Annotated in this window: 191 protein-coding genes and 1 tRNA gene; 62 read left to right on the top strand and 130 right to left on the bottom strand. The window is 69.4% G+C overall.

The annotated features are described in order from the left end of the window. Positions 1-1,072 precede the first annotated feature (1,072 nt). From ACWCQM_RS18740 to ACWCQM_RS18710, 7 genes are all read left to right on the top strand, one after another. Positions 1,073-1,936 (top strand): hypothetical protein, encoded by an 864-nt coding sequence (locus ACWCQM_RS18740; RefSeq protein WP_351876010.1) that lies wholly within the window; start codon positions 1,073-1,075, stop codon positions 1,934-1,936. Positions 1,937-1,989: 53 nt separating this feature from the next. After that, positions 1,990-4,311 carry a hypothetical protein gene (locus ACWCQM_RS18735; protein ID WP_450916301.1) on the top strand — a complete coding sequence of 774 codons (2,322 nt, stop codon included), beginning with the start codon at positions 1,990-1,992 and terminating at the stop codon, positions 4,309-4,311. A 418-nt stretch (positions 4,312-4,729) separates the two neighbouring features. Then, on the top strand, positions 4,730-5,875 hold the full coding sequence (locus tag ACWCQM_RS18730) for a conjugal transfer protein (RefSeq protein ID WP_450916300.1): 1,146 nt from the start codon (positions 4,730-4,732) through the stop codon (positions 5,873-5,875). 178 nt (positions 5,876-6,053) lie between these two features. Beyond that, entirely contained in the window at positions 6,054-6,356 is a 303-nt protein-coding gene (locus tag ACWCQM_RS18725; RefSeq protein WP_332757006.1) for a hypothetical protein, read from the top strand. Between the two features lie 56 nt (positions 6,357-6,412). Continuing rightward, positions 6,413-6,874 (top strand): hypothetical protein, encoded by a 462-nt coding sequence (locus tag ACWCQM_RS18720; protein WP_351876020.1) that lies wholly within the window; start codon positions 6,413-6,415, stop codon positions 6,872-6,874. Next, positions 6,874-9,822, top strand: coding sequence for an ATP-binding protein (locus ACWCQM_RS18715; RefSeq protein WP_450916299.1), 2,949 nt, complete (start codon positions 6,874-6,876; stop codon positions 9,820-9,822). Before ACWCQM_RS18720 ends, ACWCQM_RS18715 begins: the two co-directional genes overlap by 1 nt. Beyond that, positions 9,822-12,179: a hypothetical protein gene (locus tag ACWCQM_RS18710; protein WP_450916298.1), complete on the top strand. Its 2,358-nt coding sequence runs from the start codon at positions 9,822-9,824 to the stop codon at positions 12,177-12,179. Before ACWCQM_RS18715 ends, ACWCQM_RS18710 begins: the two co-directional genes overlap by 1 nt. An 87-nt stretch (positions 12,180-12,266) precedes the next feature. Here ACWCQM_RS18710 and ACWCQM_RS18705 read toward each other — a convergent pair whose 3' ends face one another. The 8 genes from ACWCQM_RS18705 to ACWCQM_RS18670 form a co-directional block, all read right to left on the bottom strand. Next, positions 12,267-13,358: a hypothetical protein gene (locus ACWCQM_RS18705; protein WP_450916297.1), complete on the bottom strand. Its 1,092-nt coding sequence runs from the start codon at positions 13,356-13,358 to the stop codon at positions 12,267-12,269. Between the two features lie 107 nt (positions 13,359-13,465). After that, positions 13,466-14,704 carry a hypothetical protein gene (locus ACWCQM_RS18700; RefSeq protein WP_450916296.1) on the bottom strand — a complete coding sequence of 413 codons (1,239 nt, stop codon included), beginning with the start codon at positions 14,702-14,704 and terminating at the stop codon, positions 13,466-13,468. Positions 14,705-14,890: 186 nt separating this feature from the next. After that, positions 14,891-15,670 carry a metal-dependent hydrolase gene (locus ACWCQM_RS18695; RefSeq protein ID WP_450916295.1) on the bottom strand — a complete coding sequence of 260 codons (780 nt, stop codon included), beginning with the start codon at positions 15,668-15,670 and terminating at the stop codon, positions 14,891-14,893. Between the two features lie 2 nt (positions 15,671-15,672). Continuing rightward, on the bottom strand, positions 15,673-15,888 hold the full coding sequence (locus ACWCQM_RS18690; protein ID WP_351876038.1) for a hypothetical protein: 216 nt from the start codon (positions 15,886-15,888) through the stop codon (positions 15,673-15,675). 34 nt (positions 15,889-15,922) lie between these two features. Next, positions 15,923-16,135 carry a hypothetical protein gene (locus ACWCQM_RS18685; protein ID WP_351876041.1) on the bottom strand — a complete coding sequence of 71 codons (213 nt, stop codon included), beginning with the start codon at positions 16,133-16,135 and terminating at the stop codon, positions 15,923-15,925. 653 nt (positions 16,136-16,788) lie between these two features. Further along, positions 16,789-17,292 (bottom strand): hypothetical protein, encoded by a 504-nt coding sequence (locus ACWCQM_RS18680; RefSeq protein WP_450916294.1) that lies wholly within the window; start codon positions 17,290-17,292, stop codon positions 16,789-16,791. Next, complete coding sequence (locus ACWCQM_RS18675) at positions 17,285-17,638, bottom strand: helix-turn-helix domain-containing protein (RefSeq protein ID WP_351876047.1); 354 nt, start codon at positions 17,636-17,638, stop codon at positions 17,285-17,287. The genes ACWCQM_RS18680 and ACWCQM_RS18675 overlap by 8 nt, the downstream gene beginning before the upstream one ends. Positions 17,639-18,615: 977 nt before the next feature. Beyond that, positions 18,616-18,876: a hypothetical protein gene (locus tag ACWCQM_RS18670; protein WP_450916293.1), complete on the bottom strand. Its 261-nt coding sequence runs from the start codon at positions 18,874-18,876 to the stop codon at positions 18,616-18,618. Between the two features lie 772 nt (positions 18,877-19,648). Between ACWCQM_RS18670 and ACWCQM_RS18665 the strand changes: the two genes are divergently transcribed. Together ACWCQM_RS18665 and ACWCQM_RS18660 are read left to right on the top strand one after the other, a co-directional pair. Beyond that, the gene (locus ACWCQM_RS18665) at positions 19,649-19,993 is read left to right on the top strand and encodes a hypothetical protein (RefSeq protein ID WP_450916292.1); all 345 of its coding nucleotides are present in this window, start codon (positions 19,649-19,651) and stop codon (positions 19,991-19,993) included. A gap of 175 nt (positions 19,994-20,168) precedes the next feature. Beyond that, the gene (locus tag ACWCQM_RS18660) at positions 20,169-23,819 is read left to right on the top strand and encodes a hypothetical protein (protein WP_351876054.1); all 3,651 of its coding nucleotides are present in this window, start codon (positions 20,169-20,171) and stop codon (positions 23,817-23,819) included. An 82-nt stretch (positions 23,820-23,901) separates the two neighbouring features. Here the strand turns inward: ACWCQM_RS18660 and ACWCQM_RS18655 are convergent, their stop codons facing one another. The 3 genes from ACWCQM_RS18655 to ACWCQM_RS18645 all read right to left on the bottom strand — a co-directional run bounded on the left by ACWCQM_RS18655 (position 23,902) and on the right by ACWCQM_RS18645 (position 28,877). Continuing rightward, positions 23,902-25,431, bottom strand: a complete 1,530-nt coding sequence (locus ACWCQM_RS18655; RefSeq protein WP_351867467.1) for a nuclease-related domain-containing protein — start codon at positions 25,429-25,431, stop codon at positions 23,902-23,904. Between the two features lie 318 nt (positions 25,432-25,749). After that, complete coding sequence (locus ACWCQM_RS18650) at positions 25,750-28,275, bottom strand: DEAD/DEAH box helicase (protein ID WP_450916291.1); 2,526 nt, start codon at positions 28,273-28,275, stop codon at positions 25,750-25,752. A gap of 191 nt (positions 28,276-28,466) precedes the next feature. Further along, positions 28,467-28,877, bottom strand: a complete 411-nt coding sequence (locus ACWCQM_RS18645) for a hypothetical protein (protein ID WP_332758477.1) — start codon at positions 28,875-28,877, stop codon at positions 28,467-28,469. A 366-nt stretch (positions 28,878-29,243) separates the two neighbouring features. Here ACWCQM_RS18645 and ACWCQM_RS18640 point away from each other — a divergent pair, with 366 nt between their 5' ends. From ACWCQM_RS18640 to ACWCQM_RS18590, 11 genes are all read left to right on the top strand, one after another. Next, positions 29,244-29,429: a hypothetical protein gene (locus ACWCQM_RS18640; RefSeq protein ID WP_450916290.1), complete on the top strand. Its 186-nt coding sequence runs from the start codon at positions 29,244-29,246 to the stop codon at positions 29,427-29,429. After that, positions 29,429-29,662 (top strand): hypothetical protein, encoded by a 234-nt coding sequence (locus ACWCQM_RS18635; RefSeq protein WP_450916289.1) that lies wholly within the window; start codon positions 29,429-29,431, stop codon positions 29,660-29,662. The genes ACWCQM_RS18640 and ACWCQM_RS18635 overlap by 1 nt, the downstream gene beginning before the upstream one ends. 297 nt (positions 29,663-29,959) lie before the next feature. Continuing rightward, positions 29,960-30,121, top strand: a complete 162-nt coding sequence (locus ACWCQM_RS18630) for a hypothetical protein (RefSeq protein WP_376620840.1) — start codon at positions 29,960-29,962, stop codon at positions 30,119-30,121. A 54-nt stretch (positions 30,122-30,175) separates the two neighbouring features. Next, a complete protein-coding gene (locus tag ACWCQM_RS18625; RefSeq protein WP_450916288.1) occupies positions 30,176-30,517 on the top strand; it encodes a hypothetical protein in 342 nt (113 codons plus the stop codon). A 35-nt stretch (positions 30,518-30,552) separates the two neighbouring features. Next, entirely contained in the window at positions 30,553-32,445 is a 1,893-nt protein-coding gene (locus tag ACWCQM_RS18620) for a hypothetical protein (protein WP_450916287.1), read from the top strand. Between the two features lie 393 nt (positions 32,446-32,838). After that, a complete protein-coding gene (locus tag ACWCQM_RS18615) occupies positions 32,839-33,318 on the top strand; it encodes a hypothetical protein (protein WP_450916286.1) in 480 nt (159 codons plus the stop codon). 5 nt (positions 33,319-33,323) lie between these two features. Beyond that, complete coding sequence (locus ACWCQM_RS18610; protein ID WP_396318478.1) at positions 33,324-33,821, top strand: hypothetical protein; 498 nt, start codon at positions 33,324-33,326, stop codon at positions 33,819-33,821. Positions 33,822-33,982: 161 nt separating this feature from the next. Then, positions 33,983-36,163 (top strand): hypothetical protein, encoded by a 2,181-nt coding sequence (locus tag ACWCQM_RS18605; RefSeq protein ID WP_450916285.1) that lies wholly within the window; start codon positions 33,983-33,985, stop codon positions 36,161-36,163. A 36-nt stretch (positions 36,164-36,199) separates the two neighbouring features. Continuing rightward, positions 36,200-36,508 carry a hypothetical protein gene (locus ACWCQM_RS18600; RefSeq protein ID WP_376620834.1) on the top strand — a complete coding sequence of 103 codons (309 nt, stop codon included), beginning with the start codon at positions 36,200-36,202 and terminating at the stop codon, positions 36,506-36,508. Positions 36,509-36,529: 21 nt separating this feature from the next. Next, positions 36,530-36,907 carry a hypothetical protein gene (locus tag ACWCQM_RS18595; RefSeq protein ID WP_376620833.1) on the top strand — a complete coding sequence of 126 codons (378 nt, stop codon included), beginning with the start codon at positions 36,530-36,532 and terminating at the stop codon, positions 36,905-36,907. Positions 36,908-37,207: 300 nt separating this feature from the next. Beyond that, a complete protein-coding gene (locus tag ACWCQM_RS18590; protein ID WP_450916284.1) occupies positions 37,208-38,524 on the top strand; it encodes a hypothetical protein in 1,317 nt (438 codons plus the stop codon). A 65-nt stretch (positions 38,525-38,589) separates the two neighbouring features. Here ACWCQM_RS18590 and ACWCQM_RS18585 read toward each other — a convergent pair whose 3' ends face one another. Then, complete coding sequence (locus tag ACWCQM_RS18585) at positions 38,590-39,057, bottom strand: hypothetical protein (RefSeq protein WP_411098752.1); 468 nt, start codon at positions 39,055-39,057, stop codon at positions 38,590-38,592. A gap of 192 nt (positions 39,058-39,249) precedes the next feature. Between ACWCQM_RS18585 and ACWCQM_RS18580 the strand changes: the two genes are divergently transcribed. After that, positions 39,250-39,855 (top strand): hypothetical protein, encoded by a 606-nt coding sequence (locus tag ACWCQM_RS18580; protein WP_450916283.1) that lies wholly within the window; start codon positions 39,250-39,252, stop codon positions 39,853-39,855. 70 nt (positions 39,856-39,925) lie between these two features. Here the strand turns inward: ACWCQM_RS18580 and ACWCQM_RS18575 are convergent, their stop codons facing one another. The 9 genes from ACWCQM_RS18575 to ACWCQM_RS18535 all read right to left on the bottom strand — a co-directional run bounded on the left by ACWCQM_RS18575 (position 39,926) and on the right by ACWCQM_RS18535 (position 49,054). Next, positions 39,926-40,732: a hypothetical protein gene (locus tag ACWCQM_RS18575; RefSeq protein ID WP_450916282.1), complete on the bottom strand. Its 807-nt coding sequence runs from the start codon at positions 40,730-40,732 to the stop codon at positions 39,926-39,928. A gap of 214 nt (positions 40,733-40,946) precedes the next feature. Then, positions 40,947-41,747 (bottom strand): hypothetical protein, encoded by an 801-nt coding sequence (locus tag ACWCQM_RS18570; RefSeq protein WP_450916281.1) that lies wholly within the window; start codon positions 41,745-41,747, stop codon positions 40,947-40,949. Positions 41,748-42,090: 343 nt separating this feature from the next. Beyond that, positions 42,091-42,543 (bottom strand): hypothetical protein, encoded by a 453-nt coding sequence (locus ACWCQM_RS18565; RefSeq protein ID WP_450916280.1) that lies wholly within the window; start codon positions 42,541-42,543, stop codon positions 42,091-42,093. 221 nt (positions 42,544-42,764) lie between these two features. Then, positions 42,765-44,801, bottom strand: coding sequence for an NAD-dependent DNA ligase LigA (gene ligA, locus ACWCQM_RS18560; RefSeq protein ID WP_450916279.1), 2,037 nt, complete (start codon positions 44,799-44,801; stop codon positions 42,765-42,767). Between the two features lie 866 nt (positions 44,802-45,667). Continuing rightward, entirely contained in the window at positions 45,668-46,345 is a 678-nt protein-coding gene (locus ACWCQM_RS18555) for a hypothetical protein (protein ID WP_450916278.1), read from the bottom strand. Positions 46,346-46,675: 330 nt separating this feature from the next. After that, positions 46,676-47,218: a hypothetical protein gene (locus ACWCQM_RS18550; RefSeq protein ID WP_450916277.1), complete on the bottom strand. Its 543-nt coding sequence runs from the start codon at positions 47,216-47,218 to the stop codon at positions 46,676-46,678. 237 nt (positions 47,219-47,455) lie between these two features. Continuing rightward, positions 47,456-48,253: a hypothetical protein gene (locus ACWCQM_RS18545; RefSeq protein ID WP_450916276.1), complete on the bottom strand. Its 798-nt coding sequence runs from the start codon at positions 48,251-48,253 to the stop codon at positions 47,456-47,458. Between the two features lie 135 nt (positions 48,254-48,388). After that, entirely contained in the window at positions 48,389-48,580 is a 192-nt protein-coding gene (locus tag ACWCQM_RS18540) for a hypothetical protein (RefSeq protein ID WP_450916275.1), read from the bottom strand. A 102-nt stretch (positions 48,581-48,682) separates the two neighbouring features. After that, positions 48,683-49,054, bottom strand: a complete 372-nt coding sequence (locus tag ACWCQM_RS18535; RefSeq protein WP_450916274.1) for a hypothetical protein — start codon at positions 49,052-49,054, stop codon at positions 48,683-48,685. Positions 49,055-49,376: 322 nt separating this feature from the next. Here ACWCQM_RS18535 and ACWCQM_RS18530 point away from each other — a divergent pair, with 322 nt between their 5' ends. Together ACWCQM_RS18530 and ACWCQM_RS18525 are read left to right on the top strand one after the other, a co-directional pair. Beyond that, the gene (locus ACWCQM_RS18530; protein ID WP_450916273.1) at positions 49,377-50,591 is read left to right on the top strand and encodes a recombinase family protein; all 1,215 of its coding nucleotides are present in this window, start codon (positions 49,377-49,379) and stop codon (positions 50,589-50,591) included. Next, complete coding sequence (locus tag ACWCQM_RS18525; protein WP_450916272.1) at positions 50,588-50,992, top strand: hypothetical protein; 405 nt, start codon at positions 50,588-50,590, stop codon at positions 50,990-50,992. Before ACWCQM_RS18530 ends, ACWCQM_RS18525 begins: the two co-directional genes overlap by 4 nt. 166 nt (positions 50,993-51,158) lie before the next feature. Here the strand turns inward: ACWCQM_RS18525 and ACWCQM_RS18520 are convergent, their stop codons facing one another. Both ACWCQM_RS18520 and ACWCQM_RS18515 read right to left on the bottom strand, forming a co-directional pair. Then, entirely contained in the window at positions 51,159-51,650 is a 492-nt protein-coding gene (locus ACWCQM_RS18520; RefSeq protein WP_450916271.1) for a hypothetical protein, read from the bottom strand. A gap of 207 nt (positions 51,651-51,857) precedes the next feature. Further along, positions 51,858-54,152 (bottom strand): Helicase associated domain protein, encoded by a 2,295-nt coding sequence (locus ACWCQM_RS18515; protein WP_450916270.1) that lies wholly within the window; start codon positions 54,150-54,152, stop codon positions 51,858-51,860. Positions 54,153-54,418: 266 nt separating this feature from the next. On the opposite strand from ACWCQM_RS18515, the gene ACWCQM_RS18510 reads away from it, so the two are divergent. Continuing rightward, on the top strand, positions 54,419-54,541 hold the full coding sequence (locus ACWCQM_RS18510; protein WP_450916269.1) for a hypothetical protein: 123 nt from the start codon (positions 54,419-54,421) through the stop codon (positions 54,539-54,541). 134 nt (positions 54,542-54,675) lie between these two features. Here the strand turns inward: ACWCQM_RS18510 and ACWCQM_RS18505 are convergent, their stop codons facing one another. From ACWCQM_RS18505 to ACWCQM_RS18475, 7 genes are all read right to left on the bottom strand, one after another. Next, positions 54,676-55,107, bottom strand: a complete 432-nt coding sequence (locus ACWCQM_RS18505) for a hypothetical protein (protein ID WP_450916268.1) — start codon at positions 55,105-55,107, stop codon at positions 54,676-54,678. Between the two features lie 286 nt (positions 55,108-55,393). Continuing rightward, the gene (locus ACWCQM_RS18500) at positions 55,394-55,912 is read right to left on the bottom strand and encodes a hypothetical protein (protein WP_351867389.1); all 519 of its coding nucleotides are present in this window, start codon (positions 55,910-55,912) and stop codon (positions 55,394-55,396) included. Between the two features lie 300 nt (positions 55,913-56,212). After that, positions 56,213-56,824 carry a TerD family protein gene (locus ACWCQM_RS18495; RefSeq protein ID WP_351867386.1) on the bottom strand — a complete coding sequence of 204 codons (612 nt, stop codon included), beginning with the start codon at positions 56,822-56,824 and terminating at the stop codon, positions 56,213-56,215. Positions 56,825-57,107: 283 nt separating this feature from the next. After that, positions 57,108-57,656, bottom strand: coding sequence for a hypothetical protein (locus ACWCQM_RS18490; RefSeq protein WP_351867383.1), 549 nt, complete (start codon positions 57,654-57,656; stop codon positions 57,108-57,110). Positions 57,657-57,874: 218 nt separating this feature from the next. Further along, the gene (locus tag ACWCQM_RS18485) at positions 57,875-58,426 is read right to left on the bottom strand and encodes a hypothetical protein (RefSeq protein ID WP_351867380.1); all 552 of its coding nucleotides are present in this window, start codon (positions 58,424-58,426) and stop codon (positions 57,875-57,877) included. A 426-nt stretch (positions 58,427-58,852) separates the two neighbouring features. After that, positions 58,853-59,254: a protein kinase family protein gene (locus tag ACWCQM_RS18480; RefSeq protein WP_351867377.1), complete on the bottom strand. Its 402-nt coding sequence runs from the start codon at positions 59,252-59,254 to the stop codon at positions 58,853-58,855. A gap of 233 nt (positions 59,255-59,487) precedes the next feature. After that, positions 59,488-60,438 (bottom strand): hypothetical protein, encoded by a 951-nt coding sequence (locus ACWCQM_RS18475; RefSeq protein WP_351867375.1) that lies wholly within the window; start codon positions 60,436-60,438, stop codon positions 59,488-59,490. Between the two features lie 379 nt (positions 60,439-60,817). Between ACWCQM_RS18475 and ACWCQM_RS18470 the strand changes: the two genes are divergently transcribed. Next, complete coding sequence (locus ACWCQM_RS18470) at positions 60,818-61,024, top strand: helix-turn-helix domain-containing protein (protein ID WP_351867372.1); 207 nt, start codon at positions 60,818-60,820, stop codon at positions 61,022-61,024. A gap of 47 nt (positions 61,025-61,071) precedes the next feature. Here the strand turns inward: ACWCQM_RS18470 and ACWCQM_RS18465 are convergent, their stop codons facing one another. From ACWCQM_RS18465 to ACWCQM_RS18440, 6 genes are all read right to left on the bottom strand, one after another. Then, positions 61,072-61,542, bottom strand: coding sequence for a hypothetical protein (locus tag ACWCQM_RS18465; protein WP_411098734.1), 471 nt, complete (start codon positions 61,540-61,542; stop codon positions 61,072-61,074). Positions 61,543-61,606: 64 nt separating this feature from the next. Beyond that, positions 61,607-62,203 (bottom strand): DUF262 domain-containing protein, encoded by a 597-nt coding sequence (locus ACWCQM_RS18460; protein WP_450916267.1) that lies wholly within the window; start codon positions 62,201-62,203, stop codon positions 61,607-61,609. Positions 62,204-62,299: 96 nt separating this feature from the next. Continuing rightward, on the bottom strand, positions 62,300-62,566 hold the full coding sequence (locus ACWCQM_RS18455) for a hypothetical protein (protein ID WP_351867364.1): 267 nt from the start codon (positions 62,564-62,566) through the stop codon (positions 62,300-62,302). Positions 62,567-62,805: 239 nt separating this feature from the next. Beyond that, complete coding sequence (locus tag ACWCQM_RS18450; protein ID WP_450916266.1) at positions 62,806-63,336, bottom strand: hypothetical protein; 531 nt, start codon at positions 63,334-63,336, stop codon at positions 62,806-62,808. Continuing rightward, on the bottom strand, positions 63,333-64,082 hold the full coding sequence (locus tag ACWCQM_RS18445) for a DUF6283 family protein (RefSeq protein ID WP_450916265.1): 750 nt from the start codon (positions 64,080-64,082) through the stop codon (positions 63,333-63,335). Before ACWCQM_RS18445 ends, ACWCQM_RS18450 begins: the two co-directional genes overlap by 4 nt. A gap of 198 nt (positions 64,083-64,280) precedes the next feature. Continuing rightward, positions 64,281-65,198 carry a hypothetical protein gene (locus ACWCQM_RS18440; RefSeq protein ID WP_450916264.1) on the bottom strand — a complete coding sequence of 306 codons (918 nt, stop codon included), beginning with the start codon at positions 65,196-65,198 and terminating at the stop codon, positions 64,281-64,283. A gap of 393 nt (positions 65,199-65,591) precedes the next feature. Between ACWCQM_RS18440 and ACWCQM_RS18435 the strand changes: the two genes are divergently transcribed. Continuing rightward, entirely contained in the window at positions 65,592-66,755 is a 1,164-nt protein-coding gene (locus tag ACWCQM_RS18435) for an MFS transporter (protein WP_450916263.1), read from the top strand. Positions 66,756-66,935: 180 nt separating this feature from the next. On the opposite strand, the gene ACWCQM_RS18430 is transcribed toward ACWCQM_RS18435, so the two are convergent. From ACWCQM_RS18430 to ACWCQM_RS18410, 5 genes are all read right to left on the bottom strand, one after another. Beyond that, positions 66,936-68,072 carry a hypothetical protein gene (locus ACWCQM_RS18430; protein WP_351867349.1) on the bottom strand — a complete coding sequence of 379 codons (1,137 nt, stop codon included), beginning with the start codon at positions 68,070-68,072 and terminating at the stop codon, positions 66,936-66,938. Between the two features lie 320 nt (positions 68,073-68,392). After that, entirely contained in the window at positions 68,393-69,124 is a 732-nt protein-coding gene (locus tag ACWCQM_RS18425; RefSeq protein ID WP_450916262.1) for an XF1762 family protein, read from the bottom strand. A 133-nt stretch (positions 69,125-69,257) separates the two neighbouring features. Then, a complete protein-coding gene (locus tag ACWCQM_RS18420; protein ID WP_351867346.1) occupies positions 69,258-69,971 on the bottom strand; it encodes a WbqC family protein in 714 nt (237 codons plus the stop codon). A 19-nt stretch (positions 69,972-69,990) separates the two neighbouring features. Continuing rightward, a complete protein-coding gene (locus tag ACWCQM_RS18415) occupies positions 69,991-70,656 on the bottom strand; it encodes a YdcF family protein (protein ID WP_351867343.1) in 666 nt (221 codons plus the stop codon). Positions 70,657-70,673: 17 nt separating this feature from the next. Beyond that, a complete protein-coding gene (locus ACWCQM_RS18410; protein WP_351867341.1) occupies positions 70,674-71,777 on the bottom strand; it encodes a helix-turn-helix domain-containing protein in 1,104 nt (367 codons plus the stop codon). Positions 71,778-71,936: 159 nt separating this feature from the next. Between ACWCQM_RS18410 and ACWCQM_RS18405 the strand changes: the two genes are divergently transcribed. The 4 genes from ACWCQM_RS18405 to ACWCQM_RS18390 are packed head-to-tail and all read left to right on the top strand — an operon-like array spanning position 71,937 to position 73,236. Continuing rightward, positions 71,937-72,383, top strand: a complete 447-nt coding sequence (locus tag ACWCQM_RS18405; protein ID WP_007490484.1) for a hypothetical protein — start codon at positions 71,937-71,939, stop codon at positions 72,381-72,383. After that, entirely contained in the window at positions 72,374-72,499 is a 126-nt protein-coding gene (locus ACWCQM_RS18400; RefSeq protein ID WP_450916261.1) for a hypothetical protein, read from the top strand. Before ACWCQM_RS18405 ends, ACWCQM_RS18400 begins: the two co-directional genes overlap by 10 nt. A 24-nt stretch (positions 72,500-72,523) precedes the next feature. Then, positions 72,524-72,775 (top strand): ATP-binding protein, encoded by a 252-nt coding sequence (locus tag ACWCQM_RS18395; RefSeq protein WP_450916260.1) that lies wholly within the window; start codon positions 72,524-72,526, stop codon positions 72,773-72,775. Continuing rightward, entirely contained in the window at positions 72,772-73,236 is a 465-nt protein-coding gene (locus tag ACWCQM_RS18390) for a hypothetical protein (protein ID WP_450916259.1), read from the top strand. Before ACWCQM_RS18395 ends, ACWCQM_RS18390 begins: the two co-directional genes overlap by 4 nt. A gap of 298 nt (positions 73,237-73,534) precedes the next feature. Here the strand turns inward: ACWCQM_RS18390 and ACWCQM_RS18385 are convergent, their stop codons facing one another. Beyond that, the gene (locus tag ACWCQM_RS18385) at positions 73,535-74,206 is read right to left on the bottom strand and encodes a hypothetical protein (protein ID WP_450916258.1); all 672 of its coding nucleotides are present in this window, start codon (positions 74,204-74,206) and stop codon (positions 73,535-73,537) included. A gap of 363 nt (positions 74,207-74,569) precedes the next feature. Here ACWCQM_RS18385 and ACWCQM_RS18380 point away from each other — a divergent pair, with 363 nt between their 5' ends. After that, a complete protein-coding gene (locus tag ACWCQM_RS18380; RefSeq protein ID WP_450916257.1) occupies positions 74,570-75,136 on the top strand; it encodes an RDD family protein in 567 nt (188 codons plus the stop codon). A gap of 136 nt (positions 75,137-75,272) precedes the next feature. Here the strand turns inward: ACWCQM_RS18380 and ACWCQM_RS18375 are convergent, their stop codons facing one another. The 8 genes from ACWCQM_RS18375 to ACWCQM_RS18340 form a co-directional block, all read right to left on the bottom strand. Continuing rightward, positions 75,273-75,812 (bottom strand): hypothetical protein, encoded by a 540-nt coding sequence (locus tag ACWCQM_RS18375; RefSeq protein ID WP_351867328.1) that lies wholly within the window; start codon positions 75,810-75,812, stop codon positions 75,273-75,275. Positions 75,813-76,208: 396 nt separating this feature from the next. Then, positions 76,209-77,033: a hypothetical protein gene (locus ACWCQM_RS18370; RefSeq protein WP_450916256.1), complete on the bottom strand. Its 825-nt coding sequence runs from the start codon at positions 77,031-77,033 to the stop codon at positions 76,209-76,211. After that, positions 77,030-77,455, bottom strand: a complete 426-nt coding sequence (locus ACWCQM_RS18365; RefSeq protein ID WP_351867323.1) for a hypothetical protein — start codon at positions 77,453-77,455, stop codon at positions 77,030-77,032. The genes ACWCQM_RS18370 and ACWCQM_RS18365 overlap by 4 nt, the downstream gene beginning before the upstream one ends. Before the next feature lie 208 nt (positions 77,456-77,663). Next, positions 77,664-78,011: a hypothetical protein gene (locus ACWCQM_RS18360; RefSeq protein ID WP_450916255.1), complete on the bottom strand. Its 348-nt coding sequence runs from the start codon at positions 78,009-78,011 to the stop codon at positions 77,664-77,666. A 55-nt stretch (positions 78,012-78,066) separates the two neighbouring features. Further along, positions 78,067-80,373 carry a hypothetical protein gene (locus ACWCQM_RS18355; protein ID WP_450916254.1) on the bottom strand — a complete coding sequence of 769 codons (2,307 nt, stop codon included), beginning with the start codon at positions 80,371-80,373 and terminating at the stop codon, positions 78,067-78,069. 24 nt (positions 80,374-80,397) lie between these two features. Beyond that, a complete protein-coding gene (locus ACWCQM_RS18350) occupies positions 80,398-80,694 on the bottom strand; it encodes a ribonuclease E inhibitor RraB (RefSeq protein ID WP_351867314.1) in 297 nt (98 codons plus the stop codon). Continuing rightward, a complete protein-coding gene (locus ACWCQM_RS18345) occupies positions 80,691-81,089 on the bottom strand; it encodes a hypothetical protein (protein WP_376620790.1) in 399 nt (132 codons plus the stop codon). The genes ACWCQM_RS18350 and ACWCQM_RS18345 overlap by 4 nt, the downstream gene beginning before the upstream one ends. 51 nt (positions 81,090-81,140) lie before the next feature. Beyond that, the gene (locus tag ACWCQM_RS18340; RefSeq protein WP_376620789.1) at positions 81,141-81,263 is read right to left on the bottom strand and encodes a hypothetical protein; all 123 of its coding nucleotides are present in this window, start codon (positions 81,261-81,263) and stop codon (positions 81,141-81,143) included. Between the two features lie 461 nt (positions 81,264-81,724). Here ACWCQM_RS18340 and ACWCQM_RS18335 point away from each other — a divergent pair, with 461 nt between their 5' ends. From ACWCQM_RS18335 to ACWCQM_RS18320, 4 genes are all read left to right on the top strand, one after another. Then, positions 81,725-81,961: a hypothetical protein gene (locus ACWCQM_RS18335; protein WP_450916253.1), complete on the top strand. Its 237-nt coding sequence runs from the start codon at positions 81,725-81,727 to the stop codon at positions 81,959-81,961. A 38-nt stretch (positions 81,962-81,999) separates the two neighbouring features. After that, on the top strand, positions 82,000-82,389 hold the full coding sequence (locus ACWCQM_RS18330; RefSeq protein ID WP_450916252.1) for a hypothetical protein: 390 nt from the start codon (positions 82,000-82,002) through the stop codon (positions 82,387-82,389). Beyond that, positions 82,386-83,666 carry an integrase gene (locus ACWCQM_RS18325; RefSeq protein WP_450916251.1) on the top strand — a complete coding sequence of 427 codons (1,281 nt, stop codon included), beginning with the start codon at positions 82,386-82,388 and terminating at the stop codon, positions 83,664-83,666. The genes ACWCQM_RS18330 and ACWCQM_RS18325 overlap by 4 nt, the downstream gene beginning before the upstream one ends. A gap of 83 nt (positions 83,667-83,749) precedes the next feature. Then, the gene (locus ACWCQM_RS18320; protein ID WP_450916250.1) at positions 83,750-84,061 is read left to right on the top strand and encodes a hypothetical protein; all 312 of its coding nucleotides are present in this window, start codon (positions 83,750-83,752) and stop codon (positions 84,059-84,061) included. Between the two features lie 318 nt (positions 84,062-84,379). Here the strand turns inward: ACWCQM_RS18320 and ACWCQM_RS18315 are convergent, their stop codons facing one another. Continuing rightward, positions 84,380-85,057, bottom strand: coding sequence for a hypothetical protein (locus tag ACWCQM_RS18315; protein ID WP_450916249.1), 678 nt, complete (start codon positions 85,055-85,057; stop codon positions 84,380-84,382). A 589-nt stretch (positions 85,058-85,646) separates the two neighbouring features. Beyond that, positions 85,647-86,360 (bottom strand): SpoIIE family protein phosphatase, encoded by a 714-nt coding sequence (locus ACWCQM_RS18310; RefSeq protein WP_450916248.1) that lies wholly within the window; start codon positions 86,358-86,360, stop codon positions 85,647-85,649. A gap of 165 nt (positions 86,361-86,525) precedes the next feature. On the opposite strand from ACWCQM_RS18310, the gene ACWCQM_RS18305 reads away from it, so the two are divergent. Further along, positions 86,526-86,602 (top strand) — tRNA-Met (locus ACWCQM_RS18305). A gap of 81 nt (positions 86,603-86,683) precedes the next feature. Here the strand turns inward: ACWCQM_RS18305 and ACWCQM_RS18300 are convergent. The 4 genes from ACWCQM_RS18300 to ACWCQM_RS18285 all read right to left on the bottom strand — a co-directional run bounded on the left by ACWCQM_RS18300 (position 86,684) and on the right by ACWCQM_RS18285 (position 89,450). Beyond that, positions 86,684-87,214, bottom strand: coding sequence for a hypothetical protein (locus tag ACWCQM_RS18300; protein ID WP_332758413.1), 531 nt, complete (start codon positions 87,212-87,214; stop codon positions 86,684-86,686). A 37-nt stretch (positions 87,215-87,251) separates the two neighbouring features. Then, complete coding sequence (locus ACWCQM_RS18295) at positions 87,252-87,530, bottom strand: hypothetical protein (protein WP_450916247.1); 279 nt, start codon at positions 87,528-87,530, stop codon at positions 87,252-87,254. Positions 87,531-87,887: 357 nt separating this feature from the next. Further along, positions 87,888-88,472, bottom strand: a complete 585-nt coding sequence (locus ACWCQM_RS18290) for a DUF6245 family protein (protein ID WP_376620779.1) — start codon at positions 88,470-88,472, stop codon at positions 87,888-87,890. Positions 88,473-88,619: 147 nt separating this feature from the next. After that, positions 88,620-89,450, bottom strand: coding sequence for a hypothetical protein (locus tag ACWCQM_RS18285; protein WP_450916246.1), 831 nt, complete (start codon positions 89,448-89,450; stop codon positions 88,620-88,622). Positions 89,451-89,926: 476 nt separating this feature from the next. On the opposite strand from ACWCQM_RS18285, the gene ACWCQM_RS18280 reads away from it, so the two are divergent. Next, entirely contained in the window at positions 89,927-91,123 is a 1,197-nt protein-coding gene (locus ACWCQM_RS18280) for a hypothetical protein (RefSeq protein WP_450916245.1), read from the top strand. 224 nt (positions 91,124-91,347) lie between these two features. Here ACWCQM_RS18280 and ACWCQM_RS18275 read toward each other — a convergent pair whose 3' ends face one another. After that, positions 91,348-91,917 (bottom strand): hypothetical protein, encoded by a 570-nt coding sequence (locus ACWCQM_RS18275; RefSeq protein WP_450916244.1) that lies wholly within the window; start codon positions 91,915-91,917, stop codon positions 91,348-91,350. 934 nt (positions 91,918-92,851) lie between these two features. Between ACWCQM_RS18275 and ACWCQM_RS18270 the strand changes: the two genes are divergently transcribed. After that, entirely contained in the window at positions 92,852-94,459 is a 1,608-nt protein-coding gene (locus ACWCQM_RS18270; protein ID WP_351867274.1) for an SIR2 family protein, read from the top strand. Between the two features lie 156 nt (positions 94,460-94,615). Here ACWCQM_RS18270 and ACWCQM_RS18265 read toward each other — a convergent pair whose 3' ends face one another. From ACWCQM_RS18265 to ACWCQM_RS18240, 6 genes are all read right to left on the bottom strand, one after another. Beyond that, positions 94,616-94,936 (bottom strand): DUF6087 family protein, encoded by a 321-nt coding sequence (locus tag ACWCQM_RS18265; protein WP_351867271.1) that lies wholly within the window; start codon positions 94,934-94,936, stop codon positions 94,616-94,618. 226 nt (positions 94,937-95,162) lie between these two features. Next, a complete protein-coding gene (locus ACWCQM_RS18260) occupies positions 95,163-96,944 on the bottom strand; it encodes a hypothetical protein (protein ID WP_450916243.1) in 1,782 nt (593 codons plus the stop codon). A 269-nt stretch (positions 96,945-97,213) separates the two neighbouring features. Next, a complete protein-coding gene (locus ACWCQM_RS18255) occupies positions 97,214-97,378 on the bottom strand; it encodes a hypothetical protein (RefSeq protein ID WP_351867265.1) in 165 nt (54 codons plus the stop codon). A gap of 167 nt (positions 97,379-97,545) precedes the next feature. Next, positions 97,546-98,790: a PH domain-containing protein gene (locus ACWCQM_RS18250; RefSeq protein WP_450916242.1), complete on the bottom strand. Its 1,245-nt coding sequence runs from the start codon at positions 98,788-98,790 to the stop codon at positions 97,546-97,548. Further along, positions 98,787-99,344, bottom strand: a complete 558-nt coding sequence (locus ACWCQM_RS18245; protein WP_332758406.1) for a PH domain-containing protein — start codon at positions 99,342-99,344, stop codon at positions 98,787-98,789. The genes ACWCQM_RS18250 and ACWCQM_RS18245 overlap by 4 nt, the downstream gene beginning before the upstream one ends. A gap of 296 nt (positions 99,345-99,640) precedes the next feature. Continuing rightward, complete coding sequence (locus tag ACWCQM_RS18240; protein ID WP_351867258.1) at positions 99,641-100,201, bottom strand: hypothetical protein; 561 nt, start codon at positions 100,199-100,201, stop codon at positions 99,641-99,643. 237 nt (positions 100,202-100,438) lie between these two features. Between ACWCQM_RS18240 and ACWCQM_RS18235 the strand changes: the two genes are divergently transcribed. Then, entirely contained in the window at positions 100,439-100,795 is a 357-nt protein-coding gene (locus tag ACWCQM_RS18235; RefSeq protein ID WP_450916241.1) for a WhiB family transcriptional regulator, read from the top strand. Between the two features lie 818 nt (positions 100,796-101,613). On the opposite strand, the gene lexA is transcribed toward ACWCQM_RS18235, so the two are convergent. Beyond that, positions 101,614-102,345 carry a transcriptional repressor LexA gene (lexA, locus tag ACWCQM_RS18230; protein WP_450916240.1) on the bottom strand — a complete coding sequence of 244 codons (732 nt, stop codon included), beginning with the start codon at positions 102,343-102,345 and terminating at the stop codon, positions 101,614-101,616. 284 nt (positions 102,346-102,629) lie between these two features. Here lexA and ACWCQM_RS18225 point away from each other — a divergent pair, with 284 nt between their 5' ends. From ACWCQM_RS18225 to ACWCQM_RS18215, 3 genes are all read left to right on the top strand, one after another. Then, a complete protein-coding gene (locus tag ACWCQM_RS18225) occupies positions 102,630-103,460 on the top strand; it encodes an SDR family oxidoreductase (protein ID WP_351867249.1) in 831 nt (276 codons plus the stop codon). Positions 103,461-103,601: 141 nt separating this feature from the next. After that, a complete protein-coding gene (locus tag ACWCQM_RS18220; RefSeq protein WP_450916239.1) occupies positions 103,602-104,093 on the top strand; it encodes a hypothetical protein in 492 nt (163 codons plus the stop codon). A 256-nt stretch (positions 104,094-104,349) separates the two neighbouring features. Then, positions 104,350-104,631, top strand: coding sequence for an HU family DNA-binding protein (locus ACWCQM_RS18215; RefSeq protein WP_332758400.1), 282 nt, complete (start codon positions 104,350-104,352; stop codon positions 104,629-104,631). Between the two features lie 85 nt (positions 104,632-104,716). On the opposite strand, the gene ACWCQM_RS18210 is transcribed toward ACWCQM_RS18215, so the two are convergent. Then, entirely contained in the window at positions 104,717-104,917 is a 201-nt protein-coding gene (locus tag ACWCQM_RS18210; RefSeq protein WP_351867241.1) for a helix-turn-helix domain-containing protein, read from the bottom strand. Positions 104,918-105,042: 125 nt separating this feature from the next. Continuing rightward, positions 105,043-105,399 (bottom strand): hypothetical protein, encoded by a 357-nt coding sequence (locus ACWCQM_RS18205; protein WP_351867239.1) that lies wholly within the window; start codon positions 105,397-105,399, stop codon positions 105,043-105,045. 483 nt (positions 105,400-105,882) lie between these two features. Between ACWCQM_RS18205 and ACWCQM_RS18200 the strand changes: the two genes are divergently transcribed. Beyond that, the gene (locus tag ACWCQM_RS18200) at positions 105,883-106,587 is read left to right on the top strand and encodes a RapZ C-terminal domain-containing protein (RefSeq protein WP_450916238.1); all 705 of its coding nucleotides are present in this window, start codon (positions 105,883-105,885) and stop codon (positions 106,585-106,587) included. Between the two features lie 123 nt (positions 106,588-106,710). Here ACWCQM_RS18200 and ACWCQM_RS18195 read toward each other — a convergent pair whose 3' ends face one another. From ACWCQM_RS18195 to ACWCQM_RS18185, 3 genes are all read right to left on the bottom strand, one after another. Continuing rightward, positions 106,711-106,893, bottom strand: coding sequence for a hypothetical protein (locus ACWCQM_RS18195; protein WP_351867234.1), 183 nt, complete (start codon positions 106,891-106,893; stop codon positions 106,711-106,713). Positions 106,894-106,921: 28 nt separating this feature from the next. Next, on the bottom strand, positions 106,922-107,713 hold the full coding sequence (locus ACWCQM_RS18190; protein WP_351867232.1) for a hypothetical protein: 792 nt from the start codon (positions 107,711-107,713) through the stop codon (positions 106,922-106,924). 127 nt (positions 107,714-107,840) lie between these two features. Next, the gene (locus tag ACWCQM_RS18185; RefSeq protein ID WP_351867229.1) at positions 107,841-108,362 is read right to left on the bottom strand and encodes a hypothetical protein; all 522 of its coding nucleotides are present in this window, start codon (positions 108,360-108,362) and stop codon (positions 107,841-107,843) included. Between the two features lie 267 nt (positions 108,363-108,629). Here ACWCQM_RS18185 and ACWCQM_RS18180 point away from each other — a divergent pair, with 267 nt between their 5' ends. Beyond that, positions 108,630-109,232 carry a hypothetical protein gene (locus tag ACWCQM_RS18180; RefSeq protein ID WP_450916237.1) on the top strand — a complete coding sequence of 201 codons (603 nt, stop codon included), beginning with the start codon at positions 108,630-108,632 and terminating at the stop codon, positions 109,230-109,232. A gap of 137 nt (positions 109,233-109,369) precedes the next feature. On the opposite strand, the gene ACWCQM_RS18175 is transcribed toward ACWCQM_RS18180, so the two are convergent. The 3 genes from ACWCQM_RS18175 to ACWCQM_RS18165 form a co-directional block, all read right to left on the bottom strand. Further along, positions 109,370-110,098 (bottom strand): hypothetical protein, encoded by a 729-nt coding sequence (locus ACWCQM_RS18175; RefSeq protein ID WP_450916236.1) that lies wholly within the window; start codon positions 110,096-110,098, stop codon positions 109,370-109,372. Between the two features lie 212 nt (positions 110,099-110,310). Continuing rightward, positions 110,311-110,769, bottom strand: coding sequence for a hypothetical protein (locus ACWCQM_RS18170; protein WP_450916235.1), 459 nt, complete (start codon positions 110,767-110,769; stop codon positions 110,311-110,313). A 166-nt stretch (positions 110,770-110,935) separates the two neighbouring features. Beyond that, complete coding sequence (locus ACWCQM_RS18165) at positions 110,936-111,400, bottom strand: DUF3592 domain-containing protein (RefSeq protein WP_450916234.1); 465 nt, start codon at positions 111,398-111,400, stop codon at positions 110,936-110,938. Between the two features lie 105 nt (positions 111,401-111,505). Here ACWCQM_RS18165 and ACWCQM_RS18160 point away from each other — a divergent pair, with 105 nt between their 5' ends. Both ACWCQM_RS18160 and ACWCQM_RS18155 read left to right on the top strand, forming a co-directional pair. Beyond that, the gene (locus ACWCQM_RS18160; RefSeq protein WP_450916233.1) at positions 111,506-111,718 is read left to right on the top strand and encodes a hypothetical protein; all 213 of its coding nucleotides are present in this window, start codon (positions 111,506-111,508) and stop codon (positions 111,716-111,718) included. A gap of 14 nt (positions 111,719-111,732) precedes the next feature. Further along, complete coding sequence (locus tag ACWCQM_RS18155; RefSeq protein WP_450916232.1) at positions 111,733-111,885, top strand: hypothetical protein; 153 nt, start codon at positions 111,733-111,735, stop codon at positions 111,883-111,885. A gap of 92 nt (positions 111,886-111,977) precedes the next feature. Here ACWCQM_RS18155 and ACWCQM_RS18150 read toward each other — a convergent pair whose 3' ends face one another. Next, complete coding sequence (locus tag ACWCQM_RS18150) at positions 111,978-112,385, bottom strand: hypothetical protein (RefSeq protein WP_450916231.1); 408 nt, start codon at positions 112,383-112,385, stop codon at positions 111,978-111,980. 382 nt (positions 112,386-112,767) lie between these two features. On the opposite strand from ACWCQM_RS18150, the gene ACWCQM_RS18145 reads away from it, so the two are divergent. Further along, a complete protein-coding gene (locus tag ACWCQM_RS18145) occupies positions 112,768-113,451 on the top strand; it encodes a hypothetical protein (RefSeq protein ID WP_450916230.1) in 684 nt (227 codons plus the stop codon). A 784-nt stretch (positions 113,452-114,235) separates the two neighbouring features. On the opposite strand, the gene ACWCQM_RS18140 is transcribed toward ACWCQM_RS18145, so the two are convergent. The 20 genes from ACWCQM_RS18140 to ACWCQM_RS18045 all read right to left on the bottom strand — a co-directional run bounded on the left by ACWCQM_RS18140 (position 114,236) and on the right by ACWCQM_RS18045 (position 134,272). After that, positions 114,236-114,466 carry a hypothetical protein gene (locus ACWCQM_RS18140; protein WP_450916229.1) on the bottom strand — a complete coding sequence of 77 codons (231 nt, stop codon included), beginning with the start codon at positions 114,464-114,466 and terminating at the stop codon, positions 114,236-114,238. An 86-nt stretch (positions 114,467-114,552) separates the two neighbouring features. Next, positions 114,553-114,951, bottom strand: a complete 399-nt coding sequence (locus ACWCQM_RS18135; protein WP_450916228.1) for a hypothetical protein — start codon at positions 114,949-114,951, stop codon at positions 114,553-114,555. 724 nt (positions 114,952-115,675) lie between these two features. Further along, positions 115,676-115,993 (bottom strand): hypothetical protein, encoded by a 318-nt coding sequence (locus tag ACWCQM_RS18130; RefSeq protein ID WP_376620758.1) that lies wholly within the window; start codon positions 115,991-115,993, stop codon positions 115,676-115,678. A gap of 135 nt (positions 115,994-116,128) precedes the next feature. Beyond that, positions 116,129-116,599, bottom strand: a complete 471-nt coding sequence (locus ACWCQM_RS18125) for a hypothetical protein (protein WP_450916227.1) — start codon at positions 116,597-116,599, stop codon at positions 116,129-116,131. Next, positions 116,596-117,621: a hypothetical protein gene (locus ACWCQM_RS18120; protein WP_450916226.1), complete on the bottom strand. Its 1,026-nt coding sequence runs from the start codon at positions 117,619-117,621 to the stop codon at positions 116,596-116,598. The genes ACWCQM_RS18125 and ACWCQM_RS18120 overlap by 4 nt, the downstream gene beginning before the upstream one ends. A gap of 369 nt (positions 117,622-117,990) precedes the next feature. Beyond that, positions 117,991-118,383: a hypothetical protein gene (locus tag ACWCQM_RS18115; protein WP_450916225.1), complete on the bottom strand. Its 393-nt coding sequence runs from the start codon at positions 118,381-118,383 to the stop codon at positions 117,991-117,993. A 144-nt stretch (positions 118,384-118,527) separates the two neighbouring features. Beyond that, positions 118,528-118,662 (bottom strand): hypothetical protein, encoded by a 135-nt coding sequence (locus ACWCQM_RS18110; protein WP_450916224.1) that lies wholly within the window; start codon positions 118,660-118,662, stop codon positions 118,528-118,530. Positions 118,663-118,693: 31 nt separating this feature from the next. Next, a complete protein-coding gene (locus ACWCQM_RS18105; protein WP_450916223.1) occupies positions 118,694-118,975 on the bottom strand; it encodes a hypothetical protein in 282 nt (93 codons plus the stop codon). Beyond that, positions 118,972-119,793, bottom strand: coding sequence for a hypothetical protein (locus tag ACWCQM_RS18100; RefSeq protein WP_450916222.1), 822 nt, complete (start codon positions 119,791-119,793; stop codon positions 118,972-118,974). Before ACWCQM_RS18100 ends, ACWCQM_RS18105 begins: the two co-directional genes overlap by 4 nt. Before the next feature lie 532 nt (positions 119,794-120,325). Then, the gene (locus ACWCQM_RS18095; RefSeq protein ID WP_450916221.1) at positions 120,326-121,045 is read right to left on the bottom strand and encodes a TniQ family protein; all 720 of its coding nucleotides are present in this window, start codon (positions 121,043-121,045) and stop codon (positions 120,326-120,328) included. A gap of 192 nt (positions 121,046-121,237) precedes the next feature. Next, positions 121,238-126,733 (bottom strand): hypothetical protein, encoded by a 5,496-nt coding sequence (locus tag ACWCQM_RS18090; RefSeq protein ID WP_450916220.1) that lies wholly within the window; start codon positions 126,731-126,733, stop codon positions 121,238-121,240. Positions 126,734-127,132: 399 nt separating this feature from the next. Continuing rightward, positions 127,133-128,881, bottom strand: a complete 1,749-nt coding sequence (locus ACWCQM_RS18085) for a hypothetical protein (protein ID WP_450916219.1) — start codon at positions 128,879-128,881, stop codon at positions 127,133-127,135. 1,058 nt (positions 128,882-129,939) lie between these two features. Further along, positions 129,940-130,359 carry a hypothetical protein gene (locus tag ACWCQM_RS18080; protein ID WP_386112083.1) on the bottom strand — a complete coding sequence of 140 codons (420 nt, stop codon included), beginning with the start codon at positions 130,357-130,359 and terminating at the stop codon, positions 129,940-129,942. Between the two features lie 160 nt (positions 130,360-130,519). Then, positions 130,520-130,996, bottom strand: a complete 477-nt coding sequence (locus tag ACWCQM_RS18075) for a hypothetical protein (RefSeq protein WP_450916218.1) — start codon at positions 130,994-130,996, stop codon at positions 130,520-130,522. A gap of 155 nt (positions 130,997-131,151) precedes the next feature. Then, the gene (locus tag ACWCQM_RS18070) at positions 131,152-131,502 is read right to left on the bottom strand and encodes a DNA ligase-like domain-containing protein (RefSeq protein ID WP_386112081.1); all 351 of its coding nucleotides are present in this window, start codon (positions 131,500-131,502) and stop codon (positions 131,152-131,154) included. Positions 131,503-131,754: 252 nt separating this feature from the next. Next, a complete protein-coding gene (locus tag ACWCQM_RS18065; RefSeq protein WP_386109164.1) occupies positions 131,755-131,988 on the bottom strand; it encodes a hypothetical protein in 234 nt (77 codons plus the stop codon). Between the two features lie 289 nt (positions 131,989-132,277). After that, positions 132,278-132,577 carry a hypothetical protein gene (locus ACWCQM_RS18060; RefSeq protein ID WP_388981386.1) on the bottom strand — a complete coding sequence of 100 codons (300 nt, stop codon included), beginning with the start codon at positions 132,575-132,577 and terminating at the stop codon, positions 132,278-132,280. A 199-nt stretch (positions 132,578-132,776) separates the two neighbouring features. Further along, positions 132,777-133,412: a hypothetical protein gene (locus tag ACWCQM_RS18055; protein WP_450916217.1), complete on the bottom strand. Its 636-nt coding sequence runs from the start codon at positions 133,410-133,412 to the stop codon at positions 132,777-132,779. 195 nt (positions 133,413-133,607) lie between these two features. After that, positions 133,608-133,964, bottom strand: coding sequence for a hypothetical protein (locus ACWCQM_RS18050; RefSeq protein ID WP_386109160.1), 357 nt, complete (start codon positions 133,962-133,964; stop codon positions 133,608-133,610). A gap of 20 nt (positions 133,965-133,984) precedes the next feature. After that, positions 133,985-134,272, bottom strand: coding sequence for a hypothetical protein (locus ACWCQM_RS18045; protein WP_386109158.1), 288 nt, complete (start codon positions 134,270-134,272; stop codon positions 133,985-133,987). Positions 134,273-134,799: 527 nt separating this feature from the next. Here ACWCQM_RS18045 and ACWCQM_RS18040 point away from each other — a divergent pair. Together ACWCQM_RS18040 and ACWCQM_RS18035 are read left to right on the top strand one after the other, a co-directional pair. After that, a complete protein-coding gene (locus ACWCQM_RS18040) occupies positions 134,800-135,564 on the top strand; it encodes a hypothetical protein (RefSeq protein ID WP_450916216.1) in 765 nt (254 codons plus the stop codon). Between the two features lie 53 nt (positions 135,565-135,617). After that, on the top strand, positions 135,618-136,469 hold the full coding sequence (locus tag ACWCQM_RS18035; protein WP_450916215.1) for a hypothetical protein: 852 nt from the start codon (positions 135,618-135,620) through the stop codon (positions 136,467-136,469). Between the two features lie 188 nt (positions 136,470-136,657). Here the strand turns inward: ACWCQM_RS18035 and ACWCQM_RS18030 are convergent, their stop codons facing one another. Next, a complete protein-coding gene (locus ACWCQM_RS18030) occupies positions 136,658-137,080 on the bottom strand; it encodes a hypothetical protein (RefSeq protein WP_351867162.1) in 423 nt (140 codons plus the stop codon). 508 nt (positions 137,081-137,588) lie between these two features. Here ACWCQM_RS18030 and ACWCQM_RS18025 point away from each other — a divergent pair. The 4 genes from ACWCQM_RS18025 (at position 137,589) to mihF (ACWCQM_RS18010) (ending at position 140,490) form a co-directional block, all read left to right on the top strand. Next, positions 137,589-138,725: a VVA0879 family protein gene (locus ACWCQM_RS18025; RefSeq protein WP_450916214.1), complete on the top strand. Its 1,137-nt coding sequence runs from the start codon at positions 137,589-137,591 to the stop codon at positions 138,723-138,725. A 58-nt stretch (positions 138,726-138,783) separates the two neighbouring features. Then, positions 138,784-139,665, top strand: coding sequence for an ATP-dependent DNA ligase (locus ACWCQM_RS18020; RefSeq protein ID WP_450916213.1), 882 nt, complete (start codon positions 138,784-138,786; stop codon positions 139,663-139,665). A gap of 214 nt (positions 139,666-139,879) precedes the next feature. Further along, entirely contained in the window at positions 139,880-140,176 is a 297-nt protein-coding gene (locus ACWCQM_RS18015; protein ID WP_450916212.1) for a hypothetical protein, read from the top strand. After that, complete coding sequence (gene mihF, locus ACWCQM_RS18010; RefSeq protein WP_332757184.1) at positions 140,173-140,490, top strand: integration host factor, actinobacterial type; 318 nt, start codon at positions 140,173-140,175, stop codon at positions 140,488-140,490. The genes ACWCQM_RS18015 and mihF (ACWCQM_RS18010) overlap by 4 nt, the downstream gene beginning before the upstream one ends. A gap of 243 nt (positions 140,491-140,733) precedes the next feature. On the opposite strand, the gene ACWCQM_RS18005 is transcribed toward mihF (ACWCQM_RS18010), so the two are convergent. Continuing rightward, entirely contained in the window at positions 140,734-141,273 is a 540-nt protein-coding gene (locus ACWCQM_RS18005; RefSeq protein WP_450916211.1) for a hypothetical protein, read from the bottom strand. Positions 141,274-142,101: 828 nt separating this feature from the next. On the opposite strand from ACWCQM_RS18005, the gene ACWCQM_RS18000 reads away from it, so the two are divergent. The 3 genes from ACWCQM_RS18000 to ACWCQM_RS17990 all read left to right on the top strand — a co-directional run bounded on the left by ACWCQM_RS18000 (position 142,102) and on the right by ACWCQM_RS17990 (position 145,254). After that, positions 142,102-142,848: a hypothetical protein gene (locus ACWCQM_RS18000; protein ID WP_450916210.1), complete on the top strand. Its 747-nt coding sequence runs from the start codon at positions 142,102-142,104 to the stop codon at positions 142,846-142,848. A gap of 103 nt (positions 142,849-142,951) precedes the next feature. Beyond that, on the top strand, positions 142,952-144,139 hold the full coding sequence (gene mihF / locus ACWCQM_RS17995; RefSeq protein WP_450916209.1) for an integration host factor, actinobacterial type: 1,188 nt from the start codon (positions 142,952-142,954) through the stop codon (positions 144,137-144,139). A gap of 209 nt (positions 144,140-144,348) precedes the next feature. After that, a complete protein-coding gene (locus ACWCQM_RS17990; protein WP_450916208.1) occupies positions 144,349-145,254 on the top strand; it encodes a hypothetical protein in 906 nt (301 codons plus the stop codon). 121 nt (positions 145,255-145,375) lie between these two features. Here the strand turns inward: ACWCQM_RS17990 and ACWCQM_RS17985 are convergent, their stop codons facing one another. From ACWCQM_RS17985 to ACWCQM_RS17970, 4 genes are all read right to left on the bottom strand, one after another. Then, positions 145,376-145,885 carry a hypothetical protein gene (locus ACWCQM_RS17985; protein WP_332757180.1) on the bottom strand — a complete coding sequence of 170 codons (510 nt, stop codon included), beginning with the start codon at positions 145,883-145,885 and terminating at the stop codon, positions 145,376-145,378. Positions 145,886-146,044: 159 nt separating this feature from the next. After that, positions 146,045-146,509 carry a hypothetical protein gene (locus tag ACWCQM_RS17980; RefSeq protein WP_450916207.1) on the bottom strand — a complete coding sequence of 155 codons (465 nt, stop codon included), beginning with the start codon at positions 146,507-146,509 and terminating at the stop codon, positions 146,045-146,047. Positions 146,510-146,574: 65 nt separating this feature from the next. Continuing rightward, positions 146,575-147,207: a hypothetical protein gene (locus ACWCQM_RS17975; protein ID WP_332757178.1), complete on the bottom strand. Its 633-nt coding sequence runs from the start codon at positions 147,205-147,207 to the stop codon at positions 146,575-146,577. An 8-nt stretch (positions 147,208-147,215) separates the two neighbouring features. Continuing rightward, positions 147,216-147,377, bottom strand: a complete 162-nt coding sequence (locus ACWCQM_RS17970; protein ID WP_450916206.1) for a hypothetical protein — start codon at positions 147,375-147,377, stop codon at positions 147,216-147,218. Positions 147,378-147,744: 367 nt separating this feature from the next. Here ACWCQM_RS17970 and ACWCQM_RS17965 point away from each other — a divergent pair, with 367 nt between their 5' ends. Then, complete coding sequence (locus tag ACWCQM_RS17965; protein ID WP_450916205.1) at positions 147,745-148,239, top strand: hypothetical protein; 495 nt, start codon at positions 147,745-147,747, stop codon at positions 148,237-148,239. 25 nt (positions 148,240-148,264) lie between these two features. Here ACWCQM_RS17965 and ACWCQM_RS17960 read toward each other — a convergent pair whose 3' ends face one another. The 10 genes from ACWCQM_RS17960 to ACWCQM_RS17915 form a co-directional block, all read right to left on the bottom strand. Further along, positions 148,265-148,804 carry a DUF6233 domain-containing protein gene (locus tag ACWCQM_RS17960; RefSeq protein WP_450916204.1) on the bottom strand — a complete coding sequence of 180 codons (540 nt, stop codon included), beginning with the start codon at positions 148,802-148,804 and terminating at the stop codon, positions 148,265-148,267. Between the two features lie 53 nt (positions 148,805-148,857). Continuing rightward, positions 148,858-150,090, bottom strand: a complete 1,233-nt coding sequence (locus ACWCQM_RS17955; protein ID WP_450916203.1) for an ATP-grasp domain-containing protein — start codon at positions 150,088-150,090, stop codon at positions 148,858-148,860. 44 nt (positions 150,091-150,134) lie between these two features. Further along, positions 150,135-152,885 (bottom strand): FtsK/SpoIIIE domain-containing protein, encoded by a 2,751-nt coding sequence (locus ACWCQM_RS17950; RefSeq protein WP_450916202.1) that lies wholly within the window; start codon positions 152,883-152,885, stop codon positions 150,135-150,137. Positions 152,886-153,068: 183 nt separating this feature from the next. Beyond that, on the bottom strand, positions 153,069-153,461 hold the full coding sequence (locus tag ACWCQM_RS17945) for a hypothetical protein (protein WP_450916201.1): 393 nt from the start codon (positions 153,459-153,461) through the stop codon (positions 153,069-153,071). 74 nt (positions 153,462-153,535) lie between these two features. Next, positions 153,536-154,489, bottom strand: coding sequence for a hypothetical protein (locus ACWCQM_RS17940; RefSeq protein ID WP_411098940.1), 954 nt, complete (start codon positions 154,487-154,489; stop codon positions 153,536-153,538). Between the two features lie 128 nt (positions 154,490-154,617). After that, positions 154,618-155,535, bottom strand: a complete 918-nt coding sequence (locus ACWCQM_RS17935) for a DciA family protein (RefSeq protein ID WP_450916200.1) — start codon at positions 155,533-155,535, stop codon at positions 154,618-154,620. A 31-nt stretch (positions 155,536-155,566) separates the two neighbouring features. Beyond that, positions 155,567-156,835, bottom strand: a complete 1,269-nt coding sequence (locus tag ACWCQM_RS17930; protein ID WP_450916199.1) for a hypothetical protein — start codon at positions 156,833-156,835, stop codon at positions 155,567-155,569. Between the two features lie 233 nt (positions 156,836-157,068). Then, a complete protein-coding gene (locus tag ACWCQM_RS17925; RefSeq protein ID WP_332757169.1) occupies positions 157,069-157,614 on the bottom strand; it encodes a WhiB family transcriptional regulator in 546 nt (181 codons plus the stop codon). Then, positions 157,611-158,306 (bottom strand): RusA family crossover junction endodeoxyribonuclease, encoded by a 696-nt coding sequence (locus ACWCQM_RS17920; protein ID WP_411098937.1) that lies wholly within the window; start codon positions 158,304-158,306, stop codon positions 157,611-157,613. The genes ACWCQM_RS17925 and ACWCQM_RS17920 overlap by 4 nt, the downstream gene beginning before the upstream one ends. Positions 158,307-158,381: 75 nt before the next feature. Beyond that, on the bottom strand, positions 158,382-159,839 hold the full coding sequence (locus ACWCQM_RS17915) for a hypothetical protein (protein WP_411098936.1): 1,458 nt from the start codon (positions 159,837-159,839) through the stop codon (positions 158,382-158,384). 429 nt (positions 159,840-160,268) lie between these two features. Between ACWCQM_RS17915 and ACWCQM_RS17910 the strand changes: the two genes are divergently transcribed. Next, positions 160,269-161,150: a helix-turn-helix domain-containing protein gene (locus tag ACWCQM_RS17910; RefSeq protein ID WP_396318512.1), complete on the top strand. Its 882-nt coding sequence runs from the start codon at positions 160,269-160,271 to the stop codon at positions 161,148-161,150. A 12-nt stretch (positions 161,151-161,162) separates the two neighbouring features. On the opposite strand, the gene ACWCQM_RS17905 is transcribed toward ACWCQM_RS17910, so the two are convergent. Genes ACWCQM_RS17905 through ACWCQM_RS17895 form a run of 3 tightly spaced genes read right to left on the bottom strand, consistent with a single transcriptional unit; the run spans position 161,163 to position 163,613 of the window. Further along, on the bottom strand, positions 161,163-161,609 hold the full coding sequence (locus ACWCQM_RS17905; RefSeq protein WP_396318513.1) for an NUDIX domain-containing protein: 447 nt from the start codon (positions 161,607-161,609) through the stop codon (positions 161,163-161,165). Positions 161,610-161,632: 23 nt separating this feature from the next. Beyond that, on the bottom strand, positions 161,633-162,916 hold the full coding sequence (locus ACWCQM_RS17900; protein ID WP_411098934.1) for an MAB_1171c family putative transporter: 1,284 nt from the start codon (positions 162,914-162,916) through the stop codon (positions 161,633-161,635). Then, the gene (locus ACWCQM_RS17895; protein WP_411098933.1) at positions 162,909-163,613 is read right to left on the bottom strand and encodes a hypothetical protein; all 705 of its coding nucleotides are present in this window, start codon (positions 163,611-163,613) and stop codon (positions 162,909-162,911) included. The genes ACWCQM_RS17900 and ACWCQM_RS17895 overlap by 8 nt, the downstream gene beginning before the upstream one ends. A gap of 466 nt (positions 163,614-164,079) precedes the next feature. Between ACWCQM_RS17895 and ACWCQM_RS17890 the strand changes: the two genes are divergently transcribed. From ACWCQM_RS17890 to ACWCQM_RS17875, 4 genes are read left to right on the top strand one after another with little or no spacing between them, the layout of a single operon-like run. Further along, the gene (locus ACWCQM_RS17890; protein WP_396318516.1) at positions 164,080-164,565 is read left to right on the top strand and encodes an XRE family transcriptional regulator; all 486 of its coding nucleotides are present in this window, start codon (positions 164,080-164,082) and stop codon (positions 164,563-164,565) included. A gap of 40 nt (positions 164,566-164,605) precedes the next feature. After that, positions 164,606-165,118 (top strand): hypothetical protein, encoded by a 513-nt coding sequence (locus ACWCQM_RS17885; protein ID WP_450916198.1) that lies wholly within the window; start codon positions 164,606-164,608, stop codon positions 165,116-165,118. A gap of 5 nt (positions 165,119-165,123) precedes the next feature. Further along, on the top strand, positions 165,124-166,353 hold the full coding sequence (locus tag ACWCQM_RS17880; protein WP_332757160.1) for an MAB_1171c family putative transporter: 1,230 nt from the start codon (positions 165,124-165,126) through the stop codon (positions 166,351-166,353). Continuing rightward, positions 166,350-167,945 (top strand): amidase, encoded by a 1,596-nt coding sequence (locus ACWCQM_RS17875; protein WP_450916197.1) that lies wholly within the window; start codon positions 166,350-166,352, stop codon positions 167,943-167,945. Before ACWCQM_RS17880 ends, ACWCQM_RS17875 begins: the two co-directional genes overlap by 4 nt. A gap of 80 nt (positions 167,946-168,025) precedes the next feature. Here ACWCQM_RS17875 and ACWCQM_RS17870 read toward each other — a convergent pair whose 3' ends face one another. The 18 genes from ACWCQM_RS17870 to ACWCQM_RS17785 form a co-directional block, all read right to left on the bottom strand. Beyond that, entirely contained in the window at positions 168,026-168,796 is a 771-nt protein-coding gene (locus ACWCQM_RS17870; protein WP_450916196.1) for an SGNH/GDSL hydrolase family protein, read from the bottom strand. Beyond that, complete coding sequence (locus tag ACWCQM_RS17865; RefSeq protein WP_450916195.1) at positions 168,793-169,620, bottom strand: 5'-3' exonuclease H3TH domain-containing protein; 828 nt, start codon at positions 169,618-169,620, stop codon at positions 168,793-168,795. Before ACWCQM_RS17865 ends, ACWCQM_RS17870 begins: the two co-directional genes overlap by 4 nt. 185 nt (positions 169,621-169,805) lie before the next feature. After that, positions 169,806-169,958, bottom strand: coding sequence for a hypothetical protein (locus tag ACWCQM_RS17860; RefSeq protein WP_450916194.1), 153 nt, complete (start codon positions 169,956-169,958; stop codon positions 169,806-169,808). Then, positions 169,955-170,431, bottom strand: a complete 477-nt coding sequence (locus tag ACWCQM_RS17855) for a GFA family protein (protein ID WP_450916193.1) — start codon at positions 170,429-170,431, stop codon at positions 169,955-169,957. The genes ACWCQM_RS17860 and ACWCQM_RS17855 overlap by 4 nt, the downstream gene beginning before the upstream one ends. A 31-nt stretch (positions 170,432-170,462) precedes the next feature. Beyond that, positions 170,463-171,566 (bottom strand): NUDIX domain-containing protein, encoded by a 1,104-nt coding sequence (locus ACWCQM_RS17850; protein ID WP_450916192.1) that lies wholly within the window; start codon positions 171,564-171,566, stop codon positions 170,463-170,465. Between the two features lie 45 nt (positions 171,567-171,611). After that, positions 171,612-172,385: a PIG-L deacetylase family protein gene (locus ACWCQM_RS17845; protein ID WP_450916191.1), complete on the bottom strand. Its 774-nt coding sequence runs from the start codon at positions 172,383-172,385 to the stop codon at positions 171,612-171,614. Between the two features lie 41 nt (positions 172,386-172,426). Continuing rightward, the gene (locus ACWCQM_RS17840) at positions 172,427-173,311 is read right to left on the bottom strand and encodes a glycosyltransferase family 2 protein (RefSeq protein ID WP_450916190.1); all 885 of its coding nucleotides are present in this window, start codon (positions 173,309-173,311) and stop codon (positions 172,427-172,429) included. A gap of 33 nt (positions 173,312-173,344) precedes the next feature. Next, positions 173,345-173,770 carry a hypothetical protein gene (locus ACWCQM_RS17835; protein WP_450916189.1) on the bottom strand — a complete coding sequence of 142 codons (426 nt, stop codon included), beginning with the start codon at positions 173,768-173,770 and terminating at the stop codon, positions 173,345-173,347. A 127-nt stretch (positions 173,771-173,897) separates the two neighbouring features. Then, positions 173,898-174,551 (bottom strand): 3'-5' exonuclease, encoded by a 654-nt coding sequence (locus ACWCQM_RS17830; protein WP_450916188.1) that lies wholly within the window; start codon positions 174,549-174,551, stop codon positions 173,898-173,900. Between the two features lie 8 nt (positions 174,552-174,559). After that, positions 174,560-175,975, bottom strand: coding sequence for a phosphotransferase (locus tag ACWCQM_RS17825; protein ID WP_450916187.1), 1,416 nt, complete (start codon positions 175,973-175,975; stop codon positions 174,560-174,562). Next, a complete protein-coding gene (locus tag ACWCQM_RS17820) occupies positions 175,972-176,808 on the bottom strand; it encodes a class I SAM-dependent methyltransferase (protein ID WP_450916186.1) in 837 nt (278 codons plus the stop codon). Before ACWCQM_RS17820 ends, ACWCQM_RS17825 begins: the two co-directional genes overlap by 4 nt. Beyond that, entirely contained in the window at positions 176,805-177,335 is a 531-nt protein-coding gene (locus ACWCQM_RS17815; RefSeq protein WP_450916185.1) for an HIT family protein, read from the bottom strand. The genes ACWCQM_RS17820 and ACWCQM_RS17815 overlap by 4 nt, the downstream gene beginning before the upstream one ends. 50 nt (positions 177,336-177,385) lie before the next feature. After that, entirely contained in the window at positions 177,386-177,517 is a 132-nt protein-coding gene (locus ACWCQM_RS17810) for a hypothetical protein (protein WP_450916184.1), read from the bottom strand. Next, positions 177,507-178,817: an MFS transporter gene (locus tag ACWCQM_RS17805; protein ID WP_450916183.1), complete on the bottom strand. Its 1,311-nt coding sequence runs from the start codon at positions 178,815-178,817 to the stop codon at positions 177,507-177,509. The genes ACWCQM_RS17810 and ACWCQM_RS17805 overlap by 11 nt, the downstream gene beginning before the upstream one ends. Then, positions 178,814-179,602: a class I SAM-dependent methyltransferase gene (locus tag ACWCQM_RS17800; RefSeq protein WP_450916182.1), complete on the bottom strand. Its 789-nt coding sequence runs from the start codon at positions 179,600-179,602 to the stop codon at positions 178,814-178,816. Before ACWCQM_RS17800 ends, ACWCQM_RS17805 begins: the two co-directional genes overlap by 4 nt. Then, positions 179,590-181,065 carry an NUDIX domain-containing protein gene (locus tag ACWCQM_RS17795; protein ID WP_450916181.1) on the bottom strand — a complete coding sequence of 492 codons (1,476 nt, stop codon included), beginning with the start codon at positions 181,063-181,065 and terminating at the stop codon, positions 179,590-179,592. Before ACWCQM_RS17795 ends, ACWCQM_RS17800 begins: the two co-directional genes overlap by 13 nt. A 102-nt stretch (positions 181,066-181,167) precedes the next feature. Next, a complete protein-coding gene (locus tag ACWCQM_RS17790) occupies positions 181,168-183,057 on the bottom strand; it encodes an ATP-binding cassette domain-containing protein (RefSeq protein WP_450916180.1) in 1,890 nt (629 codons plus the stop codon). A 201-nt stretch (positions 183,058-183,258) separates the two neighbouring features. Then, on the bottom strand, positions 183,259-184,680 hold the full coding sequence (locus ACWCQM_RS17785) for a hypothetical protein (protein ID WP_450916179.1): 1,422 nt from the start codon (positions 184,678-184,680) through the stop codon (positions 183,259-183,261). Positions 184,681-184,866 lie beyond the last annotated feature (186 nt).

The raw sequence follows: 184,866 nt of genomic DNA, 5'->3' as shown, positions 1-184,866 counted from the left end.
GCGGGGCGCCCCCCCCCCCCCGGGGGGGGGGGGGGGGGGGGCCCCCCGCCCCCCCCCCCCCCCCCCACCACCGCCCTTGCCCTATCCCGCCTCCACCTCCGAGGCCGCGGCACAGCCGCGGTCCGGACCGACAACGGCGCCCTGCGGGGCACCTCGGGCCCCGCAGGTGCGCGCCTCGCTTCCCTTCGTGCTCCTAGTCCCCGTCCTGGTCCCGCTCGGGCCGTCACGGGCCCGTCGACCCTCTGCTGCGCCGTTCAGGCCGCTCCGCGGCGGCACCACCCCGAGTACCGGCTGCGGTGTACACCCTGCGGCCCCGAGGAGCGCCATGGGTACACGGCCGCTCCGCGGCGGCCCCAGCCGTCCGTTCGCCGCCTCAGGGACCGCCAGCGCGCCCAGGAGCACCTTCGAGCCCCTCTCGTGCCCACACCGCCGCCCCGGCACGTAAGGGCACCGGTAGGTGAGCCGGCCGAGCCCCCAGGCGAGACCGCGAACCACCGGGCCCGACACCAACCCACCATCAGCACCACCCCGCACCCTCGCCGCGCAGCGGCCCGACCCCGCCCGCCGGTCGCCTCCGCCGCGGAGCGGCCCGGCAACCAGCGCGCAGCGCACCACCGCATCCCCGCCGAGCCCGTCAGGGCACACGGCGCCCCGCGCCGACCCCCGCCAGGCCCGGAGGGCCGCCCTCTCCTCTCTTCCCCACTCCTTCCTGCCTTTACTTCCGCCACTAACGGCACCTGCGCCGTGGAGCTGCTGCGCCTCTGACCTGGGCGTACGGCTACAGAGCGAACAGGTTTCCTCCACCAGATCAAGGTGTCCGGTCTGGTTGGTACTTCTCGGGCCGTTCGTGTTCGTCGGGATGGTAGGAGAACCGATGCCGAGGCCAGTGTCGAGAGAGGTCACGCTGCTCCCTGAAGGGGTGCCGCCAGCGACCCCACGGCGGCGTGCGGCGGTGCTGCGGAAGGCGTCGGCCGGAGGAGCTCCGCGGGGTGATGGAACGGCGCGGGGCGATGGGTGGCAGCGCACGGTCGCTGACGAGCTGATGCTCGCGGGCGCCACACGGTTCGGCGTCATGACTGTGCGCCAGGCCGCGCGCCGGTACTGGCATGGGGTGGAGGAGACGGCTCGTCAGAGAGTCCGCTGGCTCCGCGAGGCGGGCTATCTGCGCATGTCCTCGGATGTCCGCTGGGCGGGGGCGTGCGTGTGGACGACGGCGCGCGGCGCCCGGGCCGGCAGCACTGAACTCCGCCCTCCGGAGTGGCCAGGGGAGCGGTTGCTTCACCGCCTGGCCGTGACGGACGCCGCGTTCACGTTCGAGCTCGGCGGCGCCCGGGTGCTCTCCGAGCGCGAGGTCCGACGTGCTGAGGCGACGACATCCGGTCGGGCGGAGCAGGTCGCTGCTGCTCTTACGGGGCAGCCCGGTTCCACGCTCGACGGCAGGGGGCGCGAGCGGTTCCTGTGTACTCCGGTCGGTGCGGGCGGCCGGGTCCACTACTCGGATCTTGTGGTTGCCGCGCCGCTGGGGCTGGTGGCGATCGAGGTGGAGATCACGGCGAAGAGCCCTGCGGAGATACGCCAGGTCCTGCGGTCGTACCGGGACGCGCGAGAGGTCTTTCCCCAGGTCGTCTATTTCGCCACGGAGCCGGTGATGGCGCTCCTGCACGGTCATGCACACCCGCGCACGGGTGCCTGGTCGGACGGTGTCGCGCAGCAAGTCGGGCTGCTGCCTCCGGGGCCGCCGCAGTACCGGCCCGATAGCCCGTTCCTCGTTCGGCACTTCCAGCCGAAGGACCCCGGCGTCGCCTATCAGCTCGACCTGCGGCAGGTGCCGGACACCCGGCGGGTGGATTTCACGCGGTGGAAGCAGTTGCGCGAGCGGTGGTCAGCAGAGGCGTCCGGCGTCGGATTCCTGGCCTGGTGGCAGCAGCAGGCGTAGCCGGAGAGAGGGCGCGCGGTGTGGATCAAGAGAACAAGGAGAGCGGGGATGGCGTGGATCACATGACGGAGATGAGGCGGGCTGAGGACGAGTCCGTAGCCGCGTGGCTGGGTGCGGTCTGGGGGATGACGCTGCTTGCGGTGTGCGCGCCAGCCATCCCGATTGCCGTCGCGGGACGGCTCGCGGTACGGGCGGGCAACCAGGCATGGCGAGTCCTGTCGGCCGCCGCTGCCGTCTGCGCCGGCGTGCTGTTCGTTGTGGCGTGGGTACTGGAGGGAACCGCTTCCGGCGCGGTCGACTGGCACGTCGCGGCAGTGGTCGGACTGTGGCAGGACATCGCGGTCGCGGTGGGGTGGAACCTGCCGCACGACATGTCCGTGACGGCTGCGCTGGGCTGGATGGTGCCGCTGTCAGTCCCGGTGGGACTGGCTTCGGCGGCCGTGTGGATCGCGGTGGCGGACTTCCAGGCAGGGATCGAGCCGCAGTTCGAACTCGACGAGGTCCCCGCGGTGGCGGAGCTCAGCAAGGCCGAGCGGCGTGCTGCGGGCAAGACCGCCGCCCGGATGCAGACCGGCGCGTACACGGACGCCACGACGGTGCGCCGTGACTTCCTCGGCCGGCAGGTGGAGATACCGGGAACGGTCGGCTTCGGTACCGGTCTGGCCGGTCTGCCGGTCGTCGCCGAGCACGACGGGTTCCTGCGCCCGACGTTCGTCCAGGGCGTGCCCGGCTCGGGTAAGACAGCCGTGACCAACTCAGTCGGCGCGCAGCTCATCGGGCTCGGGTCAGGTTGGGTGGTGGTCGACTTCAAGGGCGGCCGGGACGTGGCCGCGCACTACGCGGAGGTGGCGCAGGTCCACGGGCGCCGCTTCCTCCACTTCGACCTGGCCGACCCGAACGGCTCGCCGTACACGCCGGTCGCTCCTGGTGCTCCGTCGTCGCCGGCGTTCTACGACCCGCTGGTACGAGGCAACGCCACGTCGAAGTCGGACATGCTCCTGAACTCGGTGGGGCGCGACGGGGACGCTGCGGTCTACTTCCGCAGCGCGTACGAGTACACGCAGCTGGCGTACCAGGTCGCCGACTGGTCGGGCTACAACGTGGGCAAGGGCGGCTTCGAGTGCCTCGTCGACCTGCTCGACATCGAGTTCCTGCAGAAGGTCGCGGACGGGATCGACATTGACGCGGTCGCCTCTCGGGTACCGCCGGCTCAGCACGTCGCGGCCCGTCGGGCGGTGCACGAGGTGCGCGAGCGGGTTGCCACGATGGTGGCGAACTGGCGGCGTGATGAGCTCACGCGGTCCGCGGTCGCGGATACGCAGCGCCTGATCTCGACGTACAGCAACGGTCCGGCGGCCGGGCAGTGGCTGCGCCCTGGGCCGATGGAGCAGACGATCGACCTGCGCCGAGCGGCGCACGAGGGCGACATCGTCGTCTTCTCCCTGAACGTCTCCACCTACGGCTCGCTCGCCAGGACCCTGGGAACCCTGGTGCTGCTGGACATGCAGAACACCACGGACATGCTGCGGCGCGACATCGCTTCGGGCGTGGCCCCGCAGTGGCCGCTGTACATGCAGGTCGAGGAGTTCGGTTCGGCGACCGGCGATGCGGTGCTCGGCCTGTGCAACAAGGCCCGTGACGCGATGGTCCGGCCGATCCTGTCGACGCAGTCGTGGGCGGACCTGGTGGCCGTGGACGGCACCGGGGTGTGGGCGAAGCGGGTGCTGGAGACGTGCGGGAACTTCCTGTGCCTGCGGGTCAACGGGGCCGAGGACGCCCAGGTGCTGTCCGGTCTCACGAGCCAGGTCACGAAGATCTACGCCCGGATGCAGCACCAGCTCGACCGTCACGGCCGCCGTCGCACGAAGCGCGGCGGGCTGATCCAGCGGGATCCCCGCAGGGAGCCGCGGGTGCCCGCTTCCGTCTTCCAGGACCTGCCCGACCACCACATGGTGTGGATCACGAAGCACCCGACGCTGGCGACCGTGCACACGGTCGAGGAGGGCCCGAACCGGTGGTGGGAAGCAGTGCACACCGTGCTGGTCGACGTCGCCGCGCTGCCGTCGGTCCGGCCGCCGGTTGTGGAGTGGAGGTCTGACGGGAGCTGGGGGCGGCCCGGGCAGGAGCCGGTGGCGCTGGTGAAGCCTCCGGCTGCGGTTCCCGTCGCGCCGGAGAGCGGCGTCCCCGGGCAGCAGGCGTCCACGGCCGGGGGGTGGAGCGCGGCTCCGGCTGCTCCCGTTCCAGCGCCCGGCCGTACGGCCGTTGAGGTGCCAGGGCAGCAGGCCCGGCAGGCGGGCCCCGTCAGCAGCGCATCGGACCACTCGGACGGTGATGCCGACGGTGGTTGGAGCTCCGTCATGTCGCAGTTCGACTGAGCCTCCCGCCGGCGCACTTCAGCGGGGTTGGCCGGTCGGCCCCTGAAACTGCTCGTCGCAGTCACCGCGCCCGCGCCGGGGGCCTTCGTCCCGACACCGACCCTGTCCGCTTTCTGTACTTGGAGATGACGTGACCCATCCGCAGCCCCCGTACGAGGGGACGACTCCTGCCCATCAGCACCCGCCGGTGCAGGATCCTTGGGCGCCGCAACCCCAGGGCCCGGCCATGCCGTCCGGGGGGCCGCCCCCGGCTGGTCCCGGACCATGGGGTGACCACACTGCCCCGGGACAGGCACCCTGGTCCGGCCAGCCGGCACCGGCACCGGCACCGGCAGCACCAGCCGGGTACAACCCGGTACGCGCAGCTGAAGAGCTGTTCGCCCAGGGGGCCCCACCGCAGGGGCAACCCCCTCAGTACATGCCGGCCCCGGCGCAGAGCCCGGCCGCGCACCCCCAGGCGGCGCCGACTCAGACGGCCAAGGAGAAGAAGAAGCAGGAGAAGGAGGCGAAGCGGAAGGCCAAGGCCGCGGCAAAGGCCAAGCCGGGCAAGTCGAAGGACGCCTCCACGCCCGCGGCCGCCGGGGAGCGGTTCGATGTCCCACGGCCTGGCGGACGGCTGAGCGGCGGCCGGGCAACCCACATGGCCGCCAGGATGACGGCCATGGTGACGGTCTCACTCCTGGCGCTGGGCACGGTCGGCGTAATGGCGTACACCGCCGGACACCCCGCTCCGGTGGAGACCGGCATCACCGACGAGCAGGTCTCCCAGTACCGGCTGACCCCGTTCCCAGTAGAACGAGCGATCGCCTTCGCGGACCGCTACGCCCGCCTGTGCGCGAACCAGAACCCCGAGCAGGCCGAGCAGCGGCGTCAGGCCATCGCGCGTCTGTCCTCCTCCGGGGTGGACACCACGTGCGGGTGGGACGGCAAGGGCAGCCAGGTCGTGGCGTACTCGGTGTGGTCCGGCTACATGGAGCCGATCGCCGAGTACCCGCAGCACGGCTACTACATCGGCATCCAGGTTCAGCTGACCACGGGGGCGCTGCGGACCTTGTCCGTGCCGGTGTGGGTGGACGACCTGAAGTCAGGCAACGGCATGCGGGTCGTCGGCGACGTGGGCACGCTGCCGCAGCCGGACCAGGCCACCCCGCCGACGGTGAAGGACCCGCTGCAGGTCGACTCCGAACTCTCGGGAGATCTTCAGGGCAAGCTGTTCGCGGACTTCTTCACCTCCTGGGGCTCCTCGAACGGCACGACGCTGACGCGCTACGTCGCGCCGCGAGCGAGCAGCGCCGCCACGGCGGGCCTTCGCGGTGCGCTGGATTCCCCGAAGGTGTCCGACGTCAAGGTGCTGCTCCCCAAGGGGGTGGGGGCAACGGACGGCCACAAGTGGAAGGTCGACGATGTCACCTGGGCGCGGGTGAGCGTGCAGTGGAAGACCGGGAGCGCCCATGTCACCGAGCGGTACCGGGTGCAGATTGTGCTGACCGACCAGGGCTGGTTCGTGAAGGACATCCGTGCCGGCGTCCCGGACGAGGCGGGCGGCAAGGCTCCCGCCTCCTGACGTCCGCGGCGGCCCCGGCCTCCGGTGAGCCCCGCCCCTTGCCCGCCGGTATCGGCACTCAAGGGGCGGGGCTTTCTCATGGCCGCCGGCGCCGGAAATCCGCGTCCAGAGGGGGTGTCCGCTTTGGGATCTACAACGTGAGCGTCGGAAATCCGCAGCTCACGCAAGGTGAACGCTCATGTCTCAAGCCCTCTCGACCGTCGCGGCCCTCAGCCCGGCGTCTCTGCACACGCTCGCCGCTCCCTCCGTGGACGGTGTGCTGACCAACCTCGGCACCGAGGTGAAGGTGATCGGCCTGGCGCTGGCCGGTCTGATGATCGTGGTCCTCGGCATCAAGGTCATCGTCTCGATGAAGGGTGGCCAGAGCCTGCGCGAGGCGATACAGAACCTCGGCGTCCTCGGCCTCGGCGTCGCGATCATCGTCAGCGGCGCGGTGATCCTCACCATCATCCAGGGCCTCGCGACCAACACGCTCAAGTAGCGGCTGCCCCCAGCAAGGCGCAGCCGACTGGGGGCAGCTCCACACCAAGGAGCTTCATGGACTGGCACGACGGCGACGGGATCGTCGCCCACGACTACACGCGGATGAGAGACCGCCCGAAGCGGATGTTCCGGCTGGGTGGTCCGCTGCCGCAGTGGATGCCAGGCATCAACATGCAGGCCTGCGGCGTGGCCTTGCTGGTGGCCCTGTGCTGGGGGCTTCTGCTCGGGCTGATCAGCCTCGTGATCCCGCCGATGCGCGACGTGTGGTGGGTGACCGCCACGTTGTTCGCGCCTCCTCCCATCCTCGTCGGATGGATGTGGTCCCGCCCCATCCCCGGCAGCCAACTACGGCCCGGCTCGGAGCTGGTGGTCCGGCTCGACTACGCCTTCCGGCAACCGCGCCGGGTCCAGGGCCTGGGGCGGTCCGAGGAACCGCAGCGCCTGCACTGGCAGGTCATTCTCTGGTCCCCACCCGGCGGACCTTCCACCCGCAGTACCCGAAAGGAGGTCTCCTGATGGGGGCGCTCATCATCGGATTCGTGGCGATCGTGGCCGTGCTGGCCCTCGCGTGGTTCCTCGTGCCGTCGAAGAAGGACGACCTCGCCGACGAAGCGAAGAAGGACAAGAAGCCCACCAGCGGCACCGGCACACAGGCGCGTGAGGACGCCCAGCGGCTGCCGTACCGGTACGCCGACGACACGATGTTCATCCACGGGGACTCCGTGTGGACCGCGATCCGGCTGACGACCCACCCGGAGGAGCTGGCGTCACCGGAGGAGCTCACGGCGATGGCCACAGAGCCCGGCCGGGTCTTCGCCGCACTCGGCCGGTCCGGCCGGCCGGTGGAATGGCACCTGAAGATCGTGGAGAAGCCGGTCGACGCGGCCGCCGAGACCGCGAAGATCGTCGACGCGGCGTGGCTGCCGACGGCCAACTTCCGTGCGTACGTGGAGCGCATCGCGGAGTACCAGCAGCGGCTGGGTGCCTCTGAGCGTGAGGTCGCGCTGTTCATCAAGCTCGGGTCGCTGACTCACGGCCCGGCGGTGGACCTGGGGGAGACGGCTGCTGAGGCACCGCGCGCCCGCGGTGAGGCCCGGCCGGGGCTGACCGCGCGGGCGGGAGAGTTCGTCACCGGCGTGGCGGAGGAGGACCTGGCCCCGTCCACGATCGAGCGGTGGCAGGCGGTCGCGGCCTCCGTCCACCAGGCGTTCGGCAGGCTCGGCGAGCCGCTTTCGCGCGCCGATCTCGTCTACCACATCCGCAAGCCGCTCTACGGGCACCTGCCGGTCCCCAAGGAACCGCTGATCCACTCCAGGGCCTGGGGCCGCAGCCAGTTCGACCTGGTCGTCGACTTCCGCGGTGACAACTCGAGGCCGACGCACATCGAGATCGAGCAGGTCGACGAGGAGACCGGGCAGCAGCTCACCTCGTACACGACCACGCTCGTCGTCGCGTCGTGGCCGGAGAACGTGCGCTTCCAGCAGTACCAGGCGTGGGCGCGGCGGGTAGGGGAGCTGGACTTCCCGGTGGACGTCTCCTGGCGCGGCACGCTGCTGCCCGCCGAGCGGTTCACCAAGGAGATCAGCAAGATCCACAACAACCTGAAGGACGAGTACGAGGACATGGTCGCCGGTGGCCGGACACCGGACCAGCAGCTGACCGACCAGGTTGCCGTGTCCAAGGACGCGGTCGACATCGCCGTGGACAACCCGCGTCCCGGGTTCGAGGGCCGGATGCGCTTCACGGTCTCCGCGCCGACGGTGGAGGAACTGAACCGGCGGGCCAGCGAGCTGAAGAAGCACCTGGAGCGGCAGGCCGGGGTGGAGGTGCTGCGTGCCAAGCGGCTGCAGTGGCGCCTGATGCAGGAAGCCCTGCCGGGCGACGACCCGAAGCTGCCGATCGCCCCGTACCAGCGCATCCAGTCCCTGGAGACGTTCGGGATCGGCCTGCCCACGGCCGGGGTCAACATCGGCGACCGCACGAGCCGGGACCGCAGCGGTCACGTCCTCGGCTGGAAGGGCCCGTTCATCGGCTGGTCCGGCCGGTTCCCGGTCCATTACGGCCTGCACGTCGGCCCGGCCCGCAACATGGGCGCCGGCGTCGCCTGCGCCGGTGCGTCCGGCGGCGGCAAGTCGTCGCTGGGCCTGCTCAAGTTCTTCCAGGAGTCCGAGTCGGGCACCGAGTGCGTGGCGATCGACCCCAAGGTCGACTTCGCGCAGATGTGCTACTACCTCGCCTTCGGGGCGCAGGTGAACGACCCCGACTTCGAGCGGGAGGCGGCCGAAGGCACCATCGGCACGGCCTACTCGAAGTTCCAGCCGGTCAATGCGGAGTTCTGGGCCGAGACCCGGGTCATCGACCTGCTCAAGTCCCACGACGGTGTGTTGGACCCGTGGTCGATCACCCCGGATGTCCACGCCGGCCGGCTGGTGGCGGAGACGATGTTCGCCGGGTTCATCGGCCAGCAGATGTGGCAGCGGATCCAGGTGCCGGTCACCGTCGCTATGGAAGCGGTGCTCGACCGGTACGACCAGCGGCTGCAGGCCGCCATGTCACAGGGCGCCAGTGCCGCGCATGCCTCGGACACCACACCGCGGCCGACCGCGTGGGAGGTCGTGCAGAACATCGAGGAGCAGCTCGCGGCCGCGCAGGAGGACGCCGCGAGCCGGGCCGACAAGCTCGCCGAGCTCGAGCTGGCCGTCACCGTGCTGCGGTCGCTGCGGAAGATGCCGTACGCCAGGTTGGCGTTCGCCAAGGAACCCCGGCCGTTCGAGACGGTCCGCCGGCGCCGGACGGTGATCACGCTGCGCGGTCTGGAACTCCCGCAGGACGACAACCCGGACAACTGGCAGGCACCGGACCGGCTCGCGTCAACGATCCTGCAGATGGTCATGCGGATGGCGAGCCAGATGCTGGACGTCAAGCTGGAGCAGCACCCCGTGACGGGGAAGATGGCCACCCGCCCCAAGGCCCTGTTCGTCGACGAGAGCTACGTGGTGACCGCGACCCCGGCGGGCCGGTCGCTGCTGCAGCGCGCCCTGAAGCAGGGCCGTTCGTACGCGATGGTCGTCTACCTGATCACCCAGCAGGTGACCGACCTCATCCGGATCGAGGACGCGGAGTCCCGCGAGGGTGGCACGAACCAGATCCACTCCGCCTTCATGTTCCTGCAGAAGTCGGTGGAGGAGGCCCGCCGGGTCGCGCCGATGCTCAAGCGGGACCCGGACGACCCGCGGGTCATCGCCTCGCTGATGGAGCCGCACCTGGAGACCGGCGTGTGCATGTACCGCGACGCCGACAACCGGGTGGGCACGACCGAGATCGACTTGGTCTTCGCGGAGCTGCTGCGGGCCACCGACACCAACCCGAAGACCAGGCCCGCCCGGCAGGCGGTCGATCCGCCCGCCGACGTGGCGGGCTGGTCGTTCCAGAGCGAGATGAACGACCTGGAGGTGGCGGCCTGATGAGCGTCGCACTCACCGCTCGGCTGATACCGCCGAAGCCCCGCCGTGGTTCCGCACGGGCGGGCATGACACCCCTCGTCGTCCCCGCGGGCAGTCTCCCCGCGCCCTGCCGCCGCGGTTTGCTGGCTCGCGGTGTCCGCCGGACAGGCGCGGCGGCACGGGCGGGCGTCTTCACCGTGCTGACCGTGCTGGCCGTCGTCCTCGGTACCCCCATGTCCACGGCGCAGGCGGCCCCGTTCGGGCTGGACTGCATCGGCGTACCGGGCAAGGGCAACTGGGGGCCCGAGTTCTACGCCTCGGCGTCCACCGTGCTGCTGCCGTCGGCTCAGCCGGAGTACGGGCCCGAGCCGACGGCCGACATGAGCAAGAAGACCGTCGCCCGGAACTACACCCTCTACGAGCTGACCAACGGCCGGGGGCTGCTGTGGTCGACGTACAAGAAGAACGTCGACGGTGACGACTCCTGCTCGATCATGGACGTCGCCGGCAACTGGATGGCCCAGACCGTCTTCGAGTTCAGCAAGTCGTTGGGCAGCTTCAGCCTGGCTATCCAGGACCTGGCCATGAACACGGCCCCGTTCCAGGACCTGTACCAGGGCAAGGACGGCACCGCCAACAGCCTGGTGGCGAAGCTGTACGCGACGGTCTGGGCCCCACTGGGCACCGTCATGATCATTCTCTGTGGCGCGTGGGTGGTGGTGCACAGCCGGACCAAGAGCCGCTCCAAGGTGTGGCAGGGCCTGGGCGGCATGGTCGCCTCCCTGTTCATCAGCGCGCTGCTGCTTCAGGGGTCCTGGTACACGACCGTCACGTCTGAGGCCGACAAGGCCATTAACGGGTCCTCCTCGGCGATGACCGAGGTCATGCTCCCGGAGAACGCCGGCACGAAGACGGCCGACCCCTGCTGGCTCGCCGAGGGCGTCCCGAACCGGGCCAAGCGCACCAGCTCCTGCACCATGTACAAGGCGATGATGTTCACGCCGTGGGCCGCAGGACAGTTCGGGCAGAACGCCAACACCGTCATCGACAGCGGCTGGAAGGGCGACGCGAGCGGCGGGTGGGACACCGACGACTGCTCTCTCGGTTACCGGTGCACCGACATCCGCACGGCCCAGGTGATGGCGCAGACGTACACGCGCGCCGACAACCTCGACTCCCTGGGCAAGAAGAGCGACTACTTCGAGAAGGTCGCCAAGCAGATGGCCAAGGACGAGCGGAAGAGCCGGTTCAACGACTGGCGGGGAGCCAACCCGTCCTCCCGGATGCAGGTCGCGCTCGCCTCCGGTGTCTCCAACGTGATCCTCGCCCCGTCGATCGACATCGTCGCCCTGTTCAAGCTGTTCTGGGAGGGGTTCATCCTCATCCTGATCATCGTGCTGCCGATCGTCGGTGCGGTGGCAGCGTTCCCGCCGGCGACGTTCGCGGCACGGGAATGGGCGAACGCCTTCACCATCTCCTTCGTCCTCAAGGCCATCGCCTGGATCGCACTCACCCTGCTGATGGCGATCTACAGCCTGATCCTGGGCAGCAACGCCTCCCTGGGCGTCCAAGTGCTGATGATCATCTTGACGGCGGCCGGACTGTGGCACTTCGCGATCAAGATGGGGAAGGGCGCCAAGCGGAGCGCCGACCAGGCCTTCGAGGCGAAGGCCGCGTACGACGACGTCACCAGCCGTGCGGGGGGCTTCGCGAAGACCCGGGCGCGGTCCGCGGCCCGGCGGGTCATCGGCGACCGCCGGCCCAGTCCGCGAGGGACACTACGGCCGCAGGGACCGAAGGGACCGAGCGAGTCAACATCTGGACGCGGCGGTTCGGGTCCGTCCCGGCCCGGCACCTCCGGTGGCAGGCGCCCCTCTCCGAGCACCACGGACTCCCCGACGGGTACAAGGCGTCCGGAGCCTGTGTCCGGGCGCCGCCCGGACACAGCGAGCGGTGGCAGGTCCCGGGCGGACACACGCGGCGCCGACCCGGATGCCACGGCGAAGACCAGCAAGCGGGCGGAAGGAAGCGACAGCAGGGCAGGGGCGGGAGACGACGTCTCCCGCCCGGCCGCAGGGCGAGGCCGGACGCCCGCGCCGACGTCCAGGCCTGATGGGAGCGGAGGTCCCGGCGGGGAGGCAGCGACTGCGGCTCCGCCGACCCGGGCGCCGTCCCCTCGGGCGCGTGCGAGCCGTCCGGGGCCGGAGCCGGTGTCCATCTCAGGGCCGGACCGCTCCGATCCCGTCCCTCGTCGGCGTTCACCGCGGCCTGCTCCGGCCCCGGCCCCGGAGTCGGGTGAACTTCCCCGTCGGCCGACGAGCCCCAGGCCGCCGGTCGATGAGACGCCGCCGAGGCCTCCTGCCCCGCGTGAGGACTGAGCGGGGCACGTAGGCAGACAGGAAAGGGGCTCGGCCACGGGATCATCCCGTGGCCGAGCCCTTTCTCCTTGTCCCGGCTCCGATGGTTCAGCGGATCGCCATGGCTGTCGCTGCGACGCCGCGCTGCCGCCGGTCTCCGCGCCGGAGGGCAGCCGCTCGTTGTCCTGTGGTCGCCAGCCGGCGCCGCCTCACCGTGAGGTGCTGGAGGTGACCTGTCGCTTCCGCGGCGGCCAGCAGGGTTACCCGGCGGTCGACGTACTGGTGAGCAGCCTTGTCCCACAGGCCGGCGAGGTCGATGGACAGGGACTCGTCAGCAAGGCCGGCGTGCGGCGCCGTGACCAGGGTGACGACGTCGGCCGTGTCGATGCTCAGCACCCGGGCCAGATCCTGGTCCTCGGCGACGAACCGGCCCAGTGCCTCGACGAGTTCGTCTGCGGAGCCGTTGAGCGCGTAGGCCTGCACCCTGGCTCCGGGCTCATCCTCGACACGGGTGAGGGTGACACGACCGGGCGGCAGCCGGTGCACCACTGCCACCACGCCTCCGTGGCCGACGAACGCCTGACGCTCCTTGGGACCGGACTGCGTCGCCGAGAGCCACAGGCGCCCATCGCCGTCGCGCACCTGCTCCGGGGTCCCGACGTCCGCGGACCGGAGGCGGTGCAGCCGTGCCCGTACAGCCGCAGGGACGCCGGAACGGATCACGACGACCAGGAGGGTCAGCGCGGCTGCGGTCGACAGTGAGGATGCGGGAAACACCGCGGCGGTCAGCGCGGTGACGCTGATCGCCGCGTGGCACAGCAGCACGGTCACAGCGCGGGAGCCGCGATGCCGGGTCGGCAGCCAGGCGCCGGCCGGTACCGCGAGGGTGAGAGCCCACATCGGTACGACCTCCCATGAGGCGATCGCCTCGGGGACGCCAGCGGCCTCGCCGACCCGGCTGATGACAGCGGGGATCCACATCATCGTCACGCAGGTCGACATCATGGCCGTCGCGACGGTGCGGTTCGCCCTGAGCCACAGGAGGAAACCGCCCAGGGCGCCCACCGCGCAGACGACGAGTCCTGCTGTGGGGCTCGCTGCTGCCAGCTGCAGCGCGACGAGAGCGGCACCGAGCGCGCCGACGGTGGCGAGTAGACGACGCGAACGCGGTGAGATGCGTGCGGTCTGCGGGATGGTCATGCCGGGGCCGTCCTTCTGCTGCGGGGGTGAAGCCGCCTGGGACGCTAAGGACGGAAGCGGACAGGGTCCCCGAAGACGTGTCTTCGGGGACCCTGTGGCCGATCGGTTCAGGACGTCGTGAGGACCTCGGCGTCCAGCAGCTCGTCCGCCCACGGTCCGATCTTCTTCCACTGCTGGTCGGCAGTGAGGATCCATCCGGTGGCGGTGTCACCGTTCTCGACCTTGGCCACGGCCTGGCCGTCGGGGAAGACCCACAGCTCGGTCTCGTCGTCGCTGCCTGTCGCCGCCGGGAGCGCCTTGGGCAGCTCCTCCAGCTTCAGCTGGGACCCCGCGGTGGTGAACCGCCACATCTTCCGCTCGCTCTTGGCCGCGGAGCCGCTGTCGACCAGACCGGACATGCCGTCCGGGGTCGAGGCGCCGTTGCCGCCGGCGCTGACGCTCAAGGGGAGGGCCGGCTTGCCGTTGCTTCCCTTGACGTAGCTGAAGGTGACCTTCTCGCTGCCGGTGCCTGAGGCCGGGTTCGTCCAGCCGGTGTCCACCGTGCCGTTGACGGTGCGGGCGCTGGCCGGACCGCTGGCGACGGGGACGCCTGCGGCGTCGACGAGCCAGCAGCTCCACGGGGTGAAGCCCTCCTGGCCGGGGTTGCGGGAGAACGCCGTCTGGCACTCCTGGCTCTTCCAGTACGCCTGCACTTCGGCGGGGACCTCGTGCTTGCGCGCGGTGTGGTTGCCGGCCTGCCAGTCCTTGATGTCGACGGACCACAGTGATGTGATCTTGTACTGGTCAGCAGTCGAGCTCGACCAGGTCTCGCCGGCGGGGCTGTCAGCCTCGGTGGTCTGGAACCACAGCTGCGGGGACTTCGGCGCCCCGGTGAACTGAGCCCCGGACACCGCCCCGGTCACGCCGGCGGCGGTCAGCTGCTCGCGGGTCAGGGTCACGACGGCCTTGTCGGTGCCGGCCGCGGCAAGGTCGGCAACCTTGAGCTCTCCCTCGGGGCCGCTGGCGCTCATGCCGCTCTCACCCAGCAGGGCGTACTGGAAGGAGCTGTCGAAGACGCGGCTGCGGCTGCCGGTCCCGGCAAGCTGGCCCTGGGCGGCCGGCTCGGGAACGGTGACCTGCTTGCGGATCTGCAGCGTCTCTCGGTCCAGCGCGGCGACGGCGACGCCCTGGTGGGCGACGAGGTCCTTCCCGGGACGTATCTCAAGGCCCAGGCCCGGCGTCTGTGAGGGTTTCGCGCTGCTGTCCTTGCCAGGTGTGCTCTTACCGTCGTCCCCCGAGCTGGAGCAACCGGCCGCGAGCAGGACGGCGGCCGCGGCCGCCACGGCGCGGGTGGGGAAGCGGTTCATGTACCTCTCCTCGAGCTGGTCCGCCGGCACTTCGGGCGACGGAGTGGTGATCACAAAGTCGCGGCCATTTGACCACTGACTGTCCACCCGGGCGAAACCGGCTGTGCCGGTGACCGGTGGATTTCCGCAACAACCGGCGAGAGGGCACTGGCCAGCCGGGCCCACGGGCCAGTCGCCGCGGCGGGGTCATCCGGACAGGATCAGAGCCTGCACCTCCGGGATCGCGAACGCGGTGCTTGCCGCGGTCGAGAGGGCCAGGACGGGAACGAGGACGGTCTTCTCGAAGCTGCCTCCGGCGCGTATCCGCATCGCCGCTGGCGGGGCGAACTCCCACCACCTCTTCCCTCGATGCACCAGCGGCCAGGCCAGCGGGCACCCCTGCTTGGTGATCATGTCGCCGAGGCAGTGGGTGAGAGACCCGACCGCGACCGCCAGGCCCAGTACCGGATAGCCCCGCCCGGGCGGCAGCCACCAGACGGCACCTGCCGCCGCTGCCGCAGTCACCAAGGTCGTGACCATCCACCCCTGTCGTCTTGCCCAGCGGCCCATCAGGCCCCGGATCGCCAACCCGAGCATCAGGAACAGCACGGTCACCGCCGCCGGCTTGCCGAGCAGTCCGCACGCAGTACTGACCAGGCCGCCGACGGTCGCGGCGAACACAGCGGTGTGCGTCAGGGTGCGGTGCCCGCCCGTCCGCGGAGCTTCCCGGGCCGTACGGGTCAGGTTGTAGACCGCCGTCGCGGCCCGGTCGACCCCGTGCGACAACGCCGTGGAGACCGGCCCGAACGTCCTGGCGACGGTCGACGACGGGTGGTCGATATCTGGCAGCAGGGCCGCCCCCGCCGAGACTGCCGCGCCCACCGCGACCTCAGCTCCGGGAAGGGTGACTCCGCACATCTGCAGGCCTGCGGCACCGGCCATCCACACGGCCACCCCCGACAGGGCGTGGGTAGGTCCCATCACCATCGTCAGGCCGCCTGTCCGAAGAGGTCCGATACCAGGCTGGCGAGGAACTCGAGGGTGGGCGGCACCCACCGGTAGGTGACATCGGCGATGCCCCCCACGAACGCTGTGACGAGGTCGCGGATGCCGCCCGCTCCGTCATCGCGTACGTATCTGAGGACGCCGCATACGAGGCCGATGGTCAGCATGGCGGTCAGCAGCCACCGTGCAACACGTATCACTGGAGGATCCCTTCGAAGGTCCGTTGACGCGTCATCACCCGACCTGGTCGTCGAGCTGACTGATCAGGTCCTTCATCGACTCCCCGAAGTCCGTGACCGTCTCGGTAGTGCGGTCCAGCCAGCCCGGATCAGTGACGTCGCTGCCTTGGCCTGTCCACCGCCAGAAGCCGATGACGGCACCTGCGGCTACGAGAGCAACCAGGACGCGCTTCAGGACTCCGACCGGACCACGAGATGGTGATGACATGGTCGGATCGTGCCTTCGAAAGCGGACACCCCTGGGAGCGGCAGGTTGAGGCACCGGAGGGCTTCGTCCGTCGGCGCTGCCCTCGCGCGCACGCGCGCGCGTCCTGTGGTTGCTGTTACTACATCAGGTAGGACGTCAACCACGATGGTGAGCAACTTCAGGTATCAGGGGGCATGGTTCAACGGAAGGCCCCCTAGGGCCTGGAGTGGTGCGCGAAGCGCAGAACCATGACCGGTGGATGGTCCAGCGCATCCAGGGCGCTGGCGCGGGGTGGCCGGGGGCGGCGTTAGCCCCCGGCAGTTGATGAGCCCGCGTAGCGGACGAATCTTTGTCAGGTTGCGGCTACGTGTGGTTGAGCTTCGTCTGGGTTGAGAGTTCGTCTGGTTAAGGCTTCGTATGGTTAGGCGCCAAATTCTGGCATCTGCGGAGGTCAGAATCTGGTCCTTCGGAGTGTCAGTTGTTGGTCCTCCGGAGGACCAGATTCTGACCTCTCGGAGGGTCAGAAAATGACACTCGGGGCCAGGCGCTCAAGCCGGAGGGTCAAAAAATGACCCCTGGGGCTGAGCAGTGCTGATGCCAAGCACACTGGGGTGAGGAACGCGAAGGCCCCCCATCGTCAATGACGACGGGGGGCCCTGATTGCAGTGTGCTGTTCAGTCCTCGTCAGCGGCGTTGTAGGCCTCGTAGAGCTCTGCGAGCGACGCAGGACCCGTGTAGCCGGCTTCCGGTTCTTCGTGAACCACGTACACCGTCTGCGTGCGCAGTGGGTTCCTCGGGTTGCGCCCGGTGCGCCAGTCAGCGGCACCGATGCCGCGCAGCTGCTTCAGGTACTTCCGGAGAGTGGTCTTGGACTTGATGCCGGAGATGTACAGGAGCTTGGCCTGCCCGGGCCAGACCCGCATGTCTCCGAAGTTGTCCTTGCGCTCCTGGTTCACATGGACGTAGAGAGCCCAGTAGAGAGTCTTCGCGCCGGGAAGGATGTCGGCGAAGAGGACCCAGTCGGGCAGCTGGCTGAACGGGTAGCGCCTCCGTCGGCCGCGTTCGAAGCTGGCATCCCCTGCGAGATCCTTCGGGAGGCCATCCTCCGCGACGTCCTTTGCGAAGTTACCTCCTGCAGAATCTTGCGTGTCCTTCGGCGGGCCTGCTTCCTTACCCATCGAGCTTCACCCCCGTAGGAGGGGTGCGGTTGAGGACGTACCGGTTCGGCAGCCGGTTGCCGTTGTCATCGTGGCGCGGTTCGACTGAGATGGCTCCTGCTTCGCGCAGGGTGCCGATGTTCTTCTGCAGGGTTCGGGTGGAGACCCCAGTGAGGGCTGCGAGCTGAGTCAGAGGGATATTCACCTCGTCGTCCTTTGCCAGCAGCGACATGTGTCCGTAGAGCCATGCTTCGATGCGGCACTTCTGAAGCACCCACTCGGGGATGATGGCGAGCCTGACTCCTGAGCGGTCAGTCGTCCTGCCCAGTTCGACCACCATTTCTTCCGTTTGGTCTTGTTCTGTCACTGCTCGACGTGCTCCTGTCCTTTCGAGAGTGACCCGCTTCATGGGGTAGAGCCCCGCATCCCGCGTTACTCTCGAAGTCGTAACGAGAAACGAACGGTCCCCTGCCGGCCAGCATCGGGGGCCGTTCGTGTTTTTTGATCACCTTACACCCCTGAACGATGCTGCACGTGGTGAACAACGATGCAGGAGACGAAGCGTGTCGCCTCGTCTGGCGTAAAGGGAGCAAACTGCGCTGCAGATCCGGGTGATGAACCGGCGCGGCGTCAAGAAGACACGGCCGTGACTCACCGGTCAGAGATGTATGTGCGGGCTGCTGGACGGGGATAGGGTGACCCGCAGCGGCGGTAGATGAGCCGTCCGCTACTTCGACAACCCCACGGAACCAGAAGAGCCCCGCGGCTCAGCTGCAAGTCAAGGCCTGGAAACCTATGCAGCGAGCACCATGCGGGGCGTCCTGGGAGACCTAACTCGAGGATCGGTCTCGTGAGCACCAATGTACCCGCATGCCTGCGGGAGGACGCAACAACAGATAGGCCCACCGGGCGGCGAGTCTCTCGCCGGCTTCCGGTGGGCCTTCGTGCGTCTGGCGTCAGTGCTCTCCGTGGTTCTCACCCAATGGAGGCGGGTTTCAGGGACTCAGCGATCAGTGCTCCCCCTGCTCTGTCCGTCGCTGATCTCTCGGAGGTCCTCATGACCTAGTTCCTGCTGCGGACTGGTGAGGCGTGACCCGTGTGGCGCGGGTCCTCGTACTGCTCCAGTCCAGGCCGTTCGCTCGATGTGGCGTCGAGTTGGCAGCCGCTTCGTTACTCGGGCCCCGGTACGGGCCCGTTGGTCCCCCGCACATTCGTGCGGTTTCAACCGGTTCGCGCCGGACCCGCCAGGAGCGGGCCCTTTTGCGCTCGCTTTTGGCATCACGAGCACGGAGACATGATGCCGTACACCCGCGCGCGCTGCCAGCCCTCCTCAGCGGCGCGCCGTCAAGTAGCTGAACCGAGCACATCCCAAAGCACCCTGCGGTTGCCATTCACCCTGATCACGTCGAAGTCCGACCAGTGGGTGAGCGGAACGGCGTCCCGGCGCGTGCGCACGCGCCGGGACTGGATGAAGGCGGTCCGCTGGATGGTCGCTGCCGGTGTGCGGAAGGGGGCGAACGCGACGACCGTCCGGGTAGCCGAGGACATCGCGGCCCGGATGCACCGCAGCAAGGACGGCACCGTGGCGTACTGCCAAGCCGCCATGCAGAGGCGCCTGGGACTGTCGGAGCGGTGCGTCGCCGTCCACGTCGCGATCCTGCGTGAACTTGGCCTCCTGGCGTGGGTCGAGAGGGGCAGCTCGCTTCGCAACTCTCTGCGGAGCAGGCGCGGAGATGCCTTCGGGCCGCACATGGGATTTCGACGGTCGGCGACGATCTACGCCCCAGTAGCTCCTCGCGCGTGGGATGACGCGATGGGGCACCGGATCGATGGCGAGGGCTACTGGGCGCGGCAGTGCGGGGTCACCGAAGAGGGCCGCACCCAGGCCGTCGCGCAGGTTCAGAATGATCAGCAGAGGCGACGGCTGAAGCCTGTGGATAACTCTGATTCGTGCACCCCTTCTGTGTGGGTACCTAAGCCCCGTACTACCTCTACTTCTACTGGGAGCTCTCAAGACACTGCGCGTACGCGCGCGCAGCGGTCCGGAAGCCAGCGGTCGAAGGCCGGCCATCGGGCCAAGGGGGCGACAGCGTTCACGCCGCAACAGGCGGCGTACTTCATCCTGGAGACGCAGTTCGTCAAACTCCACACGTGGTGGACACAGGGCTCGTGTGTCCGGCAACTCGCGTACGCTCTGCGCCCGCTGTACTCGGCCGGCTGGTCCGCGCAGGACTGCGCGAGGGAGCTTGCCCGCTGGACGGTCCCGCTTCGGCCCCATCGTGTCGCCGCCTACGTGGCGTCAGAGATCCGGCGCCGTGCCAACACCGGTCTGCTCTACCTGCCTGAGGGGTCGGTAAAGCCTTATCGGCAGGTGCCCGTGCGGGAGACGACGGAGCCCGAACGGCTCGGGGCGATGGCCGCGAAGTGGCAGGCCGAGTACGGGCCTGCCTGGGACGCCTCGGCTGAGATCCGTCGGATGTGCCGCGAGAGGCTGCGGGCGCAGCAGACTCCCGGTCGCCGGCAAGGGCGACGGCCCACGGCGCTTGCCGAGGCCCGGCCGGAGAGGGTGCTGCTGACGTCGGCCGAGATCGAGGAGCTGCATGCCCACTTCGCTCCGATCAGATCTTGTGAGGATCTGTGGGCAGAGGCGGAGGAGCGGGCTGCCGCTCGAGTTCAGAGCGGTAGCTGGGAGTCCGCCCCGGTGATCGTCGACCCGCGGTGAGGTGGGGAGACGGGAAGGTCCGTTGCAGTGCTCGCAGCGGAATGCCGCAGGCAGGTTGTCGGAGCGTGGCCGCCGCAAGCTGTTCGGCAGCGGTGGTGATGTTCAGAGAGTCCGGCGCGGGCGGCCCCTTGGCTGGCAGGCTGAGGCCCAGCTCTTACGCACAGAAGGACGATCGATGCCCCACGAGGAAGCCCAGCTCCTGGACCAGGCACTGGGGGAGTACTCCCGTGACTCGGTGCTGACGATGCTGCGTGCGGCGTTGGACTCGCCGGGATGCGCCCGACTACATGATCATCTGCTGTTCGCTTGGAGTCGCGCCCTGGCCAGCCCCGCTGCGGAAGGGCAGCAGGCGGGCGCCGGAGACCTCCCCGGCGTTCTGCATGCCGCCCTGCGAGCGGACCCTACGCGCGGCATCACCACCGGCCGGATGCCCAACGACCCGGCGGATGCGGTGCGGTTCACCCTCGGGGAGAGGTCCTACCTGATTCACCCTGGTGAACTCGACCATCCACTCATGGTTCTGCGAGCACTCCGTGACACCGCCGATGCCGCGGATGAGCACCTGGTCGCGGTGCGCGGATTCGGCATCCGGGACGTCCTGGAACTCGCGCTGCGACACACCGACCACACCGTCAGGCACCTCTCGCCGACGTGGCCTCCAGCCACCGCCGTGGAACCGGCACCCGAACAGATCACGTGCGAGGTCACATCCGCCGAGGTGACCGCTGCGCGCGAGATCGGGACCGACCATGTGACCGGAGCCAACTTCTCGGGGGAACCGGACCGGACAGCGGCCGCGCTCGCCTACCTGACCCGCGACATCACCGAGCTGCCTCTCACATACGCACCCGGTCTTCCTCTGCTCGGCCCGACTCTGCTTGTGAGGAGCATCGACGGCCGCACAGAACCTGTGCCTGCATCGACTGCCCTGGAGGCCGCGGCCGCGGCAGCAGGTGATCTGTTGCAGGGACACCCGATACCGGACGATGCCCAGTCGAACCTTCGCCTTCGCACCGTCACACGCGTCGCACGACTCCTCGGTCTCCGGGAGGCACCCACCCAGCCCGACGAGGTGTGCCGGATCAGCTCGCCGTCGCACCGACTGGAGATCGCCGTCGTCGCCACCCTCACCGACGATCTGGCCGCCCTCGTGGAGAAGGCACGCGCCGAGCTCTTGAGGACCCCATCCGGGACCGGCCGGCTTGTCGTCTACGCAGGGCCACGATTCCTCGGTCGGGAGGTGGTCACCGACACGGTCTACGTCCACGTGGAGGAGCTCACCGAGATCTTCGCCGCGGCCGACGGCGACCTGGCCATGGTCGTGTTGTGGGTCCTGGAGCTCACCCAGCACCCCGGGGCGGACGCAGTCGCCTACTACGACGTGCTGGACGCCTGGAGCGCTTGGCACGCCCAGGCGACCCTCCTGCCTCCCGGCCCACCGCAAGAGGGTGTGGCCCTGGTGGATCCGTACGGCCGGGACGTGTCGTGGGAGCGCGCTGCGCTGTGGGCATCGACGGACACCCTGCTGGACTCGGCCGGGCTGCCACCGGCGGTCGACTGGGACCGCTGCCGTCTCACGGCGGCGCAGCAGGGTGAGGGGCGATGGGCCGACCTGGCACAGAACCTTCCGGAGCGAAGGGTGCGAGTCAGCGTGAGCAGTCACCCGCCGCTGGTCATCGTCACCACCATCAGTCCCGAGCCAGGTGCGCTGCTTGACGAGGCCGCGTTCACCGGCTTCGCCGACGGAATCCGCGGCACCCTCGCCGGCCATCTCGACCTCACGCGCCACTTCACCTTGCCGGGACGCCAACCCGTCATCCTGCACCTCAGCGAGACCGTCGCCCCTCACGATCCGCCTGCAGGCCGCCCCACGGACGTCCCCGCCGACGCGCTGGCCGTGAAAGTGGGTGTGGACGAACAGGCCGCCCGGATCGACCTGGTGCTCGACCCTGCTCTTCTGGCGCGGTTCACCGAGGACGGTCACCACATCCTCGGCCGGATCCTGCACCAGACCATCAGCCGGATCCGCACCTCCCACGGCGCCGGCAGTGGTCTGGCAGCCGACGCGTTCAGTACCGCCTGGGACGCAGCCGTCCCGGTGATCACCTGGTACGGCAATGACCCGTTCGCTCCACCTGCCGCGCCGGCCCACTGCCTGCCGAGCACACCGCATGTTCGAGCTCGGGCACTGCGCCTGGCCGCTGAAGCCGTGCGGGACGCAGGTGTACCGGCAGGCACGTTCACCGGGGCCGAAGCGTTGCGTCGGGGAGGCCCGGCCGAGCAGCTGTTGCATGCCCTGGAGGGCGCACTCGACGGACATCTCCGTGCCTACCGTCCGGCCTTGGTCCCGACCCTGACCCGACACCTCAACGCTGCTCTCTCCGCACGGAGCCGCGGCCAGCAGGAGGCCATTCCCGGAATCATCCGCGCTGAGGGGAGCACCTGGGAAGAAGAGGCCCGCCGCCGGGAGACCGATGGCGCCGCAGTCACCGCCGCCCTCCAGGCCCTCCTTCAACAGGCCCTCGCCACACCGCCCGCAGGCGATCAGGCTGCCGACCTCATCGCCGTCGCTGATCTCGTCGCCTTCACCGAGCTTCTCCTGCGCACCGCGCTGGTGGCCGTCCCAGCAAGCCGGAAACTGCACTCCGCGAAGCTCACCGTCGACACCACAGGCGTCTTCACCTTCGAGATCCCCACCACCGCTGCCACGAGGAACCCGGCTGAGGCCACCGAGGCTGGACATCTCGGCTTCGACACGCTCGCCTTCCGCCAGGCTCAGGAACAGGCGTGGCTCGCCCGCGCCCGGTCCTCCGACCTGCAACCCATCACCGCTCAGGAGCTGTTCGCGGCCCGGCGCGCCCTTCGCACTCCAACCGAGTTCACCAGTCTCAATCCGCCGGCCGGCAGCACCCTCGCCCGCGCCGACCGGGAGCTGACCGCGCAGTGGGGCTGCGGGCTCGACGCCCTGGCCGCCGTCCTCGCCACCGCCTCTGACTGGCCCGTCGAGGCTGACGGCATTGCCGCGACCAGCAGGGAGGACATCACCCGCGAGGCCGCCGCCTGGTCCCAGCTGCCAGAAGGCCAAATCCTGGCCGCCGTCGACCAGCTCCTCCTCCACAGCGGCAACGCCACCGCGACGCACGCACATGCCTACGCCGAGGTCGAACGCCGGATCCGGCCCACGACCCACCCTCTGATCGCTCATGCCGACGGCATCCTGATCGCGCCCTGGCTCGTCCACACCGCCCAGCAGCTCTACGCCGCTTCCCTCAGCGACAGCCGACTGCCCCGGCCCGACACACCGCCGAAGGTAGCCGACCTCCTGGACCGCTACCGCCAGCAGCAGAACAACCAGCTCGAGACGGACCTGGCCGATGCGGCAGGCCGTGCCGGCCTGCCGCATCGGCCCCGCTTCGACGTCGGACCGGCAGCGCGCGCCGGCATCCCCGGACTGCCGGGTGAGATCGACCTGCTGGTCGCCGATTCGGCCCGGGGACGGCTTTGGGTGGTCGAGGCGAAGAACCCTCACAGGGCGATCAGCAGCCACAGCGTCGCCCAGCATCTCGACCGGTTCGTCCGCTACCGCAAGAAGCTCCTGGCGAAGGCCCAGGTCCTCTCCGCCCATGCGGAGGCGGCAGCGCGGGCATGCGGAGTGGACACTCCACGGGACTGGAAGGTCGTCCCGATCTTCGTCACCCGCAACATCGACCCGGCCGCCTTTACCTCCGACCCGGGTGTCGCGTTCACCAGCATCGGCCACCTCGCCGCGGTACTGGGCAGCGCCACGGAGCCGGATATCGGGTGGAACCCCGGCCCCAGCAGGTGAGAACCGGGGGGCGAGGAACAACGCTGCCGGATCGTGCGGCAGCGTTGTTCCTCGACCCCCGAACTCCGGGTGGCTCGGGGTCTCAGCCGGTGCTGCCGGACTCGGCGGCACGAGCTTCCTGGGCCCGCGGCTGGCGGGGGCGAGCGAACGGGATTGCGGACCAGCCCTGCTCCAGGACAGCGTTGTACTCCAGGAACTCGTACTGGGGGAACAGCTGGCGCAGGTACACGGCGTCGGCGTCGTAGGCCGTGCAGAGGAGATCGGCCAGGCTGGTCCCGGTGATGGTGACCGCGTCCTCCAGGTCGGCGATGGAGGTGACCATCACGGGGATGTCGGTGTCGGGCAGGGCCACGCGGTGGGCTGGGGTGTTGATCTGGTGGAACTGCTCCATGGTCACCACCATCCCGAGCATCCGGCGGTCGGTGGGGATTCCGGCGAGCTCTTGGTGCTCGCCGGAGCGCAGGAGGCGGACCGACCTGTTGATCTGCTCGAACGGCTTCGTGAACTGCTTGGCGAGGAGCGTGGTGAAGTCGGGCCCGCCGAGCCGCAGCTGCTCGCTTGGCCGGAACGACTTCACCTCCACCAACAGGACCAGGTCGGGGAAAACAACGAAGAAGTCGATCGTCTTCTTGCTTACCTTCTTGGAGATCTTGACCCGGATCTCGGGGTGGACCTCGGCGTCGGGCAGCAGGTCGAGGTGGCGGCCGACGTAGTGCTCGAAGAGGTTGCCGAGGTCGTTGGTGAACGCCTTGCCCCAGGCCGAGTTGTTGTCGCCCCCGGTGTAGTAGAGGCCGAGCGGGGTGGCCTTGCCCAGCACGGCGGCCGGCACTGGGATGAGGTAGCCGCCCGGGACGCCGCCGACCAGCGGGCGGGAGCGGAGCGGGTTGTGGGTGTAGCGGCGCAAGAGCGGGTCGCTGTCGGCCGGGAAGGCCGCACGGAGCTTGGTCTTGGTGGTGACGAAGTGCCGGTTCAGGACCGCCTTGATCTGGGCGGGGGAGCGGAGTCCGTCAAACTGGTCGTAGTCCTCGGCGGGGTACCAGTCCAGAGCGAACCGGCCGCGGCGGCGCGGATTCGGGTGGGCGGTGGCGCAGGCCCAGACGAGGTGGGCGATGCCGAGGTAGTCCGCCAAGGAGCAGCCGAGCACGTCGCGGTCCCAGCCCGGGAGGATGACCTCCAGCGGGTTGTCCGCGTCGTCCGGGTAGGGGGTCTGCTCCAGCATGGCGATGGACCGGCTCAGCTGCGAGTACTCGTCCTCCTGCCACGGGCCCTGCTGGTGGATGGTCCGCTGCAGGTACCCCTCCCAGCGCTTCATGCCTTCCGGGGCTTGGGTGACCGGGTCGTCCAGGGCCAGGTACAGGTCGAGGATCTGCTGGAGGTCGCGGTCGGTGGCGGCGGGTCGGCCGTCCCGGCCGCGGGCCAGGGAGACCCAGGCCGCGTCGAGCAGGGCTCCCGGCGTGTACAGGCCGAGGCCCTTGGAGCCCAGGTTGCGGGCGGACGGAAGGCTGGCACTGGTGGCCGCGATCAACTGCGTCAGCGAGTTCGGGTCGTGGCGCAGGACCCGTTCGAAGTACTGGGTCTCCGGAACGGGGTCAGGGGAGAGGGTTCGCCGCATGGCCGACGATTCTGCACCCCGCCGCACTCGTCGCGCACCGGGTTTCCGTTCGTCGGCACGCCCGCCCAATCCGGGCTGCTACGGGCAAGCCCTCACCCAGCAGGCCCGCACGGTGTTCGGCCTGTGAGCGTCAGCAGCCCGACCAGGCCACCAGCACCTCGTCTGCGGCATTGCGATCACGGAGCGTACAGGCGCACGATCCGGCAGCGATGTTCCTCAATCCCCGAACCGCCAACGCGCCCGGCGTGGGGTCCTCCCGGAGCCCCGAAACCTCTCGTGTCCGCCCGCCGCGCGGCGGGCCCGCGATCCGGCGAGCCCTCAGGGAGTTGCGGCGCCAGGCGCCTGGGCGAACGTCGAGAACAGGGCCCCAGCGGTCAGCTTGTGGTGGGCCAACTGCTCGGCGACAGCGTGCGGGTTGCCCCAGCGGTGCTGGCCGTGCGTGAGTGCCTCTGCCCAGCTGCGCACCGCGGTGGTCAACGCTTCCCACCGCTCCAGGGTGACGACCCGCATCCCTTCGACGGTGATCGCCTGGAAGTGCGGCGTGCGACTGGGGTGGACGATCACGGGGAGCTGCTGGGTGACCTCGGGGTACGCCTGCTTGTCCCAGCGGACGCTGCCACCAAGCTGGTCCAGGTCGTGCTTGTCGATCGTCTCGGCGACACAGCCCGTCTTCAGCTCGATCACCGCGTGCCGGCCGCCGCCGAGTACCCACAGGTTGTCCGGCCCGGTGTCGTACATCTTCTCCGGGCGGGAGCTGGCGAACCCCAGATGGCGCCCCAGGGCTTCCCATGCGCGCTCGGCATCGTCAGAACGCTCCGGGTCTCCCCACACCACTTCCTCAAGCAGCGCCTGCACGCCCAGGAGCAGTGCGGTGCCGTCGGCGTACGTCTCGGACAGGAACGCTGCCGCTGCCTCTGCCTGAACAGCCGCGGGGCGGAGCTGGGCGGGGGTGACTCCGCCAGCGGGGCGGAGGACGAACGGGTTGTCGTCCAGGGCCTTGGAGAGCAGCTTCTGCGCGGCCGCGGGTTCGACGTGGTGGAGGTACGCGGCACGCTGTTCGATCAGCCAGCCTCGCACCGCGCGGTCGCTGACCATGCCGATGGCCTTCTGCAGCCGGTCGCTCGCGTCGGTGTAGCGGCCGGTCGCCGCGAGGTTGAACGCCTCGCGTACGCCGATGGCTTCGTCCCGGACGGTTCCGGTGGGGGCGTAGTGGACGGCAGCGAGTGCTTCACGGCTCAGTGCCCGCCACTGCGGGTCCCGGCTCAGGCACAGGCCGATCGCTTCCCGGATTCCGTCCAGCCCCTTGCCGGTGAGCTGCTCGGCGAGGCTGCTGCTCAGGTCGATCTGGGCGCGGGTCGCCGGTGAGAACAGGGCCCGCTGCTTCGGGTCGTGCAGAGCGACGGCGAGTTGGCTGCCCAGGAGCAGTACAGCGCAGTGGTCCTCGCTGTCGCGTACGCCTCGTCCCATGCCCTGCTCGATGCGCTGGATCTGCCGGGCCAGCAGGGTCGGGCTGCCCGACAGGAGCGCGGCCTCCCGGCGTTCGGTCGGGTCCATCGGGCGCGGTACGCCGTCGAGGATCAGCAGTTCGCAGGCCTCCCGTGGGAGGTCGACGCCGTCGTACTTGTTCACCATGACGACGAGTCCGACCCGCCCGTCCTTGAGAGCGCGCACGGTGCTCGGCAGCTCTCCGGCGTGCACGACCACGTCCGCGTACGACCGCCACGGCGCAGCCGCCCGGGTGCTGGGGACCAGGACCACCACGTTGACCGGCTGCGCTTCGGCCGTGCCGTCGCCGTCCCGGTCACCGTCGGCGAACTGCCGGGCCAGCTGGCGGACGGCTTCCTCGTCGAGCTGAGGGTTGAGAGCGATGGGCGCGAGGATCATGCGGTCGCCGAGGTCCGCCGCGCTGCCCGGCGTCACCGGCTGCTGCACGTCCTTCGGTCCGGCGTCGAGGTCGGTGACGAGCACGCTGTCGTCCGCGAGCGTGGCCGTGAGGTAGACGCGCCGACGCGCTCCCGCGAACGCGGGGATCATCGCGATCGGCGGACACGGGGGACTGACCTGGATCTCCTGGCTGGTCACGGTCGCCGAGCACAGGTGCAGCATGTTCGCGATCAGCGGCCAGGTGAACTTGAAGCCCTCCTCCCCGGCGTGCGGGTGGAGGATGTCCATGATCCGTTGCTGCTGGCTGATCCACGACCAGAACGGCACGGGCACCGAGGCGGTGTGGTCGTGCGCCCGGATGTCCGCCCAGCCCTTGGGTGACTGCGCCTGGAGCTCGGAGGCGAACAGAGCACTCAGCGCCTCGTACGCGGCATGGCCGGCGGGCACGGTGAGCCGGAACTGCGCCTCCGTCGTGGTGAGGGCGGCGTGCGCGTCGTCCACGATGACGATGCCGACGTCCAGCTTCTCCCGGCTGTCCCCGACCACGCCGAACACGGACTGCCCGTTGACCAGCTTCTGGAAGGTGGTCACCAAGATGGACTGCCCGGCCCGGAAGGCCAGGTCGTCGACGCGGTCGGTGACGGCCAGCCCCATCGACTCGGCCTCTGCCCGGACCTGCGCGGCGAGATAGCGGTCCGGCGCGAGGTAGACCGCGGCTCCCACTCCCTCGTTGAGGGTGCTGCGCGCGATCAGCAGCCCGACCGCCGTCTTCCCGCCGCCGGTGTTCTGCTTGATCACCACATCGCGGCGTTCGCGTCGCCCGAACCACTTCTCCAGTACCTCGCCCTGCTCATGCCGCAGGTAAGGCCACGGCCGGCGAGGCAGTGCGGCGTAGATGTCCCGGGGCCGCAGCAGCGGTTCGCTGCGTCCGGTTCCTACGCGGCTCAGGTCCAGTGGCATGGTCCGTTCCCCCTCCACGCGGCGCAGCCTAGGAAGTGGCTGCTGCCACCGGACATCTTCTACCGCGCCGCCGGCCGGTCGTGGCGTTTTCGAGGAGGCGGAACCGGACTGGCGAGGGCCGCCCTTGGGAAGCTGCTGTCCGCTGGCGCTCTCCGCCCGAAGGGGCGCGGGACCAGGCGGCAGCCGGCGTATCAGTCCTCGGAGGCGTTGCTCGTGTTGGCGAGCGCTTGTACGGCGAGCTGGTGCCAGGAGACGGGCACGAAAGCAACGACCTCGTACCGGTCCACCTTGATCACGATGTGATGGCCGTGTTCTGCCACGTCCGTGAGGATGCGCGTCAGCTCGGTCCGCGCGTTGTCCGAGCTGAAGAGCTGGACCTCTGGCGCGGTGCCCAGAGCGTTGCGCGCTTGTCCGTACCAGCCGGTCGAAACGATCACCGCGGCGGGCCTGTTGTGGCGGGAGACGAGTTGAGGTCTGGGGCCGGTGAGGGTGTCGTTGCAGGACAGCGCCAGAACGTCTCCCCACTCTCCGCGTAGGCGGCCGACGGCGAGCTCCCGCTCGTAGGTGGGCATCGTCGGCGGCTCCATTGTCATGGCGCGCATCGTCGCAGCGTATCGCGTCACCCTGCAAATCTCACGACAGCGTTAGAAACTAACGACGTCGTGTTGCGACGTCGTTAGTTTCTGCGCTACGTTCCATGACGGCAGAGATCAACTGCCGGGCCGCAGAGCCACGTTGTTTCAGAACTGCACAGAGCGCATACGAACGGCCCGCTCATCGGCGGGCCGCTGAACTGAACGGATTCAGTCCCGCGCATGCCACCACGGATGTGCGGGAGCTGCGCCCGCTCAGGGCACACAAAGGGCCCTCCGCACCCAGCGATTCCAGCGCTGGACGAAGGGCCCTCCACCCCCGGGAGCAGACCCCGGGGACCGTCCGCACACCTCAGTCAGCGAGGAGCACGGAACATGCAGCACTCTACGGCCACCGAAGGCGACCGGTACGCCGCCTTCGAACACCCGGCCCACCCCGACGACGAGAAGCCCAGGCTTCTCACCCCTGACCAGCGCCGACGTGCCGCCGAGATCCGCCGGGCCGAGGCCGACCGCCGGATGGACCGAGCCGGTCTCGGCCTGGGCCTCAGGGGAGTCTGATGGCCGCCGATCCGATCACGACGCTGAGCCGTCGCACCCTCAAGGCCGTCCGCACGGTCCCGCGTTCCGACGCGGGACGCGCGGCCTGCGCCAGCAGGGTCGACTTGTTCGAGCGGCTCGGCGGGAGCGGCACTCCGAAGTCCGCCGACAAGACGGCGGCCGCCAAGGTCTGCGCAACCTGCGTCCTCGGCGAGACCTGCGCCTTCCGCGTGAAAGGCGGTGGCCGCCGGTGACGTACGCCGAGCAGAAGCAGCGCGCTGACGAGGCGCGCCAGGCCTCCGAAGCAGCGGAACGGCAGACCGCCCGCCTCATCGGAAGGGGCGCGTGATGGCGCCGCTGAACTTCAGCTTCTCCGACCTCGGCCGACACGGATCCTCCGGCGGCAGCACCTTCCGCGGCCGGGCACCGAGGAACGCAAGGGCAGCCTCCGACGCGGCAGCCCGCTGGGAAGCCTCCGAGCGCGGCCGGGAGACCGGGCGCCGCGAGCCGGACCCCGGCCGCCGCGGGCTCCGTGGATGGAGGCGCGGCTGATGGATTGGGACCGGTACTTCAACCCGGGCCCCCGACGGTCCTCCGCCAACATCACCCCCACCCGAACCGCTGCCGTCCGCAGCGAAGCCTCCAAGGCCGCCAGCCGCATCGGCATCCTGCGCAAGCTCGACGAGCCCAGCAGGCGAGGCAAGCGCACCTGAACACCCGACAAGGGGCGGGGCCATCAAGGCCCCGCCCCAAGGAGATGAACACCGATGACCACCCATGGCGGCGAACACACTCCAGACCGCCTGCTCGACCTCGCTCGCCGAGCACACTCCCTCGCGCTCGACTCCATCACGAACGGCGACTTCCCGGAGGCGACGGCGTGGGCCTCGGTCGGCCGGCTGCGCATGGAGATGTACCGCGCCGCCCTCGCCACCAACTGCCCCGACTGTGAAGGGCGCGGAGTGGTCGCCGTGCCGTGTACGAACTCCCACTGCACCGAAGACCACGGCGACCTCGACAACCACCGCCAGCACTGGGGCCCCTGCCCGAACCGGGTGACCCACCCCTGGATCCCCGACCCGGCGGCGGACACCGCTCCGGCCCCATGAGCACATCCCACGCACACCAGTAAAGGAGCACGCCGGTGTCCGGCATCAACCTGACCAGCCTCGCCACGTCCCCCGTGGTTCTCGTGGCGGTCGTCATCCTCGGACTCGGTGCGGTCATCGGCATCTCCAAAGTCCTCACCCGCGACAAGACCAGCACCCCTGGCCCTCTCGACGAAAGCGAGGACCAGCGCAGAAAACGCGAAGAGCGAGAAAGGACCCTTCGCGTTCACCGGGCGAGGCGAGTAGCCGATATCGGCACCTATATCTTCGCCAGCATCGCCACCTTCGCCGCGCTCCTCGGAATGTGGCCGATCGCCCAGAACAGCGTGAAACTCGCCGGAGTTCCGACCGACTGGGTCAACCTCGGCGCACTCATCGCCGTCGGAATGGTCGAGGGCACCATCATCATCTCCGGGATCCGGGCCCGGGCGAACATCCTGGCCGGCGAACCCTCCGGAGCCGACGGGATCGCCATGTGGGTCGCGGTCACCGTCTCCGCGATCCTCGCCTCGATCGAAGTGGCCGTCGCCGACCACAACGGCCTGAGCGCGGGCGAAGTCTTCGTGGCAGTGCTGGCACGTCTGACAGCACCCGTCATCGCGGGCTTCCTCTGGGAACGAGGCCTCGCCCCGGAACGGCGTGCGACCGGCGTCGAGAAGGTTCACTCGCTCATCACCCTGCGGCGGCTCCTCGTACGCCTCGGACTGGCCGCTCCGCACACCGCCGACCTCGGCGCCCTGGACCGCGACTTCCGCCTCGCCAAGGTCGCCCGTCACATCGCCAACGCCAAGCGCCGGCGGCACGGCAGCGTCACCGGGAGCCGGACCAACCGTCGCAACCCGCGCCGACGCCGTGGCCCTTCCACCCGCTGGTCCGAGTGGCGTGCCCGCACCACCCTCATCACTGCCGTCCGGTACGGGGCGATCCAGCCGCCGGACGGAATGAGCCTCGGGGATCACGTCGGACTGCACGCGCTCACGGAGGCGCTCATCGAGGGCGAAGCCGCGGTGCCTCTCCACCTCGCGACCGCACGCCCCCGATCGGGCACCCCGACGGGCCTCCACCCCGACGACGATTCCCTGCCCCCGACTCGGAACCCCGACCCTGCACCCCGACCGGGAACCCCGATCATCGGGGGCGACGCCCGAACCCGATCATCGGGCCGACCCGATCCCACCCCGATGATCGGGCCGACGCCCGAACCCGACCCTGCCCCGACGATCGGGGCGACGCTGCCGCCCGACTTCGCTGCATCGGCCCCGACGCCCGAACCCGACTCCGATCTCACCCCGATGATCGGGCCGACGCCGGACCTCGACGCTGCCCCGACGATCGGGCCGACGCTGCCGCCCGGCTTCGCTGGGTCGGCCCCGACGCCCGAACCCGACCACGCCCGCCCCGACCCGAACGCCACCCCCGACGAGGTACCGATCGGGCACCCCGATCAGACCCCGATCGGCGGTCTCACCAGCGGAAACGAAACCGATCGGGTAGAGGAGCCGTCGCCCCCGACGCAGCCCGCTGGCAACCCCGATCCGCTGGAACCGCGTCGGCCGACCAGCTCGGTCCGCCACCCGATCAACGCCGCAAGTGACGGCACCCGATCGGCTCGCATCGACGTGCCGGTCACCCCCGACGCCACGTCGGGCAACCCGGCCAGTACCCCGACTGCACCCGCGTCGGCCCCGACGGAAGACGCCGAGCAGGCTTCCCGATCGGGTCCGACCCCCGACGCCGTCAAAGGCAAGTCGGGGGGCCGACGCACCCGCGAGGAGTTGATCGCGGCGGTGGAGGCGCTCGACCCCGACCAGCCCACCCTCAGCCCGAACTACGTAGCCAACGCCGTCAACTGCTCCTGGAAGCGGGCCAAGGAACTGCTCCAGGAGACCGGCCGGCTCCCCGACCCTGAACCGGCCGAAGGGGAGTAGCCCGCGCCCGGCTTGCCGAACGTATATACGATTCGCGGATGAGGTGAGCCGCCCCGGCCGCCACCTCATCCAGCGCCCCGCGTCGCTTCCCACAGCACGCCCTGGCGCTCGCCCGTGCCCCGGGCACCCCGCTACCCGCCGCCGCCAGCAGGCCCAGTTGTGCCAACAGGCATCCCGGGCCCGCTCCCTCCTTACCGCTTGGAGGCACGCGCCCATGTCCATCCGTATCCCACTGCCTCGAGCGCCTCGCCGTTCGGAACCCACCCCCTCCCGTCCCTCCCCGCTCAGCGCTCTTCCCCAGCAGCGCCACCTGACGGTCGTTCCCGACCTCAGCGTCTGGGACCCCAACGAAGAGCGCATACGCCAGCGGCTGATCGCCTGCGGGGTGCGCCTGTGAGCAGCAAGAACGCGCCGGAGGACGAGCGGGGGATCGACTGGCGCTCCGTCGGCGACGGAGTGATGCGCGCCTACGACGAGACGCGCGACGAGCTGGCCGACGTCTACACCGAAGCTCGCACCGCCACCGAAATCGCCGTCCGGCAGAGAGCCACCGCATGGGGCTGGAAGACCCACATCCCGCTGAACCTCCAGTGGATGCGGCTACCACTCAACGTCCCCGCCCTGCTCATCGCCGGCGTCACCACCGCGATGGCCGACGACCCCTGGTACCTCCTCGGCCGAGCCCTTCCCGCCCTGGTCATCGGCCTGATCCTCGCGAAGACCCCCCTGGGCGGGCTCGTCCGGCTCGCATGGAGGACACCAGGTCTCGGCTACCTGCTACGCGTAGCCGTCACCAGCACCCTCTGGTTCCTCCTCATCGCCCTCGTCATCGGCTACCACCGTCCCGCCCTTCATTACCTATTCGGAGTCTGACCAGCATGAACACCACCGGAGCAGCACTCGGCGGGACCGGCACCGTCATCATCGGCATCGCCCTGCTGGCCTACCAGGTGGGCCGGTGGAAGGGCGGCGACCCCACCCCCAAGGTGCACTACTTCCTCGGCCTGACCATCGGCGTCCTGCTGTTCCTCGGCGGCGGAATCCTCGGCGCCATGGGCGGAGCCGCAGCTGCCCTCGGTGACGGGGTCGGAGCGTACGTCCTGGCGGGAGCAGCCGAGATCGACGTCACCGGCCAGAAGCCGGCCGCCACCGGCGCTGAGAAGGTCGGCCTCGGCGGTGTGGTCACGGGGCTCGTCCTCGTCTGCTTCTACGCCGGACTGATCAAGTCAGGCCGTGCAGACGTCACCGGCTCCCTCGTCCGAGGTGCACTCACCGGCGTGTTCCTCGGGCTCGGAGGCGGTCTGATCGGCAGCGCCATCGGTCTGATCACCACCAGCGGCAACACGGTCGGAGACCTCCTCCTCAACTCGGCCTGAGCCGTCCAAGGACCTGTCTGCGGCCTGGAATCGGCCTGTCTCGCACCTGCACCCGGCCAGGTGCGAGACAGGCCTCAGAACAGGCTCTGACCTGCTGAAACGGGTCAGACAGGCCGCAGGCACACCCCCACCTGAACCACCGAGAACGGCAGAAACCCACGATGACCCGCCCCGCTGACGAAAACGAGATCGTCGACGCCGAACTCCTCGAAGACAACGACCCCGGCCCGGGCGCCTCCCAGGACGACGAGGACCCGGACACCACTCCGTACGTCCGCATGCTGCTGCACCTGGCTCGGCGGCTGGCCGCCCGCGAGGCCAAGGTGCTCGCCACGGGCGCCCGTCACACGACCGGTGAGTTCAGGCGCTGGCGAACCGCCGAGGACCTCACCGACGCGCATGTCGCCCGTGACCTCCTCAACACCCAGTACCGCCTGTGGCAGACGGCCCAGCGCAAGAAGACCGGCCTCGCCAGGGCCCAGATCAGCCGCCTGGAAGCGCACAACAAGCGCCAGATGCAGCTGATGCTGCAAGGCCGCGGCCCTGGGCCCACTCCGGCCACCGCGAACGCAATCGAGAAGTGGGCCAAGTTCCAGGCGAAAGTCGAGATGGTGGAGTTCGAGCCCGCCATGCCGACGCCTGTAGCCGTCACCGTGGGACGCGGGCAGATACGCCGACGGCGCGCCCGCCGCTTCCACGCCACGGCTGTGGGCCTCACCGTGGTGGACGGTCTCGGGCTCACGCTGTTCACCGGCCCGGTCGTGGTCACGGATCTCGTCCTGGCGGCGGCCACCGCCACCGTCCTGTGGGTACAGGGACGAGTGCGCACGACGCTGGCCCCCGCGCTTCCGCACCTGACATTTCCCTACGCCGAACTGCCCGAGGAAATCGAACCCGCGGAAGAACCTGTTGCAGGGGACGACGGGAAGCCGTTCCCGATCCGGCAGGCCGAGAATGCGGAACAGGTCGAGGAATGCCTTTTCCGTGCTCTTTCCGTCGATGCCGATATCGCACAGGTCACGGATGCCTCACGCCTCGCCTACGGCTGGCAGGCCATCGCCGTTCTCAACTCCGGTACTCCGGCGGACATTGTCCGCCTGCTGCCGAAACTCGATGTCGCGTTGCGCGTCGGGCAGGGCCGCACCATGGCCCAGGGGGGATACAACCCCAACGACAGCGCAGAGGTGATGGTCCGGGTCCTCACCGAAGACCCGTTCGCCAACCCGCCGGCCTTCCCGCTGCGGAACCCGTTGTCGTGCTCGATCCTCAAGCCCGTCTCCATCGGCATCAGCATCGACGGCGAACCCACGGACGTCATCCTCGCCGGCCAGCACATCCTCATCGTGGCCAAGTCCGGCGGCGGCAAGTCAGCGATGGTCCGCACCCTCGCCGAATACGCCACCGCCTGCTCCGACGCCGTGGTCTGGGACCTCGACCCGACCGGCCGCGGACTCGGACCTCTACGGGGCCTGGCCGGCCGGACCGCCTACACCGAGGAGGAGATCGAGGCCGCGCTGGCCGACCTGGTCCGCTACGCCGAGAACCGCATCGCCGCCCTCGACGAAGGCGAGGACAACTGGGTCGTCACCGACGAAGAGCCCGCCCTGATCGCGTTTCTCGACGAGTACTCCAAGTTGTCGAAGAAGGCCAAGGAGCACGCCCTCGCCCTCATCAGGATCGGCCGGAAGGCCAGGATCACCCTGGTGATCTGCACCCAGGACGCGACCAGCGACATCATGGGTGACGCCGTCGCCGACTCCTTCGGGATCCGCGTGATGCTGCCCTGCCGCATGGACGACGTGCCGATCGTCGTCGGAGACAGGAGCGCGATCTCCGCAGGCTGGCTGCCGCACCTCCTGGTGCCCAGCCCGGGGGAGTGGGACATCGCCGACGCGGGACGCTTCTACTGCCTGACCCCCAGGCACCGGGCGCCGATCCTCCGCTACTGCCCCCACCTCGACGCCGGCACGGCACTCCTGCGGGCCAAGGAGCGCCTCAACGTCGGGCTGCCCTCTCTGGACGCCGTCACCACAGGCGACGCGACCCGCAGGCCCGTCCCCCGCATCGCCCAGCTCCTGCTGGACGCCTTCGAAAGCGAGGGATGGCCTGCCCAGATGACCGTCGACGAACTCCACGGCCACCTGCGGGCCGCCGACGTCGCCACGTGGGGACGCTGGGATGACCGGACCGACCGGCTGGCCATGGTGGGTCGCACCCTGCAGGCCGAGCTGAAGAAGGCAGCGCTCACGATCCCGACCGTGCGAATCACCGACCGCCCGAGCAAGCCCACCGCATACCGATTCCAGGACATCCAGGAGGAGATCAAGAGATCCAGCCAGTGACCACCACGCAAGCACCGGGATCGGCAGGATGCCGGTATGACAACCCACAACCCCACCATCCACCTGCGCCAGTCCGCGGACGCTCTCGAGCGTCTGGTCCGCGAGTTGAACCGCGGAACGGCCGGATGGCAGCACACCCGCCTCGCGGCGACCAGCGCACATGAGCTCGGGCGGATCGCCGCTGCTCTGCCTGCCGTCACCGAGCTTCTCGGCGCGGCCCTGCACACCCACGCAGGGCCGCGCGCGGACACCGCCACGGGAGCTCTTTCACAGGCGACCACCACCGCTCGGGAACTCACCGGGCACCTGCAACGCGCACGAACGCACGCGCAAGCACTGCGCTGACCCGTCCACTTGGGGGACCACTTGGAATCGATGCACGACGCCGGGCAAGCCGCCATCGCTCTGACAGCCCTTGTCGGCTTAGCACTGCTGAGGCTGGCCGGCTGGCGACAACGGCGGATCGCCGCACTGCGCCATGAGATCGAACGCCGATCCGAGATGGTCCGTTCCTACGACAAGGACAGCGAGGCCTACCGGCTGTACCGCGACGAGACCGACGATATGGCAACCGAGATCCGGCGCCTGAAAACCGGCACCGGCCCCCTCACCGTCACCATCGCCGTGATCGCCACACTGTGCGGCCTCGGCGCGGCGGGGTACGGCGCCGTGACCGCATCGCCCCTGGCCCTCCTTCTCGGCGGAGTGTCAGTGATCACCGGGTTCCTCCTGCTCCTCAGCTGACCGGACCGCGCAGACCGCCCGCGACGGCGATCCCGCGCTTCCGACGGTGTATCCCGCGTCAAGGGCGCCCTCTTGCAGAGGGCGCCCTTTCGTCGTTCTGGCGCCGCTCCCCGTAGCCAGCAGTGCGGTAGCCTCCCGGAGCGGCGTGCACGTACGCCGGAGCTCCCAGGAGACGCGGCCCACGCCCGGTCTCCGAAGGCGGAGCAAGGTTCGAGGAATCGCGTGCTCCTGGTCGAAGCCGTCCTGCACAGAACTCCAGTGCGGCGTATGCGTGGGAAGCGCCGCGGCATGGAGTTGAGCATGACGAAGGACCGCACCCGCAAACTGAAAGTACGCGCGGTGATGGCGGCATCGGGGCGTACGTACGGCGAGGCCGCGGCCGCGCTGGCGCAGTGGACCGTGCCCGACGCCGGCCGGCGGCCCCCCACCGGTGTTCCGATGGCACCCGACCCGCTGGGGCAGGCGGACAGCGGGGAGCTGTTCACGGCTCCGCTGATGGTGGTGGCCATGTTGCCGCGTGGCCAGGGCGGCCTCGATGCGGCGCAACTGATCGCCGACGCCTGCGACTACCTGATCTCCCACGACGGCTGGTACCGAGCCAGGGCCGAGGTGTACGGCCCGCGGCCGACGCGTGAAACGGGCATGCCTCCGCTGACCGGCCACAAGCCGGCGATGCTCCTGGTGCGGGTCTCCGCCCGCCGACGCTGGAGCGCCCAGACCCTGCACGCCTTCCTCCGAGACGCCAGCACCGCGATCCTGACCGCCCTCGTGAACGAGCACCCACGGATCACCGAGCGGCACGTCTCCGTCCATGCCCTGCCCCCAGAGACGGGTCAGCAGATTGTGGCCGTACAGCAGGGGAAGCCCGACGCGCTGACCACTGAAGCCCATCCCAGCCTGACCGACCTTCATCCTCTCGACAGTGAAGTGGACGAGGTCGAGGAGTACCCATTCCGGGTCGTCGACAGCCAGGACGTCGGCTGGTTCGCGGTCGGACCCGCCCGGTACACCAACACCCTCCTGCAGAGCGACGGAGGAGAACCGAAGAGCCTTGCCGCCCTGGATGCCGAACGGGGACCGCTGCGCACCGTCGTGCCCGTCCCGCAGGAGGACGTCGAGCGACTGCGCGACGGGCTCGCCGCAGCAGGTCCCAGGGCAGCGGCTTCTCTGCTGGTTGCGCTCTACCGCCTCGCCCGACGGCACGCTGACCAGGAGTACGAACGGTCCGAGCGGCGCCAGAGCAGCCGTCTGTACGCCGGAGGCGATGACACCTGGGAGACCCAGGCCATGCGCAGCCTCATCTGGGGCCTGGGCGTGGACCTGGCGGACAAGGGCCGGCGCCTGGACAAGCAGGCGATGCGGGAGGTGATGACCATCGTCGACCAGTGGGTCACGCCGGAGGCCGACGTGTACGTCGAAGTCGCCGGCAGTGTCGCCCGCGCCTTCCAGGCCGCGGCCGAGCGCGCCGGAGGCTGGGAGGCACTGGCCGACCGTCATTTCCAGTCCGGCGACCGGTTCGCGCACTCCGCGAACGCGGTAGAAGCTGCCTACGCATGGCTGATGGGCGAGCCCGGGCCCTCTACCGGGCCCGGGCCGGGAGATGCTCAGCGACTGTAGCGACTCACGGCCCCGGGATGGTGCGGGACTTGGGCGCCCACGTCCCGCACGAAGGCAGCGGCGTTCTAGCCGCGGCCGCGCAGCGCGACGACGGAGACGGCCGCCCAGGCCAGCGTGGCCACACCGACGGCCACCGAGCGGGCATCCTGCGGGGTGCCGGCCGAGACCATCGCTATCGACCAGACACCCCAGCAGCACCAGAGCAGACGCGCGGGCCATGACCGCAGGACAGCGCTCGTGAGAAAGGCCCCGGCGCCCAAGCCCACCCACCAGTCGACGAGGTCACCGGCGGCCATTGGCAGCCCCGCGCTGTTCGACCGCAGGTACGCGACCACAGGCTGGTGAATCGTCTCGGCGAGCCCACTGCGCCGGGCGTACTCCCACGCCCAACAGGCCGCCCCGTAGACGAGGCCCACCTTGATCACGAAGAGGAAGATCCGGGTCGGTGACAGGTCGATGGGCACGTGCGGTTCCAGCCCCCACCGGCTCACCCGCTCCTCCTGGTCAAGCGGCTCGGTGACATGCGTAGCCATACGGGTCCCTCTCTACGTCCGGAGCAAGGTGCTGCGGCAGACGGCACGTCGGCATCCGACCGGGTGCCGTCAACGCGTGTCCGCGGCAGTGCACTCTGGCCTGAAGACCGGACACCGCCCAGGACAGGCACGGCTCGGGAGCTCCAACGTCGGCGTACGGTCGGTGGCTCCCCGGACCTCTACCGTTCGCTCATGACCACAGCGATCACCCGGTATGCCGCTCGCGATCAACCAGAGGTCGTCCGACACGCAGCCTGGCTGCTGTGCCGCTGGCTGACCGAACACCCCGACGGCGCGGCGCTGGCCGGGATCCAGGCCGACCCGTACTTCCGTAAACGCGTTGATCACGCAACGGGCGAGGAAGTCACAGCAGATGTCATCGAAACCGCAGCCCGGGTTCTCGTCGAGGAGCGCCGAGTCGTCACGGAGGGCGATGTCTACCGGCTGCAGCCCGCGCTCCGCACCCCGCTGGATGTGACCACCTTGGAGTGGAAGGGGGCTGTCGTCCCCGGATTCAAGCGGAAGCGGTACACGATGAGGCTGTCGCTGTGCCCCTCGGGCTGGCCGCTGCCTCCGGAGCGGGCCGGCTACCCCGGTCACGAGATCTGCGGGTCGGTCTTCGACCGTGTCCGTGACCCGAGTGGATTCTGTGACGCCCTGCCGATCTGGCGCATCACCCGGAGCAACGGACGGATGACCGGCACGCAGTACTGGTGCGACGAGGAGCTACCAGTCGACCTCCGGGCCGCCGCTGCGACACTGGAGCACCAGCCTGGGACGGCAACCCGCTCCGTATAGCCCTAGCCCGGCGTCGGGGCGCCGGGCCCCAGTCCTCCGCGACACGGCTCAGGGCGCGGTCGCCCGCCCGCTACCCTTCGGTGCCCCACGAGACGCGCACGAGGTACGGGCGCTGCTCCGGAAGCACCTCGAAGGTCCACTCCAGCCCCGCCGAGTCGGTGACGCGGGACTCGCCTTCCTGGGTGGGCAGCGAGATACCCGCCCGCGCCATGTAGTCCCGCATCTGCTCGATCACCTCGGCGGCGTTGTCCTCGGTCATCTCGAACCCGAGCTCCAGGCGGGCGAAGAGCCGCGCGGTCATCACGCCCATGCCGAAGGGCAGCTCGGTCTGCAAGGCCAGGAACCACTTCTTCCTCTCGCGATGGCGAGGAGACGCCACACGGCTGGGGACGCCAGCCTTGACCTGGGCGTAGGTCCGATCCACGTGACGGGCCTTGTAACCGGTGACGACGGAGGCGTCCCTGCTGAGGGTGACCGAGAACTTGTCCCGCTGGGTACGGAGCCGCCACCAGCCGGTCTCGGGATGCCGCTGCGCCGGGCGAGCGCCGGTGGTGAGTAGATCTTCGAGTAGCGAGCGTATCTGCGCCTCTGCCGCCCGGCGATCTCCTCCGTGCGCGTCGATGAAGTGGTTCAGGGCCGCGTTGGAGATGGAGACCTCGTACGCCTCGTCGGACTCAAGCGGACGATCGCTGGTCTCCCGCCAGAGAGTCGCCTGCTGCAGCACGGGCTCCTTCTTCGGCTGAGCAGCTTCAGGGCGGCCGAATCCGTCGCAGGTCCGGCACCAGCCGTCGGCCGTCACGGTCTTCACGGCACAGCGTGAACCGTCCTTGTTGTATCGGGTGCACTGCCTGGTGGGCGGCTGGGGGATCGCGGCCATCGTGAGGTCCCTCGGGGCGTAGTGAGGAGGAGCAGGCGGAGAAGCTCCTGACCTGCGTGTTGACGCCCTGGACTGTGTGGCGGGACCCGCCCGATCGCCGCATGCGCGCGAATCCCGCTCCCCTCATGCCCTACTGGTCGCTTCTTTCGCCAGGCCGCCGATGGACAGCTCGTCTCCCGACCTGAAGCCTCGGCGCCCCTGCGGCCGCTGGTCCTCAGCAGGAGGATGTGGTGCTCCGTCCCAGAGCCCGGCGAATCGTCAAGTGGTGTCGCGTACGCAAGCGTTGGAGCTCCCACACCGACAGCAACGTGACGGACACCGGCGGGCCGACCACGAACAGCGCGTGCACTGCCGGAGGGGCAGCCACAGGCGGGCCGTCCAAGGCCTGGACGACGAACAGCGACCAGACCAGCACGGGTGACAGCAAGGGCGGCAGGACCTCGGAGACGTCACCGACGCGGAAGGTGTAGTGCACGCTCAGCACCACGGCTGCAGCACCGAAAGGAACGCCGAACAGTACGCCCGCCGTGGAGACGAGCGCGCCGACGATCGGCAGACCGCCAAGCGCCTGGGTCACCTGCACCGCGCCGCCCAGAAGCAGGAACCACAGTCCCACTGCCGATCCGAGCAGCGCAGCGAACCCCGCGGCCGGCCCGGCAAGACGCCGGCAGTAGACGGCGCGCACGGAAGACCGCGCGGACAGCACGAAGCAGGCCAGAGCGATGGGGCCCGCGACGAGCAGAACGCCAGCGCTGAGGAACAACTCGAGCACCTGGTCCGCCGCGACATCGGCCGCCGACTCCTGGAGGGGGTAGGACCGGATCAGCCACAGTGTGGCCGCTCCGCCGACAGCGGTCCGCGCGACCTGCGCGGCCGTGATGGCCGGGTCCGATATCCGGTCCTGGCGGCTCGGGCGGAACAGCCGGTAGGCCGTCCGGAACGGAAGAGTGAGCAGCCGGAGGCACCCAGCGGTCCGGGTGCCCCCGGTGTACCGGGTGCGTGCAGCGATGCTCATCGTGTGATTCCTCGTGGAAGCGGTTGGTCGGGTCTGGACGTGCTCGTGCGCCTTGGGCAACTGGCAGCGAATGGCTGCTCGAGAGAGAAGTGCTGAACTTATGAGCTGATGCGACGAATAGCGACGGTTAGCGAGGATTGCCCGGTGAGGTGGCATCGGGAGGCCTCAAGAGCTGGGGAGATCGGCGTAACAGCCGGACAGCGTGCAGGTGAGAACGCCGCTTCTGATCGAGGGTGCCTGCTGCCCCCTCTCGGTCCACCGAGGGGGCAGCAGCAGCGAGGGCTGTTCAGGGGCAGAGCGCTTCGCCGGTCGTAGGCAGGGCGGGCAGTGCGGCGACAGCCGGTCACATCCAGAACGGGATGAGCCGCTGGTGCTCATGGGCCTGAAGGAACCGGGTGATGACCGCGGCGGGATCTCGCCCGGGCACTTCGGCATCCGGCAGCCCGAGCGCGGTGACCACCACGGTGCGCAGTGACGGGTCCAGGAGCGGCGCGTCCCAGAGAAGGCAGGTCACCGTCCGGGTGGAGGCGTGGACGTCTTCTTCGATGTCGGCGATCTGCGGGTCGATGGACCCAGGAATGGCGTACCGCTGCCCCAGACAGACGCGGTCTGCGTCCTCGATCAGCCGCGCGACGGTCTCACGTGCTTCCCCCAGCTGCTCGTCCAGCGCGACCAGCCTCGTCCACATGTCGGGGCTGTCCGCTGGGACGCCGAAGAGGTCGGTCGCGCTCTGGCGGCCAGCCCTCCACAGGAAGAGCGCATCGTCCGGCAGGGGGTACAGATACGTGTGCTTCATGATCGTCTTTCTTGGTCGGAGTGTCTGGTCTCGTCGGCGGTCGCGGACGCCCAGAGCCTCCTGTGCGCGCGGGCCTGCCGACGGGCACAGGAGCGGCCGCCGGGGGCTGCGGCGGCCGGCACGTGAGGCCCCGCCCGGTGCAGCAGAGGGCCGGAACGGGAAGGAGACGCGGAGCCCGCTCTCACTGAGAGCGGGCTCCGCTGGATGTACGACCGATCGGGTCAGCTGGTGAACTGAGCGACCAGGATGGCGAACGCCTCCTCGTTCATCACCTCGATCTTGTGCTTCTCGGCCTTGGCGAGCTTGCCTCCAGCCCGCTCCCCGACGACCAGCAGGTGGGTCTTGGAGGTCACGTCGCGGCCGGGCTTGCCGCCCGCGTCCTTGATCAGCTGGTTCATCGCGGCGCGGTCGTAGGCAGCGAGCGGCCCCGTCATCGTGCCGGTGACGACGACCGTCTTGCCTGCGAGCGGGCCGCTCACGGGGGCGGACTGAAGATCGGCCGCCAGCTTCACGCCTGCCGTGGCGAGCTTCCTGACCACCGCAGCGACCCGGGGAAGCTGCCGGGCGATCAGCTCGGCCTTCTTGACCCCGATGCCGTCCACCTCCATGAGCACCTGGGTGTCGGCCGTGACGAATGCGTCCATCGACCGGAAGTGAGCGGCGAGCCGCTCGGAGAGTTCCACTCCGGTACCCGCGATGCCCAGCGCTGCCAGCACCTTCTCCAGCGGGCGGTCCTTCGCTGCCGTGATCTGCTCCAGCAGGTTCGACGCCTCACCGCTGCCCCGGGTCGCCTCGGTGAGCTGATCCAGGGCGAGGTGGAACAGGTCGCCGACATCGCGCACCAGACCAGCCTCGACGAGGTTGCCGATCACCGCCGGGCCGAGACCGTCGATGTCGAACTGCTCGCGTCCTGCGGCGTACAGCAGGGCGGCGGGGAGTCCGCAGGAGCCGCCATTGTTCGCCGTCTCATCGCAGGTCCAGCGGCCCTTGTCGGTGTTGATCTTCCCACCGCACACCGGGCAGGACGCGGGGAAGGTGATCGTCTCCTCGGTCCCGGTGCGCAGGTGGGTCACTGGCCCGACCACCTGCGGGATGATGTCGTTGGCCTTCCGGACGTAGACCGCATCTCCCTTCATAAGCCCAATACGGGTGATTTCCGAGGGGTTGTGCAGGGTTGCGGAGGTGACCATGCTGCCGTCGATCTCGACCTCCTCCAGCACGGCCCGGGGAGCGAGGATGCCGGTCTTGCCCACGGCCCAGACCACGTCCAGGAGCTTGGTCATTCGCTCCAGACTGGGCAGCTTGTAGGCGACGCTGTAGTGGGGGTGCCGCGATCCGCTACCTGCGGTGGTCTGCTCGGCGCGGCTGTTCGCGCGGATGACCACGCCGTCGATGTCGAAGGGCAGACTGGGGCGCATCACAGCGATCGCCGCGACCTGCTTCTGTACCTCGGCCATCGTCGCGACGACGTGGGCCTTCGGCGGGGTGGCCTCCGTGGTCTGTATTCCGGTGTCGGCGACCCACTTCATCAGGTCGGCGTGCGAGGTATGGGCGAACACCTCGCCGCCCGGCAGCTCGACGGCCTGGAAGGCGAAGAACGTCATCTCCAGGGCGTAGGCCCTGTTCCTCGCCCGGATGGTGCCAGCGGCGGCGTTGCGGGCGTTGGCGAACGCGTCCCCGCCGTGCTGGGCGCGCACCTCCTTGGCCCGTTCGAACTGCTTGTGGGTGAAGAGGACCTCTCCCCTGACCTCGAAGGTCAGCGGCCGGTCCAGCTGCTGGGGGAGACCGGCGATCGAGCCGATGGCATGGCTCCAGTCCTCGCCCTGACGGCCGTCACCACGTCCGACGAGCTTGACCAGGCGACCGCTCTGGTACCGCGCGGCGACCGCGAAGCCGTCCAGCTTCACGTCCACGACATAGCCGCCGGTGACCGGGCCGCCCAGACGCCGCTGGAGCGACGCCTCCCAGGCCAGCAGCTTGGCGGGCGTGTTCACCTTGTCCAGGGACTGCATGGGCACCGTGTGCGGGACCTCACCCGCAGGGACCGCCCCGTCAGCGACCTTGCCGGAGGGGGAGTTCGCCGCCACGTCCTCCGGGTGGTTCTCCTCCCATGCCACCAGCTGGTCCCGCAGCCGGTCGAAGGTGGCGTCGTCCAGCGGGCTCTCGCCGGTCGCGTAGGCACCAGATGCCTTCTGGATGGTGGCCAGGGCCTGGCGGTAGGCGGCGGTGCTGCTGATCGTGGTCTCGATGACCGACATGGGCACGGACCTTTCTGGACGCGGTTCAGGACCCGTCCGGCAGTGCGGAGCCAGCGCCGCACGGATCGTCCGTGCGGCGCTGGCGGGTGGGGTTGACGGGCTGAGCCTGCGCCCCGGAACCGCGATGGTCCTCACGCTCGCGAATTTCGGCTCGAAGGCCCGCACCGCCACGGCCCACACGCGGGTGCCGGCGTTCTCGCCGGTTTCAGACGGGACAGCGCGTCAACGGCCGGCCCGGCGCCGCGCATCGCGGAGAATCTCGTCCCGCGCTGGATGCGCGTCCACCGCCGCCCGCAGCGCGGCCCACCAGGTGCCCGCATACCTTTCCCGCTCCGCGGCTTCCGCCAGGCGTTCTTCGGCCCTGGTCAGGTGGGAGGCGAGGGTTCTGCAGGTGCAGGCGGCGTCGGGGTCGTTGATCCGAGCCAGACACCCTGGCAGCAGGCACAGCGCCCCGTCCGGGTCGGTCCACCAGTAACAGCCCGGCGGAATCTGCTCAGCAGGAACAGCGATGGGCGCCTCTCGATCTCCGGGTCTTCTCATCGCAGTGGGGTGGCGGGGTTCAGGGCGGCGGCCAGTGTCGGTGGGAGCATGCTTGACCTTCCGTGTAGCAGAGGCTTTCGCCGGCCGACGGAGACCCATCGTGGACTCGGTAGCGGACAGTCCCGCTGCAGAGCCGATTCGCGGCGCCGAGGTTGTGGTCTGGGAGCGGTGTTCGCGCCCTACGCAAGGAACCGCAGCGCCGGGGTGGGGCCGGCCAGGAGCCCGTCACGTCCCAGGGCCGATCGACAAGAGCGTCATCCTCCGCCGCGCGGGCGCCGGGCCCTTGGCTGCTCCGACAGTCCGGGGCCCGGCACGGAGGGTGTGTTCTACATGGGCGTGCTGATCTCGTCGAAGAACGTGGCGGCGCGCTCCAGCACGTCCTTCTGGGTTTCGCTCAGCTCGTCGTTGACGTCGCCGTGCGTGCCGAACAGCTCCACGGCGGTGTGTGCGAGAGCGGCCAGGTCCCAGCCGTTGAACGTCTCCAGAAGCGACGCCAGAACGTCCTCTCCGCCCTGAGGACGGCAGGCCCGTGCGCGCGCGGCTTGGCGGGTGCAGGGTTGCCCGGTGCGGGCCTGGGCGCACTCCTCGGCATCCGTGTGCGGCAAGCAGTCGGTGCAGGCCAGGGTGAAGGAGTCACAGACCACGTGTTCACCGCTGCGGCGCGCGGAGTGCCGCCACTGCGGCAGATGGCAACGGGTGCACCGGCGCTGACAGAGGCGGCTAAGGCCGTCTCGGAGCGCGGCAAGGACCTGGGCCATCTCGTCGATGCTCAGCTCGAAGAACCTCACGTCCGCTGTGCCGTCGTCCCGGATGACCAGCGAGTCCTCGTCTGAGGTGTCGGTGTACGAGCCCGGCGCGGCAGCTCGGGGCTCTTCGACATCACTGCCGTCGGCGTCGACCAGGACGAAGTGCTCACCGCCGTGCAGGGCGGAAACGGCCGCGCTCCACAGTTCCCAGTGCAGGCCGTGGGCGCGCAGGGTGGCCCGCTCGGAGTCGGTCGTCACGAACACGCTCCCGCAGCCGGCACGCTCGAACGACAGGCCGGGCTGCTCAGCCGGGCCGCCAGAGCGACTGACTTCAAGATCAGAAAAGGTGGCGGTCAGGTAGCGGGCGGCGTACTCCTCGGCCCGTGAGAGTGAAGCTGCCCATACCTGCCGTGCTGCGGTCTCCGAGCAGTGGGAAGCGAAGGGGATGGTGTGCGGCATTGTGGGCTCCGGCGTGGTCGGGAAGTGGGACGCCGGAAGACTGCTGCCGGACCACGACGGACCCTCATCCGTCGCGAATCTCCGTGCCGGTTGCGCCAGGTACACGAGGCTGATGGCCAGCCAACTGAACTACCTCGTGACCTGCCACTGATGGAGGAAGAGCGGGTCCGAAGGAGTAGCGTCCCTCAGCGGATGACCATCGGCCGAGAGCTCGTCCCGGGAGGCCAGCATCGGGACGGCGCGGGTGTCGCCACTGGACAAGTGGGGGCAGAACTCCAGCGCCAAGTCCTTGCACTTGGCGTGCAGCGCGGCTTGGAGCACCTGGCCCTCAGGGGTGGCCAGTACCCACGCCTCCTCGGGCAGCTCATCGCCGCACACCTGGCAGAGCCACCGGTTGTGCGCGAGGGCGCAGCGTGCCCCATCGAGGGCGAGCCAGAAGACGTAGTCCGCGGTCCGGGGAGCGACCCAGGGCACCGGCAGGCCCTTGTGGACTGGGCGTGGCAGCCCGGGCGGGTCCGAAGCCGCGAGCCCGGACTGTTGCAAAGCGCGCCAAATAGGGACTTCCATGCCCAGCGCTGAGCACTGGACGTTGCCGCAGACGAAGCGGCGGATCTCCACGTCGTACTGAAGCGGCTCGGCGCACTCTGCGCAGGGTGGTGCAGGGAAGCTCACAACCCCATCCTCTCCGAAGGGACCCACGGGCGTTCTTATGGGCCGCGAGCCGGTCCATGGCTGACGATCACGGATGCTGGGATGGGACGCAGCAGATCCGTGAGTGCCCGCGAGTCCTGCGATGCTCGGCGAAGGGGGAGGGCGATACCGCGGGGGCACAGGCCCCTGGCCGTTGGACAGGCCGACGGCCAGGGGATACACCGCCGCCCGTCTGGCGGTGACGGGCGGCAGAAGATCTCAGTCCAGGGTCTCCAGCCAGGCAATCAGCCCGCGCTCGTACCGGTCACGGGCCGCGTCGGCGACGGCCCGTAGTGCTGCCAAACCCGGCACGTGGGCGTCCACGGCGTCGCGCATGAAGCCCGGCATTACGGCGGCAAGCTGCTCCTTGGTCCGGCCGGCTGCCAGCCCGGGGCCTCGCCGCTGGGCACTGACGGCGAGCGCAGCGAGCTGCTCCGCGGTCATCGAGGTCTGCGCCGTGCTGACCGTGTCGCCCGGGTCCTTGTTCAGAATCTCGAGTGCGTGCGCCTGCCACAGCGTGACGCCGTGGCCCCGGAACTGGACCTTGCCGGATCCCCACCTGCAGGCACAGAGCAGACGAGTGTCGTCGTCGCTGTGGTGGTGCCAGTTCGGGATGTGCCTGCCCGATGTCCAAAGAGCCTGCGCATGCTCGGGGCACGCGTGACCGCTCAGCGGCCGGTGCTGGAGCCAGCCATCACTTGACCAGTCCTCGCGTTCTGGAGGCGCACCAGAAAGGGAGGCGATCATGTCGAACTGGCGGAGGCAGCCAGGTACCAAACACGAGCGTAGGGACACTCCACTGCGCTCCCACTCCTGGTGAGCGAGCAGCATTTCCTGTGCGAGTACGTCAACGACGGCGGAAGCCACCATGTCGGCCTCACCTCCTGATAGGCGGATCGGCTGCTGTGCCGAGGCCATCGCAAGAGCGTTGGGGCCGAGTCTGATGGTGATCGTACGGGCGGCTGCTGCGATGCGGGAGCGTAGCTCGTCGACGCGTTCCGGTTCGATGGGAGGCATCTGGTCTCCATTCTGGGGCGGGGTGCATGGTGGCCGGTGAACCGGCCATGTCCTGTGGCGCTCGGTGGGGCGTCGGGTTCACGACTTGCCCGGGCCCCACAGCGGCCGGGGGTCAGTGGGAGTGGCGCGAGGCGGTCACCAGCCAGGTGGGGGCGGCGGCTCCCACATCGATGGGAGCTCCTCCTCGCGGGTGTAGCTGGGATCGATGACGCCCAACGGGCAGTCCACGTCGCAGTACTGACCGGCTGCGGCGTGGCAGTAGCTGCATTCCTCATCGAGGAGTAGAGCCGTCTCGGCATTGTCGAAGCGGCGTTCGACGTAAGGCATGGCGTTGAGGCCTCCTGACCTCTCAGTGGCCCGGGCAGACACTGTCGGTGCGGCGTCGCCGCCGGGTACTACGTCCGCAGGCACGACCCGGGCCGGCACCGGTCAGGACGGGGTGACGTCCGGCTGCGGATGGTCGGCATCGGGACCCGGGCAGGCACGGACGGTGCACCAGTGCGAGCCGGCGAAGGTGACACCGCCGTGTGTGACGATCGCGGCGGCCGCCAGCCCCCTCGCGAGCGCGTTGAACGCTTCGGCTGCCGCCCCTCGCTTCGGAGAGTGGAACTGGAGAACGTCGCCCTTGGAGCCGACGACGCTGGCCGACTCGCTGGCGATGGCTACGAGCACGTCAGTGGGACGGTCGCGGAGCTCGGCGATATGGAGGGGCACGGCAAGCCGCAGCGTTTCGAGGAGGGCGACGTTTACTGCGGCTGCGTTCTGGGTTGACTCGGAGCGGCGGACGGGACGAGTGGGCATCGGCTTCCTCGGGCTGGGGGCGTTGAGGAGGCCGATGCTGCGTTCGGGAGGCTGAATCCATCACACCGTCGCGAATTTCCTGACCGTCGGGTCTGCAGGCATCAACTGGTGCTGTAGGGGTCGAGGTTGGAAAACGGTGACTGTCAGTGGGGCCTCATAGGGTCGAGGTACCGCGACTCTCTCCTGTCTTCCTCCCTTTGAGGGACAGCGATGAGCCTCATGCCGCGTCTGCGGTTATGACCCTCGGCCTGCCATTTGAGCCCGGCCGCGGTCATTCGCCACCGCGAGGACACATCCGCTCTCTGAGCACCCAGGAAGGACCATGACTTTCCCCTTCGGACCGCCCATCGACCTCAGCGACCTGGCCAACTTCGTACAGGTGGACGCGCGCCCCCGCCGGTCGGCCTTCGTTGGCCGGGTCTCCACCAAGGACAACCAGAACCCCAGCAGCTCCATCCCCCGGCAGGTGGCCCTCGCCGCCCAATGCCTGGAAGAGGGGGAAGAGTTCGCGGCGTACTTCTGGGACGTCGAGTCCGGAATGCTCCCTACCGAGGCCCGGGGCCTCGCCCCCCAGGAGATGTACGACGCGCTGCGCGTCCCGACCCGCCGGGACGGTGGCCTCCAGGACCTTCTCGCCCACGCCGAGCCGATGGGCATCACCCACGTGCTAGCGGAGCGCGCCGACCGCGTCGCGCGGGCCATGCTGGCCAGTCTGACCGTGGAGCACGAGCTCCAGAAGTCCGGGATAGAGGTGGTGTACGCCAACGAACCGCAAGGCGGGACCGAGTCCGGCCGGCTGCGCACCCGCCGCTACGGACAGGTCGAGGCGGAGGTGTACCGGACGGTCATGCTGGAGATGTCCATGGGCGGGCAGTTCCAGCACGCCCTTGGCGGATGGAACCACGGCTACCCGCCGTACCCCTACATTGCGGTCGTCGACGAGAACGCACCGCCGCCGCCACGGGGCCGGTTCGGAGAGGCGCGGCCGAAGAAGAAGCTCGCCCCGCACCCGGACGCGCGACGCTTCGACGCCTCTCGGGAGCTGTGCCGCCTGCGGCGTGATGAGCACCTGAAGTCGGGAGACATCATCTCGATTCTGTCGGCCGATCCGGAGCGGTACCCGATCGAGGGCCAATGGACGCACAACCTCGTCGAGGGCCTGATCGCAAACCCGAAGCTCACCGGCTATCAGGTCTACAACAGGAAGGCGTCCCGGACCGGGCAGCCAGGCTTCTCCCGGTGGAATCCGATCTCGAAGTGGGTGTGGTCGCCGGGCCCCGTGCATGAGCCCGTGGTGAGTCTCGCGGAGTGGAAGCAGGCCCAGGAGGTGACTGCCGGGCTCAGGGCGAGCGTGGAGGGCGTCCCGCTGCTGCGCATTCAGGCCGCCGCTCGTCGACAGGGCCTGACGGTCACGAAGGTCGACAGCACCAGCAGTCACACGCGGTACCGGATCGGCGCTCGGCAGGTCGTCCTGCCCACCCCCATCCCGGATGCGGTCGCTCAGCAGATCATCGAGGACCTGGAGCGTGCGGCGTGAGCGAGGCCATCGAGTGCCAGGCCAGCCGGCGCGGCCGTCTGTGGGTGGCGCACGAGCCCAAGCACGGCGTGTACGGGAGCGGGCGGACGCTGCGGCTGGTCCGCGCGAGCGTCGAGGATGGTCTCGCGCTCGTAGGCGTGACCGCCGAGGTGAAGATCATCCCAGTGACGCCGGAACTCGAGGAACTGCGTGACGCTGAGGACGCCCGCGCAACGGCCCTGGCCCAGGCCGTGAAGGCTCTGGCTCTGCGGCGGACATCCTTGAGCGACATCGCCCTGGCGACCGGAGCGTCCGTCAAGCAGGTGAAGCTGATCCTCGCCAGACCAGCCGAGGATCCGAGGGCTCACGCGGATCCCGCCTCCGTTCCGACGGGAATCCGCTTGCCGGCCGTCCTGCCGTGATGTGAGGAGAGCACGTCGTGGGCGATCGGTCCGGCCGGTCCTTCCTGGGGAGCGAAGCGTGATAGCCGACTGACCGGTCGCGGTGACGCTGTTCCTGCTGCTTGAGGGGGCCGATCGCCCGGCTCGCCCATGGCCGCCGGCTCTGAGACTTCGCGCGACCGGAAAGCTACTCCAAAGGGACCACGTGGGCTGGGCGCCCCTGGCGCAGCTGGATAGTCGCAGCCGTCGCCAGGGCGGAGCTGACGAGCTTGGCGTGGCCGCCGATAGTGATCCGTGCGTCATCCAGGGTCGCCAGCCGGCCGTCGATCAGAGTCCGGCGGCTCACCACCTCCACAGTGAACCCGCCGGGGCTATGCTGCCGGGCCACGTAGCTTTCCGCACCGATGGTGCACTCCCAGGTTCCAGCCTCGGTCTCGGCCATGTCGACGAGAGTCCGGACCTGGTCCAGCGGACTCTGGACTGCCGGGTGGTTCTCGTCGACATGTTCCTCGAACGCCCGCCGTGCGAGCAGCGCGAATCGGTACCGGCCGACCTCGCCGCACAGCGGACACTCGAGCTTGTACCTGTCCGGGGTAGTGCTCTCATCCTCGGCGATCTTCGGCTGTAGGCCGTTCACCGAGGGCTCGGATGCTCTCTGCTTGCGAGGTCGTGGGCTCACCGGCTCATCCCTGGTTCTCGGTGTTGATGGCATTTGCATTCTGCCCATGAGGGAAGCGCCGCCGGACAGTTTCGACCCGCTGGTCTGGATGCCGGCCGGGGTGTGTACTGCTTCGCCAGCAGGTCGCTTACCTGGACGGTGCTGAGCTTCCGCTGGAACGGGTGAGGCCGCGGGCGGCCCGGCGACCTCACCTCGTAGGCCTACGTGTTACCCCGCGCTGGACCACCCGGGAAGAGCTTCCAGGCGGCGGCGCCGCTCGGCGGGCTGCTTGCCCTCGCGGATGAGGGCCTTCTGCTTCAGTAGCCAGCGGTAGAGGCCGACGCCGTCGATTGCTTCATCGGCGGGGACCTTCAGGTGGCCGTGGTCGGCGGCCCAGGCGGCCAGGACCTCGAAGCTCGCCTCCCAGGCGGCAGCGTGGCCGTCCCACATCCATTCGGGCCGCTGTTCCAGAGTCTCCGCCTGACCGGCGGGCAGCGTCCCCCTGCGGTAAGCCGTCCGCTTCCGCGACACGGCGTTGCCGAGGGCGAATTGGATGCCGTCCTTGTTCACTTTGTACGGCTGTGGAACCCGAGCATGCCCGTGCTCGCCGATGAAGTCGTCGAGGTGCTTGAGAAGGAGCTCGAACTTCGCGTCGTGTACGTGCCACATCCAGCCGGGCAGGGCCTCGTAGTACGCGATCTCATCGGCGTCCATCAGCTTGTCGCGGTATCGATTTCGAGCCAGCGTGACGAAGTTGTCCAGCCGGTAGCCCGTGGGGGAGACGAAGCCCCGTGGCACCCTGGCGTGGCCCTTGACTTCGACGAACGCTTCCAGCTCCGTCCGCCCTTGCTCCCGTTTGGTGTCGGCAAGGTTCCACGTCCATCCAGGCTGCCCCGACAGCAGCTCCTCCCGGCGGGGCAGGAGCTTGCCAGCCGTGCGCAGAGACCTTTGGCGAGTCGCCCAGGCCCCGAGGCTCCCGGCCTCGGTGGAAAAGGGCACAGCTGCGTGTCCGTGCTGCGCGACGTATCGCTCCAGCAGGCCGAGCCACCGGTACCAGTCCTCGGTGGTGTTCTCCAAGACGTGGACGCCCAGGGCCTGCACGAAGCGGGCCCCCACCGTCGCGCTGCCGTAGATCTTGATCTTCTCGGGCAGTATCGCCCGGGCGTCGATGCCGCTCGCCGTCGGCTCACTGCTCAGCCGACGGCGAGCGGCAGTGAGGGCAGCGTCCATGCGCTCGTCCTGATCGCGGAGCGTGGCCAGGACTCGCCAGACATGCTGGAAGGCACTGGCCTCCAGGACCGCCTGCGGATTCTCGCCCGGCGCGACGTAGACCGGGAGGAGGATCGTCGCCGGACGGTCGTGCTCGGGATGGAGCCTCAGCGCCCGGCCGACAGCCTGCACGATGTCTGTCTGGGAGGACTTCGGGTCGACCAGGCAGATGCCGTCGACGCTGGTGACGTCTACGCCCTCGGTCAGGGTACGGACGTTGTTGAGGACGACCCGTTCGTCCCCGGCTGGCGCGGCCAGCATGGCCAGCTGCTCAGCGCGCTTCCCCGCCGGGGTGGTGGCGTCCATGTGCAGAGAGGTGATCGTCACGCCTGTTGCTGCGGTGCCGATCGAGCCGAGGGAGGCAGAGAAGCGCTTGGAGCGGGCTACTCGGCTGTGGAAGGCGATCACGCTGCGCAGCTCACGTTCGCGCATGGCCTGCGCCAGGGCGATCTGAGCGGCCACCGTCGAGGAGTCCCCGGGGCCGGTCCGGGACGTCGCCTCCTTCTGCAGTGCGGCGTGCACGTCCTCGTCGGAGACCAGAACGATGGCAACCTCGTAGTCGGCCAGCAGGTTCCGCTGGATGGCGGCGCCGAACGTCAGCTCGTGAACCCGAGTGCCGTACTGAGCCTCGTCGTCCATCGAAATGACATCCGCCGTGCCGTCCGCGCCCTCGTGAATGCGACTCGTGGCCGTAAGCGACAGACGGAACGCCGCCGGAATCCGGTCATTGTCGAGCACGACTGCATAGGACTTTCCCGACGGCCCAGCGGTGTGGTGGGCCTCGTCCAGAACGATGAGGTCCAGCGGTGAGAGGGAACGTCCCGCATACGCCTCGGCTATCCGCCCCACCGACTGATAGGTCGAGATCACCAGCCGTATCCGCCCGGCCTCCGCCGCAGCGAGGAACGCGGCGACCCGCTCGGGATCGACGGTCACCGGTACGTCCGCCCCGCCCACCGCAGAGTCCGAGCAGACGATGAGCGTGTCCAGAGTTCCGGGGAAGTCAGCTGCCCACCCGCGATGCACCTGCTCGGCGAGTGCGAGGGTCGGCACCGCGACGAGCACCGAAGAGGCCGCCCGCCTTCGGGCCGTTTCACGTCCCACAAGGGACTTGCCCGTACCGCACGCCATCACAACCAGTGCGCGGTCCCCAGCGGTCCGCATGATGGCGTGCAGCGCCTCCTCCTGATGAGGGCGTGGGGTGAAGCGGAACGCACTTCCAGAAGAGGAAGCGCGGGACCGGCTGGCATACATGCGGGCTCCGTGGGCGAGTGATCTGAGTAAGGGAGCCGATGGTGCGCCGGGTGCATGAGACGGCCGGAGTTCCTGCGAATTCCGGTCAAGCACGGCGGCCAGATGAGCAAGTGAACTGAAGACGTTGTCCGGCGTGACAGACGGACAACGGGGCCAGCCGCGCAGTGTGGTGTTCATGGGTGCAGGTTCGTCTCAGCGCTTCTACCGTTGGCCTTATGAATGGGAACGCCGAGCCGCTCGGGGATTCCGGGCCTTCGCTGAACGCCGTGGAAGTTGAGACCGCCGACGGGATATGGATGCTGATCTACGGCGACGGCCCCGACTTCCCCACCATGGACACCGCGTTCGTTCCAGCCGCGCTGATTGAGCGACCCGGGGACGTCACCTAGCAGCTGGCGTCAGTAGCCGGCCAGCCGCACCGGACAGCGGAAACTGCACTCGCCTTCCATGACCGGACGACACGTCCTGGACACAGCCCGCAGGGCCCAGGAGCGCATCCTGGGCCCTGCCGGTGAATGACGGATCAGCACCCGGCTCGCAGCGGCGTGAAAGCGAGCTTGTCGCCCTCCGCAGCGGCGGCCGCCTTCGTGTACGTCGCGGAGTCCACCTCGTACCAGACGTCGTCCCTGCCTGCGTTGCCGTCGACGTCGTCGAGTTCGACGCACCACCGCGCGTGCCGGACGACCCGGTCATAGGTCTCCGTGCCCTGCTGCACCTTCCGGCAGGTCCGGGTCGGTTCGGTCGTGTACCAGGTGCGCGTCTTCCCCTTCGTCGTAGAGGTGTGCTTGACCCGCTTGGTACCGGTAGTGCACTGCTCGACCATCCGGGGGCGAGTGTCGGTCACGGTCTTCTTCGTGACGATCCGAAGGTCATCGCGCGCACCGGAGACAGTGCTGTCCTTGGAGCCACCGCAGGCGCTGAGCGCGCAGGCGAGAAGGGCGACGCCAGCTGCCATCCGAGCGGCCATACGGACGGGACGCGACATCGGCTTCGACTTCCCGGTGGTAGCGGTAGAGGAACGGATTGATATGGGCACGAACAACTGCTCCTGTCTCCACAAGTGGTTGGGGGGTGCGCTGCACTTGGCCGGCGCTTACGGAGCAGAGGGTCCTCGACGAATGCGGTGGTACCGAGTTCTGGCGAATCCCCCTCGGCACTTTGAGGTTGGAGCCATGCCAACCACCTACCGGGCGGACAGGAACGCCTCGGAGCCCAGAAGAAGCGTGGCCCGTGGACCTTGCTCATATGCGCTGCTGAACCGAGATGCCCGGCACCCGGTTCTCGTCGGAATGGACGCTGGAGCCGCACCTCCCGTAGCCGAGCCTCACGGCGCCGCACCTGCAGGAAGGTGAGACCTCGTCCAGCGAGGGTGGGAAGAAGTCGGCCCAGGCCAGCATCGAGGCAGTCCACCGGTCCTCGAGTAGCGCCAAAGCCTCACCCTTGGTAGCCGGACGTCCTTCGCGTCTTCCGGTGACGACGTACGCCAACCCCTGGCGGGCGACATCCACGAGCATCTCGCGCTGCTGGCAGGACCGGCCAGGGGGAATGTCTGCGGCCAAGCTCAGACTTCGGTACCCCTCCATGAGGTAGGGGCGCTCCGCAACCTCGCATGAGTCCAGTGCGGCAAGCAGGTCGTCGGCGAGCTGGTTGATGTGCAGGGTGGTGAACGAGCCGGCGGCGCCCGCGGTGTGCGTCGCGCGAGCGTCGAAGATCAGGCAGGCCCGCTTCAGGAGATCGTTGAGTGCCTCATCGTCTATCACGCCGCGAACTTAGGCCCAGAAGCGGACAACCGTAGTTGCCGAGCCTCACCGCTGGGTGCCCAGAACGCTGACTGCAGTGCTCGGCAGAAAGGTACGGCCCACCAGGGGAGGGAGAGGGCCGGTTTCTAACCGGGGCAATACCGTCGTCGCCGGCGGGGTGCTGGAGGCCAGCTCAGACGGAACGTCCGAGGCGTCTGGTGGCTGGGCAAGCCACCAGACGCCTCGATAACGCCTTCCACCCGAGGGCGGAGCACGCCGCGAGCAGCGTGCTCTGCTCCCTCAGCGGTTGCTGGGGGACCGCTACTTGTACGCGTTGCGCGGCCCCGCGTCCATGTCGATGGCCACCACCTCGGCCTTCTTCATCAGACCTCGGCGCACGAGGCTGACGAGCGGCCGGTCCTCGCACCCCGGCGCGGAGTAGTGCTCCAGCGCGTGGACGCTCACCCCGTCCGGGGTGTTCTCCAGCATGCCCGGCACGCACGTGTAGATGCGGCTGTTGTTGTTGGCGTTCTCAGCCGTGATGACGACCCGGTCGCCGAGGCCGTTGTCGAGTTCCATGGAGACGCGGTACTCGAAGAAGGACCCGGTGCCGTTCGACTGAGCGGAGTAGGCGACTGGGATCACGGCGCGTATCGAGTCGTCCAGGGCGATCTCGATGATCTCCTCGGCAACTCCGACCGTCTGGCGGCCGACGTCGCCGAGATGCTTCACCGCCCCGTCGGCTGTGGCGAGCTGGGCGGGTACTCCCTCCGCGGGGAAGGTAGCGACGGTCTCGACTCGGCCGTCTGCGTAGACGACGAGGGCGTACAGGTCGTAGTCCGTTCGGCTGTCCCACCAGCACCGCACCCGGATGCTGGAGGACTTGGTCATGCGGGCGGGCGCAGAGCCCTTGGTCATGTTGATGGTGCTCACTGCTGGTGGCGCTCCTTATCGCGTCGTCTTCGGACGTCGCCAAGGTGAGGCCGTTGATGGCCAAAGCACTTCTCCACGCGAATTCGCGTTGGCGCGGTCCACCGCCGGCAGGGGGCGCACGTGGTCCTGCGGACCCTGCCGGCGGACAGGCGGTCAGCGGTGTAGGCGGTCGAAGGCCCTCGGCACCCGCAGGGGGCGGGTGCCCGGACGTGCCACCGATTGGTGGCTGGTCTGTGCGGCGTCAGTCGGCCGGCACCCGCGGAGCCGTAGGACCGTCAGCTGGTCAGACCGTCGGCGAGGCGCTGTAGTCGTAGTTCAGGTAGCCCTTGCCGTCGTTGCGCCATTCGAGCTTCAGCTGTCCGTCGACGTACGCCTTCGCGCTCCCGACCGGGTAGCTGATCGTCGGCGTGGTGTAGCTGTTGTTGTAGTTGCCCCAGTAGTCGGAGTTCTCCAGCTTGGCTTCGATCCCGTAGTAGTTGCCGCTGCGGACAACCGGATCGGTGCCGGCGACGGACTTCGCTATCCAGATCCGCAGGTATGCGCCGTTGAAGATCGACGTGTCGTCGACCTCTCCAACGGGGCCGTCCCAGGAGGCCTTCGCGTAGCTGTACACCGTCGAGCCGGAGCGGGCGGAGCAGAGACTGATCTTGATGTCCCAGTTGTCCGCCCACGGGCCGGAGTAGGCCGGGTTGTCGATGGACTTCGTGCTGGTGGTGCACTTGTAGGAGAGCGCCGACGCCGGCGAAGCGGCGAGAAGCGAGGTGCCGGCGAGTGCGGCGAACGTGAGCGCGGCGGCGGTCCCACGGCGGGCGTTCGAGGAGAGGTTGCGCAACTGAAGTCAGCTCCAAAGTGATGTAAGCCGCATACCGGGCGGCGGGTGGGTGTGACGAGTCATGCCGACCTGCGCACGGCAGTCAGCGGGGTGGGGGAGAAGGGGTGTCTGGCCTGCTGGTCGGAGTCCTGGCATCGGCAGGCACGCTGGTCCGGCGGCGGATGAGCGCCGCCGCTACAGCGCTGTGGCTGACGTGTCAGCCGTTCCGGACAGAGCTGTCAGACGGCACTGGTGGGCTGGGGCCACCGGTACAGGTGCATGAGCTGCTCCAGGACCGGGGACGAACCGATCCCCAGAAGGACGCAGGCTTCCAGTCCATCCGTGAAGGATGCTCCCGGATGGCTCGTTGCCTTTTCCAGGCGCTGCTGCGTGGTAACTCCGATCAGTCCGCCGCCGACGATGTACTGCCAGAGCTCGGCGTACTGGTCCGCAAGCAGCACCAGGTCCGCCGATCCCCTGGCCGGGTGGGGCCCGGGGAACCCGAGCTTCAGCTTGACCAGCGGACTAGTGCCGCTCATCCCCGACCAGGAGGTGGCCACCGGCATACGCTCGTGCAGAGCGACCGACCCCATCTCGTCCAGCAGCTCGAAAGCGGTCCGAAGCTGCGGTGCCGGCCCGAACGTGCGCTCGTCGTCATGGACGTAGACAACGAACACCGGGCTCAGACCGGGCCCATCGCCCTCGGGGAACATCACCCCGGCGCCGTCCGCGAACACGCCGCCGGCCAGGAAATCCTGGCGCTGCCGCTCCTCGTCGGCGGGCGAGAACACGGCCGCCCGGGCGATCCGACCCGCTGGAGCCTGAAAGGACGGCCCCGGTTCCTGACCCCTGCGACTCCTGCGCGCCGCACGCTCGGCACGGCGTCGCTCCTCACGGTTCACTGACTTCTCCGTTCGTCGTCTGTCAGCACGCAAGGTCTCAGCAGATGCGGACACGGCATCAGAAGTCGTTCACGCAGCGGTCAAGACAGCTCGGTCGCGGACGCGCCACATTTGATGGCTGGCGCCCGGTGCCCGGGAGGCACCGATGGCGGACGGCAAGCCGATCCGTCTGCTCGGGAGGGAACCGACATGAGCCCGTCGCGTCGGCCCCTGCGGCGACGAGTCCGCGGCGACCTGAATCGACAGCGGCTGCTGCCCGGCGCCTTCGCCATGAAACGGCAGGAGCGCCTGCCACGGACTCGTGATGCTTAGGGTTCAGCAGAAGACGGCTGGGACGTCCTCTTCGGCGCAGAGCGTGAGGAGGTCAACGAACTCCCGCCCGACGCGCCCGTTGTAGCCGTCCGGACCCCACAGGAGGCCCTCGGGGTCACTGCGGCCGAGTTCGGCGAGTGCTTCGCTCAGCGCCGGGGCAAGCTCGCGCGCCTGCTCGGGCGTCAGCTCACCGCGGTCGTCGTCGTGGTCCAGAAGGTGACGCAAGGGACTGGTCACGCTGCTCCATCGACGGCCGCCGCCGTAGCCGTGCATCTGAGAGAGGTTGATGCCGATGTGGCTGGCGATCCCGCGGCGGAAGAGACTGAAGCCCGCGTACGACCACTGCGGCAACGGATCACTGGGCAGCGGTCCGTTCGGTCGGCCTGCTCGGATGGAAAGCCCCACGTCGTTCTCCTAGTCGTCCGGTGTGAGAGGAAGCAGGGGCGATGGTGCGGGTGTGGGGGGACGGAACGGCAGCGACGGCGAATCTGAAGGCGTGGCCCTCTCGTGGTCCTGTGTCGTCGACCATGACGCGCAGGACAGCCGCCCCCGCAGATCAGGGACGGACGCCGCGTGCGGGGAGGCCGGTACTCCCCGGTGCCCGACGCCTACGTCGGGCACCGGGGAGTAACACCGGGTCAGGGAAGGCACAGCCCCGTGTGGTCGACAGACTGCGCGCACCCGTCCGCGCACTGGTGCCCAGCGGCTGCCTGAGCGGTTCTCATCGCCTCGTGACAGTCGGGGCAAAGGGCCGGGGCCCCGGGCCAGTCGGTGGCCCGGGCGAGGAACGCCACCGTGCCGCAGCGCTGGCAGACGTCGCCGCTGGTGCGCAGCCACGAGGTGTGCAGATACGTGTAGACGGTGTCCGGCGGCGGAGTGCCGAGGGTGCGAATGTGTGCGCTCTGGCTGAGGACGCTCAGTTTGTCGGCGGGGACGATGACGTGGCGCAGGCGGCGGTCACCAAGGACGCCCACCCAGGTCAGTTCTGAGGCGCCGAGCGCGGCGAGCGCGTCCTCGGTGCCCTGCATGCTGCCGGGGTAGATGACAGCGGCCTCGGTCAACCGGGGCGCGTACAGCGCCCCGTTGGAGGTCCGCCAGATTCCGCGTTCATCACGCCAGAAGGTCGGCTCCCGTCCGCTGGTCAGGCAGTCGTCCACCCAGCCGGCCACAATGAACTGCATAACGCTGGCTGGTAGCCCACGGCTGCCGCTGCGCCTGGTGCCGTCAGTGATCAGGTCGTGGGCGACTCCCCACACGCGGCGGCGTGCTTGATGCTCGGCTGCGACGCTGAAGTCACCGTCCTCGAGGCCGTAGGCGGCGGCATACGCCGCTTCCCAGTTGATCGCCGCAGCACCGTCGGAGAGCTGATCGAGCGCCGCCAGCAACTGCTCCGGTAGGAGATCTGCATCGAGCAGGGCGGCCGCGTCCTCTTCGCTGATGCCCAGGGCATCGTGGGCCGCATCGATGATGGGGCGGCCCGCGTGGCCGATGTTGGGCAGGTGGGCAGTGATCCAGGCTTGAGGATCTTGCGGGGTGGGGTGGGCGGTGAGCTGGTCGCGGAGGCGACGAGCGAGGTCGTTGTCTGGCATGACCGCAAGAAACCGCGCTCCACGGCAGTGCGTCGCGCCATCGCGAATCCTGGAACGGGTAGGTCACCGAATCCGGCGGGCCGGCCACCGGGCCGGTCGCGGGTAGCCGCGCACCGCGGAACAGGAGCGTGCCAGCAACTTCCATGCGCCCGCGTCCTGTCGTACTCCCCGGCACGGGTTCCGGCCCGCACCGTCCTGAGTGCGGCGTATGACGGCGTCGCTGTAGTCCGTCTGCCACTGCCCCACGAGCAACACCGCCCCCAACGAAGCCAGCACTCGTGCCCGAGACCGGAATCGTGCCGCTCACCGGGAGAGTGAGCATGCTCCCGGACGCCAGCTGGCGCCCGGGAGATTGTTCGAGCAGAAAGAGGAAGACGACGTGTTGGGCAGCCGTACGTGGATTACCGGACTGGCGCGCAAGAAGCTGGGCGCCGACTTGAGGCGGGCGTACGACAAAGGAGCTTCGATCCGGACCCTAGCCGAGGGCTGCGGACGCTCCTACGGCTTCGTTCACCTCCTGCTTACCGAGGCCGGGACGACCCTGCGCCCTCGGGGCGGAGACACCCGAGGCCGACCCGTCGCCTGATGAGGAGGCCGTGCGGTGGAGTGCCCAGGTGGAGCAGCCCGCCCGTGTTACGCGCCGTTCTCGGGAATCAAGCCTGGAGGAGCGCCGGCGGTCCTGGCGAGCGAGGTGCAACCCGATGCGCCTCGGAGCCACGCGTCCGCATCAGGCGCGGGCAAGCACACCACGTCGGTAAGGCCGGACAGTTCGACATCGCGAAGATGGGTTTCCCACACCTGACGGCATGCGATAGCGACTGCGACCACATCGGCCGGCAGGTCTGGGCTGGGGCGGAACCACAGGCGCGCGAAGTACATCACCAGATCGGCGGCCGCACCGGCCATGCCTTGGCGCTCTCCTATCTCAGCAGCCCATGAAGCGATGTCCTTCGGAACGGTGCTTCTCCCGACGACGGCGGCCGCGGGGCCGGGCAGGTGGACCACGGTGTCGGCGAGGCGCTGGCCGAGATTGCCCACATCGGTTCCCGGCACCGTGCTGGCGGTGACGAGCAGCAGGGCCTCAGCCGGGGCGGTCGCATCCATGGCCGCAACCCTAGGGCCCTGCTGCGGGCCACATGGCCTCAATGCGCAGTTCGGGCCGGAGGACCTACGGCTTCTTCTCGGCGATCTCCCGGGCGTGCTGCATCTCCTGGCCGGTGTGGGGCGTGCCGCCGCCGTTGACGAGCAGGTACATGGCGGCCTCGTCATGGATCGTTCCGGCCGTCCGGAACTCGGCGACCTGGAACTGAGCGCGGCGGTCGAACTTGAGCCGCCCAGGCTGGCTCAGCCCGCCATAGCGGACGTAAGGGCCATCCTCGGTGAGCTCGGTCTGCTCCACGACCGCCGGGTCGAACCAGGAGGCGGGAACAGCGAACTGATCGGTGAACCACAGCTTCGCTGTCAGGATCCGCTGCTTCCCGTCGACGGCCGCCCATACCGCCGCCCCGGCCTTGTACACGTCTTCCGTGGCTGCGGCCCAGTTCGGGTTGTCGCGATCGCTGATGATGATCACGCCAGCGGGCAGGCCGATCATCCAGGAACGGACGAGTGCCACTCGCTGGTCCGAGGTCCAGACACTGCCCCGCTGGTAGGGAGGGTCCACATCGAGCTGCCCTTCCTCGACCTGGCGAACGAGGTCGTGAGCCCCGCGGGCCCTCGGGTTCAGGGTGGTGTGCTCGATGTGGGTGGGCGTCTGCCGAGTCATGGGGATGAGGTTCCTTCGCTCCGAGGGACGGGGTACTCGGAGGGAGTGAAGCGTCCTTGCCGACCGGGCAGGAGCAGCGGCGAATCCTGCCTCCCGCTATCCCTTGATCCGGTAGTCACCGTCCTCGATCAGGCCCTCGTGGGCGAGCCCGTTCAGCAGCACCTGCGGGCGGGGAGCGGGGCCCCCTCGGGCCATCCACAGGCGGGTGGTCTTGGCGTCGTGCAGGTTGCCGTGGACCTGGAACTCGCCGCCGGCGGCCGTGCGGGCGTCGTAAGTGCGGCCGGACAGTGCCGCTACAGTCCGGTCCAGGTCGTGCGGGAGGAGGACTCGCAGGGTGATCGTCTCGTAGGGAAGCTGGGGCATGGCTGCTCTCCGATCGGTCCGCTCGGGACAAAAAGGTGCAGGCTCGGGGGAGCCGGGCACCTACGAAGCGCTGCCGCGGCTGGTCCGCGGTGGACGCTGTCCTGGTGGTCAAGACGAGCGCAGCCTGCCTCGTGAAGCGGACAGCCTCCGGAAGCACGTGGACGCCGCTGTGCGAACCTCCGCAGGTTGACGGTCGAGGGGCAGAAGCGGGAAGCCACGCATCGCGGGAACGACGACGGTCAGGCGGTGCGCTCGGTGAGGCTTACGGCATACGAGGGCAGTCCCTGGCGAAGGATGGTCGTGTTCGCCCCTTCCCAGAACTTGACCGGATCGAGGGTCAGAACCGCATCCGTCCCGCGCAGCGCCCGCTGCTCCCGGCAGAAGCGGTCAGAGAGCGGGACTCCGAAGTAGGCCGTGGCCCACCCGTCTGGCAGCGCCGGATCGGCCACCCTGCCTTCGGCCGTCAGGCACCAGGCATGCTCGAAGCCGCTGAACGGGATCTCCGACGGAACGAGCACGAAGCCTTCCACGTACGTCCACCCGGCCTCCTCGGCCCACCGGCGGGCGACGTGAAAGCAGCGCCCGGGATGCTGGGCGTCCGGCATGGGCCAGGCAGCCGGCTCGTATGCCTGCCCGTGGCGGACGACGAGCTCCGCGAAGCTGGTGTAGACCCATGATTCGTCCCCGAGCGGCAGCTGTCGGTAGCGGGCTATCCACTCCTGGAGCGTGTCAGACGCCGCAGTGCTCGACTGGTTGGCATCGGCGGTCACCCGGCACCGCCCGAACGCCGGTTCTGCGTGCCCTCGGCAGCCACGTCCCCTCCTGGCAGCGTCTCGTTGTCTGCGCACATTTGCGACCGGCCCCGAAGAATCGGGGCGAGCGTCGGGTCGCCCTCCGCGACACCGTTGGCCACGGCCATCTCCGCGTAGTCGTCGTACAACTCGACCCCGGCAGGCAACGTCGGCACCTGAATGAGCCCGGCCTCCAGCAGTTTCAGCACCTGCTGGTTCCCCGAGGCGCCGCGCAGCAGCCACCCAGCACAAACCCGCGGCGCTTCAGCAGACGAGGAGTGGCAGCCGAATCGGCGGTCACTGTCCGGGTAGGACGTCGGAGCTGAAAGACGGAAGGCCTCCGCGGGAAAAGCGCCCGGAACCGCGTCCCGCCGCCAGGGGCACCGCTCCGTACCCGCGCAGGGGCTGCGCTGAGCGACCGGCGGCCCTTGGCAATCCACTGACGTCACGCCCCAGACCGGGCCCGCCGGCCGCTGCTGGGTGACCGTGCCCCCCTTTCGACTGCTCGGAAGCCCAGGGGCAGCCTCGCCGTCGTGCTCAGGATCTGTGATCAACGGTTGCCCGGACGCCAGGGTCGCATTCAACGCCTCCAGGACCTCGTCGACCGACAGACCGCGAGCGTTGGCCAGCCTGGCCAGGTGCGCGCGGACTCGTTGATCGTGCTCGGCCTCGTCGTCGAGCGGCTGCTCAGGACTGAGGAGGGTGCGGTCTGCCTCAAGGGCCATGGCTAACGACTCCTGGAGTGGTCGAAGAGGGGAGGATCGCACAGGAGCGTGGATCGCGGATCGTGGGCCCAGTCTGATCTCGAGCGCTCTCGACGCCGAGGCCTGGCGAAATCCTCTCGGCCGTCGGGTCGACGGGGATACCGGTGGAGTTGCAGAACTGTGCGCGGGGCAGTCCGTTCAACATCCGGAAGCGCCTGGTCATCCGTCGTAGGTGAGATGGAACCGCCAGGTCAGTCCTGAGCCCCCCGAGCCGGGCGCTGGCGCGAGCACAGGCTGGCCCCGTACGAGTAGATGCCGGGCGACCACACTGAGTTCGGAGGACACGATGCTCTGATGCAGGGCGTGCAGGATTCTCGACCGGTCATCCTCGGCGCCGGGGGAGGAGGCTGCAGTCACATCGGCCCAGGAGAACCGAGTAGCTGGGGCGTCACCTGGGCCTTCCACCGTGATGCCGGAATCGTCGGCGTCGAGCCTCTGGCCGGGCAGGGTCCCGATGTCGGTCAGGTACGGCTTCCAGCCGCCGGCCGGTACTGCAACGGCTCCCGGCGTACGTGCCGTGCCGTTCTGGTGGTCGTACGCGAGCCACAGCACCACTGCTCCGTTGCCGTCCGGGCCGTTCTCTTCGTCAGCCGGGAAGCCAGGATCGGAACGGTGCGGCGGAAAGACCTGCTTCCCGCGGTAGGTGAACCATTCGCCCACCTCGTGGACGGCGAGCGTGCCGATGGCGTAGTGAGCCTGAGCGACCGCGAGCGCCAGGATCTCCTCGTCACTGGCCCCGGCGGCGCAGGCGGCCACCAGCATGTCGTCCGCCCAGTAGTGGAACCAGCGCAACTGGATCTTGCCCCGGTCAGGGTCTGTGACGTCGGGAGCCATGAACAGAACCCGCGGGTTGAACGATTCCGGACTCTCCCCAGCAGCCGACCACGTCAGGCGAATGTCGCGGTAGTCGTACGAGATGTCCGCCAACAGCCGGGGGAGGCGCCCGCCATGCTCCTCCACTGCTGTGCTCCGACAGGACTGGCATAGAACCTCTTCGAAGACCCAGCGCGACACACCGCACACACAACTCCCCGCGTCACGAGCGATCGGCGGCACGTACGGCACCAGCGACAGCATGAAGAATCTCCCGAACAGGTCTCGGCCCACGCCGCATCCGATGACCGGAGCAGCGCAGTCAGTCTGAACGGTCCTCCCGCTGGTGTCCCAACCACCGCGAGACCGGGCAGCACCCATGAGTGGAGGCTTGTCGGCGAGGACTGCGTGGACGGCGAAGGAAGTGCTCAACAAAGGTGTCCGGTTCACGGCCCACCATCCCGTCATGCGACAGCCAATCCACCCCGCACCAAGCTCTCCAGCCCCCGATCCGCGTGCCAGCGGTCCCGCTCGCGGACACTGCCGGCATGCCCAGCCGTCAGCACCAGCTCGAGCGGCCGTACTCGCACCACACCAGGACCCGCCGTGTGCCGGTGACGGAGCGCGGCCGCATGGCCGAGAGCACGGAGGCCGCAGGTGACAACCACCGCGACCTCCACGGCCCGCGTGGCCCCTTCGACGAAGCGGTCTCGGCTGCTCCTGATCGGATACTTCGCCACTCTGGGCGTGGTCATGGCCGTATGGGGCGCCCGGATGCCCGCCGTTCGCGCCGCTGCTGATCTCCAGTCCGGTGGCCTAGCCGTAGTTCTTCTCTCGGCCGCTGCCGGGATGGTGGGAGGCCTCCTGATCGGCGGCCGCATCGCTGACCGGCTCGGATCATCCCGCCTGCTGGTCCTTCCCGCTGTTGGCTTCGGCTTCTCCCTGGTCCTCTTGGGGCAGGGGCGCTCGCTCCTCACGCTGTCGCTCGCCGCCGCGGTGTTCGGGGCCTTCCACGGACTGCTCGATGTCGGAGCCAACGCCTCTGCAGTCACGTGCGAACGGGCTTACGAGCGTCCGATCATGTCCGGGTTCCACTGTGCCTACAGCGCCGGCGCGCTCCTCGGAGCCGCGCTGACAGCGGTGACCGCATGGCTGCCGCACGACCTGCTGTTCGCTGCTGTCGGCATCCTGGTCTCCCTGGCGGCGGTCACCTCCGGCCGCACGGTCCGGGCTGCAGGCCACCTCGACGCCCCCGCCGGCGCGTCACCCGACGATGAAGACGAAGCCGCGCTTCCCCGGCGCAGCCTGTGGCTTCTGGGTGCCCTCGCGGCGGCCTGCCTGCTCTGTGAAGGCGCCGCCGTCGACTGGTCCGCCGTACACATCAAGGACCTGGGTGGATCGGAAACCCTCGCCGCCGCCGCCTTCGCGGTCTACAGCGCTGCGATGGCGGTTGGGCGGCTGTGCGGGGACAGGATGCTGGCCCGTTACGGGCACGTCACCGTGGTCAGAATCGGTGCCGGACTCGGAGCCGTAAGCCTGGCGATCGGGGTGGCCTCCAACTCGATTCCGATAGCCATGGCCGGATGGGCCGCAGTGGGGCTGGGGCTGTCTACCGCCGTCCCCTCCTTGATTTCCGCCGCCGGCCGCGGAGGGCCACGTGCTGTCGGCACGGTCGCGGCCACCGGATATCTCGGTCTCCTCGCGGGGCCGGCCTTGATCGGCGCGCTCGCCTCCTGGACCTCTCTGCCGACTGCCCTCTACCTCCCCGTGCTCATGGCCGTCGTCATGGCGGCCACGACCCGCCGTGCACTGAGACCCTGAAGGCGGGCACCGTTCCCTTCGTGCCCGGACAGGTCCGAGTCGGCGCCCAAGACGCGCCCCACGATGAAGCGGCCGCCCCTGTGTCGGGGCGGCCGCGTCTCGCGGGGTGATCGGCATATCCGTTGCAGCGGTTCTGGCCGATCTGTTCTGTCGCGCTCGGCGTGCGGCGCCGGATGGGTGTTACTGGGAAACCTCGTAGGTGTAGGTCGTCCCGCCCTGGGTCCGAAGAGGCTTGCCCTCCGGTCCTTTCGTCACCTCCGGGAACAGGTCCTCTCGGTGCTCGTGGTACTTGAGCTCGGTGTCCTGCATGTCATGGTGCAGACGCGGATTCATGCACGTCATGCGCCGGTGCGGCGGCACCTTCCAGCGGTACTTCCACTCCACCTTCCGTCGACCGTCGGAGGCCGCCGCGTCCCGGTCAGCTTCCGCCTTGGCCGGTCGACGGGCGCGGGTGAGGTCGACGACGTGCACGACGCCGTCACCGACGGCCGGTCCCAGGCCTGACTGCCGCGCCTTCGCCTTCGCCTTCTTCCGCGCCGAGGGCGGCAGCACGTTGTGACGCTTGATGTCGACGAGCTGGGTCACCCCTGTGCGCTGCTGCATCATCTGCCATGCGGTGTAGAGCACACTGGCCCAGTCGTGAGGGCCTGGCTGGGGCTGTTCCTCGAAGCGCTCCCCGATCGGCAGCAGCGCCTCATCATGCCATCGCAGAGGCCCCCACAGGTCGGTGTACTCGCGGGAGAACAGTGCGTCGCGGGCCCGGGCCATCGCGGCCGTCACCGGCACCCCGTTCATCATGGCGACCGGAGCCTCGTCGGGAAGGTCCGGGATGTCGCCCGGCCGCGCGGAGTAGAAGGTGACCCATATCGCCTGCATCGTCTGAGGAAGGCGGGCGGGTTCCCCGGTTTCTTCCCGGCAAAGCCACGCGATGGGATGCTCGGGGCCGAGGTGTTCCATCTGCTCGCGACCCCACAGGGACCAGGAAGCGGCGACGATCGGGGTGTGCAGCTCCACCACGCGGCCGTCAGCCGCCATCACGGGCTCGGAGTGGTGGCCGATCGGATCAGCGAACACGATCAAGCCTGAAGGGCTGGGGAGCCGAGTCGCGGTGATCTTCTCCTTCGGAGGTGACCCGGCCGCCGCTGCTACGGCCATGCCGGTGGCGTTCGACCCGAAGGAGTAGGTGCGAGCCTGCTCCAGCCGCAGGGACTCCTGGCTGGCCAGCACCTTCGCCGCCCAATCGGCGGTATCGCAGGCGCCCAGGTTCGGCACATCCGGGACGGGAAGGACGGACCAGCCACCCTGGCGGATGGCCATGCCCAGTTCCTCAAGGCAGATGTTCGAGCGGGTGAAGCGTTCCTGGCGCTGCAGCCAAGTGGGAAGCAGGGCAGGCTGAGGCGGCGTCCAACGTGCTCCGTAAGCCTGCCTGACCGTCCCCGTGCTCATGTCGCTCCCCGTGATCCCCGGCCGCGCTCTCCACCGGCGCGGTCTCGTTGGAGCGCACTGAACAGGGAAGAAGCGGACCGGGGCATACTTCGGCGAATCGGCGTCGCAGGGGGGGGGAAGGCGACTGTCCTCTGTGACGCCGCGGCTGGACTGGACAGGGCACGAGCCTGTACGAGTGACGAGCCGACCGGTCAGACCGCAGCCTTGGCGGCGCGGTGCGCACGGACCCGACACGTCGTCGAGCAGAAGCGGGCAGGGCGTCCAGGACCGGGGCGCAGCGGGAACGGTTGCCCGCACCCGGGGCCCTCACAGAGGATTTCGTTCCGGATTTCGTTACGCAGCTCGGCCAGCGCTGGCAGAGCCGCAGCCCCTGATCGCGACTGCTCCCACAAGATCCGTGCGACCTGATCTGTGCCTCGATCCCTGCGCGGACGTGAGGGGGTGTCCCATCCTGCACGGGGCCGAAGCGCCGCAACCTGCTTCCAGCCGACGGCACGCAGACTGGCGCCCGACTCGCCGTCCTGGGTGTAGGTGATGAGCCGTAGGTAGCCGGCAGCCGACGCGGTACGCCATGCGGCCCCGTACAGGGTGCTGCAGGCGTTGGGAGTGCCATCGGTAGCCACTCGGGTCACTTCAAGCTGCCACCCGTCATCGAAACAACGGGCCACAGGGCGGCCCACAATCGCAGCGCCACGAAGCGTTCCAGCGTCGTCGAGTACACCGAGGCTGAACTTGTGGCCGGTCGGCCGTTTGTGATGCCGGTGAAGCCTGTCAACAGCCTCGGCTGCATCACGGAAGGCGAGCGGGATGATCGTGAGCTTCGACTGACGGCCGGGTGCCGGGGGTTCGGCACGTCCGGGGCTGACCGTGCGTGACACGCCCTGGAGCGTTTGCAGGGGACTGTTGAGTTCGACCAATGACATGGCCTGCACGGAACAACGACAAGGCCGTCGGAGCCCCGCCGCGGCGAATCTCGTGTGAACCGAGTCGCCCAGAGCCAGAGGGTGCCTCCTCCTTGACCGGACAGGGGGACGCCGCTCGGGCACAGCGGCCGGGTCATGCCTCCAGCATGGCCTCGGGCGCCGCGGCGAGTGCGCGGCAGCGGGCGGCCACGGCCTGCGGACCGAGCGCCGCCAGCGCCCACAGGGCGCTGACCCGCCGGCCGGTGGACCAGATCCCGGTCGCCGGCGGTCGGAACGGCACAACGGCGATGTCCTGTGCCTTGAACGGAGCGGGGTCGAGGTAGGTCATGCCGCCCGTTCCGCACAGGTACGTGCGGGCACCGGTCGCGGCGGCCAGGTCGGCGAGCCGCTGGGAGCGGCCCGGCCGGGCGGGTAGATCGCTGCTGGTCAGGATCTGCCCGCGCCAGCCGAGCAGGTCCAGCAGGAGACGGGTGGACGTCTCGGCGACGATCGCGGTCCGTTCGGTGGCGAAGGCGTCCAGCGCCGGAGCCAGTGCCTGGGCGAGGGCCGGCCAGTGGGGGCTGTTCCCGTAGTGCTGGCGCAGCATGCCTTCGGTCCTGCGGCGTGCGAGAACTGGATCGTCGATCAGCGCGTCCCGGATGAGTGTGGAGCGCCCGCTGGGCAGGTGGGTGGGGATGGTCAGCCACCGCTGGCGGGCCGGGTCGTCGAGGTCGGCGAGACGGGCCCGGTGCTGGTAGTCGCGGCGGGTGAACTGGACGTCGTCCAGGTCGATCCAGGTGTCCGCCGCGAACAGCTTGGCCAGCGTGCTCAGCCGGGGAAAGATGTTCGGCTGATGGATCGCGCACAACCCGCCCAGCGCGGGCAGCTCACGCGATGAGGCGGCTGGTGAAGCCGTCGCGGATGAGGGACTCGTACGCGGCATGCACGTCCTCCGGGACCTCCTGGGCGATGGCGAATCCGAGCTTCGGGTACTCGATGACCCGCTGGAGGTCGCCGACGAGCATGTCCAGCACGAGCTTCTCGTCGCCGATGGACTTCAGGTAGTCGTCGAACTCCAGCGGCTCCGATGCGCACCGGATGTCGACGTCGGGCCACAGCTTGCGGGCGGTCGCGAACGACCGCCGTTCCATGTAGGGCTTGGAGACCAGCAGCACCGTCGCGGGGCGGATGCCGGCGGCGGCGAGGACCTCGCGGGAGAGGGTGATGTTCTGCCCGGTGTTCGCCGCGTTCGGCTCGAGCAGGATCGCCTCGGCGGGGACGCCGAGCTCGATGGCGTGCTCGCGGAAGTGGACGGCCTCGCCGCGGGGGAAGACGTTGGCGGTGGTGGGGCTGTTGCCGCCGGTGAACACCAGGGTGGGGAAGAGACCGGCGCGGTACAGCTCGGCGGAGTGCGTGGCGACGCCGAGGTCGTGGCTGCCCAGTCCGATCGCCGCGTCGGCGGGCCGCAGCTCGTGGTGCATCTGGTGGTAGTCCCAGATCAGCTTGGCCCGGCGCCACTGGTCCTCGGTGATGGCCTGCTGGTCGTTGCTCACGCGTGTGTTCTCCCTGGTCACCGTTGCCGGGGGCCGGTCGGCCCCTCGCTCATGGCCCTGATGCCCTCGATGCTGTGCAGTTGGTGCACGAGTCCGTACTGCGCGGCCTGCCTGGCGGCCTGGTCGAGGACGAGGTGTCCATCATCCCGGGTCGCCGGATCGGAGAGCAGGATGTGGCCATGGGCGGTGTCCAGTCGCACGCGTTGCATCGGTGACTCGATGGTGCCGCTGCTGCGGGCGATGTCGATGAAGTGCAGGGCCTGGGTGAGGTCGCCGGCGCCGCGTCGGGCCAGGGCGAGTTTCTGGTGGGCGACCGACCAGTCGTCCGGTTCGGTCAGGTCTTCGAAGTCGCGGGTGGCGGCCTGCATGACACGGGTCGCGTAGTCGTGCTGGCCGTCCTTGCTGAGCGAGGTGCCCACCCACAGCCTCGCGCGGGCGCGGTCGCGGCGAGAGAGCCGATCGTCGACGGCGAGGGTTTCGTAGTGGCGGGCAGCGAGCTCCAGCTCGCCGGACATCTCGGTGACGACCGCGAGGGAGAGGTCGAGCTGGGCGACGCGGCGGGGGATATCGAGCTGGGTGAAGATGGCGCGGGCGTCGGCGTAGGAGCGGCGGGCGGAGAGCGGGCCGAGGACGGCGCCCTGGTCGCGTTTAAGGTCGCCGAGCAGCGCGGTGGACCGGGCGAAGAGATACAGGCCCTTCACGTCCAGCTCGGACGCCTGGAACCGGGTGAGCCACCGGTTCAGGAGGCTGTCGGCGAAGGTGAAGTTCTGCCGTGACAGGGCGACCACGACGCGGTCGAGGTCGTCGGCCCAGCTCTCGTACTCCCAGGCTCTGGGACCAGAAGTGGTGATGCGAGGCCGGCCGACGCTCGGCCCGGTGCTGGTCATCTCGGACAGGATCGTCTCGAAGCGCAGGTGGACGGCGACGTCCGCGCGGCTGAGGGCGGTGTCCAGGATGGCCTGGGTGTCAGGGCGGGGCGCGGTGTCGGTGAGCTTGCTCTCCCACTTGGACACGGTCGCGACGGCCAGGCCCAGCTGCTGGGCGAAGGCCCGCACGCTCAGACGCAGAGCGCCCCGCAAGGCCTTGGCCTCCAGGCCAGTCCAGTGGTGCACCGTCGCCACGCGTCGTCACTCCCTTCCACCCGTCATCGAAGCACGGTCCGTGCAGTCGGCGGGACGGAAGTGGAACGGAAGTAGAACGACGGCTGGTTGGCGGCGAGTTGGGCAGCGGCCACGCTCAGAGCGTCACTTCTCTGCCGAGCCTTCTGGATGGTCCCCAGCATGGAACCCCTCACCGAGCAGCGCCAGGTCAACGGCCCGGTCGTGTACGGCCTTCTGCGGCTGGTGCGGGTCTCCCCGGCACGGCAGGAGGCACTGGTCGGCTCGCTCGCCGAGTACTGCCGCAGTCACGAACTGCAGCTGTCGGGCGTCTTCACCGACCGGGACACGGCGGCGGGCGCCGCGTCGGCGGCGTTCACCGGGCTGCTGGACGTGCTCGCGCTGCCGGACGTCTACGGCGTGATCGCGCCGGCCATGTCGCACCTGGGACCGAAGGCCATAGCCGCCGAACGCAGGCGGCGGATCGAGGCGGCTGGCTCACGGCTGCTGCTGGTCCGCAAGCCCCGGACCACGCACCACGCCGCTGCCCGCACCGGTCCCGTCCGCCACCGCCAGCCCGGCACCACCCGCGTCCTGGACGCCGAGTCACGAGGACCACGATGGCCCTGACGACCCAACAGTTCTTCGAGGCCCGCCCCGAGTCGATCAGCCAGGCAAGATCCTTCACCTCCGAGGCCCTGACCGACTGGGGCTTGCCGGACCGTGTCGAAGACATCCGGCTCTGAGTCTCCGAACTCGCCACCAACGCCATGGTCCACGGCACCGTGCCCGGACACGGCTTCCTGGTCAAGCTCGACGCCCAGGAGGAAACCGTGCGCATGGAAGTGCACGACAGCCGCCGTCGGCACCCCTTGGCCCGGCAGACCGCCGACACCGACACCTCTGGACGCGGCCTGATCCTGGTGGCCGCGCTCGCCGACGGCTGGGGAGTCCAGGACCGCGCCCCGTCCGGAAAGATCGTCTGGTGCTGCTTCAAGGCCGCGGGAGGCACGACAGCATGACAGTCCTGCTCACGCCGCCCGCCCCTGATCTGCGGCTGCTGGTGTCCCTTGCCGCCTGGACCTGGGCCGACACCCGCCCGGACGGGCATGAGGCCGCACACATCCTGATCACCCGCGCTCCCACCGGCTCGGGCACCACCGAGACGGCCGAGGCAGGGATGCGGCGGCTGTCCGCCAGCCTGGGAGGCCTGACCGGCGCCCGAGAGGTCGTTCCGGAGCTGGAGCGCTGCCTGCAGATCGTCGGCGACCAGGTGCTGCTGCACGTGCCCGGGGTCTCCCGCCGGCTCCGGCTGCCCACCCGCTGCCCCTGGACCGAACTGGTCGCACGCAACGCAGAGGCGGTCCTGCTTCTGGGACTGGATCCGCTGCCGCAGACCGCCGACGCCGCGCGGATCGACGCCTACCTGGATGCCACACTCGCCACCGACCGGCTGCTCTTCGGCCGAGCCCGAACCCGCTGAACCCGTCAGCTCGACCGCCCGGACGCAAGCACCCCGGCCGGGGCGACGCAGCGGGAGAATGCGCCAGGCCAGACCTCTTACGCGGATCAGCGCCAGCCACCTTCCGACCGCTCGACAACCCGCGGCGCCGACCCGGCAGTCCTCGTCGCCTCACGACCCGAACCCATCCGGCGGGCTCACCCGCTCACGGGCCAGCCGGCGCACCTGCGCACGAGCGCCCGCCGGAGGACTGCGGCCCTCCCAGTACGGATGCGCGTCCACGCGCGCGGACAGCGTGACCAGCCGGCGCCGCAGCGCGTCATGCCTTCTGGCGCACGGAATGGGCAGCGATGACACCGTGGATCGCCTTCACCGACGGGGTGTCGTAGAGACCCCTGCGATCCGGCGACCGGCTCAGCCCGAACCGAGTCCGCCGCGCGACTCCGGGTGCGCAGAACCACGACAGGTCGAACTGCCACCCCAGCCCGTCGTCCACCGCACGGCTCACGCGGACGTTCAAGGTGAACCCGTCCTCGTACGGGGTCCAGGCCTGTGCGACGGTCCAGCCGTGGTCCTCGGCATGCGAGAGCAAGTTCGCCGCTGCCTTCGGCAGGGTGTATCCGCGGGGCGGGGCGAACACGACCCCGGCTTCGAGGAGCCGCTGAGTCCTGTCACGGACCTGGCGCTCGGCCGGGGTCAGCACGTTGTCACGCGCCAGGGCGGAGGCCAGGGTGATAGTCCGCCCGCTGTAGCGGCAGGTGAAGCCGATGCCGGACGCGTCCCGGATGACAGCACGACGCTTACCGTCCAAGGTCCACTCGGCCTTCGGCTCGTGTGCGCCCAGGACGCCATCACGGACGTCTACTCTGGCTGTGCTGCCGCACGGGCACAGCGCAACGACACAACGCTGCACGTCGCACCACACGTTGGGCAGGAGGATGGCCGTCTCGTGCTGCGGCTCAGTGGCCAGGCGCTCCAGTGTGGTCGTCATGCTGCTCTCCTAGAATTCGGATTCCGGCTGGGAGGCAGACTGAACGGGATCCGGGGGCCAGAGGCTCGTACGGGCGAGGACCGGCGGCCGTGATGCCCGAGACCGGCAGGTGCCCAGTCGGACAGCAGTAGGCGGCATACGCGGAGCACCCGAGCGGATCAGACTGGGCGGCGCGCCACCGGTGATGTATCCGCCGGCAGAACACACGGCCCCTCGAGGGCGTACGACTCAGGCCCGTCCCTCCGAGCCGTACGCGCGTCGACGCAGGCCACCCTGCGTCGGGTAGAGGGCGGGCCAAGGGAGATGTCCGGATCGGGGCCTAGCTTTCCAGCGTCCCAACCACCGACGGTCCAGGAAGCCTTCATGACGACACAGCCCTACGGCCCTTCCGGCCCCACCCCCGCCGCTGGCAGCGCGTACGGCTCACCCAGCCACGCCCCGGCCGCGTACGCGTCCTACGCCCCGGGCCACTCCCACGTCGGGCCTGTGTATGGCGGGCCGCCAGCAGGCCCGCTGCTCGCCAACATCGGCGCCCGGCTTGGCGCCCGGCTTCTGGACCTCGTGATCTGGTACGTCGCCTACTTCGTGACGGCGATTCCGCTGATGATCTGGATCGATTCCGGCGCCGGTGCCGCCGGACAGACAGTGCTGGTGGCCTGGCTGCTCACCACCTACGTCCTGTACTTCCCCTTCAGCGTCTGGCGGTTCGGTTCCACCATCGGGAAGAGGATCTGCAAGATTCGCATCGTGCGGAGCCAGTCAGCCCTGCCGACCGGGTTCTGGCGGGCGATGGGACGGGAGACCTTCTTCTTCGTCGCCGCGGTGATTCCGGTCCTCGGCCTTCTCAACCCGCTCTGGTGCTGCTGGGATAAGCCGTACCAGCAGTGCCTGCACGACAAGGTCGCCGACACGATGGTGATCACACGGTAGGGCGCCCCCAGGCGTAGGCGCTGACCTGCCGCCGCAAGGCGTGCCCCACCAACTCGACACGGACGCCCCCACTGTGGATCTCCACGGTGGGGGCGTCGCTGCTAGGGGTGGGCTTCCAGGTCTTCGTTGGCCGCCGCTACTCCGCGCTCGCGGGATCGACGGCGGCTTCCGGAGGAAGGTGCGCCCACCAGATCTTGGCCGAGAGCCTGATGGTCGCATGCGTCGTGTCGGAGGCCGGGTCCCACAGAGCGTAGATGCCGTCGTCGGTGTACGTGACGGTGACTGGCGTGGCCTGGGTCGGTCCGGTCGAGCGGGCGCCGCCCTTGCCACCGAACAGGATGCGGGTCGTGTGGCTGCTGGCCTTCACGCCCGGAACGAAGCGGAGCTCGGTCATGGACCACTTGCCGGCCTCCGGCTCCGGGGTGTGCTCGATGACGCCTGCGTCGGAGAAGAGCGTGGTCCAGGTGGTGCGGTCGCTCGCGTCCGTGCCCTTCGCTCCGATGAACAGGCGAAGGCCCTTGGCCGGGCAGCCGTTGCGCCGGGCGCCAACGAGCTGCGGTTCGGCGAGGAGGTAGCCCGTGCGAGTGACCTGATGACCGCGAGTGTCAGCACCCGTGGCCGTCACATGGTCGCCGACCGAGAAGCCGTCGAGCATCCTCTTGAGTTCTTCCGTCATACGCGCGTTCCTTCGTCTGGGAGTCCAGGTGAGTTTCGACGGGGCGAGACCGCCGATTGGAGGCCGCCGACGTCGCGCCGCTCGGTGGTAGGGCGGCGAAGTGGAGCCGATGCTTGTCGAGTCCGCGCCCAGCTCGCAGTCGTGGCGAATCTCCCTCCGCTGCACCCGGGGGCAGACCGCGACCGGCCCGAGGTGGTTCCGCAGGGAGTCGGCTATTTCTGTACGCCCATGACCATGGCCGCAGCACCCGACGAGACGGGCGGGAGAGCCGCGGGGCGGTGCTGGCGGACAGCATGTGAACGGACCGGTGCGCTCGCAGAGGGTGCGAGCTGCCTCCCCGGCCGGGCGGGCGCGGTTGGAGGCGTGGGCGGCCCTGGACTCGCCCCGCCTCCGGCTTCAGACGTGGATGACCGTGGGCGCGGCGGGCAGCTCGGGGCGCTGGGGAGAGATCATTCGGGGCATCACGCGGCCTTCGAGGACCGATTGCGCGTTGACCAGTGCGAGGATCTCCAGGAGCAGGTCTGCTGGCACGTTCGTCAGCTTCAGGACCTCTGCCGACGAGGCGTCATCAGCCAGTCGTACGGAGCCGGAGCAGTGCGCTCGGGGCGCCGAGGCCCCATCTGGCCGATGCTGAGCCGCTGACCAATGCGACTGTTTGCGGGCGTCGACAGCATGCGGCTGCTCGTACGGGGCGGCCCGCAGCGCTGGCAGTACGTCCTGCATGCGTCGGTTGAGCCTCTGCCGGCTCCGTGTTTCCTCCTGGACCCTTTGTTGCATCGCACGGGCAGCCCCGAAGGTGCTCAGGTAGTCGGGCAGCAGACGCCTGATGATCTGACGGGCCTTGCTTTCGCTGGAGGTGTCGATCCCCACGGTCACGGGCTCGGCTCGCCATCCGCAGTACTCGGATGGGTAGCCGTCGCGCACCGTGAGCCGCCTACCTGCCGCGTCCTTGCGGTAGCTGCCCTCATGCGTGAGCGACAAGCTCATCCCGCTGGGGTGCGTCAGGAGGACGCTCACGAAGTTCACGGGAGCGACCTGGTGACGCCAGCCTCCGCCCTCGACCTGTCGGTCGTTGAACTCGGCAGCGAGCGTCCGGCCGATCCGATGGGCCAACTCCTGCCGTTCCCGGCGTTCGGCGTCGAGCCGTTCGGCGTGAGCCTGCGGCGTCCAGGAACTGGTCATCTCCGGGGGCGTCCCCTGCTGTTCACCCACAGCGGTCACAGGGAGCCTCCCTCCACGTCGGCAAGACCCCGAGTGGCCGAGTCGTAGATCGCCCCGTGGAAGGGCTTCCGCGCGAGGCGGTCAAATCGGGCCGTGTCGAACGAGGCGAACTGAAGATCCACCCCGTGGGACGTCAAAAGCCGGGCGAACTCCAGGTCGGTGCTCTCCGGGTAGACCCGCTTGTCAGGCACCAGGTCGGCTGCTTGCCAGTGGAAGTGCTTCTCGTAGCGCACCACTACGCGAGTGACGTGGTTGTACACCAGGACGTGCAGGTAGGCACCACGCACGTACACATGCCAAGTGTCCCGGTCACAGGTGTAGCCGAGCAGGAGGGTTCGCTCCGCGCCGGGGATGTCCTGGGTGTCCACCGCGCGCAGGTGCTTGGTTTCGCTACGCAGACGGTTGAGGTCGGCAAGGTTCATGACAGCTCCAGGAAGGCGTTGGGAAAGCCCACTGAACCGCCGAACCTCGATAGCGTCGTCTTCTCGCGAATTCACCGAAGAAGCAGCCCGGCCCCGGGCGACGCCTCACATGTAGGGGTCGGACATCAGCCTGCCCGCGGACTCCCCGACCGCAGCCTGAAGAATGCGACAGCTCGAGACGGGGGTACAGAGGCGTAGCGCAGGAGCCTCAGTCCGGTTGGAGCGGAACCGCAGGGGGCTTCGAGACGAGAAGCCTGGGCCGGTTGGTCGTACGGTCAATTACCGTCCAGCCGTGTTCGCGCAGGAGGTCGGCATAGGCGGCGACGAGGACGTACTCCTCAGCCGCGACCCCTTCGAAAGAAAGCCCATTGGCGGAACTCGGGAACGGGGTGCGGTGGCTGACGCGTGCCTGAGCTGAACCTGGCGCGCCCGGTGAGCACAGGAATCCAGCCGTGACGACGGCGCCGGTCGCGTCGAACTTCGCCTTGGGGTGGTGTGCCAGGAGAAGCGTGGTCACGGCCGTGGTTACAGGATCGGCCGGTTGCAGGGTGTCCATGTGGTGTCTTCCATCGTCTTCGGTCGGGGAGACAGCTTCTTTCCGAGACGGCCTCTTATGGCCTCGAGGACGTGCTCGTCACGAAGACGCTGCGGATGCCTTGAATCGCCTTGTACAACCGGTCTGCGGCTGTACTACCGGGAGCGCCGAGGTCTTCGCGGGCGGCGTCGAGCAGAACCGCCAGGTGCTGGCTGCGGATCCGGCCGCTGGCGCTGCGCCTGGCCTGGCTGAGTGCGGCGTGGAGCTGCTGGCGGTAGGCGCCCGGCTGGACCTGGGCGAGCCGGCCGCGCCGCGAGTCGACCCGTCCGGCCGCGACGTAGAGGTCGCTGCGGAGCCCCGCCGGAATGCGCAGGTAGGCCTCGTCGTCCAGATCGGGCAGCGGAACCCAGGCCTCCTCCGCCGCGATCACGGCCCGGGCAGCGGCATCCCGGCCGGCATGGGCCGGGCCGCGTCCGAGAGCGCGCCGCCGGTGCTCGGCCGTCCACCGGACGGTGTCGGTCTTGCGCTGTCGGACGGGAGCGACGGCGCCGAGCTCGGTTCCGTCGGCCAACACCTGGTAGCCGCCCCGATAGGTGGGGTCGGGCTCCAGCCGCCAGGCGCGTCCGCCGATCGTGCCCAGGTCCACCGGACCGGTCTCCTGCTGCGCCGCGGCCGGGGACAGGTCCTGAAGTGCGCGGAGCAGTTGCCGCGCTTCCTTGCTGCGGCCGAGTTCTGCGGCGTCGAGGGCAGTGAGCTGCTGGAGGTCGGCTTCGCCGGGCACCCGCAGCGCGGTGCGCAGGGCGGCTTCCCGGACAGCCTGCGGAAGGCGGGCCAGCTTGCCGGCGCGCTCCGATGTGGCGATGGCCAGTGGGATGACGGCGGCTACCAGAGCGTTCTGGTCCGGTTCGGTCAGCGCGGCGAAGGCGTCGGCCACCGCGGCTGCCGAGCCGGGGGCCGCGGCTCGGCGCAGCCCGTCTCGGACTACCGCGCCCGCGGCCTGCTCACGGTTGGCGAAGTGCTTCTGGCCGTGGGGCGGCCGCAGCGGCATGGCGTGGCTGGTCCGGGCGGACCAGCCGAGGAGCGAGGTTCCGTGCAGGGAGTGTTCGGGCTGGATGCTGCCCGCGATCTCGCCGTCGCGCAGCACCCGCCAGCGACTGTGATCGTCTTCGTAGCGCACCAGCGTCCACCCGGCCCCGCCGTGCACGCCCAGGTCCTCGATGGCGACAGGAGCCCTGGGTTCGTCCTGTGCGGCGTCGGTGCCTTCGTCGCTGTCGGCCGGGTCCGGACCGAGGGTGTCGCTGTCGTCGTGTCCGGCGGTCGTGTCTGGGGCGGGGGCCTTCCGGGCGGTGTCGAGCTGCGTTTGCAGGGCGGCCAGCTCCCGGCGGTGCCGCTCGCGTTCCTCCTCCAGCAGGCCGTTCAGCCGGCCGTTCTCGGTCTTGAGTTCTTCGCGGTGCGCCTGGAGTTCCTCAAGACGGGCTGCCAGACCGGTGTTCTCGCTCTGGGCGGCGGCGAGGTCGGCGGCCGTGCGCCGCTGCGTCTCCTCAAGCCGGGTGTGCTGGCCGGACAACTCCTCCAGGCGGCGGCTCTGCGTCTTGGCCTCGCCCTGGAGCCGGCCGTGGGCGGCGACGAGCTGGCGGTGCTCCTCAGTGAGGTCGGTGTGGGCCTGCTCCAGTTCCTTGTGCCGCGTCTTCAGCAGGTCGTGCGCGCCGCTGAGCTGCTGGTGGGTGTCGCGCAGCTCGCGATGCGCCCCGGACAGCTCGTCGTGCGCGGCGCGCTCCGCGGTGGCGCGGCTGTCGGCGTCAGCGGCTTCCCGCAGGGCGGTGGCTGCCTCCTTCTGCGCTGCCTGCTGCTCCGCGCGTGCGTCGGCCGCGTCCTGCTCACTGCGGGCGGCCTCCTCGCGGGCCTTCCCGGCGTCCTCTACCGCTGCCTCGCGGCGCGCCTCGGCCTGGCGGGCCCGCTCATCGGCGGCGCTGTTGACCTCGGTGATGTGGGCGGCGATCGCCGCGGTGTCCGCGCCTGCCTGCTGTCCCTGGTGCACGGCCTCCAGCGCGGTCAGCACCCGGGGCAGCAGGGAGGCGAGGACCTGCTCCTCGCGGACGCCCCGGGCGACGGCCTGCTGCACCGGCACGGGCTCCGGTCGGGCCGCGCGCTCCTTCTCCAGGTCCTTGCGTGCCCGGTAGGCCTTCTGGCGGTCGCGCGGGTTGTTGTGCTGCACGCAGAACTTGGTCGGCGAGCCGGACTTGCCCGGAGGACGCGGTGCGCGGGCGTTCGTGCAGTCGGGGAAGTCGCAGTCGGCGCCGCCGAACCCGGCCTCGATGAGCTTCCTGGCCAGCCACTCGTCCGTGGCGGCCGCCTTGCCGCGCCGGAGGGTCTTCGTGGTCATCGCTGCTCTCGTCTCCCGGCCGTTTCAGTTCTCGTCGCGGTCGACGATCATCGGGTCCGCCACGGGGCGCCCGGACTCGTACGTCGCCTCTCCGCCGTCGTAGTCGCCCCCGTGCCGGGTGACGATCGCCTCGACCTCCCGGTGCCGCTCCACCAGCCTGCTGACCTCGACGTCACGTGCGGCCAGGAGCTGCCACTTCGGCGTGATTGCGGGGTCCGGCTCGCTGATACGGGTCACGTAGTCCGCCAGTTCCTTCGCGCATCCCTCAGCGCTGGCCCGGTCCGGGAAGTACGCCCAGTGCGTGTAGGGGATCGTGCTCATCGTTCCTCGTCGGCGTGCTGGTCCAGCAGGGTGTCCAGCGCGTGGGCCGCTGAACGGGAGAGCTGTGGGCGGTACAGCGCGAACCATGCCCGGACGCCGTCGAGCGTCTGGGTGGCGTCGTCCTGCCACGCCGCGACGACCTCACGCGCCCGCGCGCTCGCCAGATCGGCGTAGGCGGCGGGGACCTCGTTGGCGATGACGTCGCTGATGCGCTCGGCGAGGGTCCCGGTGGTGCCGGGGACCGCCTCGGCCTCCAGACGGTCGGCCTCGGCGCGCAGCGCGGTGGCCTTCTCCGCGAACATCCGCTCGCTGTCCGTACGGGGACCGGCGTCGGCCGGAGGGATGCGGTCCTCCAACTCGGCCGCCCTCTGGCGCAGTTCAGCAGGACTCTGCATGGCTTTCCCCGTTCGGGTTGAAGGTGGAGGGCGGCTGACGCGTGGCCGGCGTCAGCCGAGGTGCCGGCCGAGGAGGACCGCGGCCAGGAGCACGGGCGCGAAGATGCCCGCCAGGTTGACCAGGTCCATGAGCGGACCGTCCCCACCCCCGCCGCGCCATCGCCGCCGTCTCAACGGGTTCTCCTCGCTTCCCAGCGTCCGGGGGTCCGCGTTTTCGTGCCCGGCTGGTCACCGGGTCCTTCCGCACCGTAGAGGATGGATCTTGAACTTACAACTCAACTCAAACACGATGACTAATGAGCCGTAACGGTGTGACGTGTAACTGCCTTTGACCTGCTGTGAAGCTCTATACGCCCTTCTCGGACGTGATGTGTATTACCGGCCCGGTCATACCGCCAGCTCCGTCGAGCGTTCAGATCGCCTCCTGTGCCCTCGGCGTTGCCCGGGCGGGCTCTCGACGCCGTATTTCGTTGAATCCCGTACGGACAGGTGTCGGCCCTGCGCCGGGTCCTGATTCCGGATACTCTCTGCTTAGCCGGAATCAGAAACTGCGGGGGACACGACAACCCGCGTGGGCAGGTATCCGGCTCACGCAACAACTTCGCCAGGACGGCCCGAGAGCGCAGGGGGAGAAGATGACGGGGGAGATCCCGCAGCAGCAGGTACCGGCGGACGCGGGGCTGTTCCCGGAAGCCAACCTGCCCGGCGAGGAGATCTACCTGGGCCCCCCGAGTAGCGGGAAGACCAGCGCCGCCGACCAGTTCCGGGCCCAGCTCGCGGCAGAGGGAGCCCCCTTCCGGGAGAAGACCGTGATGCGCGGCGGCCGCGAGTTCATCGAGTTCCACGTTGAGCGACCGGAGGCCGGCCGGTGACACCGCCGACAGCACCCTTTGCCCACCCGCGCCCGGCCATGTCGGCACGCCCGCTGGTCTTCATCCGCGACGAGATGGCCGAGGTGCTGCGCGAAGTGGAGGCGGAGACCAGGCTCGTCCGCGTCCACGGCGGCCGCGTCGACCACACCGCCCGCCAGGAGCGCCCCGGCCGGTGGCGCATGGCCTGCGGCACCCTGCCCGTGAGCCCGCACGACTTCGAGCGCTCCCTGTGCGGCACCCCCTGCCTCGCCTGCGACCGCGTGCTGCACCTCGCCGCCGACCCGGCCGCCGCCGCCCTGCGGGCCCACACCGCAACCGTGCAGCGCCGCCAGGCCGCCGGCCAGCCACCGCTCCCCGGCAGCGAACCCCGCCCGAACGCCGCCGCCGACGCCACCGCCCGCGCGCACGAGGAGCAGCCCGCGTCATGACGTCGACCGAACTCGTCCCCACCGCCGGGCCCGGCCGCACTCCGGCCGTCCGGCGCCGGCGCCGCGCCGAGCCGGACATCGTCTCTCCGTCCGGCGAGCGGATCTCGGCCTCGGCCGCCCGCAAGCTCACCGACTCCGTCCCCCGCAACTCCCACAACGCCCGGGCCAGCCGCTGGCGTTCCTACGCCCTGTGGTGCGCCACCTACGACTGGGCCGAGGACGAGCCCAACGCGGTGCTGTCCTACCTCTCCGACCTCGGCGACCGCGGCCACCCCGCGAACTCGATCGAGGCCCACTTCAGCACCCTGCGCGCGATGCGCGCCATCCAGGGCACACCGCTGTCGGAGAAGGAGGTCAAGGCCTGCCAGCTCGTCATCCGCCACCGCGCCGGGGAGGAGGCCGACGACCCCCTGGTGGAGCCCGGCCCGCTCCAGGCCGACGCCGTCGACCTGGACGAACTGCGCCTGATGGTGCGCAAGCTGGACCGCACCACGGCGCGCGGCAAGCGGGACGCCGCCGTCCTGCTCATTGCCTGGTGGATGGCCGCCCGCGCCTCCGAGCCCGCCCGCCTCAACCTGCACGACGCCAAGATCCGCACCGTGCAGATCGAGGACGAGGACGGCCGGAAGCGCCCCCACCAGGCCCTGATCATCAAGATCCGCCGCTCCAAGGCCGACCAGGCCGCGCGCGGGCAGGAAGTGCGCATCCTCGCCCCCGCCGACACGGAACTGTGCCCCATCCACGCCCTGCGTGAATGGCTCGACGTCCTCGCCGACGACGGCCAGCTCACCCCCGGCCCGCTGCTGCGCCGCATCGACCGGCACGGCAATATCGGCGTCAAGGCCGCCGGGCGCCCGCCCAAGGACGACCGCCGCCGCGGCGGCATCACCGCCGACACGGTCAACGACATCATCAAGGCCACCGCCCGCGCCGCCGAGCTGACCCCCACTCCGACCTCCGAGGAACGCGCCGCCGCGGCCCGGGCGAGGCAGGAGGCGTTCGCGGCCGCCGACGCTGCGCCCACGGCCGAGGAGGCCAACGCCGTCCTCAAGACCTGGCGCACCGCCCGGCGCGCGGCCCGCGCCGCCGTCCGCCGCATCACCGGCCATAGCTTCCGGCGCGGCTGGATCCAGCAGGCCCTGGCCGCCGGCAACCCGCCTGAGACGGTCGCCCTGCACTCACGGCACTCGCTGCGCAGCACCGCCTTCGACGCCTACCGCCGCAAGAAGGTCCCCTGGAGGGAGAACCCGACCCGCTTCCTCGGCCTGGCCGCCTGACCGGCGCCACCGCACGGCTCGCTACAGGATTCCGGTCGCTCCGCCCTCCCCGTTTCACGCTCTCTCCCGAAAGGTGCTCCACGGTGTCCGACGAGATGGCGTTCCACGCGATCATGCAAGACGAGCGGGCATTGGAGCGTGACCGTGCCCTGGTCGCATTCCTGCGCGTGCAGATAGCGGAGCGCGCCCCGGCCGCCGAAGACGCAGAACGGGGCCTGCTGGCCGCCGTTGAACGCGTGCTCGGTGAATTCTCCGCCAACTTCGAGCACGCAGCACGGTGCCGGCAGGACGAACCTCTCGCCCAGCGCACCGGTGCGCTGGGCTGGTCCCTGCGGTGCACCGCCTTCGCCGCGTTCTCGGAACACCCCGACTTCCGCATGGACTTCCGGCCGTGACCCGCAGGGCGACATGATGAGGCCGCCGCGCACCCGCGAGGCGGCCTCATCAGGCCGGTCGGTCCGGACAGGCCCCCCTGTGGCGCGGTCGGTGACCGTCCACGAGCGGGCGTTCACGGTCAGAGTGCGGCCGGTGTCAGCCGCCAACGTCAGCCTCAGAGCATGCGTTGCCTTAGCCGTCGTGATGACGCCGCGATGAACCGTTGGGCGCTCCAGGTCGTCGTCGGGCGTGCCCAACGGCGTACCGCGGCGCTGCCTGGACCCTACGGCCCGCGCGAGCCGTTGATCCGCAAGAACGCCGGGGCTACGCCGGGCCGGTCAACCACGGCGGCAGGAAACCCGATCCGGGGGAGACCAGGGCGACACCGTCGGGCAGCCGGTTGTTGACGTGCTCCACAAACGCGCCCGGCAGGCAGAGGGCGACTCGTGGATCTGGAACAAGGCCTTCACCGCCAGCCGGGGCGTGGACAGCAAGCTCAGGACCCACGCCTGGGTGGCGCTGCGGTCGGCCGGCTGTGCCGTCTTGGTGACCACGACGCGGACGAGACCGTCATGGGCACAGGCCAGCGCGGCGTGGTTGGTCGGCGTGAGCTGCAAGGCCTCGGCGTACAGCAGGCAGTCGTCCCAGGCGATGCCGCTCAGGACGCCATCCGGAGTGGCGAACACGACACCCCACTGGGCCACCCCGATGGAGGGATCCGCGCCGTCGGACCAGCCGTGCTCGATCATGTGCCGGTACGGGTCGACACGCGGCTTGCCGGGCTGGGCGGAACTCGGCCACTGGTGCACCACTCCGGGCGCGATGCCGAGCAGGGACCGATTCCCCGGAGCCGTCCAGTTCGCGACGACCAGGGTGAGGCAGCCCGGGCCGCCGTTCCCGTACTGGCGCAGCACGACGAGTTCGGACTCGCGCCGGAGGCCGGCGGACGTGTAGGGCTGGCCAGTCATGGCGGCGCGGGCGCGGGCCGCGGACTTGCGAGCGTGGTTCTTCGTCATCGGTACGTCCTTCACAGCCCGCGGCCCATGACCCGCCGGCCGGACAGCACGGACAGGACGAAACACGCGCTGATGCGGAGCACCTTCGGCCTGATGTACGTCGCGGTCATGGGACGGGACGGGAACCTTCGGCCGCACGGGGGCCGCGCCCGACCATAGCCCCGAGCCCTTCAGGCGGCCAAGGACGTGCCACCCGCCCGGGTGAACGCCCACCGAGATGAGCCGGCCGGTGCAGACTGCCCACGATGGAAGGAGACGAGAACGCCCCCTCGACGTCGTCGAGTTCGCCATCGCGCGCCTGGCGGAGGACGCCGCCGACACCGGACGCGCTGCCCTGCGGCTGGAGACCCTGCGCCTGCTGATCGCGGACGAGTCCCCCTGTTTACCTGCGGCGAAGCGGACTTCCCACTCACCGACCCCTGCGAACGGGGCCATCTCCTACCGCGTCACTACGACTGTCCCGTCTACGAGGTGGCCCGGGCCATCGCCGTGACCGACAGCGGGCACCCGGACTTCAACGAGGCCGGGCGGCCCTGACGCCGGCGCCCCGAGAGTGCGGAGCGCCGGCGGCGGGCCTGCGAAACGCCCCTTAACGCAGCCGCAGCACCACCACGGTGGCGTCGTCCCGGTAGCCGCTCTCCTCGGCCTCGGCCGCCGCCACCAAGGCGTCGGCGAGGGCCTGCGGCCCGTCCGAGTGCTCGCTGCACAGCCGGGTGATCGTCTCCGCCCTCACCTGGTCGGACACTCCGTCGGACATCACCAGCACGAGGCGGGCCCCCGCCTCGGGGATCTGCACCTGCCGGCACGTCGCCGCGCTGGACTGCGCCAGCCCCAGGCGGGCCCAATTGTCGTGCTTCGCGGCCTCCAGTTGCACAGCCGCACCACCGTTCCACCGCAACCAGTTCCCCATGGTCTGGTCGTCGGACCAGAGGGTGAGCCCGGCGTCCTCCCGCCAGCCGTACGCCCGGCAGTCCCCGATCCAATGGACGGACGTCTGCTGCCCCGGCTGCGCGCAGGCGAACACCGCCGACGCGTGCGGTGGCCGGTTGTAGGCCGCGGCCATCTGTCCGGCCGTCATCAGCCCCGGCAGCCCGCCCAGCTCCATCCCGATGTGCGTGATCACCGGCGGGGTGAGCGCGGCGTACCGCACGGTGTCCGGGTGGTGCCCGGCCCCGTCCACCACAGCCGCGCACACCGTCTCCCCGCGCCGCTGCACGTCGACCCCGTCTGCGCAGGGGGGCTCCGTGCCCGGCCGCTGCGCCAGGCCCACCGCGATCACAGGGCCCCTGGTCGCTTCCTTCACCGCGTCCTCCTTCGTTCCGGGGCCGGTGTGGCCCCTCACCTACAGGCCCGCCGGGACAGAAGAGTGCGTTGGATACCGAAATTGAGGCTGGTGGGGCAGAAGTGGCGCTGCCAGGGGAAATGCGGTCTGGGACCGACGGCCAGTAGCGTAGGGTGGTCCTACCGACGCGGGGTGGAGCAGCTCGGTAGCTCGCTGGGCTCATAACCCAGAGGTCGCAGGTTCAAATCCTGTCCCCGCTACCAACGCACCGGCCCCCTCCGACATGAAGTTCGGAGGGGGCCGGAAGCATGTAGGCGCTCGCCACCGCCAGCCGTGTGATGCCTCTACTCCGCGCCGCGCTGCGCCTCGAGGGCCGACATCATCACCTCGTACGTCTGCTGCCTGCGGGCCGCGTGCTCAGGGCTTGCCAGGTAGCGCAGGTGCTCCTCGTGGTCCCGCACTCTCTCCTCGTGCCGTCGGCGCCGCTGCTCGGCGACCCGCGGTGACGGCGCGGTGCGTATCGCTTCCGCGGCCACCCCCGGGTCCGGGGTGTCCACGGACATCTGGACCCGGGCGAGGACGTCCCGGCCGGCGGCGCTGGACTCCAGCCACATCACCATGCCGGGGTCTTCGTCGAACGCGAGGCGCAGCCGCTCCCGGCCCGGGGCCGTTTCCGCCAACGGGAGCAGTACGGCCGGGTCGTTGCCGGCGTGGACCAGGGCCGAGGCTTCCGGGTCTTCCTTGATGAAGGTGGCGATCCGCTCCAGGAACGCGGCCATGCGCACCAGCGCGGCGGAGTCCGGGTCGTAGGGGCGCGGCCCCGGGTCGCCGTGCTCCCACGTCCGCGACGCCTCGATCTGCTCGTTGATGTCCACCCGAACCCCTACCCCTCGTGATCTTCGAACCCTGACCCTACGAGGTTGCACAGCGGGCCGGTACAGCAGCCGGGGGTGCGATCTGCACCCGGGTGCCGTTCCAGAGCACCGTCTCCGCGGGCAGGATGAGCAGTCCAGCCTCCCCGTCCTGCCAGGCCGCGCCGGTACGCCGCACCTGGACGGCCGCACCGCCCGCGCCGGCCATGTAGACGGTGGGGTCGACTTCCCATCCGTGCTGGGCGAGCCACGCCTCCAGCTGGATCATGTCCGACGGTGTCGCCCCGCGTGGCCACTCGTACGTGCTCTCGCTGCTCATGGTTCTCCCCCCGTTACGGCCGGACGGCCGGCCACTGGCGATCCTTCCACCCGGCACCGACAGAGGGCTGCGCAATTTCCGGGGGCGAGCGGCGTCCCGTCGCTGAACCGGGCAGCAGCCTGGGATCCGAAGACGCGACCCCGGCCGCGATCCCTTCGAATCCTCGGGCACCGAACACGGCGAGGCGTCCGCGGCATGCAGGCAGGCCCCATCGGGCTCGCCGCCGCGCCGAGCAGGTACACAAAGCCGTGATGAGTACGCCACCGTGACGGATCCCTGTACCGGCTGCAGAGCGCTGGCCAGCCGGTATGCCCGGGGAGAACATGCCCGCGGGCACGAGGCGTTCGTTGCGCTGCGTCAGTCAGTGACGGACCCGAGAAACATCTCGGCGACAGCGCCGGGCAGCGCGTCGATCGCGGCGATGCCAGCCTCGAGCGCCCGGCGGGCACGGACGAGCTGCTCGGGGATCTCGGCGGCGCGCACGTCGTCGACGGCGGTCACGGTCGTGCAGGCCAGGAGGTCCAGCAGCGCGTTGGACGCGTGCCCAGCGGCTTCCACGATGGGCCCGGCGCCGCCCTCATTCATCGTCTTCAGCAGCTGACGTACCTGGCCCGCTTGCCAGTGCAGGACGCCCATGACGCCCACGCCGTCCGCGCCGGACGCCTTGAGGACCTGCTCGCGGGCCAGGCCGAGCTCGCGGCCGCCGGCACCGCCTTCGAGCATCCGGCCCTCGGTGACCATCCCGGTGCCGATCGACGCCCCGTACAGGGCGTTCGCGAGGATGGCGGCCAGGACCTGCTCGCCGCCGACAGCAGCGGCCTGCTGCGCGAGTTCGACCTCTGAGGGGACGCTGGCGTACACACCGAGCGCCGACAGCGCAGCGGAGATCTCCGAAGCGGTGGGGGCGGGGCTGGCGGAGGAGGGCTGGGGCGGAATCGTCATGGGTCTGAAGGTAGTAGACGCAGGATGGCGCGGAACCGCGTCCGCCTGAAGACGCCCACCGCCACCAGGCCAGTGGTAGGCCCCTTCCTATCGGTGCTGCACAGCCTTCTGGCCATCACGGATGACCCCAGGCCCCGGAGCGGGCTGTCAGGTCCACCCCGCCGCGTGCATCATGCTGAACGACGCTCGCTCGGCCGCCTCCTCTTCATCCTGGTTCACTTCGACGCTCTCCCAGCCCAGGCCCTCGGCGTACCGCAGCACACCGGACAGCGTCTCGTAGTCGTCGGATCCGTGAGGGCCGTCGAAAGGCGAGACCAGGACCGGTGACAGCGCTTGCCGCACCCAGTTGGCGACGACGGCCTCGTCCCCCTTGGGCATCCATGAGTAGTAGGGCACTCGTCCAAGCTCACCCAGCGCCTCTCTCAGGGCCTGGAACTCCGAGCCGGGCCGCGGACGGGCCGCGCGATCGAGGGCGTCGGCGAACGTGGTGAGCAGGGCGAGATCCGCTTCGGCTACCTCAATCGACGCCAGGTGCACCACGTTCCCGCCGTCGGGCCCCACCAGCAGCAGCATGTTGGGCGGGTACTCCTCTGTCCCGTCCACCAGCTCCTCCGTCCCCTCGGGTAGAGCATGGCGGACTTGCCAGTACGCCTCGGTGACGTCCTCAATCGGCGCGCCGGGGATCGGCACACCTCCGCTGTCCCGATAGCCGACAAGCTCCCCCTCATGATTCAGAACCATGTCCATGCGGAGCCTCAGGAGCAGGCCATCCAGTTCGTACAGGCCGGCCAGGGCGTCCGGTACGAGCGGCAACAGCATGGTGCGGGTGGGGGAGGGGCGCAGCGGTAGGGGCCGGTCGCCAGCTCGGGTGCGATCGTTCGCCCGCATCGCCTCGGTGAACCGCAGGCCGGCGGCTCGGCTCAGCTCTCGCAGTTCTCGCGTGCGCTTCCGCGACTTTCGGGGCGGATTGGTAGGCATGTCTGACTCCATGCAGCGGCGTGCCCCACGCACACGCCGCTCTGAAGACAGGCATGGTCAGGTGCACGATGCGTCGAAGGACGGCTTGGCCTACCAACGAGGTCTCCGGCGTGGGCGGAAGGCCCCTTCAGCGGTCGGCGGTCGTGGCCGCCTGCCGGGCAGCATACCGGCTCGGAAGCGGCAGGATGAACGGGCAGACATCTCTACCTGCGCCGCCGCGCGCCGTCCGTCAGGGCTCTTCATCGGCTTCTGCCCACGAGAGCGCGATCGTGGGTGCCTCACCGAGCCGATTGCCCGCGTAGGGGCCGCCGCGCTACCGTCAACGCGGCGGTAGTGATCGCCCGACTCCGATGCTGCGCGTCCCCACGTGACCAGCAGCGCCGGCGGACAAGGTTCTGTCGAATCTCACTCACCGATCACCTGTGCTTGAAATGCCGAAGTGCGGGACGTGGGACCGCACGGGATGACGAGCACGCGTGACGCGCAACCGCAAGAAGAAGTTGGCCATCCGAGCCGAGGCCGATGGCGGCAGCCACGCCCGTGCCGCCCGACTTCACACCCCCGCCCCCAAGGAAATCCTGACGGCCGACCTCCATGACCGCCTGATCAACGCGTTCCAAGTCGAGGGCTGGCCTGTAGAGACCGACGGGTTTCCCGAAGGCGGCATCTGGACCAGCTGGCTTGGGCCGGTCTGGTCCATGCTCTCCCGGCCGGGTGGAACGGACACCGAGGCAGATCCCGACGACCCGGATCATTACGACCTCACCACCGTCCCTGAGCTGACCCTCATCACGCCCAAGATCCCCATCAACTCCGGGGAAGCGATGGTGCTCACCCTGCCTGGCACCACACCACTCACGGACCTCGTGCACACGGTAGGAGAGGAGCTCGGACGCGCCCGTGCATCCAAGGTCGACGAACTGGTCAATAACGCGCAATGCTCCCTGTGTGGCGACAGGTACCCGGCCGCCCACCTGCTGCCGGCCACCGAGCACGACCGGCTTCTCCACTGCCCCTTCTGCGTATTCGACGGCGACACCCTCGGCGGTCACCCGCTGCGCCTGGCCTACCTCATCGACGCGCTGACCGACGAGGATGCCGCCGCGCCAGCAGGCTGGTCAGCAGTGACCGCTCCCTTGGCCTGCGCCGCCGGCCCGGACTTCCGCGAACGACTCGAAGGCGACGACGGCGTTCTGCGGCTACCGCTACCGCACTGGTTCGACCCGGGCCAGGTCTGGGTGTGGCTTCCGCCCGGCGACTTGCCGCCGGCCCTGCAGGGACTGGGACCAGGCACAAGCCTGAACACCCTTGTCATGGCGGTCGAGGCCGCCCACCCCGACCTGCGCGACCGCTTCCACGCCGAAATGGCCGGCATCCTGGAAGAGGACGAGAAGGACAGCCCTCCAGCAGCGCAGGACTACCTGGTCGAACAGCTGTGGCCGGCTGTCATCTGCTACGCCGTCACCACGGCTACCCAGTTCAGGGAACGACCGCACCGCCAATCACCATGGGACCTCCTCACCGACGGCTTCGAAGAGGGCACTCTGGCCGACCACTTCCACCAGATCGGCAGCACCCTGATCCCCCAGTCCTTCCGGTCGATGCTCACTCTGACGATCGGTGTGCCGCTCATCTCCAACGTCCTCGGCTTGAAGCCGGATTACGAGCACTGACAGCTCGCGCCCACCGACACCGGTACGGCTCTGGCCCTCTCCCTGCGGGGAGAGGGCCAGAGCTGGACGCAGCGTGACAGGAGCAGCTCACGACTTCCGGCAGACGGATCCCGCAGCGGGCACCTCTGTCAACAACACAGTCGGCCTCGGGAGTGCCGGTTTGTGACGTCAGTAGTTCCAGCGTTCCAGGACGGGTACGTCCGCGGCGCCCTACTGCCAGCCCCTTACGGGAGGCGGAAGTTCCTCTCCAGCACCTGATCCACGACATCCCGCATGATCGGTCGATCGTTGGCGACGTCGCCGAGATCGACCACTGCCAGCAGCGCGCACGTCAGGACGGCCATGTGGTTCGGGCCGGGCTGGTCGCTCCCTGCCCTCTCCGCCCGCCAGCTGTAGTACCAGGCCAGGACATCGCGCTCTCCGTCCGCTGGGAGCTGCCTGAGGAGCTCGGTGATGAAGGCAACCGCCTCGGCCCGGTCCTGTGCGCTCAGGTCCGCGACGGCACCGCTACCAACAATCCGTTCGGCCAGCAGTTCGCGCACCTTGACGACGCCAGCCGCGTCCTCGCCAGCAGTCTGCCGGTTCCCCAAGAACAGGCTGGCGACCGATGCGATGAGGAAGACGGTCGCACCCTGGGTGTCTTCCATGGCCGGGACAGGCCGGTATTTCTTGATGAACCGGACGGCCTTCTTACGGCGGGCAGACGGCTCGCTCGCCGCCAGTACCAGCGACCAGGCCATGTGCACGGCATCGGCCGGCGGCAAGCGGTCAGCGAGTTCATCAGTGACGGGCATGGCGGTTCCTCCCAGAATCGCAAGGCGCGCTCACAGACTGGAGGCGCACGGGCAGAGCCCGCGCCGGGGGCGGGCTGCATCCCCGCTGCCGCAGGAACCAGTGGGAGGCCGGCTGCTCTCCGGGACCGAGTTTGCCGTTCAACGGCACCCCAGCTCAAGCCCGACTTCGGTCGCGCCTCGCTCAGTCACTCGATGCCAACTGGCATCGTTGACAGCGGAGCCCGCCCGGAGGCCCTTCGCACGTCGTCCCGGGCGGGCCACCGACGGCCATCCGCTGTTCAGAGTGTGCAGCTCCCTACCCCACGGGTCACGCCGTGGGCGTCTCCGCAACCGGCGTGAGGTCCAATACTCGGCGCCCCAGGATTCGGACCGCACACGGACCGCACATGTCTCCGGCTCCCGTGACGTACAGCTGGGCGTCGGTTGTGTAGCACTTCGGGCAGTACGGACGTCCGGTAGTCTGCGCGCGCTCCTCTGCTGGGCACAGGCGCGGACCTCCGATCAGGCCGGTGATGATGACACGGCCGCAGTGCGCGCACTCCAGGCCGTACAGCGCATCACGTTCACAGCGGGGACACCGAGCACCGGCCGGAACTACCGCTACCGGGGCAGGCGAGAAGGCTGAGACCGGAGCGATCAGGCCGGCGGCCTTGAAGCATCCCGGGCGGGAAACGGCGATCGCGGTGGTGTGAGAGGCGGTCATAGTCGAGGGGCTCCTTCGGAGAGGCCGGGGCGTCGGCCTTATTGAGCCCGAACCGTTCGGGGCCGACACAGCTCCGGCGAATCCCGCCCGCGTCCATGAGCTCCGAAGAAGACAGCCTCCGTATCGCGGCCGCGGCGCAACCGCGCCTCGCCACCCTGCGTTGGAAGTTCCCCACCCGAAGGGGCTCGCCGCCGGGAGGCGGGCGTGGGGCGCGCGCGTGACTATGGTCGTGTGGAGGCGCAGATGCGGGCCGCGCTGGCCCGCCGGCTTCAGGACCTGACTGCGGCGCCGTTCCTGTTCGTCGGCAGCGGCATGTCGCGGCGCTACCTTGCGCTGCCGGGGTGGGAGGAGCTGCTGGAGCAGTTCTGCTCGGACCTGCCCCGGCCGTACGACTACTACCGGGCCACCGCCGGGGCGGATCTCCCGGCAGTGGCGAGTCTGATGGCGCGCGACTTCCACGAGCTGTGGTGGTCGGATGCCTACGCCGACCAGCGGGCGGGCGGCGCGGTGCCGACGGGCCCGCAGTCCGCGTTGAAGATCGCCATCGCGCACGACCTGGCCTTCCGCTCGGACCTGGCCGCCTCCCCGCATCTGGCCGACGGTGGCCTGGCCGAGGAGGTGCAGCTGCTGGGGCAGGCCACCGTAGACGGGGTCATCACCACCAACTACGACACCCTGCTCTCGCAGATCTTCGCCGACTTCCGTCCGTACGTCGGGCAGGACCAGCTGCTGTTCAGCGACGCGCAGGGCATCGCCGAGACCTACTACATCCACGGCAACACCGACCAGCCCGAGAGCCTGGTGCTGACGGCCGAGGACTACCGGCGGTTCGAGGAACGCAACGCCTACCTGGCCGCCAAACTGCTGACGATCTTCGTCGAGCATCCGGTGATCTTTCTCGGCTACAGCCTGTCCGACCGCAACGTCCACAGCATCCTGTCCGCGATCACCGCATGCCTGACCAGCAGCAACATCGGCCATCTCGCCAACCGGCTGATCGTCGTCGAATGGGACCCAGCCGCCACCGAACCGCACATGGGACCCTCGACGCTCGTCTTCGACCAGACTCTGGTGCCGATCACCCTGATCCGGGCCGCCGACTTCAGGACCGTCTTCGAGGTCCTGGCCGGCCTGGAGCGGCCGTTCCCCGCCGCTCTCCTACGGCGGCTGTCCGATCACGTCTACCAACTGGTCAGGAACCCGCCCAGCGAGCCGTCCGCTCTCGCGGTCGCCGACATCGACAGCGCGGACGCGGCCGGCCTGCGGGTGGTCTTCGGCGTCGGCCGGTTCAACGACAGCGACGTCGCCGGCCTCGGATACCGCAGCCTGACCCGCACCGACCTGGTTCACGACGTGCTGGGCACTGCGACCAAGCCCCTGGACGCCTCCTCCGTGCTGGCCTCCACGCTGCCGCAACTGCTGCGTACGACCCCGTACGTGCCAGTGTGGAAGTACCTGCGCCAGGCTGGACGCCTGACCGGCGGCAGCACCGTCGACACCAGCGGCTTGGACGACCGCGTCGCCGCCGCCGTCACCCGGGGCATCGGCGTGCTCGGTCCCAGCCCCTACTACGCCCGGCGGTTCAAGCGGCTGTCCCCACTGCCGCGAACGCCTCGTGAGCTGGAAGCGCACGGCCTCGTGGAACTGATCAACTGCTGCCCGCTGCTGGATCCGGGCCAGTACCCACCCGCGGAGCTGCGGGACGTCCTGGTCGAGCGCATGGACGAATGCGGTCAAGGCACCTCGCACGCGACCGCGTTCCACAAGTGCGTGTGCCTCTACGACCTGCTGACCTACGGCCCGCCCTCCCAGGAACCCAATGTACCTACGCCTGATTGAGTCGGGGCGGGACAACCGACTCGGCGCCGATCCCGCTGCGGAGGTCGCTGGGCGAGGAGGGTGAGTACAGCCCCACCGCCCCGCACCGCACCGCAGGGAGACCCCGCACGCCCATGGGCGTTGATTTTCCGGCCGGCGCCGCTCCGTCTCAGGCTCTCAGCGGCCTTCCTCTTTCGGGGCCGTACGGCGATGCCGCCCTTTCCCCGGGCCGAGCGCGGGGCGATCCCACTCGGTCGGCTCCTCCTTCACCGGCTGCGGCGGATACAGCAGCGCCTTCGCGGCGTCCAGGTTCTCGACGACGCCGATCGTCTCCCACTCGGTGCCGTTCCACTCCTGAATGACCCGAGGAGCGTCCGGCTCTACGTGCGCCGCTCGATGCCGGTCCTCGGTGAGTGGCACCGCCCGCAGTCGGCCTTTCGAGGCGGCCCGGCGCTCCTCGCGCCGCCGTGCCCACTCCTCCAGCGGTTCCTCGTTCATCGGAGCATCGTGGCGCAAGCGCGCTCGGCCCGGCCACCCTCGCACGTCAAGCCCGCCCGGCGTCTCTCGGGACAGCGGCGCCGGGAGCCAGCCATCTACGACTCCCTCCACCGCGCCCGCACCGAACTGAGCATCGCGCCTGAACCGGCACCGCGCCCGGCCGGCTCCCGCAGGCCGGCGAACCGCCCGCCGCACGGGGACGGCGCGGCGGGCGCCGCTGATGCTCCTACTTCGCCCGTTGGAACCGGGAGACCTCCACGGCCCACTGCGCCACCGCTTCAAGGTCTCCCCGCGGCCGCGGCCGGCCGGCCGCGGCCGCGATCCGGGGGTAGGCCGGATGCATGTCGTGATCGGCCCCGGTGACCAGAGCGGACAGCAACGGCGCGGTCCCCGCGCGGCTCCGGTCCACCTCGATGAGCACGCTGGTTTGCTGGTTCCGCTCGAGGGCGGGCAGACCCGGCGGGAGCTGGGCGCGAATCTGCGCCCAGGTGAGCGTCGTGCCGGTTGCTGCCGCCTTCTGCAGGATGGTCTTGACCGCGGCGGCCAGCGCGTCGAGCTTCACCCGCGCGGGGCTCTCCGGCTTCCCGGCCGCCGTGGGCTTCGTGCGGGCACGGGGCTCAGTGGCCGGGGTGCGCGCCGGGTGTCGCTGTCGCGCCTTGCGACCCCAGCTGGCGACCCGCTTGCGTTCGGGGTCCCTGAGGTTGGGGCCTGCGATGTTCGCGGCCCTCGTCAACTCCTCCACCAGCTGCGCCAGCTCATCGTCGGCCAGGAGGTCGCTCTCACGGTCGAGCCGCTCCAGCAGGGCACGCGCTCGTGCTGCCGACTCCTTCGCCCGGTTCGGCTTCTTGCTCTTGGCCGGCGCCGGGCTCTTCGCGGCGGGGGCCGGCCGGTGGTGCAACGGCCTGCGCAAGGCCGCCTTGGCTGGGGACTGATCGGCGTAGTCGTGCTCGCGCAGATAGGCGCGGGCCGCGGCCAGGATGCGGTGCTCCTCGGCGCTGGCACCCCGCCGGGTCAGGGACGCGGCCTGCTGAATCCCCGCGCGGACATCCCACGCCCGCCGTTCGCGGACCGAGCCCTCCAGTTCCTTGAAGATGCGGCGCTGGTACTCCTCGTGGGTGGCCAGCCATGCTTTGGCCTCCGCCAAGGCCCTCTCAGCCTCGGCCCGCGCCGTGGAGGACAGGCCGTCCAGGAAGGCGCTGCTGCCGTTGCAGAGCCGGCGCACGTGGTCCACCGTCCCCGTCCGCTGCGCCGCCTCCAGGCCGCGGACGAACGTGACCACACTCTCCGGCAGAGCTCCTCGGCCGGCAGACGGCCCCGGTACGGCTGACCGGCTTCCGGCGGCGGCACGGTCGCGCAGGATGCGGGAGGCGGCAGGGGTGAGCAGGCCCTCGTCCGTCCACGTGCACTCGCTGAACGGGACCCACTCGGTGGGGCGGGCTAGGCTCTGGGTTCCGACCCACACGCGGCGACTCGCGCCGTCGCTGTCGCACCTGACGCGGTAGACGTAGGGGCAGCCTGCGAGCACGTCCGGAGCCGGCACCACGCCGGGGCCGAGGATCACGGCGCCCTGACGCTCCCAGTCCGGCTCCACGGCGGCGTCCATGTGGATGCGCAGGGGAACGCCGTCCTCCAGGTCGACGTCGACGAGGGAGCCGATCGGCGGCGGAAAGGCGAATTGGGCGGCTCGGCCGAACTCGAGCAGCGAGCGCGACATCGCCGACTTCACGTACAGGTGATCCGCGCTGGACTCGCCGACGGACGGTCGACGGCAGGTGTTCGGGGCGCCGTTCGGCAGCGGATTGTGCTGGAAGTGACACTGGCGATCCACGTAGAGCTTGGTGGCGAGCTGGCCCCCGCAGCCGCCCAGGAGCAGCCCGCACCAGAACGTGTCTTGCTGGTGGGCGTGCCGGAAGACGTCGAGCTCGATCGCCTCGGTCGGCAGGATGATCGGGACATCGGAGTGTTCATCACCGATGACCGCGGTCTGCACCAGTCTCGTGTCCCGCACCACGTCGCCCCCATTGAACTCTCTGCAGCAAACGATAGATCGCTGGATACAGACGCGAGGGAGTTCCACCGACAGCGGACCCACCAGTAGGCCGGCAGGGCAACCGGCGGGCCGGAACGTACCGAGTGGACGTCCGCACCTGGGCTCCAGATGAGGGGGTCAGGAGCAGTTGAAGCCGTCCCGGCGCCGTCCGCGCAAGACGCGTCGGTACTCCTCGGCCGCCGGGCCGCTGACGTGCTCGCCGCTGGCGACGCGGTCCTCGCTGGTCATCAGGTGCGCGTCTCCTTCGTGCGGTCGACGGTGAGCTCGTCCTCATGGTCCTCGTCGTCCTGGTGGTCGTCGGCGGGCCAGATGCCGAATGGGCCGGACAGGCCAGGGCCAGCAGCGCCGAGCTGGGCGGCCCCGCCCTTGAGTCGATGGTGAGCACGGATCACGGACGCGGTTCTCCTGAGGCAGACGAGCGTTACATCCTTATGGTGGCCTCTGCCGGAAGGCGGGAAGGCGCGTACGCGCCTTCCCGCCTTCCTCACGACAGTCGTCTACAGGCTCAAAATCGGGCTGGCCCGGGGTACGGAACCACGCGATTGACGTGGGGCCGAGGTCAATGAAGCGTGGACGCCTGGTGCAGGCGCTGCGCAAGATCGGTTGACTCGGTAGATGTGCGGTGGACTGCTGACACGCGATTCCCTCCTGCCATGTGCGCGTGCACGTTGGCGAGGCCGAGCCTGCGCTGCCAGGGCCCCTGTCGAACGCCGACCGTCTGGATTCGGGCAGCGGGGCAGATCGTGATGCTGTTACGGAAGAAGAAGCCGCGCCAAGTGGCGAAGTACCCATTGCCGAGGCGGTAGCCGAGCGCCCTGTGGAAGAGCGTCGCCCTGCGGGCCTTCCCAGGCGCCGGAATGGGAGCGTGGAGATGGGCCACGGCGTCCGCCCCAAGGAGATGGAGCACCAACTTCTCGGCGACGGTGCGCGGGCACACAGGCAGCAGCACGCCGGGTTTTCCCGCTCCGGCCACGGCCACCCGCACCTCGACCCAGTTGAACCGTCGCCACAGAACGGGCTGATGAATTTCGATGGATGCGACGCGGGAGGCTCGGTAGGTGTACTGCTGGGTGTCGAACAGGCCATGGTCGGTGCGGTAGCTGCCCTCGGCGATGCGGGTGACCGACCACCGGCTGTAGGTGAAAAGTCGCCGTCCCGTCAGCTTCCAAACCTTGGGCACAAAGGCGACCAGCGTCGAGAGGGTGAACAGCTGGCCGGAGAGAACGTACGGGCCTACGCCGATTCCGATGAGGAGGAGCGACTTGAGGTTCGTTCCGAGATCAAGGAGGAGAGCCACGACGAGGTCCGTAGTCTTGACCTGGTGAAGCCGCTCGTCGGCGGTGTCTTCGGCGAGGATGCGGGCCTTGAGCGCTCTCGCCTGATTGAGGGTGAGGTAGGAGAGGGTCATCGTCGTGCCCGACATCACGACTCGGAGGGTGCAGACCCCAAGGAGCCTGCCGAAGAAGGGCTGGCCGATGTCGACGCTCTGGACGTGGTGAAGCTCGCAGTGACGTCGGACCTTGAAGAGCAGGCCACTGCGGTACTCGAGTTCGTCACCATCCAGGCTGTAGTGGCTCAACCTCCACGACGTAATGAACAGGCTCAGGACGACCGCGACAACCACCGTCACGGCTGTACAGGCGACCCAAAGAGGCACGTCGATCTTGTTCCTCGCGCCTGAAGTCCCGACGCTGAAGAGGTTGTGCTGCTGGTACGCCAGACCTGCAAGCGCGGCAAGCACGGCCCAACTGCGCCGCAGCGGGGTGGCCGGATGAAGGCGGCCCTGCAAGGGAGACAGCGTCATACCGGCAGCCTCCGCTTCCGGGCGAGGTCGGTCAGCCGGTCGCGCAGCTCGTACGCCGTCTGCGGGTCGACGTCGGCGATGGCGTTACGCCCAGCCGCGCTGCTGATGGTCACGGTGGCCAGGTCGTAGCGGCGCTGGATGGGGCCGGATACGACGTTGACCTCCTGTATCCGGGCGTAGGCCAGGACCGTGAACCGCCGATGGAGAAGACCGGCGCGTATGTACAGCTCCTCATCGCCCAGGTGGTAGCCGCGAAAGAGCCAACCGGCCTTGATGCGGTCCCAGCGCCAGACGTACAGACCGACGGGAACCAGGACGAGGAACACCAGCGCCGGATGCCACCAGCTGACCATCTCGTGCCAGGTCCGTGCCTTGCTCAAGAGCGTGTGGATGAGGGTGGTGCCGGTCGCGGCCGTCGCTCCGATCAGGGCGCTCATGCCCAGGATCTGCAACGCGGCCGCAATCCGGTGGACGCGAACGGTGCGCGCTGGGTGCTGGGTCATCTCTACGCGGTCGAGCGTGAAGGGTGGTTCGGGTCTGATGTAGCGGGCCATGCCGGAGGTCCTGCTTCCCTTGAGCGAGACGGTGTGCACAGCGGAGCGTCGTCGTGCACGGCTCACTCAGCGAGGCGCCGCGAATCTTGATGAAGGGTTACATCGCCGCTGCGTGCGGCCGCCGGCGCCGTGGGCTCCGTGGTGAGAGGCCGTAACGAAGCAGTCGTACAGCCGTGCGGCATCGCTCGTTCAGGACAGGTCAGGGAAGGGCCGGACCGCGGCTTGGGACGCGCTCGTCTCCCGGGTTACGAACGGCAGTCGGAACCCACCAGGTGCCCGCGCGTCCCAAGCTCCTCTCAACCGATGGGTCGTGTCCAGCCGAGCTCGGGTGACCGCACACCCGTGATCCCTGGCCGGTCGCGGTACGGATAGAGAGGAGTGGCGGCTGCCGCCTCGGGGAACGACTCGGCAGGGCTGATCGCACAGGGCGGGCCGGGCCACTCGGTCTGCGCCCAGTGGATCGCCGCCCGGCGGCTCCACTCGCGGCGCAGGGTCACGCCAGTCTCGGGCAGCCAGACGATCCAGTCGCCGCGGCCGTGCCGACGGTGGCTCCACAGAGCGAGGAGAACGAGGCCGATGATGGCTTCGGCAGCGGCCAGAGGCAGGAGCAGAAGGCGGGCCGCCTCGTCGGCGGCTGTGGCGAGGAGAGCAGCCACTGTCGCGCCGGTCAGCCACGCAGGCCAGTACCAGTACGGGCGAGGCTCAAGGGTTCCGCGATGCGCCAGAAGCGCTCCGACCAGCAGGCCACTGGCTGTGACAGCCAGGAAGAGTGTGCCGGTGACGAGCGTCAGGAAGGCGCATACCGCAGCCCCGCACGCAAGACTGCTGGCGGTCTTGCGATCTTGTGCCTGCGGCATCGTGCTCTTCCCTTCGGTCCTGCGAAAGATCTCTACGTCAGTTGGCGCGGCCCGGGCCCAGGGACTCCTGAGCTGCGGAGTTCCAGCCTCAGGTCGTAGGTATTTGGCCAGCTGTTCACTCGATCGGGTCACTGTACGCGGCCGCTATTTCGTCGCAGAAACGGTTGGCGTAGCGTCGCGGCACTTGCCTGCTGAGTTTGGCGGGGGAGCGGATGACGAGGTGAGAGGGCGGGGTCGGTGAGCAAGGGGGGCCAGGAAGCCTGGCGTGCACGAGGATCATGCCGGACGGGAGACCCGGAAGAGCTTTTCGTTCAAGGCTCGGCTCAGAGCAGAGCAAAAGCTATTTGCACTGGCTGCCCGGTGCGGACCGAATGCCTCGCATACGCCCTCGATCACAGGGAAGAGCATGGTGTTTGGGGTGGAATGACCGAACGTGAGCGCCGCGCTCTCTTGCGCAGGCGTCCGACCGTCACGTCGTGGCGGGGCCTGCTCACCGCAGCCCGTACGGAGCACGACCGACGCGCCGTCACCGAGAGCGCTTGGAGCGTTCGGCAGGAGTCCTCGACGAAGAGCGCCGGCTCGTCCGTTGCTTGACCAGTGGAGGAGACCCGCTGGCGATGCTTGCTACTCCGGCCGCCGGCCGCAGTTCGGACACGGGGATTCAAGCCCGGGGCTGTAGACGGCGTCGCAGTCCTGGCAAACCGCCAGATGAACGTAGTTGCAGCTGCAGCCGTCGTCGGTGCATGAGGCAGCGCCAGGGCACATGTACGGGTCCCGCCCGGGCGCCGGGCGCGGCAGACGCTCCCTTGGAGGGAGGGTCTCCAGGTAGGCGCGGTAGACCGGGTTCTCCCGCGTCGGGCAGCCCTCCGGACACGGACCGGACAGCCACGGGTCATGCCCTGGGATCGGGTCAGTCACTTCGCAGCGGGGAGCGATCCACGGGTCCCAGACGGCGCGGTAGTACGCACTGCGCTCGCGTCGCACGGCCTTGGCGGCATCGGTGTACGACTCGCCGGTGTCCTCTCCGCGGCGGCGTACAAGGCTCTTACGGGCGTGATCAGCAGGCATGGCAGCTCCGTGGGCATTCAGAAGGTCTGAATGCGCTGGTGCAGAGCACCTTTCCGTAGCGCGTCAGCCGGGCCGACAACGCGGGCCTGCGCACGGCCCGCCCCACGAGACTCTGGGGCGCGCCGAGCGTAGCAGCCTCTGGGAGCCGCGTCAGGCGGCGCCAGCCGCACGGGGGCAATGCAGGGCCGGGGGGCCTTGCTGCCTCTGCAGGATGGCGAACTGCCGGAGGGGTAGGCGTGTTGCGCCGCCCGTCTGATCGCCTTGGGCGACTGACTGCGCGCCGGGCCGTTGAGGAAGAGGAGCGGTAGGTCCGGCAGCTCGTGCCCCAGTCGGACAGTAGGGGGTCACAGGGATCGCATGACGGCAACGACCTTGCCCAGGATCACCCCGTCTTCTCCCAGCTTGATCGGTTGGTAGGCCAGGTTGCACGGCATCAACCAGGCGCCGTCGTCCGCGATACGGAGCTTCTTCACGGTCGCCTCACCGTCGCTCAGGAGAGCGGCCACGATATCGCCGGGCTCGGCGTTGCTCTGACGGCGCACGGTCACCACATCGCCATCACGGATGCCAGCATCGATCATGCTCTGGCCGGCGACCAGGAGCGCAAACAGGTCACCGTGACCAACTACCGCGCGAGGCATTGGGAGCACGTCTTGGACATCCTGTTCGGCCAGGATCGGCGGTCCGGCGGCGATGCGTCCTACGAGCGGGACATGCGCCACGGCGGCCGCTCGCGCTGCCTTGGCGGCCCGCACGGCCACGTCCTGCTCAAAGGGGGTAGGCAGCTGGTGGGCGTCGACCAGGTCCTGGGCGTGGGGGGTGAGGGCATACGCCCGGGGGCGCTGAGGGTCACGGCGCAGGAAGCTCTTGCGCTCGAGTGCCTGGAGCTGGTGAGCGACCGAGCTGGTGCTGGAGAGCTTCACCGCTTGCCCGATCTCACGCATCGAGGGCGGGTATCCGCGCTCTCGGACGGAGTTCAGGATGCAGGTCAGGACGGCGCGCTGGCGCGACGTCAGGCCGTCAGCGTCCTCTCGGATGCCCGGCGGTCGGCCGGGAAGAGCAGTATCGGCGTGCATGGAAACCCCCCTCACGATCTTGCGTGGAACCGAACGTAACCGCATGTATCCAGAAAGGGAACATTATTTCGATGCGAGCTCTGGCTACGGCCCCGCCCCGAACCGCGTAGGCGCCTCTTGGCGAACACCCCTCCGAGACGTGCCACGGTTGAGGCAGTCCGGCATCGATCTGCAGCGGGCTCCTCACCGCGGCAGAAAGCCTGCACACCCCGGGGGAGAGACGGAGCCTGACGGCTCTACACGATTCCGGGTCGGGGCGGCGATGGATCCTCTACGGTCGCGCCATGACTGTTCTGATCGTCGGCGGCAGTGGATTCCTCGGGGCTGAGCTTGTCCGCCAATCGACAACAGCAGGGCACACGACTGCCGCGACCTTCGCGTCCAGGCCCGGCAGCGCCCCGGCTGCAACGTGGTACGAGCTGGATCTTCGGAACCCTGACCGCCTCGAAGCTGTGATGGCGGAGGCGAGGCCCAGCGTCGTGATCAACGCCACCAGCAGTGACGCTGACTGGACAGTCACAGCTGAGGGCCCCATCCGCTTGGCCATGGCTGCGGCCCAGCACGACAGCCGCCTGGTCCACGTTTCCAGCGACGCGGTGTTCTCCGGCCTGGGCCGCGTTCATTATGACGAAGCCTGTGATCCTGACCCGCTGACCCCGTACGGCGCCGCAAAGGCTGCGGCGGAGACAGGCGTACGCCTCCTGTACCCGGCTGCCGTCATCGCTCGCACCTCACTCATCATCGGCGGCACCGAATCCGCACATGTGCGCATCGTCCACGACCTCGCAGCCGGCCGCCGAGATGGAGCGCTGTTCACCGACGACATCCGCTGCCCCGTGCACGTCACCGATCTCGCTGCCGCCCTGCTGGAACTCGCCGCCACCGGCGCGCACGGCGTACACCACCTTGCGGGCGCCCATGCCGTTAGCCGCCATGAGCTCGGCGTGCTCATCGCCCGCCGCGACCGGCTAGACCCCTCCCGACTGGCCCAGGGCCTGCGGGCGGACACAGCGCTTCCCGGGGCACTCGATGTCCGCCTCGACAGCCGCAGCACCCAACGCAAACTCCGCACCACCCTCCGCGGCGCCCACGACTTCCTTGCCACCAGCGTCTGAGCGCCGACCGTGTGTCGCCGTGGCGCGAAACAGCGCTCGGCGGCCGATGCGACTCCGCCCCCAGAACCACCAGCCGCTCGGTCTGCATATGGTGCTCCCTACTTCCCGCCCGAAACGCCGATCCGACCTGACGGAGCCCGTGTGCCTTCCCCTCCCGAGCACGAGCGTGCAGAGATCCTGCTGCCGGCCATGGCCCGCGCTCTGGGCCGCATCCGCTACCTCGCCAAAGACCTCCCCGACATCGCCGACGTGTTCGACGACATGGACCAGGCCATCGCCGACGGCATCTCCATACCCGTCGAGGAGGTTCCGGAGATGACCGGCACGGCCGAGTCCCTCAGTGAGAGCGAGCGCGCCATGGACGCGCTCTTGTCCCGAGCGCTGCTGAAACTGCCGGAGGACCTGACGGCCGGGCTACCCGAGGACCACTTCGACAGAGCAACGCAGCAACAGTTTCAGACCTCTTGGCAGAAGGCTGCCGAGGCCATCGCCGCTGGTGAGCTGAACCAAGCCACCCAGGTACTCCAGCACACCCCTTACTCGGCGCTCGCGCGTATCGAGGAAGGGCTCGCACACTGGGCGCACTGCCTGCATGCAGCGGAGTTCCGGCGGAACCCGCCTGAGCGCACCTGATGTCCTCGTCGACGGACAGCTATCCGCGAGCCATGACGTGAGGGCAGATCCACCTTCACCGAGAAACCGCCCTTGTGGCGACCACGGTTACCCTGCCTGTCGGCGTCTTGGTCTTCGTCTCGCGGTTCTCAGCTGGGCGGCCGGTTCGGCTCGGCACGTCGACTACGTTCCGTTGTCAGTGCCGGATGCGAGGATGGCGACACCCCGGCCGAAGCACCTGCCGACTGGGGACGCTCAGAGACTTTGGAGTAACCGCATGAACCGCAGTGAGCTGGTGGCAGCGCTCGCAGACCGGGCCGAGGTGACCCGTAAGGACGCTGACGCCGTTCTGGCCGCCTTCGCCGATGTCGTCGGCGACATCGTCTCCAAGGGCGACGAGAAGGTCACCATCCCCGGATTCCTCGCCTTCGAGCGCACTCACCGTGCCGCTCGCACCGCCCGTAACCCGCAGACCGGCGACCCGATCAACATCCCGGCCGGCTACAGCGTGAAGGTCTCGGCCGGTTCCAAGCTGAAGGAAGCCGCCAAGGGCAAGTAGCGGGTCATCGAAGCGGGGCCCCCACCAGATGGTGGGGGCCCCGCTTCCTGCGGACTGGATTCAGGCGGGCTTCCTTTTCGGCCCGCTAGGCGTTCTTCTTCCGGAGAGCTCCACCTCGGCCGCGCATGGTCGTCTCGGCTTCGCCGAGCAGAGTATGGACGAATCCGTACGACTTCCCCTGCTCGTCCGAGATAGCCCGGACCGAGGCGCCAGCGTCGTACTTCTTCTTGAAGTCGGCGGCGAGCTTACGTCGCGCGTCGCCAGTGATCTGAATCTTCTTCGGCATGATCGGAGGCTCTCTTCGTTCACGGTGTTACGTCGTCGTTGCCCGACGAGCATCGCCCTGGAGCCCAGGGGAAGCGACGGTCTGCGAATTCTGCGTGGAGAAAGGGACACGGGCGCGTGTTCACTTCAGTCTGAGCGGCCGGTGCGCTCCATTTCCGCGAGGTAGTCGGCGAGCGCCTGGGCGGCGGTGGTGCGCATGACCCGAACGTGTGGAGCAGCCTGCTCGGCCAGGTGCAGCGCAGTCTCAAGATCGAACTGATGGCTGGCAACCCAGGCGCCACGTCCTGCGTGGTAGTCGTCCCATTCGGCGTCGGTAACCGGCTCTCGGTCGCCTCCAGGCCACTGGTACCCCCAGGACCACTTCCCGTCGGATCCGAGGGAGCACAGTTCGTTGCGAATGACTCGATAGCGTCCGGATCCGTTGTACTCGACGGTGATGGTGAAAGCCTCGCGGTCGGGGACGTCCTCGGGAAGCAGGTTCACGGAGAACCGTGTCGGCCGGACGACGGGCCGGCGCTCTTGCGGGGCTGGGGTAGGTGTCTGTTGATCGGGGGTTGTGGACATGCAGTCGATCGTCACGCTTGAGGTGGCCAGACTCCCAGCGACCGCGAATCCAAGGTGCGGCTGAGGCACGGCGCCGGGGGCGGGTCCGACCTGGATGGCTTCGTATAACGGGAACATCGGGCTTCACGGCGCCGAGGAAGATACGAGCAACTTGGCACGTCCACCCGAATCCGGCGCAGCCTCACGATATCGACAGCACGAGAGGCCGAGCACCAGCGCGGGGGGTTGCGCAAATGGTCTCGGCCTCTGCTCGCAGACTACGCCTAACCGGCCAATAAGCGACAGCCCTTTTCGGTCGCCAGCCCCTTCCGTGGCCGACCGGGCAGAGCCGTAGACGAGAGTGGCAACAGGCAACAAGGACAACTCCATCCCCGGCCCGTGAAGCGTCGGAACACTGAGCTCATGACTCAGCACGCCTTACGCGGCCACGCCCGTCCCTCCGGGTTCATTCAGTCGGTGATCACCTCGTACGGAGAAGGTCATCACGACGCTCCGAGTGGCAACGCCCTTCGCGTAGACGCCCGCCCGCTCCGCAACCCGCCTGACGACCCTGCCGTCCGTGAGCGCATGCTCCACTCCACCGGCCTGGACCCTGAGGTACGCCACTACGTCATGTCCACGCACGGAGCAGAACAGCTCGTCGACCGCAGCGTGCAACGCGCACTGGCTCTCCTCCGGCTCCCAGCTCCGCCCCGCGGACAGCTGCACCGCGTCGATGTTCATGTCCTGTGTGTCGGCGGCCGGCACCGATCCGTTGCACTGGCCGAGGAGATCTCCACCCAGCTGCAGGCCGTGGGCATCGGGTGTGAGGTCGAACACCGCCACATCGATCGGCCCGTCCTGAACCGATGGGTTCCTAAGCTGACGGAGCACGAGGCCGCGGTCCTTCACCTGCTGGCGCGAGGGTACTCGTACACCGAGATCGCTACCGCGCTCCGGGTGCGCTCCCAGACTGTCGGCCTCCTCGTCGCCAGGCTCCGGGGAGTACTTCGAGCCCGGACCGCCGCGCAGGCCGTCGCCGTCGGCTACGAGACCGAGCTGCTGCTGGCTCGACCTCACGCGGGGGCCTTGCGGCGGTCAACGAGCGACAGAAGCGGATGTGAGTAGGGCTCCAGTGCGGAACACTGGCTGTGTCGGGCGCCGACGACGTGGGTGTCGGATCTCACCGTGGACGGCCCACGGGGTGCCGGTGCGATCGAGCCCTGGCCCGTGCGGAGACGACAGCGTTGGTCACCGCAGTTCGTCCTGCGGCGGGCGGCGGGGGACGAGCAGGTTGAAGGGAGTGGGAGGCAGGTCCAGGCGCGGGCCAGCGTCGTCTCCGGTGTACTGACCTCCGCAGGAGCAGAAGCTCCCCTCGTAGACGAAGCAGTGCTGGAAGTGCCTTCCGTGAGGGTGCCCCGGAATGGTGTTCATGCGGTTCATCCTTTCGAACAGCAATCGGTCAGACAGGCTGGGGGAGCGGCGGACCGGGCACGTACGCCGGCTGCGGCTGGGACGCGTGGTGGCCGTCCGGCTCCAGAAGGAGCTGCCCGTGCTCGCTGGGTGTAAGACGTTGATCAGCCAGCTCCCAGACCTGCACACGCCGCGCATCCCCGATTTCCAGGGTCAGAACTCCCTTGGCGCCCGCGATGAGGGAGGCCCCCAACGCCGCGGTGAAACGCTCCCGGTCCCGGTCCTGAACCCCCGGCTTCGGACCAGCCTCCACCGCGAGCGAGTATGCGCCGAGTTCGAAACCAGCGGCCTTGGCCACCAGGGTGACCAGGCCATACGCAGCGGTCGATGGCGCACCGCCGAGCACCTCATCGACGAGGGCTTGCAGGACGCGGGCAGAACAGCCCCTGGCCCAAGCCTCCGCTTGAGGACCAAAGCGAGACTGTGCCGCACCGAACACCTTCCGACAGCGGATCATCATGGCCCACGCCGACTGCTCCCTGCGCATCTGCCGCAGCATCTCCTCTGGAGACTCCCCAGCGAACGGCCACAGCTCATCCACCGGGTGCAAGCGGTGCGCGTACGCGTCGAAGCCAGCCTTCGAGCGAGGGTCGAGCCCCACGTCGTTACATGCGCGGATGTAGGCAAAGTCGACCAAGGGCGCCAGCAGCGGCTGTTCGCCTTTCGTCAGAGCTTCCTCCGCCCGGGCATGCACGCTGCGCCAGTACAGGGTGAACGACTGACCGCTGCCGCGGGCTTCCGGTACGAAGGCGAGATCACGCTCGTCGACGGCAACCAGCATGCTGGCGCGAGACTCTCCCTGCTCTCGGTCCCTCATGGGTTGGGCCCCCTCCTCACGGGCGGAGTCCCTCCCCGTCCGCGAACCCACTCTGCTCTATCTGGCCGGGCGCAGGGAACGACGGCGAGAACTAGGCCGAACGCCAGTCGCTGTCGAGGAGGAGCTCGGCCTCGGCCCAGGGGCCGTCGTATGTCGGCGGACCGAAGAGGAGCGGGGAACCGGAGTCCGCGCTGCCCCGCAGCATCTTCGTCCAGTCGTCCCATGTCCCAAGGTCCGCGCCAACGGCGCCGAAACGGCCCTCCACGACCGTGCGTACGGACTTGCTACTGCTCCTGTCGAGCACGGCCAGGGCCGCCCTCGTCTCCAGAGCACTGACAACCCACCCGGTTGACGCGAGCTTGTGAGCGCTGATGCCCAGAGGCGCTGCGGGATGCCATGAGAGGAAGCGGCGGTGCTCGTCGACGTAGGCACGCAGGGCGTCGTCGAGCGCAACGACCGGCAACCCCAGCTCCGCGGCGACGCACTCATGCTCGCGGCCCTTGATGGGTGCCGGCTGCTGGGGGACGCCGTTGACGATGTGCATCATGCGCAGATCGATCATGCTCAACGCCAACGCGTTGACCTCGGACTCAGCCAACGGGAGATGGTTCACGGGTACTCCTTGTGAAAGCTGGTGCGGCTTGGGTGACAAGGAAGCTGCACGCGCGGTCGGCGTACTCAGGCGCATCCGCCCGACGCTCTTGCCGCCCACCACGAGACACGAGAAGTCGCGAGGATGTTGTGCCGTCGCGAATCACGCCTGCGGCGCCTGACCCGGCTGCCTCTTGAGCTCCGACCCGGTGGTCAGGGGGCCGGCCCCGCCGGCACCCTGACCACGCTCGGGTCCAAGGCGCGGGCGTGCCGGACCTAGGGTGATCGCATGCAAGATGACCTGGACACCTGCGAGGGCCAAAGCTCGCTGTTCGACCTGCCAGCTGCTGATGAGATGCCGGACGGCGGATGGTCGTACGAGGCGTACGTCCACTTCCTCGGTGCCCCGGACATCGCAGCGCTCCCCGGCAACCTCGAGCGATCCGGCACGGCCACCTGGGAGTGGCTGACCGGCGCTGCTCGCTGGCCCGGCGCACCGGGCGGCGCCGTACTCGTCTCCATGCAGACCGAGGAAGACATCGCTCAGGCACTGTGGGAAACGGTCGAAGCCTTGGAGGAGACCGGGCTTCGCGTCACCGAAGTGCGCGACGTCTTGCGGGTGACCTCCCCGGCCGCCGAGGCCCAGCCGGAGGACGAAGCCGCCGCCCTGGTGAACAACAAGCTAGGGCGGCGGCCTGGGCGCGAACTCCTTGTCGAGCTGGAAGACGCGCGGAGTGCCTGGCTCGAACGGGCCGGCATCACCCTCGAACGTGGCTTGGAGCAGACTGCGCAGATCCGGGTTTGGTGGGAGCAGCACCCTCTTGGTGACGACGGCTCCTCCCAGCTGCGGACGCTCACCGACCTCTCCAGCCGGTGCCTGGAAGGCACCTGACACCCTTCCTCGCCTACAACTACGACCGCTGTCGCAGGGGCTTGGGCGTGTAGCTGTCTGAGTCCCACGGACTCAGACAGCTGACGAGGGCCAGCGGCTCAGATTGGCCGCATCTCGACACGACATCAGGCATCGAGCTACGACTGCTCTTGGCCCAGATGCAGGTCCACGACGAGACGATGGCCTTCCAGTGGACGGAGAAGTGCACTGAGTGCACCCAGCGCCCGGGCCAGTTCCCCGTCGTCCAGGTCGACGGCCTCGTTCGGATCGCTCTGCCCCTCGGCGTAGAGCTCCACGTCCTGGCCGACGAAGCCGGCGTGGCTCATTCCCAGCTTCGTCTCCATAGCCTCGAAAATGGCGATCGTGTAGCGGTCTCTGCCCGGCACAAGGGTGCGTACCCGACGGGCGGCTACCCGGCGCCACGCGCTCTCTTCCGCTTCTGCAGCGCTCTCGCGGATTGCGGTGAGCGTCTGCGGGTCGAGAAGGGGGAGTAGGGCGCGGACTGCCCTGGTGTGCTCCGCGCGCCGTGCCGCTTGCAGGGCGACTTCAGCACAGCACTCCGACCGCCAGCACATGCATCGCTGGCAGTCTGAGCAGTCCTGAGCCCAGGGGTAGCCGCATCGGCAGTCGAAAGCCCGGCAGCCGGGCTTGTGGGTGGTCTGTTCCGGCCGTGTGGGCGCAGGGTGATCGAGTTCGGTCAGGTCACGATGTGCCTCTACGATGCCGGCCGAAAGGGGCAGGCCGTCGCGGGCCAGGATCTCAGCCACATCAGTGCACGCCTGCCGCCATATGGCACGTGCGTACGCCTCTACCTGTTCGCCGGCGAGCAGAGGGAGAAGAAGTTCGACGGGGTGGCTCTCGCGCATGGTTCTCCAGTCGGTGCAGTGTGAATCTGCCCGTCCTGAGGTGGCCGGGCAGCCGCCGACCGGTCGGTCCCGTAGAAGAGCTACCGGTTCCTGATCGACGTCTGCGCATCCCACGGCGTCAAGGGGGTGCGGTGCGAGGAACTGCGAATCCTGACGGCGTCAGCCTGGAGCGCTACCGGTTAACCACGCCCGCGCCGACATGGTGGAGAGGTTCAGCGTGCCGGGCAGTGACCGCAGGAGCAGTGGTTTGTGGCAGCGGCGGCGTGAGCCTGACGAACGGCGGAAACCGCAGCGGCGTACGACGACCGGACATATGTGCTCAGGTCCGTGGGCCCGTACGGCGCCTGGTCCGAGCCGTGGCGGCGAGCCAGGTTCGCTGCGTAGAGGGTGTTGACGGCTGCGTGCTCCAGAATCGTGGCGGTCCGCAACGCCGCTGAATCGCTGGTAGTACGCAGGTGTCTCACTGCCTCGAACAGGCTCATGGCGATGTGCCCGCCGTGCTCCCGGTCAGGGTTGAACGCGTGATCAGTGAACGGCTCGACAGTCTCGGCGATCCATCCGGCCAGGGCATCGCGAAGCTCGGCGAGGGCACGGGCTGGTGACAACTCGTGCGGTTGGGAGCCGAGGTCAGCTTCATCGGCGGGGAACAAGTGGGCCCTGTAATCGAACATGCGGTTGTGGAGGTCCTTCAGATGTGGCTGCCCGGCGGAACGTGCCAGCCAGAGTCGGAGGCGACAGGCAAGTGCCTAGTGCGATCGTGACAGTCAATCCGGCCAGTGGCTCAAAGGGGAGATGTTGCGAAATCCCGGAGGGCCGCCCTCTTTTCAGCCCTCCGGTTCAGAGCCTGTTTGACCAGGCCCCGAGCAAGAACCCCAAGCCGATCAGGACGAATAGCACACCCTGGGCGACGAAGAGCCACCAAAAGCCGTTGCCCTCAGCAGGGAGCATCCAGCGTGACGGATCCTTCGGGTCGTAGCGGAGCTCGACGCGAGCACCGACGGGGAGGGTCTTCTTCTTGGGGCGAGCTATGTCCGCCCTGCTCTCCATCGCTTCGCCATCGCCCGTGCTCCATGCGATGACTGGGTAGTACACGGCGGTCCCGGAGCTGCGGCTGGTACTCATGGAGTCCGCGCCTGGTGCGATACGAGCCTGCTCATGGCGGGTCACCACACCCCGCGCTGCCGAGCCTTCCCGAAGGAGGCGCCGAGTGCGTCGAATCTTGAGGGACGCAACGACGCCGACAACAGCCCCCGCGGTCGTGAAAAGCAGTGCGGCGAGGAATAGGCCCTGGGAAGGAGACATAGGCTTCATGATCGCGCACCGAGCGGACAGGACAGCGGGCGATGGTGTCCGCTTTCACCGGCACAGTCTTGGCGACAGTCGTCCCGCTGTGAACAGGAGCAAGCCGTGCCAGTGCCCCACTTCATCAAGCGCTCCCTCCCTGTCGCTCTGGGAAGCGCGCTCGCGGTCGCCGCGATCTCCGCCACGCCCGCGTCCGCAAGTTCCGGCTGGTGGTACTCCAGCGGTAACGGCGCCTCGGGCTACTACAACCACGTCAACGGCAGGGTGACGGCCTGCGACATCAAGACCGACGCCACAAGGCGGCCGTCCAGATCCTGAGGATGGACGGCTCGGTGATCACCACCGTCACCGACTCCTACAACAACGGCAGCTGCTCCTGGCGGACCCCCACCCTGTTCGAGGGCCGCCACAAGATCCGTGTCTGCGTTCAGAAGAGCGGCGCGCGCCCTGTGAACTGCAGTCCCGCGCACGAGTTCAGCGTCTGAGCGTCGGCCTGCTGGGCCTCGGGCCCGCCGAGGTGGAGAGCTGACCCACACAGCGGCCGGGGCACGGCCCTGGCCGTGCCCCGACCGCTGCTTCAAGCCCGTGCCCTCGTGACGACTATGTGGAGCTCGTCGTCTTCATGGGCTGGCGGCGTGAGCTCAGTGAGTGCGTCCAGCGATTTCACCAGCTCCGGGTCGTTCCTGGAGTCGTGGGACGCGAGGGGGACGTCCTCTCCGCCGGAACTGCTGCCCAGGAAGGTCACCTTCTGATCGGACCACTGGGGGCCGTTCTTGCTGTCCTCCGCCTGGAAGACCACCATGCACACGGCCGGGACCTTCTCCGCCGCCCACTGGGCGAGGTAGTCCTGGTGAGCACGCTCGGCGGCGATACCCGCAGCGTGCCAGTCCTCCAGGAGCGTGTGCCGCGCGGCGGCGGAGGGCAGGGTGGCTTCGGCTGCCGTCCCTCCGGAAGTGGGAATTGGTCCGGGATCCACGTTGGTCATCGGGGCTCCTGTGCACTGGGGAAGGCTGGGCAAGCCTGAGTAGAACGGGCGATGCCGCACATACCATCACCGTGCGAGATCTCTCTGCCCAGCGCCTGTCCTTTGCCGCCGATGAGAGCGTTGCTCCGGCATCTACTCGGCTCCCAGGCCTCCGTCGGTCCCGCAGGCCGGCGTGTACGACACCACCCACAGAGCAGCTGCTCAGGACGGTAGAAGCCAGTGTCCGGTCTCGTTGGCACTCTCGGGTCACGACCTTCAACCAGTCGCGTCACCGTGCGAATCGAGTTGGTGCCCCATGCCTGTTCTTGCAGCTCAACAGCCTGTGACCGCAGCGGCGGCCACCACACAACCCAATCGGTCCGCCAGGGCGTTCGGTCGAGTCTTGCGTGCCTTGGCACAGCTGGGCGCCGACCTTGAGCACCAGGTCGCCGACGTCGCACACTCTGCCGGGCTGCGCCCCGGCCATGCCTCCCGCCTGCTGCTGACTGCTGTCGAAGAAGGCTTTGCCGAACCCGGCGAGCGCTACGGCACCTACCGGTTGACCTGCGACGCCGCAGTCCTGCTCGGCCCTGCCCCAGTACGGACCAGCACTCCAGAGATCACCGAGACGCTACGCGCCCTGCACAGGGACACGAACCTGGCGACGGCGTGGCACGTCCCAGGCTGGCGTCCTGGGGCCGGCCTGCACCTCGACCTGGTCGACGTGGTCAGCCCCCGGCTGGCGCTGCGCCTCGACGCGGCCCAGCAGGATGGAGACCTTTCCCGGACAGCCGCCGGCCGGATCGCCCTGGCCTTCCTGCCGCCGCAGATGACCAGCACCGCCGACGGCCGGCCCCTGCGCTTGTGCGAGGACCTCGCGCGAACTGTGACGAGCAGCAGAATCGCTGCCAGTCGCACGAGCTCCACCCACAGCCTGGCAACCGCGGTCCTTCGCGGCGACGCTCTGGTCGCTACCCTCACCGTCACCGGCACCCCTGACCAGTTCACCGACGACCTCATCGTCCAGGAACACGCGGTTCTCCTACGCCGCGCCGCCGCGCGCAGCAGTCAGTCACGTGCCGCCTGACCAACCGGGACACGTCCGATTCCCCGTACCGGAGACAACGCCGCGAGACGTGAATCTCCAGGGCGGGAATTGCAGCCGCACGCCCGCCTTCCGCTTTCTACTGTGGCGCCACCCTCATCCAGAGGGCCCGCCAACAGGAGGTGTCGCATGCGCTCCATCCGTAAGACCTCGGTCCGTCGTCCCTGCCGGTTCTCCCGACCGGTCTGACCCATCGGCACACGCCGTGATGCAGGCGGCCGGACCTCTCCAGGTCCGGCCGCCTTCGCGTGTCCCTCCCGTGCCGTTTCGTCCACCTCGCTCCCGAGCGGGCCCCAGTGCCCACCGTGAGCCCAAACGCACCGTCCAGCCTGCGTAGGCCGACTCCCACAGTGTCGAAGGAGGAACCGTGACGTCGAAGTTTCTGAATCTGCCCTGGCCCGACTCGAACCGTCGCCGAGGTCTGCAGCCCGACCACACCGACCGGGAAGGCCAGCCCCCCACTCCAGATGAAGGGAACACCAGCCGGCCTGTCGAAGCCTCCGACAGGACAGCTCGGACCGGTACAGGACTCCCTGCTCAGCCGTAGGTACTTCGCGATGAGAGGGCCCCGTGAAACTGACGCAGAAGCTCAGCCGTACGACCAAGCTGGCCGCCGGGGCCACCGCTGCCCTGCTAAGCAAGTACATCGACTGATCACCAGGCGCAGCTCACGACGAGATACGCCCGCAGCCATGTGGCTGCGGGCGTATTCCTGTTCAGACCACTCGCCCTCCTCACGGTGGTACCCCGCTCGAGGTTGCTCCGATCACGACGGGTTGACGAAGACCATGACGTCTGCGTGGACGTCCGCCATGCTCAGGTAGTCATCTCGCTGATGAACAGGGCAGACCAGCACCGAGACGATGTCGGTTCCCTGGCGGCGCACGACCCGCTGCGCTCCGCGCAGCGCACTGCTCTTACGCGTGTAGGAGCCTCCGACGAACGCGGTCCGGGTCGTGTGGTTGACGACTATCTGTGTGTGCGGCTGGTCTTGCATCTCGCTGCCTCTCGGAGTCCTTGGGACGGGCGGTACCGGCTCGTGGTGACCGGCCCTGCCTTGGGCTGTCACCACGAGCCGGGTCGTCACGCCTGGGGCGTGAGAGAGAACCACTCACTGCCGACACCGGTGACGATCTCCATGGCCGCCCGATGCTGCGGAAGACCGGAGTCGCCATGGCTATGCGGTCGGTGGACGCGCATCTCTCGCACGGTGACGGGCTTGCCGTGGACGGCGATCAGGTCACCGGGCTGCAGGTCCGGGTCGGAGGCGGGCTTGACGAGCTTGGCCAGCTCGGCCTCCGCCTGGTGGGCGCGGACCCAGTCGATCAGGTCGTCGAAGACGGTGTCGATCTCGCTGCGCTCGGAGTGGTGGCGCTCGAAGTAGTCCTTATCGGCGTCGTAGGCGACGGTGCCGCGCGCCGAGTCCAGCTTCTCGACGAGCTGGCTGATGTCGACGGTGCTGCCGGGCTTGGGGCGGTTCATCGGTACGTACTCCCTGCTGTGCGGGCCGGGGAAGCGCTGGAGTCTTCCCTCCTCGGTGGCCGCAGTGAACCGCTCCAGGCTGGTGAGCAGCGAGGATCCGCGAGTTCGTGCGGATGGCGGCGGCGGAGACCTGTGTCAGCCGCCGTACCGTCAGGACAGGGAGCGGATGAGCCGCTGGTCCATGGCGCCGCGGCCTGGGCTGTGGGTCCGGCTTGGAGTAGGCCGGACCAGAGACAAACCCTGCCGCGCCGGTGCTGGCAGCCGGCGTACGCAGCAGGCATGGGACGCTGCGGTCATCAGCGGGTCCGGTCGGGCAGGCGAGCGTGGCACCATGCGCAGCGAGTGGCACTCAGATGTCGGAGGGGCCAGTGTCGGCCGTTGCTGGTGCTTGGGCAGCGGCGAGTGACGCGCAGAACGTCAAGCGCTTCCATCGCGGGCCCCATCAGCCGACAGTTGTGGCTGAGCTCATGGCCCGGTAGGCCTGCGATCCGGCGGGCATGCTCGGCCAAGGTGTCGCGCTCACGCCGGACCAGAGCTAGCTCCTCCGTCATCGCCCGGACTAGATCAGCGGCAGACGTCTGCCCCAGCCTGTCCAGGTGCTCGGCCAAACCGAGGGGATCAAGCGCCGCGGTCACGCCGTCCGTCTCAGGGTCTTTGCGTTCCTGCGGACGTTCGGTCATCACAGGCGGCCTCTGGGGAACGGCGAACTCCTGCTCCGTGCGGCTCACGAGCCGCACCCCGGCCCGCAGCGGTGACGGCCAATGCCGCGCCACCACCCCCAGTACAGGCGTCCCACCCGCATCCTCACCGTCCGCGCAAGCCGAGCCGGGCCGTGGATGCCGAGAAGGAATTCCATCGTGACCCCGGCCTCCTCGGCGATACAGGCGAGGTCGGTCGTGCTGGGCGTGAGCGTGCCGTCGTACAAGGCCGGCAGCTCCTCATACTGGAGCGGGCGTCCTTGGGACGCTCGTTCGATGGCGAGAGCCCGAATCCGGTCGAGGATCGCCTCCTCGCTGCGGGCGACAGACGCGATGCGCTTCATAGGGTGTGGGTGTCTCCTTGACTCATGGCGGGCTGAGAGGTCCGAGGAGACCTGGTGCGGCCTGGGTACGTCACGCGCTGGCGAATCCTGGGTTCATGCAGCCGTACTAGGTCCACCGGCCCCGCCTCTGCGGGATCACTCGGCGTCGTCAGCCAGCCGCCACAGCGGACAGTCGGTGATCATCGGCGTGGCGGCTCCGACGGCACAGCCCTCGGGGACTTCGGGACAGTTGCAGTACGGATCACCCCAGCAGCCGCCCGCAGCCTCACCCGGCTCGTGGTGCTCGCACGTCTTGCAGGACCGCACCTCGGGATTGCTCCAGCAACGGGCGACGTGCGCGGCGGCGGCGGGCTTCTTGGCCCAGGTACGGCGGCAGTGCGGGCACTGGTGGCGTACGACGGTGACCGGGAGGGTCACGGCAGTCGGAAGGCGGGCCGCTTGCAGTGCGGAGCGTTCCTCGTCGGCGGCCTCCAGTAGTACGCGGACGAGCCAGTCGACGTATGGGGTGGCGGTGAGCAGTTCAAGGAACGGCCTTCGGCCGGTAGGGGAGCCGTCGGTGTGGTCCACGGGGAAGCCTTCCTTCTCATGCGCGGACTGCTGCTTCATCGGCCTTGGCTGCCGTCGAGGCTGCTGAGGGCGATGGTTTGCGCCTGTACCAGCAGGGCGCGGCAGTCTTCGCCGCTGGAGCCGACAGTGATCGGAGCGCCAACTGCTGTGACCAGCTCCCACCCCTCACGGGTGGGCCGGAGGATCAAGCAGGGCTCGCGGCGAGCCCCGAAGCGCAGCTCGGTGCAGGGCGGTATGACCTGGATGTTCATGTCGGGGAGCATGCGGTCCGTGCGGGACGCTGGCCGTACGGCACTGCCTATGGAGTTGAAGGACCTGGCCAGGGCCGCGGCCCCTTCCTGCGTGGTCAGCGAGACGTTCCACGCGATGTTGCAGGTGCGGACGGGACGGCGAGGGTTGGTGGTCGGAGGGTGGTCGGGGCACCACAGCTGAGAAGAAAGGCTCTGGAGCCATGCGGTCATGACTTCCCGGGCGTACCGCTTGGAAGGGTGGTCGTGACCGCGTATCCACCAGCGAAGGACGCCGGCAAAGCCGTCTTCAGCCAGTGCGTCGGCTAGCTGCCGGTGAACAATCCGCTCCTCCAGCAGCTCGACTTCCGCCTGGCGGCGGCTCTTACGCTGCTCAGCGACGACCAGCCGAGCGCGAGCCGCCGCTAGCTCGTCCTCTAGCTCCTTCACGGTGTGCGCGGATGACTGAGACGCGTCGAGCCGCGCGACCTCGGCACCGATGCTCTCTACCAAGGTGCCGCGCAGTTCCTGGGGCACGTCGGGGCGGACGGCAATGAGGATGCGGACGCCGGGGCCGTTCAGCGTCTTGGAGAGCGGTTCCAGGCCGTCGGCGCCGAGAACGACGGACCACTGGGAGAGGTCGGGAGCGTTGTTGATCAGGTCGTAGATCTTCTGCTGCGCCTGGCGGAACTGCTCCTGGTTGAGCTCCGCCCAGCGGAGGTTGCCCTCCATCTGCTCGCCGACACCCATGAAGTCGGGATCCTGGGTGAGAGTGCCGCGCTGGCGGGCAGCCTCGGCGCGGAGGTCGTCATCGGTGTACGGGGCGGTGCTCATGTACGCCTTCCTTGAAGAGAGGCCGACGGTTGCTGCGGCCGTGGTCACTGAAGCCGACCGCAGCCGCAGCGTCGCCTGGCCGCGAATCTGGTCGGCCGGGTGCGGTCGGCGGCGGGGCAGCAGCAGCGGGTGCGGCCCTGTCGGCGCGGCACTGTGTCAGGGACGTTGGGTGGCCGCCGTGAGCCTGCTGCAGGGAACGGACAGCCGTCCCTGAGTGGGGGCAGGGCCGTGTGACACCTTGTCGCCTCGACAAGGAGACGTGGCCAGTCGACAGCCGCCGCGGTGAATTTGGGATTGCGTGCGGACGGTGGGCGCTCCAGGGCCCCGGACGTGGACTCTGGAGGACCTGGAGCGCCGAGTTGTAGAGGACTACAGCGAGGGCGTCGGGGCGGTGCCGTAGCGGCGGGCGAGCTTGTCGGTTACCTCGCGGGCGCACCGGACGGCGTCGGCCACTGCGTCGAGGTCGCCCGATGCGCCGTCGACCAGGGTGGCGAGGTAGTCGCCGGTGGCGTCGTGCAGGTGCGCGGACCAGGGTTCACGGTGCTCGGAGGCGGGGCGGTCGGCACGCTCGCCGGCGTACATCAGGACATGCGGGCCGTCATAGGCGGCATCCTCGTCGTCCGGGGCGCCGGGAAGTGCGGCCATGATCAGGAAGGTCATCCCTCCCTCAGTACCAGGGAAGGCGTAGCGGCCGACGGCAGCCAGAGCTGCGCGCAGCAGTTCGCCTTCGGTGGGCACGCTCTGGTGGGGCACTTCATTCATCGTGTCTCCGCTCCGCGGGTGGTGAGCGCCGGCGGAGCCTTGGTGCAGCGCCGGCAGGACGGCCGCAGTGAACAGGGCGGCTGCGGAAAGGGCGACGATCGGCGAATCCGCCGGCGGGCTGGTCTGCCGCGCGCAGGATCGGGGTCAGCTGGTGACGCTGCACCCCGACGTTCCACCAGGAGCCCGGGGGGAGAGCGCCGCGAAGGCGGCGGTGATCTCCCTTGGCGCGCTGGTGATGCGGATGTACGTCTCGACCGCCAGATGGCCGCCATAGGCCATGCGCCACATTCGTGAGACTGCTGCGGGCGGGTTACGCGATTCCGTTCTTGGAGACCGTGTAGCGGAAGCCGCAGGCCGAGATGATGACGAACTCGGTCCCGCGCGGCGAGGTGTACGGAACCCAGGTTGCGTCCTCGTCCCTCAACAGCCCGAGGGCATCCCTGAACACGACCTCCTGGGCCCAGGGTGGCATCTCCTCGAGCGGCTTGCCCTCCTCCGCGGTCCCAGAGGACGTGCGCCCGCCCTGACGCTTTGCCGTGGAGAGGGCGGGTCCGGTTGTGGGAGCTGCGGCTCCGGTAGTCAGGGGGCTCATTCGGCGGCTTCCTGCTTCTGGGGGTCGGTAATGGGGGAGAGGAGGGCGCGCATTTCGCGCACGTAGTGGATGCGGTGCTCGTTCCACCGGTGCCGTGCCGCGACGTTCTTGAGCGTGTCGTCGTCCCAGCCGATGAGGACGGCCCACAGATAGGCGTCGTGCCGGTCGGCGGACCAGTCACGGGTGTCGCCGACGTCCGCGCGCATCATGTTGCAGACGGCGTTGACGGCCCGTGCGATCCCGCCGAAGGTATTCCGGTGCCAGTCCCAGGCCTTGTACATGGCCTGCGCCGCCTCGCGGGTCTCGGCTCGGTCGTGCTCGGTGTCCTCCAGGTCTTCGTAAAGCTCCGCCAGGCTGGCCTCCGTGTGCTCGTCCAGCGACAGCCGACCGGGTGTTTCAGCGAGTGTTATAGGCGCAGCGAGCTCCCCGGCTGCGAGCAGGAGGTGTTCCTCCCACAGCGGCCGCAGAAGACCACCGTAGCTCTGGGAGCGGGACATCCAGCCGCATGTGCAGGCCACCATCCAGCGGCCGTTGGGCACGTCGACGGTGCGGGGCAGGTGCTCGGTGACGACGCCGACATGATCGGGGCAGAGGGAGCCGGTCGAGGGACCACGGGTGACCTGACGCCAGCCGGCACCGGACCAGGAAGGACGGGCTGGCTCCCGCCCGTCCATGCGGGCCGCCATGTCGAACTCCCGGAGACATCCCGGGTAGAGGCACTGGCGGAGAGACGGCTGGTTGCGGAACGCCGTGGCCTCGGCGATGAGATCGGCCAGCTGTTCTTCAGTGAGCGTGGCCAGGGTCGGCTGGTCGGACACGGGCTGTTCCTCTCAAGGCGGGCGGGATAACGGGAAGCAGCTAACCGCGAGCTGGGGACGCGGGCAGTCGTGCCGCGAGTTTGCGTGCTTTCACCACGGCCTTCAGAACGGCCCGGCTCAGGTACTGAAACGTGTCAGCGGTCGGCGACATGCGGTACTCAGTGCAGCCGCCCCCGGCGGGACTGCGTCAGGGGACGTTGCGGGCCCGAGTGAGTCTGCCGCAGGGAGCGGACAGCTGTGCTTCGTAGTTGGGGAGTAGGACCATGCCTCCGAGGCCGGTCCGCTCGAAGCCGTCGCTCGGCCGGTGTTCGGTTGGCGGTCAGGTCTCCGCCTTGACCTGCGTCAGCGGGGGAGCGGAAGGAAAGCCGGCGGCCCGGGGCCTGTAGCGGCGACGCGTCCCGGTGGCTGGTCCGGTTTGTCGATAGCGCCATCTCCGCTGAGAAGGCAGAGGAGGCTGGTCATGGCCCCGCAATGTCGGGGCCCGGCGGCGTTCCACCCAACTGCTGAGACCCGACGTCACCTGGTTGCCCTGCTACGCGCGCGGCGGCGCGTCCGGGTCGTCGCCCTGCTCGATGCCGAGGGCCTGGGCGACCGCCTTGAACACCTCGGGGTCGATGGACGGCCGAGGGAAGTCGTCCTGCCAGTCGAGATCGGTGATCGGCCAGTCGGGATCGACGATGATCGGACGGTAGGAGCCGGAGAGCAAATCGCTGGCGAGCAGGCCGGGCGGGAGCGGGAGCCGCTCGTCTGCTTCGGCGAACAGCCCGGCGAGCTCGGGCTCCCCCACGGTCTTGCCCGCGCCGCCACGCCGGAAGTTCTTCGTGTGCAGGTGGCGGCGCACTAGATCCTCAAGCTCCGCGTGCTGCTGGGCGGGAGTACGTGGGGCGGTCAGGGCGCGGGCCTGCTGCGGGGTCATGCCGGTGGCCGCGACGAGCGCCTTCACCGCGGCGTCGGGCAGGCCGTCGGCGAGCTGGTCCAGACGCTCGGTCGCTGAGGCGCCGGGCTCCAGACCGAGGAGCTCCATAGCCCGGTGCCGCTGAACTCCGGCGGCAACGGCGACGCGCTTCACGTAGCCCTCAAGCCGCTCACCGGGCCGGGGCCGGGGAGCGCCGGCGATCCGGGAGGGGAGGCCGGGGCGCGGGCCGGAGCGGGCGGCGACGGCGGCGCGGGCCTGGGCCAGGGTGACGCCGGGGTGGGCCCGCTTGTACGCGCGTACGGCACGGTCCTGCTCACGGCGGCGGGGGTTGGTCATGACGTCTCGTCCTTGTCCGGCCTGCTGCCCCACACGCGCCGGCCGTCCAGGAGGAGGGCATGACGAGTTGGCTCGCGCGAGTCTCAGACGTCTGCGGTCCCCGTCGACGGTGTGGGCGTCGAGGTCGGTGTGGACCGGGCGCGGCGCGGTTGCCCTTTCCTACGCCCACTATCGTAGCGGTGAGGACAGCTCTCAAGGCGAGCCCGCGCGGGTGCGAACGGCTCCCGCCCTCAGGTCCGGGCCGCAGTGCGAGGCGGGCGGCAGGAGGTCTGCCTGCCCGCCATCGCAGCGACGGCTGACCGCGTGCACAGTAGGCTCCACCTCCACCTGTAGAGAGGGCGGTACAACCAGTCCACACCGGGTTCGCTCGTCCTCGCAGGCCTCGACGAACGTACGGTTGTGCCGGTCCTTGGCCATCGCCTCTGGCGTAGCTGGCTGCGGTTCCGGGATTGTCTTGGCCCCTGGGTACTGCTCGCGGAGGTAGGAGAGCAGTAGCGGCAGCCATCCTCCGTGGGTCCGTTTGATCCCGAAGAGATGACCGACGGTTTCCCCGAACACGGCGGCGGAGACAACGGGGGCCACGATGTCCGCGAACTGCTGACAGATGCTCGTCCGTGAACCCTCGGCAAGTGCTGCGTAGTCCCTGGGGAGGGTGACCAGAGCTGCCACCTGCTCAAGGGTGAACCGGCCGCCCTTGTGCCCGACATCCACCGACCGGATCCGCGAGGTGACACCCGGGATCACGCGGCCCATGATGAACGCGTTGCCCCCGCTGGTCTTGCGCACGCCCCGGGTGATCACCTCCAGACCAGCGGGAAGTCCCGTCGCCAGGTCGGCGGTAATTGTGATCTCAGGTGCTACCGGTCCGGAGTTGTACCGGCCGAACGTCGCCATCATGAAGGCCCGGCGGCGCGTCGACGGCGACCCGTACGCGGCGGCGTCGATCTCTTCCCACGTCACCGAAACCGCCGCACCGAGTGCACTCTCCCCGGCGCAGTACAACTCTTCCTTGATCACGTCACGGATCTCTTGGGGCAGCTGGTTGGACTGCTCGAAGAGGATCGTGTGCAGCGGCGCCCCACCGTGCTTGAGTGCGAGGGCCCAGATCATCGGTTCGAGCATGAGCCCGGCCGTCTCGGCGCCGGGCAGGTTCTCGACGAGTGAGCGGATCTCGTCCCAGGTGGCGCCCGAGCGCGGACCGAAGTGGTCGTAGGCCTCCGGCCCGCACTCGCATTCCTCATCGGTGACGCACGTGCAACCCGGGCCGTCCACGATGTAGTTCCCAACGGCCGCCCCAGCCTGCTCGATGGCGTCGGCCAGAGCGGCCACGTTCTCAGGCAGCCGTCCAGCGCGCTTCCCGGCATTGGTGAAGTCGATACACGGCGAGGACCCGATCAGGATCTGGGTGTGCCGGAACACGAAGTGCTCGGGGTCGATGCTGCGCACGTCCGCGCAAATGGCGTGGCAGCCGGCCCGCGTCGCTGTGGCCGTGGCGTCGCGGCTTGCGTCTATGCACAGCATGTCGACCTTGACCCCGAGGATGCGGCGGATCCCGACGCACCAGCCCCCGCAGCCACCAAACAGGTTCACAGCTCTGGGCGCGTCGCCCTCGGCGGGGGCGAACAACCATCGCACCGGGCCTGGCCCGGCCAGCCTCACCAGGTCGGCGGTGTCCTCTTCGGACGGGTGCGCGGCGACGAAGTCGGCGTACGTCCAGCCGTCCAAGTCGTCGTACGTGAGCGGAGTCCGGCCCGAGGCGGCGAAGGTGTCCGGCACCCGCACCGGGCCACCCGGCTCCTTGGCCTCCGGTGCGGCCCCGCCTGCTGCAGGGCCGAAGGGCCCGGCAGCAGGCGGGGCGGTAGCCCCGTCGTCGGGCTGCGGGGGCTGGGTGGGGTACACCCGGCCGTCAGCGCTGCGGTGGAGGGTTCCGGCCTCGATCAGCGGCAGTACCCGGGAGACGTTGACCTTGCGGCCGGCGTGGCGGAAGCCGTCACCGTTCTGCCACAGCAGGCCCGCCCCGGCCCACTCGATCACCTCGGCCTCCGTGCCCGGCTTGGCGGTCTGCACGAACTCGCGCGAGGCCCACAGCTCTGCCGGTTCCTCCGGCCCTTGGTCGGCCTGATCAAGCAGGGCGAGCGTCGTCGTGCCTGCCTGGATGGCGGCGGCCAGGTCGAGCTGGTACACCCCGTACCGCTCATTTACCGTCGTGCACAGCACGTGCCAGGTCTCGGCCGTGGCATCGGTGAGATTCGCGGCGGCCGCAGACAGCGCATTGCCAGCCGCTGGCGTGATCGGCTTCTCGACGCCGTTGACGTTGTAGGTACGCGTCACACGCCGGTCGCCCTTGCCTGTGCCCGCGTCAAGGCGCGCCGAGGTGGCCCCGGGACGGTGACGGGTGACCACGTGGCCGATGTACGCGGCCGACAGCGTCGCGGCCGCCTCCGCGTCCAAACCGTCAGCGTTCAGCGCTTCCAGCACGGCCAGCTCGTCAACCGTGGGGGTGGCGGCCCGTTCGGCTGCGACCTTCTCCTCCGCGGCCCGCAGCGCGGCGGCCCGCTCGTTGGCGGCCTGCTCCGCCTCTGCTGAGGCTTGGGCCTTCTCCTGCTCCCCGGGCCAGGTTTCTCCGGCGGACAGCCACCGGTAGCGGGAGCTCTTTACCGCGGCGTGCCGGGTGTCCTTCTCCGGCTCCGTGACTGCGTTGATGCGCATCGCGTTCGACCACAGACGAAGCGCGCGGTCTCCCTCGTCGGTGAGACCGAACGCGCGGGCCCCGGGGGCGATGGCGAGCACCTTCACGAACCCGGCCGCCCACAGGCGTGGAACCAGGGTCTTCCTGATCTTCTTGGAGACGTCGGCGCGGTCGGGGCTGATGTCGTAGGCGCTGAATCCGTCGGCAGTCTCGCGCACCTTGCCGTCACGTATCCACCCCAGCGTGTGCCACTGGTTGCGGGAGAAGTTCAGTGCTTGGGCAGCATCGATGTCCTCCGGCGTCATCACGTCGGCGTCTTCCCGGGCGTGCGCGTCCAGGTGGGCGCGGGCGGCGTCGGCGGCATCCTGCTCGGTGTCGTAGACGTAGGCAGCGGCGATGTCGGCGACCGCGTCACCGAACTTGTTCAGCCCCATGGAGACGGGGCCATGCCGGTCGCACTCGGCCACCCACTGGGAGCCGATCAGGTCGAGAGCGACCGCCCGCGCGGGGGCGGGGGTGCTGTACGCCTCCCCGACCTTGGGCAGATCGTCGCCCGCGGCCGCCCAGCCCTGGCCGGTCTCCTTGTGCGTAGCGACGGCGGCACCGGGCGGCGTCCGTTCGGGAAACGTCTCGCCGCGCTCCGTGGCGTCGGCGTGGGCGCGGACGATGTCCCGGACGCTGGCCGCGTACGGCGCGTCGTTGATCACCGAGCAGACGTCGATGCGCGTGCCGTCCGGCGCGATGACCAGCCAGGGCCAGTCCTCGCCACCCTCCTTCGACACCACGTAGACCGCTCCGCGGACCACCGCTTCCCAGATACTCGGGCTGACCCGCGTCACCGTGACGCGCCGCCTACCCGTGCCCATGACGATCTCCTGCGGGCCGTGCTGCGACATGACGAGACCGTCATCGCGGCGGTCATCCTTCGCCGCCTGCCGCTCCTCGGCCTCCTGCTCGCTCCGCGCCCATGCGGCCGCCCGCTCCTGCTTGGCCTGCGCATCCCGCTCCGCCTGCTCCGCCGCAAGACGCTCCCGCGTGGCCTCCATCTCCTTGGCCCACTGCTCGACCTGCCGCATCTGCGCGGCGCGGCGGCGCTCCTCCTCCTGTCCGTACGGCAGGGGAGTAAGACGCCTGGCCTGGTCCCTGGCCGACTGCTTGCTGGTCCGGCCGGTGTGGTGGATACGCACCCGCGCCCAGTAGGCGGCCCGGTGGTCTGCGTGCAGCAGGTCGGGGGCGGCGGTGCACCAGCGGTGTGCGGTGACGCCGTCGGGGGTGACCGTGACGGGGCCGCGGCGGCCGGCGCGGGGGACCGCGATGTAGCCGCCGGATGCCAGCAGTTCGACCAGGGCGGCCCGTACCCGGCGTCCCTGACCCTCACGGCGGCGGACGATCCCGGACGTGTCCGCGTGCAGGTCTCCCACGTACACGGCGGCCAGGACGTCGGCCAGCCCTGTGCACCAGCCCATACGCGGCAGTTCGGTTCGGGCGTTGCTCTCATCGAGCCACCGGTCCGCGCCGCTGTTCTCCATCTCTGAGCCAGCGGGTGCGGCGAGCGTGGTGCCAGCCGTTCGGCTGGCGTCGTTGGCCCGCTCCGGGGCGTTGGTGTCGTCCGGACGGTACGCGGCGTCAGTCGTCGAGGCCTCCGTCGTGGAAACCACCGCTGTGTGAGGGGACGTGCTTCCGAGGCGTTGCTCGGCGGTCTGGCCGGAGTTGGCCTCGCCGGAGCGCTCCTCATCCTTGGTAGTGGACGCGGCGTTGAGCCGGGTGGAGAAGGCGGTCCGGCTCGCCCGGACTGCGGCGACCAAGGCGGCTCGGTCGGCGCGCGCCTCAGCGGCCAGCGCGGCGGCCTCGTCCAGCGCCTTCTTGCTGCCGCCCCGCTCGCGCACAGCCGCGCGGGCTTCCCGCTTCGCGCGCTCGTCACCGTCGGCCGCGCCCTGAGCTATGAGCGCATCGGCCAACGCCTTGGACGGCCACGGCGCCCGCTCGCCGTTTTCCAGAGCCTGAGTGAGCATCTGCCCGCACAGCTCCGCCGCACGATCACCCCACTGCTGCCAGTGCAGAGCGCACGTCTTGGGATCGCCCTTGGCCAAGTCGCGGGCGAGGTCGACCACATCCCGCCCGGCGGACTGGTCGCCGCGGTGGCCGTCGTCCAGGATCCGGCGGGAGAGGCAGCGGGCGCAGGCGACGAACCGGCCGAGCTCGCAGTCCTGGTCGTCGACGACCGCCACCCAGTAGCGGGCGCCGGAGCGCTTCGCGCTGCACTTGCCGACGTAAGGCGCGGACATCGCACAGTACGCGTCGACGTCGGCTTCCTTGTCGTCGTCGGCACAGATGGAGACGACGCGGAGACGGGAGTTCGCCACACTTTCCAGGGCGGAGTTCCACACCTTCCACTCAGCCACGTAGCGCCGGTGGTCAGGCCCCTTGCGCGCCCAGTCCTCACCCGTGCACCCCTGGCTGCCGTCGGCGGCCGTCAGGTGCTCGAAGCCCCAGCGGGCCTCGGCGATCAGGCCCACGGCGCCGAAGCGGCGGATGAGGAACACACCAGGCTCGAGCTCCATACGCTCCGGCGTGCACCCGAACGCCGGAGCCAGTGCCGTGCGCTGCCCGTACTTGGACCACAGGGCGGCGAACCGGCTGCGGGTGGTGGAGTCGGCGCGGATCCGGGCGAGCACCTTGGCAAGGGGGCGGTCCTCAATGTTGGCGGCCCACCAGTACGACCCGTCAGCGTCGTGTCCTGCCTCCCACTGGCCCTCCTCCGGACGGCAGTAGGTGACAGGCCGGATCCGGAACGTGTGTCCGGCTGCGGTCGTCAGCACCCACCCAGGGGAAGGCTGCCGCCCGTCCAGGAACGACACAGCCGCGATCGACTCGCCTTCCTGCAGCGCGGCCGCGAGCTGACCGGCGGCAATGTTCCCGGCTGCAGCCTCGGGCAGTCCGGCATCGCCGTTGACCACGGACTTGTGCTGGCTGTCGACGGAGCTGGGGACGGTGTTCACGGGATTCCTTCGTGGGCCGGGAGAGGCCACGCGGATACGCGGCCGGGGCCACTGAAGCGGCGTGCGCCAGCGACGTCGCCTTCTCGCGAATTCCGGCATCGGCGCGCGCACCAGCAGGTTCTCGACCGCGTGCTGGCAGGTAATGAGGGCGTCCTCGACGACGGACAGCGGCCGGCCCGGGTCGAGGGGAGCGACCCGGGCCGGTTGGTGACCGCGCATGACCGCGGTCCGGATGAACAGTGGGGCTGCTACATCGCGAGGGGAGGGCCTGCACCGCGCCCTGAGGCGTTCGCACGTCCGGCGGGGGTCCTTGCCCCCGCCGGACGTGCGACGGCCTGCAACGAGGAGTCCGAGACCGGCGCGCTCACCCGGGGCAGCACGGCGCACCCGTCGTGGCCCCTACCGGAGCACGTCCTCGCGCCGGTCCTCCTCCGCCTGCGCGGCATCCGCGAAGGCACACCCGTACAAAGCCAGCGTCTCTTCACGCCCGGACTCGGCACGAGCGGCGGCTTCCTCCATGCGCGCGCACTCGGCCACGAAGTCAGACAGGGCGCCCGCTGCGCGGTAGGTCTCGGCCGACTCCTCGTAGTGGCCGGCGTCCCGCTTCGCACAGCTCACGTCGTCGTACGCCTGTTCGCAGGACCGGACGGCCGACCACACGCCTTCAGCGAGCGCATCGCCTTCCTGGACTCGGTCTCCGCACGCCCGCGCCCGCTCCACGTCACCGGCGGCGAGCACCCCCGCCGCGTGCACACGCATGCGGGCCTTCGTCAGCCGCCCCACCGCCGCCTCCCACGCGGCCGCCGTTCGGCCGGACGCCGCGCGCTCGGCCCGGGCCTGGTCACGTCCGGCCAGGCCGGCACGGTCGGCTTCCGCACGCGCCTCCGCCCGCTCGCTGGCGTAGTGCGCGTCCCAGTGCAGGGCCTTCTCGAAGTCCCGAACGCCGTTGTACGCGGCCTGGGCGGTCTCGAGCGCCGCCCACTCGGCGACGGCGTGCTCGGCAAGCCGGGTCGGCTCCCCGAAGCTGTTGTGCGGGTACTTGGCCCAGCCAGCCAAGTGCTTGCGGTCGTTTCCAGTACCGAACCCCCGGGGGTTCTTGCGGACGGCGGCCGCCGCCTTTCGCAGGTTCTCAGCGCCGCGTCCCTCAATACGGTCAGCCACGGCCAGCGTGAACGCCACGGCAGCGGCGTCGACCCGGTCACCGGCGATCAGCGCGGCGGAGGTGTACCGCGACGGGTAATACACCGACCGGCTGGAACGCTTGGACTTGGCCCAGGCGTCGTACTGCGCCACGAACGACAGCGAGGGATCGCCGTGCCCGGCGTGCGTGACACCGTCGTAGTCGGTGTAGCCGTCGAACCACGCACACCAGGCGCGCGAGGAGTCCTCGAACATCACGATCAGCCCGGCGTACCCGCGCGCCGACGGCTCGCGGCCTGCGTCGGCCAGATGCTTCCGCCACTGGGCTTCCTGGGCGATCAGCCGCTCCTGTGCCTCCTCAATGATCGGAGCGGCGAGCGCCTCCCGCTCCGCGCGCGCCGCAGCGTCCGCGATCGCCTCCCCGGCGTCCTTGACGTGCTGCCCGGCCAGCACGATCGAACGCCGCCACGACGCACACCCCCGCGCGTCCTCGCCGTTCGTCTCGGCCAGCCACGCCCGCGCCGCCTTCACAGCATCGGTGGCCGACCGCTCCGCCGTCTTGGCCTCCGCGTAGGCGGCGGAGCCCAGCTCCACCGCCCGCGCGCCCGAGGGCGTGGAGCCGTCGAGGGCGTTGAACGCGTCCCGAGCGTCACTCAGGGCAGCACTCACCTTCGCCACGGCGTCGTCCATCTGCCGGACCCACTCCGCGGCGTCGCGCCCCCACACCGTCCGGCCCGTGGCCTCCTGCTCACGCGAGACGACGCGTACAGCCTTGACGGCCTCGCGCACGGCCTTGAACCCGCCGGTCGAAGCGGACGCCACGAACTTGCCCGTCGCCTCGTTCCATGCGCACACGTGCTCGGTTTCCTCCACCCCGGCGCGCACCATCACGAGCCCGGAAAGCACCGCGGCGCGCACCCACAGGCGGCCGGTCCAGCGGCGCTCCACGCGTACGTCCCAGTCCAGCTGTTCGGCTTCACGCACCAAGGAGCCCGCGTTCTTGGGCATGCCGTCCAGCGCGGCGGCCGCCGCGTCGGCCCCGAGGGCAGCGGCACATCCGCCGCAGCGCCCAGAGCGGACCTCCCTGCGCTGGCACGCCGGGCACGACCCGGCTGCAGTTCCCTCTCCGGCGAGGCCGCGGGCATCGTCGTGTCCGCCAGAGCTGGCGGTCGGAGAGGAATGCGAGTGGGGGGCTGCGGTACGCGAGTCGGCGTTCATGGGGCGCCTTCCTGGGAGAGGACTGCCGGCGGCTGCGCGGCTCGGCCACTGAAGAGGCAGAGCACCGTCACCGTCGCGATCTTGCGAATCCCGCGTACCGACTGGGCCGAGGCCCCAGCCTGCCGACCTGTCGGTCCGGCGGCGGGCGCTCGCCGGTCGGGGTGCGGCAACGTCAGCGGCGGCGACCTGGCGCGCGGTTCTCGTAGATCAGGTCCAGGTCCCAGGACCCGCGGTGCTCGTACACCGTCATGTGCTGGCAGGCCGGACACCGGAACGCCACGTAGCGGCCCGGGGGTTCACTGCCGCGCCCGGATGCCATCAGCCCGGGCCCCGGATCCTCACAGTTCTCGCACGCCGTCGAGTAGTGCGACAGGACGAGCTGTGGTTGCCAGTCGCACCAAACGAGTGGCCGACCCCGGTGTTCGCGTGGCAGCGCAGGAATCCGCCGTTCGACGGGCTCGATCGGCTCGGCGCCGGGCAGCTCCTCGAGGACAGCCTGCTGCGGGGCAGGGTCGCCCCGCCACACTCGCAAGCACGCCCGGCATGTCTTCGGTCCATTCCAGGGGCCGTCGTACGCGCGGACTGCGGGGGCCTGTTCCGGGTCGGTGCAGCACAACAGGGGGACGGTGAACACCGGCAGTGGGGGAGGCGTGGCGCCGGGGGCCAGGAGGTGCAGGGCACCGGCGGGGGTGCGGACCACGACGGCCGCAGGGCCCCCGGTGCTCGCGGCCGCGGGCGCGGCGGTTCCCGGCCGTGGCGGTGCGGCCGGTTCGGTGGGAGTGACGGTGTGGCGGTGTTCCACGGGCGCTCCGGAGGCGAAAGATGGGGAGGGGCCGGCGGAAGGCCGGTCACCAGCCGTTGCCGGTGTGGCGTTCGAGGATCGCCGCCAGGTCGCGGTGCCAGCGGTGGTACATGGCCATGCGGTGCTCATGGACGAGCCGGGCCATCTCTGACGCGTCCTGGCCGAGGACGAACGGTGCCTTGGTGTTGAGCAGCTGCCGCAGGGCGGGCTCGGGGGAGCGCGGCACATTCAGGCGCTGGTCCGCTTCGGACAGCGCCGACGCGCCCGTCCAGGAGTGGGCGCGGGCCCACAACTGGTGCAGGGCCTGCGCCCGTACGAAGGTCTCCAGCTGCATGCCGGGAACGGGGCCTTCGGCTTCAGCGGTGTTGACCAGGAGGGTGATGGCCTGGTGGTGGGCCTTGCGGGCCACTCGCGTCTCCTCCAGAACGGAGGCGACGATCAGATCGTTCGTTGTCGGCTGGGGCATCGGGTGTCTCTCTTCTGTGAGGTCGTGCTCAGAGCCGCTGGTCCAGGGCTCCCGGCCTGGATGCGCAGCGGGATGGTGATCGTGACGAAGGGCGATCGGGCAGCCTGGATGGGCCGGATGAGGGCGCCTCGCTCCTGCGGCTTGTCGAGTCAGAGCCCGCTTACGGCTGTGACTGCTCGACGGCCTGCACCGACCACGTCAGCAGGTACGCCTGGAAAACGATGCCCTCGTACCTGCTGCGGTCCTCTTCCGTCGCCCACCGGGCGCGCTGGATGGCCTCGGCCGCATCGGGGAACGCCGACAGCCGGTTGTGGCCCCCGTTGCGGTGCGCGTCGAAGTCGATGCTGCTCCACCTGCTCCTCCAGGAGGGGGTGCTGGAGACGAAGGCGTAGTCGGGACCGCCGGGTGCGGGGGTGTCAGCGTCCGCCGGCGCACTGGTGCGCGTGATCCGGTACAGCGTGGGCCCGGGCCAGGGGCCGGGCCCGGCCGCTTCGGCGTCTTCGCGGCTGGGGTGGGCGTGGGGGCCGAACGTCCGGGTGATGTCGCTGTCGGAGGATTCGGCCAGGAGGACCAGGCCCCATGCCATCGAGGGGCTGTCGGACCAGACGAACCTGGTTCGGCTTTCCTGTGCGCTCATGGGGCGGCTGTCCTCTGTTGCTGTCGGGATCGTAGGTGAGGGACGCGGGGGTGGCCGCTCTTGCGTGCGGCGGGCGTGGTGTCCGCTGGGCACCGTGCCCGCCCGGGGGCCGCTGCTCTCGGTGCGCGGGCGGGCGGCGCTTGTCGTGGGTGGGTTCAGGCGTCGGGGACGAGGGTGAAGTAGAGGCTGCCCCGGCTGGTGGTGATCTCGGTGGTGGGCCGGTGGCGGGGGAGACCGGAGCGGGGGTGCTTGTGAGGGGCGTGGAAGTTGATGCTGCGGACGGTGGCGGGGTGGCCGTTGTGGAGGATGACGTCGCCCTCCTTGAGGTGGGGGTCGGTGGGCTTCTTGGCGAGCTGGGCCAGTTCCTCGTCGCTCAGGTGGGTGCGGACGTAGCTGATGAGGTCCTCGAAGGGGAGGTAGCGGCCTTCGCCGTCGATGGCCACGCATTCGGCTTCGAGCGCGGCGATGAGCGCGAGGGGGTTCAGGGGAGTGCCGTTGCTGGGCATCGGGTCGGGCTCCTTGGCGTAGGGCAGGTGCCGGGGCCCTGCCGGGACGGCCTTCAGTGAACGGGGCGCCGCCGGTGGTGGCGACGTCTCGCGAATCCCGGTGCCGGCGGCTGCGCGGCTGCCTCGTCGTTGTCGGCTGCCACGAGAACGTCAGTCGTTCTGCCATGGGAAATGTCAGTGGCTCGTACGGCGCGCGTGAGGGCGGGGGCCGTCACGCTCCCCGCCCTCACGCGCGCCGGGGCCCGGCGCAGGTCAGCTGACGTCGATGGTCAGGTCCAGGCGTATGCCGGGTTCGCCCTTGGCCGGTGCGCATTCGATGGCGGGGCAGAGGTGGGACCCCACGAAGTTCACCGAGATCAGACAGGCACGGGATGCGGCCAGCCATTCGCCTGCGGCTTTGAACAGGGCGGCAGTGCCCTCCCCCGCGTTGCCGGTGAAGCTCACGAGGGTCAGGTGGTCGTGTTGTGATTCGCGCGTGACTGGCATTTCGCTCCTGGTCAGCGATGTGCGAAGCGCCCCGGAGCGGAGCCCCGGGACGGTCTGTGTGACTAGACAAGCGGCAGTCTTCTGCCCAGACCGGACAGGGTTGGTTACAGCAAAGGTGCTTGTTCGGATTGGGGGTCGCCGAGGTCGGCGCCGCGCACGGCCAGCCGTGCTGGCACCGTGCGGCCCGAGGCGTGAGGCGGCGCCCGTGGACTTGCTCATCGAGCGGAAGAACCGTTTGCTCTCGGGTTGATCTTCTGTGAACTCGCCGCCGGGGTGGGGGAGTGTCAGGTCACGGTGTTGTCAGTCCGGTGAGGACCCTCTGCGCTTCGGTGGGGTCACCGGCGCAGTAGCCAAGGGCGACGGCCTGCAGATCGCTCTCGGTTCCGATGAAGGTGACGAATGCCCGTGTACAGCTGGGGTCCTCGCTCTCGACACTCCAGTGGACCCGAGCGGTGATGTCGGCATGCGTGATCGAAGGGGTGTGGTCGGCGGCGGCGAGGACGACGTCCAGGGCTTTGTCGAGCGTGGGGAGTGGCGGGCCGCAATCGGGGTCCTCGGTGCACAGTTCCAGCGTGAGCGACTTCAGCATCGGCCTTGCCTTACTTCCGGGGTGGGGTGGGGACGCGAACATAACGAGCGGTGCGGCAAAGGGAGAGGGGCAGCGATTTCGGGTCTGTCGATGCCGGATTGTCAGTTGTCAGTCCAGTGCTGCGTCGAAGATCGAGCGGTTGGCCGAGGTGGAGGCGTACTCGCGCTCGGACCAACGGACACGCCTCACGATCTCGTGTCTAGACCGCCGGACGGCGGCCCTGGTTGGGGGCGGGGCAGGTCGGGCATTCTGCGCCGGAGGCGGGGGTGCGTTGGAGGCTGCCGCAGGTGTCGCAGCGCGGATGTCCGGTGACGTCGCCGAGTTCTTCGAGTAGGCCGCAAAGTCGCCGTATCTCGGTGTCGGCCTGGGTGATGACGTGGGGCGTGTGGTCGGACGTCATGCGCCACAGGGGGCCGAGGAGGGTCAGGGCGAGGTCGACGGCGCAGGATGCTGTGTATGCCCATGCGTCGAGTGCGGCGTCCGGGTCGTCGGGGGCTTCGTCGTCGGGGAGGCCGACGGACCAGGGCGGGACCGTCATGCTGATGCTCTGCAGCCGGTCTCGGACGAAGTCGAGTTCGAACCGGGCTCGGCGGGCTTGGTCCTCGTGCAGGGGCCATTCCCAGGGGCCGGTGAAGTAGCGGCGGGCATGGTTCGGGTCGGTGGCGGCGTCTTCGTAGCCGGCACCGGCAGCACGCCAGAGCAGGGCCCATAGGGAGGCGGTCCTGAGCTCGGGATCGTGGGTGCTGTGGCCTAGGTCTTCTGGGACCTCGATGCGGAGGGTGCCGAGGGCGGCCAGGAGCTGCTTTTCCGTTGCGTGGGGCGGGCGCGTGGTCATGGCCGTTGTGTCTCCGGACGGTGGCGTTGGACGGCGGGCTCTGCCGTGGGGGCGGGCCGGTTCTGCGAGGGGGTGCGCGTCACTGTTGTCGTGCGCAGAGTAGATGTCAGTCCGGCGCAGGGTTTTGTCAGCGCGAAACGTCCCCGGCGCGGGATGGCGCCGGGGACGTTGGGCTGGACCGTCCAGACTTCCGCGTCAGCTTCTCGCTTCGGGATAGGTCGTCACCCAGGTGCGCATGAGGCGCTTGCGAGTGCGGAGCCAGGGCCACCGGTGCTGTGTGCGGAGCAGGGCGTCGGCGGTCTGTCGTTCCTGCTCCGGCAGGGTCTGGGGATCGGGGAAGTCGTAGAAGACGGTGTCGACGAGGCTGTCCTCACCCCAGTTCACGCGATGCTGACGCTCGCGCCAGGCACGGCCCTCCAGTTCGTGGGCAGCGTTCCACACCCGGTGGCTGGGAACGTCCTGCTCGGCGGCCTCGCGCTGGGGGATCCAGTGGTAGGCGACGAGGACGTCCTCCTGGCCGAAGTCGGGCCTTCGGTCCTGTTCGTATGGCATCGGGCAACTCCTCCCAGGGCTCAGTCTTCGCGGGCGTCGAGGACCTCGTGCGCGTTGTCGCGGAGCACCGCGGCCAGGTCGCGCAGGCCGGCCAGCCCGGCGTACTCGTCGCGGGCCCCGGCGTCGGGAACGCGGGCCGTGGTCTTGTCCCACAGGCCGTCGACGAAGTCGTACAGCTCGTCGCGGGCGTCGGCCTGTTCACGCAGGTGCGCGGTGCTGAGGTCGTTCAGCCCGGCCTTGTCGTGGGTGGTGATGTCCTCGCCCAGTCCCTGAGCGGCTTCCTGCAACGAGTCGAAGTCGACGGCCATGCCTGTGTTCCTCCCCTTGGTGAAGCGGACGTAGGTCATCCTGCCTGCCGCATCGGACAGGCAGGGTTCGGATTTCGACGACAGTCGTACTGTCCGGTCTGGTCCGTACGGTGCGGGCACTGCTTACGAGAGAGAGGACAGCGCCCGTGCCTGCGACCAGCCGACGAATCCATAACGGCAAGAAGCTGGGTGTCCTCCTCTATGGGTGGCTGTCCGGCTCCCGGCCCTCTTGGGGGCCCGGACGTGACGATACGGAACGACACGTGACGACCCGTGACGAGTCGTCACGGCCGGGTGGGCACGGTGCGGGCGGGGCGAGCGGGCTAAAGAGAGGGGCGGAGCGCTTCTTGCCGTTATGGGTTTGTTGGCTGGTCGTGGACACGGTGGAGGCGGTTCGGTGAGGCACGAGCGCACCGTACGCGGGGGAGCGGACACCGCCCCTTCCCGCCGCCCGGGCGCGCCCCCTGCAGCGGAGCCTGTCCGCGGCCGCGCCTAGCGTCGACGGCCCACGCGCCGAGAGGAACCCGATGACCGACACCGACCTGCCCACCCCCGCACGCACCACCCCGGTACGCGACGACCACGCCTGGCCCTTCCCCCTCAGCACCGGCGGCCGCTCCCACGTACGCCTGCGCGTCTGGCCCACCCGCGACCGCCCCGGCCCCCTCGTCATCGCCACCGACCTGATGCTCGGCGCCGGACTCATCAACAACGCCGAGAGCCTGTGCCGCGCAGCCCACGCCGAATTCGGCCCGCACACGACCGTCGTACGCCACTTCCCCGCCTGGTCCATGCTCGCCATCAACGGAGAGGACGTCTTCGACCAGCTCACACTCGACGAACAGGACCGCGCCCGGGCCCGCCGGTGCACCGAACAGGTCCTGGACCTTCTCGGCCCCGGCGTCCTCGGCTACCCCGGCGACACCCCTCCCACCCACGCCGACGCAGGCGCGGCCGCCGTCCCGCCGCAGAGCACCCACATCGCCCGCGCCCTCGCCGCCCTGCTGCGCCTCGACGAGACCCGGGTGATCGAACGACGCCCCGACGGCTACCCCACCCGCACCGGCCCCGTCGCCGAGAAGGACCTCGCACCGCTCAGCCACGTCAAGCTCGGCACCGAGGCCCTCCAGCGCCTGTCCGGCTTCCTCGCCGAGGCGGACACCAACCCCCACCAGAGCGCCGCCGGCGTCAAGCGGGAACGCCGGCTCGGCAAGATCATCCACACTCTGCAGGAGCAGACGTGGCAGCTCGGCCTCCTCGCCGACGAACTGGCAGCCGAAGAACGGACCTGAACCAGCCACCCGGGCGCCCTCACCGCGACCAGGACGAGCGCAGGAACGCCGCGGTGCGCAAGACTCCCGCCGTGCCCCCCTCACCCAAGAAGCCGACGAACCGCATGGAGCCGCTGGGCCAGGTCGCCCGTGAACTCTGGATCCTCAGCGGCAACGAATGCGCCTTCGACCCCTGCACCGAGCGGCTCATCTGCGAAGACGGCGCATTCATCGGCGAAGTGGCCCACATCCATGGCGTTGAGCCGAGCAGCCCCCGGCACGATCCCGCACTGGACCGGCAGGCCCTCCGGGCCGCCGACAACCTGATGCTCCTGTGCCCCAAGCACCACACCCGGATCGACCACGTGAACAGCCGCAGCAAGTACCCCGCGCCCATGCTGCGCAGGATGAAGAGGAAGCACGAGGACCGGTTCCGCGCGGCGGCGGCGTACATCGAGGCCCAGTTCACCGATCACACGAAGGCCGCGACCGTCCGCTACGCCACCACCCTCGACGCACTTCACGCCGCCATCGGGGTCGACAAGCTCACGCCCGACGAGAAGCACGACGACGTCGCGATGGTCAACACCATCGCGGACAAGCTCGCCGAGCTGACCCCGCCGGCCCGCAGCCTCCTCTCCTTCCTCGTCCAGGCCGACGCCGTACTCGGCATCGCCGAGGTGTCCCGGCGCACCCGCCGGTCACAGAGCGAGATCAGCAGCACGATGGAGGAACTGGACCGCCTCGGGTACGCCTACCTGGAACGCGAACCCGACGAGGACGAACCCCGCGGCGCTCTGAAGCTCTACGCCCACGACTCGTTCGACGGATGGCCGTTCTGGGATGACCTGCGGAGCTTCCTCGACGAGCACCCGGAGCGCATCGCGCGGGTCATCGTCGACCTCGAGTTCAACCTGCTGGACTGACAACGCAGCGGCCTGGATGCGCTCAGCGGCGGGGGCCCTCACCCGATGCCGCGGCCAGCCCCCCGGCTGTGGCCTGAAGCATCCCCGCCGTCGAGGAGGCCGAGGGGGTTCGTGAACGGCTCCCTGGCTGAGGCGCTGGCGTACTACCGGCCGCGCCGGGCGCGGGCGCGGTGGCATCCATAGCGGCCTTACGCGGAGGCGGGAGGCGGCCCCGGGTAGACAGGGGCGGCTGGACGTTCGGCGTCGTGCCGGACCGTGCGGTCGGGCCGCTGGACCGCGCCAGGCTCGAACAGGGCGTACTCGCTGTAGCCGCAGATCATGTACGAGGTGTTCGTCCTGTCCGCGAACTGGGCTATCACCTCCCCGTCGCGGCAGGTCAGGTGCCAGGCGAACGTCCAGGTGACCGCGTCGACCGGCTTTCCGTCGCGCATGACATCGAGCGGCTCCACCTCCACCGTCGCCACTTCACCGACTTCGTACTCCTGGCCGAGCCACGGCCGGAATACCGTCTGGATGAGCAGTCCAGGCTTGAGCTGGCTGGCCGTTACGTACGGCAGCCCGGTGGCGTCACAGGCGGCGCAGGTTCCATCGGTGGGGTGGCGGTGCGTCATCGACTTCTCCGAAGGGGCGGGATCGCGGTTGGGGTGTCGGCCCGGATGCTTGCGCAGGCCGAGCGGATAGCCATCGGTCCGCGAATTCAGGCGCCGGCGGTTCGCTGCAGGGCGCGTCCCGAGGTGCCGGCCCTGACTGGTTGATGGGTGGGCATGGGCGTGTCGGCGGCGGACAGCGGTGCGCGATGTCTGCCGCCGGCACGCAGAAGACCGGCCGCCTGCTGTTCCGCACCGAACTGAGGGGAGCGGCCGTCAACACCACGGCTCCTCTTTCGAGGGACCTCTGCCTACTTCCTGGCAGTCGCTCCTCGCGGTGCCGGTAGCGTCGGGTGGACGGCAGAGTGCCTGCCGGTCTCCCGCTGATGCGACACCCCACGCGGTCCCAGCGAAGAGGCGAAGGAGCCTCGCGGTGTCCGCGGGGTGAGTCCCGGACCCGGCACGCACCATCTCCTGTGAGACCGACCGTGGACTTTGACGGCCGGGCGTGGGCGGCCTCGAAGGACGCAGCATGGCACGGAACCGGACGGTGCAGCGCAGAGCCCGGCAGCTCCAGCGGCGGGCGGGCGGCGGGTTCAACGCCGCCCGCGACCAGGTGGTGGCGCTGCCACCGTTGCGGGCGCGTCTGACGCATGAGGAATGGCTGGCCGCCGGGCGGGCCCGGTTCGGCACGGACGACATCAGCCAGTGGTCTGCCCTGTGCCCTCGCTGCGGGCACGTCACGTCCGTGGCACGGTTCGCCGAGGTCTCCGGGACCACGGAGCTGACGCAGGCGTTCACCGAATGCCTCGGCCGGCACCTTCCCGGCACTGGATCCCACACGTTCCCGTGTGACTGGGCCGCTTGGGGCCACGTCCCCCTGTACGGGTACACCGTCGTCGACGGGCGGGAGTTCCGGGTGTTCGCCTTCCCGGCCCCGGACGAGGACGTGGCGAAGAACAAGACGCGCCAGGAGGAACGGGCTGCGGCCTGGCAGGCCCGCGTCGACGCCCAGGCGGAGGTCGAGGCAGAGGCAGAGGAGGACCAGGAGGGGGACGAAGACCAGACCGATGTGTGCGATTCATGCGACCGGCCGGTGGGCCGTCGTCACCGACAGGACTGCATCTGGCGGGTCGAGGAGCTGCTGGGTGAGTGGACGGACGTCGAGGAAGTGCACACCTGGGCGGATGGTCAGGCGCTCCTCGATGTCGCGACGGACCTTGAGCCGGCCATCGGCGCCTACATCGAACTCGTCGGACAGCTGCTGACCGCCCGCGGTATCCCCGTGACGGAGCAGGCCGGGGTCCGGGTGGAGGACGGGTTCGACCTGTCGGCCGACTGTGACGTGACACTGCGCGAGCGGAACCAGTTGGGCGGTCTGCAGTGGTTCTCCTGGGATGCCGAACACGGGTGGTCTTTCACCTCCATGGATCCGGCCCAGCGGCCCAGTCCGGTCTTCTACGCGGGAGGCCCGGTCACGCCGGTGGCGAGCGAGGCCGCCGAGCGGATCGCGGCGGTCGTCGAAGGCCGGGAGTCGTGGACAGGGCAGCGCATCCGTCAGCGCGTGGTGGTCGAGCCCAGCGCGTGGCACGGTGTGGCGCGTGAGCTGGAGACTGCCGTCAAAGGCCTTGCCCGAGCAGCAGGTCGGGGCGCCGAGCCGGTGAACTGACGGCCGCCGGCGCGCGCCGCTACGGGTTCATCGTGCTGTGCACGGCACGGTGAACCCGATGACCACGCCCGTGCCTGTTCCCGTCCCGCTCATGCGCCCCTCCGCGGTGTCGTCCGTGCCTGCGGGGCCCGGTTGGTCCCATGCCATGAAGCTGGACGGCTGGCGGGCAGCCGTTCACCGCCGCGGCGACCAGGTCCTGGTCCACTCCCGGTCCGGCCGGGACATCACGAGGGAGCTGCCCGAACTACGCACTGTGCTGATGGACTTGCCCGACGGTGTCCTGGACGGTGAGATCGTGGCGGCCTACGCGGACGGACGGATGGACTTCGGTGCCCTCGCACGCACGCCTGCGTGGCGGGCCTCCCACGGAGTCGGGGTCGTTTTCACCGCGTTCGACATCCTGGCCTTCTCCGATTCGCCTGGCCGGCCTGCGTTCGACGTTCGCTCCCGACCTCTGCGGGAGCGGCTGCTCCTCCTTGAACAGGCCCTGGCGGGTCGCGCTGTGCGATGGGTGCCGGGGATCGACAGCGCGGCCGAGGCGGTACAGCAGGCGAGGGATCTGGCACACCTGGGAGTGGAGGGTGTGGTCTCCCGTCGGCTTGACTCGCCCTACAGCGCGCGGACCTCTCGGGCGTGGGTGAAGTGGCGTACCGATGGTGATCCGGTCGACGCGAAGGTGATCGCGGTGATCGGGCCGGTGCACCGTCCTTGGGCGTTGCGAGTGCTGGTCAACGGCGGGGAAGCTGAGACATCACCGCGGTTGGACTCTGTGCGCGCTGCGGAAGTCGCCCGGCAGCTCAGAGGCCACGTGGGCGCTCGGCGACAGCGGCCCGACGGCTCCGAGGAGCACCTGGTCGTCGGGGTGGTTCTTGCCGAGGTGCGTCCGCCTGTCGGCAGGCACGGCAGCCTGCACTTCGTGCGGCTCCGCACGGACAGCTGAGGGCTCCCGCAGGCGCCGCGTCGTCACCTCGGGCAGTTGACGGCCGGGCCGTCCAACTGCGTGGGCACCGTGGTGTCCGCTTCGCACGAAAGGCTGCCTCACGTAGTCACACACGGCCCCGGCGCGGGCTCGCGCCGGGGCGGCCGTACGGACATCGCATGTGGTTGACCGCTGACACGCTCGTGTCGACGCCGGTCGTTAGGGAAGGACGATCATGAACGACGCGGCTCCCGTGGCGCGCGGCGACGCCCTCCTGCAGCAGGCCATTACCTCGCTGCGACAGGGCAACCCTCTCGTCGATCCGGCCTTGTACGAGCCCCTCACCGAAATGCTTGAGGATGCCGTCCAGGGCGATGACGAGGGTGTCATCAACCCCTACGTCGAAGCCGTCGCCGCAGCACTGCTCGGCAGCCCGCTGACGTCTGCCCGGCCGGCGGCCGCGCCCGGGCACCGGTCGGCTGCCGCTTCCGACAACCACACCCCTACACCGACCAGGAGCACCATCTCGTGACCGCCCTGCCCCGCCTCACCGCCGACGCCCGTGCCCAGGCACTGCAGAAGGCCATCGCCGCCCGCAAGGAACGCAGCGAACTGCTGATCCGCCTCAAGGCAGGCCAGATCTCCCTCCACGAGGTCCTCGACCGTACGGACACGGTCGCAGGCAAGATCCGCGTACGCCCCCTGCTCGAAGCCCTGCCCGGCATCGGCAAGATCCGCGCCGGCCAGCTCCTGGACCACATCGGCATATCCGAACGCCGCCGAGTCCGAGGGCTCGGACCCCGCCAGAAGGCCCAGCTCCTCGATCTCTTCCCGCCTCAGAAGTGAGCCGCCCTGGTGCCCGGCGCCCGTCCCGCCGGGCACCAGGGCGGCCGGAGGCCGACATCCTTCCGGGCGCCACGTACTTGTAGCGCGTCCACTGAGCCTTCTGCTCGGCTGGCGCTACGACGCCCCGGCGCCGTCGCCTGCAAGTAGTGCAACGCCGGGGCGTGGTTGCCCTCTGGCCTCGCGTCCCGGCCCTCCCCCTGCCCCCGGGCCGTCGGGCTCAGGCGCCGGGCAATCGAAGCCTGGCTAGGCCCGGGCCCTTTGTCGTGCCGTGCGGCGCTCGTGCCGGGCGGCTTCCACCGCCGTACGCCGCCGTTGGCGATCCTCCTCCGTGGAGCGGCACTCGTCCGCGATCTGCCGCCCCAGAGTTGCTGCCGACCATGCGCCTGGGCGATCACTGTTCCCCAGCTCTACTCCGGCGGGCGGTGTGGGCACTCGGGTGAACTCCGGCTCCTTGCCCGGACCGCCGTACAGAGCCACGTATCCAAGGCCGACGGCCCAGAGTCGGAGAGCTTCCACCTCGCGTACCACTGCTTGCCCCAGATCTCCGTCGGGGGTGTCGGCCCAGAGAGCCACCTCGTGCCAGCCGTCGGCCGGTGGCGGAGTGAACTGCTGCACCGCCCCGGCGACGGACTCGGTGGTCTCCAGCCACAGCCGGGTGCCGGCCTCGTCCCGGCACGCCACTCCGAGCCACGGCCACGTCCGGACGTCGTGCTCGACGGCTTGTCCGTCGGAGGTGTACGGCGTGAGGCGTACACCTCGGAACCGCAGCCCGTTCACTGTCACCTCGACATGTGGAGACCTGATGCCTGCGCCGGTGTCCGCAGGCCCTGCCATTGTGGCCGACAGAATCCGCGTCCTCAGGGGCCTGCCAATCCGAGGGGAGAGAGTTTGCCGTGCTCCGTCATGAGCCCTACGCGCTCTGTTCCTTGCGGCTTGCAACCTGCGGTGCGGCCCGGCGACATGCTGCTGCGTCCGGGGGTAAGCCGGGGCTTCGCGGTTTTCCTCGCCGAGGCTGTTGCGGTGTTCGACGATCCGGTGGACGTCTCTCACGGCCTGGCCGCCGGGCTCCTCCGCGCGAGACGCAGGCCCAGCCTTCCGGACAGCCGCAGGCTGGCTTCCGGCACGCCGCCGGCGTCGCCTCTCTCGCTGCCGGAACCATCGAGCGTGCAGGGCGCTCCGTCCTGCCGTCGACTTTCTCCACCGCCGCCCGATCGACACCAGAGGTCCAGGTATGAGCCAGGAACGTAGCCACGACGAGACGAACGACCTGATCGACGCTGAGCGCAGGGTCGACTGGGACGAAGAGGAGTACGAACGGTAGGCGTCTCAGACCCCAACTCCCTCGATCGGGTGAGGCAACCGTCGACAGGCTCAGGGCAGCTGGGACGGCCGCTAGGGTCGGGGCTCTGGGAGTAGCGCAACCTGACTCCGGCCTGCATGGGCGCCCACGCCGCCGCAGGACCGGCCAAGCCGTCTCGGACGCAGCGCTGCATTGTCGTGTAGCCAGCCGGCACGTCTTCCATCGTGGAACGGACGGCGGGGGCGTGGGGTCCGCCGGAGGGGTTCACCATGGTCAGGAGCCGTAAGGCGCGCCGGAACACCCGGGCTCGCGTGGCTGCCACCGGACAGCGGCCAGCCGCCGCCTACCGTGAACTGCGCGAGGTCGATGCGCCCTACGAGGGGTACGTCGTCGATCTTCACCATGTCGTGGACGACGTCACCGCGCCCGGGCACCAGGGGGACTCCTGGGCGTACCGGGTGCGGACTCCGGAGGGAGTCGACCTGACGTGGAACGATGTCAACGACCCCGATGCCGGCGGCCCGGAGCTGACTTCCAGGCAGCAGATCTCCCTGTTCGGCGGGTGGCCGCTGACTCCTGAGCTGCTGCGGGCCCGGTTCCCGGGCGCCAGGATCCTCGAGCACAGCGTCATGCCGGAAGGTTGCCACGGCTGCCATCTGGTGAAGTGCTGGACAGTACACGTCGGGTGCACCGTTCCGTGCGAGCGTCTTGAGGCTGCGCGGGAGACGGAGGCGCGGTGGGAGGCCGAGGAGGCGTTCGACCGTGCGTACGCTGCGTACCAGGCGGAGCTCGCTGCTCTGTGGCTTCGGCACGAAGCCGAGGATGCCGATCTTGAGCGGGATGGGCAGAAGGTCCGCGAGCGGGTGGAGGCCTGGCGGACCGCGGTGGACTCCGGGCGCTGGGAGGATGCCGGGGGTACCGAGGCGATGTGGCGTGAGTGGGACGTCTGCAACGCGCGCGAGCGGGATCAGCGTGAGCGGCATGACCAGGAGTACAAGGAGCTGACCGGCAGGCAGCCTGAACCCCCTGCCCACTGGGGGACGGCTGTCTCGGCCTGAGCTGTGAGCTGTCGGCCGGTGGCCGCATCGGTGAGTCCGCTGCGTAGATGCTGGCGGCGTGCGTCACCAGGCGGCGGATACGCCGGTCGTACGATGTGACGTCATGGACCGGCTCGAACGCCCCGCCCGCACCGAGATCACCGCGCTGCTGAAGAAGCTGGCACGCGGCCCGCAGGCGACGTACGACCAGCGCGCCTTCTTCCTGAACGAGTACCTGCGGGTGCTCAGCGACTTCCTTGAGCTCCCTGAGGAGCGGATTCAGGCAGGCGACCTCGTGGACGTTGGTTACGCGGTCGCGTGGCTGAACGCCGCGGCCGCGGGTTACACCCGTCAGCGTCGGGTGGCCGGCAAGCCGGACGCGGCCGCGGCGTCGCAGGCAGCTCGCTGCGCCACTTTCAACGCCTTCGCTCGTCACCTCGGCCAGCCGGAACGTCTTTCCGAGGGCTGGCCCGACAGCCAGGGCCTGCCGGTCGACGAGAGCCGCCGGGTAGTGGAGCTGCTTGCGGACAACCGACCGCCGCGCACGAACCGCAGCACGTGGGAGCGCACCAGCGCGCTTGCGGCCCTGAGGCTCGTCACCGGCCGCCCGCTTTCCGAACTCGCTGGTCTTCAGGTGTCGGCCCTCGACCTGAAGGCGGACCCGCCCACCGTCACCTTGGGGGAGCGCGTCTTCCCGCTGGACGACTTGGCTGTGCGGACGATGAACCGCTGGCTGGATACCTGGAAGAGACTGACCGAACAGTTGGAGGGTGGGACCGTCACGCAGGTGTGGGTCACCATCAAGCCGGGCCGGCCCCGCTACGGTGAGCCGGCCAAGCACCCGTACCTGCCGTGCTCCATCCGCGCTCTTCGGGCGGCTCAGCATGACCTGACCAGCAGACTGCTCGCCCGGCCGACACGGCTTGGGCAGCTGAGCGGCCCTGATCCAGACGATGTCGTTTCCCAAACCCCCAAGAGACGCCGTGCGCCGTCGGCAGCTCCTCCTCCGGAGCGCACTGCCGAGGACCGGGCGCTGGCTCTCCGACAGGCTGCCGAGGTCAGGCGTGAGCGGGCGGAGATGCTGGGGCGGCTGAAAGCCGGCGACCTGTCGCTGCCCGATGTACTGGCCCGTGAAGACAGGGTGGTCGGCGGTACCCGGGTGGGCCGGCTAGTGGAGTCGCTGCCCGGCGTTGGGCCCGCTGCGCGGAGGCGCATTCTGGCGGAGGTCGGCTTGGACGAGCAGCGGCGTCTGCAGTCCCTCCGGGCCCAGCAACGTGAGCGGCTGCTCCACGAATGCTCAACCATTTCGTGAGCCACGCAGTCGCCCGCGGCTGATGGCTCCGCATGCGAACCGGCCCAGGGAACGGGGAAGGCACCCGGGGGGTGAGTCCTGGCGAGCCACCGGACCCACGGGCTCTCGCTGTCAGGGGGGATATGCCGCGCGGACAGGCGAATCCGCGGCTGTTGCGCGGTTCACTCCACACTGGGGTCTCTTGATTCCCAACTTGGAGTGAACCGCCCATGACCACGGACCCGAGCGCCGACCCGGCCGCCGGCAAGGATCTGCTCGACGAGACTGCGCTGCTGACGCACGGCGACACGATCGCCCGTGCGCTCCGGCGTTGGTGCGCAGACCGGATCGAGGACCTGAAGGAGGAGTTCGACCTGTTCGGTGCGCCCGACAATCCATCAGAGCGACGGCGCTGGACTCTCGAGCTTTCGGAGCGCCAGGCGCTGGCCCTGGCCGAGATCGAGCAGCTCCAGCGGGTACGGGCGGAGACCAACAGCGCTTGGTCAGAGGACCGGTGGGCCGACCTGGGGGCGTTGGGGCTTCGCCACCAGCGGCACCTGAATGAGGAAGCAGTCGCCACAGCCCGCCGCCTGCATGATCTCTCCGACGCGTATCCGGGCCGCGGTCGGGCCCCCAGGCCCAGGCAGTCTTCTGCGACGCTCGGGCCGGGAGAGGTGGCCGTGCCGTGGGGCGTCGATCCCGGCGCTCCGGCCACCGGTCGATCGCCGCAGATGACCTCCCGATCCTTGTGGGCACTGCTCAGAGAAGCATTCCCAGATGCCTCCTCCGGCCGGTGCACGGTGACGGCACACCGACTGCTGAAGGAGGTTTTGCAGCCGACACTCGGTCCGGTCGACGCGATGCGGATGCGCCGGGAGATCACAGCGGCCCTGTACGACGGGGTGAGGCCGCCTGCCGACGAGCACGAAAAGCACCGCAACCAGTGGATCGTCGAGTCGGTTCTTGGGCGGGTGGTCGTACCACTTGCTGATCAGCGCAACCGGCTCGCGGCGGCGGCGGATGACGTCCGCGCTCTCCACCCGCTCATCTCGGGTGGCAGTTGCCCGGTTTGCGGGGTTGCGTCTCCGTGTCCGACACGGCGAGCGCTGGGCGACACGGCCGTAGACGGCATGTGAGCGGGGTGGTCGTCGGGGAGGCATCTGAGCTGGCGCCGTCCGTGCGTGCTCCTGGGCAGAGGAGCTGGTGGCGGCCACTGAGGTCCGGGGCCGCCACCAGCTCAAGCGGATGCCGGGCCAGTCAGAGGGGACGCCCGGCGGGCAGCAGGGAATCCTCCGACAGGCCGTCCTTGAGGATCGGATAGCTTCTGTCCGGGTCCTGGAGGATGCCGCCACCGTCATATGGCCAACGCTGCGGATCACGGAACGCCACTCCGATATAGGCACGGCCTGGAGTATCGGCCCAGGTGGGATCCACGACCGTCCCGTCAGGCCGGACGCACCAGGCGTGAGCGAGGGGGAAGTCGACGCCGTCAGGGAGGGCGAACCCCTCGGCGTAGACCAGACCTTCCGAGCGGCGGCCGCGGGCGTAGCGGGCGGCATTGCTGTAGCACAGCCGTGGCTCCATGCCCGTCAGGTCGGGCGGAGGCGGGGAAGCGGTGAAGCGGCGACCGTGGCTGAGCAGGAGGTGGTAGAGCGTGGGGAACGCCCATCCGTCCGTGTTGTAGTTGCCCTCAGCAAGCCTCGCTACGTCGTGGAGATAGGTGGCGACCGCCTCCTCGGAGAGGGGGTCGACGATGGGTGTGATCATGAGCGAGAGCTTCCTCCGAAAGGGCCAACGCGCCGAGCCTAGGCGAAACCCGCATCTGGGGTGAGGCCCTCCGTCAAGGTGACGCTCGCGCCGCAGCCACAACGCCCCGCGCATCGTCGTTCCCGGCCGAGACGGCCGGACACTGGGCGGAGGACCCGTTCAGGCAGTGAGCGGCCACTGCTCGGCGACCTGCTGCTGAGCCTTGTGCCACGCTCGCTCCAGCTCGCTTCCCTCGGTGGGGTCCTGCAGGGACCATCCATCTGCGGCGAACTGCCTGATCTGCGGCAGCAGCATGAGAGAGGAGCCCCGCAGGGCTGCCCTCAACACAACGGTGGCGGTCGGCTCGTGGGGCGAGTCGCCCCACCAGTCCGGCACGCGCCCCTGCCGCCGCGGCGCCGGCTGATGGACGACATCACAGACGCGCAGCGTGGAGCCGAGGACGAAGGGGCGGAAGTCGTCGCGGGACGTCAGTCGTAGCGAGCTGACGCTGAGGCGGCTGCCGATGGCCGGGACGGCGAGAGCGAGGTACCCGTCCGGGCGGCAGAGCGCCCCGAGGAGGCAACGCTGGTCCACGTCCACGGTGGCGGCGTCGAAGAATTCGATGCGGATTCCCAGGTCAATCATGGGTCGATCCTGCCGCCGTGACCGGACACCCCTCGGCCAGGCACAGACGCTGGCATCCCGGTGGGCTACTCCTGGGCGCCGTCGTTCCCTGTCTCCCCGGCCGTGATAGCGGCCAGGGCCGCTTCGAGCTTCTCCTGGGCGATGGGCCCGGAGTCCGGGAGGCCGGCGGCTCGCCACGCGGCGACGGCGCGCTCAGTGTCCCCAGCCACGGCCTCGACCATCATGTCCTTGGCGTCCTTCTCGGCGACGGCTCCGTCAGCGGGGCCGAGGTCGACCAGGTGCACGGCCATCCGGACCTTGCTGGGCCGCTCTCCAGCCTGGGCCTTCGTCGTCTCCATCTCCTTGTAGACGCGGACGAGCCGGCCGATCAGCCGCTGGGCCGTGGCGTACAGCGCCTTGCCCGAGTCGTTCTCGAGCCGATCAGTGCGGAACCGCTCTTCGCCTCGGCCCAGGGCCTTGATGTAGATGAAGGCCCGGTTGCTGCTCTCTTCGATCTCAACGCGGGTAAGGACACCGCGGACACGGTCCTTGGCGCCCTCGACGCGCGCAATGTCGGCGGCCAACTGCGTGCCGTCCAGGTAGAGGTTCAGCGCGAGCTCGCGCACCCGGCCGTGCCAGGCTGCCTCCAGCCCGGGCCGGCACGGCCCGGCGGCCTGCGCTGCCGCAACGATGAGCTGATGGGGTACGGATCCGTTCACAAGTCTCATCATGCCGTGCCTGCGTGCTGCCTCCTGCTGTTGAGGAACTCCGGAAGGGCCTCGTCCCGTCCGAGCGTGAGTCGGCCGGCGTGGTACGACCTCCACTCGGGCGGTTTCCCGGTACCGGTTCCCCACTGCACCTCTGTCAAGTAGGTGTAGTGCTGGCTCATGTGAGAACCCTCGGTCCTTTCAACTGGCGTCCAGGAGCCCTTCCGTGCTCCTCCGCTGAAGCTAGCTAGCACGCGAGGCTACGCGAATGATCCGCTGTGTCTTGGCGAGTGGGTCACCCGGCCCCGCCCACTTCCTGCTGCCTTGGCCATCCGGTCAGTTGCCGGATGGTCGCCGGGTACAGCTTGGACAGGCGCGGCGGAGCAGCGAGCCGACGGCCGGTCTGAGCCAGCACCGGCGCAGCACAAGGACCTGACCGCCGCGCAGTGAGCTGGGTCACTCCCGTTGTGCACATCGGAGTGCACACGGCAGGCCCGGACGCAGCCATGCTCGGTCCGACCACCCGCCGAGAGAAGGGGAGGGGCCGCCATGCCGGTGCTCCGCCAGATCGCCACCTGCACCGCGCCGTCGACGATGGTCGTCGAGCGTCGGTCACATCGGAAGGACCGGGACCTCGACTACCGGGTGGAGGTGTGCGCGCGGCACCGGTGGCTGGCGGAAGAGGACTGGGGCAAGTCGTTCACGGGGGAGGGGGCCGGCGGGAGGTGCGGCACGGTCATCGACTACCGCGACTACGACCAGGTCGTGCAGTCCCACTCCGATCTGTGGCTGCGGCCGCTGGCGATGAACGGTCTGGAGGACTACAGCGGGGACGTCGCGCTCGCCCTGGGCGCCGCCGCCCAGTTCCTGGCGGGGGCGAGGGCGTACCGGGAAGAAGGCGGGACAGTGGCCGCGCTCGGGCACGCGGCGCGGGTGGCCGAGGCCCTCGCCGCTGGTGTCCTCGGCACCGAAGAGGGCCAGGCGCAGGTGCTGGCGGCGCTGAGCGCGGCCGAGACCGTGGTCAGCGCCGACCGGGGCGCGTAAGAGCACGCGTCAGCGGATCGCGCCGCTATCGCTCCGGGAACTCGCTCCGCGGGCCGTCGAAGCCGTCGGCGAAGCCCCGGAGCAGAGGGTCGAGCTCCTGGGCGGCCCCGCACAGGGAGCAGAGCCGCACGCCGGCCCGCTCGGCAAGGTCGAGTGCCCGATCCAGGGCGAGAGGCGTCGCCCGGGACGGCGCCTCGGCGCAGTCAGGCGCATGGATCACGCCCTGGCCGCGGTCCAGGCCCTGCATGACCCAGCCGGAGGGTCGTCGCTCGCCCAGGAGCTCCTCGACGAGCGACGGGCGCGGGAGCCGGGTCACCGGCACCGCGCTGTAGTCGACGCCAGGAATCTGGCGGATCTGCCCAGGGGCGTCCAGCCACACCCGGTACTCGGAGGCCTCGACCGCGTGCTCCTCGGTGTTCCGGTAGGACGGGAGCCCGATGTCTCCCTGCCACCCGGTCGGTGTCTGGTGCCACGAGTAAAGCCGGGCCCGCACTTCCTGGCCGTCCGGCAGGACCACCGTCACGGCGATGGGAGCAGGATCGGGAGAGGGCGGCGGCTCTGGCACGCGTCCACCATAGGCTGCCGACCATGGCGTGCGGCCGATGCCGGGGGTGTGCGCTACTGGATGTGGAGCCCCTCGCGTTCCCACTGTCGCAGCAGGGCGTAATCCCGGTCGATGGTGCTCTGGGCTTCGGCGGCGAGGTAGACGTAGCCGGGGGAGCTGGTCAGGTCGCTTGTGCGCTCCAGTGGTTCGCCGGGGGTGATCGAGGAGCAGACCGCTATCGCGCTGGGGAGCGTTGCTACCGTGCCGGCGGCTTCGGCGCTGGCACGTCCGGGGGTGGGGTTGATGAACTCGACATTGCGGATCCGTCCTGGCCAGGAGGTGAGCTGGTCGTCGAAGTCGAGGAGGGTGCGGGGGTCGACGAGGGCCGCGGCGAGCAGAGCGGTCTGGGAGGTCCCCAGGTACTTGTCGATGATGTCGGGGGAGGTGGCGCCGCCGAGTCGGGCGCCGGTTTCGATCAGGACGGGGCCGCGGGCGGTCAGCATCACCTCGGTGTGGGCTGCCGACTCCTGGATGCCGAGTGCGTCGAGGACACGGCAGGTGTAGGCCTTGAGCAGCTGCGCCTCGGCGGTGTGCGGGGCGACGGGCTCTTCGTAGTCGTACAGGGGCATGGGCCCGTCGGAGGCCCGCTTCGTGTAGCGCCAGATCTCCGCGATCCGGTGGGCGCCGCCCGAGCTGACCGAGTTGATGTAGTACTCGTCGCCGGACAGCCGCTCCTGGACGATGACGGCGTCGTTGCGCTGCCCGAAGATGTTCGGCTTGGCCAGGATCGCCTGGGTGGCGTGGGCGATCTCTTCAGGGGTCCGGCAGAAGCGCACACCGTCGGTCGCCGCGCTGGCCAGGGGCTTGACGACCGCTTCAGTGAGGTCGGAGGCCGTGAACCATTCGGCTGCGGCCGCCGGGCTGCTCGCCGTGGTTCCTTGCGGTACGTCGAGTCCGGCGCGTTCGGCGATCTGGTACATCAGCGCCTTGTCCCGTCGTGCCGGTCGGCTGGCGGGGGTGTTGGTGGGGAGGCCGAGCTGCTGGGCGAGGGTCTCGGCCAGCGTCACGCCAGATTCGGAGCCGGCGACGACGCGGGAGATACCGAGGGTGGCGAGCTGCCCGGCGAGCGCGGGGATGTCGTCGGTGTAGCCGAAGTCCAGGGAGTAGTCGTCGGGACGGAAGCTGCGCTGGAGGTATTCGTTGGTGCGGGGCTCGCTCTGGACGTGGATGCAGTTCACGCCGAGGTCGCGCAGGCGGCGGGTCAGGCTGGCGCCGGTGGAGTAGCCGTCGACGATGCAGATCTTCATGTTCTTCCTAGGTTCTGGCGCGGGGTGAGGTGTGATGCGCGAGGTCAGCTGAAGTCGAAGCCGGACATCCAGTTGCCGGCCGGGGGCTGGTCGGAGACTGGCTGTTGGGGCGCGGGTGGGGCAGGTGGCGGCTTCGGGGCCGGAGTCTCGGGCTGGCGCGGCTGCTCTGGCGGTTGGGCGGCCGGAGGGGCAGCCGGAGCAGCCGGGGGCGCCTTCGGGGCCGGTGTCTTCGACAGGGGCGGCCGCTGGGGTTCATCCGCTGGAGGTGGTGAGGGCGCCGGTGTCGAGTCGGGGGTCGGCGGGGGCTCGTCGACGAGGTCGCGGCGGACCCAGCGGGGGTCCTGGCCGCCGTCCTTGTTGGGCACGAGTACCTGCACGTAGCCGAGTTCGGCGAGGTGCGCGCGGGCCAGGTCCTTGGCCCCGTGAATGGTGACGGTGGGGTCCCACGGCAGGGGGGTGGTGTCGTCGGGCAGGAACATGATCTGGGCCTGCTGGTAGCCGTACTTGGGGTCGTAGCCCCAGGAGCGGCCCTTGGGGGTGCCTTCGGCCGGGAAGCGGGTGCCGTGGTCGGAGTTGAGGATCTGCTGCGATTCGTACTGGTCCAGGGGGCCGACGCCGAGGCGTCGGCCAAGCTGGGAGCGCAGCTGCATGCCGAGGATGTCGCCGGCCGGCTTCTGGGCGGCGCAGGCTATGTTCGTCTCCAGTGCGCGGCCGAGGCGGGCGACTTTCTCGAGCATCGCCTTGGCGTCGTTCTTGAGTTCCTCGATCTCCTTGTTCGCGGACTTGGCGAGGTAGTCGGCGATCTCGTCGAAGAAGAGGATCAGTCGGCCCGGGATGGTGTCGTCGTCGCGCAGGACGACTTCGCCTCGGGCGACGGCGTCGCGGAGGAGTTGCAGGTTGCGGCGCCCGTACTTGTTCAGGAGGGACTGGCGCTTGTCCATTTCGCCGGCGAAGGCCTGGATGGCCTCGTAGATCTCTTCGTCCGTCGCGGCGAATCTGATGACGGCGGGGAACTCGGGGGTCCAGGTGAAGTCGGTGCGCTTGGGGTCGCAGACGATGAGCTGGTAGATGGTCGGGTCGTACAGGGCGGGGAAGAGGATCAAGGACAGGGCGACGGACTTGCCGGCGCCGGTCTTTCCGCCGATGAGGGCGTGGGGGGTCTGCTGCAGGTCCCAGTCGAGCCAGCCGCCTCCCTTGACGGGGCCGAAGCGGATGGTGCCGCGGCGGGCGAGGGCGAGGAACTCCTCGAACTCGGGGCTGCCGGGTTCGGGGAAGGCGAGCTGGGTGGGCAGTCTGGGGACGGCGCTGACGGTGACCCGGCCTTCCGCCTCGCTCCAGGCGTAGTGCCAGTCGTTGGTGTCGGTGAGAGAGTCAGCGTGCTGTTCGAAGGCGTCCCTGGTCTCCGGTTTGGTGACGTCGTAGGCGCCGAAGGTCACGGTGAAGGACTCGGGCCGCTCGACCGGGGAACCGTTGCTTCCTCGGTGGCTGCTCCAGGTGTGGATGTCCACCTCGACGGGGTCCTGGCCGCGCTTGGTGGGGAACTTGGACTCGACGACGGCCTGCAGTCGGGCCGTTTCCCGCTTCCGTACGGCGCGGGGATCGGCGTTGGAAACAGCCTTCAGGACGAGCCGGTTGGTGTTGGCGAAGGTCCAGTCCGGCAGCCAGGTCCGGTCCGGAAGGGTTTTGGACAGGGCTGTGTCCAGGGTGCGCTCGATACGGGTGCGTAGTTCTGGCGCGGCGACGTCCAGGGTGCCCAGGCCGATGGTGATCTCAAGGGGCGTGTTGGCCCTGGGGCTGTTGGGGTCGTCCTCCCACTTGGTGATGTCGACGGTGAGCTGGCCGGCCTGCCGAGCCGGGATCTGGGCAGTGATGAGGTCGGAGATGTAGCGGGTGCCCTGCTTACGGATCGCCTCCGGTGAGCCGGCGGGCACTCCACGGATCGTGAGCTCCCCGGGCTGCCAGGTGTAGATCCACACGTGGCCGCGGTCGATCTGGGCGTCGATGACGCGTTCGACGTTCTCCCGGAAGGCGCGCTGAGAGACGTCGTAGGCGCCCAGGGTGACAGTCAGTTCGGTGGGGACTTCTCGACCGTCGCGGTCCTCCCACGCGCCGACCGCGACGGACACGTCGACGTCGACACCGCGGGGCGCCGGGAAGAGCTGGCCGACGACCGTGTTGATCCACCGCTCGTCCTGCATACGCAGCAGTCGCGGGTCGCCCTCGTTCACGAGATCGCACGCCAGGGAGCCGGGGTTGGCCCAGTCGAAGACCCAGCCGGTACCCGGCGGGATGGGCGCGGCTTCGACGGCCTTCTCGGCCTGCCACCGGGTGCGGGCCTGAGCGGCCGGCGCCGATGGGGCGATCATGATGCGGGCCGCGGCGATCACGGTGGAGCGCCGCCAGCGGGTGACGCGGATGTACTGGCCTTCGTTGACCGGCCGGGTAACGGTGGGAGCCGGCAGTCCGCATGGCTTCATCACACGGCCGTACAGCTCGGACAGAGCTCGCCGCTGGCGGGGGATGACCCGTGCGGCCCGCCCGATGGTGTACAGCAGGGCGGTGACGGTGACCGCGGAGAGGACCTGCCACTGGCGCCACTGCAGGTACCAGGCTCCAGCCAGCAGCGGCAGGATCAGCCAGTTGAGAAGGACGTGCGGCACTTTCCCGAAGGCGCGACTGCGGTCGCGGCCCAGGGTGAACGCCAGCCACGTTCGGGTGTGCGCACCTACCGGCCATCCGGGCCCTGCGGCGGGCCGGCGGGCGGCGGGACGGCGGCGTTTTCTGGCCGCGGGCATGAGGGTGGTCCTCCCGAGTCGACAGCGGTGTTACCCGGATCGTGCTCGGGAAAGCGGACAGCTCTGATCCGCCGGTCCGCAGCCGGTGAGCAGCGAGGTGAGCAAGAGCCTCGCTCCCGGCCTGGTGTGACGGTGGCCCGCGTGTACGCAGACGGGGCACCGTCACCTACGGACTTGGCTGGGCTATGCGAGCGTCGCGCCGGGGTCGAACCGGTCGTAGGCAAAGCCCTGCCAGATCTCCCAGGCGGTGCTCACGTGGCCGGTGCCCGCCGCCTTGCCGGTAGCGGCCCAGAAGGGGCGCAGGACCAGCGCACGGAACTCCGGCGGCCGGCATCCGACCGCGTGCGTGACCAGGTGGGCCGTGTGGTTGAACTGGCCGGGGCCGTGCAGGTGGCCGCAGCAGGGAACACGCCAGTCGACGACTCGGTGGCTGGCCGGCACCCGGTGGCGGTCCACGTGGGGACGGTAGTGGTCGCGGATGACATGGTTGCCGTGGGCCTTGGCCGCGTCGAGGTTGGTGTAGGTGCCCAGTGTCTGATCGAACTTCTGGACGTTCCAGAGGCTGGTGCTGGCCATCGTTGGGGTCCTCGCATGTCGGCGGCGTGTATGGATCGCTGTCGCCCGGAGTCGGCGTGCTGTCGGTGCGTGTGTCATCGCAGATGGGTGTCGTCATGGAGGGCGACCCTGGCCAGCTCAATGCTCTGATCGGGCAGTCTCCACCACATCAGGCGAGGCGCGGCCGAGGTCTGGTTCTTCAGGTGGCAGCGCATCGCGACGGCCTGGTCGGCGCGTACGAGCGGGGCTCCGCCGCGCTCGTCGCGGGCCCGCATCCGGTGGACCTGTCGGCCGGGGATGGCGGCGGCGAGTCCGGTGAGGACTTCGACGGTCACCTCGACGATCTTGCGTCGGTCCACGAGTTCGATGGCGTGCAGCGAGGTGAGCCAGTCCGGGCCGAGAGTGAAGGGGGCGAGCGGCTGGCTGGGGCGGTCCGGCTCGGCGATCATGCGCAGCCAGCATTGGTCGAGCTCGTAACGGAACTGCTGTTCGGGGTCGGCGTAGATGGTGGGGGTGTCGATCTCGGCTCGCTCTTCGGCTGCTCGCAGCGCCTTGCTGAGCCGCCGTACGTCCTGACGCAGCGATGAAGTGGTGCGCTTCTCGGCCGCCAGCAGGGTGCGCAGGTGCTCGATGTCATCCGGCGCATGGCTGCTGCGGTCGCCAGGCACGGGCGGGCGGCTGTTGCCGGGCTGGGGCGTCGTGGTGCTGTAGACGAGAGTGCGCCCGAGCAGCTGGTGGTGGATCTCCCGGAGGGCCTCGTCACTGCGGCCGGGGGTGATCTTGACAAGAGGATGCCGGTGCTTGGGGTCGTCCGGGGCTGCGCCGGGGCGGACGATGCGGACGGCTCCGCCCCACACGGCCAGGTCAGGCATCAGCTCCCGCAGGTTGCGGGCGGCTGTGTGCGTGGTGAGTACCGCGACTTCCGCCTCAGGGTGGATTTGGTCGTACAGGCGGATCGGATCGATGAGCGGGACGCCGTCCTCGCGGCGGGGGTCAGGAGACAGCACCGCCACGGGGGCTGTGCGGGACAGATCGAACAGATGGTTCATGAAGGCGGCAGTGTCCGAATCGCCGACCTCACGTACAGGGCGAGACGTCGCCGCGGTGCTCTTTCCCGGCGCGCTCGGAGGGGGGCTTGGTACAGGCATGGGACGGCTTCCTTTCTCTGAGTCAGATGTCAGCTGGCGTAGGCGTAGAAGGCATCAGAGGCGGGAGGGGTGGGTTCCTCCCTCGCTATGGCAAGGACCTGCTCGCGGGTGGCCCTGCGCGCCCGCCGGATCCGTTCACGCTGCTCGCGGTACTCGGCGCTGGGGGCGTCGCCCGGGTGTGGGCGCGCAGGAGGCGCGGGTGTTCCTGACGGCTGCAGGCATGTGGGCTCTCCAGCTGCTTTCCGCGCGGCCCGGGCTTCCGCCTGCCGGGCACGTTCCTGCTGGTACTCGGCGGTGGGCGGTGCGGCGCGCTCCTTGCGGAGTACCGGGGCAGGTGCCTCGGGGACCGCTGGCGCAGCGTCGTGGGATGACGCGGTGGGGCGGCCGCTGCGTAGCTGCACGTCGAGTCGGCGCAGCGGGCTGGATCGGCGCTTGCCCTGGTGCGTTCCGGCCTGGAGCCGCTCGAACTTCTCGTTAACCTCGGCGATCACCTGGGCTGACAGGAGCCGCAGGTTGGCCGCCCATGAGGCGGATTCGCACAGGACTCGCAGGGTGCCGGTCTCTTCGTCGAACTCTTCGGCCTTCCAGTGGGTGGCACGTGTTTCACCGAGGAGGGAGGGCCACTCCTTCTTCAGGTCCGCTCCCGCAGCTTCTCCCTCCCATTCGTTGTCCACCACCAGTTGGCTGATGACGCTGCCCAGGGGGTTGGGGTCCCGGCCGTCAGCGCCGTTGGCCCGCCGGGGAGCAGCAGCCCGCTTGCGTTTGGTCTTGACGGGGTTGTTCTTGGCATCGGCCCTGGCCCGTCGCAGAGCGATTCGCGCCAGGTCAGCGCCTGCGGCCGACTCTGTGGCTGCTTCGGTGGAAGGGGCGGTGGGGAGAGCAGCGGCGTCCGCATTCGGTGCACCGGTGAGGTCCGGTTCCAGGTGCATGGCGGGGTGTGCCGTCATGTCGTTCGTCCTCCTCGTGCTCGAGTGCGGGTCAGCAGGCGTTCTGCAGGCGCGGGTTGTTGTGGAAGCGGATGCAGGCGTCGACGAGCTGCGCGGTGTAGAGGCGGGATGCCTCGGCCACACCGAGTCCGTCGACGGCGGTGAGGACCAGGTCGGTGTCGCCGAAGTGCTTGAAGCGCCCCCAGGCGTCGGCCCTCATCTGCTGCACGAGGCTGGCATCGAGCTCGTCGATGGTGGTGGCTGCCGCGAATTCCTCGATCTCCTCGGCGTTGCCGGCGCTGTCGTTCCTCAGGGCCTGGACGGCGTTGGTGAACTCGGCGGTGGGCGGGGTGGCCCGGGCTTCGTCGGCCAGCCGCTGCGCCGTCTCCCGGTCCTGGGCGGCGTCTCGCTGGAGCTGTGCGGCGACGTAGGCGTGCGCGCGGTGGGGGCGCCAGCGCGGTCCGAAGTAGTGGCTGGGGTTGATCTCGTGGAGCCAGGCGTGGACCTGCTGGAGGGATGCACCGGCGGCGGCCTTGTCGACCAGGACCCAGGACAACTGCTCGATGGGGGTGCGCTGAAGCCAGTTGTGGAGCGGGCGGAGTGCCCGGGCGAACCGGTCGGCTACCTGGTAAGCGGCGGCGGTGACAGGGTGGCCGAGGACGGACTTCTTCTTGGGCTGAGTGATCTTGTTCGCTCGCGCCTGGCGCGTAGTTGTTGATCTACCTCTCACATCAGCTTTAGGGGAGTGGGTGGTGGTGCTACGGGAAGGGGGCTCACGCCGGTTCTGATCTGCTGTTTCCTGCGCAGCGGCGATGGCCTGGGCCCGGCCTTCGGGGGTGAAGCCGGTATGCCTGGCGGTGTATCCGTGGCCGGACAGGCGGTGGCCGTGGGCAGCGTCGTAAGCCGGCGGGATGGTGGCGCCGTAGACGGTGGCTGTGGCGGTGTACGGGCGGCCCGGGAGACGGAGGTTGCGGCGGCTGCCGTGTTCCAGCCAGACGAGTGCGCCGAGCTCGCGCAGGACCTTGATGTGCCGCTTCACGGTGGCGCGCGATATGCCGACGCGCCGGGCGGTGCCTTCGAGGTCGTACAGGACGATGCCCCGCTGGAAGTCCATACGGGCAGCGAGGTCGAGGGCGACGTCGACCGTCGTGGTGGCCAGTGCCTTGGGATGCGCGCCGCTGTCGATGAGCCAGGCGACGGCCCGGAGCCAGGCGCGGGGTTGGCAGCGCCGGGACCGGGTGGTGATGACGTCCTGCTCGGCAGGCGGGACAGGCTCCAGCCGATGCGGCTCAGCGTGCGGCTGGTGGGACGGGCGGCGCATGAAGAGGGGCTCTCAGTGTTTTCGGGCAGCCCAAAGTCAGGCGTGGCTGCCGCTCAGGTGCGGAGGAAGAAGGGGTTCCGCCTCAGGGGCGGGCGCTTGCCGGCTGGAGACCGGAAGCGAGGTAGCCGGGGTCGGCGGTCAGCCGCTGTGGGCGGCGGAGGCCGACCCCGGTAACGCAACGGGCGAGGAGGCCGCTCTCGGCCTGCCGCAGCTCGCGCTGTCCGATGTCACGGTCAGAACCAGGGCAGGAGCTGTTCGGCGGTGCTGAGGACCTTCTTCGGGGTGAGGGGGTTCCGTCGCGGCCGCCGGCGCACGTTGCAGGAGCTGCGCTGCTTGCGGCGGATCGTGCGGGTGGAGCATCCGAGCTCCTCTGCCATCTCCACCTGCGTCAGCTGGCCGACCGCGGTCATGGCGGCGACCTTCTCGGCGTCGACCTCGTCGTAGGTGCGGCGGACCATGAGGTAGATGTCCGTGTCCTCTTCCGCGAAGGGGGCCAGGCCGAGGCTGCTGCGGATCCGCTCACGGTCGGTCTCGGTGGTGCCGGCGACGATGCCCTTGACCGCGTGATCGGTTACCGCGGCGAACAGGCACGACTCAAGCATCGGGCAGGCGGCGCACAGGGCGCGGGCCTGGCCGAGGGCCTCACGGAAGTCGGCTTCCTCGTCGGTGAACATGGCGAGCTGGTCCCCGTCGAGCATCTGATCGTTGATGCCGGAGCCGGACAGGTCCTCGAGGAGTCGGAAGAGATCGGCGTGGATGATGCAGGGTGTGGTGCTCATGCGATGTCCTGGCGGGAAGCTGCGGAAGGTGCGGGGGCGACGGCGATGGTGACGCCGGGCTCCGGGAGAGCCCAGTCGTGCGTTCCCAACGGGGCGGGATACGTCTTGTGGGGGCCGATGTCGTAGCCGACGATGCGGGAGTCCTCCGTGTAGACGCGGAAGGCCTTCTTGTCGGCAGGGGACAGTGCGTCTTGGACGGCGCGGATCAGCTTGTCGATGTCGGGCTTGGTCGCGGCGTGGACGGCTTTGGTCTTGGGTGCGCTCTTGGGCCGGGGCAGGGTGAAGACGGCCGACATGATGAGCGGGCAGTTCGCCGGCTCCCAGTCCGTGCCGCAGGTCTTTTGCGCGGCCGCGTTGATCTGGCGGCGCCACTCGCGGAGTTCACGGCTGTACTTGACGACGCCGGGGGCGGGAACTTCGACAGAGCCTTGGGTGACGGGCGTTCCGATGACCGTGAAAGTCAGTCGCCTCTCAGGGAGATTCTGCAGACTGCCGAGGGCTGCTTCGCTGACGGCGGCCAGGCGCGGGCCGGAGGTCTTCTTCGGTTGGGGCGCGTCCGCCGACGGGGCCGGTACGAGGGTGCGGCAGTGGGGGCAGCGGGTCGTGGTGGGGCGGAGCACGGCAGGGCATGACGGACAGGGGCGGTAGCCGCGGTCGGTGATGAGGCGCTGTATGTCGATGCTGGTGCCCATCGTGCGTCCTTCTCTCGTTCGGGCCCGGTGGGGGCGGGAGCGTCTGTGCGGCGCTCCCGCCCCCACCGGGGTGGATCAGGCTGCTGTGGCAGCGGGTTCGGCCTCGGCCGTCTGGCGGGCGGCGGCGCTGGCCCGGGCGGCAGCGAGGAACGCGGCCGGGTCGGCTTCCCACTCCGCGAGCGCGGGGAGGAAGTGGGCGACCTCGATGCGGTCCAGCTCGTGGGTGCCGAAGCGGTCGGTCAGGAGCGGGAAGACGCGGTCGGGCCAGCCCGCGAGGCCGACGTCCTTGTGACCCATGAGGATCTTGAAGCGGTCGAAGGCATCGCTCTTGAGCACCGGGTGCACGACGGGGATACCGTCCGGGCCCACGGCGCGGTCGGTCTCGGCAACGCGGGCCACCGTGTCCATCAGCGGACCGACGGTGGCGATGACCTTGCTCGCCCACGCGTTGCGGGCGAGGACCGCCTCAGCGCTGATCGGATCGGTCATCTCGGCGGTGTAGGCGAGTGCGGGCTGGTGGCTGACGACGAAGTCGATCCACGCACGGGCTTCGTGGTGGGAGCGGTCGGACCGGATGGCGCTGCCGTCGGTCTTGCGGTAGACGCCGAGCTGGATCCGGTCGGCCATCCCCAGGATCAGTTCGGCGAGGGTACCGACCACGGCCGGATCGGTGTCAGGGTCGACGCCCGCCGAAGTGATCATCTGGTGCGCCTGCGCGTACGTCTCCCGGATGGCGGTGGCCAGGTAGGAGCCGTGGTTGAACCGGCCGTCGGTGTTCCAGTCCTCCCACGGCTTGGCCTCGGCGGCGTGGGCAGCCCGCTGCGGCGGGCGGCCCGGGCGCGCGTTGGCGGCCGGGGCAGCAGGGGCGGGGCCGAAGTACTTCTCCAGCTCGTTCCGTACCTGCTGGCTCACGTCGACGCTGCCGGATGAGGCGTTAGCGGCGGGGATGATTGCGCCGCCGAAGACGGCGTATCCGTCGGGGGCGAGGCTGCCGTCGCGGTTCTCCCGCAGCGACTCCCACTCCTCCGGGTCGGAGACCAGCTCGTCGGTGAACTCACCGTTGACCGCGACCACGAGGTTGCGGCAGTTGCGGTTGGTGATTTCCGCGTTCGCCCGGGTCGAGTCGCCGACGATGCCGCGCAGCTCGTGGATGGGCGTGAGCGGGCTGATCAGCTCGCCGCTGTCGTTCTGCTTGTACCGGCGGGTCGTCTCGATGGCAACGGTGACCGGCAGGTCGTTCTTGAACGCCTCTGCCAGCAGTTCCGCTGCCTTGGAGTCGGCCTGGACCGACCCGTGGAAGTCGTGCTCCAGCCCGACGGACTCGGCGTCGAAGGTCACGCGGCCGGTGCGGAAGGGGCCGTCGTCGGTCGCCTTCGTCTTCACCTTGTACGCGCTGACCTTCACACCCACGTGCTCCCGGACGTACACGCTCGGACGGGCGCGGACGGTCTGGCCGTCGGGCCCGGCGGCAGCACGTGCCTTCTTCTCGTACGCGATGAACGGACGGCCCTTGGCCGGCGGCTCGTACGCCATGGGGTGACTCCCTCTGTAGTGGATCGACGGGCTCAGATTCCGGCCAGACGTGCCGTACGGCGAGCTCTCGCGAAAATCCATCGGGCGGGTCGGCAACAGGCTTCGGGAGCCGAGCGCGCCGACGTTCAGAGGAGGGTCGGGATAGCGAAACTGGCAGAAGTTGTGGAGCCGTCTAGGCGGGGACGGCACGCAGGTGACACACTCATCTCAGGCTCCAACGCTGGTTGGGAACATGCCGAGACCAGGCTTTTGACTGGTTCCTGCAGGCAGGCTCGGTCACGGCTCCTCACGGAGCGGACAGCTGGTGGAGGAGCAGTTGGATCAGCCCCCCGATAGGGAAATATAGACGAGCCACGTTTGGCTATCAAATGGATAGCTAAACTGAAGTTGTCGCGTCCCCCTACACACCACGTTCAGGAGCGTCTCCGGATGCCTACCCCCCGCCACTTCGACGGTTCCCTCGTACGTAAGCTCCGTCGCGACAAGGAGCTCACACAGAAGCAGGTCGGGGCCGCCAAAGGAGTAGAGGTCTCCGGCACGGCGGTTGCGAACTGGGAGGGCAACAAGTCCACGCCCGATCCGGAGAAGCTGCCCGGGATCGCCGCGGTCCTAGGGCGGCCTCTGGACGATCTGTTCCCCCGTGACGGCCTGCCGGACCTGGCCGACCTGCGGTGCGACGCCGGCATCCCGCAGTACCGCACTGGCGAACTCATCGGCACACGCAGTCACATCCCGGTCAGCAACGCCGAGCGCGGCGTTCGTCCCCTGGACGACGAGTACGTCGGAAAGCTCGCCGCTGCCTACAAGGTGAGCGCCGAGGAGCTGCGGGCTGCCCAGGACCGGTCTTTCGGCAAGTACGTCCCGGACGTCTCTGGCGCCTTCATCCCCACGGCCGCGCCGGCCCGACCGCGCACCATCGCCGAGAAGATCGCATACATCCTCAACGAGACGTACGACCAGCCCCCCACCGACAAGGAGCTGGCCGCACGTGGCAATGCGAAGTCTTCGCGTCAGGTACTGAACACCGAGCTGGTCTTCGCGCTGCGCACCGGCGCCGAGACGGCTGCCTCGGACGAGGTCCTCGACGCGATGGCCACGGCTCTCGACGTCCCCCCCATGTTCTTTCGCAGCGACGATGAAGAGGTCGCCCGGATCGTCGCCAGCATCCGCACCGCGAAGAACGGCCTCAAGGTCATGGCGGCCCGCGGTGGCGAGAACGGCGGCGTGTCCGCCGAACTGCTGGACTACGTCAACGACGAGCTGGCCAAGCTGCTCGGCCCCGACGGGCTCGACGGGCTTGAGGACCTCTAAGGCGCCGAACGACTACACCTCAACGTAGAGCAGCCGACCCTCCGCCCGGGCAATCAGCGCGGCCTCCCACATCTTGCGCGCCAACGGAGGGATGTCCGACTCGGGGATGTCATCGGGGGCGCTGAAGCGGTACTCGCTCAGTTCCCCCTCCTGCAGGCGGATGGACTGCTCTTCGCCTGCGGTCAGCTGTCCGCATTCGAAGAGGTAGTACGCGTGCGCCGGCCTGCCAGGGGGCGAGATGAAAGCGGACACCAGAAGGCGCCCCACCTCCAGGTCGAGGCCGACCTCCTCGCGCAGCTCACGCGCGCACGCTTCACGAGGACGCTCTCCCTCATCGAGGTGACCGCCGGGCAGGTTCCAGCCCGGCTTGTACGTCGGCTTCACGAGGAGAACGCGGCCTTCGTGATCGGTCACGATCGCCCCGGCGGACACGCCGGCACTCAGGTGGTTGGGTCGCATGATTCTGTGCTCCGTCTGCTTCGTCAGGTCGTCATCGCTGCGATGGGGGTTGACGGTCCGCCGCGGTTCTCGCTGGCACTCACTGGACCGATGCGGCCGTAGACGGCAGCGACGGCCCGGAGGTGCGGGATCTCTTCCGCGAGGTCGTCTCCGGCGCCGAAGGGGAACGGAGCCGGAAGGCCAGCCTCCCGCTCGGCCAGTTCGATCTTGGCACCCCGGATCCAGTAGGCCTCGGCGGTGATGTCCGCGTCGCTGCCCTGCGCTCCGTCCAGTTCGGCCTGCCGCCGGGCCCAGTCGACAAGGCCTTCCGGGGCATGCCGGCGAAGCTCGTAGATCACATCGCGGATCTCAGTGACATAGCGGCCAAGGCGCCGGGTCGGGGAGTCGTCGTGACCGAAGAGGTCGCGCAGCCTGTTCACCGGCGCGCTGAGCTTGGTGTTGCCCAGGAGCTGGCTCGGACGGTGCCGTACGACCTGCGGCGCGGTAAGCGCCAGGTCACGCCACAGGGGGTGAAGGTCCCGAAGGGAGCGCAGCGTCCGGTACCTGACGCCGGCCGCATGCGAAGCCGGGGCAATCGCACCCAGGCCGTAGAGGAGGAACGTCGCGTACAGGATCGCGTCGGTCACGGCTTCCTGCTTGATGGCGAAGCTGTCGGAGACCGGGTGGACCGTGATCAGGATCAGGTAGCCGATGCGCAGGACGGCGTACAGCACGGCCAGGACCATGGAGACGGACATCATGCGCAGCCCGATCTTCAGCGAGCGCATCGGCGCCTGTGACACCGCCCCGCCCCACTGGACCGCACAGACCGCCGCGGCCGCCGCGGTGTAGAGGTAGAAGAGGCCCATGTACACCGCGAGTTCCGGCTCGCCGGCGTGCCGGGCCAGGAAGAAGACGGTCGAGGTGTCGGGATCATCGAGGCCGATGAGGAAGACGGCCGCCATGACCCCCACGGTGACGAGAGACGCGCGCGTGGCCACGCGGTGGACAAGGGCGGAGATCCGCACCGATCGGCGGACTCTGGCGGCATCGTCAGCAGTGCGGTAGACGGCCGTGACGTACTTGAGGAGGACGCAGATGCCCAGGATGGCCAGGACGTGCTTGACGAGGTAGGCGAGGTCCGGCACACCGAAGCTGTTGAGCAGGTTGCGCCCCGGCTCGGTCCTTGCGAGCCAGGACGCGGCAAGGGCAGCGAAGGCGCCCCAGAGCGACCTCTCGCGCACGCGACCCCGTAGTGCGGACTTGGCTCTCAGTACGGCCTGCACGAGCAGCAGGCCCGCGATGACGTACGCGAGCGCGTCAGACATTGTGATCCCCTCGTAGGGTGCTTGTTGCGTTGCCGCAGGGATAGGCGAAATCCGCCGCCAGGCGTCGGGCGGTCGTGTCTTCGATGTAGGTGTCGAAGGAGGCTGCTTCGTTGATCCGGGCGGCGGCGGCTTCTGTGCGCACTTCTCGGTATGACTCGTACCGGCGGCGGGCGGCGACCTGGTTCCGTCCGATGAGCCGGTCAACGAGGGCTGACGGAAGGCCCGCCACGAGGTCGTCCATTTCGCCCTCGGTCACACCGTCTGCGTCGTCGGCCCAGAGATGGACCAGCTCGTGCAGGATGATCTGCTGCCGGTGATAGGCCGAGGTGCTGTCCACGTGCAGGATCACGTCCAGCGCCTTGTTCTGGTGCTTGAGCCATAGGCCGCACACGCCGCTGCTGCCCAGGAGGTGGTCGGGGACTGGCATGAGGATGATCCGCCGGCCTCTGGCCGCCTCGATGTTTGAGATGAGCTGGTCCAGGTCAAACGGAACCGGGATGGGCATCGAGTCGACGATCTCGGAGACGTCGCGGCGCAGGGTCCGCCGCCGCTGCCAAGCAGTGCGCCAGGAGGAGAAGACAGAAGGGCGAGCGGGTCTGCGCGGAACTCGCAGTCGGCGGACCTTGCTGTCCGCCTCTGCCTGTGCTGTGTCCTGGGCTATGTCTGCCGACTGGCTGGAGCCGTCGTTGCGCGACATTCCGCTGCTTCCCCCTTGATCATCGAGACGGGTCTCGAACCCTGCGGCGTCACGATGACGCCGATAGGTCGGACAGCCCTTCCTGTGCTGTCCTCGGCAGGACGCAGGTCAATCCCGGCACGTCCTTGTCCGCGGCGGTGGACACCTGCGGCAGCCATGCCGATGAGCCCCGTCTCCCACCGGCACAGCAACCGCCCCCGGCCGGATCATTGGCACGCCCAATTCGGATCTGTTCCGACTGGCGGCAGCAGTGCAACTCGCCCTGCAGGATGGAGGATTGACCGCGAACTGCTCATCCCCGTCGACACGCGGCACACGGAAAAGCCCTGCGCCACGGCTCGCGGCGTAAGACCTCACGGCGCCAGCCCCTCGATCCATCTCAGTTGATCAGGCCGGTATGAACGTATGCGTATGCCCGTGGCATAGTCAACTGAGATGGATCGCCCCCGACGCCGAGAAGGACTGCATGCCCCCCGCGAACCCGCGACCCCAGCCGGAAGAGCCGACTGAGGCAAATGACGCCTGTGACGAAGGTCTCTCACTGGCCGACAAGCTGAACCAGCTCTTCGAAGTCGTACACCCGAAGAACCGCGGCCCCTACACCAATGACGAAGTCGCCGCAGCCCTTAAAGAGCAGGGCGGCTCCACGATATCCGGCACCTATCTATGGCAGTTGCGAACCGGACGGCGCGACAACCCGACGCGACGCCACTACGAGGCTATCGCGGAGTTCTTCAAGGTACCGCCGGCGTACTTCTTCGATGATGATCTTGCACGCCGATACGGCGAACAGTTGAAGCGTCTACAAAAGCTCCAGCATTCCGGCGTAGAACGCGTAGCCCTGCGCGCCGTCGGCCTCTCACCCAAGAGCATGGACACGCTGATGACCATGATCGACAGGGTGCGGGAACTCGAGGGGCTGCCTGACGAGCCCGACGAGCCGGTTCTCTAGTGTGTCTGACCAGCACCCATGACCAGCCCGGGAGGATTAGTTGATGCAGGAACAAAGGCGGGCCAGCGAAGGCTTCGTCCGCGGCCTCCGCCTCCCGCCTGCCCCCAGCATCCGTGACCTGGCACCCGAGATCGAGCGGCGCACAGGTCGCGCAGTCGAGCTGCAGCCCGCCGAATTGGACTGGTCCGCCCCATGCGGCATGTGGGTCGCCACGAAGAGTCGGCACATTGTCTTCTTCGATCCGCGAACCACGCTGGCTCACCAGGATCACATCATCGCCCATGAATTCGCTCACATGCTGAGGAATCATAAGGGTGGAGTGAGTATCGGCGGCGAGACCGTCGGGGGACTTCTTCCGGATCTCGACCCTGAACTGATCCAGATGGTGCTCGGTCGGACCCAGTACGACGAAAAGGACGAGATGGAAGCCGAACTCGACGGCTCATATCTCCAAGCCCACATCCACGCATCCCAGCGTCGCGTAATTTCCCAACGCGGCGAATCGGAAGTGGACCGACGCGTAGCGCGCACATTTCTGCGCGGAAGAAAGTAAGGCCCGTGAAGGACATACTTCACCCCATCTGCTTGGTGATCGCGAGTTTGGGGTTTCTTTTCCTGCTCCGGGACCTGAAACAGAACAGGCGAGAATCATCTCTCGTGCTTCTAAGCCTGGTGTATCTGTCGTCCGCTCTGAGCTTCGCGATATCCATAACACCAATCTGGATTCGCATCGACAGCACCTTGGGGATCACCAACATCGCGGTTCCGCTCGCCCAAAGCTGCGTGATCCTGGTGCTGGTGTTCCAGACCAGCGTGCTGGCTCACTGGGCCCTGCCGGCCCAGAAGGCACGTCGTCGGACCCGCCTCTTCGGCGCCGCCGGTGTCGGGGTCATCGTCGGCTTGTTCACTCTGTTCGCCTTCCTGACGCCGGCTGTGCAGCGGACCTCCGACTTCGCCACCTACTACGTCCACGATCCGGCTTACAAGGCCTACCTCGCGCTCTACATGGCCGCGTACACGACCGCGGAGGTCTACCTTGGGGTTGTCTGCTGGCGACACGCACGCCAGGCCGGCAACGTCTGGGTCGTCCGCGGGCTGCGGACCATCACGACCGGCGCTGTCGTGATCATGGGCTACTGCGCCATCAGGATCGGCGGAATCCTCGGCGACTCGTTCGGCTTCAGTGTCGCCCGATTCAAGGACATCGCCTGGTTCTGCGGAGATGTAGGTGCGCTGCTCACCTTGATCGGATACTTCCTTCCGACCCTCATGGGGCGGATTGAGGGCCTTCGCGGCTGGTCGCGTGATCAATACGCCTTGTGGCGCCTTCAGCCCCTCTGGCGAGCACTTCATGCTGCCGCACCCACGATCGCCCTAATGCCCGCTCCGTCGCAGATGCAGGAGCTTGTGCGGTTCCGTTCGGTGAGCTTCCTTCTATACCGACGAGTAACTGAGATTCGTGACGGGATGATCGAACTTCGGCCCTACCTGGACCCGCAAGTTCGAGCCAAGGCCGAAACCCGACTTCGGGGGCAAGGACTTCAGGATCCCGAACTTGCGGCTGCGGTGACTGCCGAGCAAATCAGCCAGGCTATTTCCAGCCTCACGCGTGGCCAGGACTACACCGAGCCGGCCGAGTACGCCGACGCACGACTTTCGATTGCCACGACACAAGAGGACATGCAGGCCCAACTGCGCATCGCCGCACACTTCACTCCGCCTGCCGAATCAACTTCACCAGCACAGCACCCGGCACGCTCCGCCAGCCGGGCGGGAGACGAACAGTGATCAGACGTACCTTCCTCGCCGGCACCGCAGCAGCCGTGGCCGTAAGCGCCTCGATGCCCAGCGCTGCCCATGCCGTAGTTCCGCCCCGCACCCAGGACAAGGACGACCGAAGGGCCGCATCCATGACCACCGCTCCCCACCTGCGCCCCGCCCACGAGCAGGTGGCGGCCCTCACCAGCCGAAAGATCTCCAGCCGACAGCTCCTGGAGCTGCAGCTGAAGCACATCGAAGCGGCCAACCCAGGGGTCAACGCGATCGTCACCCTGGATGTCGAGCGCGCGAGGAAGGAAGCCGACAGCGCCGACCGGCACATCGCGCGTACGGGCAAACCGCTCGGACCCTTGCACGGCCTTCCCCTCACGGTGAAGGACGCCCTCGAAACCGCCGGCATGCGGACCACATGCGGCGCACCCGACCTGAAGGACCACGTTCCCGACCAGGACGCGGACGCCGTCGCCCGGCTTCGTGAAGCGGGCGCGATCATCATCGGGAAGACCAACACCCCGGCGTACTGCCAGGACATCCAGACCTCCAACGCCCTCTTCGGCACCACCAAGAACCCGCACGCTCCCGGCCGGACCGCAGGTGGTTCCTCCGGCGGCCCGGCGGCCGCCGTCGCCGCAGGCCTCACGAGCGCTGAGGTCGGCAGCGATCTCGCCGGGTCGCTACGGCTCCCCGCCGCCTACTGCGGTGTCTACACCCTGCGCCCGAGCTACGGGCTGATCTCCACCCGCGGCCACATTCCCCGGCTGCCCGGCTGGCTCACTTCGAGTGACATGACCACGCTCGGTCCGCTCGCGCGGACACCGGCCGACCTCGCTCTCCTCCTGGACGTCCTCGCCGGGCCGGCACCGGCAGACGCCCCGGCCTGGCGGGTAGAGCTGCCCGGCCCCCGCTTGTCCCGGCTACGGGACTACCGGGTCGGCATCTGGGCCGACGACGACCACTGCCGTGTCGATGCGGCCACCCGGGACCTGATGAACACCGTGACGGGACTCGTACGCTCCTCCGGGGCTCAGGTCGACGTCACCACGCGGCCCGTCAGCATGCCGGAGTCCGACCGGGCCTTCACGAACCTGATGTACGCCACGTCAACCGCCACCACCCCGGACACCGTGTTCCAGGGCGAAGTGGACCAGGCGGACAAGCTCGCCCCCGGCGACACCTCTCCCGGAGCCTTCTACCTGCGGGCACGCACGCAGCGCCATCGCGACTGGCTGATCGCCAATGAGGCCCGCGAGAAGCTGCGCCAGCGCTGGGCCCAGTACTTCACCCAGCACGACATCCTGATCACGCCGGCCACACCGACAGCGGCTGTCGAAGACCAGACGTCCATCCCAGTGCAGCAGCGGTCCATCACCGTCGACGGAGCGAAGCGCAGCTACTACGACCAGACGACCTGGCTGAACCTGACCAGCCAGGTACGCCTCCCGTCAGCGATCGTCCCCGCCGGGCGGACGACCGACGGGGTGCCACTGAGCATTCAGATTGTCGGGCCGTACCTCGCCGACCGCACGGTCATTGCTGTGGCAGCACACTTGGCACAGCTACTGCCGAAGCCCCTGAGCCCTGCTGAACTGCGAAAGCAGTAGAGCCGTGCCAGGGCCCCTCGGCTGAGGTGCTCTGGCACTTTCCAGCAGCTCGGTATGTGGTGCACGCCGTCAGTGCAGCCTCACGCACCTGGGAGCGGACAGTCCAGCAGCTCCTCGATGGTGCCGTGCTCGGCGAGGAGCTGCTCGGCTTGCTGGAGCAGGACGGTGTCGCCGAGTTCGCTCAAGTGCACTCCGTCGCTCCACAAGGCGGCCGGGTCGTCCATCAGCCGGGCGACGGTGGTGAACGGGGTCCACACGTCCAGGAACAACGTGCCGTGCGCGGCGGCCGCCGCGCGGGCGGCCTCGTTGTAGCGGCCCAGCTCCGCGTTCATCGCTGTGACAGTGGCCGGATCCTCGATCGGGCCGAACGGGGTCTCGGAGACGACGACGATCCGGCGGGAGTATCCGCTGAGCTGGTCAAGCATGCCGGTCAGGTGCCGGGCGTACTCCGCGATGCCGACCGCTTCGGCCATGCGGCCTTGGAAGCCGCGCCAGACGTCGTTGATGCCACAGCCGAGGAACACCAAATCGTAGTTGGAGCCGGTTGTGGACCGGTCGGCTTCGATGATGCCCGCAATGTCGCGGCTGGTGGCCCCGCCCTGCCCGTGGTTGCGGACGTCGAAAGCGATGTGCGGCCAGGCGGCGCGCAGAGACAGGGCCAAGCGGTGCACCCAGCCGCGCTGGGCCCAGCGTTCGACCGTGACCCTGGAGCCGATCTCGGGCAAGTTCGCCTGGGCAGTCATCTGCGTGTTGACGGCCTCAAGGTGTTCCATGATCGAGGTGCCGAAGAATCCGACGGTCAGGGCGTGGCGAACTTTCCCCAGCCTGTGGTGACCGTCGGAGCCGGTCACCACAGGCTCAGCGCTTCCAAGACATGCGCGGCGGGTTCCAGGGGCGCGGAAGGGATGGTCGTGAGGATGTCGTTGGGGACGACGGCCTTGCTATCGAGCCTGATCATCTCGCGCCACCGCAGGACCTCCGGCCACAGCGCTGCCCAGGCTGGGCGCAGTTCTTCGACCGGGATGCTTTCGAGTCGGCGGCCGTCAATCAGGAGCCGGGCTGCTGTCTTAGCACCGATGCCACGGACGCCGCTGATGTTGTCCGCGGGGTCGCCCATCAGGGCGCGGAAGTCGGGCCACTGCTCGGCAAGGACCCCGTAACGGGGACGAATGTGCTCACCGGCCGTGTAACGGCGGCCCTGAGCGAGGGCGGTGTTCAGCAGACGCACACCAGGGTCGACCAAGAGCTGGATGTAGTCCTTGTCGGTGGTCATGATGTCGACCGCGCGGCCTTCGGCGCGAGCGATCGTGGTCAGGGTGGCGATGACGTCGTCCGCCTCACAGCCGTCTTGCTCAACCCACTGGACTCCCTTGTGGTCGAGAGCGTTCTTGACTAAGGCAAGAGACTCGACCAGGCCCGCCTCCGGGGCTGGTCGCTGGGCCTTGTAGTCGCTGTCATGTCTGGCGCGGGCCTGGGAACCGTCCTCGGAGTCGAAGACCAGGACGATCTCGAATCCATCGGCGTGTTGGGCTTGGGCCTTGCGCAGCAGCGCCAGGAAGCCGAAGACGCCGGTGCGGTCGATCGCGCTGTCGCGGCTCATGATGCGCGCGGCGAACCCGTGCCAGGCACGGTAGAGGAGATAGTGACCGTCAACAAGGAGCAGTGGTGTGGTCACGACTTGGCCTCCAGGCGGATGGTACGTAGCTGGGGGTGCCTGTGACCGCGGCGTACGGGCATCCGTTGCCGGATGACCACGAAGTCTAGCCCCAGGTCAGAAGTGAGGTCGCCGATCGGGCCATGCCGGGCGGGGGTGCTGTGCATCGGCTGCATCCCTGTACAGGTCGGGGCGAATAGGTGGGGTCAGACGTCCAGGAGCCCGAGCAGCGCGCCTTGCCCGGGCTGGAGCACATGCGCGGTCTCCGGCGGGATCCAGAAGCACTCGAACCGTGTCGACTCGCCGTGCCTGTCGTGGTCCTCCTCGCTCGGCCACCGCTCGGGCGGCGGCTGATTCACCCGCCCTCTGAGCCGGACGCGAGGGTGATCTGCATCCAGGGCACGGCGTTCTCGCGGAAGGAGTGCCCGAGGGGCTCGATGCCGCTCTGGTCGGTGAGGCTGAAGCCAGTAACCATGACCATGTTGGACTCATCGGCCACGGATACGAGGTGTGTTCCGCAGTCGGGACAGAACCCTCGTCGCAGGGTCGGGTAGGTCGCATACCACTTCGGTTCGCCCGCGGGCCCGGTCCAGATCAGGGAGTCCAGGGGGAAGCCAACCCACAGCACCGCTGGCCCGCCGGAGATCCGCGTCTCATGGATACATGAACACAAATGCGGATCATCTGGCACACCGGTGACCTGGTAGGAGATCTGGCCGCACTGGCAGTGTCCCGTTCGAACCGGCGGTGGAGCATCCGATGCGGTTCGTGTGGCCGGCAGGGGCCGAGCGGCCACAGCGGGCGTGCCCAGGGCGGGTGATGTGTTGCTCATGCGAGTCCTCGCTTCGCGATGGGCCGGGGATCTACGAGGTGGTGAGGGCGGTCGCGTCCGGCAGTTCGGTGAGGGGTTGCCGCGCGGCGCGGGGGATTCCGAGCCGTGCTCGGGCCTGGTGGACGGCGGCGAGCTGGTCGGCCGCCGGGGGGCCCCAGTCGAAGAGCTCCAGGGTCTGCTCGGGTGTGGCCAGGACCCGGATGTGGGTGCGGCCGGTGGCCGGGTCGACGGGTGGCGGGCCGAGACGGGTGAGGGGTGCGGCGTAGCGGAGGCGGGCGTACGGCTTGCCGGGGTCGGAGAGGTGGCCGAGGAACAGCGGTTCGCCGAACTCGGCCGCGGCTTCCTCCCGTACCTCCCGGCGCAGGGTGACGAGCGGGTTGCCGCGGTCCGGGGGTTCGGGGGTGCCGCCGGGCAGGCAGGCCGCGCCGGTGTCCGGTTCCAGCAGCACCAAGGCTCGGCCGTCGGGGCCAAGGAGCCACCCCCAGGCCTGGACCACCGAAAGTTGCTCCGGTGCGGGGCCGGCGTGGAAGGGGAGGTGGTGTTGGGCGCGTTCGGTGCGAAGGGCGCCGGCCCGGTCCAGGACGGTGGGGGCGATCGGGAGGCCGTTCTCCAGCAGGGCGGGGCCGGCGGAGTTGATGCGGGCGCGCAGGGCGGACAGGGCCCGGCGGGCGTCGCCGGGGGACATCAGGTCCGGGAGCCGGGCGGGTTCGACGAACTCGACGGACGTGATCTCGCGGTCGGGCAGCTGGACTGCGGCGATCTGCTCGTCGTTCCACGTGCCGCCGTCGTAGACGTGGAGGATCTCGCCAGGGAAGCGCATGTCGGCGGGCGCGTTGAGGCTGCCGGCGCTGACCCAGTCCACGGCGAGCCCACGGTCGACGGCCATGGTGACGCCGAGCTCCTCGCGCAGTTCGCGCGCGGCCCCCTGGGCCGGGGCCTCGTTCGCGTCGACGGCGCCGCCCGGCAGGAGGCAGGTCGTGCGGTAGTCGACGCGCTGGATCAGGACCCGGCCGCGCTCGTCGGTGATGAGCACGGACGTTCCGGCCCACAGGGCTGCTGAGGCGCGTAAGGCTCCGTACTCCGCGTCGGTCATCGACGTGCCGGGCGGAGCGTCAGGGGAGGGTGTGGTGGTCATCTCGTCTCCGGTCGGGCGGGCGGGACTCTGTGGGCGGTGGGCCGGTCAGGCGACGAGCTGGTGCGGGTCGCCCGGCGCGGGACCGGCGGAGAGCCGGGTGAACTGCTCGGTGCTGATGATCTCGTCGCGTTCCGGTTCGGGCAGGCGGGCGAGCAGGCCGGGTAGGGGGCGCGGGCGGGCGGCCTCACTGCGGTGGGCGCAGATCGCGGCCCACTTCACCGCGGCCCAGGGTGAGACGTCGACGGTCGTGGTCGCGTACGTGTCCGGTACCGCGAGGAGCGTCTTGCCCACGCTCTGAAGGAGGGGGCCGAGCCGGCCCATCCCAGATGCGGAGTGCGTGGCCGCGTACAGCGCGGCGGGCTGCCAGGGCTCCCCGGCGTCGGGGTACAGGTGCGGCAGGGCGGCGGCCCCGACGGCGAGGAGGGTGATCTGGTGGGCGCGACGGTGGTCCGGGTGGCCCGTGAGTTGGCCCAGGGCGTCGTGGCCGACCACGATGTCGGGCCGGAACTCGCGGATGTGCGCTACCAGGAGGCCGACGGCTTCATCGAGGGGCGCGTCGACAAGGCGTACGCCGCCGCCGGGCGTGGAGGCGGGGTTGCGGGCGTCAGCGTAGCCGAGCAGCCGTGGTGAGCCGGCCCCGAGAACTGTGAGAGCGTCGGCGAGTTCGGGGGCACGGTGGCTCGTCGGCGCCCAGGTGACGGTGACGACGGCGGTGCGGGCGCCGGCGGCGTGGTGCTGTGCGAGCACACCGCCAGCCAGCAGACTCTCATCGTCGGGATGGGCGAATACCCCCATCAGCGAGGGCAACAGCTGGTTCATGGCGAAGAGAACTCCTCGTAGGGGCGGACGGGACAAAGAGGTCAGATGATGGGTGGCCGCCCGGCGGCCGTGAGCCGGTAGACGGTCCGCCAGCTCATCGGCCGCCGCCGCTGCATACGCCGGGTCCTCCACCCTTCGCTCATGCCGCGCAGCGTCTGGCCCAGTCCGCCGCCGCGCACGGCCCGGGCCAGGGTGATCGTGGTCCACACGCTCAGATAGACGGGGAGGAGCGGGGCGGGGAGGTTGCGGTAGGCGATCCAGATCCTGTTGCGGGCGGCGAGCCGGTGATACAGCGCGTGGCGGGCGGGGTCGGTGAGCGGGTGGTGCATGTGGATGTCGGCCGCGTACCAGCCGCTCCAGCCCGCGGCGTACAGCCGCCAGGCCAGGTCGAACCCCTCGTGGTACAGGAACAGCGTGCTCTCCCAGCCGGCCGCCGCGTCGAAGGCGTCCCGTCGGATCAGGACGACGCCCTCGGTCATTGAGGTGACCCGCCCCGGGCGTCCGGGGGCCGAGGCGCGCAGCCGGGGCACCCAGCGGCGCGGCGTCGTCGCGTCGTCCGGGCCGGTGAGCCGTGGCTGTACCCAGGCCGCGTCGGGATGCCGCTCTGCCTCGGTGACGAGCCGGGCGAGGACGTCGGCGGCGGGAAAGCTGGCGTCGTTGTCGAGGAAGAACAGCCAATCGGCGGTGTCTCCCGCCGTGCGCAGCGCCTCGGCTCCGGCGTTCCGGCCGCCGGGAATGCCGACGTTCGCTGGCAGGCACACTGTGAGCGCGCCGGGCGGTACGACTTCGGGGCGGCAGCCGTTGCCGACCACGACCACCCTGACGTCGACACCGCGCTGTGCGAGGAGCGTCGCCTGTGCAGCGGACTCTTCGGCCGGGCGGTCGTTCATCGAGGGCACGACCACGTTGACGCGTGGGTAGGGCAAGGGTTCCTCCAGGCCGGTGGGGCGCCGTTGTGGTCAGGGTGTGGGGATGGGGGCACCGATGAGGTGCTCGGCCCTGCAGATGACGAGCGGAGCGAGGTGGGGGTGGACGCCCCGGGAGCAGGCTTGGAGGAGCTGGCCCAGGGTGACGAGTTCACAGGCCCGGCCCGCGGGGGTTTCGAGGACATCCGCGAACTCGTGCCGCACGCCTGCGGCGACGGTCGATACCGGCAGGGAGTAGGCGTGAAGTAGGCCGGGGTCGTATCCGACCGGCGCGATCGCCCCAGCCCTCAGCCAGCTCGTACCGGCGCGGCGCCCGAGCGTGCGTCCCTGCCACCCCCACACCTCCGTGCCCGACGGCGTGAGGTGTAAGGCGCGGACCGCGACCGCGACCGCGAAAGCGCCGCGCATCCGCGTGACGTCCTCGGCAGCTTCCGGGGCGGTGAACACCGGTGCGGTCATGCTCCGTTCCCTCGTTTCTCTTCGTTGTGCTCAACGGACGTGAGCGGGTGCCTGTCACGGCCCGGACCCGCGGGCATAGGCCCCGAGACACCAGCCGCTCCGTGGTCTCGCCGCGCAGGAAACCGGGTCAGAACAGAGCACTCTGCTCTGCCTCCGTGCCCGAGGGTGGCCGTTTGGGCTGCAGTCCAGCCGCCGCGTCCAGTTCGAGGAGCGTGCGCCACCGGCCACCGGCACACCCTTCCTCCAGCAGTCGGGCCAGCACCTGGGCGGTGACCTCGACATCCGGCATCGCCCGGTGCCGTCCGGTCGGCTTGGCGATCCCGTAGTGGCCGAGCAGACTGTCCAGCCCGTACGAGCCGAGCCCGGGCACCACGGCCTTGGCCAGACGCAACGTGTCCAGCAACGGTGTGGCCGCGAGTACGGGACAGTGCTCTGCCTGGCGGGCGATGATCCCGGCTTCCGTGGAGGCGTGATGGGCGACCAACCGGTACGGCGGCGCTGTCAGGCGCGCCTCAAGCCGGGCCATCACCTCGGCTGCCGACGCTGCCGAGGACAGCATCTGCTGGGTAATGCCCTTGAGCTGGACGTCCCTCGCGGTCACAGGCACGTCAGCCGGCGGACGCATCAGCTCCTCGAATCGGCCGACTTCAGCCAGCCGCCGGTCCACGGGGCGCAGTGCCAGCACGGCGACCTCGACCGGCTCGGCGGGTCGCCCCGCCGGGGTAAGGCCCTCGAAGTCGATCACCAGGAGCGTTGTCCCGGCGAAACGCGGATCGCTCATCAGTTCTTTCACAGCGTCCCCTCCTGCCAAGCCGCCGCTAGCCACTTCCCCACAAGGTGTCGGGTGGAGCGGAGCCGGGCCAGCGTGCGGTGGCCGCGTTCCACCAGCTCGGGGTCTCTGTGGGCGGCGCCGTAGGCGATGCCGGAAACAGCGTCCAGGACGGACAAGACCGTGAGCTGGTCCTCTTCCTCGCGGGTGAACGGGCGGCCGTAGCCGTCCATCACGGCCTGGAGGAGGTCGGGGCGACCGTGCCACGCGTCGGACAGCCGCACGAAGTCCCGTACGGCCGGACCGTCTTCCGACCGCTCGAAATCGATCACGCGCAGGGCCTCGGCGGATCCGTCCCAGAGGAGATTGCGCAGCTGGAAGTCACCGTGCGTGGGCACCACGTCCACCCCGGGCAGATCGGCGCCCTTCTCGGCCACGGTGCGGATGAACTCCTCGTCCCCGGGCGCGAGATAGGGCCGGGCTCCGTCCAGGTGCCGCTCCAGCTTCCCCAGGGGCAGCATGCCGCCAGCCGTCCGGGCCGGGGCGCTGGTGTGGATGGCCGCCGCAAGCTGCCCGATCCGGCGGAAGATGAGGCGCTGCTCCTCGGGCGGATACGTGGCACCGTGCAGGGACCGGCCTCCCACCTCGGTGAGCACGACGACCCGCAGCCCCGCATCGGCGGCCACCAGCCGGGGCGCGGCCGCGCCGAGCCCGCCGACCCAGCCGCGGAGCGCGGCGACTTCGCGGTCGTGGAAGCGGTCGTTCTGGTGGATCTTGACGTACCAGGTGCCGCCCTCGGCGCCGCGCACCCGCCATACACGGCTCTCTGCACGGGCCCAGGAGACATCGCTCCAGGTCGTGATCCGGCCCACCGCCTGTTCGACGAAGGCGCGCACCGCGTCCTCCGGTACGGCCCTGCGGTCGGTGTGGCCGGGAACCAGGGCGAGGCGGTCGGCAGCCGGGTCGTAGGCGATCGCATCGCCGGGTTCCTGGAAGTGCAGCGCGACCGGCGCGCCGGCCCGGTAGGCATCGATTCCGGCGCGGCAGTAGGCGATCATCGGCTCCGGGAGCCCGTCGAGCTCGAACCATCCGATCGCGTCGCACTTGTCCTTCTCCACGACCCGCGGGGTGCCGCTCCAGCGGCGGACCTCGAAGAAAAGCCCGACCCTCGCCTGACCGCCCGGCGGCCGGTGGTGCACCGTGACCGCCGCCCGCACGTCCGCCGCCTCCACGACGAGACCGGTCTCCTCCAGCGTTTCGCGTACCACGGCATCGACGACGGTCTCGAGCTCCACATGGCCCGACGGCGCGTGCCACAGCCCGCTCGCGTACACGTCGCCGGCCCGCCGGGACAGCAGAACTTCCGGGCCCCGATCTCCGTCACGGACGGCGAGCAGGTGCACGTCTACCGGCACGGTGTGCCGCCCGCCGCTCACGCCTTGCCTCCTGGACGTCGGGCCAGCAGCACGGTGAACACCGCTTCCTCAACGAGGCCGGTGTGTTCGCTGTGCCGTTCCAGCAGCTCCAGGGCTTCGGCTTCAAAGCGGTCGTGGCGGTCGCCGAAGAGGTCCGGGCGGGCGAAGCTCGTGCTGCGCAGGTAGCCGAGGACCTGAGTCGGCGCCCAGACACGGCGGACAGGGAAGCGGCGCTCGGTGACCTGGCTGAACGCCGACGCGGCGAGGTCGTCCTCGTACCGCCGGCCCGGTCCGGCATACACGCCGCCCGTGCCCGCGCGGCGCTCCTTGCCCAGGTAGGACTGGATCAGCTGCTTGAGCGCGGCCGTCCAGTCCGCCCGGTAGGTCCACAGGCTGCCGTCCCCCATGATCGCCACCGTGGCCCCGGGAGTGGTGACACGGTGGACCATCTTCAGGACAGGGGACCGCTCCATCCAGTGAAAGGACCGCGCGCAGGTGACCAGGGCCGCCCGGTAGCCGTCGAACGGGGGCATGAAGTCTTCGGCCGCCACCGGGTGGAAGCCGGCCCGACGGCCGGCCAGAAGGTGTTCAAGAGTAGCGGCGGCCTGACGGAGCATGTCCTGGTCCGGGTCGACCAGGTCCACGCGGTTGATCTGGGGAACGGCCGGGAGTAGAGCGGCAGGCACCTGGCCCGTGCCGGAGCCGAGGTCGAGGAGGGCTGGGCGGCCGGCGTCCCGCATCGTGTCGGCGAGGAGCGAGACTGCCTCCGGCGGGATGCCGGGGCGGTGGCGGGCGTAGTGCGCCGCCGTCGACGTGAACAGCCCCGTGGGCTCGTTGCGCGGCGGGGTGCTCACGCGTCCTCCAGCAGTTCCCGCAGTGCAGCGGCGTCGGCCTGCAGCTGCGCCTCGTCCTGGCGCCCGTTGTCGAGGTCCTCCCAGGGCAGCGGCCCGCCCGGCGCCGGGTCGGTGTCACCGGCGTACCGGGGGCAGATGTGGCTGTGCAGATGGGGTACGACGTTGCCGTACGTGGAGAAGTTCAGCTTGACCGGCTCGTAGAAGGCCGTCAGGGCCCTGCCGAGCGTGAGGGTGTCGTGCCAGTAGGCGGCCGCGTCGGCTTCGGACAGGTCGGTCGGCTCTGCCACGTGCGGGGTACCGCGGTGGATGAGCACGCAGTAGCCGCGCAGGCGTCCGCTTCTCCACAGGTAGGCGTTGGCCACCTCGCCGCGGCGGAGCAGGACACCCCACCCGATGTCGTCCGCGGCGTAGTCGTTCGCGCACATGGGACAGCCGTCGCCAGCACGGTGGCGGAGGAAGGTCTCGGGCCAGCCGCCCGGCACGGCGGGGCTGACGGCTTGGGGGTGAACGTTCGGTGGCTGGGGCACCCGTAACTCCTCGTTGCTATACGGCTGGTGGGGTGGTGCGGTGCGGCCTGTCAGAGGTAGCCGTGCTGGTAGGCGAAGGCGACGTCGCGTAGCAGCAAGTCGGTCAGGACACCGTCGGCCGTGAGCCGGTCGACCATGCCGGTGCGCCGACGGCCCGTCGCCGTGTGGAGGTCAAGAGCCATGAGCGGGGTACTTCCCGGGAGTGGGCGCAGCAGCGGGCATGGTGGTCAGGCGGCGGACTGGCGAGGCCCACAGCAGTGCTGCAGGCACGAGGGAGAGCAAGGTCCCGGCGATCAGGGCGGCATGTACGGAGGAGGCGGCGGCGATGGCGCCGGCCGTGAGGGCGGCGGCCGGGCGCAATCCGGTGACCAGCCAGACGGAGGTCTGCTGCGCGCGGGACTGCAGCTCGGGAGGGCACAGTTGCTGGCGCAGGGACCGTTGTGTCGTGCCCGCGGCGACCGCGGCCGCCGTCCTGAGCGCGCCGGCGGCCGCGATCACGCCGAGCCACACCGGTTCCGGCCGGGCGACGAGAAGGGGCACGCCGCACACGGCGTAGGCGAGGAACCCGGTCAGCATCACGCGTGCCGGCCCGAACCGGTCCACGAGACGGGTGGCGGCCACTGCCCCCGCGAGGCCGCCGGCGGCGGCTACGCCCATGACCTGGCCGAGACCGGTGCTGCCGGAGTCCAGGCGGGTGAGCAGCGTGTACGCGAAGTACGTCGTGACGATCCCGTCGGCATACGCGTTGCCGGCGAGCGAGAGCACCAGGGGACGCTGTATCGGATCGCGCATCACGTAGCGAACCCCTTCGCGGATCGCGGCGCCCATCCTCACGGGCCGGTCAGCCGCCCGGCGTGCCGCGCTGGGCCGGATCCGGGAGGCGCACCAGGCGCTGACCAGGTACGAGACGGAGTCCAGCCACAGGGCGCGGCCCGCACCGAGGAGGCCCACGACGAGGGTGCCGCCGTAGGTACCGGCCGTGTCCGCAAGGGAGAAGGCGCCGGCGATCCGCGCGTTCGCCGGATGCATGTGGTCGCGGTCGACGATCTCGGGCACGATGGCGATCGACGCGGCCTGGTGCAGCACGGTCAGTGCCCCCAGCAGCAGGGCGACCGCGTAGAGCACGGGCACGGACAGGACGCCCACGGCCCAGCAGACCGGCACCACGGACACCACCACGGCTGCGGCGAGATCCGTACCGATCATGATCTTCTTCTTCGGGTGCCGGTCGCCGGCCACCCCGGCGGGCAGCGCGAGAACGAACGCGGGGACCGTCGCCGCGGCGGCCAGCAGCGACACCTGGCCGGGGGAGGCGTCCAGCTCCAGCACCGCGATCACCGGCAGCGCCACGCCGTGGACCGATGACCCCGCGAGGGTCACCGCCTCGCCGACCCAGTAAGCGCGAAAGGACCTGTTGGCGCGCAGGGGAACGGCGGCCGTGCCTTCCGCGGCCGTTTCATGGACGGTGCTGGTGGGCGTCACGATCGGCTCCGCCCCGGTCGGCGGGCCAGGGTGTGCACGAGGTGGCCCAGGTCCCGGTAGGGGCTCCGCGAGGACGCGGCCCACTCCAGCTCCAGTGCCGCTGCGTAGGCGGCCGGATCCGGAGCCCAGGTGTCGTCGAAGTGGTCATGGAAGATCCGCACGCCCTGCCACGGCTGCGGACTCAGCCCGTGCTCGGCGGCGAGCCGGTCGAGGGCGTCGGGGTCGTCACCGCGGGTTTCCCGGCCGAGATTGCCCACGCTCCGGTCCGCTTGGGACACGATGAGCCGGCAAGCGGTCTCGGAGTCTCCGGCGAGAGCCTCGCGTACGCCGACGGCCCGGCGGTTCTTGGCGAGGATGCTCAGCAGGCCGCCCGGCGCGACCAGCCCAGCCAGACGGGCGACCGCCTCACCGGGATCGTCCAGGTACATCAGCACACCGTGGCAGCACACCCCGTCGAACGGCTCCCCGTCCAAGGACAGGGAGTCGAAGCCGGCGTTGACGAGTTGGACGCGGTCGGCGAGCTCGGGCCGGGCCGCGAGACGGTCGGCCGCGGCCGCCAGCATGGTGGCGGCCGGATCGACGCCGGTCACCCGGTGGCCGGCGGCGGCGAGGCGCAGCGTCATCTCGCCGTTCCCGCAGCCGACGTCCAGAATCCGAGCGGGCGCGGCCGGCAGCTCGGCGAGAAGCCGCCGTTCCACCAGGTCGTGACGTAGGCGGCCCCGCGCGCTGTCGGAGTGGACGGCGTACGCAGCGCCCACGGAGTCGAATCCGGTCACCGCGTCCATCCCAGTTCCGTGTAGACGCGTCCGGCCCGAATGCCCTCGATCGCAGCGCGCGTGTAGGGGACGACCTGCTCGGGAAGGTCCTTGACGTTCCACCACTCCCACTGGACGCACTTGTCCGGCTCCCGCAGTTCCGGTTCCCCCTCCCAGCGGAGGGCGCGGAAGAAGAGCTGGACGCGGGGCGGGTCCGTGGGCTGGTCCCTCATGTGCACGGTGTGGACGAGCTCGACGTCGGCCGGTTCGATGACCAGTCCCGCCTCCTCGTACGCCTCCCGCACGAGGCACGCGGTCGCGGCCTCCGCCTCGCAGTGGCCCGCCAGCACGTGCCAGGAGCCGCCCGCGTACGCCGAGTCGGGATGCCGCAGGCCCAGCAGGACCTGCCCGCCGCGCTCCAGGTAGAGGTGGACACCGACCACGTTCAGCACGGTCCCGGACGGCGCCTCCGTCCGTGCGGTCCCTGCGGGCGCCACCGGACCGTCGGTGGGCAGGGGGTGATCGGAGGCGTGCTGCTCCAGCAGTTCCCGGGTCGAGGGCAGCATCGTCATGTACGGGAACTTCTCGGGCCGCACCCAGGCGAGCATCACGCCCTCGGTGAGGGGCAGACGGGCCGGGTCGCCGTTCCACAGGCCGGTGAACAGCTGGATCTGAACCCTTGTGCCGTTGGTGCCGGTGACGTGCTCGACCGCGTACGGCTCCAGGTCCAGGGCCGTCAGGCCGGCCTCCTCGCGCAGCTCCCGACGGACCGTGTCGAGCAGGGTAAGGTCCTGCAGCTCCCGGCCGCCGCCGAGCAGCGACCAGCACCCGGGCTCCCAGATCCACGGCTTGTTGGCGTCCCGCAAGTGCAGCAAGTACCGGCCCTGGCCGTCGTGGATGATCGCGGAGGCGTTCACCGCAACGATCACCCCGTCCAGAGCCGAGCCGGCGAGTTTCTCGCGCAGCGTCGGGGAGGACACTTCGTCGAACGGCAGCCACGCCGATCCCGTGACCTCCTCGGCCTGCAGCGCGAGCTCGGGCGCACCGTCGGCGAGGTAGAAGACGAAGCGCACGTCGTAGTGCCGGTGGGCTGCTTCGCCTCGTGCCGGGTTGGGGTCGATGTCGTGGACGTCGATGTCGATCGGCTCGTCTTGGAGCTCGGGCGTCAGGACGAGAGCCGAGGCGGGGATCCCGGTCTCCTCCTTGACCTCGCGCAGGGCCGCGGCCAGGAGGGTGTCGTCGTCCGCCTCGACGTGTCCGCCTGGGGCGAGCAGCAGTCCTCCGCTCGCCTTGTGGCGGATGTGCAGGACCCGCCGGTGCCGGTCGATCACGACGGCGCTGCACGTGATGTGGGCAGGAAGGGTGGTGCGGCTGGTCGGCTCGGCGGCGGCGTCCAGCGCCGCCAGCAGGCCGGCCAGGGCGTCCCGTTCGCCGGGATGCCGGTCGAGGTAGGCGGTGACCACGGTACGGATGTGAGAAGAAGAGGGCGGCATCAGGACCTCGGCGCTGAGGGGACGGGTGTGCTCAGGCTCTGGTTGAGCCGGGCACGGGGGCAGGGGAGGGTTGGCGGTCAGCGAGGGGACGGGGCGTGGCGGTCAGCGGTCCTGGGAGAGCTCCAGCAGCTCGGCAAAAGTGCCGCCGGCGTGCACGAGGTCGTCGTACCTGCCCTGTTCGGTGATCCGGCCGTCCTCCATCACGACGATGTGGTCAGCGATCTTGGTGTTCTCCAGGCGGTGCGTGACCATAATCGTGATGCGGTCCGCGGCGATGGCCTTGATCTGCTCGAAGATCTGGTGCTCGCCGCGGGGGTCCATCTGGGAGGTGGGCTCGTCGAGGATCAGCAGCCCCGGGCGCCTGTACAGGGCCCTTGAACAGGCGATGCGCTGCCACTGACCGCCGGAGAGTTCCGAGCCGCCGAAGACGTCGCGGGCCAGGAGGGTGTCGAGACCGGCGGGCAGGTCCTCGACGGCCTCGCGCAGGCCCACCGCGTCGACGGCCTCCCACACGGGGGCGTCGTCGTGGGTGCGGGGCTGGCCGAGGGTGACGTTCTCACGGACCCGCAGCGGCCACTGGGCGAAGATCTGAGGCACCAGGCCGGTGTTCGCCCACACCGTGGCCGGGTCCATCGCGGCCAGGTCGGTGCCGTTCCACGTGACCGTTCCCTTGTCGGGCAGGTAGATCCCGGTCAGCAGCCGGGTGAGCGTCGACTTCCCCGACCCGTTCGCCCCGACGATCGCGAGGATCTGCCCACGCCGCAGCGCGAGCGAGACACCGTTCACGGCCGGCTTGTCCTTACCCGGGTACTGGTAGACGACCTCCTCGAGCCGGATCTCCTCGGTCGGTGCGGCATGCGCGTGGGGGCCGCGCTTGGGGGCGCGGGCGGCGGCATCGTCGAGAAAAGCCTGCATGTCACTGAGGTACAGGCTGGTGTGGAAGACGGCGGCGCCGTTGATGACCACCTGGGACAGCGCGGCGAGCGTGGTCTGCACGGCGATGACCGCTGTGGCCGCGACCGCGAGCTCGACACGGCCGGAGACCGCCAGCCACGCCAGCGCGCCCCAAGTCGCGACGAGGAAGACACCGCCGGCCAGCGCGGAGAGCAGGGCGATCCGCAGGGTCCGCGGTGCGGCGGCCAGGGTGCGCCGGTCGCACCGGTCTGACAGGGCCCGGTACCAGTAGATGAGGTAGTCGGTCATCGAGTTGGCACGGACCTCGTCGCCGTACTTCGACTCGGTCGCCCACCAGCGCATCATGCCGCGCACGTTGCGGTCGGCGATGTTGGCGTAGTGGATCTCGTAGTCGACCCGGGCGGTCAGAACGGCGCCCACGCCGGCGGGCAGCACCGCGAGCAGGAGCGGCGGCAGCATCCACGGGTTCAGCACCGACAGCACGCCGCCCGCAGTGACCATGCGGATCAGCGCGGACACCAGCCGCTGCGCGTCGGTGACCATGACGTGCGTACGGATCACCCCCATCTCGGCCGCCTCATGCCGGTCCGAGAAGCCGTCCTCCGCGTAGGCCGAGGCCTCCACCCGGCACACCGCCTCGACCAGCGCAGTGTCCGTCTCCGTGGTCAGCCGCGGAGTGATCCGCCGCTCGGCGTACGCGGCGACCGCTCCCGCCGCGCGTGCCAGCGCGGCGGCCAGCGCCACCACCAGCAGTGCCGGCAGGGCGCCGCGCAGCCGCTCGCCGGCGGTGCCGTCCCCAAGGACCGGTGCCATGGCGCGGGCCGTGGCGGCCAGCAGTACGGCGGCAGAGACGCCTGTGACCACCTGGCAGCCGAGCAGGAGCTGCACGGCCCGCTGGTCGGTCCGCCACGACAGCCGCGCGATCCGGCCCAGGACGGCCGGGATCTGGGCGCACATCCGCCGGAAAGAGACCTCGGCGAGCGGGTTGACGGAGTACTGCCCGCTGTACGTGATCTCCGCTGGCGGGGGCGGCAGAGGCACGGTCTCCTGCTGTTCGTTCGTTGCGGCCGAGCTCAAGGCGGGTCCCCCTAAACGGTCGTCCAGCATCATCGTGAGGTTCAACGACCACGCCGAGATATCGAACTGGTGTATTTGAGTCGCTTCGGATTTCCCGAGATAGAGCGGCCGGAGCCACATGGAGAATGCACGGACCCAATCCCCGCAACAGGTCTATGGAACGGAACCGTTGGCCGAATCGCCGAGGGTGGTGTTCGCCGCCTAGCGAAGGCGAAGTCGCTGGCAGTGGCCTTGAATGTCGTGAACGATCGTGCGGGCACGTGGGTGTACTGCACTGTGCCGGTCAAGGAAGAAGGCAAGATCGCGTAGCAACATGACGCTTCGGGTGGATGCAACGGTCGGCAACCGGGTGAGGGCGGTCTCGGCTGCGTCGACGGCGGTGTCGAGATTCCCAAGCTGGGCTTGAGCCAGGCTGTAGAGGGCTCCGTGGCGTAGGGCGGAGCGTTGATGGTCTCCCCCCAGCGGTGTCTGCGCCCTGGCCTGTAAGAGCTCGGATGCCCGGGGCAACACGATCAACGGGTCAGCGGTGCGCTTGGCGGCGAGAATGACCAGGCCGCGTCCGGCGATGGCGTCAAGTTCGGTTCGGTCGGCGTGGCCAGCCCAGGAGGGGGCTTCGGCTTGAAGATCTACTTGTTCGAAGAAGCGGTTACTGTCGTCGATCGATGCCTCGAAGGCGTCCAGTTCCCGGGCGCTGGCGTGGGCGATTCCCTTCCGGGCGGCGACGAGCGCTCGCACACTCGGCGCGGCGTGCGCGGCTGCCTCAGTGGCTGTTGCAGCGAGTTGGACGGCATCGGCGGCCTGTCCGTAGTCAGCCGCTTGCCCTGACATGCGAGCGAGGATGCTTGCGACGAGGGCTTGATCGCCTGCGGCATGGGCGGCTCGCAAGGCCATGAGGTAGAGGCGCTGGGAAATGCCAGCAGCGAGTTCGTCATGGTGCATGGAGGCCAGGGTCTGGCAGACCTGAGCCAGGGATCGGGCCAGGTGGGCACCGGCTTCGGGGGAGTAGTCACCTTCTTGGAGCAGCTTCACAATGATCGGGACGGACATGCCGATGGTCTGCCTGGCCGAGCTGCCTTCCCGGTCGTCAGCGGCCTGCGCGGAGGCGACCAGGCTGTCCACGATCCGCAGTGCGGATGGAGGGACCGCGGTGGTCGGCTTGCGTGGGGCGATGAGACGGGGAGTCGGGGCTGCGAGAGACTGCCAGGCAAGCGTTGTCAGTACGGTTCCTGTGGCGGCCAGCACCACACGGCGGGCGGGCACCGTGTCCAGTTCCTGCAGCAGATTGTGCAGGCCGGTGATGTCCCAGGGTTGATCGAGCCCCTCGTGTGCGCGGATCACTTCGGTGACGGTAGTCGGACCGCGATGCACCCAGACGTCATCAAAGGTGAGATCCCTACCCAAAGCAGTCGATAACGCTCGGACGACGAGAGCCGGCACGGGGCCACTCGGGACGTGCCCACGCAGCCACTTGTATGGGGTGGTGCGGTGGATCACGCGGCGGCTGCCGGCCTGGTGGAGTAGCCGGTTCACGCGGTCGGCAAGAACACCGACGCTGTCCCATCCGGTCTCGGCTATCAGCTGTCCGAGCCGGTGATTGGGTGAGAGCTCTTTTGACCGAGCCATGGGGAGAGTCCTTCAACACGATGGCGCATCAGAGAGTGACGGAGAATGTACATCGCGTGGCTAATTGTCCCGGGGTAGTTCCGGGGAAGTGGCTCGATCATCCCGGCCCTAGACGGCACCGGGGAGGGGCCGCAGCGGGTTGCACAGGTTGCACAGCATCGAGCTCTAGCGACTAAGCAGACGTGC

It is taken from the genome of Streptomyces sp. NPDC002125 (assembly GCF_053593715.1).
Note: the sequence above shows the minus strand (reverse complement) of the source record. Positions and strands in the feature narration are given on the sequence as shown.

Excerpts from the sequence above, each read along its gene's own strand:
- ACWCQM_RS18740 (WP_351876010.1), top strand. The coding sequence starts at position 1,073 with ATGACTGTGCGCCAGGCCGCGCGCCGGTACTGGCATGGGGTGGAGGAG.
- ACWCQM_RS18730 (WP_450916300.1), top strand. The coding sequence starts at position 4,730 with ATGCCGGCCCCGGCGCAGAGCCCGGCCGCGCACCCCCAGGCGGCGCCG.
- ACWCQM_RS18725 (WP_332757006.1), top strand. The coding sequence starts at position 6,054 with ATGTCTCAAGCCCTCTCGACCGTCGCGGCCCTCAGCCCGGCGTCTCTG.
- ACWCQM_RS18720 (WP_351876020.1), top strand. The coding sequence starts at position 6,413 with ATGGACTGGCACGACGGCGACGGGATCGTCGCCCACGACTACACGCGG.
- ACWCQM_RS18715 (WP_450916299.1), top strand. The coding sequence starts at position 6,874 with ATGGGGGCGCTCATCATCGGATTCGTGGCGATCGTGGCCGTGCTGGCC.
- ACWCQM_RS18710 (WP_450916298.1), top strand. The coding sequence starts at position 9,822 with ATGAGCGTCGCACTCACCGCTCGGCTGATACCGCCGAAGCCCCGCCGT.
- ACWCQM_RS18705 (WP_450916297.1), bottom strand. The coding sequence starts at position 13,358 with ATGACCATCCCGCAGACCGCACGCATCTCACCGCGTTCGCGTCGTCTA.
- ACWCQM_RS18700 (WP_450916296.1), bottom strand. The coding sequence starts at position 14,704 with ATGAACCGCTTCCCCACCCGCGCCGTGGCGGCCGCGGCCGCCGTCCTG.
- ACWCQM_RS18695 (WP_450916295.1), bottom strand. The coding sequence starts at position 15,670 with ATGGTGATGGGACCTACCCACGCCCTGTCGGGGGTGGCCGTGTGGATG.
- ACWCQM_RS18685 (WP_351876041.1), bottom strand. The coding sequence starts at position 16,135 with ATGTCATCACCATCTCGTGGTCCGGTCGGAGTCCTGAAGCGCGTCCTG.
- ACWCQM_RS18680 (WP_450916294.1), bottom strand. The coding sequence starts at position 17,292 with ATGGGTAAGGAAGCAGGCCCGCCGAAGGACACGCAAGATTCTGCAGGA.
- ACWCQM_RS18670 (WP_450916293.1), bottom strand. The coding sequence starts at position 18,876 with ATGGCGGCTTGGCAGTACGCCACGGTGCCGTCCTTGCTGCGGTGCATC.
- ACWCQM_RS18660 (WP_351876054.1), top strand. The coding sequence starts at position 20,169 with ATGCCCCACGAGGAAGCCCAGCTCCTGGACCAGGCACTGGGGGAGTAC.
- ACWCQM_RS18655 (WP_351867467.1), bottom strand. The coding sequence starts at position 25,431 with ATGCGGCGAACCCTCTCCCCTGACCCCGTTCCGGAGACCCAGTACTTC.
- ACWCQM_RS18650 (WP_450916291.1), bottom strand. The coding sequence starts at position 28,275 with ATGCCACTGGACCTGAGCCGCGTAGGAACCGGACGCAGCGAACCGCTG.
- ACWCQM_RS18645 (WP_332758477.1), bottom strand. The coding sequence starts at position 28,877 with ATGCGCGCCATGACAATGGAGCCGCCGACGATGCCCACCTACGAGCGG.
- ACWCQM_RS18640 (WP_450916290.1), top strand. The coding sequence starts at position 29,244 with ATGCAGCACTCTACGGCCACCGAAGGCGACCGGTACGCCGCCTTCGAA.
- ACWCQM_RS18635 (WP_450916289.1), top strand. The coding sequence starts at position 29,429 with ATGGCCGCCGATCCGATCACGACGCTGAGCCGTCGCACCCTCAAGGCC.
- ACWCQM_RS18630 (WP_376620840.1), top strand. The coding sequence starts at position 29,960 with ATGGATTGGGACCGGTACTTCAACCCGGGCCCCCGACGGTCCTCCGCC.
- ACWCQM_RS18625 (WP_450916288.1), top strand. The coding sequence starts at position 30,176 with ATGACCACCCATGGCGGCGAACACACTCCAGACCGCCTGCTCGACCTC.
- ACWCQM_RS18610 (WP_396318478.1), top strand. The coding sequence starts at position 33,324 with ATGAACACCACCGGAGCAGCACTCGGCGGGACCGGCACCGTCATCATC.
- ACWCQM_RS18605 (WP_450916285.1), top strand. The coding sequence starts at position 33,983 with ATGACCCGCCCCGCTGACGAAAACGAGATCGTCGACGCCGAACTCCTC.
- ACWCQM_RS18600 (WP_376620834.1), top strand. The coding sequence starts at position 36,200 with ATGACAACCCACAACCCCACCATCCACCTGCGCCAGTCCGCGGACGCT.
- ACWCQM_RS18590 (WP_450916284.1), top strand. The coding sequence starts at position 37,208 with ATGACGAAGGACCGCACCCGCAAACTGAAAGTACGCGCGGTGATGGCG.
- ACWCQM_RS18585 (WP_411098752.1), bottom strand. The coding sequence starts at position 39,057 with ATGGCTACGCATGTCACCGAGCCGCTTGACCAGGAGGAGCGGGTGAGC.
- ACWCQM_RS18580 (WP_450916283.1), top strand. The coding sequence starts at position 39,250 with ATGACCACAGCGATCACCCGGTATGCCGCTCGCGATCAACCAGAGGTC.
- ACWCQM_RS18575 (WP_450916282.1), bottom strand. The coding sequence starts at position 40,732 with ATGGCCGCGATCCCCCAGCCGCCCACCAGGCAGTGCACCCGATACAAC.
- ACWCQM_RS18570 (WP_450916281.1), bottom strand. The coding sequence starts at position 41,747 with ATGAGCATCGCTGCACGCACCCGGTACACCGGGGGCACCCGGACCGCT.
- ACWCQM_RS18565 (WP_450916280.1), bottom strand. The coding sequence starts at position 42,543 with ATGAAGCACACGTATCTGTACCCCCTGCCGGACGATGCGCTCTTCCTG.
- ligA (WP_450916279.1), bottom strand. The coding sequence starts at position 44,801 with ATGTCGGTCATCGAGACCACGATCAGCAGCACCGCCGCCTACCGCCAG.
- ACWCQM_RS18545 (WP_450916276.1), bottom strand. The coding sequence starts at position 48,253 with ATGCCTCCCATCGAACCGGAACGCGTCGACGAGCTACGCTCCCGCATC.
- ACWCQM_RS18540 (WP_450916275.1), bottom strand. The coding sequence starts at position 48,580 with ATGCCTTACGTCGAACGCCGCTTCGACAATGCCGAGACGGCTCTACTC.
- ACWCQM_RS18535 (WP_450916274.1), bottom strand. The coding sequence starts at position 49,054 with ATGCCCACTCGTCCCGTCCGCCGCTCCGAGTCAACCCAGAACGCAGCC.
- ACWCQM_RS18530 (WP_450916273.1), top strand. The coding sequence starts at position 49,377 with ATGACTTTCCCCTTCGGACCGCCCATCGACCTCAGCGACCTGGCCAAC.
- ACWCQM_RS18515 (WP_450916270.1), bottom strand. The coding sequence starts at position 54,152 with ATGTATGCCAGCCGGTCCCGCGCTTCCTCTTCTGGAAGTGCGTTCCGC.
- ACWCQM_RS18505 (WP_450916268.1), bottom strand. The coding sequence starts at position 55,107 with ATGGCAGCTGGCGTCGCCCTTCTCGCCTGCGCGCTCAGCGCCTGCGGT.
- ACWCQM_RS18475 (WP_351867375.1), bottom strand. The coding sequence starts at position 60,438 with ATGCCAGACAACGACCTCGCTCGTCGCCTCCGCGACCAGCTCACCGCC.
- ACWCQM_RS18465 (WP_411098734.1), bottom strand. The coding sequence starts at position 61,542 with ATGGATGCGACCGCCCCGGCTGAGGCCCTGCTGCTCGTCACCGCCAGC.
- ACWCQM_RS18460 (WP_450916267.1), bottom strand. The coding sequence starts at position 62,203 with ATGACTCGGCAGACGCCCACCCACATCGAGCACACCACCCTGAACCCG.
- ACWCQM_RS18455 (WP_351867364.1), bottom strand. The coding sequence starts at position 62,566 with ATGCCCCAGCTTCCCTACGAGACGATCACCCTGCGAGTCCTCCTCCCG.
- ACWCQM_RS18445 (WP_450916265.1), bottom strand. The coding sequence starts at position 64,082 with ATGGCCCTTGAGGCAGACCGCACCCTCCTCAGTCCTGAGCAGCCGCTC.
- ACWCQM_RS18440 (WP_450916264.1), bottom strand. The coding sequence starts at position 65,198 with ATGCTGTCGCTGGTGCCGTACGTGCCGCCGATCGCTCGTGACGCGGGG.
- ACWCQM_RS18430 (WP_351867349.1), bottom strand. The coding sequence starts at position 68,072 with ATGGCCATCCGCCAGGGTGGCTGGTCCGTCCTTCCCGTCCCGGATGTG.
- ACWCQM_RS18425 (WP_450916262.1), bottom strand. The coding sequence starts at position 69,124 with ATGTCATTGGTCGAACTCAACAGTCCCCTGCAAACGCTCCAGGGCGTG.
- ACWCQM_RS18405 (WP_007490484.1), top strand. The coding sequence starts at position 71,937 with ATGGAACCCCTCACCGAGCAGCGCCAGGTCAACGGCCCGGTCGTGTAC.
- ACWCQM_RS18400 (WP_450916261.1), top strand. The coding sequence starts at position 72,374 with ATGGCCCTGACGACCCAACAGTTCTTCGAGGCCCGCCCCGAGTCGATC.
- ACWCQM_RS18395 (WP_450916260.1), top strand. The coding sequence starts at position 72,524 with ATGGTCCACGGCACCGTGCCCGGACACGGCTTCCTGGTCAAGCTCGAC.
- ACWCQM_RS18390 (WP_450916259.1), top strand. The coding sequence starts at position 72,772 with ATGACAGTCCTGCTCACGCCGCCCGCCCCTGATCTGCGGCTGCTGGTG.
- ACWCQM_RS18385 (WP_450916258.1), bottom strand. The coding sequence starts at position 74,206 with ATGACGACCACACTGGAGCGCCTGGCCACTGAGCCGCAGCACGAGACG.
- ACWCQM_RS18380 (WP_450916257.1), top strand. The coding sequence starts at position 74,570 with ATGACGACACAGCCCTACGGCCCTTCCGGCCCCACCCCCGCCGCTGGC.
- ACWCQM_RS18375 (WP_351867328.1), bottom strand. The coding sequence starts at position 75,812 with ATGACGGAAGAACTCAAGAGGATGCTCGACGGCTTCTCGGTCGGCGAC.
- ACWCQM_RS18365 (WP_351867323.1), bottom strand. The coding sequence starts at position 77,455 with ATGAACCTTGCCGACCTCAACCGTCTGCGTAGCGAAACCAAGCACCTG.
- ACWCQM_RS18360 (WP_450916255.1), bottom strand. The coding sequence starts at position 78,011 with ATGGACACCCTGCAACCGGCCGATCCTGTAACCACGGCCGTGACCACG.
- ACWCQM_RS18355 (WP_450916254.1), bottom strand. The coding sequence starts at position 80,373 with ATGACCACGAAGACCCTCCGGCGCGGCAAGGCGGCCGCCACGGACGAG.
- ACWCQM_RS18350 (WP_351867314.1), bottom strand. The coding sequence starts at position 80,694 with ATGAGCACGATCCCCTACACGCACTGGGCGTACTTCCCGGACCGGGCC.
- ACWCQM_RS18345 (WP_376620790.1), bottom strand. The coding sequence starts at position 81,089 with ATGCAGAGTCCTGCTGAACTGCGCCAGAGGGCGGCCGAGTTGGAGGAC.
- ACWCQM_RS18335 (WP_450916253.1), top strand. The coding sequence starts at position 81,725 with ATGACGGGGGAGATCCCGCAGCAGCAGGTACCGGCGGACGCGGGGCTG.
- ACWCQM_RS18330 (WP_450916252.1), top strand. The coding sequence starts at position 82,000 with ATGTCGGCACGCCCGCTGGTCTTCATCCGCGACGAGATGGCCGAGGTG.
- ACWCQM_RS18325 (WP_450916251.1), top strand. The coding sequence starts at position 82,386 with ATGACGTCGACCGAACTCGTCCCCACCGCCGGGCCCGGCCGCACTCCG.
- ACWCQM_RS18315 (WP_450916249.1), bottom strand. The coding sequence starts at position 85,057 with ATGACGAAGAACCACGCTCGCAAGTCCGCGGCCCGCGCCCGCGCCGCC.
- ACWCQM_RS18295 (WP_450916247.1), bottom strand. The coding sequence starts at position 87,530 with ATGAGCAGCGAGAGCACGTACGAGTGGCCACGCGGGGCGACACCGTCG.
- ACWCQM_RS18290 (WP_376620779.1), bottom strand. The coding sequence starts at position 88,472 with ATGACGATTCCGCCCCAGCCCTCCTCCGCCAGCCCCGCCCCCACCGCT.
- ACWCQM_RS18285 (WP_450916246.1), bottom strand. The coding sequence starts at position 89,450 with ATGCCTACCAATCCGCCCCGAAAGTCGCGGAAGCGCACGCGAGAACTG.
- ACWCQM_RS18275 (WP_450916244.1), bottom strand. The coding sequence starts at position 91,917 with ATGCCCGTCACTGATGAACTCGCTGACCGCTTGCCGCCGGCCGATGCC.
- ACWCQM_RS18265 (WP_351867271.1), bottom strand. The coding sequence starts at position 94,936 with ATGAACGAGGAACCGCTGGAGGAGTGGGCACGGCGGCGCGAGGAGCGC.
- ACWCQM_RS18250 (WP_450916242.1), bottom strand. The coding sequence starts at position 98,790 with ATGACGCTGTCTCCCTTGCAGGGCCGCCTTCATCCGGCCACCCCGCTG.
- ACWCQM_RS18245 (WP_332758406.1), bottom strand. The coding sequence starts at position 99,344 with ATGGCCCGCTACATCAGACCCGAACCACCCTTCACGCTCGACCGCGTA.
- ACWCQM_RS18240 (WP_351867258.1), bottom strand. The coding sequence starts at position 100,201 with ATGCCGCAGGCACAAGATCGCAAGACCGCCAGCAGTCTTGCGTGCGGG.
- lexA (WP_450916240.1), bottom strand. The coding sequence starts at position 102,345 with ATGCACGCCGATACTGCTCTTCCCGGCCGACCGCCGGGCATCCGAGAG.
- ACWCQM_RS18225 (WP_351867249.1), top strand. The coding sequence starts at position 102,630 with ATGACTGTTCTGATCGTCGGCGGCAGTGGATTCCTCGGGGCTGAGCTT.
- ACWCQM_RS18215 (WP_332758400.1), top strand. The coding sequence starts at position 104,350 with ATGAACCGCAGTGAGCTGGTGGCAGCGCTCGCAGACCGGGCCGAGGTG.
- ACWCQM_RS18210 (WP_351867241.1), bottom strand. The coding sequence starts at position 104,917 with ATGCCGAAGAAGATTCAGATCACTGGCGACGCGCGACGTAAGCTCGCC.
- ACWCQM_RS18200 (WP_450916238.1), top strand. The coding sequence starts at position 105,883 with ATGACTCAGCACGCCTTACGCGGCCACGCCCGTCCCTCCGGGTTCATT.
- ACWCQM_RS18195 (WP_351867234.1), bottom strand. The coding sequence starts at position 106,893 with ATGAACACCATTCCGGGGCACCCTCACGGAAGGCACTTCCAGCACTGC.
- ACWCQM_RS18190 (WP_351867232.1), bottom strand. The coding sequence starts at position 107,713 with ATGCTGGTTGCCGTCGACGAGCGTGATCTCGCCTTCGTACCGGAAGCC.
- ACWCQM_RS18180 (WP_450916237.1), top strand. The coding sequence starts at position 108,630 with ATGCAAGATGACCTGGACACCTGCGAGGGCCAAAGCTCGCTGTTCGAC.
- ACWCQM_RS18175 (WP_450916236.1), bottom strand. The coding sequence starts at position 110,098 with ATGCGCGAGAGCCACCCCGTCGAACTTCTTCTCCCTCTGCTCGCCGGC.
- ACWCQM_RS18170 (WP_450916235.1), bottom strand. The coding sequence starts at position 110,769 with ATGTTCGATTACAGGGCCCACTTGTTCCCCGCCGATGAAGCTGACCTC.
- ACWCQM_RS18165 (WP_450916234.1), bottom strand. The coding sequence starts at position 111,400 with ATGTCTCCTTCCCAGGGCCTATTCCTCGCCGCACTGCTTTTCACGACC.
- ACWCQM_RS18150 (WP_450916231.1), bottom strand. The coding sequence starts at position 112,385 with ATGACCAACGTGGATCCCGGACCAATTCCCACTTCCGGAGGGACGGCA.
- ACWCQM_RS18140 (WP_450916229.1), bottom strand. The coding sequence starts at position 114,466 with ATGCAAGACCAGCCGCACACACAGATAGTCGTCAACCACACGACCCGG.
- ACWCQM_RS18135 (WP_450916228.1), bottom strand. The coding sequence starts at position 114,951 with ATGAACCGCCCCAAGCCCGGCAGCACCGTCGACATCAGCCAGCTCGTC.
- ACWCQM_RS18130 (WP_376620758.1), bottom strand. The coding sequence starts at position 115,993 with ATGAAGCGCATCGCGTCTGTCGCCCGCAGCGAGGAGGCGATCCTCGAC.
- ACWCQM_RS18125 (WP_450916227.1), bottom strand. The coding sequence starts at position 116,599 with ATGAAGCAGCAGTCCGCGCATGAGAAGGAAGGCTTCCCCGTGGACCAC.
- ACWCQM_RS18120 (WP_450916226.1), bottom strand. The coding sequence starts at position 117,621 with ATGAGCACCGCCCCGTACACCGATGACGACCTCCGCGCCGAGGCTGCC.
- ACWCQM_RS18115 (WP_450916225.1), bottom strand. The coding sequence starts at position 118,383 with ATGAATGAAGTGCCCCACCAGAGCGTGCCCACCGAAGGCGAACTGCTG.
- ACWCQM_RS18110 (WP_450916224.1), bottom strand. The coding sequence starts at position 118,662 with ATGGCCTATGGCGGCCATCTGGCGGTCGAGACGTACATCCGCATCACC.
- ACWCQM_RS18105 (WP_450916223.1), bottom strand. The coding sequence starts at position 118,975 with ATGAGCCCCCTGACTACCGGAGCCGCAGCTCCCACAACCGGACCCGCC.
- ACWCQM_RS18095 (WP_450916221.1), bottom strand. The coding sequence starts at position 121,045 with ATGACCAACCCCCGCCGCCGTGAGCAGGACCGTGCCGTACGCGCGTAC.
- ACWCQM_RS18085 (WP_450916219.1), bottom strand. The coding sequence starts at position 128,881 with ATGCCCAAGAACGCGGGCTCCTTGGTGCGTGAAGCCGAACAGCTGGAC.
- ACWCQM_RS18080 (WP_386112083.1), bottom strand. The coding sequence starts at position 130,359 with ATGCCCCAGCCGACAACGAACGATCTGATCGTCGCCTCCGTTCTGGAG.
- ACWCQM_RS18075 (WP_450916218.1), bottom strand. The coding sequence starts at position 130,996 with ATGAGCGCACAGGAAAGCCGAACCAGGTTCGTCTGGTCCGACAGCCCC.
- ACWCQM_RS18070 (WP_386112081.1), bottom strand. The coding sequence starts at position 131,502 with ATGCCCAGCAACGGCACTCCCCTGAACCCCCTCGCGCTCATCGCCGCG.
- ACWCQM_RS18065 (WP_386109164.1), bottom strand. The coding sequence starts at position 131,988 with ATGCCAGTCACGCGCGAATCACAACACGACCACCTGACCCTCGTGAGC.
- ACWCQM_RS18060 (WP_388981386.1), bottom strand. The coding sequence starts at position 132,577 with ATGCTGAAGTCGCTCACGCTGGAACTGTGCACCGAGGACCCCGATTGC.
- ACWCQM_RS18055 (WP_450916217.1), bottom strand. The coding sequence starts at position 133,412 with ATGACCACGCGCCCGCCCCACGCAACGGAAAAGCAGCTCCTGGCCGCC.
- ACWCQM_RS18050 (WP_386109160.1), bottom strand. The coding sequence starts at position 133,964 with ATGCCATACGAACAGGACCGAAGGCCCGACTTCGGCCAGGAGGACGTC.
- ACWCQM_RS18045 (WP_386109158.1), bottom strand. The coding sequence starts at position 134,272 with ATGGCCGTCGACTTCGACTCGTTGCAGGAAGCCGCTCAGGGACTGGGC.
- ACWCQM_RS18040 (WP_450916216.1), top strand. The coding sequence starts at position 134,800 with ATGACCGACACCGACCTGCCCACCCCCGCACGCACCACCCCGGTACGC.
- ACWCQM_RS18030 (WP_351867162.1), bottom strand. The coding sequence starts at position 137,080 with ATGACGCACCGCCACCCCACCGATGGAACCTGCGCCGCCTGTGACGCC.
- ACWCQM_RS18025 (WP_450916214.1), top strand. The coding sequence starts at position 137,589 with ATGGCACGGAACCGGACGGTGCAGCGCAGAGCCCGGCAGCTCCAGCGG.
- ACWCQM_RS18020 (WP_450916213.1), top strand. The coding sequence starts at position 138,784 with ATGACCACGCCCGTGCCTGTTCCCGTCCCGCTCATGCGCCCCTCCGCG.
- ACWCQM_RS18015 (WP_450916212.1), top strand. The coding sequence starts at position 139,880 with ATGAACGACGCGGCTCCCGTGGCGCGCGGCGACGCCCTCCTGCAGCAG.
- mihF (WP_450916209.1), top strand. The coding sequence starts at position 142,952 with ATGGACCGGCTCGAACGCCCCGCCCGCACCGAGATCACCGCGCTGCTG.
- ACWCQM_RS17990 (WP_450916208.1), top strand. The coding sequence starts at position 144,349 with ATGACCACGGACCCGAGCGCCGACCCGGCCGCCGGCAAGGATCTGCTC.
- ACWCQM_RS17985 (WP_332757180.1), bottom strand. The coding sequence starts at position 145,885 with ATGATCACACCCATCGTCGACCCCCTCTCCGAGGAGGCGGTCGCCACC.
- ACWCQM_RS17980 (WP_450916207.1), bottom strand. The coding sequence starts at position 146,509 with ATGATTGACCTGGGAATCCGCATCGAATTCTTCGACGCCGCCACCGTG.
- ACWCQM_RS17970 (WP_450916206.1), bottom strand. The coding sequence starts at position 147,377 with ATGAGCCAGCACTACACCTACTTGACAGAGGTGCAGTGGGGAACCGGT.
- ACWCQM_RS17965 (WP_450916205.1), top strand. The coding sequence starts at position 147,745 with ATGCCGGTGCTCCGCCAGATCGCCACCTGCACCGCGCCGTCGACGATG.
- ACWCQM_RS17955 (WP_450916203.1), bottom strand. The coding sequence starts at position 150,090 with ATGAAGATCTGCATCGTCGACGGCTACTCCACCGGCGCCAGCCTGACC.
- ACWCQM_RS17950 (WP_450916202.1), bottom strand. The coding sequence starts at position 152,885 with ATGCCCGCGGCCAGAAAACGCCGCCGTCCCGCCGCCCGCCGGCCCGCC.
- ACWCQM_RS17945 (WP_450916201.1), bottom strand. The coding sequence starts at position 153,461 with ATGGCCAGCACCAGCCTCTGGAACGTCCAGAAGTTCGATCAGACACTG.
- ACWCQM_RS17940 (WP_411098940.1), bottom strand. The coding sequence starts at position 154,489 with ATGAACCATCTGTTCGATCTGTCCCGCACAGCCCCCGTGGCGGTGCTG.
- ACWCQM_RS17935 (WP_450916200.1), bottom strand. The coding sequence starts at position 155,535 with ATGACGGCACACCCCGCCATGCACCTGGAACCGGACCTCACCGGTGCA.
- ACWCQM_RS17930 (WP_450916199.1), bottom strand. The coding sequence starts at position 156,835 with ATGCGCCGCCCGTCCCACCAGCCGCACGCTGAGCCGCATCGGCTGGAG.
- ACWCQM_RS17925 (WP_332757169.1), bottom strand. The coding sequence starts at position 157,614 with ATGAGCACCACACCCTGCATCATCCACGCCGATCTCTTCCGACTCCTC.
- ACWCQM_RS17920 (WP_411098937.1), bottom strand. The coding sequence starts at position 158,306 with ATGGGCACCAGCATCGACATACAGCGCCTCATCACCGACCGCGGCTAC.
- ACWCQM_RS17915 (WP_411098936.1), bottom strand. The coding sequence starts at position 159,839 with ATGGCGTACGAGCCGCCGGCCAAGGGCCGTCCGTTCATCGCGTACGAG.
- ACWCQM_RS17910 (WP_396318512.1), top strand. The coding sequence starts at position 160,269 with ATGCCTACCCCCCGCCACTTCGACGGTTCCCTCGTACGTAAGCTCCGT.
- ACWCQM_RS17905 (WP_396318513.1), bottom strand. The coding sequence starts at position 161,609 with ATGCGACCCAACCACCTGAGTGCCGGCGTGTCCGCCGGGGCGATCGTG.
- ACWCQM_RS17900 (WP_411098934.1), bottom strand. The coding sequence starts at position 162,916 with ATGTCTGACGCGCTCGCGTACGTCATCGCGGGCCTGCTGCTCGTGCAG.
- ACWCQM_RS17895 (WP_411098933.1), bottom strand. The coding sequence starts at position 163,613 with ATGTCGCGCAACGACGGCTCCAGCCAGTCGGCAGACATAGCCCAGGAC.
- ACWCQM_RS17890 (WP_396318516.1), top strand. The coding sequence starts at position 164,080 with ATGCCCCCCGCGAACCCGCGACCCCAGCCGGAAGAGCCGACTGAGGCA.
- ACWCQM_RS17855 (WP_450916193.1), bottom strand. The coding sequence starts at position 170,431 with ATGAGCAACACATCACCCGCCCTGGGCACGCCCGCTGTGGCCGCTCGG.
- ACWCQM_RS17850 (WP_450916192.1), bottom strand. The coding sequence starts at position 171,566 with ATGACCACCACACCCTCCCCTGACGCTCCGCCCGGCACGTCGATGACC.
- ACWCQM_RS17845 (WP_450916191.1), bottom strand. The coding sequence starts at position 172,385 with ATGAACCAGCTGTTGCCCTCGCTGATGGGGGTATTCGCCCATCCCGAC.
- ACWCQM_RS17835 (WP_450916189.1), bottom strand. The coding sequence starts at position 173,770 with ATGACCGCACCGGTGTTCACCGCCCCGGAAGCTGCCGAGGACGTCACG.
- ACWCQM_RS17830 (WP_450916188.1), bottom strand. The coding sequence starts at position 174,551 with ATGAGCGATCCGCGTTTCGCCGGGACAACGCTCCTGGTGATCGACTTC.
- ACWCQM_RS17810 (WP_450916184.1), bottom strand. The coding sequence starts at position 177,517 with ATGGCTCTTGACCTCCACACGGCGACGGGCCGTCGGCGCACCGGCATG.
- ACWCQM_RS17800 (WP_450916182.1), bottom strand. The coding sequence starts at position 179,602 with ATGGACGCGGTGACCGGATTCGACTCCGTGGGCGCTGCGTACGCCGTC.
- ACWCQM_RS17795 (WP_450916181.1), bottom strand. The coding sequence starts at position 181,065 with ATGCCGCCCTCTTCTTCTCACATCCGTACCGTGGTCACCGCCTACCTC.
- ACWCQM_RS17785 (WP_450916179.1), bottom strand. The coding sequence starts at position 184,680 with ATGGCTCGGTCAAAAGAGCTCTCACCCAATCACCGGCTCGGACAGCTG.